234 protein-coding genes, 5 tRNA genes and 2 pseudogenes (2 of these 241 running past the window's edge) are annotated in these 227,048 nt (G+C 67.6%); 73 read left to right on the plus strand and 168 right to left on the minus strand.

What is annotated here, in order from left to right; genetic code table 11:
- From R2707_15365 to R2707_15455, 19 genes are all read right to left on the minus strand, one after another.
- Positions 1-408, minus strand: the 5' portion of a protein-coding gene (locus R2707_15365) for a type III pantothenate kinase (GenBank protein MEZ5246479.1). 387 nt of this gene lie to the left of the window's left edge; only the first 408 of its 795 coding nucleotides appear in the window; it begins with the start codon at positions 406-408; its stop codon lies off the left edge, out of view.
- Positions 409-490: 82 nt separating this feature from the next.
- The gene (locus R2707_15370) at positions 491-958 is read right to left on the minus strand and encodes a hypothetical protein (protein ID MEZ5246480.1); all 468 of its coding nucleotides are present in this window, start codon (positions 956-958) and stop codon (positions 491-493) included.
- Positions 959-970: 12 nt separating this feature from the next.
- The gene (locus tag R2707_15375) at positions 971-1,792 is read right to left on the minus strand and encodes a phospholipid scramblase-related protein (protein MEZ5246481.1); all 822 of its coding nucleotides are present in this window, start codon (positions 1,790-1,792) and stop codon (positions 971-973) included.
- 32 nt (positions 1,793-1,824) lie between these two features.
- On the minus strand, positions 1,825-2,673 hold the full coding sequence (panC, locus tag R2707_15380) for a pantoate--beta-alanine ligase (GenBank protein MEZ5246482.1): 849 nt from the start codon (positions 2,671-2,673) through the stop codon (positions 1,825-1,827).
- A gap of 7 nt (positions 2,674-2,680) precedes the next feature.
- Positions 2,681-3,400: a DUF2520 domain-containing protein gene (locus R2707_15385; GenBank protein MEZ5246483.1), complete on the minus strand. Its 720-nt coding sequence runs from the start codon at positions 3,398-3,400 to the stop codon at positions 2,681-2,683.
- A 24-nt stretch (positions 3,401-3,424) separates the two neighbouring features.
- Positions 3,425-3,904, minus strand: a complete 480-nt coding sequence (gene folK, locus R2707_15390; protein ID MEZ5246484.1) for a 2-amino-4-hydroxy-6-hydroxymethyldihydropteridine diphosphokinase — start codon at positions 3,902-3,904, stop codon at positions 3,425-3,427.
- Complete coding sequence (locus R2707_15395) at positions 3,901-4,266, minus strand: dihydroneopterin aldolase (GenBank protein ID MEZ5246485.1); 366 nt, start codon at positions 4,264-4,266, stop codon at positions 3,901-3,903. The genes folK and R2707_15395 overlap by 4 nt, the downstream gene beginning before the upstream one ends.
- Before the next feature lie 9 nt (positions 4,267-4,275).
- A complete protein-coding gene (locus R2707_15400; GenBank protein MEZ5246486.1) occupies positions 4,276-4,863 on the minus strand; it encodes a hypothetical protein in 588 nt (195 codons plus the stop codon).
- Complete coding sequence (gene folP, locus R2707_15405; GenBank protein ID MEZ5246487.1) at positions 4,860-5,651, minus strand: dihydropteroate synthase; 792 nt, start codon at positions 5,649-5,651, stop codon at positions 4,860-4,862. Before folP ends, R2707_15400 begins: the two co-directional genes overlap by 4 nt.
- Before the next feature lie 16 nt (positions 5,652-5,667).
- Positions 5,668-6,300 carry a GTP cyclohydrolase I FolE gene (folE, locus tag R2707_15410; protein ID MEZ5246488.1) on the minus strand — a complete coding sequence of 211 codons (633 nt, stop codon included), beginning with the start codon at positions 6,298-6,300 and terminating at the stop codon, positions 5,668-5,670.
- 24 nt (positions 6,301-6,324) lie between these two features.
- On the minus strand, positions 6,325-6,858 hold the full coding sequence (hpt, locus tag R2707_15415; protein ID MEZ5246489.1) for a hypoxanthine phosphoribosyltransferase: 534 nt from the start codon (positions 6,856-6,858) through the stop codon (positions 6,325-6,327).
- 10 nt (positions 6,859-6,868) lie between these two features.
- The gene (locus R2707_15420) at positions 6,869-7,714 is read right to left on the minus strand and encodes a phosphotransferase (protein ID MEZ5246490.1); all 846 of its coding nucleotides are present in this window, start codon (positions 7,712-7,714) and stop codon (positions 6,869-6,871) included.
- On the minus strand, positions 7,711-8,583 hold the full coding sequence (tilS, locus tag R2707_15425; GenBank protein MEZ5246491.1) for a tRNA lysidine(34) synthetase TilS: 873 nt from the start codon (positions 8,581-8,583) through the stop codon (positions 7,711-7,713). Before tilS ends, R2707_15420 begins: the two co-directional genes overlap by 4 nt.
- A 2-nt stretch (positions 8,584-8,585) precedes the next feature.
- Entirely contained in the window at positions 8,586-9,656 is a 1,071-nt protein-coding gene (locus R2707_15430) for a zinc-dependent metalloprotease (protein ID MEZ5246492.1), read from the minus strand.
- 10 nt (positions 9,657-9,666) lie between these two features.
- Positions 9,667-9,792 carry a hypothetical protein gene (locus tag R2707_15435; GenBank protein MEZ5246493.1) on the minus strand — a complete coding sequence of 42 codons (126 nt, stop codon included), beginning with the start codon at positions 9,790-9,792 and terminating at the stop codon, positions 9,667-9,669.
- A gap of 43 nt (positions 9,793-9,835) precedes the next feature.
- Positions 9,836-11,287 carry a hypothetical protein gene (locus R2707_15440; protein ID MEZ5246494.1) on the minus strand — a complete coding sequence of 484 codons (1,452 nt, stop codon included), beginning with the start codon at positions 11,285-11,287 and terminating at the stop codon, positions 9,836-9,838.
- Positions 11,284-11,856, minus strand: a complete 573-nt coding sequence (locus R2707_15445) for a hypothetical protein (protein MEZ5246495.1) — start codon at positions 11,854-11,856, stop codon at positions 11,284-11,286. Before R2707_15445 ends, R2707_15440 begins: the two co-directional genes overlap by 4 nt.
- Positions 11,856-13,328 carry a PQQ-binding-like beta-propeller repeat protein gene (locus R2707_15450; protein MEZ5246496.1) on the minus strand — a complete coding sequence of 491 codons (1,473 nt, stop codon included), beginning with the start codon at positions 13,326-13,328 and terminating at the stop codon, positions 11,856-11,858. The genes R2707_15445 and R2707_15450 overlap by 1 nt, the downstream gene beginning before the upstream one ends.
- A gap of 122 nt (positions 13,329-13,450) precedes the next feature.
- The gene (locus tag R2707_15455; GenBank protein MEZ5246497.1) at positions 13,451-13,906 is read right to left on the minus strand and encodes a sigma factor-like helix-turn-helix DNA-binding protein; all 456 of its coding nucleotides are present in this window, start codon (positions 13,904-13,906) and stop codon (positions 13,451-13,453) included.
- Between the two features lie 91 nt (positions 13,907-13,997).
- Here R2707_15455 and R2707_15460 point away from each other — a divergent pair, with 91 nt between their 5' ends.
- Positions 13,998-14,267 (plus strand): hypothetical protein, encoded by a 270-nt coding sequence (locus tag R2707_15460; GenBank protein MEZ5246498.1) that lies wholly within the window; start codon positions 13,998-14,000, stop codon positions 14,265-14,267.
- A 20-nt stretch (positions 14,268-14,287) separates the two neighbouring features.
- On the opposite strand, the gene R2707_15465 is transcribed toward R2707_15460, so the two are convergent.
- The 11 genes from R2707_15465 to R2707_15515 all read right to left on the minus strand — a co-directional run bounded on the left by R2707_15465 (position 14,288) and on the right by R2707_15515 (position 24,611).
- Positions 14,288-14,998 (minus strand): lysophospholipid acyltransferase family protein, encoded by a 711-nt coding sequence (locus R2707_15465; protein MEZ5246499.1) that lies wholly within the window; start codon positions 14,996-14,998, stop codon positions 14,288-14,290.
- Positions 14,999-15,325: 327 nt separating this feature from the next.
- Positions 15,326-15,586, minus strand: a complete 261-nt coding sequence (rsrA, locus tag R2707_15470; protein ID MEZ5246500.1) for a mycothiol system anti-sigma-R factor — start codon at positions 15,584-15,586, stop codon at positions 15,326-15,328.
- A gap of 11 nt (positions 15,587-15,597) precedes the next feature.
- Positions 15,598-16,215: a sigma-70 family RNA polymerase sigma factor gene (locus tag R2707_15475; protein MEZ5246501.1), complete on the minus strand. Its 618-nt coding sequence runs from the start codon at positions 16,213-16,215 to the stop codon at positions 15,598-15,600.
- A 17-nt stretch (positions 16,216-16,232) separates the two neighbouring features.
- Positions 16,233-16,308: transfer RNA gene (locus R2707_15480), tRNA-Thr, on the minus strand.
- A gap of 61 nt (positions 16,309-16,369) precedes the next feature.
- Entirely contained in the window at positions 16,370-17,476 is a 1,107-nt protein-coding gene (locus R2707_15485; protein MEZ5246502.1) for a hypothetical protein, read from the minus strand.
- On the minus strand, positions 17,458-18,063 hold the full coding sequence (gene tmk / locus R2707_15490; GenBank protein ID MEZ5246503.1) for a dTMP kinase: 606 nt from the start codon (positions 18,061-18,063) through the stop codon (positions 17,458-17,460). The genes R2707_15485 and tmk overlap by 19 nt, the downstream gene beginning before the upstream one ends.
- Positions 18,060-19,478, minus strand: coding sequence for an MFS transporter (locus R2707_15495; protein ID MEZ5246504.1), 1,419 nt, complete (start codon positions 19,476-19,478; stop codon positions 18,060-18,062). Before R2707_15495 ends, tmk begins: the two co-directional genes overlap by 4 nt.
- Before the next feature lie 89 nt (positions 19,479-19,567).
- Positions 19,568-22,327 (minus strand): type I DNA topoisomerase, encoded by a 2,760-nt coding sequence (gene topA, locus R2707_15500; GenBank protein MEZ5246505.1) that lies wholly within the window; start codon positions 22,325-22,327, stop codon positions 19,568-19,570.
- Positions 22,328-22,398: 71 nt separating this feature from the next.
- On the minus strand, positions 22,399-23,766 hold the full coding sequence (gene nhaA / locus R2707_15505) for a Na+/H+ antiporter NhaA (GenBank protein ID MEZ5246506.1): 1,368 nt from the start codon (positions 23,764-23,766) through the stop codon (positions 22,399-22,401).
- A 15-nt stretch (positions 23,767-23,781) separates the two neighbouring features.
- Positions 23,782-24,264, minus strand: coding sequence for an ATP-binding protein (locus R2707_15510; GenBank protein ID MEZ5246507.1), 483 nt, complete (start codon positions 24,262-24,264; stop codon positions 23,782-23,784).
- A complete protein-coding gene (locus R2707_15515; protein ID MEZ5246508.1) occupies positions 24,261-24,611 on the minus strand; it encodes an STAS domain-containing protein in 351 nt (116 codons plus the stop codon). The genes R2707_15510 and R2707_15515 overlap by 4 nt, the downstream gene beginning before the upstream one ends.
- A gap of 106 nt (positions 24,612-24,717) precedes the next feature.
- On the opposite strand from R2707_15515, the gene R2707_15520 reads away from it, so the two are divergent.
- The 3 genes and pseudogenes from R2707_15520 (at position 24,718) to R2707_15530 (ending at position 29,064) form a co-directional block, all read left to right on the plus strand.
- Positions 24,718-27,090: a DEAD/DEAH box helicase gene (locus tag R2707_15520; GenBank protein ID MEZ5246509.1), complete on the plus strand. Its 2,373-nt coding sequence runs from the start codon at positions 24,718-24,720 to the stop codon at positions 27,088-27,090.
- Between the two features lie 48 nt (positions 27,091-27,138).
- Complete coding sequence (locus R2707_15525) at positions 27,139-27,807, plus strand: HD domain-containing protein (GenBank protein ID MEZ5246510.1); 669 nt, start codon at positions 27,139-27,141, stop codon at positions 27,805-27,807.
- Between the two features lie 15 nt (positions 27,808-27,822).
- Positions 27,823-29,064: pseudogene (locus R2707_15530) on the plus strand (HD domain-containing phosphohydrolase).
- A gap of 14 nt (positions 29,065-29,078) precedes the next feature.
- Here the strand turns inward: R2707_15530 and R2707_15535 are convergent.
- The 6 genes from R2707_15535 to R2707_15560 are packed head-to-tail and all read right to left on the minus strand — an operon-like array spanning position 29,079 to position 32,787.
- Entirely contained in the window at positions 29,079-29,480 is a 402-nt protein-coding gene (locus R2707_15535; GenBank protein MEZ5246511.1) for a TadE/TadG family type IV pilus assembly protein, read from the minus strand.
- Positions 29,477-29,716 carry a DUF4244 domain-containing protein gene (locus tag R2707_15540; GenBank protein MEZ5246512.1) on the minus strand — a complete coding sequence of 80 codons (240 nt, stop codon included), beginning with the start codon at positions 29,714-29,716 and terminating at the stop codon, positions 29,477-29,479. Before R2707_15540 ends, R2707_15535 begins: the two co-directional genes overlap by 4 nt.
- Positions 29,717-29,763: 47 nt before the next feature.
- A complete protein-coding gene (locus tag R2707_15545; GenBank protein ID MEZ5246513.1) occupies positions 29,764-30,462 on the minus strand; it encodes a type II secretion system F family protein in 699 nt (232 codons plus the stop codon).
- Positions 30,463-30,470: 8 nt separating this feature from the next.
- Positions 30,471-31,043, minus strand: coding sequence for a type II secretion system F family protein (locus R2707_15550; GenBank protein ID MEZ5246514.1), 573 nt, complete (start codon positions 31,041-31,043; stop codon positions 30,471-30,473).
- Complete coding sequence (locus R2707_15555) at positions 31,040-32,098, minus strand: ATPase, T2SS/T4P/T4SS family (protein MEZ5246515.1); 1,059 nt, start codon at positions 32,096-32,098, stop codon at positions 31,040-31,042. The genes R2707_15550 and R2707_15555 overlap by 4 nt, the downstream gene beginning before the upstream one ends.
- Positions 32,095-32,787: a hypothetical protein gene (locus R2707_15560; GenBank protein MEZ5246516.1), complete on the minus strand. Its 693-nt coding sequence runs from the start codon at positions 32,785-32,787 to the stop codon at positions 32,095-32,097. The genes R2707_15555 and R2707_15560 overlap by 4 nt, the downstream gene beginning before the upstream one ends.
- Before the next feature lie 119 nt (positions 32,788-32,906).
- Between R2707_15560 and R2707_15565 the strand changes: the two genes are divergently transcribed.
- Complete coding sequence (locus R2707_15565; GenBank protein ID MEZ5246517.1) at positions 32,907-33,734, plus strand: HAD-IB family hydrolase; 828 nt, start codon at positions 32,907-32,909, stop codon at positions 33,732-33,734.
- Positions 33,735-33,892: 158 nt separating this feature from the next.
- Positions 33,893-33,988 (plus strand) — tRNA-Sec (locus R2707_15570).
- 75 nt (positions 33,989-34,063) lie between these two features.
- Here the strand turns inward: R2707_15570 and R2707_15575 are convergent.
- The 4 genes from R2707_15575 to R2707_15590 all read right to left on the minus strand — a co-directional run bounded on the left by R2707_15575 (position 34,064) and on the right by R2707_15590 (position 38,140).
- Positions 34,064-34,573 (minus strand): nitroreductase family deazaflavin-dependent oxidoreductase, encoded by a 510-nt coding sequence (locus R2707_15575; protein ID MEZ5246518.1) that lies wholly within the window; start codon positions 34,571-34,573, stop codon positions 34,064-34,066.
- Positions 34,574-34,599: 26 nt separating this feature from the next.
- Complete coding sequence (locus R2707_15580; GenBank protein MEZ5246519.1) at positions 34,600-35,538, minus strand: sigma-70 family RNA polymerase sigma factor; 939 nt, start codon at positions 35,536-35,538, stop codon at positions 34,600-34,602.
- 212 nt (positions 35,539-35,750) lie between these two features.
- On the minus strand, positions 35,751-36,314 hold the full coding sequence (locus tag R2707_15585) for a hypothetical protein (protein MEZ5246520.1): 564 nt from the start codon (positions 36,312-36,314) through the stop codon (positions 35,751-35,753).
- A gap of 50 nt (positions 36,315-36,364) precedes the next feature.
- On the minus strand, positions 36,365-38,140 hold the full coding sequence (locus R2707_15590) for an NAD+ synthase (protein MEZ5246521.1): 1,776 nt from the start codon (positions 38,138-38,140) through the stop codon (positions 36,365-36,367).
- A 74-nt stretch (positions 38,141-38,214) separates the two neighbouring features.
- On the opposite strand from R2707_15590, the gene R2707_15595 reads away from it, so the two are divergent.
- Positions 38,215-39,282: an NADP-dependent oxidoreductase gene (locus tag R2707_15595; GenBank protein ID MEZ5246522.1), complete on the plus strand. Its 1,068-nt coding sequence runs from the start codon at positions 38,215-38,217 to the stop codon at positions 39,280-39,282.
- Positions 39,283-39,363: 81 nt separating this feature from the next.
- Here R2707_15595 and glnII read toward each other — a convergent pair whose 3' ends face one another.
- Positions 39,364-40,377, minus strand: a complete 1,014-nt coding sequence (glnII, locus tag R2707_15600; protein ID MEZ5246523.1) for a glutamine synthetase GlnII — start codon at positions 40,375-40,377, stop codon at positions 39,364-39,366.
- 199 nt (positions 40,378-40,576) lie between these two features.
- On the opposite strand from glnII, the gene R2707_15605 reads away from it, so the two are divergent.
- Together R2707_15605 and R2707_15610 are read left to right on the plus strand one after the other, a co-directional pair.
- Complete coding sequence (locus tag R2707_15605; GenBank protein MEZ5246524.1) at positions 40,577-41,914, plus strand: glutamine synthetase family protein; 1,338 nt, start codon at positions 40,577-40,579, stop codon at positions 41,912-41,914.
- A complete protein-coding gene (locus R2707_15610) occupies positions 41,914-42,597 on the plus strand; it encodes a response regulator transcription factor (GenBank protein MEZ5246525.1) in 684 nt (227 codons plus the stop codon). Before R2707_15605 ends, R2707_15610 begins: the two co-directional genes overlap by 1 nt.
- 19 nt (positions 42,598-42,616) lie before the next feature.
- Here the strand turns inward: R2707_15610 and R2707_15615 are convergent, their stop codons facing one another.
- Entirely contained in the window at positions 42,617-43,168 is a 552-nt protein-coding gene (locus R2707_15615) for a TetR/AcrR family transcriptional regulator (GenBank protein ID MEZ5246526.1), read from the minus strand.
- Between the two features lie 100 nt (positions 43,169-43,268).
- On the opposite strand from R2707_15615, the gene R2707_15620 reads away from it, so the two are divergent.
- On the plus strand, positions 43,269-43,700 hold the full coding sequence (locus R2707_15620) for an Hsp20/alpha crystallin family protein (GenBank protein MEZ5246527.1): 432 nt from the start codon (positions 43,269-43,271) through the stop codon (positions 43,698-43,700).
- A 169-nt stretch (positions 43,701-43,869) separates the two neighbouring features.
- Positions 43,870-46,131, plus strand: coding sequence for an MMPL family transporter (locus tag R2707_15625; protein MEZ5246528.1), 2,262 nt, complete (start codon positions 43,870-43,872; stop codon positions 46,129-46,131).
- Here the strand turns inward: R2707_15625 and R2707_15630 are convergent.
- The 3 genes from R2707_15630 to R2707_15640 are packed head-to-tail and all read right to left on the minus strand — an operon-like array spanning position 46,119 to position 48,285.
- Positions 46,119-46,313, minus strand: coding sequence for a hypothetical protein (locus tag R2707_15630; protein MEZ5246529.1), 195 nt, complete (start codon positions 46,311-46,313; stop codon positions 46,119-46,121). The two genes, R2707_15625 and R2707_15630, sit on opposite strands and share 13 nt — an antisense overlap.
- Positions 46,314-46,366: 53 nt before the next feature.
- Complete coding sequence (locus tag R2707_15635) at positions 46,367-46,711, minus strand: Rid family detoxifying hydrolase (GenBank protein ID MEZ5246530.1); 345 nt, start codon at positions 46,709-46,711, stop codon at positions 46,367-46,369.
- 5 nt (positions 46,712-46,716) lie between these two features.
- Positions 46,717-48,285 carry a 2Fe-2S iron-sulfur cluster-binding protein gene (locus tag R2707_15640; protein MEZ5246531.1) on the minus strand — a complete coding sequence of 523 codons (1,569 nt, stop codon included), beginning with the start codon at positions 48,283-48,285 and terminating at the stop codon, positions 46,717-46,719.
- A 63-nt stretch (positions 48,286-48,348) separates the two neighbouring features.
- Here R2707_15640 and R2707_15645 point away from each other — a divergent pair, with 63 nt between their 5' ends.
- Complete coding sequence (locus tag R2707_15645) at positions 48,349-49,275, plus strand: hypothetical protein (GenBank protein MEZ5246532.1); 927 nt, start codon at positions 48,349-48,351, stop codon at positions 49,273-49,275.
- Here the strand turns inward: R2707_15645 and R2707_15650 are convergent.
- Positions 49,272-50,228 (minus strand): alpha/beta hydrolase, encoded by a 957-nt coding sequence (locus R2707_15650; GenBank protein MEZ5246533.1) that lies wholly within the window; start codon positions 50,226-50,228, stop codon positions 49,272-49,274. The two genes, R2707_15645 and R2707_15650, sit on opposite strands and share 4 nt — an antisense overlap.
- Positions 50,229-50,255: 27 nt before the next feature.
- Positions 50,256-50,576, minus strand: coding sequence for an iron-sulfur cluster insertion protein ErpA (gene erpA / locus R2707_15655; GenBank protein ID MEZ5246534.1), 321 nt, complete (start codon positions 50,574-50,576; stop codon positions 50,256-50,258).
- A gap of 128 nt (positions 50,577-50,704) precedes the next feature.
- Between erpA and R2707_15660 the strand changes: the two genes are divergently transcribed.
- The gene (locus R2707_15660; protein ID MEZ5246535.1) at positions 50,705-51,874 is read left to right on the plus strand and encodes an Mrp/NBP35 family ATP-binding protein; all 1,170 of its coding nucleotides are present in this window, start codon (positions 50,705-50,707) and stop codon (positions 51,872-51,874) included.
- A gap of 105 nt (positions 51,875-51,979) precedes the next feature.
- Positions 51,980-53,536: a bifunctional diguanylate cyclase/phosphodiesterase gene (locus R2707_15665; GenBank protein ID MEZ5246536.1), complete on the plus strand. Its 1,557-nt coding sequence runs from the start codon at positions 51,980-51,982 to the stop codon at positions 53,534-53,536.
- A 3-nt stretch (positions 53,537-53,539) separates the two neighbouring features.
- On the opposite strand, the gene R2707_15670 is transcribed toward R2707_15665, so the two are convergent.
- On the minus strand, positions 53,540-54,064 hold the full coding sequence (locus R2707_15670) for an FxsA family protein (GenBank protein ID MEZ5246537.1): 525 nt from the start codon (positions 54,062-54,064) through the stop codon (positions 53,540-53,542).
- 39 nt (positions 54,065-54,103) lie between these two features.
- Between R2707_15670 and R2707_15675 the strand changes: the two genes are divergently transcribed.
- Genes R2707_15675 through selB form a run of 3 tightly spaced genes read left to right on the plus strand, consistent with a single transcriptional unit; the run spans position 54,104 to position 58,176 of the window.
- Positions 54,104-55,156 carry a phosphotransferase gene (locus R2707_15675; protein MEZ5246538.1) on the plus strand — a complete coding sequence of 351 codons (1,053 nt, stop codon included), beginning with the start codon at positions 54,104-54,106 and terminating at the stop codon, positions 55,154-55,156.
- A 7-nt stretch (positions 55,157-55,163) separates the two neighbouring features.
- A complete protein-coding gene (gene selA / locus R2707_15680) occupies positions 55,164-56,438 on the plus strand; it encodes an L-seryl-tRNA(Sec) selenium transferase (GenBank protein ID MEZ5246539.1) in 1,275 nt (424 codons plus the stop codon).
- 16 nt (positions 56,439-56,454) lie between these two features.
- Positions 56,455-58,176 (plus strand): selenocysteine-specific translation elongation factor, encoded by a 1,722-nt coding sequence (gene selB, locus R2707_15685; protein ID MEZ5246540.1) that lies wholly within the window; start codon positions 56,455-56,457, stop codon positions 58,174-58,176.
- A 5-nt stretch (positions 58,177-58,181) separates the two neighbouring features.
- Here the strand turns inward: selB and R2707_15690 are convergent, their stop codons facing one another.
- Positions 58,182-58,436: a WhiB family transcriptional regulator gene (locus tag R2707_15690; GenBank protein MEZ5246541.1), complete on the minus strand. Its 255-nt coding sequence runs from the start codon at positions 58,434-58,436 to the stop codon at positions 58,182-58,184.
- A gap of 238 nt (positions 58,437-58,674) precedes the next feature.
- Here R2707_15690 and R2707_15695 point away from each other — a divergent pair, with 238 nt between their 5' ends.
- Positions 58,675-61,692: a BTAD domain-containing putative transcriptional regulator gene (locus R2707_15695; protein ID MEZ5246542.1), complete on the plus strand. Its 3,018-nt coding sequence runs from the start codon at positions 58,675-58,677 to the stop codon at positions 61,690-61,692.
- A 5-nt stretch (positions 61,693-61,697) separates the two neighbouring features.
- Here the strand turns inward: R2707_15695 and R2707_15700 are convergent, their stop codons facing one another.
- Positions 61,698-63,071: an NfeD family protein gene (locus tag R2707_15700; protein ID MEZ5246543.1), complete on the minus strand. Its 1,374-nt coding sequence runs from the start codon at positions 63,069-63,071 to the stop codon at positions 61,698-61,700.
- A gap of 26 nt (positions 63,072-63,097) precedes the next feature.
- Here R2707_15700 and R2707_15705 point away from each other — a divergent pair, with 26 nt between their 5' ends.
- Positions 63,098-64,036: an ArsA-related P-loop ATPase gene (locus tag R2707_15705; protein ID MEZ5246544.1), complete on the plus strand. Its 939-nt coding sequence runs from the start codon at positions 63,098-63,100 to the stop codon at positions 64,034-64,036.
- Positions 64,033-65,106: an ArsA-related P-loop ATPase gene (locus R2707_15710; protein MEZ5246545.1), complete on the plus strand. Its 1,074-nt coding sequence runs from the start codon at positions 64,033-64,035 to the stop codon at positions 65,104-65,106. The genes R2707_15705 and R2707_15710 overlap by 4 nt, the downstream gene beginning before the upstream one ends.
- On the opposite strand, the gene R2707_15715 is transcribed toward R2707_15710, so the two are convergent.
- Positions 65,107-65,460 (minus strand): STAS domain-containing protein, encoded by a 354-nt coding sequence (locus R2707_15715; protein MEZ5246546.1) that lies wholly within the window; start codon positions 65,458-65,460, stop codon positions 65,107-65,109.
- An 89-nt stretch (positions 65,461-65,549) separates the two neighbouring features.
- Between R2707_15715 and R2707_15720 the strand changes: the two genes are divergently transcribed.
- From R2707_15720 to R2707_15735, 4 genes are all read left to right on the plus strand, one after another.
- A complete protein-coding gene (locus R2707_15720) occupies positions 65,550-65,930 on the plus strand; it encodes a hypothetical protein (GenBank protein ID MEZ5246547.1) in 381 nt (126 codons plus the stop codon).
- Positions 65,931-65,992: 62 nt separating this feature from the next.
- A tRNA-Pro gene (locus R2707_15725) sits at positions 65,993-66,069 on the plus strand.
- A 722-nt stretch (positions 66,070-66,791) separates the two neighbouring features.
- Positions 66,792-67,286, plus strand: coding sequence for a hypothetical protein (locus R2707_15730; GenBank protein ID MEZ5246548.1), 495 nt, complete (start codon positions 66,792-66,794; stop codon positions 67,284-67,286).
- Between the two features lie 20 nt (positions 67,287-67,306).
- The gene (locus R2707_15735; protein ID MEZ5246549.1) at positions 67,307-67,831 is read left to right on the plus strand and encodes a hypothetical protein; all 525 of its coding nucleotides are present in this window, start codon (positions 67,307-67,309) and stop codon (positions 67,829-67,831) included.
- Between the two features lie 42 nt (positions 67,832-67,873).
- Here R2707_15735 and R2707_15740 read toward each other — a convergent pair whose 3' ends face one another.
- Both R2707_15740 and R2707_15745 read right to left on the minus strand, forming a co-directional pair.
- Complete coding sequence (locus tag R2707_15740) at positions 67,874-68,038, minus strand: hypothetical protein (GenBank protein ID MEZ5246550.1); 165 nt, start codon at positions 68,036-68,038, stop codon at positions 67,874-67,876.
- A 186-nt stretch (positions 68,039-68,224) separates the two neighbouring features.
- A complete protein-coding gene (locus R2707_15745; GenBank protein MEZ5246551.1) occupies positions 68,225-69,322 on the minus strand; it encodes a glycosyltransferase family 4 protein in 1,098 nt (365 codons plus the stop codon).
- A gap of 131 nt (positions 69,323-69,453) precedes the next feature.
- Here R2707_15745 and R2707_15750 point away from each other — a divergent pair, with 131 nt between their 5' ends.
- Genes R2707_15750 through R2707_15760 form a run of 3 tightly spaced genes read left to right on the plus strand, consistent with a single transcriptional unit; the run spans position 69,454 to position 72,841 of the window.
- Positions 69,454-70,608: a glycosyltransferase gene (locus R2707_15750; protein ID MEZ5246552.1), complete on the plus strand. Its 1,155-nt coding sequence runs from the start codon at positions 69,454-69,456 to the stop codon at positions 70,606-70,608.
- Positions 70,605-71,615: a hypothetical protein gene (locus R2707_15755; protein MEZ5246553.1), complete on the plus strand. Its 1,011-nt coding sequence runs from the start codon at positions 70,605-70,607 to the stop codon at positions 71,613-71,615. Before R2707_15750 ends, R2707_15755 begins: the two co-directional genes overlap by 4 nt.
- Positions 71,612-72,841 carry a cellulase family glycosylhydrolase gene (locus tag R2707_15760; protein ID MEZ5246554.1) on the plus strand — a complete coding sequence of 410 codons (1,230 nt, stop codon included), beginning with the start codon at positions 71,612-71,614 and terminating at the stop codon, positions 72,839-72,841. The genes R2707_15755 and R2707_15760 overlap by 4 nt, the downstream gene beginning before the upstream one ends.
- Here R2707_15760 and R2707_15765 read toward each other — a convergent pair.
- Both R2707_15765 and R2707_15770 read right to left on the minus strand, forming a co-directional pair.
- A complete protein-coding gene (locus tag R2707_15765; GenBank protein ID MEZ5246555.1) occupies positions 72,801-74,276 on the minus strand; it encodes a glycoside hydrolase family 130 protein in 1,476 nt (491 codons plus the stop codon). The genes R2707_15760 and R2707_15765 overlap by 41 nt on opposite strands.
- A gap of 77 nt (positions 74,277-74,353) precedes the next feature.
- On the minus strand, positions 74,354-75,688 hold the full coding sequence (locus R2707_15770) for an ammonium transporter (GenBank protein ID MEZ5246556.1): 1,335 nt from the start codon (positions 75,686-75,688) through the stop codon (positions 74,354-74,356).
- A 201-nt stretch (positions 75,689-75,889) separates the two neighbouring features.
- Between R2707_15770 and R2707_15775 the strand changes: the two genes are divergently transcribed.
- The 3 genes from R2707_15775 (at position 75,890) to R2707_15785 (ending at position 77,313) form a co-directional block, all read left to right on the plus strand.
- The gene (locus R2707_15775; protein MEZ5246557.1) at positions 75,890-76,024 is read left to right on the plus strand and encodes a VIT1/CCC1 transporter family protein; all 135 of its coding nucleotides are present in this window, start codon (positions 75,890-75,892) and stop codon (positions 76,022-76,024) included.
- 105 nt (positions 76,025-76,129) lie between these two features.
- Positions 76,130-76,465, plus strand: coding sequence for a VIT1/CCC1 transporter family protein (locus R2707_15780; protein ID MEZ5246558.1), 336 nt, complete (start codon positions 76,130-76,132; stop codon positions 76,463-76,465).
- Between the two features lie 89 nt (positions 76,466-76,554).
- Entirely contained in the window at positions 76,555-77,313 is a 759-nt protein-coding gene (locus R2707_15785) for an SDR family oxidoreductase (protein ID MEZ5246559.1), read from the plus strand.
- Here the strand turns inward: R2707_15785 and R2707_15790 are convergent.
- Positions 77,310-77,750: a 6,7-dimethyl-8-ribityllumazine synthase gene (locus R2707_15790; GenBank protein MEZ5246560.1), complete on the minus strand. Its 441-nt coding sequence runs from the start codon at positions 77,748-77,750 to the stop codon at positions 77,310-77,312. The genes R2707_15785 and R2707_15790 overlap by 4 nt on opposite strands.
- A 59-nt stretch (positions 77,751-77,809) precedes the next feature.
- Between R2707_15790 and R2707_15795 the strand changes: the two genes are divergently transcribed.
- Both R2707_15795 and R2707_15800 read left to right on the plus strand, forming a co-directional pair.
- A complete protein-coding gene (locus R2707_15795; GenBank protein ID MEZ5246561.1) occupies positions 77,810-78,730 on the plus strand; it encodes an SMP-30/gluconolactonase/LRE family protein in 921 nt (306 codons plus the stop codon).
- 9 nt (positions 78,731-78,739) lie between these two features.
- Complete coding sequence (locus tag R2707_15800; protein ID MEZ5246562.1) at positions 78,740-79,279, plus strand: hypothetical protein; 540 nt, start codon at positions 78,740-78,742, stop codon at positions 79,277-79,279.
- Positions 79,280-79,314: 35 nt separating this feature from the next.
- Here the strand turns inward: R2707_15800 and R2707_15805 are convergent, their stop codons facing one another.
- Both R2707_15805 and R2707_15810 read right to left on the minus strand, forming a co-directional pair.
- Positions 79,315-79,812, minus strand: coding sequence for a flavin reductase family protein (locus tag R2707_15805; protein MEZ5246563.1), 498 nt, complete (start codon positions 79,810-79,812; stop codon positions 79,315-79,317).
- A 15-nt stretch (positions 79,813-79,827) separates the two neighbouring features.
- Complete coding sequence (locus R2707_15810; protein ID MEZ5246564.1) at positions 79,828-81,861, minus strand: hydantoinase/oxoprolinase family protein; 2,034 nt, start codon at positions 81,859-81,861, stop codon at positions 79,828-79,830.
- Here R2707_15810 and R2707_15815 point away from each other — a divergent pair.
- Positions 81,860-82,372, plus strand: coding sequence for a pyridoxamine 5'-phosphate oxidase family protein (locus R2707_15815; protein ID MEZ5246565.1), 513 nt, complete (start codon positions 81,860-81,862; stop codon positions 82,370-82,372). The genes R2707_15810 and R2707_15815 overlap by 2 nt on opposite strands.
- Here R2707_15815 and R2707_15820 read toward each other — a convergent pair.
- Complete coding sequence (locus R2707_15820; protein MEZ5246566.1) at positions 82,369-83,019, minus strand: nitroreductase family protein; 651 nt, start codon at positions 83,017-83,019, stop codon at positions 82,369-82,371. The two genes, R2707_15815 and R2707_15820, sit on opposite strands and share 4 nt — an antisense overlap.
- Before the next feature lie 56 nt (positions 83,020-83,075).
- Between R2707_15820 and R2707_15825 the strand changes: the two genes are divergently transcribed.
- The 4 genes from R2707_15825 (at position 83,076) to R2707_15840 (ending at position 86,129) form a co-directional block, all read left to right on the plus strand.
- Positions 83,076-84,224, plus strand: a complete 1,149-nt coding sequence (locus R2707_15825; protein MEZ5246567.1) for a hypothetical protein — start codon at positions 83,076-83,078, stop codon at positions 84,222-84,224.
- Positions 84,225-84,282: 58 nt separating this feature from the next.
- Positions 84,283-84,483: a hypothetical protein gene (locus R2707_15830; GenBank protein ID MEZ5246568.1), complete on the plus strand. Its 201-nt coding sequence runs from the start codon at positions 84,283-84,285 to the stop codon at positions 84,481-84,483.
- A 496-nt stretch (positions 84,484-84,979) separates the two neighbouring features.
- Positions 84,980-85,861 (plus strand): oxygenase MpaB family protein, encoded by an 882-nt coding sequence (locus tag R2707_15835; protein ID MEZ5246569.1) that lies wholly within the window; start codon positions 84,980-84,982, stop codon positions 85,859-85,861.
- 16 nt (positions 85,862-85,877) lie between these two features.
- Positions 85,878-86,129: a MazG nucleotide pyrophosphohydrolase domain-containing protein gene (locus R2707_15840; protein ID MEZ5246570.1), complete on the plus strand. Its 252-nt coding sequence runs from the start codon at positions 85,878-85,880 to the stop codon at positions 86,127-86,129.
- 4 nt (positions 86,130-86,133) lie between these two features.
- On the opposite strand, the gene R2707_15845 is transcribed toward R2707_15840, so the two are convergent.
- From R2707_15845 to R2707_15860, 4 genes are all read right to left on the minus strand, one after another.
- Entirely contained in the window at positions 86,134-86,742 is a 609-nt protein-coding gene (locus R2707_15845) for a hypothetical protein (GenBank protein MEZ5246571.1), read from the minus strand.
- Positions 86,739-87,767 carry an aspartate-semialdehyde dehydrogenase gene (locus tag R2707_15850; GenBank protein MEZ5246572.1) on the minus strand — a complete coding sequence of 343 codons (1,029 nt, stop codon included), beginning with the start codon at positions 87,765-87,767 and terminating at the stop codon, positions 86,739-86,741. Before R2707_15850 ends, R2707_15845 begins: the two co-directional genes overlap by 4 nt.
- Positions 87,768-87,813: 46 nt before the next feature.
- Entirely contained in the window at positions 87,814-89,025 is a 1,212-nt protein-coding gene (locus R2707_15855; GenBank protein ID MEZ5246573.1) for a cytochrome P450, read from the minus strand.
- Between the two features lie 72 nt (positions 89,026-89,097).
- A complete protein-coding gene (locus tag R2707_15860; GenBank protein MEZ5246574.1) occupies positions 89,098-89,925 on the minus strand; it encodes an HDIG domain-containing protein in 828 nt (275 codons plus the stop codon).
- 27 nt (positions 89,926-89,952) lie between these two features.
- Between R2707_15860 and R2707_15865 the strand changes: the two genes are divergently transcribed.
- Together R2707_15865 and R2707_15870 are read left to right on the plus strand one after the other, a co-directional pair.
- Positions 89,953-90,741, plus strand: coding sequence for an SDR family oxidoreductase (locus R2707_15865; GenBank protein ID MEZ5246575.1), 789 nt, complete (start codon positions 89,953-89,955; stop codon positions 90,739-90,741).
- Between the two features lie 28 nt (positions 90,742-90,769).
- Positions 90,770-91,507: a PIG-L deacetylase family protein gene (locus R2707_15870; protein ID MEZ5246576.1), complete on the plus strand. Its 738-nt coding sequence runs from the start codon at positions 90,770-90,772 to the stop codon at positions 91,505-91,507.
- Between the two features lie 19 nt (positions 91,508-91,526).
- Here R2707_15870 and R2707_15875 read toward each other — a convergent pair whose 3' ends face one another.
- A complete protein-coding gene (locus R2707_15875; protein ID MEZ5246577.1) occupies positions 91,527-92,171 on the minus strand; it encodes a hypothetical protein in 645 nt (214 codons plus the stop codon).
- Between the two features lie 46 nt (positions 92,172-92,217).
- Positions 92,218-94,455, minus strand: a complete 2,238-nt coding sequence (locus R2707_15880; protein ID MEZ5246578.1) for a molybdopterin oxidoreductase family protein — start codon at positions 94,453-94,455, stop codon at positions 92,218-92,220.
- Positions 94,456-94,608: 153 nt separating this feature from the next.
- On the opposite strand from R2707_15880, the gene R2707_15885 reads away from it, so the two are divergent.
- Positions 94,609-96,060 (plus strand): DUF4349 domain-containing protein, encoded by a 1,452-nt coding sequence (locus R2707_15885; protein MEZ5246579.1) that lies wholly within the window; start codon positions 94,609-94,611, stop codon positions 96,058-96,060.
- Here R2707_15885 and R2707_15890 read toward each other — a convergent pair.
- The 16 genes from R2707_15890 to R2707_15965 all read right to left on the minus strand — a co-directional run bounded on the left by R2707_15890 (position 96,030) and on the right by R2707_15965 (position 112,550).
- The gene (locus R2707_15890) at positions 96,030-96,677 is read right to left on the minus strand and encodes a TetR family transcriptional regulator (GenBank protein MEZ5246580.1); all 648 of its coding nucleotides are present in this window, start codon (positions 96,675-96,677) and stop codon (positions 96,030-96,032) included. The genes R2707_15885 and R2707_15890 overlap by 31 nt on opposite strands.
- Positions 96,678-96,727: 50 nt before the next feature.
- Entirely contained in the window at positions 96,728-97,003 is a 276-nt protein-coding gene (locus R2707_15895; GenBank protein ID MEZ5246581.1) for a hypothetical protein, read from the minus strand.
- Positions 97,004-97,063: 60 nt separating this feature from the next.
- Entirely contained in the window at positions 97,064-98,122 is a 1,059-nt protein-coding gene (locus R2707_15900; protein MEZ5246582.1) for an SAM-dependent methyltransferase, read from the minus strand.
- Positions 98,123-98,135: 13 nt separating this feature from the next.
- On the minus strand, positions 98,136-99,632 hold the full coding sequence (locus R2707_15905) for an NADH-quinone oxidoreductase subunit N (GenBank protein MEZ5246583.1): 1,497 nt from the start codon (positions 99,630-99,632) through the stop codon (positions 98,136-98,138).
- Between the two features lie 2 nt (positions 99,633-99,634).
- A complete protein-coding gene (locus R2707_15910) occupies positions 99,635-101,224 on the minus strand; it encodes an NADH-quinone oxidoreductase subunit M (protein ID MEZ5246584.1) in 1,590 nt (529 codons plus the stop codon).
- 13 nt (positions 101,225-101,237) lie between these two features.
- Complete coding sequence (locus R2707_15915) at positions 101,238-103,703, minus strand: NADH-quinone oxidoreductase subunit L (protein MEZ5246585.1); 2,466 nt, start codon at positions 103,701-103,703, stop codon at positions 101,238-101,240.
- 10 nt (positions 103,704-103,713) lie between these two features.
- Entirely contained in the window at positions 103,714-104,013 is a 300-nt protein-coding gene (gene nuoK / locus R2707_15920; protein ID MEZ5246586.1) for an NADH-quinone oxidoreductase subunit NuoK, read from the minus strand.
- Between the two features lie 14 nt (positions 104,014-104,027).
- Positions 104,028-104,561, minus strand: a complete 534-nt coding sequence (locus R2707_15925; protein MEZ5246587.1) for an NADH-quinone oxidoreductase subunit J — start codon at positions 104,559-104,561, stop codon at positions 104,028-104,030.
- Positions 104,558-105,097: an NADH-quinone oxidoreductase subunit I gene (locus R2707_15930; GenBank protein MEZ5246588.1), complete on the minus strand. Its 540-nt coding sequence runs from the start codon at positions 105,095-105,097 to the stop codon at positions 104,558-104,560. The genes R2707_15925 and R2707_15930 overlap by 4 nt, the downstream gene beginning before the upstream one ends.
- A gap of 1 nt (position 105,098) precedes the next feature.
- Entirely contained in the window at positions 105,099-106,133 is a 1,035-nt protein-coding gene (gene nuoH / locus R2707_15935) for an NADH-quinone oxidoreductase subunit NuoH (protein MEZ5246589.1), read from the minus strand.
- A complete protein-coding gene (locus R2707_15940) occupies positions 106,130-107,302 on the minus strand; it encodes an NADH-quinone oxidoreductase subunit D 1 (protein MEZ5246590.1) in 1,173 nt (390 codons plus the stop codon). The genes nuoH (R2707_15935) and R2707_15940 overlap by 4 nt, the downstream gene beginning before the upstream one ends.
- Positions 107,295-108,023, minus strand: coding sequence for an NADH-quinone oxidoreductase subunit C (locus R2707_15945; GenBank protein MEZ5246591.1), 729 nt, complete (start codon positions 108,021-108,023; stop codon positions 107,295-107,297). The genes R2707_15940 and R2707_15945 overlap by 8 nt, the downstream gene beginning before the upstream one ends.
- Positions 108,010-108,510, minus strand: coding sequence for an NADH-quinone oxidoreductase subunit B family protein (locus R2707_15950; protein MEZ5246592.1), 501 nt, complete (start codon positions 108,508-108,510; stop codon positions 108,010-108,012). The genes R2707_15945 and R2707_15950 overlap by 14 nt, the downstream gene beginning before the upstream one ends.
- The gene (gene ndhC / locus R2707_15955) at positions 108,510-108,875 is read right to left on the minus strand and encodes an NADH-quinone oxidoreductase subunit A (protein MEZ5246593.1); all 366 of its coding nucleotides are present in this window, start codon (positions 108,873-108,875) and stop codon (positions 108,510-108,512) included. The genes R2707_15950 and ndhC overlap by 1 nt, the downstream gene beginning before the upstream one ends.
- 152 nt (positions 108,876-109,027) lie before the next feature.
- Positions 109,028-110,692: an S-layer homology domain-containing protein gene (locus tag R2707_15960; GenBank protein MEZ5246594.1), complete on the minus strand. Its 1,665-nt coding sequence runs from the start codon at positions 110,690-110,692 to the stop codon at positions 109,028-109,030.
- Between the two features lie 88 nt (positions 110,693-110,780).
- Positions 110,781-112,550 (minus strand): hypothetical protein, encoded by a 1,770-nt coding sequence (locus tag R2707_15965; GenBank protein MEZ5246595.1) that lies wholly within the window; start codon positions 112,548-112,550, stop codon positions 110,781-110,783.
- A gap of 108 nt (positions 112,551-112,658) precedes the next feature.
- Here R2707_15965 and R2707_15970 point away from each other — a divergent pair, with 108 nt between their 5' ends.
- Positions 112,659-113,717, plus strand: coding sequence for a hypothetical protein (locus R2707_15970; protein MEZ5246596.1), 1,059 nt, complete (start codon positions 112,659-112,661; stop codon positions 113,715-113,717).
- A 4-nt stretch (positions 113,718-113,721) separates the two neighbouring features.
- On the opposite strand, the gene R2707_15975 is transcribed toward R2707_15970, so the two are convergent.
- Positions 113,722-114,588 carry a BTAD domain-containing putative transcriptional regulator gene (locus tag R2707_15975; GenBank protein MEZ5246597.1) on the minus strand — a complete coding sequence of 289 codons (867 nt, stop codon included), beginning with the start codon at positions 114,586-114,588 and terminating at the stop codon, positions 113,722-113,724.
- Between the two features lie 162 nt (positions 114,589-114,750).
- Between R2707_15975 and R2707_15980 the strand changes: the two genes are divergently transcribed.
- Entirely contained in the window at positions 114,751-115,743 is a 993-nt protein-coding gene (locus tag R2707_15980) for a TylF/MycF/NovP-related O-methyltransferase (GenBank protein MEZ5246598.1), read from the plus strand.
- Positions 115,744-115,765: 22 nt separating this feature from the next.
- Here R2707_15980 and R2707_15985 read toward each other — a convergent pair whose 3' ends face one another.
- The 26 genes from R2707_15985 to R2707_16110 form a co-directional block, all read right to left on the minus strand.
- Positions 115,766-116,896 (minus strand): hypothetical protein, encoded by a 1,131-nt coding sequence (locus R2707_15985; GenBank protein MEZ5246599.1) that lies wholly within the window; start codon positions 116,894-116,896, stop codon positions 115,766-115,768.
- Between the two features lie 55 nt (positions 116,897-116,951).
- Positions 116,952-118,178, minus strand: coding sequence for an MFS transporter (locus R2707_15990; GenBank protein MEZ5246600.1), 1,227 nt, complete (start codon positions 118,176-118,178; stop codon positions 116,952-116,954).
- 62 nt (positions 118,179-118,240) lie between these two features.
- Positions 118,241-119,323, minus strand: a complete 1,083-nt coding sequence (locus tag R2707_15995; GenBank protein MEZ5246601.1) for an aminoglycoside phosphotransferase family protein — start codon at positions 119,321-119,323, stop codon at positions 118,241-118,243.
- A gap of 51 nt (positions 119,324-119,374) precedes the next feature.
- Positions 119,375-120,577 carry a M15 family metallopeptidase gene (locus R2707_16000; GenBank protein MEZ5246602.1) on the minus strand — a complete coding sequence of 401 codons (1,203 nt, stop codon included), beginning with the start codon at positions 120,575-120,577 and terminating at the stop codon, positions 119,375-119,377.
- Positions 120,570-121,040 carry a hypothetical protein gene (locus tag R2707_16005; GenBank protein MEZ5246603.1) on the minus strand — a complete coding sequence of 157 codons (471 nt, stop codon included), beginning with the start codon at positions 121,038-121,040 and terminating at the stop codon, positions 120,570-120,572. The genes R2707_16000 and R2707_16005 overlap by 8 nt, the downstream gene beginning before the upstream one ends.
- A 3-nt stretch (positions 121,041-121,043) precedes the next feature.
- Positions 121,044-122,729 carry an NADH-quinone oxidoreductase subunit N gene (locus R2707_16010; GenBank protein ID MEZ5246604.1) on the minus strand — a complete coding sequence of 562 codons (1,686 nt, stop codon included), beginning with the start codon at positions 122,727-122,729 and terminating at the stop codon, positions 121,044-121,046.
- A complete protein-coding gene (locus tag R2707_16015; GenBank protein ID MEZ5246605.1) occupies positions 122,729-124,363 on the minus strand; it encodes an NADH-quinone oxidoreductase subunit M in 1,635 nt (544 codons plus the stop codon). Before R2707_16015 ends, R2707_16010 begins: the two co-directional genes overlap by 1 nt.
- A complete protein-coding gene (gene nuoL, locus R2707_16020) occupies positions 124,363-126,684 on the minus strand; it encodes an NADH-quinone oxidoreductase subunit L (protein MEZ5246606.1) in 2,322 nt (773 codons plus the stop codon). Before nuoL ends, R2707_16015 begins: the two co-directional genes overlap by 1 nt.
- A gap of 4 nt (positions 126,685-126,688) precedes the next feature.
- Complete coding sequence (gene nuoK, locus R2707_16025) at positions 126,689-126,994, minus strand: NADH-quinone oxidoreductase subunit NuoK (GenBank protein ID MEZ5246607.1); 306 nt, start codon at positions 126,992-126,994, stop codon at positions 126,689-126,691.
- A complete protein-coding gene (locus tag R2707_16030) occupies positions 126,994-127,659 on the minus strand; it encodes an NADH-quinone oxidoreductase subunit J (protein MEZ5246608.1) in 666 nt (221 codons plus the stop codon). Before R2707_16030 ends, nuoK (R2707_16025) begins: the two co-directional genes overlap by 1 nt.
- Positions 127,656-128,321 (minus strand): NADH-quinone oxidoreductase subunit NuoI, encoded by a 666-nt coding sequence (gene nuoI, locus R2707_16035; GenBank protein MEZ5246609.1) that lies wholly within the window; start codon positions 128,319-128,321, stop codon positions 127,656-127,658. The genes R2707_16030 and nuoI overlap by 4 nt, the downstream gene beginning before the upstream one ends.
- Positions 128,314-129,567 carry an NADH-quinone oxidoreductase subunit NuoH gene (gene nuoH, locus R2707_16040; GenBank protein MEZ5246610.1) on the minus strand — a complete coding sequence of 418 codons (1,254 nt, stop codon included), beginning with the start codon at positions 129,565-129,567 and terminating at the stop codon, positions 128,314-128,316. Before nuoH (R2707_16040) ends, nuoI begins: the two co-directional genes overlap by 8 nt.
- Positions 129,564-132,047 carry an NADH-quinone oxidoreductase subunit NuoG gene (gene nuoG / locus R2707_16045; protein MEZ5246611.1) on the minus strand — a complete coding sequence of 828 codons (2,484 nt, stop codon included), beginning with the start codon at positions 132,045-132,047 and terminating at the stop codon, positions 129,564-129,566. The genes nuoH (R2707_16040) and nuoG overlap by 4 nt, the downstream gene beginning before the upstream one ends.
- The gene (nuoF, locus tag R2707_16050) at positions 132,044-133,471 is read right to left on the minus strand and encodes an NADH-quinone oxidoreductase subunit NuoF (GenBank protein ID MEZ5246612.1); all 1,428 of its coding nucleotides are present in this window, start codon (positions 133,469-133,471) and stop codon (positions 132,044-132,046) included. Before nuoF ends, nuoG begins: the two co-directional genes overlap by 4 nt.
- The gene (locus R2707_16055) at positions 133,471-134,106 is read right to left on the minus strand and encodes an NAD(P)H-dependent oxidoreductase subunit E (GenBank protein MEZ5246613.1); all 636 of its coding nucleotides are present in this window, start codon (positions 134,104-134,106) and stop codon (positions 133,471-133,473) included. Before R2707_16055 ends, nuoF begins: the two co-directional genes overlap by 1 nt.
- Complete coding sequence (locus tag R2707_16060; protein MEZ5246614.1) at positions 134,106-135,374, minus strand: NADH-quinone oxidoreductase subunit D; 1,269 nt, start codon at positions 135,372-135,374, stop codon at positions 134,106-134,108. Before R2707_16060 ends, R2707_16055 begins: the two co-directional genes overlap by 1 nt.
- The gene (locus tag R2707_16065; protein MEZ5246615.1) at positions 135,371-135,916 is read right to left on the minus strand and encodes an NADH-quinone oxidoreductase subunit C; all 546 of its coding nucleotides are present in this window, start codon (positions 135,914-135,916) and stop codon (positions 135,371-135,373) included. Before R2707_16065 ends, R2707_16060 begins: the two co-directional genes overlap by 4 nt.
- A gap of 2 nt (positions 135,917-135,918) precedes the next feature.
- Positions 135,919-136,512, minus strand: a complete 594-nt coding sequence (locus R2707_16070) for an NADH-quinone oxidoreductase subunit B family protein (GenBank protein MEZ5246616.1) — start codon at positions 136,510-136,512, stop codon at positions 135,919-135,921.
- Positions 136,512-137,012 carry an NADH-quinone oxidoreductase subunit A gene (locus tag R2707_16075; GenBank protein MEZ5246617.1) on the minus strand — a complete coding sequence of 167 codons (501 nt, stop codon included), beginning with the start codon at positions 137,010-137,012 and terminating at the stop codon, positions 136,512-136,514. Before R2707_16075 ends, R2707_16070 begins: the two co-directional genes overlap by 1 nt.
- A 4-nt stretch (positions 137,013-137,016) precedes the next feature.
- Positions 137,017-138,138 carry a hypothetical protein gene (locus R2707_16080; GenBank protein MEZ5246618.1) on the minus strand — a complete coding sequence of 374 codons (1,122 nt, stop codon included), beginning with the start codon at positions 138,136-138,138 and terminating at the stop codon, positions 137,017-137,019.
- Positions 138,138-139,655: a cytochrome c gene (locus R2707_16085; GenBank protein MEZ5246619.1), complete on the minus strand. Its 1,518-nt coding sequence runs from the start codon at positions 139,653-139,655 to the stop codon at positions 138,138-138,140. Before R2707_16085 ends, R2707_16080 begins: the two co-directional genes overlap by 1 nt.
- Before the next feature lie 51 nt (positions 139,656-139,706).
- The gene (locus R2707_16090; protein MEZ5246620.1) at positions 139,707-140,585 is read right to left on the minus strand and encodes a ubiquinol-cytochrome c reductase iron-sulfur subunit; all 879 of its coding nucleotides are present in this window, start codon (positions 140,583-140,585) and stop codon (positions 139,707-139,709) included.
- A gap of 25 nt (positions 140,586-140,610) precedes the next feature.
- Positions 140,611-141,384 carry a menaquinol-cytochrome c reductase cytochrome b subunit gene (locus R2707_16095; protein ID MEZ5246621.1) on the minus strand — a complete coding sequence of 258 codons (774 nt, stop codon included), beginning with the start codon at positions 141,382-141,384 and terminating at the stop codon, positions 140,611-140,613.
- A gap of 30 nt (positions 141,385-141,414) precedes the next feature.
- Positions 141,415-142,212, minus strand: coding sequence for a selenite/tellurite reduction operon b-type cytochrome ExtP (gene extP, locus R2707_16100; GenBank protein ID MEZ5246622.1), 798 nt, complete (start codon positions 142,210-142,212; stop codon positions 141,415-141,417).
- 29 nt (positions 142,213-142,241) lie between these two features.
- Complete coding sequence (locus R2707_16105; GenBank protein ID MEZ5246623.1) at positions 142,242-142,658, minus strand: 4Fe-4S dicluster domain-containing protein; 417 nt, start codon at positions 142,656-142,658, stop codon at positions 142,242-142,244.
- Entirely contained in the window at positions 142,655-143,092 is a 438-nt protein-coding gene (locus R2707_16110) for a hypothetical protein (GenBank protein MEZ5246624.1), read from the minus strand. Before R2707_16110 ends, R2707_16105 begins: the two co-directional genes overlap by 4 nt.
- A gap of 284 nt (positions 143,093-143,376) precedes the next feature.
- Here R2707_16110 and R2707_16115 point away from each other — a divergent pair, with 284 nt between their 5' ends.
- The gene (locus tag R2707_16115) at positions 143,377-144,195 is read left to right on the plus strand and encodes a hypothetical protein (protein MEZ5246625.1); all 819 of its coding nucleotides are present in this window, start codon (positions 143,377-143,379) and stop codon (positions 144,193-144,195) included.
- A gap of 16 nt (positions 144,196-144,211) precedes the next feature.
- On the opposite strand, the gene R2707_16120 is transcribed toward R2707_16115, so the two are convergent.
- Positions 144,212-145,021 carry a hypothetical protein gene (locus tag R2707_16120; protein MEZ5246626.1) on the minus strand — a complete coding sequence of 270 codons (810 nt, stop codon included), beginning with the start codon at positions 145,019-145,021 and terminating at the stop codon, positions 144,212-144,214.
- Positions 145,022-145,137: 116 nt separating this feature from the next.
- Between R2707_16120 and pgi the strand changes: the two genes are divergently transcribed.
- Positions 145,138-146,772, plus strand: coding sequence for a glucose-6-phosphate isomerase (pgi, locus tag R2707_16125; protein ID MEZ5246627.1), 1,635 nt, complete (start codon positions 145,138-145,140; stop codon positions 146,770-146,772).
- A gap of 32 nt (positions 146,773-146,804) precedes the next feature.
- Here the strand turns inward: pgi and R2707_16130 are convergent, their stop codons facing one another.
- From R2707_16130 to R2707_16180, 11 genes are all read right to left on the minus strand, one after another.
- Entirely contained in the window at positions 146,805-147,554 is a 750-nt protein-coding gene (locus tag R2707_16130) for a YceI family protein (GenBank protein MEZ5246628.1), read from the minus strand.
- Positions 147,555-147,577: 23 nt separating this feature from the next.
- A complete protein-coding gene (gene hemL, locus R2707_16135) occupies positions 147,578-148,840 on the minus strand; it encodes a glutamate-1-semialdehyde 2,1-aminomutase (GenBank protein MEZ5246629.1) in 1,263 nt (420 codons plus the stop codon).
- A 37-nt stretch (positions 148,841-148,877) separates the two neighbouring features.
- Positions 148,878-149,858, minus strand: a complete 981-nt coding sequence (hemB, locus tag R2707_16140) for a porphobilinogen synthase (GenBank protein MEZ5246630.1) — start codon at positions 149,856-149,858, stop codon at positions 148,878-148,880.
- Between the two features lie 9 nt (positions 149,859-149,867).
- The gene (locus R2707_16145) at positions 149,868-150,488 is read right to left on the minus strand and encodes a hypothetical protein (GenBank protein MEZ5246631.1); all 621 of its coding nucleotides are present in this window, start codon (positions 150,486-150,488) and stop codon (positions 149,868-149,870) included.
- Positions 150,489-150,493: 5 nt separating this feature from the next.
- Positions 150,494-151,141 carry an HAD-IA family hydrolase gene (locus R2707_16150; GenBank protein ID MEZ5246632.1) on the minus strand — a complete coding sequence of 216 codons (648 nt, stop codon included), beginning with the start codon at positions 151,139-151,141 and terminating at the stop codon, positions 150,494-150,496.
- On the minus strand, positions 151,138-151,473 hold the full coding sequence (locus R2707_16155) for a hypothetical protein (protein MEZ5246633.1): 336 nt from the start codon (positions 151,471-151,473) through the stop codon (positions 151,138-151,140). The genes R2707_16150 and R2707_16155 overlap by 4 nt, the downstream gene beginning before the upstream one ends.
- A gap of 40 nt (positions 151,474-151,513) precedes the next feature.
- Positions 151,514-152,722: a uroporphyrinogen-III synthase gene (locus R2707_16160; protein ID MEZ5246634.1), complete on the minus strand. Its 1,209-nt coding sequence runs from the start codon at positions 152,720-152,722 to the stop codon at positions 151,514-151,516.
- Positions 152,719-153,612, minus strand: a complete 894-nt coding sequence (gene hemC, locus R2707_16165; protein MEZ5246635.1) for a hydroxymethylbilane synthase — start codon at positions 153,610-153,612, stop codon at positions 152,719-152,721. The genes R2707_16160 and hemC overlap by 4 nt, the downstream gene beginning before the upstream one ends.
- A gap of 13 nt (positions 153,613-153,625) precedes the next feature.
- On the minus strand, positions 153,626-154,885 hold the full coding sequence (locus R2707_16170; GenBank protein MEZ5246636.1) for a glutamyl-tRNA reductase: 1,260 nt from the start codon (positions 154,883-154,885) through the stop codon (positions 153,626-153,628).
- Between the two features lie 105 nt (positions 154,886-154,990).
- A complete protein-coding gene (locus tag R2707_16175; protein MEZ5246637.1) occupies positions 154,991-155,638 on the minus strand; it encodes a redox-sensing transcriptional repressor Rex in 648 nt (215 codons plus the stop codon).
- A 74-nt stretch (positions 155,639-155,712) separates the two neighbouring features.
- A complete protein-coding gene (locus R2707_16180; GenBank protein ID MEZ5246638.1) occupies positions 155,713-157,206 on the minus strand; it encodes an AMP-binding protein in 1,494 nt (497 codons plus the stop codon).
- Between the two features lie 80 nt (positions 157,207-157,286).
- Here R2707_16180 and R2707_16185 point away from each other — a divergent pair, with 80 nt between their 5' ends.
- Genes R2707_16185 through R2707_16195 form a run of 3 tightly spaced genes read left to right on the plus strand, consistent with a single transcriptional unit; the run spans position 157,287 to position 159,770 of the window.
- Complete coding sequence (locus tag R2707_16185) at positions 157,287-157,985, plus strand: CAP domain-containing protein (GenBank protein ID MEZ5246639.1); 699 nt, start codon at positions 157,287-157,289, stop codon at positions 157,983-157,985.
- A gap of 4 nt (positions 157,986-157,989) precedes the next feature.
- Positions 157,990-158,949, plus strand: a complete 960-nt coding sequence (locus R2707_16190) for an ABC transporter ATP-binding protein (protein MEZ5246640.1) — start codon at positions 157,990-157,992, stop codon at positions 158,947-158,949.
- Entirely contained in the window at positions 158,946-159,770 is an 825-nt protein-coding gene (locus R2707_16195; GenBank protein MEZ5246641.1) for an ABC transporter permease subunit, read from the plus strand. Before R2707_16190 ends, R2707_16195 begins: the two co-directional genes overlap by 4 nt.
- 82 nt (positions 159,771-159,852) lie before the next feature.
- On the opposite strand, the gene R2707_16200 is transcribed toward R2707_16195, so the two are convergent.
- From R2707_16200 to R2707_16230, 7 genes are all read right to left on the minus strand, one after another.
- On the minus strand, positions 159,853-160,719 hold the full coding sequence (locus R2707_16200; GenBank protein MEZ5246642.1) for an SAM-dependent chlorinase/fluorinase: 867 nt from the start codon (positions 160,717-160,719) through the stop codon (positions 159,853-159,855).
- A gap of 34 nt (positions 160,720-160,753) precedes the next feature.
- Positions 160,754-161,545 carry a pyrroline-5-carboxylate reductase gene (gene proC, locus R2707_16205; GenBank protein ID MEZ5246643.1) on the minus strand — a complete coding sequence of 264 codons (792 nt, stop codon included), beginning with the start codon at positions 161,543-161,545 and terminating at the stop codon, positions 160,754-160,756.
- 160 nt (positions 161,546-161,705) lie between these two features.
- Positions 161,706-162,194: a hypothetical protein gene (locus R2707_16210; protein ID MEZ5246644.1), complete on the minus strand. Its 489-nt coding sequence runs from the start codon at positions 162,192-162,194 to the stop codon at positions 161,706-161,708.
- A 311-nt stretch (positions 162,195-162,505) separates the two neighbouring features.
- Positions 162,506-162,967, minus strand: a complete 462-nt coding sequence (locus tag R2707_16215; GenBank protein MEZ5246645.1) for a YbjN domain-containing protein — start codon at positions 162,965-162,967, stop codon at positions 162,506-162,508.
- A gap of 4 nt (positions 162,968-162,971) precedes the next feature.
- Positions 162,972-164,183, minus strand: a complete 1,212-nt coding sequence (locus R2707_16220; GenBank protein MEZ5246646.1) for a glycosyltransferase — start codon at positions 164,181-164,183, stop codon at positions 162,972-162,974.
- A gap of 82 nt (positions 164,184-164,265) precedes the next feature.
- Positions 164,266-164,793 carry a hypothetical protein gene (locus tag R2707_16225; GenBank protein MEZ5246647.1) on the minus strand — a complete coding sequence of 176 codons (528 nt, stop codon included), beginning with the start codon at positions 164,791-164,793 and terminating at the stop codon, positions 164,266-164,268.
- Positions 164,794-164,829: 36 nt separating this feature from the next.
- Complete coding sequence (locus tag R2707_16230; protein ID MEZ5246648.1) at positions 164,830-165,090, minus strand: MoaD/ThiS family protein; 261 nt, start codon at positions 165,088-165,090, stop codon at positions 164,830-164,832.
- A gap of 85 nt (positions 165,091-165,175) precedes the next feature.
- Here R2707_16230 and R2707_16235 point away from each other — a divergent pair, with 85 nt between their 5' ends.
- Both R2707_16235 and R2707_16240 read left to right on the plus strand, forming a co-directional pair.
- Positions 165,176-165,769 carry a histidine phosphatase family protein gene (locus R2707_16235; GenBank protein MEZ5246649.1) on the plus strand — a complete coding sequence of 198 codons (594 nt, stop codon included), beginning with the start codon at positions 165,176-165,178 and terminating at the stop codon, positions 165,767-165,769.
- 43 nt (positions 165,770-165,812) lie between these two features.
- On the plus strand, positions 165,813-166,358 hold the full coding sequence (locus tag R2707_16240) for a M48 family metallopeptidase (GenBank protein MEZ5246650.1): 546 nt from the start codon (positions 165,813-165,815) through the stop codon (positions 166,356-166,358).
- On the opposite strand, the gene R2707_16245 is transcribed toward R2707_16240, so the two are convergent.
- Both R2707_16245 and R2707_16250 read right to left on the minus strand, forming a co-directional pair.
- Positions 166,355-167,809 (minus strand): AarF/ABC1/UbiB kinase family protein, encoded by a 1,455-nt coding sequence (locus tag R2707_16245; GenBank protein ID MEZ5246651.1) that lies wholly within the window; start codon positions 167,807-167,809, stop codon positions 166,355-166,357. The two genes, R2707_16240 and R2707_16245, sit on opposite strands and share 4 nt — an antisense overlap.
- Position 167,810: 1 nt before the next feature.
- The gene (locus R2707_16250; protein MEZ5246652.1) at positions 167,811-168,032 is read right to left on the minus strand and encodes a hypothetical protein; all 222 of its coding nucleotides are present in this window, start codon (positions 168,030-168,032) and stop codon (positions 167,811-167,813) included.
- An 85-nt stretch (positions 168,033-168,117) separates the two neighbouring features.
- On the opposite strand from R2707_16250, the gene R2707_16255 reads away from it, so the two are divergent.
- Entirely contained in the window at positions 168,118-170,067 is a 1,950-nt protein-coding gene (locus R2707_16255) for an NAD(P)/FAD-dependent oxidoreductase (GenBank protein MEZ5246653.1), read from the plus strand.
- Here the strand turns inward: R2707_16255 and R2707_16260 are convergent.
- A complete protein-coding gene (locus R2707_16260; GenBank protein ID MEZ5246654.1) occupies positions 170,060-171,466 on the minus strand; it encodes a DHA2 family efflux MFS transporter permease subunit in 1,407 nt (468 codons plus the stop codon). The two genes, R2707_16255 and R2707_16260, sit on opposite strands and share 8 nt — an antisense overlap.
- 65 nt (positions 171,467-171,531) lie before the next feature.
- Between R2707_16260 and R2707_16265 the strand changes: the two genes are divergently transcribed.
- The gene (locus R2707_16265; GenBank protein ID MEZ5246655.1) at positions 171,532-171,993 is read left to right on the plus strand and encodes a hypothetical protein; all 462 of its coding nucleotides are present in this window, start codon (positions 171,532-171,534) and stop codon (positions 171,991-171,993) included.
- Positions 171,994-172,005: 12 nt separating this feature from the next.
- Entirely contained in the window at positions 172,006-172,800 is a 795-nt protein-coding gene (locus R2707_16270; GenBank protein MEZ5246656.1) for an SDR family NAD(P)-dependent oxidoreductase, read from the plus strand.
- Here the strand turns inward: R2707_16270 and R2707_16275 are convergent.
- Positions 172,791-173,999, minus strand: coding sequence for an MFS transporter (locus R2707_16275; protein ID MEZ5246657.1), 1,209 nt, complete (start codon positions 173,997-173,999; stop codon positions 172,791-172,793). The two genes, R2707_16270 and R2707_16275, sit on opposite strands and share 10 nt — an antisense overlap.
- 74 nt (positions 174,000-174,073) lie before the next feature.
- Here R2707_16275 and R2707_16280 point away from each other — a divergent pair, with 74 nt between their 5' ends.
- Complete coding sequence (locus R2707_16280) at positions 174,074-174,739, plus strand: lysophospholipid acyltransferase family protein (GenBank protein MEZ5246658.1); 666 nt, start codon at positions 174,074-174,076, stop codon at positions 174,737-174,739.
- 1 nt (position 174,740) lies between these two features.
- On the opposite strand, the gene R2707_16285 is transcribed toward R2707_16280, so the two are convergent.
- From R2707_16285 to R2707_16295, 3 genes are all read right to left on the minus strand, one after another.
- On the minus strand, positions 174,741-175,580 hold the full coding sequence (locus R2707_16285; protein ID MEZ5246659.1) for a hypothetical protein: 840 nt from the start codon (positions 175,578-175,580) through the stop codon (positions 174,741-174,743).
- Positions 175,581-175,597: 17 nt separating this feature from the next.
- Positions 175,598-177,226, minus strand: coding sequence for an AAA family ATPase (locus R2707_16290; protein MEZ5246660.1), 1,629 nt, complete (start codon positions 177,224-177,226; stop codon positions 175,598-175,600).
- Positions 177,227-177,338: 112 nt separating this feature from the next.
- Positions 177,339-178,673, minus strand: a complete 1,335-nt coding sequence (locus R2707_16295) for a hypothetical protein (GenBank protein ID MEZ5246661.1) — start codon at positions 178,671-178,673, stop codon at positions 177,339-177,341.
- Between the two features lie 86 nt (positions 178,674-178,759).
- Between R2707_16295 and R2707_16300 the strand changes: the two genes are divergently transcribed.
- Entirely contained in the window at positions 178,760-180,007 is a 1,248-nt protein-coding gene (locus R2707_16300; protein ID MEZ5246662.1) for a hypothetical protein, read from the plus strand.
- On the opposite strand, the gene R2707_16305 is transcribed toward R2707_16300, so the two are convergent.
- A complete protein-coding gene (locus R2707_16305) occupies positions 179,971-181,209 on the minus strand; it encodes a hypothetical protein (GenBank protein MEZ5246663.1) in 1,239 nt (412 codons plus the stop codon). The genes R2707_16300 and R2707_16305 overlap by 37 nt on opposite strands.
- 119 nt (positions 181,210-181,328) lie before the next feature.
- Between R2707_16305 and R2707_16310 the strand changes: the two genes are divergently transcribed.
- Positions 181,329-183,524: a CDP-glycerol glycerophosphotransferase family protein gene (locus R2707_16310; protein MEZ5246664.1), complete on the plus strand. Its 2,196-nt coding sequence runs from the start codon at positions 181,329-181,331 to the stop codon at positions 183,522-183,524.
- Here the strand turns inward: R2707_16310 and R2707_16315 are convergent.
- From R2707_16315 to R2707_16330, 4 genes are all read right to left on the minus strand, one after another.
- Complete coding sequence (locus R2707_16315) at positions 183,515-184,198, minus strand: 2-C-methyl-D-erythritol 4-phosphate cytidylyltransferase (GenBank protein ID MEZ5246665.1); 684 nt, start codon at positions 184,196-184,198, stop codon at positions 183,515-183,517. The two genes, R2707_16310 and R2707_16315, sit on opposite strands and share 10 nt — an antisense overlap.
- A gap of 14 nt (positions 184,199-184,212) precedes the next feature.
- The gene (locus R2707_16320) at positions 184,213-185,130 is read right to left on the minus strand and encodes an NAD-dependent epimerase/dehydratase family protein (protein ID MEZ5246666.1); all 918 of its coding nucleotides are present in this window, start codon (positions 185,128-185,130) and stop codon (positions 184,213-184,215) included.
- Between the two features lie 5 nt (positions 185,131-185,135).
- Positions 185,136-186,989, minus strand: coding sequence for a sugar transferase (locus tag R2707_16325; GenBank protein ID MEZ5246667.1), 1,854 nt, complete (start codon positions 186,987-186,989; stop codon positions 185,136-185,138).
- Between the two features lie 69 nt (positions 186,990-187,058).
- Positions 187,059-187,979, minus strand: coding sequence for a glycosyltransferase (locus tag R2707_16330; protein MEZ5246668.1), 921 nt, complete (start codon positions 187,977-187,979; stop codon positions 187,059-187,061).
- Positions 187,980-188,204: 225 nt separating this feature from the next.
- On the opposite strand from R2707_16330, the gene R2707_16335 reads away from it, so the two are divergent.
- The 3 genes from R2707_16335 to R2707_16345 all read left to right on the plus strand — a co-directional run bounded on the left by R2707_16335 (position 188,205) and on the right by R2707_16345 (position 190,276).
- Entirely contained in the window at positions 188,205-189,278 is a 1,074-nt protein-coding gene (locus R2707_16335; protein MEZ5246669.1) for a glycosyltransferase family 2 protein, read from the plus strand.
- Positions 189,275-190,192, plus strand: a complete 918-nt coding sequence (locus R2707_16340) for a glycosyltransferase family 2 protein (GenBank protein MEZ5246670.1) — start codon at positions 189,275-189,277, stop codon at positions 190,190-190,192. Before R2707_16335 ends, R2707_16340 begins: the two co-directional genes overlap by 4 nt.
- Before the next feature lie 10 nt (positions 190,193-190,202).
- Positions 190,203-190,276, plus strand: a tRNA-Lys gene (locus R2707_16345).
- Between the two features lie 15 nt (positions 190,277-190,291).
- Here R2707_16345 and R2707_16350 read toward each other — a convergent pair.
- Both R2707_16350 and R2707_16355 read right to left on the minus strand, forming a co-directional pair.
- A complete protein-coding gene (locus R2707_16350) occupies positions 190,292-191,362 on the minus strand; it encodes a magnesium transporter CorA family protein (GenBank protein ID MEZ5246671.1) in 1,071 nt (356 codons plus the stop codon).
- A 73-nt stretch (positions 191,363-191,435) separates the two neighbouring features.
- Positions 191,436-191,909: a cyclic nucleotide-binding domain-containing protein gene (locus R2707_16355; GenBank protein ID MEZ5246672.1), complete on the minus strand. Its 474-nt coding sequence runs from the start codon at positions 191,907-191,909 to the stop codon at positions 191,436-191,438.
- Positions 191,910-192,079: 170 nt separating this feature from the next.
- Here R2707_16355 and R2707_16360 point away from each other — a divergent pair, with 170 nt between their 5' ends.
- On the plus strand, positions 192,080-192,871 hold the full coding sequence (locus R2707_16360) for a hypothetical protein (protein ID MEZ5246673.1): 792 nt from the start codon (positions 192,080-192,082) through the stop codon (positions 192,869-192,871).
- A 10-nt stretch (positions 192,872-192,881) separates the two neighbouring features.
- On the opposite strand, the gene R2707_16365 is transcribed toward R2707_16360, so the two are convergent.
- The 4 genes from R2707_16365 to R2707_16380 all read right to left on the minus strand — a co-directional run bounded on the left by R2707_16365 (position 192,882) and on the right by R2707_16380 (position 195,234).
- Positions 192,882-193,412, minus strand: coding sequence for a hypothetical protein (locus tag R2707_16365; GenBank protein MEZ5246674.1), 531 nt, complete (start codon positions 193,410-193,412; stop codon positions 192,882-192,884).
- 213 nt (positions 193,413-193,625) lie between these two features.
- Positions 193,626-194,342 carry a hypothetical protein gene (locus tag R2707_16370; GenBank protein ID MEZ5246675.1) on the minus strand — a complete coding sequence of 239 codons (717 nt, stop codon included), beginning with the start codon at positions 194,340-194,342 and terminating at the stop codon, positions 193,626-193,628.
- Positions 194,339-194,704, minus strand: coding sequence for a hypothetical protein (locus tag R2707_16375; GenBank protein ID MEZ5246676.1), 366 nt, complete (start codon positions 194,702-194,704; stop codon positions 194,339-194,341). Before R2707_16375 ends, R2707_16370 begins: the two co-directional genes overlap by 4 nt.
- The gene (locus R2707_16380) at positions 194,704-195,234 is read right to left on the minus strand and encodes an RNA polymerase sigma factor (protein ID MEZ5246677.1); all 531 of its coding nucleotides are present in this window, start codon (positions 195,232-195,234) and stop codon (positions 194,704-194,706) included. The genes R2707_16375 and R2707_16380 overlap by 1 nt, the downstream gene beginning before the upstream one ends.
- 49 nt (positions 195,235-195,283) lie before the next feature.
- On the opposite strand from R2707_16380, the gene R2707_16385 reads away from it, so the two are divergent.
- Entirely contained in the window at positions 195,284-196,087 is an 804-nt protein-coding gene (locus R2707_16385; GenBank protein MEZ5246678.1) for a hypothetical protein, read from the plus strand.
- A gap of 43 nt (positions 196,088-196,130) precedes the next feature.
- Positions 196,131-197,030 (plus strand): peptidylprolyl isomerase, encoded by a 900-nt coding sequence (locus R2707_16390; GenBank protein ID MEZ5246679.1) that lies wholly within the window; start codon positions 196,131-196,133, stop codon positions 197,028-197,030.
- On the opposite strand, the gene R2707_16395 is transcribed toward R2707_16390, so the two are convergent.
- Positions 197,002-197,634, minus strand: a complete 633-nt coding sequence (locus tag R2707_16395; protein MEZ5246680.1) for a hypothetical protein — start codon at positions 197,632-197,634, stop codon at positions 197,002-197,004. The genes R2707_16390 and R2707_16395 overlap by 29 nt on opposite strands.
- Before the next feature lie 43 nt (positions 197,635-197,677).
- Here R2707_16395 and aat point away from each other — a divergent pair, with 43 nt between their 5' ends.
- The 3 genes from aat to R2707_16410 all read left to right on the plus strand — a co-directional run bounded on the left by aat (position 197,678) and on the right by R2707_16410 (position 199,363).
- On the plus strand, positions 197,678-198,358 hold the full coding sequence (gene aat, locus R2707_16400; GenBank protein MEZ5246681.1) for a leucyl/phenylalanyl-tRNA--protein transferase: 681 nt from the start codon (positions 197,678-197,680) through the stop codon (positions 198,356-198,358).
- A 55-nt stretch (positions 198,359-198,413) separates the two neighbouring features.
- On the plus strand, positions 198,414-199,229 hold the full coding sequence (locus R2707_16405) for a GGDEF domain-containing protein (GenBank protein MEZ5246682.1): 816 nt from the start codon (positions 198,414-198,416) through the stop codon (positions 199,227-199,229).
- Positions 199,230-199,275: 46 nt separating this feature from the next.
- Positions 199,276-199,363, plus strand: a tRNA-Ser gene (locus tag R2707_16410).
- Here R2707_16410 and R2707_16415 read toward each other — a convergent pair.
- The 11 genes from R2707_16415 to R2707_16465 form a co-directional block, all read right to left on the minus strand.
- The gene (locus R2707_16415; GenBank protein ID MEZ5246683.1) at positions 199,326-201,110 is read right to left on the minus strand and encodes a recombinase family protein; all 1,785 of its coding nucleotides are present in this window, start codon (positions 201,108-201,110) and stop codon (positions 199,326-199,328) included. The genes R2707_16410 and R2707_16415 overlap by 38 nt on opposite strands.
- A complete protein-coding gene (locus R2707_16420) occupies positions 201,110-201,760 on the minus strand; it encodes an ImmA/IrrE family metallo-endopeptidase (protein ID MEZ5246684.1) in 651 nt (216 codons plus the stop codon). The genes R2707_16415 and R2707_16420 overlap by 1 nt, the downstream gene beginning before the upstream one ends.
- A gap of 71 nt (positions 201,761-201,831) precedes the next feature.
- Entirely contained in the window at positions 201,832-202,299 is a 468-nt protein-coding gene (locus R2707_16425; GenBank protein MEZ5246685.1) for a helix-turn-helix transcriptional regulator, read from the minus strand.
- Positions 202,300-202,601: 302 nt separating this feature from the next.
- A complete protein-coding gene (locus R2707_16430; GenBank protein ID MEZ5246686.1) occupies positions 202,602-202,997 on the minus strand; it encodes a hypothetical protein in 396 nt (131 codons plus the stop codon).
- A 73-nt stretch (positions 202,998-203,070) separates the two neighbouring features.
- Positions 203,071-204,063, minus strand: coding sequence for a replication-relaxation family protein (locus tag R2707_16435; protein MEZ5246687.1), 993 nt, complete (start codon positions 204,061-204,063; stop codon positions 203,071-203,073).
- Positions 204,056-206,314 (minus strand): type IV secretion system DNA-binding domain-containing protein, encoded by a 2,259-nt coding sequence (locus R2707_16440; protein MEZ5246688.1) that lies wholly within the window; start codon positions 206,312-206,314, stop codon positions 204,056-204,058. The genes R2707_16435 and R2707_16440 overlap by 8 nt, the downstream gene beginning before the upstream one ends.
- On the minus strand, positions 206,311-206,505 hold the full coding sequence (locus R2707_16445; GenBank protein ID MEZ5246689.1) for a hypothetical protein: 195 nt from the start codon (positions 206,503-206,505) through the stop codon (positions 206,311-206,313). Before R2707_16445 ends, R2707_16440 begins: the two co-directional genes overlap by 4 nt.
- Positions 206,506-206,764: 259 nt before the next feature.
- On the minus strand, positions 206,765-206,950 hold the full coding sequence (locus R2707_16450; protein ID MEZ5246690.1) for a hypothetical protein: 186 nt from the start codon (positions 206,948-206,950) through the stop codon (positions 206,765-206,767).
- On the minus strand, positions 206,940-207,221 hold the full coding sequence (locus R2707_16455; protein ID MEZ5246691.1) for a hypothetical protein: 282 nt from the start codon (positions 207,219-207,221) through the stop codon (positions 206,940-206,942). The genes R2707_16450 and R2707_16455 overlap by 11 nt, the downstream gene beginning before the upstream one ends.
- Positions 207,218-207,448 carry a hypothetical protein gene (locus tag R2707_16460; GenBank protein MEZ5246692.1) on the minus strand — a complete coding sequence of 77 codons (231 nt, stop codon included), beginning with the start codon at positions 207,446-207,448 and terminating at the stop codon, positions 207,218-207,220. Before R2707_16460 ends, R2707_16455 begins: the two co-directional genes overlap by 4 nt.
- Positions 207,448-207,750 (minus strand): hypothetical protein, encoded by a 303-nt coding sequence (locus R2707_16465; protein ID MEZ5246693.1) that lies wholly within the window; start codon positions 207,748-207,750, stop codon positions 207,448-207,450. Before R2707_16465 ends, R2707_16460 begins: the two co-directional genes overlap by 1 nt.
- 137 nt (positions 207,751-207,887) lie before the next feature.
- Between R2707_16465 and R2707_16470 the strand changes: the two genes are divergently transcribed.
- Positions 207,888-208,715 carry a hypothetical protein gene (locus R2707_16470; GenBank protein ID MEZ5246694.1) on the plus strand — a complete coding sequence of 276 codons (828 nt, stop codon included), beginning with the start codon at positions 207,888-207,890 and terminating at the stop codon, positions 208,713-208,715.
- Here the strand turns inward: R2707_16470 and R2707_16475 are convergent.
- The 5 genes from R2707_16475 to R2707_16495 all read right to left on the minus strand — a co-directional run bounded on the left by R2707_16475 (position 208,708) and on the right by R2707_16495 (position 213,543).
- Entirely contained in the window at positions 208,708-209,040 is a 333-nt protein-coding gene (locus tag R2707_16475) for a hypothetical protein (GenBank protein ID MEZ5246695.1), read from the minus strand. The genes R2707_16470 and R2707_16475 overlap by 8 nt on opposite strands.
- A 759-nt stretch (positions 209,041-209,799) precedes the next feature.
- Positions 209,800-211,419 (minus strand): hypothetical protein, encoded by a 1,620-nt coding sequence (locus R2707_16480; GenBank protein MEZ5246696.1) that lies wholly within the window; start codon positions 211,417-211,419, stop codon positions 209,800-209,802.
- Positions 211,420-211,736: 317 nt separating this feature from the next.
- Positions 211,737-212,297 carry a hypothetical protein gene (locus R2707_16485; protein MEZ5246697.1) on the minus strand — a complete coding sequence of 187 codons (561 nt, stop codon included), beginning with the start codon at positions 212,295-212,297 and terminating at the stop codon, positions 211,737-211,739.
- 31 nt (positions 212,298-212,328) lie between these two features.
- Entirely contained in the window at positions 212,329-213,249 is a 921-nt protein-coding gene (locus tag R2707_16490; protein ID MEZ5246698.1) for a hypothetical protein, read from the minus strand.
- A gap of 60 nt (positions 213,250-213,309) precedes the next feature.
- On the minus strand, positions 213,310-213,543 hold the full coding sequence (locus R2707_16495; protein MEZ5246699.1) for a DUF2188 domain-containing protein: 234 nt from the start codon (positions 213,541-213,543) through the stop codon (positions 213,310-213,312).
- 611 nt (positions 213,544-214,154) lie between these two features.
- On the opposite strand from R2707_16495, the gene R2707_16500 reads away from it, so the two are divergent.
- Positions 214,155-216,014 (plus strand): hypothetical protein, encoded by a 1,860-nt coding sequence (locus tag R2707_16500; GenBank protein ID MEZ5246700.1) that lies wholly within the window; start codon positions 214,155-214,157, stop codon positions 216,012-216,014.
- Between the two features lie 95 nt (positions 216,015-216,109).
- Here the strand turns inward: R2707_16500 and R2707_16505 are convergent, their stop codons facing one another.
- The gene (locus R2707_16505; protein ID MEZ5246701.1) at positions 216,110-216,310 is read right to left on the minus strand and encodes a transposase; all 201 of its coding nucleotides are present in this window, start codon (positions 216,308-216,310) and stop codon (positions 216,110-216,112) included.
- A 40-nt stretch (positions 216,311-216,350) separates the two neighbouring features.
- A pseudogene (locus R2707_16510) lies at positions 216,351-216,491 on the minus strand (IS3 family transposase).
- Positions 216,492-217,304: 813 nt separating this feature from the next.
- On the opposite strand from R2707_16510, the gene R2707_16515 reads away from it, so the two are divergent.
- The 4 genes from R2707_16515 to R2707_16530 all read left to right on the plus strand — a co-directional run bounded on the left by R2707_16515 (position 217,305) and on the right by R2707_16530 (position 219,726).
- Positions 217,305-217,943 (plus strand): hypothetical protein, encoded by a 639-nt coding sequence (locus R2707_16515; GenBank protein ID MEZ5246702.1) that lies wholly within the window; start codon positions 217,305-217,307, stop codon positions 217,941-217,943.
- A 254-nt stretch (positions 217,944-218,197) separates the two neighbouring features.
- Positions 218,198-218,734, plus strand: a complete 537-nt coding sequence (locus tag R2707_16520) for a hypothetical protein (protein MEZ5246703.1) — start codon at positions 218,198-218,200, stop codon at positions 218,732-218,734.
- Between the two features lie 15 nt (positions 218,735-218,749).
- Positions 218,750-219,193 carry a DDE-type integrase/transposase/recombinase gene (locus R2707_16525; GenBank protein MEZ5246704.1) on the plus strand — a complete coding sequence of 148 codons (444 nt, stop codon included), beginning with the start codon at positions 218,750-218,752 and terminating at the stop codon, positions 219,191-219,193.
- Between the two features lie 74 nt (positions 219,194-219,267).
- Entirely contained in the window at positions 219,268-219,726 is a 459-nt protein-coding gene (locus R2707_16530) for a restriction endonuclease (protein MEZ5246705.1), read from the plus strand.
- A gap of 64 nt (positions 219,727-219,790) precedes the next feature.
- On the opposite strand, the gene R2707_16535 is transcribed toward R2707_16530, so the two are convergent.
- Positions 219,791-220,003 carry a hypothetical protein gene (locus tag R2707_16535; GenBank protein MEZ5246706.1) on the minus strand — a complete coding sequence of 71 codons (213 nt, stop codon included), beginning with the start codon at positions 220,001-220,003 and terminating at the stop codon, positions 219,791-219,793.
- A 235-nt stretch (positions 220,004-220,238) separates the two neighbouring features.
- Here R2707_16535 and R2707_16540 point away from each other — a divergent pair, with 235 nt between their 5' ends.
- The gene (locus R2707_16540) at positions 220,239-221,564 is read left to right on the plus strand and encodes an aminotransferase class I/II-fold pyridoxal phosphate-dependent enzyme (protein ID MEZ5246707.1); all 1,326 of its coding nucleotides are present in this window, start codon (positions 220,239-220,241) and stop codon (positions 221,562-221,564) included.
- A gap of 16 nt (positions 221,565-221,580) precedes the next feature.
- On the opposite strand, the gene R2707_16545 is transcribed toward R2707_16540, so the two are convergent.
- Genes R2707_16545 through R2707_16555 form a run of 3 tightly spaced genes read right to left on the minus strand, consistent with a single transcriptional unit; the run spans position 221,581 to position 224,790 of the window.
- Positions 221,581-222,684, minus strand: a complete 1,104-nt coding sequence (locus R2707_16545) for a hypothetical protein (protein MEZ5246708.1) — start codon at positions 222,682-222,684, stop codon at positions 221,581-221,583.
- A gap of 13 nt (positions 222,685-222,697) precedes the next feature.
- Positions 222,698-223,450, minus strand: a complete 753-nt coding sequence (locus R2707_16550; protein ID MEZ5246709.1) for an SDR family NAD(P)-dependent oxidoreductase — start codon at positions 223,448-223,450, stop codon at positions 222,698-222,700.
- An 11-nt stretch (positions 223,451-223,461) separates the two neighbouring features.
- Positions 223,462-224,790 carry a hypothetical protein gene (locus R2707_16555; GenBank protein MEZ5246710.1) on the minus strand — a complete coding sequence of 443 codons (1,329 nt, stop codon included), beginning with the start codon at positions 224,788-224,790 and terminating at the stop codon, positions 223,462-223,464.
- A 132-nt stretch (positions 224,791-224,922) separates the two neighbouring features.
- Between R2707_16555 and R2707_16560 the strand changes: the two genes are divergently transcribed.
- Together R2707_16560 and R2707_16565 are read left to right on the plus strand one after the other, a co-directional pair.
- Entirely contained in the window at positions 224,923-226,269 is a 1,347-nt protein-coding gene (locus tag R2707_16560) for a DUF222 domain-containing protein (GenBank protein ID MEZ5246711.1), read from the plus strand.
- Positions 226,266-227,048: the 5' portion of a D-2-hydroxyacid dehydrogenase gene (locus tag R2707_16565; protein MEZ5246712.1), read on the plus strand. It continues 246 nt past the right edge of the window; only the first 783 of its 1,029 coding nucleotides appear in the window; the start codon lies at positions 226,266-226,268; its stop codon lies off the right edge, out of view. Before R2707_16560 ends, R2707_16565 begins: the two co-directional genes overlap by 4 nt.

Raw genomic sequence — 227,048 nt, forward strand, 5'->3', positions numbered from 1 at the left:
CACCGTCGGGCCGCCGTAGAGGTCGTAGGCCGCGATGGCGTTGGCGATCCGGTCGGCACCGACCTCTTTCGGGTTGTCGTAGAGGATCGGCATTCCCGTCTTGACACCCGGCTCGATGACGATCGGATCGAACGTCAGATAGCGCCCGACCATGTCGCGCAGGTTGGCCAGGATCCGCGGTACCCCGGAACAGATCGCGATGCCGGTGAGCTCACTCTCGAAATCGATGTCGGCGGTGTCGAGCAACGAGCGAATGGCGATGGCGTACTCATCGGAGGTCCGCGACGCGTCGGTGGAGAGCCGCCAGTGGTCGACGAGCCCGACGCCGGCCCCGTCGCCGACGTCGCTGTCGAGGTCGTAGAGGCCGAGCACATTCTGCGTGTTGCCGACGTCGATCGTGAGAAGCACGCCGAAACGCTACCGGGAGCGCACGGCCGAGCGAGCCACGGCCGAGCGAGCCACGGTCGAGCCAGCCAGGGTCGCGCTGCGGCTACCCATCGCTCCCCCACTCGATCGTCACCAGGTGCGCCGGCTCACGCTCGGGGTCGGTGAAGTGCACATGACGGACCGCGTCACCGTCGTGGTCCCCGCGTAGGGCAAATCCCCAGTCGTGGCGTCGGCGGCCGGCGAACACGAGCGTCCAGACGTCGCCCTCGATCGCCGTGACCGCGTGGTACTCGCCTCGCGACACGCGACGAGGTCGGAATCGGCGGTGCCGACGCACGGTCCCGGGCCCCGCGACGGATGCGAGATCAGGGAACCACGACTCGTCGTATCCGCCGCGCAGCGCGATCGTCACGAAGTTCCACGGGTGATCGTGTGGCTCTCGTTCATCGGTCCCGCCGATGTGGTGCAGCATCACGTTGCACCGGCCACCGGCCAACACGACCCCCCACCGATCGAGGTAGAGGTCGCCGGTCGACGCGTCGACCAGACGGAGACGATGGCGGCTCGCCAACCAGGCCAACCGTCAGCCCAGCCCGCGCGAGTCCTGCTTCAACGCCAGATCGACCGAGACCGCCGACGCGACCACGAGGCTGCGCAGCGGCTCTTCGAGTGGACGATGAATCTGCAGGACATAGTTGTCCGCCGTCGTGAACATCGTCTTCGCCAAGCCCTCCCAGGTCTTGGTGATCCGTGCCACCTCGTTGCCGTGGGCGTCCTGGAGGTTGAAGTTCCAGGCCCGCCAGTTCTCGCCGTTGAGCGTGCCGATCTCGCCGTTGGGGCCCTCCAGCGAGAACCGGATCTTGCCGATCATGTTCTTCTGCACGATCGAACCGACCGGGTTTCCGGCGGCATCGGCGACGTGCACCTTCGATTTCGCGAACTTCGCAGGGCGGGTCACGGTGAGCTGCACGGCGCCGTTGGCGTCGACCAGTTGCAGCGAATGGGTCATGAACTGGTCGAGGCTGCTGACGAAGCGGGCGACCTTCTTGAGCGTGGATTGACCGACCTGACGGATCGCCCCGATCTGGGTCCCGTGTTGGTCGTAGACCGCGTATTCGGTGTTGATCTCGAGCAGCTTGGCCTTCTGGTTCACCACCAGGACGGGTTCGGTGAACATCGTTCCGCCACCGGTCGCGCCGGTCTGGACGCCGGCCTTCTCGGCCACCTGACGCTGCACCTTGTCGGCCGCCATCCCGGTCGTGGGCACCGTGCCCGAGTCGACGAGGGGGTCGACACCCTGACGTCCGTGGTCCGACACGTGATCGGTCCACTGGGTGCCATCGTGGTAGCGCAGCTCGTGCTTGCCACCGGGGTCCGGATACCAGTCGGCCGTGTAGTCAGTCATACCCGGAGGATAGGCGGTCGGTCGATCACCGCTCAGTCGATGGTGCAGCCGTCGTTGTCGATCAGGCGAGCCTTGCTGAACTTCACGGCCAGCAGGAGCCGGACGTCGCCGGTCAGTGGACCCGAACCGACCAACGAATGCGCGGGCACGGCGACGGCGTAGCCGACGGTGCCGAGGGTGGCGTCGGCGAGCACGGCCCGCATGGCCGACTCCACCGCTGCGGGGTCTCGTTCGCCCTCGGCGATCGCTGCGAGGCCCGCGTCGAGCGCGCTGCGCAACAGCGGCGCCTGGGCCCGCTCCTCGGTCGTGAGGTAGACGTTGCGGCTCGACATGGCGAGCCCGTCGGCCTCGCGCACGATCGGGCAGGGCACCACCTCGACCGGCATGCTGAGGTCGGCGACCATGCGGCTGACCACGGCCACCTGCTGCCAGTCCTTCGCGCCGAAATACGCCCGGCACGGTCCGACGATGGAGAACAACTTCGCCACCACGGTGGCCACGCCGGCGAAGTGCGTCGGCCGCTGCACACCCTCGAGCGGTGCAGCGACACCCGGCACGGTGACCACCGTGTCGATGGCGCGGGGATACATCTCCTCCACCGACGGGGCGAACACGTAGTCGACACCGGCCGCCTCGCACCGGGCCGAATCCGACGCGAGATCGCGTGGATAGTCGGCGAGGTCCTCGTCGGGCGCGAACTGGAGCGGGTTCACGAAGATCGAGACGATCGTGCGGTCGTTGGCGGCCACCGATGCCTGCACCAGCGAGACGTGGCCGTCGTGCAGATAGCCCATCGTCGGCACGAAGCCGACCGAGAGACCGGCAGCCCGGTCGGCGTCGAGTACCCGCCGCAGCTCGGTGATCGTGTGGATGGTTTCCATGCGGGTCCTACTCCTCGGTCGGTTGCGGCCGGCCGGCCAGACGGCGAGCTTCGGCCGCCAACGCGGCATAGCCGGCTGCCTCGTCGTCACCCAACGCGGCCAGGTGTCGACGGATCGTGTCCTCGTCGCCTCTCGCCGCGGGGCCGGTGAGCGCCGCTGCCGGTCCGAGGTCGCGGACATTGGCGAGCGAGCCCTCGGCCAGATCCAGGAGCGCGTCGAAGGGCACACCGGCGATCGCCGCGACCCGCTCGACCTGGCCGAGCAGCGCCACCAGGTGGTTCGACGCGATGACGGCGGCCGCGTGATAGCCGGCCCGGTCCTCGTCGGCGACGAAGAACGACCGTCCGTCGAGGGCGGCGACGATGCGTTCGACGACCGGGTCGCCGGCGGTCGCGAACCAGGCACCACGCAACCGAGCGGCGCCGATCTCGGCGTCGGGCAGCGAGACGAGCGGGTGCAGGGCAGCCACCCGGCGGTGGTCGCCGAGTTCGGCCAGCCCGCGGGATCCGGACAGGTGGATCACCGCCGCGTCGGTGGGCGCCAGCGCAGTGGCGACGCCTGCGATCGCGTCGTCGGGGGTCGCGATGATCACCGCGTCGGCGGCCACTCCGACCGTCGAGAGGTCGTCGCCCCGTCCGAAGAAGACCGGCTCGGGCCAGCCCGCGGCGCGCAACGCCAGAGCCAGGGAGCGACCGGCCCGCCCCGGACCGATGATGTGGAGCTGCACGGCGGTCACGGTACCGGAGCCGGATCAGAGGTCGGAGAGCTCGCCGAGCCGAACGATCTCGTCGGCCGCGGCGGCGGCGACCACGTCGTAGCCCGCAGGCAGCAGATCGGCACCGACATCGGCGAGCGGCACGAGCACGAAGGACCGTTCGAACATGCGCGGGTGGGGCACGAGCAGCTCCGGGGGATCGTCGACCGTCTCACCGTCGACCCACAACACGTCGACATCCAACGTCCGCGGCCCCCAATGGACGACCCGGACACGCTCGGCCGCAACCTCTCGTTGGCGGCACACCTCGAGCAGCGCACGGGCGTCGAGCATCGTGTGAAGGCGGACGACCATGTTGAGGTAGCGGTCCTGTTCGACCTCCGAGACGGGCGGCGTCTCGTAGACGGCCGACACTGCGTCGAGATCCGGGAGTGCCGCGATCGCCGTGCGCAGATGACCGACGCGGTCCCCGATGTTGGAACCGAGAGCCAGAAAGGCGCGATGACGGTCGCTCATCGGCGACGGGTGAGCCGCATCCCGCTCGACGCGACGTCCTGGGGAACCGGCGGGCGCAACTTGCGCACCTCGACGGTGACCTCTTCGATGCGTTCGTCGGTCAACACGGCCTCGGCCACCCGCTGGGCCATCCGCTCGAAGAGCTGGAACGACTCGTCACGGGTCACCGCCTCGATGCGATCGAGTACGGCGCCATAGTCGATCGTGTCGTCGAGGACATCGGTGGTCGTCGCCGGAAGCTCGGCGATGATGTCGATGTCGAACTCGTAGGGCTGACGGCGGTCCTGTTCCTCCGGCAGCGCGCCACAGATGCACATGGCCCGGATGCCCCGGAGCTGGATGACGGCGTCGGGGGAGCCCATCGATGCCGCTCAGTCGTCGGCGTCGGGCGCGTCGGCGCCGTCGGCGTCGCTGTCGGGCGCCGGGTCGGCGGTGAACGCACCGAACTCGACTTCGGCCGGCGGCGCGCACTTGGCCACCATCGTGACGAGCTCACGGGCATTGGGCCCGAGCTCTCGTTCGAAGAGCTGCTCGGTGATGTTGATCGCACGCGGGCCGTCGGGGACGAGCCCCATCCAGAGGAGGTAGGCAGCCATCAGACCCGACACGGTCTCGCCCAGTTCCTCGCGGTGTACGACGATCTTGTGGCCCGCGTCGACGTGGTCTCGGATCGAGGACATCGCCCGGGTGAGACCGAGCGGGCCGTCCTTCGGGCCGGCGAAGGGCACATGATGGAACGGCACACCCAGCTCTTCGTAGTTGTGCAGGTTGTGGGTCGAACTGATCAACGACACGACGAAATCGAACTCGTGCTGGCGGAGCCAGATGATCTCCTCCTGGCGCCGGACCTTGCGATGACTGTCGCCGTAGCCACCGGGTCGCTCGCAGACCGCGACGCGATCCTTGATCACCCACCGGAAATGCCGCGGCTCGATGCCCTGGGCCCACTTGCCCCTCATGACTGCACTACTCGCACGGCGTGGACCGTAGCTCGCACATCGTGCACGCGGACGATGTCGGCGCCCAAGTGTGTGCTCCACGCGGCCAGGGCAACGGATCCTTCGCGCCGATCGTCGGGCGGGGTCGCCGGCGTTTCGGCCGCAATACCGTCGGAGTCGGCGTGGATCTCGCCGATGAAACGCTTGCGACTGACCCCGACCATCACCGGTGCGATCTCCAGGAATCGGTCGAGGTTCGCCACGAGATCGAGGTTGTGCGTGGTGGTCTTGCCGAATCCGATCCCCGGATCGACCCACAGGCGGCTGACCCCCGCAGCGCGGCCCCGAGCCGCGGCGTGGTCGAGAAAGGCGTGGATGTCGTCGACGACGTCGTCGTAGACCGGATCGTCCTGCATCGTTGCGCTCGGACCGAGGGCGTGCATCGCGATCCAACCGGCACCGGTGTCGGCCGCGACGGCCTCGAGGCTCGCGCTGATGTCGTTGATGATCGTCGCCCCGGCCGCGACCGCGGCACGGGCCACGGCGGGCTTGGTGGTGTCGATGGAGATCTCGACCTCGCCGATGGTCCCCGCCAGTTCCTCGATCACCGGGATCGTGCGGGCCAGTTCGGTCGCCTCGTCGACGGCGACCGCGCCGGGCCGGCTGCTCTCGCCGCCGATGTCGATGAGGTCGGCGCCCTCGTCGACCAGCCGTCGGGCATGAGCGACCGCGGCCGCGGGATCGAGCCACCGACCTCCGTCGGAGAACGAGTCGGGTGTGATGTTGACGATGCCCATCACCCGGGTCATGTGATCACCCGTCCGATCAATGTCGCTCGATGAAACGCATCGCCTCGGCGCGGGTCGCGACGTTGTCGCGGAAGATGCCGGTGACGCTGGATGTGACGGTGCTCGAGCCGGCCTTGCGAACACCACGCATCGACATGCAGAGGTGCTCCGCTTCGATCACGACCAGAACACCCTGGGGGTGGAGCTCCGCCTCGATCGCATCGGCGACCTGGCGGGTGAGCCGTTCCTGCACCTGGGGACGCTTCGCATAGCCGTCGACCAGGCGAGCGAGCTTGGAGAGCCCGGTGACCCGACCGTTCTCGTTGGGGATGTAGGCGACGTGTGCCTTCCCGAGGAACGGGATCAGATGGTGTTCGCACAGCGAGTAGAGGGGGATGTCGCGCACCATGACCATCTCGTCGTGGCCGGCCTCGAAGGTGGTGCTGAGGTGCTCGGCCGGATCCTGGTGCAGACCCGCGCACACTTCGGCGTACATGCGGGCGACACGGCTCGGCGTGTTCTTCAGGCCATCACGATCAGGGTCCTCGCCGATCGCCTCGAGAATCTCCCTGACCGCTGCGGTGATCCGCGGCTGATCGACTTCCTTGGCGTGGACCCCGTCGATGAGGGGTCGGATGGCGTCGAAGTCGTCGTCGTTCGTGTGGCTCACCCTTCGCAACCTACCGAGTGCTGGTCAGTCTGCGGGTTCGAACACCCGGATCGAGTCGAGCTCCCGATAGTGCTGGGCGACATCGAGCCCGTAGCCGACGACGAAGTCGGGCGGGATGGGGAAGCCGACATAGCGGACGTCGTCGGAGCGGGCCCCTTCACGCACCAGCAGGGCACACACCTCGAGGCTCGCAGGACCGCGATCGTCGAGAAGCTGGCGCAGATACCGGAGGGTCAGACCCGAGTCGACGATGTCCTCGACGAGGATGACATCGCGCCCGCGGATGTCGGTCTCGAGATCCTTGACGATGCGAACCACTCCACTCGTGGTGGTCGAGTCGCCGTAGGACGAGACCGCCATGAAGTCGAACTCGACGGGAACGTCGATCGCACGACCGAGGTCGCTCATGAAGATGAACGCACCTTTCAGGACCCCGATGAGCAGCGGCTGCCGACCGGCATAGTCCTTCGTGATCTGCGCCCCGAGATCGCGCACCCGGGCGGCGAGCTCGTCGGCCCCGATCACGGTCTTGCCCAATGTGCCCTTCGGTACAGCCATCGCGGCGACACTATCGGCGGTGTCCGGCGAGCACGCTGTCGGCCCGGTCGGCGTGTTCACCGCCCAGAACGAGTCCGAAGTGCTGCATCCAGATGTCGCCCCACGCAACCCGTTGACGAACGAAACGGGCAAGCTCAGGACCGTCGGGATCGATCCCGAATCGTCGGCACGCGGCCGCTCCCGCCGACGGCCACGAGTGCTGGAGCGTGGCCAGGTCGACGAGCGGCGAGTCGTGGACCGCGTCGTCGAAGTCGAACCAGACCAGCTCGCCGTCGCGACGCCGGCCGATGTTGGCTCGATGCGGGTCGGCGTGGACGATCTGCGCATCGGCGCGGGCCTCGGTCATCGCCTCGCCCCGAAGGTCGATGAGTAGACGGCGGTCGGCCTCGTCGATCCGATGCTCGAGGAACGCGAGGGAGACGTCGGCCTCCTCCGCGAGACTGCGATCGAAGTGGCCGGCGGGATCCGTCATTCCCGCCATGGCATCGATCACCTCGACGAGCGACTCGCCCGCGCGCGCCGCGTCGTCGTCGGCGACCGGCACGAGTTCGACGTAGTCCACGAAGCTCACCCAACGGTCGCCGTCGATGCGGTGCGGACCCGGTGGGAGTTCTCGCGACGGCGGGGTGGTCGGGATGCCGCGGTCGGCCAGATGTCCGACGATTGCGAGTTCCCGAGCGAGCGAGACGTCGGGACGGTCACGCCCCGACGCAGTGACGTGGGGAACCCGGGCCACCACCGGCGCCGGAGCGAGATGCACGACGATGTTCGACGTGCCCGAGAGCACGATCGGTTCGTCCACCCGCACCCCGTGATCGCCTGCGAAGTCGGCCAGTACGGACAGCAGACCGTTCACGAGCCGGCCACTTCGATCCGCAGGACGCCCTCGGTCCGGGCGAGCCGATGGCCGCCGGGAAGCTCGGTCGCGACGTGGGTGCCGTCGACGACGAGCAGCGCCCGATCGATCGCCGCACGGTCGATCCCGGCGGGACCCACCGTCTCGCCGATCCAGGAGCGCAGCGCTTCGGCCGCCACCGCCGCCGGTGCCCGGCGGAGCACGACCACATCGGTCGGGTCGAGCTCGGCCGCGGCGGCCTCGATCACCGCCAACGCGTCGGCCACGAGATCGGCATGACGGTTCAACAGCGGCACCGGATCGCGATCGAACTCGGTCGCGATCGCGGGCAGGAGCCGAGTCCGCACACCGATTCGACGAAACGACAGGTCGTGGTTCATCTCGTCGTCACGCGGCTCGATCCCGGCGGCAGCACACACCGCGGCGGTCTCGTGACGCCGCAACGCCAGGATCGGCCGCCGCACCCGAGCCATTCGCGCCGCGACACCGGCGAGCCCGGCGCCGCGGAGGAGATTGAGCAGAACCGTCTCGGCCCGGTCGTCGGCGGTGTGCCCGACGCACACGTCGACGGGCAACGCCTCGTAGCGGGCCTCGCGGGCCCGCGCCTCGAGATCGCCACCCGGAGCGAGCTCCACCCGGCGCAGCTCGAACGGCATCCCCAGGTCGGCGGCGAACTTCTCGACGAAGTCGGCGTCGTCGCCGGCGTCGACGCGCAGCCCATGGTCGACATGCCAGACGACGATCTCGTGCCCGGCCTCGCGGGCCAGCAACGCCATCGCGATGCTGTCGGCGCCACCGCTCACCGCGAGCGGCAACGGGCCGACGGACGCGGGGAAGTCACAGCGGCCGAGCAGATCGACCGGGATCATGCTCAGGCCGCGGCGTCGGCGCCCACGCGGGCGATCCAGAGTTCGGGCTCACGGATCTCGGCGATCGACGGCACATTGGCCGGCTCGGCCCACGCCCGGTCGAGCAGGGCGGCGCCGCCGTGGTCCTCGACGACCGAGATGAAGTGTTCGCCCTCCGCGTATTGCTTGAGCTTCGCTTCGAGGCCGGCGAGCTTCTGGAAGATCTTGGTGAAACCGCTCGAGTTCTGACGCCGCTGGCGCAGCACCCGGGCGAAGCGCTCCTGGGACGGCACCAGGCCCTTGCCGGCGCGGTCCATGGTGACGTCGCCGTGGCCTTCGAGCAGGCTCATGAGACCGGCGACCTCGTTGATCACCGCGAGCTGTTCCTCGGATGCGAAGAGCGCCATCATGCCGCCCTGGTCCATCGGGTCCTCGCCCCGCTTGCGGGCCTCCATCAGACGCTGGAGGGCGCCCAGCACCCGCTGCGGGTCGGGGTCGACCGACTCCATCGTCGAGTTGACCAAGCCCAGGAAGTGCTCGCGCATCCATGGCACACCGGTGAACTGGGCGCGATGGGTGACCTCGTGCAGCGCCAGCCACAGTCGGAACTCCTGCGGGGGGAACGCATAGCGACGCTCGAGGGCGAGGACGTTGGGTGCGACGTAGTAGACGATGTCCTGCTCGTCGGGCTTTTCGTCCTCGATCACGAGCAGGTCGTATTGACCGAGCACCCGCGTCGACATCCAGCCGAGCATCATGCCGAGCTCGGCGCCGGCCACCTTGCCGCCGAGATTGGGCCCGGCACCCTCGTCCATCTTCTCGCCGAGCTTCATGGTGATGGGCCGCAGCAGGCGGGCGAACGACGCGAGGTTGGCGTCGATCCAGCCCTCGCGGTCGGTGACCCGACCCCGGGCGTTGCCGCTCAGCGAGCGCAGACCGGTCTCGGCCGCGACCAGATCCTCGGCCATCGCCGTGTAGCGGTCGAAGTCGTCCTCGAGACCCTCGCGGTACCGGGCACCGGTGAACGGCTCCTTGCCCGCGACGCGACGCGCGACCTTGCGGGCGATCTCCCAGTCGACGGGGTCGGCCGCCAAAGGGTCCGCCTCAGTCCCGCGGGTAGCGGGCCCGGCTGACCGTGCCCACGTAGCCGGCGATGAGCATGATCGCGACGAGCACCGCGCTCGCCGCCAACGGAACCGCGATCCAGAAGTGCCACACAACAGCAGTCATGGCGAAGAGTGTAGAACGTCGAACGTCGGTGTCCGCAGCCGGGTCAGTTGCTGCGTACGCAGTCGATCTCGTCGCCCGCCGCGTCGAACCCTCGGATGACCGTGCGATCGGGACCCACCCCGGCCACGGTGCGGAGATCCGGGTCGAGCATTGCGATCCGGTAGGGCCCGTTCGCGATCACGTCGACTTCCTCCCACTGGCCGTCGGCGAGCTGCCGCTCGAGCCGGGTGATCCCGGGGTCGTCGAACACGGCGATGGCGAACCCTTTCAGGTCGTTGGCCGACCGCAGCTGGGCCACACAGATGCCGGGCTGGATCGGCGTGCCCCCGCCACCGGCGTTGAACCACTCGCCCCCGTCGACGGCGAACGTCGCGATCTCGCCGCCGAGGTCGTCGTCGTATCCCCACGCGACGACCACGCCGTCACGCCACGGCACCCGCCCGTACTCGATCCGCCCCTCCTCGGCGCTCTCGAGTTCGAACCGCGCCAACGGGTCGAACTCGACCGGACCATCCGCGAGCGCTTCGACGCCGGCGACCGGAAGGGCCCGAAGACCGACCACGAGCGCATCGACCGCTTCCGACGCACCGTTCACGGTCACGGTCCAGGCCGAGTCGACCACCGAGACGACACGATCGTCCGAGGAGAAGAGTCCGTCCTCGCACCCACGCTGCTGGAGCAGCGTGACCGCGCCGTCGTCCCACTCCGATCGCACCTGCCGGCATCCGAGTCGATCGGTGATCGCGAGGAAGTCGGGGTCGCCGTTCGGGTCGAACCAGATGCGATCGGGCCACAGGTCCTCGTCGTCGATGCCGTCGAGCAGGAGTCGCTCGACGAACGCCGCGGTCGGGTGGGCCGAACCAGCCAGCGACTGAAACGACCCCATCGGTGCGGTATTGGCGAGAAGTGTGTCGTCCCACCGCACCTGCACTGGCGCTGCGGTCTGATCATCGATGTAGCGCTCGGACACGACGTCGAGCTCGCACGAGCCGGGATCCGCGTCCGACACCGAGATCTGCCGCTCGTCGTCGCCCCCGAACACACCGTCCCCGAGGTCAGCCGTGATCCGGAAGGTACCCGGCCGCGCCAGTTCGACCTCGTAGAGGCCGAGGCCGGCGGCGAGGTAGTAGGGGAAGAGCCGACCCCCCGGCGTGACGCTCAGCACGACGTCGACCGGAATCTCGACATCTTCGGGCGGTCGCCACTGCACGTCGTAGACCACCCGGCCGTCGGCCCGCACGACACAGTCACGCAGGGCGAACGCGAGCGGCACCGGTCGCTCGACCGGATCGAGGTATGCGGCCTCGTAGCCCTCCATGTCGATCGCGGTGGTCGACATCGCGACACCCGAGTCGACGAGCGCGGGGTACGTGAGAGTGGCGCCGATCACCTCGATCATCTCGACCGGAGCCGACGCGGCGGCCTCCGGCGCGGCATCGTCGGTGCACGCCGCGACCGTGAGGGCAAGGGCGAGGGCGATCCACGCACGTCTCACGGCACAACCTCCAGATACTGGCCGTCGGGTGGAGGCGGCTCGGTCAGCAACTCCTCGAGGGTCTCGTAGCCATCGACGAGGCGCCGGGTGACGTGGAAGACCTCGTCGACGGGGTAGACCCCGAGCCGGCGCAGCGAACGCCAACCCGCTTCGGCTTCCTCGAGGAACAGCACGATCGACGCGTTCGGCCCGTCGCCGAACGGGATCCCCACGGGGATCGGTCCGCCACCGGCGCCGATCCCGGCCGCCGCGCAACCGCCGAGTCCGGTGTCGTCGACATGGCCGCACAGCACGAGGTCGTTCCGCCTCGTGTAGTCCTCCGGGAGGTAGACGTCGACGCGGCCACGATCGGGGAAGTCGCCGGAGGGCACCCACTCGGTCGGTTCGCCGGGGATCGTGATCGGCTCGGGCAGCGCAGCCTGGACGACCACGGTGACCGGTGGTGCCGTCGGCGCCAGCGTGGTCGTCGGCGTCCGGACGGACGGCCCGCCGTCGGCGACGGGTCCGGCATCGGTGCAGGCCGTGACGGTCAGGGCCACGACCACGAGGAGCGTTCGGGTCAGTCGCATCAGTCGCAGAACACTTCCGGTTCCCCACTCGTCACCAGCAGGTCGCCACCGTCCATCGGGAGCACCGGGTGGGTCATGCGGTCCTCGGTCTCGAAGGTGAACCGCTCGTCGAGCGTGTCGGCGTCGATGGCCCACAGGAACCCCTCGGGTGTCGAGTCCGACTGGTCCCACGGCCCTTCGCGAAACCCGGTCACCAGCAAGAGATCACCGACCCGCTGGACGAGGTCGATCCCTTCGACGGGGGCGTCGGGCCGCCACGCGTCCTCACCACTGGCCGGGTCGACGAGCCACTCTTGCCGGCTGCCGGTGGCCTCGTCCCACTCCGCGACGACCAGGTAGCCGTCTCCTCCTCCCCTGATCGAGGCCGAGTCGGCGTCGCTCCACTCCCCCAGGACCTCACCGGTCACGGCGTCGAAGATCCCGCCGGGTAGCTCCTCGAACGACGTCTCCGACTCGAGGTACCCCGGCGAGACCGACCAGTAGGGACCGTCGAGCCGTGCCCGATCACCGCCCGGCCTCGACCAGATGACCTCGCCCGTCTCGACGTCCAGCGCGCCGATCGTGTCCGTCGAACCGTCGGCCGGCGGATCATCGCTGGAGGAGTACGAGAATCCGGTCGTGAAGGCGAGCACCCTGTCGATCTCGGCCTGGAGCGAGACGGAAACCCGCTCGTCCTGCGCCGTCCACGACCACAGGATCTCGCCGCTGGCCGGGTCGAGGCGGTGAACGGTCGCCGGCCAGGCACGAACGAAGAGGCCCTCCGTCGGTGTGCCGACCCGGCCGCCGACACCCTCCTGTAGGACGATCGAAATCTCTTCGGCATCGGCAAAGGGAACGTCCCAGAGCACCGCCCCGGACACAGGGTCGATCGACGACACGCCGGACACGTCCGAGTGGATCAGATGACCGTCGACCAGTGCGAGTGCCCCCCATCGCTCGACCGCACGGGTCCAAAGCTCCACACCGGTGCGAATGTCGAACCCGCGGAGCATCTCGTCTTCTCCACGGATCCCCGCCTGGAGGACGACCACATCGTCGACCGCAGCGAGGAACACGCCACCGATGTCGTCGACGAACCGCTGCCAGAGTGCGGCGCCGCTCGCTACATCGAGTGCGAAGAGACTGGGGCGCTCGGTCGCCGTGACCGACACGACCGTGTCGCCGTCGCGCACGAACGGCTCCCCGATCCATGGCAGCGGCACCGACCAGGAGGCGACGCCATCGGGCGAGATCCGGGTGAGTCGACTCGACGCGTTCCCAACGCAACCGACCGAGTCGTGGAAGCGCAGCGACCCACCGAGCTGCTGCTCGTCGAGGAACACGGGTCGGCTGGTGGGCGGCGCGAGGTCGTCGTAGCCGAGGTTCTCCTCCGGAGGCGCCGGCTGCTCCGCCGGGTCGGACGGCTCGTCGGTGACGAGGAAGTACACGATCGGTACCGCGAGCACCGCGACGAAGGCGGCGATCGCCAGCACCAGGCGCCTTCGGTGTGAGTCCGGGCCGGCTGACCCGGCCCGACGCGTCACCGCGTCAAGGTCGACTGTCCCCTGCAGTTCGTCGAGGAAGCGGCCGTACGTGCGGAGATCCGGGTGTTGCGTCACTGCTCCACCCCCAGGCTCGACCGAAGCCTGACCATCGCCCGGTCGACGTGCTTTTGCAGCGTCGACTTGGACACGTCGAGCACCTCCGCGGCCTCCGACAACGACCACCCGTACGCGTGGACCAACATCGCGGCCTGTCGCTGGCGGGCCGGCAGCGCCCCCAGCGCGGCAGCGAGCCCGGGCTCGATCATCGGCGTGCGGTCCTCGGGTGGGGGCGGCAGAACCACTCGGCGCGGAGGCCGCCGGCGCCCTCGACTTCGTCCGGTGACGTAGACGTAGCCGACCGGGTTCTCCATCTCCGCGATCCGGTCCCAGTGCTCCCATGCGTAGGCGAAGGCATCGGCCGTCGCCTCGCGGCCGAGGTCGATGCCGTAGAGACCGGTGAGGGCATGGCGGACCCGTGGCTCCGCGACTTCGAAGAATCGTCGAAATGCATCGATCTGGTCGGACACCACGTCTCCCGCGTCCCTCCTCTCTCCTGAAAGGCCGGAGCGGCACGATCGTATGACCGAGTGTCACACCCTTCTGGCATGATACGAACAGATGTTCGCTCCAGACGACCCACGCCACGCTCTACAGGCGACGCTCGACCAGCTGCAGCGCGAGGCTGTCTCGCTGGGGTCGGCTCGCGAGGCGGCGGACCTGATCCGGTCGCTCGAATCGTGCAGCCGTCGGCTTCGGGCCGAGACCCGCCCCCACAACGGCGGACCGTTCTGCGGCCGCCACAACCGCCACAAACAGAAAGGGTTCGCCGTATGGCGCGACCCCTCAGGGGTGTGGCACACCTACCGGCCCGACGGGTCGGAGATCTGACTCCGAGGCGTCGGTCTCGCCTACACGGCGATGGGCAGGGCCCGGGGCACCGCGACCGACGCCCTCGACCGCCGCTGCTCGCTCAGTGCCGCGATCGCATCCATCACCTCGTCGGTGATCTCGCGCTTGACCGCGCCGGTCGGGCGCTCGCCGGTCCACCGTCCCAGATCGATCGGCGCACCGAAGCGGACCGTGATCGGCGTCCGCCGCGGGATGAGCGAATCGGGCGGCATGGCGACCTCGGTGCCGAGGATGCCGATCGGCACGATCGGGGCACCACTCTTTAGGGCGAGGTGGGCGACCCCGACATGGCCGTCGTGGAGCAGGCCGTCACGAGAACGGGTTCCCTCCGGGAAGATGCCGACGATCTCGCCCGCCTGCAGCCGTTCGATGGCGAGACCCAGACTCCTGCCGACACCGCGCCCGCTGCGATCGACCGGGATCATCCCGGCTGCAGGGAAGAGCCGTCGCGTGGCGGGCATCGTCAGGTACTCGGCCTTGCCGAGAAAGGTCACCTGGCGGCTGCACGAGTACATCAACAGGACCGAATCGATGAACGAGAGATGGTTGGCCGCGAAGATCACGCCCCCATGATCGGGGACGTTGTCGAGGCCCTCCCGTTCGACGTTGAGCCAGCCGCGATGGAGCGGGGCGCTCGCTCGGCGGATGCTCCAATAACGGCGCCCGATCCGGTCGGACTCGTGGATGAGGGGGAGACCACGTGATGCCATGACGACATCGTGAAGTGCCCATGTGGCAACCGCATCGCCGCCACGTGAACAAGAGATTTCCACAGGCTGTCGCGTGTGGAATATCCGCTAGTCGTCCAAGACCTTGCCCCGCATCCGCGGAACCACCATCGGGGCGTGCAACGAACAGAATTCCTGCTCGTTGTAGACGCTCAGTCGGGTGACGCAATCCGGTTCGCCGCAAACCCGGCCGGTGGCCGAACGGGGAAGGTTGCGCTCGATGCTCGTGAACCGCTCACCTTGGACTCGCATACCGATGTCAACGCCGTCGGCCGAGAAATCGTTCCAGCCGCCGGCCGAAAATGTCGCTTAGCGGCCCATCTCGTTGCGCAGTGCCGCGGCGATACGGGCCCGCAGCTCGTCGGGCACCTTCTCCTGGCACCGCATCGAGACGACCTGACGCAGCTCCGTCTCGAACGAGTAGCGGTCGCCGCACGGCGAACAGAGGTCGAGGTGGGTACGGATGACCGTGCGCTTCTGCACCGTCAACTCACCGTCGAGATAGGTGTAGAGCTCGGCGAGTGCCTGCTGGCAGTCGGGATTCCCGTCGCAGGGATCAGGCTCTGGCATGTGATCCATGATCAGATCTCGTCGTTCGTGTCGGCACCGACGACCGCCGGTACTGCTGGTTCAGCATCATCTGGGAGCAGTCGCCGCGCTTCGGCAAAGCCGTACAACCGCTTCTGCAGCTGCTTTCTTCCACGGTGCAGGCGACTCATCACGGTGCCGATCGGAATGTCGAGGATCTCGGCGATCTCCTTGTAGGCGAACCCCTCCACATCGGCCAGGAGAATCGGCAGCCGGTAGTGCTCGGGCAGGTCCTCGACCGCTTCCTTCACCTCGGCCTCACCGAAGAGATCCATGAGTTCGTCTTCGGCGCTGCGACCGAGCGCCGCACCCTCGAGGCCGCCGATACGGCGATAGAGGTAGAGATCCTCGACATCGTCGAGATCCTGCTCGTCGGGACGCCGTTGCTTCTTGCGATAGGCGTTGATGTAGGTGTTGGTGAGGATGCGATACATCCACGCTTTGAGGTTGGTGCCTGCCTCGAAGCGGTCGTAGGCGCGGTACGCCTTGAGGTACGTCTCCTGGACGAGATCCTCGGCATCGGCCGGGTTGCGGGTCATCCGCAGCGCCGCGCTGTAGAGCGATGACATCACGTCCATCGCATCGTCGGCGAATGTGGCCGGATCAGCCAAGGCTGTCTCCCTTTCTCTGGAGCCCGAGACGAGAATTGAACTCGTGACCTACGCTTTACGAGAGCGTCGCTCTACCAACTGAGCTACTCGGGCAGGACTCAGAAGGTACCAAATCCGCCCCGCTGATCCTCACCTGCGGGCCTTCGCCGCAGCGTCACGACAGCGGCGGGAGACGGACGAACAACGCCTGGAGCAACAGCGCCTCGTTGGGGTTGCGGATGAGGGCTTCCGATGCCTGACGGATCCGGTCCACCGCGTCCAATGGGCCCTGCCGAGGGTCGCCGCCGGCGATCGCCTCGTGGTAACGACGGGCCAGGGTTGCCAGCCCGAACCGCAGCTCGTCGGTGCGGTACTGGCGCAGCTCGCGTTTGTGGCGGGTCTCCATCTCACGGCGCCCCGAACCGCGGGTGCCGAGCTGCTCCTCGCGTGCCTCGAGCGCAGCCAGTTCCTCGTCGTGGCGGGCAACCCGGGCCGCCGCCGCATCATCGATCATCATGCGGAGTTCCTCGACCAGCGCTCCCGCGGCCGCACCTGTGCCGTCGAGCCGATCCGGCACCGACCACCAGGCGTCGCGGCGAGCCGCGAGGCGTTCGTCGAGCACGAGTACCCGGGCCCGACCCAGGTCGCCGTTTGCCGCTGCAGCCACCACACCGGCACGCTCGGGATCGGTCAGCCCCTCGGCGACGAGTACACCGGCGATGTCGGTCGCCGAGAGCGATCCGAAGTCGACACGGGTGCACCGCGACTCGATGGTGATCTGGTGCGGCGGGACGTCGGTCGCGAGCAGCACGAAGATCGTGCTCTCAGGGGGCTCTTCGATCAGCTTGAGCAACGCCGACGACGCGGCGGCTTCGGCCGTCTGGAACTGATCGACCACCACGATCTTGCGGGTGCCCTCGGTCGGCGACCGACTCGCCTCCTTGATGATGGCGGGGATCTCCCCGGGATCGTCCTTGCGCCCGAGCCGCAGCGCGTTGCCGCTCGGCGCGAACACCACGATGTCGGGATGGATCAGGCCGGCCGCGAGCCGGCGATGCCGATCCGCTCCGTCGGGGTCAGCCGCAGCCAGGATCTCGCCGCCGAACACACCGGCGGCCCGGCGCTTGCCCGCCCCGGTTGGACCGACGAACAGATAGGCGTGAACCGGCGACTGCGCGGCGGCGGAGAGCCGACGCACCGCGTCGGGCTGACCGATGACGGCGGCCCACGGATCAGCGGCCTGAGGGTCGGTGGTCGCCGCGATCACGACACTGCCAGCCATGCGTCGACGGCGGCATCGATCCGACCGGCGACCTCGTCGACCGTGCCACCCGCGTCGATCACCAGCCACCGATCGGGATCGGCGGCCGCGAGCTCGAGGTAGCCGTTGCGGACCCGCTGGTGGAAATCCGCGCCCGCACCCTCGATGCGATCCATCTGATCGCCCAGACGCGCCCGAGCCACCTCCAGATCCACGTCGAGCAGCACCGTCAGGTCGGGCTCGACCCCGTGGGTCGCGAACGACATCGTCGCCCGCAGCACGTCGAGGTCGAGACCGCGGCCGTACCCCTGGTACGCGAGCGTCGACGCGGTGAACCGGTCGGAGATGATCGTCTCGCCGGCTGCCAGGGCCGGCCCGACGATCTCCGCCACGTGCTGTGCCTTGTCGGCGATGATCAGGAGTGCCTCGGCTCGGTCGTCGAGGCTGTGGTTGGTCGGGTCGAGGACGATGGCGCGAATCGCCCCGCCGACATCGGTCGCTCCGTGCTGGAAGGTCACCGCGACGCCGAGACGGGCTCCGAGTCGACGGGCCTGCGTGGACTTCCCGGACGCATCGGCACCTTCGAAGGCGATCAACCGACCACTCACGAAAGGTCCTCCGCCAACTCGGACCGCTCCGGCTTCTCGACTCCGATGGAGCTGCCCAGGTAGGCGCCGCTGCCGGCGCGGAGGCTCCACGACGCGAGGAGCCCGGCGCCCATGATGGTCACCGACGACAACCAGAGCGTGAGCCGCACCCCGGGCGTGAGCACCGTCAGGCCGAAGAGATTGACGTCGCCCTCCCACCATCGGTCCGAGAGCGTGTCGAGTGCCTCCGACACGAGCGGCGCAACGGCCAGGGCGAACAGCATGCAGAACCGCACGAGCACGAGCAGCGCCGAGAAGATCCGTCCCCGCAACTCGTCGTCGACGTTCTCGTGCAGCAGGGTGAAACCGAGCACATAGATCGGGCCGGCGGCGAAGCCGACCACTGCGAGGACGGGCACGACCACGGAGAGGTACGGCGACGACGACGCGACGAGCAGCGCGCCACCGGCCAGCACGAGTACCCCGGGAAAGACTGCCGCGCGGTTGATGCGATTCTGCAGGAGCGACGCGGTGACGACACCGGCCGCCATCCCGAGTCCGAGCGCGAACAGCACGAGGTTGAAGTCGGCATCGTCACCGACGATCAGCTCGTCGACATAGATCGCACCCAGGGGAACGAGCATGCCACCGCCGATCACACCGACCCCCAGACCGACGTTGACGGCGCGGACGATGGGATTGACCGCGATGAAACGCCAGCCCTCGCGCAGCTCGCGCCATGCGGCGCCGAGATCCAGCCCGCGCTTCGTCTGCCCACGACGTTCCTCACGAGAACGCGCCGGGAAGGCGATGGTGTAGATGATCAACGCGGTGAGCAGGAACGAGATGCCGTCGACGTAGAACGCCAGGCCGTCCTCGTTGAGACGCCAGGTGTCGACCCACCCCTCGTCGGCCAACGACTCCGCGGCCTTCGCGAGCAGTGCGGCGATACCTGCAGCCACCGGGAACATGCCGTAGGCCGCAGCCACGTTGAGTGAGTTGGCGGTCGTGAGCTTCTCGGTCGGAACGATGTTGGGGACGATCGCCTCCTTGGCCGGCGACCACAGCATCGTGAAGATCTCGAGCAGGAACGATGCGACGATCAGCCCGAACAGGCTGTCGACGAACGGCAGCGAGAACATCACCAGGGCTCGCCCGATGTCGCACATGAGCAGGAGTCGTTTGCGGTTGAACCGGTCGACGATGATCCCGGCCGCGGTGGCGAGGAAGAAGCCGGGGGCGATACGGGTGGCGAGCACGATGGCGATCGCGGTGCCCTCGGTCCCGTCGCCGCTCAACTTGGCCGCGAGCGAGATCGTCGCCAGGAGGCCGAGCCAATCCCCTGTGGCGGAGATGACCTGGGCGATCCAGAGCCGGAAGAACTCCTTCGAGCCGAACATCGCTTCGATGCGGCCCCTCGGGCGCGTCTGCGACATCGCTTCGCCCATACGTGACGCGCTGCTCGAAGCCCGTTCTCCCACCGGCGACACCCTAGGCGGAACCGACAAGGCCCACCGAGCGTGAACTACTCGGGCGAATCCGCAGGCGCATGCTGCCCGGCCGACGCGTTCTTCGTCGCCTTCTTCTTGGTCGCCTTCTTCTTGGAGGCCTTCTTCTTGGAGGCCTTCTTCTTGGATGCCTTCTTCGCCGGGCCCTTGGCCCGGCGATCGGCGAGCAGCTCTGCGGCGCGTTCGATCGTGAGTTCCTCGACGGTGTCGCCCTTGCGAAGCGACGCGTTGTACTCCCCATCGGTGACGTAGGGGCCGAAGCGACCGTCCTTGACGACCATCTCGTTGCCCGACTCGGGGTCGGGACCCATCTCCCGCAACGGCGGCTTGGCGGTCTGACCGCGACCGCGCTTGGGCTGGGCGAGGATGGCCAGACACTCCTCGAGCGTGATGGTGAACAGCTGTTCCTCGGTCTGGAGGCTGCGACTGTCCTTGCCCTTGAGGAGATATGGGCCGTAGCGACCGTTCTGGACGGTGATGACCTCGCCGTCGACCGGGTCGGCACCGACCGTGCGGGGCAACGACAAGAGCTGCAACGCGTCGTCGAGCGTGACCCGCTCGAGCGTCATCGTCTGGAACAGCGACGCGGTCTTCGGCTTCTCGTCGGTGCCGTCGAAGTCCTCGAACGTGCCGACCTGCACGTAGGGCCCGAAGCGGCCCGCCTTCGCGTAGATGTCCAGACCGGACTCGGGATCCTGGCCGAGTACACGGCCTTCCTTGGGCTGCGACAGGTACTCCATCGCCTTGTCGAGGGTGAGCTCGTCGGGCGGGATGTCGTCGGGAATCGAAGCGGTCTCGTTGTCGTCCTTGTTGTCGCTGTCGCCCTTTTGGACATACGGGCCGAACTTGCCGACCCGAGCCACGACCGGCTGACCGTCCTCGGTCATGCCGAGCGGGATGGTGTTGACGAGCCGGGCGTCGATGTCGGGCAGGCGGGTCGAGACCTTCTCCTTCAGACCGGGCTCACCGTCCTCGCCACCCTCACCGAAGTAGAAGCGGGTCAACCACGGCTCGGCGAACTCGGTGCCGCTCGCGATCTTGTCGAGATCGTCCTCCATCTTCGCGGTGAAGGCGTAGTCGACGAGGTTCGGGAAGTGGCCCTCCATCACGTTGACCACGGAGAACGCGGTGAACGACGGGACGAGCGCCGACCCCCGCTTCCAGACGTAGCCGCGATCCTGGATCGTCCCGATGATCGACGCGTAGGTCGACGGCCGCCCGACCCCCAACTCCTCGAGCCGTTTCACCAACGACGCTTCGGTGTAGCGCGACGGGGGCTGGGTCTCGTGCCCCTCGAACTGCAGAGGACCGACGGCGCGTGCCGCGTCGCCCTTGTCGAGCGGGGGCAGCCGGCGCTCGTCGTCGTCGCCGTCCTCGCTCGACCCTCGCCGATCCTTGTCGACCGACTCCTCGTAGACCTCGCGGAAGCCCCGGTGTTGAATGACGGTGCCCGTGGCGTTGAACTCGACGTCCTTGCCGCCCGCGCTGATCGCCCCGAGGCGGAGCTGCACGGTCTCACCGGTGCAGTCGGTCATCTGCGAGGCGACGGTCCGCTTCCAGATCAGTTCGTAGACGCGGGCCTCCGAGATCGGCACCTCCTTCGCGACATCATCGGGCAGCCGGAAGGCATCGCCGGCGGGACGGATGGCCTCGTGGGCCTCCTGCGCGTTCTTCGACTTCTTCGTGTAGAGCCGCGGGGCGTCGGGCAGGAAGTCCTTGCCGTAGCGCTCGGAGATCATGGCCCGGGCGGCCTGCAGCGCGGTGTCGGACAAGGTCGTGCTGTCCGTTCGCATGTAGGTGATGTAGCCCTTTTCGTAGAGGCCCTGGGCGGCCCGCATCGCCATCGCCGACGACAGCCCGAGCTTGTTGCCCGCCTCCTGCTGGAAGGTGGAGGTGATGAACGGTGCCGCCGGGCGCCGCCGGTAGGGCTTCGACTCGCGCGACCGGACCTCGTAGGGCACACCCTCGAGGTCGCCGGCCAACGTCGTGGCGGCGGCCTCGTCGAGGACGACCACGTCGTCACGCGAGAGCCGGCCGTCGTCGCCGAAGTCCCGGCCACTGGCCAGGCGGACCCCGTCGATCTGGGCGAGCGACGCGGTGAACTCGGAGGAACGCGCCGCATCTCCGGTGTCGCCATCCGCCGCGGCGAACTGGCCCTTGATGTCCCAGTAGCCGGCCGACACGAACGCCATGCGTTCGCGCTCCCGCTCGACGACGAGCCGAGTGCCCACACTCTGGACCCGGCCGGCCGAGAGGCTCGGCATGATCTTCTTCCACAGGACCGGGGAGACCTCGTAGCCGTAGAGCCGGTCGAGGATGCGGCGAGCCTCCTGCGCATCGACCATCTTGCGGTCGAGCTCACGAGGCGTCTCGATGGCGCGCTGAATCGCCTTCTCGGTGATCTCGTGGAAGACCATGCGCTTCACGGGCACCTGGGGATTGAGTACCTCGATCAGGTGCCAGGCGATCGCCTCGCCTTCGCGATCCTCATCCGTTGCGAGATAGAGCTCGTCGGCGTCCTTCAGCAGCGACTTCAGGAGCCGGATGTGGTCCTTCTTGTCGGAGTTCTCGACATAGAGCGGCTTGAAACCGTTGTCGACGTCGATGCCGGTACGGGCCCACTTCTCCCCCTTGTAGGCCGTGGGGACGTCGGCGGCGTTGCGCGGGAGATCACGGACGTGCCCGATGGACGATTCCACGGTGAATCCGTCGCCGAGGTACTCGGCGATCTTCTTGGCTTTCGCCGGAGACTCGACGATGACGAGAGCATTGGCCACGGAGGGGAACCAAACCGATCTTGGAGGGTCTTGTCAATACGTGTGGGTGATGGACGGGTCCGACGCAGGGGTCAGACGCCAGCAGGAACCGGGTCGTCCGCCTCGACCTCGAGCACCACGCTGGAACGCCGAAGGATCAGCGTTCCGACTGCGGCCGCGATGGTCGATGCCGCGAGAATGCCGATACGCGCCTCGTCGGCGATCAACGGATCGTCGAAGGCCAGACCGGTGATGAACAACGAGACGGTGAAGCCGATACCGGCCATCGCCGCGAGGCCGAACACGTCGATCCACGACGCGGTACGGGGAAGTGTGGCGATGCCGGTCTTCACGGCGATGAACGTCGCGAGCGAGACGCCGATGAACTTTCCGACCACCAGACCGAAGGCCACACCGAGGGTCACCGGGCTCGTCAGCGCCTCCGACAGCGTGTCGCCGGAAAGCATCACGCCCGCGTTCGCCAGGGCGAAGACGGGGATGATCATGTAGCTCGAGAAAGGGTGCAGCACGTCTTCGAGTCGCTCGACCACGGAGACCTGTTCCTTGAGCTCGAAATTCGCACGACGCACGACCGGCGCGCTCGCGTCGCCGCGCACCGCCCGCCGGATCACGTCGTCGATGTCGCGCTCGTGGGCCTCGCCCTTGAGGGGCGTGGCCGGCGTGATCAGGCCGAGGATCACGCCCGCGATGGTGGCGTGGATGCCGGACTCGAGCGCGGCCAACCACACGAATGCGCCGACGAATACATACGCGGGGATCCACCAGATCCGCACCAGCCGCATCGCGACCACCACGAGGATCCCGGCGATCGCCACGAAGAACCAGCCCGTCGAGAAGTCGTCGGTGTAGAAGATGGCGATCACGGCGATGGCGCCGATGTCGTCGACGATGGCGAGGGTGAGGAGGAACACCTTCATCGCGCTCGGCACGCGATCGCCGAGCAGCGAGACGACGCCCACCGCGAACGCGATGTCGGTCGCCATCGGGATGCCCCAGCCGTCGAACTCGGCGCCGCCGGCGTTGAACAGGATGTAAATGCAGGCAGGCACGATCATGCCGCCGAGCGCGGCGATGGCCGGAAGGGCCGCGGCTCGCGGATCGCGCAGCTCGCCGACGACGAGCTCGCGCTTGATCTCGAGACCGACGACGAAGAAGAAGATCGCCATCAAGCCGTCGTTGATCCAGTCGAGGAGGGTTTCGTCGAGGTGGAGCAGATCACCGACCTGGAAGGAGATGTGGGTCTCGAGGATCTCGTGGTAGCTGTCGCTCCACGGCGAGTTCGCCCACACCAGCGCGACGATCGTCGCCACGAGGAGGAGAATCCCACCGGCTGCCTCGATGCGGAGGAAGTTGCGGACCGGTCGTCCGACTCGGCGGGCAAGCGTGCGCTCGCCACCCAACCACGTCAGCGGAGATAGAGGTACGTCGTCACTGGCCATAGACGTTGACGAACGCTAGCGGTCGGAATCGCGTCGGCGACGTTTCGACGAATACACGACCAATCGCACGTCCGTTCCGTCGTCGGTCGCCGAGATCTCCGACTCGTCGGTGAGCATCTGCATGAGGTGCACCCCGAGCCCCGACTCGTGGAGCAGACGTTCGGGCCGGTCGGGTTCCGGCAGGGTCGGCACCTCGTCGGGCTCGAATCCCATCCCCATGTCGTGGACCACGACGGCGATCTCCTCGTCGGCGAGATTGCACTGGATCCGGATCCGATCGCTCACGCCGTGGAGATCGTGGGCCTCGATGGCGTTGGTCGTCGCCTCGCTCACGGCGACACGAAGGTCCTCGATGCGTTCCGACGCGATGTCGGGTTCGATCTCGGCCGCGGCGGCGACGACGACGCGCACGAGCGACACGTACTCGGTCCGTGCGGGGATCTCGAGGACGATCTCTCCGGGTCGGAAATCGGCAACCGCCATCTCGTCGCCGGTCATCGGGACGCCCCTGTCGCCGCGACGGCGTCGTCGACGCTGGTGTGGAGGTCGAACACCCGGTCGAGGTCGCAGACCTCGAACACCCGGCGCACGTGCGGCTCCGGGACCACGAGTCGGAGATCACCGTCGAGGAGACGGGCGCGTTTCAGCGCGCCGATGACCACTCCGAGCCCGAACGAGTCGATGAAATCGACGCCGGTCAGATCCAACACGAGACGGTGGTTGCCCTCCCGGACCTCGGCCATGACGGCCTGGCGCAGGTCGGGCCCCCCGACGACATCGAGCTCGCCCGCGACGGTGATCACCATCCACGAACCGTCTCGATGCGAGTGGGTCACGATCTGCACAAGGGCTGACGGTAATACGACCGGAGCCCGCTCCGGGGGCGAGCGACACGACCGACGCAAACCTCACCCGTGTGATTCGGTCACACCCGTCTCGTAGTGTGGCGCGATGGCCCTCGCCCCCGAGCCGGTTCCGCTCCTCGCGGACACCCCTGCGGATACCGCCGCGCCGGCCCTGCGAGTGGCTGCCCCACCGCTCCCACGGACACCGGCGTTCGACGAACTCCTCGCCGAGCTGTCCGCCGATGGCCGGCTCGTTCACCTCCAGCAGATCCCCGAACGGGCCGAGTGCTTCGGTGCGCTCGAACGACCGCTTCCCCCCGCGATCGTCGAGATCATCGGCGACGAACCGCTCTGGAGCCACCAGGCCGAGGCGATCGACCTCGCCCGCCGCGGCGCCAACGTGGTCGTGGCCACCGGCACCGCGTCCGGCAAGTCCCGCTGTTTCCAGCTGCCGGTGGCGGAGGCCGTCGTCGATCCGATCCGGCCGGGCACCTCCCTCCTGCTCTATCCCACCAAGGCCCTCGCCCACGACCAGCTCCGAGCGTTGACGGCCATCGGCTTTCCCGACCTCGTCGCCGGCGCTTACGACGGCGACTCGTCGACCGAGGAGAAGGCCTGGATCCGCGACAACGCCAATGTCGTGCTCACCAATCCCGAGATGCTCCACGGCGGCCTCCTCCCCCGCCACGCCAAGTGGGACACCTTCCTCATGCGCCTTCGCTATGTGGTGATCGACGAGCTCCACGTGTTGCGCGGGATCTTCGGCACCCATGTCGCCCACATCCTCCGCCGCCTCCGCCGGATCTGCCACCACTACGGCGGCGATCCCACGTTCATCTTCTGTTCGGCCACGATCGGTGATCCGGCCCGCCTCGCGTCGGCGTTGTGCGCGGCGCCGGTCACCGCGGTCACCGCCGACGGGTCGCCATCCGGACCCCGCCGGTTCGCCCTGATCGATCCACCGGTGATCGATCAGGTGAGCGGGGCACGCACATCGGCCAACTCCGAATGCGCGTCGATCACGGCGGCGCTCATCGAGAGCGGACATCGCACGATCACCTTCTGTCGGTCGCGCAAGGGCACCGAACTGGTGGCCGCCGACGTGAACGAGCGCCTGCCCGTCGAACTCCGCGACAGCGTGATGCCCTATCGCGCCGGCTATCTCGCCCAGGAGCGCCGGGCCATCGAGCACGAACTCTTCGGGGGCAACCTCCGGGGCGTGGTGTCGACCTCGGCGCTCGAGCTCGGCGTCGACATCGGCGGACTCGATGCGTGTGTGATGAACGGGTTTCCCGGAACCATCGCCTCCATGTGGCAGCAGGCAGGCCGTGCCGGGCGTCGCACTGCGCCATCCGTCACGGTGATGATCGGCGGCGACGACCAGCTCGACCGCTACCTCATGGCGCACCCCGACGAGGTCTTCAGCCGACCCCCCGAGCCATCGGTGGTCAACACCGCCAACCCCTTCATCCTCGACCCGCATCTCGCGTGCGCGGCCTACGAACTCCCCCTCAGCTACGACGACCTGCGCTGGTGGAGCGACGAAGAGCTGCACGACGGCGTGCGTGATCTCGTCCGCGACGATCGGCTCCGTCTGCGCCGGCGTTGGCGCAACGGCACCGAGGAGCCCTTCGCCCACTGGTGCGGCACTGGTTATCCGACACGGGGAATCAGCCTGCGATCGGGATCCTCGGGAGAGATCCGGATCATCGAACACCACACCGAACGTCTCATCGGCACGGTCGACGAGAGCCGATCGCACAGCGCCGTCCACACGGGGGCGATCTATCTCCATCGAGGCAATGCGTTCGAGGTGGTCGAGCTCGATCTCGACCGGCGGGAAGCCCGCGTCGTCGAAGCCGACGGTGGGGAGTACACCCAGGCCCGCAGCGCAACCGACATCCGCGTGTTGGCGATCGACGACACGCGCCGGGTCGGCGCGGCCACACTGCACCTCGGCTCGGTCGAGGTCATCACGCAGGTCACCGGCTACCAGATGCGCGACGCCAGATCCCGAAAGATCCTGAGCAACGAGACACTCGACCTGCCCGAGCAACGGCTCGTCACCCGGGCGTTCTGGTACACCGTCGATTCGGCGCTCGTCGCCCGGGCGAGCGCCGACATCGCCGGCACCCTCCATGCCGCCGAACACGCCGCAATCGGCCTGCTGCCACTGTTCACGATCTGCGACCGATGGGATGTCGGCGGCGTGTCGACCGCGCTGCATGCCGACACCGGAGCACCGACCATCTTCATCTACGACGGCTATCCCGGCGGCGCCGGCATCGCCGAGCTCGGATGGGAGGCCGGGGCTCGGCACCTCGACGCCACCGCCGAGGTGATCGAGGCGTGCCCGTGCACCGACGGCTGCCCCTCGTGTGTGCAGTCCCCGAAGTGCGGCAACGGCAACGAACCCCTCGACAAGGTGGGAGCGGCCAACCTGCTCCGGACGATTCTCGGTACCGCGCCGACCGAATAGTGGCACGATCGGGCCGTTTGGCCTATGGAGGGCAGCCGACGCGCCCTCATGGTGAACGACGTTCGGGCCGACAGGAACACCGTGGGAACCGAGATCGAGTCGACCGAGGTCGACGCAGCCGGGCGCGAATGGCGGGCGCGCCCCGTCCTGGCCAAAGCCGCGCGCCTCACGATCCTCGCGGTCCCCTTCATCGCGGTCACCGCAGCGGCCTGGAAGCTGAATCACCTCCTCGGCGAGCCTGCGAGCGTCATCGAGGCCGTCGCCCGTTGGGCCGCACTGTCGCTGATCTCGACCCTGACCCTCGTCTCGATCGACCGTGCCGCACGCCAGTACCTCCCGCTGTCGACCCTGCTGCGGCTGTCGATCGTCTTCCCCGACCAGGCACCGTCGCGCTTCAAGATGGCCCTACGCCGCGGCACCGCCAAGCATCTCGCTCGCGAGGTCGCCGAGCTCGAGAACGCGAGTGCCCAGGAGGCTGCGGAGTACCTGCTCCACATCGTCGGAAAGCTCACCGCCCACGATCGCCTGACCCGAGGGCACACCGAACGGGTGCGCGCCTATGCGGATCTGGTCGCGGTCGAGATGGGCTTGACCGAGCACGAGCGGATGAAGCTGCAGTGGGCGGGGCTGCTCCACGACATCGGCAAGCTGACGGTGCCGGCCGACGTGCTCAACAAGTCCACGAAGCTGAGCGACCGGGAATGGTCACGTCTGTAGAGCCACCCCGCCGAGGGCTGGAAGATGGTGCAGCCGATGCGGGGATGGCTCGGGGAGTGGGCCCGGGGAACCCGTGACCACCACGAGCGCTGGGATGGCGGTGGCTACCCCCGCGGCATCAAGGGACACGAGATCTCCCGAGCGGGCCGGATCATCGCCATCGTCGACGCGTTCGACGTGATGACGTCGGTGCGGGCCTACAAGTCGGCGATGAGCCACGACGACGCCCGCGCCGAACTCGCGTCGTGCTCGGGCGCCCGGTTCGATCCCGATGTCGTCAGGGCGTTCCTGTCCGCCTCGCTGGTCCCCACCCAGCGAGGCAAGGTCGGCACGTGGCTCGCGAACTCCCCCATCGCCATGCAGTTCAGCGGCGCCGCGAACATCCCGGCCGCGGCGACCTCGGCAATCGCCGCGGTCTTCGCGGCAACGTCGGTCGTGATGCCGATGATCAACGCCGAACCCGAGGAACTCGTCGCCGAGCGGATCGTCGAGGAGATCGCGGTCACGACGACCGTGACCCTCCCGGCCACGACATCGCTTCCGGCCGCCACGACCACCACGACAACCACCACGACGACAACCGTTCCGACACCGACCACCACTCGGCCACCGTCGACCGATGACGCGCCTCGGGTCGCCACGACCACGACCCCGACGACCACGACCGGAGCGGTCGTGCTCGAAGTGCCCACCACGACCACGACGACCACGACACTGCCTCCCTCGACCTTCGACGGCGGATACCTGGGTGCCGGAAGTGGCGGATCGTCGTTCGGGCTGGTGTCGGCCGTCGGCGGGAGTGGCGCCACGAACTGGGACAGCGCCGCCAACGCCGACCCGGGTCTCACGCTCACCTCGGGTCCGAGTGGCCTCATCGAGCTCGACGCACCCAACGTGGCTGCATGGGTCCTTCCGATCGCCGACCCCACCCGGCTCGCAGGCAACGCGTCGCTGCGCATTCATGTTGCGACATCGGGCTTCAGCACCGAAGCGCTCGGCGGTGTCGCCGCCGGTCTCTCCGACTGCGCGTCGCTGCTCGCGTCGTGCACCACGATCAGCACCGGACAGATCGTCTTCTCCCAGGAACCGTTCGGCGCCGACTTCGGCGCGGCGACCATCACCCTCGGAGCGATCGACTACACGGTTCCCGACGGTCACTACCTCGTGGTCAGCATGACGGTGCCCCAGTCGATGTCGACCGATACCTGGCTCGCCTTCGGCACCGCCGACTATCCGTCGCGCTTCCGTCTCACCTGAGCGATCACGGCACCTCATTCCCGTCGCATCACCGCGACACCGACGACCTCGACATCGCCGAGCAGCGACCCGACCAGGGCGACGTCGGTGGGGTCCACATAGCGGACCGTCACCTCGACGGTCGTGGCCCGTCGCACCACGCCCACACGGACCCGCGCCTCGGTGAGTGATCCGCTGGCCAGCACCGCGGCACGGACGGCACCGTCGCCTTCCCCCACCGCTGCGACGCGCGCTCCCTCCCTCGCCGCATGCGTGACCGAGACGCGCGCGTGGGCCACCACCGCGACCTGACCGATTGCGAGGGCGAGCAGCACGACCACCGGCAGGAGGAACGCCACCTCGACGGTCGCCTGGCCGGGGCACGACCAGCCCGCCCCCGGCACCTCGCCGCGGGCGGGCCGACCATGGCGGTTCACGTGATCCGACCGGCCACGCTGTCGACCACCTTGTTGAGCAGTGTCGACAGCTTCCCCGTGCTGGTCGCCCAGGCGATCAGCAGCATCGCCACCGCTGCGGCACCGAGCACGACGAGCGCGTACTCGGCAGTGGCCTGTCCGCGATCGCCCCGTGCCCGATGTCGGGTGAACAACGCGCTCTCGAGCAACACCCACAGCGCCAATAGTGAACGGCCGAAGCCGAAGTGTGTGGTCATTCGTCTCTCCTCTGGAGTTGATGGGGGAAGCAGAAGGAAGCGCCGCGTCAGAATCCGAGATCGAGATCTCCCAATGCGGTGAGGACCAACGGCGCCACCGCGAGCAGCCCGAACGCGGGCAACACGCAGAGAACGAGGGGAAGAAGCATCGTGACCGGAAGGCGTCGGGCTCTCACCTCCGCGGCCGTTCGGCGCCGGTGACGGGCTTCGTCGCTGACGCGACCGAGGCTGGTCAGCACTGCGCCGCCGTCGGCATCGGCGGCGACGAGCAGACCGATCAGCGGACGCGCCACCGGATCGAGGTCGATCGCCGCAGCGTCGAGCGCGCTCGCGAACGTCTCGCCGGCATCGGCGCGGCGAAGAGCCTCGATGAACACCGATCGGTAGGGGTCGTCGGTCCAGGTGGCTGCGTGATGCACCGCGGCACGGACCGACAGCCCCGCGCCGATGCCGAGACCAACGAGATCGGCCGCCTCGGGAAGCGCCCGCAACGCCGCCTGGCGGTGGTCGACCCGGTCGCGTCGCCCCGTCGACCAACGACGCCACGACGGCCACGCCACCACCACCGCTGCGACGACCGGATGCACCAGCAGACCCACCGACGCCACGGCGGCGCCCCAGACGGGTCCACCCGCCACGGCCCACGATCGCTCCGGCAACCCGTGAGGTGTCTCGGTGAGCCGGCGAGCGGGCGTCCGCCAGGGCACCAGGGCGATCAGCCACGAGGCGCTGAGCAGCAAGCCCACGACGACCATCACGGATCGACCGCCGCGGTGAGACGACGCATCCAGAGCCACCCCACGACGTCGAGGACGACGCCGCCCACCACCGCGAGCCGGCCGACCCCGGTGGACGACACGAACGCGACCACGCGGGGATCGGCCATCGCCAGCACCCCCAGAAACGCGACCGGGGCAAGCGTCAACAGCATCGCCGAAGCTCGAGCCTGCGCGGTCAGGGCGGCGATCTCGCGCTGCAGATCGGCGCGTTCTCGAAGACTCGCAGCGGCCCGATCGAACGATGCCGCCAGTGCGCTCCCGGTCGCCGCCCCGGTGTTGACGACCGCCCGCACGAGATCCGCATCGCGGTCGGCGAGCGCCGTTGCCCACCGGTCGATCTCTTCGTGGACGGGCGAACCGTCGTGCACTCGACGGGCGGCCCGACGGAGTCCCGCTCCGGCCACCGTGGCGTCGTCGGCGACGGCCTGAAGGGAGGCAGGCAGGGTCTTGCCGCTCCGCAGCGCGCGCGACAGGCCGTGGAGCAACAACGCGAGCCGCGCGACCTGCCATCGTCGCTCGCGCTCCTCGGGATCGAACCAGCGCCTCATGGCACGTCCACCAGCGACTCGACCGCTCCGGGCCCGACGACGCGCGCGATGTCGGTGATCACCCGGCTGCCCTCTGCGCTCCGGGCGACCTGCACGACGACATCGATGGCTCGCGCGAGCTGTGTCTCGACGACCGTCGCCGGCACCCCGGCGTCGGCCGACAGCACCAACCCGAGGAGGCGGTGCAGTGCATCGAGCGGGGAGTTCGCGTGGATGGTGGACATGCCGCCGCGATGGCCGGTGTTGAGTGCCTGCAGCAGGTCGAACGCCTCGGGTCCGCGAACCTCGCCGAGCAGGAGTCGGTCGGGGCGAAGACGCAGCGCGACCCGAACCAGATCCCGCACGTCGACCCGGCCGGTGCCCTCGACCCCCGGTGGCCGACACTCGAGTCGGACGACGTTGGCCAGTGGCAGCGCCAACTCGGCCGCATCCTCGACCGTCACCACACGGGTGTCGGGCGGCAACTCGCCGGCCAGAGCGTTGAGCAGTGTGGTCTTTCCCGCACCCGTACCGCCGCTGACCAGGACCGTCGCGCCGGAGCGGACTCGCGATCGGAGGAGATCCACCAGGTCCGGGGCCCCGAACTCATCGAGCGTCGGGCGCCGGATCACGAACCGTCGGATCGTGACACACGGACCGTCGGGCGCGATCGGAGGGCCGACGATGTTGACCCGACTGCCATCGGCCAGCCGACCGTCGACCCATGGTCGCAGCGGGTCCATGCGTCGCCCGATCGGCGACAGGATGCGCTCGACGAGCAATCGCAGTTCGTCGGCATCGACGATCACGTCGGTTGCCCGGATCTCCCCGTCGCGCTCGATCCAGACCGGGCCCGGTCCGTTCACCATCACCTCGCTGATCCCGTCGTCGTGGAGCAGGTGATCGATGGAGCCGTATCCCCGCAGACGCGCCGCGATCTGGCGCGTGACCTCCTCCCTCGCGCTCGGCGAGAGCAGGGGGGCCTCGGCATCCAGGAGGCGGCGCGCGGTGTGGAGGTCGCCACCGTCCTCCACGAGTCGGCGATGGATCCGGGCGGCGAGCTCGACGTCGGTCATGCCCGTGCCCGCACCGTCGATTCGGGCACCAACAGGCGTCGGAGCGGACGAAGCGAGCGCGGTATGCGCGAGGCCAAAAGCCCCGCGTCGACCGCACGGCCGACAGCCGGGTCCCACGGCAGCACGATGTCGACCCCGCCCACCGCCGCCTCGATGTCGCGACGGGACAACGCGCGCCCGGGCTCCTCGATCAGCACGATTCGTGCAGTGTCGATCCCGGCAGTGTTGATCCCGGCAGTGTTGATCCCGGCAGCGTCGACCGCCCGGCGAACGCCGAGGTAGCAGGCCCGGATGACGACGACGCTCGCGGCACGAGCCGGCAGACCACAGCCGTTCTGACGGCCGCCATCGACCACCACGAGATCGGGGCCGGTCTCGAACAGCGCCATCGCCACCGCCATCCGTTCAGGCGACCACCGGCCGACGGAGGCCCGTCCGGTGCGAAGCAGACGGAGACGATCGCCGACGGCAACCTCCAGGGACCGCAACGCGTCGGGGCCGACATCGTCGGCCGCAGCGAACCAGTCGCCGATCCCCTCGCCACCATCGACGCCGAAGATGGCCGACTGATCGCCGGCCAGGTCGACCAGCAGTGTTTCTCGGCCCGCAGCCGCGGCCTGCACCGCCAGCGCGGCGGCGACCACCGACGTTCCCGAACCGCCCTTGGGCGACCAACACACCTGCAACATCACGACTCCCGACCGCTCACTCGGGGAAGTGGCTCGACGGGGAAGTCGCTACGGCGACCCTACGCCGACGCGCTGACACTCCCAACCCGCGTGCCGCGCCGGTCCGTAGGCTGGGCGGCATGGCGACGCCAGCACACGAGTCGGTCGAGGCGGCGTTCTTCGACCTCGACAAGACCGTCATCGCCAAGGCCGCGATGCTCGCGTTCGGTCCGCGTCTGCAACAAGAAGGCCTGCTGAATCGCTGGCTCGTCGTGCGGGCGCTCTGGGGCCAGATCGTCTTCCGTTATCTCGGCGCCGACGAAGGCCGGATGCAGAAGATGCGCGAGACCGCGTTGAAGATCGCGGTCGGCTGGGAGAAGGAGAAGATCTCCGCCCTCGTCGACAATGCACTCACCGAGGTGATCGACCCGCTCGTCTACGCCGAAGCCCTCGAGCTCATGGAGTCGCATCGAGACGCCGGTCGTCGGGTCTACCTCGTGTCGGCCTCACCCGAGGAGATCGTCATGCCGCTCGCCCGCCACCTCGGGGTCGACGATGCCATCGCCACCCGGGCCCGCATCGATGCCGACGGCCGCTACACGGGCGAGGTCGAGTTCTATTCGGCCGGCGTCCACAAGGTCGAGGCGATCGAACGGGAACGAGACCTCCACGGTCTCGATCTCGCCAACTCGTTCGCCTACTCCGACTCGATCACCGACCTGCCGATGCTCGAAACCGTCGGACATCCCGTCGCGGTCAATCCCGATCGTGCGCTGCTCAGGGAAGCCGAGGCGCGAGGCTGGGAGATCCGCACGTTCGAGAACCCCCGCCCGCTGCGAGAGGGATCGATCGCCGCGCCCAAGCCGGCCGTGCTCGGCGCGGGAGCGCTCGGTCTCGGCCTGGCAGCCGGCGCTGCGCTGCTGTGGCGCACCCGGAGGGCCGCGCCGAAACGGCGCTGGCCCTTCTGATTCCCGACTCGTAGCGCGTCAGACGTCCTTGACCTTCTTGAACAGCACGGCGAGGAGGGCGAGAAGGACGACCACCAGGATGATTCGGTTCTTCGACATGGGTGCAACGTAGCGACCCGATCGGGACATGTCGCCGCGCCCCCGATAGGTTGCCCGGCGGAGGTGTCCGAGCGCCTGGTGGGCTCCCCCGCCTTCAAAGCGGGTGGGATGGGTGATCCCTGTCCGGCGGGTTCGATTCCCGTCCACCTCCGCCAACTCCACCGATGACGGGATCCATCGATGACAAGCGTGTTCCTGATGACCGATGTGCGGGCTCGAACCCTGACGCGCTACGCCTCGGTGAGTACGAACACCTCGATCTCACGGCCGGTGACACGCTCGCGGTATTTCTCGTAGCCGCCGTAGATCGCACCGCCGGCGGCGAAGACCTGCTCGCACTCCTCGGCGGTCGCGGCGCGGGCGACGACGTCGATCTCGCGGTCGCGATACGCCGCGGCAGCCCGCGGATCGGCCCGCAGGTTGTGGACCCACGCAGGGGTGGACCTGCCGCCGAAGTTGGTGCCGAGCAGGGCGAGGTCGTCACCGATCGGCACTGCGATCAGCGGCGCCACCCGGGGTTGTCCCGAACGGCGGCCGGTCGTGGTGATGCGGATGACCGGCAGGCCGGCGAGCACCTGGGTGGCTGATGTGCGGTCACGGGTGAGGCGATGGACGAGCCCGTCGAGCGGCTGCACCGTCTTCGAGAACGACCAGGCTCCGGCCCGCGTGGATGCGATCTTCTGGACGAGTCGTCGGGGCGCGTTCGGCGGGTGGAACTCGTAGCCGAGCGCCGCCTGCACACCCACCGGGCTAGACGCAGCCTCTGCTAGACGCTGAGCAGGTCGCGGGCGCCGGTGTCGCTCGAAGGGTGGCGCAGCTTCGACATCGCCCGGGCTTCGATCTGGCGGATCCGCTCACGGGTGAGGTTGAAGTGTTCGCCGACCTCTTCGAGGGTGCGAGGCTCGCCGCGGTCGAGACCGAAACGCAGCTTCAGGATCTCGCGTTCGCGCTCGTCGAGCGGGGCCAGGAGGCGGGAGATCTCGTCGGGAAGCAGCGATGTCGCCGCGCTCTCGAACGGGGAATCGGCGGCCTTGTCCTCGACGACATCGCCGAGTTCGGCATCGCCGTCTTCACGCAGCGGCTCCGACAGGGAAAGGGGCTCGGCCGCGAAACGCAGGGCCTCGGTGACCTTCTCCTCGGGCATCTCGACCTCGATGGCGAGCTCGGAGAGCGTGGCCGGACGGCCGTACTTGAGCTCGAGGCGGGCCCGGGCCTTCTGCAGCCGGGCCAGGGTGTCGCCCGCGTGCACCGGGAGACGGATGGTGCGGCCGGTGTTGGCGATGCCACGGGTGATCGCCTGACGAATCCACCAGGTGGCATAGGTGGAGAACTTGAAGCCCTTGCGCCAGTCGAACTTCTCGACGGCGTGCATGAGGCCGAGGTTGCCCTCCTGGATGAGATCCAGCAGCGGCAGGCCCGAGGCCTGGTACTTCTTGGCGATCGAGACGACGAGACGGAGGTTGGACTGGACGAAGGTCCGCTCGGCGGCCTCGCCCTTCTGGATCGCCCGACGCAGCTCGCGCTTCTTCGCCGGGGAGAGTTCGCCCTCGGCGCTCTCCATCTCGATGCGGGCTTCGGTGCCGCCCTCGATCTCCTGAGCGAGACGGACCTCGTCCTCCTTCGTCAGAAGGGGGTACTGACCGATATCGGTGAGGTACAGCCGAACCAGGTCCTCTTCGTCCCGTTCGACACGTTCCTTCGCCACAGAGTTGCCCTCTCGTCGCTACCGGCTAGTTGATGCACGATACCCACCGAACGTGATTCCACCACCGGCGGATCCACGTAGTGTCCATGAGGACGGGGTAGAGAGCGTCGTTTCCACTGCGTCCCTGAGTGGTCGGCGCGTCCTCGCCTGATCATGAGGAAGTCTTGCCGGTCTGTCCAGACTTGAGTCGTCCGGCCCAACCCCGGGGCTGATCAGTCACCGATGCCGACGGGCAGCAATCCACCTGCGGCGACCAGCCGGGATTCGGCCTCGAGCACCCGGGCGTTTGCCTGCTCGACGGAATCGACATCGGTGAGCAGACGCCCGAGCAGCGCCTCACCATCGTCGCGGTCGCGGCGCAGATCGGCCAGCAGGAACGAGAGCACCCGAGCCAGCGATGCATCGCAGTGATGGCCGGACGCACGCTCGATCGACACGCAACGAGCGGCCATGCGCGGCAGGAGCACCCGATGGGCGACCGCAAGCCGTTCGACCGAGCCGGGAATGGCCCGGATCGCCTCGACCGCGGCATCGACCCCCTCCGAGTGCGGTCCACTCTTCGCGTCGTCCTCGAGCAGCGTGGAGTCGGGGAGCAATGCCTCGAGGTCGTCGGCATGCCACCCCAGGTGACGAGACGACGTCGCCATCGACATCGCGACGTCGGGTCGATCCGCCTCGGCCGCCCACCGGCCCAACACCTCGAACAGGCGCGACGCGGCCCAGTGGAGCTCACCCACGACCCGCGCGCTCTGCACCGTCGTCAAGCCCTGATGCACGCATCCCCCCGTAGTGGTGGCGCGGTCGCCACCCGACCACGGCTGCGAAATTAGCCGCGGTAGTGGTTGATGATGGGCATGCGTCGGTCGCGCCCGAACGCCTTCTTGGTGAGACGTGCACCAACCGGCGTCTGTCGACGCTTGAACTCGGCGATGTCGACGAGACGACAGACCCGTTGGACGACGGCAGGATCGGCGAGGTCCATGGCGACGATCTCGGCCACGTTCCGGTCGTCTTCGACATACGCGCGCAGGATGGGATCGAGGATCTCGTAGGGCGGCAACGACTGGTCATCGGTCTGCCCGGGGCGCAGCTCGGCCGACGGCGCCTTGGTGAGGACGCCTTCTGGGATGACGGTGGACCCCGTCTCGGCGATCGCCACCTCGTTGCGCCAACGGCCGAGCTCGTAGACGGTCGTCTTCCAGACGTCCTTGATCACCGCGTAGGCGCCGGCGGTGTCGCCGTAGAGCGTCGAATAGCCGACGGCGGCTTCGGACTTGTTGCCCGCGGTCAACACCAACCACCGGTGCTCGTTGGCCATCGCCATCCAGACGACGCCACGGATGCGGGCCTGCAGGTTCTGGTCGGTGAGGTCGCCCACCTCGATCGCGCCGTCGGCCAGGTGGGGCGACAACATGTCGGTGAGCGCCGCGTGGGCCGGCTCGATCGGGATGGTGGAGGTGGCGATCCCGAGGTTGGCGGCCAACGCCGACGCGTCGTCGAGGGAGTGATCGCTCGAGTAGCGCGACGGGAGCAGGATGCCGTGGACGTTGTCGGGACCGAGGGCATCGACGGCGATGGTCGCCGTCAACGAGGAATCGACCCCGCCCGAGATGCCCAGACAAACCTGCGAGAACCCCGACTTCCGGACATAGTCGCGGGTGGCGAGCACCAGCGCTTCCCATCGCTCGGCGAGCGGGTCGAGCCGCGGCACCATCGGGGGTGGGATCGGGGTGCGGGGAGCCGACGGCACGGGCGTGACGTGCACGACCCGGTACGCGTCCATGGTGGTGCGAACCGGCGGGAGTTCGATGTCGAACACATCGGTTCCCTCGGTGAAGGAGTTGCAACGAGCGACGACGGAGGCACCATCGCGATGCTCGGAGATGACGAACGAGCCGCCGTCGAAGACCAGCTCGTCCTGCGCGCCGACGAGGTTCGCGTAGACGACGGGCACACCCGACTCGAGCACGCGTTCGGTGATGACCTGCTCGCGGACCGCCTGCTTGCCTTCGCGAAACGGCGAACCGTTCACGTTGAGCACGAGACGCGCGCCGCCGCGAGCGAGCTGGGTCACCGGCCCGTCGGGGATCCACGAGTCTTCACACAGCGTGACACCCACGGGGACGCCGGCGATCTCGAACAGCCCCAACGCCTCGTCGCCCGGACGGAAGTGGCGGAGTTCGTCGAACACGTCGTAGTTCGGCAGATGGCGCTTGTGGTAGGTGCCGAAGACCCGACCCTCCGCGCAGACCGCGACCGCGTTCCAGACGCCGTTGAAATGGTCGACGCCGGCGACGTCCTGGATGGCCCGGCCGGGCTCGTCGTCGCCGTCGGCGAAACCGATCACCGCCGCACACCGGCCGGTCTGGGCGGCGAACTTCTCGAGCGCGGCTCGACAGTCGGCGACGAAACCCGGCTTGAGGACGAGGTCCTCGGGTGGATAGCCGGTGATGGTCATCTCCGGCATGACGGCGACGTCGGCACCGGCCTCCTCGGCCTCGGCCAGCGCGGCCAGCGCCAGTGCCACGTTGCCGTCGAGATCGCCGACCGTGGGGTTGATCTGGCAGATCGCGATCCGCAGGTGGGTGGGGGCGTCGTTCACCACCTGAATCTACCAACACGTCCACGCGTGTCTTGAGACGGGTTCCACGACGCCGCTGCGCGAGAATCCTCCCCATGCCAGAGCAACTCCCGTCCGACCTGCCCGACCCGCTGGAACGAGTCAACCGTCAGGTCGTGCTGCGACAACGACCTGACGGGATGCTGACCCACGACGATGTCGACGTGGTCATCGGTGAGATGCCCGAACTCGGCGACCGTCAGGTCCTGATCCGGATGGTCTACCTCCAGATGGATGCCGCGGTCCGTTCGTGGCTCGACGAGGGCGAGGGCTATCTGCCTGCCGTCCGGATCGGGGAGGCCGTCCGCAGCGGGGGCATGGGCCGGGTCATCGAGAGCAACCATCCCGACATCGAGGTCGGCTCGTGGTGCGGCGGCGGTCTGCCCGGTTGGGCGAGCTGGGTCGTCGCCGACGGCGACAGCCCGATCGTCAACGCGTTCCCGGCGGAGCACGACGCGCTCTTCCAGATCGCCGTCATCTCGTCGCCCGCCGCCACCGCCTACTTCGGCCTGACCGATCTCGGCGAGATCAAGGAAGGCGACTCCGTGCTGATCTCGGCCGCCGGCGGTTCGACCGGGTCGGTCGCGGTACAGGTGGCGCGCAACCTCGGCGCGACGGTCGTCGGCATCGCCGGTTCCGACGAGAAGTGCCGCTGGGTCGAGTCGCTCGGCGCCGAGGTGTGCCTCAACCGGCGCACCGAGGATCTCGCCGCCCGCCTCAAGGAGATCCGCCCGAGGGGTTTCGACATCTACTTCGACAACGTCGGCGGACCCATCCTCGACATCGCCTTGCGGCGCTTGGCGATCGGCGCCCGCGTGGTGATCATCGGAGCCATCTCGATGTACAACGAGAAGGGGCGTCCGCCCGGACCGTCCAACTATCTCAACCTCATCAACAAGCAGGCGAAGATGGCGGGGTTCCAGGGCCTCGCCTACGTCGATCGCTACCCCGAGGCGTGGGACCGGATGTGGGAGTGGGCCGCCGAGGGGAAGATGCGCTACGCGACCGACATGAAGTACGGGCTCGAGAGCTGTGTCGACCAGCTCAACTCGCTCTTCACCGGCACCAACACCGGCAAGGCCCTCGTCCAACTCTGCGCCGACCCCGGCCCCGGCCCCTACTGACCCCCCACCCAAAACGAAATCAAGGCGACTTCGCCCGCCATTCGCGGGTGAAGTCGCCTTGATTTGGTGTACTTGGGGGGGTCAGGCCAGGGCGCTGCAGATGGTGTTCGTCAACAGGGCGGCGACCACGTACGGGTCGGCGTTGGCGTTGGGGCGGCGATCCTCGATGTAGCCCTTGCCTTCCTTGGCGACCTGCCACGGAATGCGGATCGACGCACCGCGGTCGGACACGCCGTAGCTGAACTGGTCGTAGCGCTGGGTCTCGTGGGCGCCGGTGAGACGATCCTCGATGCCCGTGCCGTAGCCCTCGAGGTGACGGGCGGGGACACCCGGGGCACCCATGGCTTCACACGCCGCGATGATCGGGTCGTAGGACTCGCGCATCGCCTTGGTGCTGAAGTTCGTGTGCATGCCGGCACCGTTCCAGTCGCCCTTCATGGGCTTGGCCTCGATGCTGACCTCGACCTCGTACTTCTCGGCGAGACGGTAGAGGAGGTAGCGCGCGACCCACAGGTGGTCGCCGACCGTGACGGTGTCGACCGGACCGATCTGGAACTCCCACTGGCCGGGCATCACCTCGGCGTTGGTGCCGGAGATGGCGAGACCGGCATCGATGCAGGCCTGGGTGTGCTCCTCGATGAGCTCGCGACCGTGGATCTTCAGCGCACCCACACCGCAGTAGTAGGGGCCCTGCGGTGCCGGGAAGCCGTTGGGCGGGAAGCCCGCCGGCCAGCCGGTCTTCGGATTGATGAGGGTGTACTCCTGCTCGAGACCGAAGATCGGTTCCTGGTCGCCGTACTTCTCGTAGGCCTCCTGGGCGAGCGCCCGGGTGTTGGTCGGGTGCGGCGACATGTCGCCGGTCAGCAGCGTCTCGCACATGACGATGATGTTGTTGCCGCCACGAATCGGGTCGGGGCACTGGAACACCGGACTCAGCACGACGTCGGAGTTGTCGCCCGTCGCCTGGTTGGTGCTGGATCCGTCGTAACCCCAGATGCCGGGCGTATCACCGTCGGCGAGGATCTTGGTCTTGCCGCGAATCTCTCGTGTCGGCTCGGTGCCGTCGATCCACAGGTACTCAGCCTGGTAGGCCATTTGGGTCCCCTCTTGAGGATGTCGTTGGAAGTGGCTCATTCTCGCGAGCCGAACGTCAGGGTTCCAATGCGGCATTTCGCCTCCGTTGCTCAATTGTGAACGGCGTGTGAACGAACCCCCGCGACCAGCGACGTCGAGCTTTTGGAGTGCCACAGTCGACACGGCAAGCTGTAGTCGGCCCATCGTCGGGAGCGAGAGCATGGAACGCGAGCAGGAATACGTGCTGCGCACGGTCGAGGAGCGGGGTGTTCGCCTGATCCGTCTGTGGTTCACCGACGTCGTCGGCCATCTCAAGTCGGTCGCGATCACTCCCGCCGAACTCGACAACGCATTCTCCGAGGGCGTTCAGTTCGACGGCACGGCGATCGACGGATTCTCGCGGGTCCATGAATCGGATGTTTTGGCCCGCCCCGATGCGACGTCGTTCGAGCTGCTGCCCTGGGCGAAAGAGGACGAGCCCTCGGCGCGGATGTTCTGCGACATCCAGAACCTCGACGAGACGCCGTTCGTCGGTGATCCCCGCCAGGTGCTGCGCCGCAACCTCGCCGAGGCCCGCACCCACGGCTACTCGTTCTTCGCGGCCCCCGAGGTCGAGTTCTTCTACTTCGCCTCCGGCGACCCGAGCCTGGGCAAGCCTCAGCCGCTCGACCGTGCGTCCTACTTCGACCTGACGACGGCCGATGTCTCGAGCGACCTCCGCAAGCGCACCATCCACATGCTCGAAGGCATGGGGATCCCCGTCGAGTACTCGTTCCACGAGGACTCACCGAGCCAGCACGAGATCGACCTCCGCTACACCGAGGCGCTCGACGTCGCCGACAACGTCATGACCCTGCGTCTCGTCGTCAAGAAGATCGCGCTCGAGCGCGACTGCTACGCGACGTTCATGCCCAAACCGCTCAACGGCGTCCAGGGCTCGGGCATGCACACCCACCTCTCGTTGTTCAAGGACGGTCACAACGCCTTCCACGACGGCGACGACCCCTACGGCTGGTCAGGCACCGCTCGCCAGTTCACCGCCGGGATCCTGCGGCACGCCCGCGAGATCACGGCCGTCACCAACCAGCTGGTCAACAGCTACAAGCGCATCGCCGAGACCTCCGAGGCGCCGCCCTACGTCGCCTGGGCCCGCAACAACCGCTCGGCCCTCGTGCGGGTGCCGGTGCGCAAGAAGGGCAAGCCGGAATCGGCCCGCATCGAGTACCGCGCCCCCGATCCCGCCTGCAATCCCTACCTCACGTTCTCGCTGCTGTTGGCGGCCGGCATGAAGGGGATCTCGGAGGCCTACGAGCTGCCGCCCGAGATCAAGGTGAACCTGTTCGACCTGTCCGAGCACGAGCGACGCGAGCTCGGTGTCGAGCCGCTTCCCCGGTCGCTCGACGAAGCGCTCGACGTGATGGAGGGGTCCGAGTTGGTTCGTGCCACGCTCGGCGATCACATCTTCGAGTGGTTCCTGCGCAACAAGCGCAGCGAGTGGTCCGAGTACCAGTCGCAGGTCACGCCCTTCGAGCTGGAGCGCTACCTCCCGAGCACCTGATGGAACCACTTCTCGTCTATCCCGACCCGGTTCCCCCGGAACTCGCCCAGGCCCTCGACATCGGCGGCTGGGCCTGGAAGGCGGCGTCCGACATCGATGCCGCCCGACGCGACGAGCCGAACGACGGGTGGGTCGGCGCGATCGTCATGGCCACCGTCGTGTCCGATCTCGAGACCGCGACCCGCTTCTGCCGGGCGATCCGCAACGGCGACGTCAACGTCGAGTCGGTGCTGCTCCTCGTCAACGGTGGGCAGCTGATGGAGCTCGATCCCCGTGAGGACCTCTTCGACGACTTCTGCGTCCACCCGTTCCACCCCGTCGAGTTCGAGACCCGGCTCAAGCACGTGTTCCGACGCTCGGGCGGCAACGACGACATCGACCTGATCGAGTACGGGCCGCTGGCCATGAACCTCGAGACCTACCAGGCCGTCATCGAGGGCAAGCCGCTCGATCTGACCTACATGGAGTACGAGCTGCTGAAGTTCCTCGCCGCCCATCCGGGCAAGGTCTTCACCCGCGAGACGCTGCTCAACCGGGTGTGGGGCTACGACTACTACGGCGGCGCCCGCACCGTCGACGTCCATGTCCGGCGCCTACGCGCGAAGCTCGGCGAGGAACACGCCAACCTCATCCAGACGATCCGCTCCGTCGGCTACTCCTTCGGTCGTTCCCGCTGGATGTGATGCGCCGCCGAGTCGCCGCTCACGGCGACAGGATGGAGCACAACGAATCGACGAGGTCGCGATAGTCGCGATCGGCGCGGTCGTCGTCGCCCGTCGCGTGCTCGACGACGACGAAACCGTGGATGGCACGACGAACGTTGCGCGCGGCGCGCCCCGCGCCCGGACCCGACAGGCCACGAGCCTCACTCAGCAACACGAACACCGCGTCGAGTTCGGCATTGGCTGCATCCATCGCGTCGTCGACCTCGACACTGCGCATCGTCGCCGTCATGCGGCCCGGGTGGCGGCGCGCGTATGCCCGGTACGCGTCGGCGACCGACCGGACCGCGTCATCTCCGGCGCGGCCGATCGCGGCATCGCGCACTTCCACCGTGAGGCGACGCGTCGCCTCGACCCCTGCGGCGTGGTGGAGGCCGGCGAGACCCGCGACATGGGTGTAGAGAGCCGACGGCCCCACACCGAGGTGGGTTGCCACTCGCGACAGCGTGAGGCCCTCGAATCCCTCGGCGTCGAGGATCGTCATCGCCGCCGCCATCAGGGACGGGTGGTCGATCGGTTCACGCCGGGCCATCAGGCGAGGCTAGCAGTTTGTCCGAAAGTTCGTATACTTCAGGAATACTGAAAGTGTTTCAGCCGTTGCACCCGGCACAGACAACGAGAGGAGACTTCGGATGCTTTTCAACAACGACCCCTTCCGCGACTTCGACACGGTGTTTCGCCGGGTCGGCACCACGGGCGCCACGCACCCGATGCCGATGGACGCGTACCGGCGCGGTGACGACGTGTGGGTGCATGTCGACCTCCCCGGTGTCGCCGCCGACAGCCTCGACATCAACGTCGAGCGCAACGTCCTGACCATCAGCGCGGAACGCGACTGGGTACCGACGGAGGCCGACCGCCTCTACATGAGCGAGCGGGCCCGAGGGAAGTTCCACCGCCAGGTCCATCTCGGCGAGGGCCTCGCAGCCGAGCACATCGAGGCCGATCTCTCCGACGGCGTGCTCACGCTGCGAATCCCGGTGGCCGAGCGGGCCAAGCCCCGCAAGATCACGATCAACACCAGCGGTGCCCCGGCGATCGAGGCGGAGTCCGCTCCCGCCTGATCCCGCCGCAGCCGGGGAGGGCCGGCCGCAGGACAGCGCAGGCCCGTGTCCGGTACGACCGAGTGACCGGGCATGGGCACTGCGCTCCTGAGCCACGAATCTCCCCCTGCCGCAGCATTTCTAGGCACGAAATGTCCGGACATTTACCGGATGCCTCTATCGTGGCTCCATGAATCTGCCCCCGGCCGGACATGGACCCGCCCATCACCATCGCCCCGACACCACCATCGAGCGGATCTCGATGGCCCTCGTCGACCGGTCGATGCGCCACCCACGGCGCGTGCTCGCCATCGCCGCGATCGCGACGCTCGTGCTCGGCGGGCTCTTCGTACGCATCCGGATCGACACCGACCCGGAGAACATGCTCTCCTCGGATGCACCGGTGCGGGTCCGCAATGCCGACCTGCGGGAGCAGTTCCAGACCGGCGAGATGCTGGTCGTCGGCGTGTTCGCCGACGAGTCGGTGGTCGCCCCCGACACGCTCGCCGCCGCGTTCGCGCTCCACGACGCGATCGCCACCACCGACGGTGTCGCCCCCGACACGATGATCAGCGTCCGCACCGCCCAGCCCGTCGGCGCCGCGCCGGCCGGCACGGCCGATGCCGATGCCCTGGCCGCGCGGATCGCCGGCGACCCGCTGCTCGGCGGCAACGTCCTGTCCGATGACGGCGACACGCTCGCGTTCTTCATCCCTCTGGTGTCGAAGTCCGATGCGCAACCGGTCAGCGATGCGGTCGACGAACTGCTCGACGCCGCACCGGCCCTCGCGGGATTCGAGCGCCACATCGCCGGACTCCCGCTCGCCCAGGAGGCCTTCGGCGACCAGATGTTCGTGCAGATGGCGCTGTTCGCCCCACTGGCCGGGTTGGCGATCTTCCTGCTGATGCTCGTGTTCTTCCGACGACTCGTCCTCGTCGGGCCGGCCATGCTGCTCGCCCTGCTCTCGGTCGTGTGGGCCATGGGACTGCTGATCGGCACCGGCAACAGCCTGCACATCATGAGCTCGATGATCCCGATCTTCCTGATGCCGGTCGCGATCCTCGACGCCATCCACGTGATCAGCGAGTTCTTCGATCGCTACGGCCGAGTCCGCGAGCGCCGCGAAGCGCTGCGGATCGTGTTCGACGAGCTCGCCGGGCCGATCGCGTTCACGACCATCACCACGGTCGTCGGGTTCGGCGCCCTGGCGCTGACCCCGATCCCGCCGGTGCGGGTGTTCGGCATCTTCATCGCCGTCGGGGTGGTCTTCGCGTGGCTCGCGACCCTCACCGTGCTGCCGGCCGTTCTCATGCTGGTGAAGGAGTCCTCGATCGAGCGGGCGGTCGGCAATCGGGCTCCCGGCGACGGCCGATTCGCCGCCGTGGTCCGCCGGCTTCCGCTCGGAGCGCTGCGCCACCGCGGACTCGTGCTCGCCGGCATCGCCGCCATCGCTGCGGTGTCCGTGCCCCTCATCCTACAGATCGAGGTCAACGACAATCCGGTCAACTGGTTCCGTTCGGGCCACGAGGTCCGGGTCGCGAGCGAGCGGCTCAACGACGAGCTGCCCGGCACCTTCGCCGCGAACCTCGTCCTGACCGCCGACGACCCCGCCGAGCTGACGTCACCGGAAACGCTCGCAACGGTTGCCGCGCTCCAATCGGAATGGGCCGGCGGCGACATCGTCGGCACGTCGGCGTCCTACGCGAACCTGCTCGGCGACGCGACCGGTGAGTCGGCCGATGCCGTGCTCGCCGCCGGCCGCGCCGAGTCCGCGCTGGTCGCCACCCTCATCACCGACGACGGGATGCACGCGAACATCCGCCTGCAGCTTCGCGACGGCGACAACCAGGCGATGCGATCGGTCGTCGACGCCACCGCCGAACAACTCGCCGTCCAACCGTTCCCCGCCGGGGTCACGGCCGAGTGGGCGGGCGAGACCTATCTCAACCTCGTGTGGCAGGACGAGATGGTGTCCGGAATGCTCGTCGGCTTCCTGGTGACCCTCGCGATCGTCACCGGCCTGCTGGTCCTGCTCTTCCGGTCGATCACCTGGGCACTCATCGGGATCGCACCGGTGCTGTGGACGATCCTCGCCGTCTACGGCGCCATCGGGTTGGTCGGGAAGTCCTACGACATGCCCATCGCGGTGCTGTCCACCCTCGTGCTCGGCATCGGCGTCGACTTCGCGATCCATTTCGTCGAACGGTTCCGCGAACTCCAGGCCGACCTGGGTGACGCCCGGCTCGCGATCGAGGCATTCGCGGAGGAACCGGCCCGCGCGCTGAGTCGCAACGCCGCCGTCATCGCCGTGGGGTTCACACCGCTGTTGCTGTCGTCGCTGACTCCCTACGTGATCGTCGGGTTCTTCCTCGCGTCGATCATCGGCCTCAGCTGGCTCGCGACCGTGGTCGCACTGCCGGCCCTGGTGGGCCGCAGAACTCAGCCCTTGTAGGGGTTGGCGTCGGAGAGCGCGAGGTACTCGTTGGGATTGCCCTCGTCGTCGACATTGTCGAGGTCGCGGTCACGGCCGACCAGGCCACCCAGCGCTCCGGCGAGGCCGACCATGCTCATCAGGATGCCGACGGGCATCACGATGACGAGTACGACAACGAAAATGATCGCTCCGACGTCCATGACCGGCAGTCTGCCAGACCGGCCCGCCCGCGGGCTACATCGGCACTCGGGGATCAGACGGTCGCGATCGCTTCGATCTCGATCCTCGCGCCGAGGGGCAGAGCGGCGACCGCCACGGCGGAGCGGGCCGGCCGATGGTCGCCGAACTCCTCGACATAGATCTCGTTCATCTTCGCGTAGTCGCCCATGTCGGCCATGAAGACGGTCGTCTTGACGACATCGGCGAGCGACGCGCCGGCCGAGGACAGCACGGATCGCAGGTTGACGAACACCTGGCGCAGTTCCGCCTCGAGGCCGCCCTCGACGAGGCCATCGGCCGTGATGCCGATCTGGCCGGCGGTGAACAGGAGATCGCCTCCACGGACGATCGGCGTGTAGGGACCAACAGGAGTGCTCATGGTCGTCACCCTACGCTCGACGGATGGGCATCCCGGTCGAGGAGCGCCACCCCGACCGGCCACACACCGGCGAAGGCGGCCGCCCGCCACGCCGCAGCAGCGACAGCGGCGAACACGGCATCGCTGACCGCGACCGGCTCGCCCGGAGTCTCCTCCACGACGATGTCGATCCGGGGCGTGTCGATCGCCCGCAGGATGCCGAAACTGCGGATCGTGAGATCGTGGATCTCGCCGTGTTGGTCGACACCGAGCGACTCGCTCGTCACCCACGACAGACCCATGTGGGCGGCACCGGTGCAATAGGACCGCAGGACGGTCTCGTCGAGCGGATCGCCGGCCCGCACCCGCACGTCGATCGCACCGTCGTCGACGATCGTCGCCAGCGCCGCTCCCCCACCGGGCGCGGTGATCCAGCTCGGCGCGGGGTCGAGCGACGCTCGCACCACGAGTGCCTCGACCCAGCCCGCACCGCGGATGGCCGCGCTCGTCGGCGGACCGGCCACGTCGACCTCCTCGACGACCAACCCGGGGGCCACGGAACGGATCGCCTCGGCGATCCCGGTGGTGCGGGCCACCCGGATGATCCCGGTGCCGTCGGCCCGGATGCCCGCCGCGATCGGCGGTCGCTTGGGGCCTCGCCGCACGGCGTCCTCACGCGAGTAAAGGACCCGCACCGGGCGCCCGTGTTCGTTGGCGAGACGCCGAGCAACGGCGCCCACCTCGCTCGTCTCCTTCGCCCCGAAGGCACCGCCGTTCGCCAGCGGCGACGTCGGCTCACCCCCGGGAGCGCACCACGAGGCGTCGGTCTCGAGGTAGCCGGGCTCGACCCACGACGTCCGCAGGGTGCGGACCCAGTCGCCGGCCGGCAGCTCTATCGGCGGTTCGAAGTCGGCCGTGGTCCGACGGCCCTGCACCTTGCCGGCGAGCCGCAGCGCCTCGGCCCGGGTCTCGGCGACCACCCATCCATCGCCGTCGGGCACGGCGACCAACGCATCGGCGGGCGCGGTGTCGTCGGCGAACCCGCCGCGGCCCAGGGCCACGTCGGGGCCGATCGCCTGGGCGACGCCGCCCTCGAGTGCCGCCCGCGCCACCGCTCCGGGGCCGCCTGCGGGGGCCGGCGCGCCGAAGGCCACCCAGGCATCGACGACCGGCTGCCAACCCGTGCATCGACAGAGGTGCGCCTGCAGCGCCTTGCCCGCCGCGTCGCGGTCGTCGTGGTCGGTCGCCTTGGCCCGCAGCCCCTCGAACCGGCAGATGATGCCGGGGGTGCAGAACCCGCACTGACTTCCGCCCGTCGCGGCGAACGCGTCGCCCCAGGCCGAGCGGACGTCGTCGGCCAGGCCGTCGACCGTGGTGATCTCGCGGTCTCGCACCCGGCGAACGGGTGTCACGCACGACACCCTCGGCTGGCCGTCGACCAGGACCGTGCAGCAGCCACACTGTCCCTGGGGGCTGCATCCGTCCTTCACCGATGTCACTCCGGCGACGTCACGCAGCACGTCGAGCAGCGTCGCGGTGTCGTCGACGACCTCCACGGTCGCCCCGTCGACGCTGAGCTTCATGGCTTCCGACATCGGGCGAACGCTAGCGGGACGCCGAGAGGAGGTTGCCCGCGTGCGCCGGTTAGCGTCATCGGCATGGGTGTGCTCGACCGTCGAACGTTCATCATCGGCGCCGCCGGGGCGGCCGGTCTCGCCGGCGCAGGAAGCCTCCTCGCCGCCTGTGGCGACGACACGGCGGCAACCTCCACGACCACCACGACGGCGGAGCCGCTCGCCACTCCCCTGCTCGTTCCGTCCTTCGCCGATGGCCTCGCGTCCCCGTCGCCGTTCGTGCATTCGGTCGAACACCGAGTGGCCTACGTGCTCAACGACGGCAACGGCATCATGCGCCGCAACGCACCCGACGAGATCCGGCTCGAGGTCGTCGACGACGCCGGCACCACGATCGCCGGTGGCGTCAGCGTCCGCCGCGATCTCGGCGTGCCCACCCCCTACTACTCGATCTTCTTCACACCCCCGGCCGCGGGGGTCTACCGCACGGTTCTCACGAACGACGCGGGCACGAGCGAACACGAGTTCCTGGTGCTCGAACCCGGCGAGACGGCGATCCCGCAACCCGGCGACCTGCTCCCACCCATCCCCACGGCCACGAGCGCCGACCCGGCCGGCGTCGATCCGATCTGCACCCGGGTCGACCCCTGTCCGTTCCACGACACCGACCTGGTCGACGCGCTCGCAGCCGGCGACCGGCCGACGATCCTCAGCATCGCGACGCCGGGCTTTTGCCAGACCGCGATCTGTGGGCCGGTGATCGATCTCCTGATCGATGCCACCGCGGAACGCGACGACCTCCGGGTGATCCATGCCGAGGTCTATGTCGACCCCTTCAACGACGAGGGCCTGGCCAGCGGGACGGGTGGCAGCCTGACCGACATCGTCAACGCCTACGAACTCCCCTACGAGCCGGTGCTCTTCGTGGTCGGGACCGACGGCGTCATCCTTCGCCGGCTCGACGCCGTCTACGACGGCTCCGAGCTCGCCGAGGCGCTCGCACTGGTCTAGGACAGCAGGGCCCGTCGCAACGCGTCCATGCCGTCGCGGGCGTGGCGCTTCGACACCTGGGCCGTCGTCACCAGACCCGACCCGTGGAACGTGCCCGGATAGGCGTGGAGCTCGGTCGACACGCCGGCTTCGAGCAGACGCATCGCGTAGATGATCCCCTCGTCTCGGAGCGGATCGAACTCCATGACGGCAACGAACGCGGGCGGGAGACCGGACAGGTCCTCGCACCGAGCGGGCGCCGCGTAGTACGACACGTCGTCGGAACCCGGGGCGTCGTCGGAGCCGAGATACCAGCTCCAGCTACGAATCGCGTTGGGCCGGTTCCACAGGGGGGTGTCGACGAACTGATGCATCGACGGGGTGTCGAGACGGTCGTCGAGCTCGGGGATGTCGAGGAGCTGGAAGCAGAGATCGGGGCCGCCACGATCTCGGGCCAGCAGTGCCGTCGCTGCGGCGAGCCCGCCGCCCGCGCTCTGCCCCGCGATGGCGATACGGGACGGGTCGACGCCCAACTCGGCCGCGTTGTCGGCGAACCAGGCGAGTGCGGCGTAGCAGTCCTCGACGCCGGCCGGGTACGGGTCCTCCGGCGCGAGTCGGTAGTCGACGCTCACGACGACGGCGGGAAACCCCGCCGCCACGGCGTCGCAGAACGCGTCCATCATCGCGAGGTCGCCGATGATGAAACCGCCGCCGTGGATCTCGAACACGCCCGGCATCGCCCCTTCGGGCGGCGCGGCGGGTCGGTAGATGCGGATCGCGACATCGGGATCACCGGCGCGGCCCGGAACCAGCCGATCCTCACGAACGACGTCGGCGCGCGGCTCGACCGGGGGTGCCCAGGAGGATTGGGCGGCGCGAGCCGCCGGCATCGACTCGGGCGGGCCCCACTCGACGCTTGCGGGAAGCAGGCCGATCACCTCGGCGAGCTCGGGGTCGTAGTTGCGCTCCGTCATGGAGCGCAACCTAGCCAACGGCGTGCGTCAGCTGAAGCTCTGGCCGCAGCCGCACGTGCGCTGGGCGTTGGGGTTGTCGATCGCGAAGCCGGCGTCCTGCAGCCCGTCCTTGTAGTCGAGAGTGGCTCCCTCGAGGAGCTGGGCGGACGACGGATCGACGACGACCTCGACATTGCCGAAGGTCGTCACCATGTCGTCGGCGGCACGGTCGGTGTCGAAGAACATCTCGTAGCTGAAGCCCGAACACCCACCCGGGCGCACGGCCACACGCAGTGCGAGACCCTCGTCGCCTTCGGCGCTGATGAGTTCGTCGACCTTGGAAACGGCTTGCTCGGTGAGGGTGATCATCTCGGCTACTCCAAAACTCGGATGGGGTACGACAGAACCGAAGTGTACCCGGCTCTGTTCCCTCGGCCCCTTCGCGTCGCCGCCATTGCCTCGTCAGGTCGACCCACGAGCGCCGGTACCCTGACCGTGTGGCAACGACCGCACCTCCGACACCCGACTACGTGATGGGTCTGCTGCGCGGCGTCATCGACCCCGAACTCGGCTCCGACATCGTCGAGTTGGGCATGGCCAAGGGCGCGAAGGTCGACGAGGCCGGCCACGTGCACCTCGACATCGCGCTGACGACGAGTGGCTGTCCGCTGCGGGCCCAGATCCAAAAAGACATCCGCAGCCGGATCACCACCCTTCCCGGCGTCACCCGGGTCACGATCAGTTGGGGCGAACTCACGCAGGAGGAACGCAGCGCGGCCATGGCGAAGGCTCGTTTCAATGTGAGCCAGGACGAGCCCGACACCGCGGTCCCGCCGACCACCAAGGTCATCATGATCGCCTCCGGCAAGGGCGGGGTCGGCAAGTCCTCGATGACCACCAATCTCGCAGCAGCGCTGGCCGAGACCGGCTTCTCCGTCGGCGTGATGGACGCCGACATCTGGGGGTTCTCCGTACCGCGCATGCTCGGGGTCGACGGCGACCTCCTCGCCGCGGAGGGCAAGATCAAGCCGCTGATCAGAGAGATCGGCTCCGGACGTCTCGAGATCGTCTCGATGGGCTTCCTCGTCGCCCAGCAGGACTCGGCGCTCATGTGGCGGGGTCTCATGCTCAACCGGGCCGTGCAACATTTCTGCCAGGACGTCGCCTGGTCCGATGATCTCGACTATCTCCTGATCGACATGCCGCCGGGAACTGGCGACGTGCAGATGGGGCTCGCGAAGATGCTGCCCCGCGCCGAGATGATCATCGTGACCACGCCGGCGGGCAATGCCCAGAAGGTCGCAGCCCGGGTTGCCGACATGGGTCGGAAGAACTATCTCCGCATCGTCGGCGTGATCGAGAACATGAGCGAGTTCATCGCCCCCGACGGTTCGCGCCATGCCCTGTTCGGGAGCGGTGGCGGCCAGGCGCTGGCCGACGACATCGGGGTTCCCCTCCTCGGCGCGGTGCCGATCGAACCGGCGGTCAGCGAAGGCGGCGACACCGGCGAGCCGGCGGTACTGAGCAACAGCCCCGCGGCCGAAGTGATCCGGTCAATCGCCAAGGCGATCGCCGAGGAACACGTGCCGCCCGTCGAGATGGCCGGCTGCAGCGCCCGCATGCTCGATGCCGCGGTCGCGGCCCTCGACGGCCTGGATCTCGACTAGCGCCACCGCGCCCTGTTCGTCACCCATCTCATTCGTCACCCATCTCATTAACTCGGTAGCCATGGCTGCCGATTGTGACGATGTGCACCCCACCTCGGAACCGACATGACGGCCTGGAACCGTCGAGTCGCGGCAGCGACCCGCGTCCGCGAGGTCGGCGACCCGGAAGCCCTCGAACAACGCCTGCGCTCCCTGGGCCTGCCCGAGGGCATGCACCCTGACGACATCGTCGCCGTCGCCACCATGCTCCGGGTTGCCGAATCACGCGGCGTCGGTTTCGGTACGACGATCCTCGCTCGAGCAGCCGACACCGACGGAACCACCCGCGACGTGAAGGTCGTCGTCCTCGGCAACGAGAACGGCGCGACCACGCTGGTGGGCAACCACTCCGAGACGATCGCGATCGACCCGCTCACCGGCCTGCCCGGACGCGCCTACGCCCTCGAGGCTCTCGACTCGGCCCTGCAGCACTCGCTCAACGCCGAGCACAGCGTCGGCGTCTTCTCCATCGACATCGATCGGTTCAAGACCGTCAACGACTCGCGGGGATTCGACGCCGGCGACGACGCGCTGCGAACCCTTGCTGCCGGGCTCGCGGAACAACTCCGCCCCGACGACACCCTTTGCCGACTCGGCGGCGACGAGTTCACCGTCATCTGCCCCGAGGTGTTCGGCATCGCCGAAGCCATGACCATCGCCGAACGGTTCCGCGCCGCGTGCACGAACGTCCGGATCGACAGCCCACTCGCCGGGCTCACCGTCTCTGTCGGCATCGCGATCGGTCGCGCCGATCGAGGCGCCGAGGACATGATGCGCGAGGCCGAGACTGCGCTCTATCAGGCCAAGGGACTCGGACGCGACCGCTGCGAGGTCTTCGACGAAGACCTCCGCACGAGAGCCGAACGACGGATCACGGTCGATCAGCAGCTCCGCCGGGCGCTCGACGAGGACGGCATCCACGTCCACTACCAGCCGATCGTCGAGACCGAGTCCCGGCAGATCGTCGGGGTCGAAGCGCTGTTGCGCATCATCGGCGGCGACGGACGGCACCTGAACCCCCGCGAACTCGTCGAGGCCGCAGAGGACGGCGGCCTGATCCGTCGGATCGAGGAAACGGTCCTGGAGCGGGCCGCCTGCGCGATCCGCGATCTCCCGGAAACGGACGAGCCGCTGTTCTTGTCGGTGAACGTGTCGGACCGCCAGCTGGGCGACAGTCGCTTCCCTCTCGCCCTCGCCCGCACGCTGAACGCCGCGAACTTCCCGGCCGACCGACTCCACCTCGAGATCAATCGCTCGATTCTCGATCGCAAGGGCGCCGCCATCCGACTCGTCACCCAGCTGCGAGCCCTCGGGGTGGTCGTCGCGATCGACGAGTTCATCGGGGCGAGCGATGCCGACATGGTCGTGCCCGACGGCGTCGATCTGATCAAGCTCGACAAACGCCTGGTCCACGGCATCCATGGCGAACGGGGCCGAGCACGCGCCGAACTCGTGATCGGCGGCATCCTCGACCGCTCGCTCGACGCATGCGCAGTCGGCGTCGAAACCGAAGAGGACCTCGTCGCGGTGCGCCAGCTCGGCTGCCGCTACGCCCAGGGGTACCTGTTCGCACCCCCGCTCGACGCCGTGCAGCTCCACGCGCTCATCGCCGCACGGGTCTGACGCTCACTCCGAGGTCGGGCCCAACTCGATCGCGCCCGGCGGGCCGTCGTCATCGTCGTCACGGTTGTCACCGTCGTCGCGGGTCACGTCGGCCCAACGAACGTCGGTGAACCCCGAGCCCCCGAAGCCCGCGCCGAACGGCGCACCGTAGGCACCACCGCCGACACTGATGCGGCCCGCGAACCGGGCCTTGAGGACGTTGCGCACCACTGCCCGTGTCGGCGGGAGCAGGAGCACGAAGCCGAGGCCGTCGGTCAGGAACCCCGGTGTGAGCATGAGCGCACCGGCGAACAGCACCAGCATCCCGTCGATCAGCTCGTTGGTGGGCAGGTCACCGCGCCCGAGCGCGCCCTGGACCCGGGCCAGGATCGAGAACCCCTCCCGACGGACGAGCCACGCCCCGATCACACTGTCGAGCACCAGCAACCCGAGGGTTTCCCACCCGCCGATCGCCGCATCGACCTGCACGATCAGGTAGATCTCGATGATCGGAACGATGATGAACGCGATCACCAGGAAGCGGAACACCCGCCCATCCTAGGCTGGGCCCGATGTTCATCGACCCTCATGTTCACTGACCTCGGCGACCTGCGGGCCGACCGCATCGGTCCCGCCCTGGTCGAGTCCGGGGCCGCTACCGGCCATGTCATCGACGCGCGCGTCGACACCGTCGACGACGGCGCCGGCTTCCTCGGCACGATCGCCCGCGTCCATCTCACGTGGGGCGACGGCGACGGTCCGGCGTCGATCATCGCCAAGCTCCCGACCGCGATCGCAGCCAACCGGGAGATCGTGGACCGCTTCGGGTACGACCGACGCGAAGCCGGCGTCTACCGAGACCTGCGGCCGTGGGAACACGCGGCCGCGCCGCGTGCGCTCGCGCAGGGCTGGAACGAAGCGACCGGCCGGGGCTGGCTCCTCCTCGAAGACCTCCACGATCACGAATCCGGCGACAGCGTCGCGGGGGCGACCGATGCCCAGGCCTTCGCGACGGTCACCGCCCTCGCCGAATGGCACGCGGCGTTCTGGAACGACCCCCGCCTCGCCGAACTGTCCTGGTTGCCCGACACCACCGATCCGGCCGTCAGCGGCTACGGCCACATCTTCGACCTCACGTGGGACATGTGCGTCGCTCGCCTCGGCGGCGTCACCTCCGACATCGACGATGCCGCCCACCGGGCCCGGGCATGGTTCGACCCCGCGGTCAGGGAGTTCGCCGGGGGCGACCGGACGCTCGTGCACGGTGACGCCCGCCTCGACAACTTCCTCTTCGGGCCGGACTCGCGTGCGGTCCCGCTCGACTTCCAGCTCGCGACCCACGGACGGGGGGTCTACGACGTCGCCTTCTTCTGTGCCGGTTCGTTGCGTACCGAGGACCGTCGCCGCCTCGAACCCGAACTGATCGAGCGCTACCGGGCCACCCTCGGGGCCGCCGGCGTCGACGTGACGCTCGAGGCACTCTGGCGCGACTACCGCCTGGGCCACATGATGAACCTGCCCAACCCCGTCAGCGCACTCGCGGTGGTGGCCCCGACCGACGAACGCGGCGCCGAGTTCCTGCGTCGCAACGCCGAACGCGGTCTCGCGGCGGTGGCCGACCACGTCCGCCTCCTAGGCTGAAGCAGCCGTGTCGCCTTCGCCTGGTCCAGCCGAACCCAACCGTCCGCCGTCGGTCGACAAGCTGGCGCGCTCGATCGCCGATGTCGGGCTCCCCCATCCGCTCCTGGTCGACGCGGCCCGAGCCGCGGTCGCCGACGGCGTCCCCGCTGCGGCCCGCGACATCGCGATGGCTCGGGCCCGCCAGATGCTCACCCCGGTGATCAACGGCACCGGCACCCTCCTCCACACCAACCTCGGGCGCGCCCCCGTCGCCTGGGAACAGGCGGCCACCTACTCGAACCTCGAGCTCGATCTCACGACCGGCGAACGCGGCTCGCGCATGGCGACCGCTCCGGCCCTCATCGCCCGGGCCTGCGGGGCCGAGGCGGCCCTCGTCGTCAACAACTGTGCGGCGGCCCTCATGCTCGTGCTCGCCGGACTCGCGGAGGGCCGCGGCGTGGTGGTCTCGCGCAGTGAACTCGTCGAGATCGGCGGCGGGTTCCGCGTGCCCGAGGTGATGGAACGGTCGGGGGCCCGCCTCATCGAGGTCGGCACGACCAATCGCACCCGTCTCGCCGACTTCGAGCGAGCCGTCGCCGAACACGGCGACGAGGCCGGGGTGATCCTCCAGGTCCACCAGTCGAACTACAAGATCGTCGGCTTCACCGAGGCACCCCGCACCGCCGAACTCGCCACCATCGACCGGCCGCTGGTCGCCGACATCGGGTCGGGGCTGCTCGACTCGCGCTGCGGATGGCTGGCGTCGGGTCCGCCCGGCTGGCTGGCCGAGGAACCGGCCGCCCGGCAGACCCTCGAAGCCGGCGCCGACCTCGTCACCTTCTCGGGCGACAAGCTCTTCGGCGGCCCCCAGGCCGGCATCATCGCCGGGCGGGGCGACCTGATCGCGACCATCGCTCGTCATCCCCTCGCCCGGGCCTTGCGGCCGGGGTCGCTCGTGTTGGGTGCACTCCAGGCGACGGCGCTCGCCTACCTGGCCGGCGACGGCGATGCCATCCCGTTCTGGCGGATGGCCGCGCGGTCGGTCGACGAGCTCCGGGCCCGCGCCGCCGCACTCGGCGTCGGCACGGTCATCGACACGGAGGCCACCCCCGGCGGCGGCACCCTGCCCGAGGTCGCGATCCCGTCGGCCGGTGTCGCCGTCGACGGCGACCATCGCGACGCCCTCCGTCGGCGGCCGCGGCCGCTCATCGCCAGGGTCGTCGACGGACGCACGATCGTCGACCTGCGCGCCGTCGATCCCGACGACGACGCCGAGGTCGCAGCCGCGCTGCGCGACTGCTGATGCACCCGATTCGCTGATGCACGTTCTCGCCACCGCCGGCCACGTCGATCACGGGAAGTCCACCCTCGTCAAGGCACTCACCGGCACCGACCCGGATCGCCTCGCCGAGGAGAAGGAACGGGGCCTCACGATCGATCTCGGGTTCGCTTCGGCCCAACTCCCCTCCGGCCGCGGGGTGGCGTTCATCGATGTCCCCGGACATGTCCGCTTCCTCAAGAACATGCTGGCCGGGGTCGGCAGCGTCGACGCCTGCGTCTTCGTGGTCGCAGCGACCGAGGGCTGGAAGCCCCAGTCCGAGGAGCACCTCCGGATCCTGTCACTGCTCGGGATCCGCCACGGCCTGGTCGCCCTGACCAAGGTCGGGCTCGCCGACGAGGAGCTGCGGGAACTCGCCGCACTCGAGATCGCCGACCGGGTCGCCGGAACCTTCCTCGCCGATGCGCCCATCGTCGAGGTCGACGCCCTCGACGGCACCGGTGTCGAGACCCTGCGAGCTGCACTCGACGATCTGCTCGACCACACCCCGACCGCGGCCGATCACGCCCGGCCCCGGTTGTGGATCGACAGGGTCTTCGCCGCGAAGGGTTCCGGCACCGTGGTGACGGGCACGCTCACCGGCGGTCTCATCCGCGTCGACGACGAACTCCGCGTGCTCCCTCTGGGCGAGAACGTCCGGATCCGTGCCCTGCAGAGCCTCCATGCCGAGCGCACGAAGGTCGGCCCGGGCAATCGGGTCGCCGTCAACCTCACCGGCGTCAGCCACGACCGGCTCCGGCGGGGCGACGTGTTGGTCAAGGCCGACCAGTGGCACGTCACCGATCGCTTCGACGGCAGACTCGAGGTCCTCGACGCGCTCGATCATCCGGTCACCCGGCGGGGTGCCCACGTCGCCTACATCGGCTCGGGCGAGTATCCGGCGCGGGTGCGTGTGCTCGGCCCGTCGGAGATCCCGCCCGGCGCCACCGGCGCAGTGCGTGTCCACCTGCCGGTGGGGCTGCCGCTGCTCCCCGGCGACCGGTTCATCCTGCGCGAGTCGGGACGCGGCGAGACGCTCGGCGGTGGCGAGATCCTCGACATCGATCCACAGCTCGCCGCGGCCAAGGCCGTGCCCGACCGCTCGGTCGACCGCGTGATCGCGGAACGCGGCCGCGTCGAGGTCGACCAGTTGTTCCGACTGACCGGGGTCCGCCGCGACCCCGACGTCGGGAAGTGGGCGGTCGACCCCGCGGAGCTGGACCAGACCCGGACCCGACTCGAAGCCGCCGTCACCGGCGCCGGTCCCCTGGGTCTCGACCTCGCCGCTCTCGACGACTTCGAACGGGCCGTGCTCGAGACGATCGACGGCCTCGAACTCGACGGTGGCCACGTACGCATCGCCGATGCCGTCGATCCCCTCGCCGACCATCCCTTCGTCGCCCGACTCGAAGCGGCCCCGTTCACGCCGCCCGATCCCGACGGCGTCGACCGGGCCGAGCTCCGCGAGCTGGTCCGACGGGGCGACGTGGTCGACGCCGACGGCGTCTACTTCGCGGCGTCGGCCATCGCCGCCGCGGCACGCGTGGTCGCCGAACTGCTCGCCGCCGAACCCGACGGTGTCACGGTCGCAACCATCCGCGATGCCTGGGGAACCTCACGCAAGTTCGCGATTCCTCTGGTGACTCATCTCGACAGCACCGGCGTGACCCGCCGCCGCGACGACCTGCGCATCGCCGGACCGCGACTGCCCCGCATCACCTGAACTGGTCAGACGGTGAGCAGTTCGCGCCGTTCGCTCTCGCTGAGACCACCCCAGATGCCGTGCTGCTCCCGGATCGTGAGCGCGTAGGACAGACAGTCGTCGCGCACCGAGCAGGTTTCACAGATCGCTTTCGCGTTGCGTTCACGGAATCGTTTCTCGTCTCGCCGCTCCGCGCTGGTCGGCGGAAAGAAGACCGTTGCCTGCGGTCCTCGACACGCCGCCTTCAGCTGCCAGTCGACCCCCACGTTGCGCACTGCCATATCCACTCCCGTTCTCCACTGTTGGCTTAGCGGACATGAGACGGACGTCACAACCGCGCTGGGCGGTTGTTTGCGAAATCCGAACGCCGCGCGTGAGATTCGCTCTGTTTTTCTCGTATCGGCCACTGATTCCGGTGCCTTGACGCCGAAATGTCCCCAGGACCACGTGCTGTCGGGTGACGCGCCGATGACACGTCGGCTGCAGCGTCGGTCGGGTGAGAGGTACCGTCGCCGTCACATGGACGTTGGCATGAGCAGGCCGTTTCGCGCGCGACCGCCGGATCCCGGCGACGCGCTGCTCCGCCCTGCGCTGCTGCGCCGCCTGCTCACCCGCTTCGAGGCCCGCGTCGTGGTCGTGCGGGCCAGCGCGGGCTTCGGGAAGACGACCGCCCTCGCCCAGGCGGTCGAACAGAACCTGGTTGCGCCGCGCGGACGCGACGTCTGGGTCGGCTGCGAGCCTGCCGATGCCGACGACGACGTCTTGCGGCGCGGCATCGCCGAATCGCTCTCCCTGCCGCCCGACACCTCGCGGCGCGGCATCGCCGAGGCGATCGCCGCCGCCTCCCCGGTCCAGGTCTGTCTGATCCTCGACGATGCCCACGAGCTCCCGGAGGGTTCCCGCGGAGCCGAACTGGTCGAGGCGTTGATCGCCGATCTCCCCGCCAACGGCCATGTCCTGCTCTCGAGCCGCTTCGACCCGGCGATCTCGCTGGCCCGTCTCGACGCCCAGGGCCGCGTCGAACGCATCGAGGAACGCGACCTGACCCTCGACCGCGCCGAGCTCGTGGCGCTGGCCGAGCGCGCCGGTCGTCCGGTCGACGAGATCGAGTCGCTCGGCGGCTGGCCGGCGCTGGTCGCCCTCGGCCTGCGGTCCGGGCCGGTACGCCAGTTCCTCGACCAGGAGGTGATCGGCAGTCTCGACGACGACCAGCGCCGAGTGCTGGCCCTCGTCGTCGCCCTCGGCGGCGCCGACGATGCCCTCCTCACCGCACTCACCGGCATCGACGCGACGACCGCGATCGACAGTCTGCCGATGATCCAGCGACGAGACGGTTGGTACGAGGCCCATGCCCTGTGGTCCTCGGTCTTCACCGATGCCGAGATCGAGCACGCCCGCCGGACCCACCAGCGCGGCGCGATCGAGCACCTCCTGGCGGACGGGCGGGCCGGGCGGGCCGTCGATCTCGCGTGCCGCACGCAACAGAGCGACCTGGTTCTGCGGGCGCTCCACGAAACGGTGATCTCCGGCCAGGTCGAGGATGTCGACGTGCTGCGCCGGTGGCTGCCGCTGCTGCCCGACGACGTGCGTCGCCACCCGCTGGCGCTGCACATCGAGGGGCTGATCGAACAGGCGATCGATCCGACCACCGATCGCTGCCTCGAGCTCTTCCAGCGGGCGGCCGACGGCTACGAGGCCCTCGGAGAGCTCCGCGGGCTGGTCAACGCCACGGCCGAGATCGGCTTCTGGCACCACATCCGACGCGACAGCGGCGAGCTCATGGGAGTCGCCATGCGGATGCAGGAACTCGCCGACCGGGGTGTCAGCGCGGCGACGCCCTACACCGATGTCACCACTGCGTTCGTCGGCATCGCCCAGGGCGACCCCCATGCCATCCTCGCTGCGGTCCGCCGGGCCCGAACCGCGCCGATGACCGGTCGGTTCCGGGCGATCACCGACTGGCTCGAGTTCCAGGCGCTCGAACTGCTCGGCCAGACCGACGTCGACCTCGCCGACCGCTACCTCGAGGGTGCCGGAGGGATCCGCGGTACCGAAGTGATCGCGATCGCCGCCCGCTGGCGGGCCGGGCGCCTCGAGGAGCTGCTCGCCGACCCCGCCGCCTGGGAAGCACGGAGCGGATCCGACCGGGCCCGCTTCCTCTGTCACGCGTGGATGGCCGCGGTCCTGGCCGGGGCCGGGCGGGTGTCGGAGGGTGCCGACCACCTCGCCCTCGCCACCCGCTTCGCCGGCGAGATGAACGCCCCCCAGGTCGAGATCACGCTCGCGCTCCCGACACTGCTCATCGAACACGAACGAGGCCGTACCGTCGAGGCCCGCGAGATGATGGAGGACCTCCTCGATCGGATCCCGGTCGGCCCGAGCACCCGCCTCTCCTACAACGGCTCCACCGCGCTGATCGCCCGGTACCGACCGGATCTCTTCGACGACCTCGTGGTGCCGATGCCCACCCGCGACACCTCGCTCGGACTGGCCCTGCGAGACATGGACCTCACCGGGGAACTGTCCGCCATCCGCTCCGTGCAGTGGCCGGCCAACACCGGGGTGCTGGTCTCGTCGCTCTTCCTGCGCACGTCGTGCGAGTTCGTGTGTGCGGCGTGGGCGGCCGGGAGACCCGAGGCCCGTCCGGCGGCCGACTGGCTGCTCGAGGTCGTCGGCGACCCTGCCCGCGAACGGTTCCGCGACTTCGTCGCCCACCCGCTGACCGCCGTCGCCGCGGCAGCGAAAGAGATCCTCGCCTCGGTGCCGCTGCCGCCCGTCGAACACCGCGAGCTGCGCGTGCTCGGGCCCGAGCGCCTCGAGATCGGCGGTGTCGAATCCGAACACGAGGACTGGCGTCGGGAGCGGGTGCGTTCGCTCCTCGGCTATCTCGTCGTCCACCCCGACGCGACCCGCGACGCGATCATGGCCGCGTTGTGGCCCGAGGCCAACGAGGAAGCGGCCCGCCGGAGTCTCCGATCGACGCTCAACCTCCTCCTCGGCGTTCTGGAGGAGGGCAGAGTGGGTGGCGACGCCGCCTACTTCGTCCGTGCCGACGGGAACCGCGTGCGACTGACCGGCCGTGACCGTCTGAGTGTCGACGTCTGGCGTTTCGACTCGCTGCTCGACGAGGCGGACCGGCTCGAAGCCGACGGCGCACCGAGCCTCGCCCTCGACTGCCTCACCGAAGCGATCGACCTGTACCGCGGCGACCTGCTCGCCGGCGTGATCGAGGGCGAATGGCTCCACCTCGAACGCCAGCGCCTCCATGTCCGCTTCGTGGGCGCCGCCGTACGTGGCGCGGAACTCCTGCTCGCCCACGGCCGGACCGACGAAGCGATCACGCTCTCGACGCGGACCATCCAGATCGAACCATGGTCAGAACCGGCGCATCGATCGCTGATCGCCGGCCACCTCCAACGTGGCGACCGAGCCGCCGCTCACCGCGCCATGCAGCGGTGCCACGACATGCTCGCCGACCTCGGCGGCCCGGTGGAGGAGCTCACCACGATGCTCGAACGCCGCCTCACCGGCAGCTGACCGCGCTAGGCCTCGTCGTCGCTCGGACGCATCTCGCGATAGTCGCGGGCGCCGCCTTCTTCGGGTTCGATCTCGAGCCACAAGCCCTCGATCGCGACGACGCGGACAGGATCGCCGGCAAGGATCGGGGTGGTCCGGTTGACCATCGCACGCCACGGAGCGCCGTCGATCATCACGATGCCGTCCTTCTTCACTTCCGTGACGGCCTCGCCCATCATCCCGATCATCCACTCACGGCCGATCGTGGGCGTGCCGAACCGGGTGCGGATCATGGCCGGCATCCCGTTCATCATCGACAGTCCCACCCCGATGATGCCGACGAGCAGCGTGATCCACGAGATCGAGAACCCGTCGTAGAGGAAGATCGAGCCGAGCACCAGGCACCCCGTCGCGATGGCCGACCAGGCCCGTGGCACGCCGGTCTGCACATCCACGGCATAGCCGAGCATCGCGATCACCAACAGCGCGAGCGCCCAGGGTCGCGTGGGCAACACGTCGAGGCCATAGCAGCCGAGGATGAAGCAGACGGCGCCGACCACCCCGGCGATGCCGATGCCGGCCGTGTAGAACTCGAAGATCAGCAGCGACGCCCCGATGAGGAACAACAGGTAGGCCATCGCCGGGCTGGCGACGCTGTGCATCCATCCCTTGAACAGCGACAACTTTCGGAGCCGGACCGGAGAGGCGATCTCGCGGACGGCTTCACCGCTGGACGTGTCGATCACGCTGTCGAACCCGGGCAGCTCGTCGCCGACCTGAGGGCCGAGCGCGAAGAGCGCGAGCGTGGGTGACTCGTACTGGATGAGGCCGAGCTCGATGGCATCGAGATCGGAGATCGTGGTGTTCTCGAGCCCGACGAGCAGCTCGGCGACCTCGGGGTCGAGGAACTCGCCGACGACGAGCTGCCCGGTGTTGCCGAACGAGGCGAACGAGGCGATGCCCATCTGGTCGGTCACCGCCATGAGCTGGGCGATACCGCCCTCGGCCCGGGCACCACTCGGCCCGACCCAGCCGTAGACGGGCACGCTCGCGTCGTGGATCCGCCGCGCCAGCTCGATGACGCGGGCGTCGTCGATGACGGTCGCCGAACTGTTGACCTGCAGGATCACGCCGCCTGAACCGGCCTCCTCGGCCTCGGTGATCGACTGCTCGATGAAGTCGGCCACGATCTCGTCGACGAAGCCCGACACCTGGACAATGTCGAAAACTGCAGAGTCGAAAACTGCAGAGTCGAATACTGCAGAGTCGCTCCCCGTGTCGCTCCCCGTGTCGGGGGTTTCCTGGATGATCGTCTCCTGCGCACCCGCCGACGGGGTGCACGCGAGGATGCCGACCGCAAGGCCGACCATCGTGACCGCTAGCGTGATGCGGCGACGCATGTCGCGTACCCGTCTCGAGGAGGGGAATGGAGCCCGGTCAGTTCTTCGCATCGTCGCGGGTCCTCATCGTGGCAGGGAAGGGCGGAGTCGGGAAGACCACAGCCTCGGCGACCCTCGCGTTGGCTGCGGCGCGCACCGGCCTGTCGGTCCTCCTGGTGGAGGTGGCCGGGCGGTCGGCGACGGCATCGATGTTCGGTGCCGACGCACCAGGCTACGAGGAGTCGACCGTTTACGACCACGCGGACCACGGGACCGTCCGCTCCCGCTCGATCACTCCCGACGACGCCCTGGTCGAATGGCTGACCAAGCACGGATTCGCTCGCATCGCGAAGCGCATGGCGAAGAGCGGCTTGCTCGAGATCGTCGCCACGGCGACGCCCGGCATCAAGGATCTGCTCGTGCTCGGCCGCATCAAGGCCCTCGAGTCCGAGGGCGTCGCCGATCTGATCATCGTCGACGCACCCGCCGCCGGTCATGCGATCCAGTTCCTGCAGGCTCCCGTCGGAGTGCGCGACACCGCCCGCACCGGGGTGCTGCACCGCCAGGCGCTGGAGGTTCTCGAGATGCTCGACGATCCCTCGCGCTGTCGGGCGATCCTCGTGAGCATCCCCGAGGAGACTCCCATCAACGAGCTGATCGACACCGCGTTCATGGTGGAGGACGAGGTCGGTCTCGCCCTCGGCCCGGTCGTGATCAACGGCATCCTTCCGCCGATCGACGGACTCGACGATCCCGCGCCCGAAGGGCTCACACCGGCCGAGACGGCCGACGTCCGGATGGCGGCCGACCTGCGACGCGACCGGCTCGCGCTCCAGGCCGAACAGCTCGAACGCCTCGAGTCTCGGCTGCCGCTCGCGCAGCTGCGGCTGCCCCAGTTGTTCACGACCGAGATCGGACTCGACGAACTCCATCGGCTGGCCGACGCCGTCGAGATCTCGATCCGCGACCTGGAGGACTGGGCATGAGCGGGCCGGCCGACTATCGGGCCCTCACCGCCGAGTGCGAAGTGATCGTCTGCTGTGGCACAGGCGGGGTGGGCAAGACCACCACCGCGGCGGCCACCGCCATGGCCGCGGCCTCGATGGGTCGGCGCGCCGCGGTGGTCACGATCGACCCGGCGAAGAGGTTGGCCGACGCGCTCGGCATAGGAAACCTCGACAACGACCCGACGATCATCGAGGGCTCGTGGTCGGGAACGTTGGCCGCGCTCATGCTCGACACCAAGGCGACGTTCGACGACGTGGTCCGCCGCCACGCACCCACCGAGGCGCAGGCCGAGACGATCATGGCCAATCGCTTCTACCGCAACATCTCCACGAGCCTGTCGGGCACGCAGGACTACATGGCCGTCGAGAAGCTCGCCCAGCTCCACTCGTCGGGCGACTGGGACTTGGTCGTCGTCGACACCCCGCCGACCCGCGACGCGCTGGCCTTCCTCGAGGCGCCGAAACTGCTGACCCGCCTCCTCGACAACCCGATCTACAAGATCCTCATCTCGCCGAGCCAGGGCGTGCTGCGGGCCGTCAACCGGGCGGCAACCGGGGTTGTCCGCCAGCTGTCACGCGTGGTCGGCGCCGAGGTGGTCGACGACGCGATCGAGTTCTTCCAGGCCTTCCAGGGGATGGAGGACGGATTCCGCGATCGGGCCGATGCCACCCTGCAGCTCCTCGGGGCCGACGAGACCGCGTTCGTACTCGTGGCCTCGCCGCGCGCCGACACCCTCGCCGAGGCGCAGTACTTCCTCGAGCGGCTCGGCAAGGCCGACCTGGCCGCCGCCGCCGTGATCGTCAACCGGGTCCTGCCCGCGCTCTCGGTCGACTCCGAACGGGCCCGCGAGATCAACGCCGCGCACCCGTGCGGCCCCTCGCAGGCGCTGGCCGATCACGCCGCAGCTGCCGCCGGCGACGACGAGCGGATTCAGGAGCTGCTGTCGAGCGCCCCCGGCGCCACGGTCGCCCGAGTGCCGCTGTTGCCGAGCGATGTGCACGACGTCGACACCCTGCACCGCATCGCCGAGCTGCTCACCGAGCGCTGATCAGGCGTCGGGGTCTTCGTCGAGCGCCGCGATGGCACCCGCGTAGTCGTCCTTGACCGGAACGATCCGATCGAACCCGGTCGTGTGGAGCAGCTTGGTGATCGCGTCGCGATCGCTGAAGATGACGACCCGACCGTCGGACTCGCGGATGCGGCGGATCCCGCCGATCAGCGCGCCGAGCCCGGCGGAGTCCATGAACTGCACCCCGGAGAGATTGACAACCACCCGCGGCTCTTCGGCCATCTCGGCGAAGGCCTCGCGGAACTGCGCCACGCTGTAGGCGTCGAGCTCCCCCGCAGGGCAGAGGTCGATCTGGGTTCCGTCGTCGGACCGGATGGCGTTGATCTCGAGCACCGGCGCATCGTAACCCCTGTGGTTCCCGCCCGACACGCGACCCCGTCCAACATGGGTGCGGGGCGCACAGAGGTGTACGATGCGGCCCCGTGACGGACATCCTCCTCGCCACTGATGCCGACTGGCTCGTCGACGACGTCGAAGCCGCGCTCGGCGGTGCCCACCTGATCCATCGGGTCCGCCGGGGCATCGATGTCGTCCCCGCCATCCGCGAGGTCGATCCCGCCCTCGTCCTGCTCGATCTCCAGATCGGCAACATGGGCGGCGTGGCCTCGTGCATCGCCGTCAAGCAGCGGGTCGGCATGGGCGATCTCGACGATCGACCGGTGCTGCTCCTGCTCGACCGCGACGTCGATGTCTATCTCGCTCGCGAGGCCGAGGCCGACGGCTGGCTGGTGAAGCCGCTCGATGCCTTCGGCACGCTGCGGGCCGTCGAAGCGGCGCTCGCCGGCGAGACCGTCACCAGCTGATCCGGTCGACGGATTTCGCGACCGTTCGGCCGCGGGTCCCGCTAGCCTCGTGAATCTGCACACGGGCAGTGGCGCAGGTTGGTAGCGCGCCTCGTTCGGGACGAGGAGGTCGTGGGTTCAAATCCCGCCTGCCCGACCAAAGCATCCGGCTCGAACCCGGGACCTCAGCGTCTCGGGTTTCACATTTCGGGCCCAGTCCGGTCACTTCCGAGTGGGTAGGTCCTGGTCGGGGACTGTCCGGAATTTTGTGGTTGGGCTCATGCGGTCATCGCACCGATCTCGGCGAAGAACGCTGAGCTGCAATACGTAGCCTCGCTATCACCCAAACCATCATCACCGAACCGGTATGGCGCTCGGCAGCACCCCTGACTTGATCGTCGGTGAGCTTCCGTTTCGGATGCCGAGTCTTCACACCTCGCCGGTGAAGGGGTCGCAAGACTGTGGCACGGCTTCGCCCAGTCGCGAGCACCAGCTGCGGTACCGTGAAGCCCTCCACGTAGCGCTTGGCGATGGATCGGGATTCCCGTTCGGTGAGCGCCTTAACCCGGCGCCAGGTTGATGAATCGACCGATCGAGCAGGACCCTCGGCAAGATCAATAGCCAGATTGAGAATCAAGAGCGGCTCAGAGGAGTTCAAGAGCTCTCCTTCCAGGTCGACAGCGATGTGATTTGGACAACGATGCAACCGGCCACACGGCATCGATGGTCGACCCGCGCGTGCAGGGGTCTTGACACCCCCCCCAGGTCGTCCTTACGGTGGAAGAAGCCAGTGTCGGCGGACAACGGCGACGACGGCTGGCAGTTTCGATTTCGGACGAGCCCCTTCGCGAGGACGACGGCTGGAGAAGGGCGGGTAGAGGGATGCAGAAGCGTGAACTCCGAAGTCTGCGGCGGATGGCAATCGTATTGCCGGCCGTACTCTTCCTCACGACCGCATGCGAGACCTTTGGTGTCGAGAGCTTCGGCACCGATCCCGGAGCGACGACGGAGCTGTGTGGACAGCGTTGGACCGACGCGTCGGGAGAGAACTTCGACGACAATCCGACCGGAGTTTCACGTACATGGTCAATCGCACCCGACGACTGCGGAAACAACTCGCTGCCAACCTCGGCAAATCTCGTGGGTGCGCGTGCGGAGATCCTTGTGGAGTTCGGGCAGGCCGGGAACTTCGCGAGTTGCGGGTTCATCGATCAGACGGCCCTTGCCGGCAATGTGTGGGCGACGTTCGGTCACGGCATCGCGCCGTGCGACGACGGCTGCTTCCTCGCACGCGGGCGACACTGGTTCACGATTCCCGCTGGCACCTTGTCGACCGACGATCTACTTGCCCCTGAAGACTGCATCATCAACACATGAGTACTCGGAGGAGAAGTCGGATGTCGACGAAGACAGTCCTCGCCGCCACTGCGATACTGCTCGCGAGTGCGTGTGGCACCAGCCCGCAAGTCGACACGACGAGCGGAGTGGACACTCCTGTTCACGACGCCGGGCCAACGCCAGTTGAGCCGGGTGCGCCCGAACTCGTGACCGACGGCTCGGCCGATGCCGAAGAACGGCTTGCCGAGTACGAGCGCGAGGATCGGCTCCCGGTGATCGACGCCGAAGGCGAACTCGTCGGCTACATGAATTACACGGAGTACTACGCCGGCTCGCAAGATCCGGTCTTCATCGAGGTGCGGTCCTACGACGACGATTCGCTGCTGGGCTACCGACTCCGATTCGTCGGATTCGTGCCGCTCGACCAATTCGGAGGCGAGGGCACAATTGCCGAGCAAGTCGAAGAACTCTTTGGCGATCGACAGGCCGATGCGCAGGCGAATCTCGAAGAGGTCAACGCCAAGCTGAACTCCCTGACCCCTGAGGAACTCCAAGCGCTACTCGAAGCCCTCGCCGCGGAATAGCGACAGGAGGTCCGGTAGTCAGCGACCGGGTCATGTCGCGGCTCATCGGGGAAACGTTCCAAGCCGGAACCCGACACCCATGCGCTTGAGTTCCTTGCGCAGAGTCTCCTTGTGGACGGGTAGATCGGCAGCGATGGCCTTGATCGTCTCGCCGCCGAGGTAGCGCTCGGCTGCACGACCGACCTGCTCATCGGTGAGCTTCCGCATGAGATGTCGAGTCTCGACACCACGCTGATGAAGGTGACGCAAGATCGCTGCTCGGCTCCGACCCGTGGCAATCACGAGTTGGGGCACGGTCAATCCCTCAACGTACAGCTCGGCGATTGAGCCTCAGAGGAGTTCAAGAGCTGTCCTTCCAGGTCGACCAAAAGTACCCGGCTCGAACCCGAGACCTCAGTGTCTCGGGTTTCCGGCAACAACGGCTCGGTACACGGCGACGTACTTGTCGACCATCGCCGCCACGCCGAACCGATCCAGCACCGAGGCGCGGATCGCTTCCCGGTCGAGGGTGTCGACGAGATCGATCGCTCGAGTCGCGCCGTCGGCGTCGTGCACGACGAAACCGGTCGTCGCGTGATCGATGAGCTCCGTCATGGACCCCCGGTCGTAGGCCACCACCGGGGTGCCGCAGGCCATGGCTTCCACGACGCTGTAGCCGAAGGGTTCGTCGAAGTCGATGAGGTGGAGCAGGGCATGGGCACTGCCGAGAACCTGCGCGCGGTCAGCGGCGTCGACCGGGCCGAGGAAGCGCACGGCCTCGCCATCGATGTACGGCGCGACCTCTTCGGCGAAGTACCCCTCGTCCTGGATGATGCCGGCGATGACGAGCGGACGGTTGGCCCGCCGGGCCACGTCGATTGCGACCGCGGTTCCCTTGTCGGGATGGATCCGTCCGAAGAAGAGAAGATGCTCGCCCGGATCCGGGTGGACGGCGAAGGTGTCGAGGTCGATGCCGTGGTGGATCGTTGCGGCGTAGTGGAGCCGAGGGTGGCGGTCGGAGTCGCTGATCGAGACATAGGTGGTCGTCGCGTCGTAGCGCTCGTAGACGGGCAGGATCCGCGGTGACGAGAACCCGTGGATCGTGGTGACGACGGGGGTGTCGACGAGGCCGCTGTAGGTCAGCGGCAGGAAGTCGAAGCCGTTGTGGATGATGTCGAACTCGTCGGCCCGTTCGAACACGTCGGCGATGTGGAGGCACTCGGCGACCTTGGGATCGATCTCGGTGTCTTCCGACCACCCGGTGGGCGCGGTCGATCGGAGTCGTGCGGCAGTCAGCGAGTCGGCGGTTGCGAACAGGGTCACGTCGTGACCCAGCGCGACGAGTCCTTCGGTCAGCAACGAGGCGAACAGTTCCCAGGGACCGTAGTGACGCGGCGGGGTGCGCCAGGAGATCGGCGAGAGCACCGCGATGCGAAGGAGCGGACCGGGGTCAGATCGGCGGAGGTCGGAGGTGTGGAGGTCGGTGACAGCACCGACCGTACCGACCGCCATTGCGAAACGTGACGAGTAGGGTGAGGGCACACTCTCGGAAAGCGTGTGCCCCGCTTGGGCTGGACGGCCATCTCGGCTAGTCGCCCTCCGCAGGCCCGGCGCCTCGACCGAGCCGACGTTGGAGCTCCACCATGCCCAGCTCTCCCCCCGGCCCCCGCTGTTTCGGGATCCTTTCGACATTCCCGCCCACCGAGTGCGGGATCGCGACCTTCTCCGCCGCGCTGGCCGCCGGCGTCATCGCGAACGGCGGCACCGTCGACGTCGTACGTTGCGGTGCCACCCCGAATCTCGAGGACGCGTCGGTGGTCGGCACGCTCGACGCCGACGGTTCGGTCGGGTTCGCGGCGCCGATCGACGTGCTCAACGGCACCGACGTGGCCATCATCCAACACGAATACGGCCTCTACGGCGGCCCCGATGGCGCCGACGTGCTCGAAACGCTGGCCGGCGTCGTCGTCCCGATGATCGTCGTGGCGCACACAGTGGTGAGCTCGCCGACGCCCAACCAGAAGTTCGTGCTCGAACAGGTCTGTGCGCGAGCCGATGCAGTCGTCGTGATGACCGAGACGGCGCGGGTCCGCCTCGCCGCGAGCTTCGACGTCGATTCCGCCAAGGTGGTCGTGATCCCCCACGGCGCGGCGACCCCACCCGCGTCGGCGCCGACACTGCGATCGACATCGACGAACCGCCCACCCCGACTCCTGACCTGGGGTCTGCTCGGGCCGGGGAAGGGGATCGAGTGGGCCATCGACGCACTCGCCGACCTCGTCGACCTGGTGCCCCAGCCCCGCTACGTCATCGCCGGCGCCACCCACCCGAAGGTGCTCGCGCATTCGGGCCAGTCGTACCGGAAGATGCTGATCGAGCGGGCGGCGACATCGGCTGCGGCGGCCTACGTGTCGTTCGACGACACCTACCGGGACCTCGCGTCGCTCACCGAACTCATCCGCTCCGCCGATCTCGTCGTGCTGCCCTACGATTCCACCGACCAGGTCACCTCCGGCGTGCTCGTCGACGCGGTCGCCGCCGGGCGCCCGGTCGTGTCGACAGCGTTCCCCCACGCCGTCGAGTTGCTCGCCAGCGGCGCAGGACTGGTGGTTCCCCAGGGAGACTCGGCGGCCCTCTCCGCGGCGATTCGATCGGTGCTCACCGACCCGGCGCTCGCGGCGTCGATGGCGGCCGAGGCCCGTCGGCTCGCACCCGAACTGTCGTGGACCGCGGTCGCCGGGCGCTACGACGCGCTGGCCGAACGGCTCCTCGCGCACCGTCAGCCGGTACGACCATGACGGTGCCGTCGTTCGATCACCTCGTGACGCTCAGCGACGGGATCGGCCTGTTCGAACACGCCGACCACGCCGTGCCGAGACCGGAGCACGGCTACTGCGTCGACGACGTCGCCCGTCTCCTCGTCGTCGTCGCCCGCCAGCCCGATCCCGACGATGCGGTCGTCGCGCTCGGCCGCATGGCGCTCGAGTTCCTCGCCAACGCCCAGGGTGTCGACGGCCGGATCCGCAACCGACGGGCGGTGACCGGCCGCTGGTCGGGTCACCACACCGTCGAGGATTGCTGGGGTCGCAGCGTCTGGGCCTTCGGCGCCGCGGCGTGCCACGCCCCCGACGACTGGATGCGCCAGAGTGCTCGCGCCTACTTCGATCACGGTGTCCAGCCGCGGTCTCCGTGGTCGCGCTCGATGGCCTTCGCCGCGCTCGGTGCCGCCGAGGTCCTCGCCGACGACCCCTCCCACACCGATGCCCGACTCCTCCTCGTCGATGCCGTGGCCACCATCGGTCGCCCGTCCGCGGACCCCGACTGGCGCTGGCCCGAGCCGCGCCTCACCTACGCCAACGCCGTGTTGGCCGAAGCCCTGCTCGCGGCGGGCCATCTCCTCGAGCGGGCCGACGTCGTCGCCGACGGCATCACGATGCTGGGCTGGCTGCTGCGGCGCGAGACCGTCGACGGCCACCTGTCGCCCATCCCGGTCGGTGGTGCCGGCCCGACCGACTCGGCTCCGCGCTTCGATCAGCAACCCATCGAGGTCGCGGCCATGGCCGATGCCTGCCATCGTGCCTTCGTCGTCACCGGCGAAACGGAGTGGCTTGCCGGTCTCGACATGGCCGTACGGTGGTTCTCGGGCGACAACGACGCCGCCACACCGATGTGGGACCCGGCAACCGGGGGCGGCTACGACGGGCTCGAGGCCTCGGGCCCGAACCTGAACCAAGGCGCCGAGTCCACACTCGCGTTGGTGTCGACCCTGCAACATGCGACGCATCTGATCTCGACGAGCACGTGAGCGACGGCGGCCGTCAGGTCGCGCCGAGCCGGTTCGACGTGGGGGTCAACTACTGGCCGGCCCGAACCGCGATGCGCTGGTGGACGATGTTCGACGCGGCGGAGGTACGCGACGACTTCGCACGGATCGCGGCTGCCGGGCTCCGCTCGGTCAGGGTCTTCCTGACCTGGGAGGACTTCCAGCCCGACCCCGACACCGTGAGTTCGCCGCAGCTCGGCCGGTTGGTGGAGGTTGCGGACCTGGCGGCGGCATCCGGACTGGCCCTGATGCCCACACTGTTCACCGGCCACATGAGTGGGGCGAACTGGATCCCCGACTGGGCGCTCGATGCCGGCGAGGGGACGCAACGTTTCCGGGTCATCACCGCCGGATCTCCGTCTCGTCGGATGCTCCGCAACTGGTTCACCGACACCGGGGTGATCGCCGCCCAGGTCGTGCTCGCCCGCGAGAGCGCCACAGCGCTGGCCGGGCACCCCGCGCTGTGGGCGTGGGACCTCGGCAACGAGAACTCGAACTGCGTCGTCCCGCCCGACCGGGCGAGCGGACGGGCCTGGCTCGAGCAGATCACCAGCGCGATCCGCGAGGCCGACGGTGCCGCGGCGATCACCCTCGGGCTCCACATGGAGGATCTCGAGGAGGATCGAAGGATCGGCCCCGCCGAGGCCGCGTCGTTCTGCGACTTCCTGACCATGCACGGCTATCCGATCTACGCGCCGTGGGCGGCCGGTCCCACCGACGAACACCTGCTGGGCTTCCTGACCAGGGTGACCCGATGGCTCGGTGGGGGCGCCGACGTCGTGTTCACCGAGTTCGGTCTGCCGACCTCGTCGGACACCACCTCACCGATGCTGGTGGACGAAGCGGCGGCTGCCGAGTTCACCGGTCGGGCCCTGACCGACCTGCAACATGCCGGCGCCGCGGGGGCGATGGTCTGGTGTGCGAACGACTACCGACCGACGATCTGGGACGATCCGCCCCTCGACGACGCGACCCACGAGCGAGCGTTCGGCCTCTGGCGCGCCGATGGTTCGCCGAAGCCCGCCGTCGCCACCGTGGAGGACTTCCGACTCGACGTCGAACCGGACACGGATCCACACGCCTGGATCGACATCAGGACCGACGAGTTCTATACCAAGGGAGGGTCGCACCTCGCCCGCCTCTACGCCCGCTACCGCGACGACCCCGCTAGTGCTGGGCCAACCGACCGAGGAGTTCGTCCAGCCTGACGGTGGCGATGCCGGCCCCCACGTCGGCGAAGCCGTAGGGCACGACGAGGTGATCGCCCGCGATCATGCTGCCGCAGGAGTAGACGACGTTGGGCACGTAGCCTTCGCGTTCGTCTTCCCGGGGCGTCAACAGGGGCTCATTCAGGTGCCCGATCACGCGACAGGGGTCGTCGAGGTCGAGCAGCAACGCGCCGAGGCTGTAGCGACGAAACGGACCGACCCCGTGGGTGATGACGAGCCACCCCGCGTCGGTCTCGATCGGCGATCCGCAGTTCCCGAGCTGAATGAGTTCCCACGGCTGCTCGGGCTCCTGGATCTTCGACGTCTCGTGCCACACACGAACATCGGGCGATCGCATCAGGAAGTTGTTCACGTTGTCCTGCCGGCCGAGGGCGACGAACTCGCCGTCGAGCTTTCGCGGGAACAGGGCGATGCCCTTGTTCTGCGCGGCCCGGCCGCTCAGGGTTGCGATCCGGTAATCGACGAAGTCTTCGGTCTCGATGAGCTGGGGAAGGATTTGGTGGCCGTCGAACGCGGTGTACGTGCCGTAGTACACGACCGTCCCGTCGTCGTGGACGAACCGGACCAGACGCACATCTTCCATCCCGTGGCTCTCGGTCGGGCCACCCGGGAAGATCACCCGCTCGGAGATGTCGTTCCCCGGGGGGAACTCGATGCGGTAGTTCGACGACGCGAGCCAATGCAGGATGTGGCGCGTTTCGAGCGTCATCATGTGATCGACCCCCTCCTCGTCGAGTCGCTGCAGCGCGACCTCCAAGTCCGCCATCGCGAATCGGGGGCCGAGGTCGGCCATCACCATCCGGGCGTACTCGTTCAACGCCCCCAGCTCGGCCAGCTTCGACTCGAAGAAGTCCTTGTCGTACTCGGCTCCCATTCGCCGACCGGTTTCGGCATGTCGACTGCTGCGATCGACGGTGATGCCCATGTCGGCATCGATCACGCCCGAGCGGAACTCGATCGAAGAGATGTGGCCCTCACCGATCGCCCGCAGGCTCATGACGAAGCGCGTCTCGCCCGCGGCGAGCCCCGATTGATCAGGGGCGGCGACCATCGAGGGGTTGCCGAGGGCGGCCGCCTCGATCGAGTACTCGTGGGTGAAGTACGCCCCGAGCAGGAGTCTCCGCTCGGCCGAGAGATCGTCGGCGAGCTCGACCCGCCGGGCGACGAGCTCGAAGTTGGTGTGGAGCACCGCATCGAGATCTCGGTGACGACCGTCGAAGTCCTCGCGCACCGCCGCGAGCGTCGTGTGGACCACCGACTCGTCCATCGCCAGGATTCGCCGTACGACGACCTCGATGCGCGACGTCCCGTCGGGGAAGACCTCTTCTCCCGGAAGGAAGGGCTTTGCGATCACACGGCGGGCGTCGGGAACCAGGCGCACATCGGCGCAGCGCTCGATGGGGAGAACACTCATGAGCGGATCTCCCTGGGCAGTCGATTCGGTGATCTGCCGCGCCAGCGGCAGATCACCCAACCGTACCGCCTTCGACGTCAGCTCGGCAGCGAGGCAGAGGCGGCGAAGCGGCCGAAGCCCTCGCCGTAGCCCGACGAACCGTGCTCCTCGACATCGAGACCGGCCAACTCCTCCGCCTCCGACACCCGCAGACCGCCGAATGCCTTCAACGCCGCGAAGAGGGCGAACGACGTGATCGAGACCCACAGGAGGATGGCCAACACGCCGAGCACCTGGGTGACCAGCTGATCGGTGTTGCCCCCGTAGAAGAGACCCTTCTGCCAGAAGCCCTCGGCATCGCTCCGGGCGAACAGGCCGACACAGATCGTGCCGAACGCGCCGCACACCCCGTGAACCGAGATGGCACCGACCGGGTCGTCGATCTTCATGACGTTGTCGAAGAACGACACGGCGAGGACCACGAGCACACCGGCGACGCCGCCGATGACCAGTGCGGCCTGCGGCGTCACCGCGGCACACCCTGCGGTGATCGCGACGAGCCCCGCGAGCAGACCGTTGCCGGTCATGCCCACATCGGGCTTCCCCGTCCGGATCCAGATCGTGATCATGGCCGTGATGGCACCCATCGCACCGGCCGCCGTGGTGGTGACGGCGATGCCACCGATCGCCCCGTCGGCCGCCAACTCCGAGCCGGGGTTGAAGCCGTACCAGCCGACCAGCAGCACGAAACAGCCGAGGATCGCGTAGGGGATGCTGTGTCCGGGGATCGCCTGGAGCCGACCCTCGCTGTCGTAGCGCCCGAGGCGCGGGCCAAGGGCCCGGGCCCCCCAGAACGCCGCGCAGCCACCGACCATGTGAACGATGCTCGACCCGGCGAAGTCGTGGTAGATGCCGGGCAGGCCGACGCCCTGGTACAGCCAGCCACCGCCCCACTGCCAGCGCACCACCACCGGATAGATGAAGAGGCTGATCACGAAGCTGTAGACGAGGTACGCCCGGAACTTGGTTCGTTCCGCCGTGGCGCCCGACACGATCGTCGCCGCCGTGGCCGCGAACGCCACCTGGAACATGAAGAAGACCGGCACGGTCAGTGTCCCGTAGGTGAACGCCCCCTCCCCCAGGAAGAAGCCCTTCGCTCCGAAGAACTTGCCGAACCCGTCGAGACTGCCACCGAACGCGATGGCGAAGCCGAGCGCCAGGAAGGCCACGGCACCGACACAGAAGTCCATGAGGTTCTTCATGAAGATGTTGGCGACGCTCTTCGCCCGGGTGAGCCCGGCCTCCACGAGCGCGAAACCCGCCTGCATCAAGATGACGAGCACTGCCGCCACCAGGACCCAGACGTTGTCGAGGTTCGCCTGCACGTCCTCTATCGAGACCTGGGCGAACGCCGCGGTCGAGATGACTGCCATGATTGTTTCCCTGCTTTCGGGCACCGATGCGGTGCGACCAATACCCGGCAGGTAGCCGGGTACCTCCGTGCGGTTCCAGCCCCGCTTCACGAAGTGACGCGAACATCGCGCCGGCATGTTTCGGCGGTGTTGCCGAGCAGTGAACGGCGAAAACGCGTTGCCCGCGGCACCGACGCGGCGTTGCTGGGACACTGTGGAGCCATGGCCCACAAAGAGACCCACCGAACCCACCGGATCGGCTGGCTCCGCGCCGCCGTGTTGGGGGCCAACGACGGGATCGTGTCGACCGCGAGTCTCGTGATCGGGGTCGCCGCGTCGAGCCGACCTCGGTCGTGAACGAGCCGCGCTGCGGGACGAACCCGAACGGGAACTCGAGGAGCTCCGGCGCATCTACCAGGACCGTGGCCTGACCCCGAGCTGGCGCTCGAGGTCGCCGTCGGTCTGACAGCCGCCGATGCCCTGGGGACTCACGCCCGAGACGAGCTGGGGATCTCCGAGACCACCACGGCCCGCCCGGTCCAGGCCGCGTTCACCTCGGCCGCGACGTTCGCGGCGGGCGCTGCGCTTCCGCTGTTCGCCGCCGCACTGGCCACCGGCGGGGCGCAGATCGCGATCGTGGCGCTCACCGCGCTGGTGTTCCTCGCCGTGCTGGGGATCGTGGGTGCCCGGGCCGGTGGCGCGCCCGTCGCTGCGGCTGCGGTGCGGGTGACGTTCTGGGGCGCACTCGCCATGGCGGTCACCGCCGCGATCGGCAGCCTTTTCGGCGCGGTCGTGTGACCGTGGCGTAGGCGTTCGTCTCGTCAATACGACGCGTCGCGTCCGACTGCGCCGGTCGGCGGTCCGGCCGCCCGAACTACGATGCCCCGATGATCGATCTCTCGGGCAAGGTGTTCGTCATCACCGGCGGCAACGGCGGTATCGGCCTCGGCATGGCGGAAGGAATCGCGATGGCCGGCGGATCGTTGGCGATCTGGGGTCGCAAGGCCGACAAGAACGCCGAGGCCGTCGCCACCCTGGAGGCCCTCGGCGCCACCGCTCGGTCCTACATCTGCGATGTCGGCGACGAGGAGCAGGTGATCGAGACCATGCGGCAGTGCCGTGACGACTTCGGTCGCCTCGACGGCTGCTTCGCCAACGCGGGCCACAGCGGGATCGGCGGCGGCATCCTGAACGTGACGCTCGAGGACTGGCGCACGGTCATGCGCATCAACCTCGACGGCGCGTTCGTCACCCTCCGCGAGGCCGCCCGCCACCTCGTCGACCAGGGCGAGGGCGGAAGCCTCGTCACCGTGTCGTCGACCTCGTCGATCCACGGTGCAGCCGGGAACTACGCCTACGGCACGGGAAAGACCGCCCTCAACGGTCTGATGCGCGCGCTCGCCGTCGAACTCGCCCGCCACCGCATCCGCGTGAACTCGCTCCTCCCCGGCTGGACCATCACCGAACTCGCCGCCGCTCCCTACGAGAACGAACGGTTCCGCGAGGTGACCACCCGTCGCACGCCGGTTCGTCGGTGGGCCGACCCGAGCGAGTTCCGCGAGGTCGGCGCGTTCCTGGCCGACCCGTCGCAGACGTTCCACACGGGCCAGGAGGTCTGCGTCGACGGCGGCTACACGGTCTTCTAGAGCGCGGCGCGTACCGAGAGGGTCTCGAGCGCCGTACGGGCGACCTCTCGACCCTTGCCCACCATGTGTTCGGTGAAGAACCGGACATGGTCCTCGTGCTCGTGGAACTGCTGCGGAGTGAGCACGCACGAAAAGACGGGGACACCGGTGTCGAGCTGGACCCGCATGAGCCCGCCGATCACGGCGTCGGCCACGAACTCGTGGCGATAGACCCCGCCGTCGACGACGAATCCCGCCGCCACGATGCCGTCGAAGCGGCCGGTCCCGGCCAACGAGCTCGCGAACAGCGGAATCTCGAAGGCGCCCGGCACCGCGAAGTACTCGATGTCGGCCACCCCGCCGGCCACCTCGGTGAAACCGTCCTTGGCACGGTCGACGATGTCGTCGTGCCACATGGACTGCACGAACGCGAGGCGAGGGCGGACGGTGTTCGACATCTCCGCACGCTACGACAGCGGTCGGAGCCGTGCCCACACTCGCCCCGTAGTCTCGAGAGATGGAGAACGTCCACCGCGCCGCGACCGGCGGGATCCTGCTCGGCGAGTGCCCGCTCTGGAGCGAACTCGAGCAGGTCCTCTACTGGGTCGACATCGACGGACACGCCGTGCACCGTCTCGATCCGGCGACGGGGATCGACGAGCAACGGCCGATCGGCGCCCGCCCCGGGTCGTGCGCACTGACCGAGCGGGCCGGCGAGCTGCTCGTCGCCACCGAGCATCGGATCGTCTGGCTCGACTGGGCAACCGGGGCGATCACACCGTGGTTCGATCTCGAGGACGCTGCCACCGGCAACCGGTGCAACGACGGCCGCGTCGACCCCTCGGGCCGTATGGTCGTCGGCACCATGTGGCCCGACACCAGCGCCGCCAAGTCGACCGGCAGCCTCTATCGGATCGATCCGGACGGATCGACGGAGACCCTCCTCACCGATCTCGGGGTTCCGAACGGGCTGGCCTTCGACGCCGACCGCGGCCTCATGTACTTCGCCGACACACCCACCCAAACCGTTCTCGTCGCCGATTACGACACCGACACCGGCGAACGCCGCAACGTGCGACCGTTCCTCGACTACAACCCGCTGCCGGGCAAGCCCGACGGCGCCTGCCTCGATGCCGACGGCTGCTACTGGTCTGCCTCGATCTACGCATGGTCCGTCATCCGCGTGACCCCACGCGGCGAGATCGACCGACGCGTCGAGTTGCCCGTCGAGAAGCCCACCATGCCGGCGTTCGGGGGACCGGACCTGTCGACGCTCTATGTCACCTCCATCGGCGCCGCCGGTTCGAAGCCTTCGGTCGAGGGCAGGGACGGCTTCACCCCCGGTGACCTGATGGCCGTCGATCTCGGCATCCAGGGACGGCCCGAGCCGCGCTTCGCGCGCCGTGCGGACTCGAACACGACGCCCGAGCGGGCGTAGCTTCTGTCCATGGATCTGCGCTGGCAGGAGGAGCAGCGGGCCTTCCAGGCCCGCGTCCTGATCGACGAGAACCCCGCCATCGGCCTGCGCCCGTACCGGACGTTCCTGGGCAACGCGACATCCTCGCCGGATCGTCACATTCATCGGGCCGAGCGTCTGACGGTCACTGTGATCACGGCCGCCGTGGTCGTGTCGGTCCTTCTCGCCGTCGGCCTCCCGCGCGAACTCGCCGCCGTCACCGCGGCCATCGCGGGCGGCGTCGCGCTCATCGTGGCCGTCTCCCCCGCCGGCCACCGGGATCAGCACCAGGCCCTGTCGCCACTGATGGCCGTCTATGCGCCGAGCGTGCTGCGGGGCGCCCGGCCGGTGTGTGTCACCCTGATCAGCCTCGACGAGTTCGAACGGCTCGGTACCGAGGGCTTCGGCACCGTCGTCGGCGACCCGAAGCCGGGCGCCACATTCGGTCTCTTCGTCGACGAACACCTCGTCTGGCCCCGAACCCCGCCGAGGACACCGCAGGACAGCGACCCCGGATTCGGCTCGGCCTGACCGCCGCCAGCTGAACGATCGTTGTCCGAGGCGGTTCAGTGCCGCTTCACCCCGCCGTACTTCATGCGGGTGTCGGACATCGACGCGGCCCGCTTCTCGTCGTCGTTGATCGCGGCATCGACCAACTCCCCGATGAACAGGGTGTGGGTGCCGAGGTCGATCGACTGGCGGACCTCGCAGTCGAGCCAGGCGATCGCCTCGTCGAACACCGGCGCGCCGGTGGTGGCGGCCCGCACCGGACGTCCGTTGAGGGTCTCGCCGTCGTCCACCGCGGGCTTCGAGAACTTGACGAACACGCGGGTGTCGTCGCTGTCCCACAGGTTCACGGTGAAGCACCCGCCGTCGGTGATCAGACGATGCGTGACCGCCGAGTTGTCGACACCGATGCCGATCAGCACGGGCTCCATCGACAGCTGTGAGATCCAACTCGTCGTCATGGCGTTCCGCTCGTCGCCGGCCTTCGAGCCGACCAGGGCGAGCGCGTTGGGGATCTTCCACGAGACCCGGTTGGTGAGTTCGTCATCGAGCGGCATGCGCCCGACGGTACTTCAGTCGAGCTTCGGGCGACCGCTCGCGATCACGGTCGCCACCCCCTCGACGAACATCTCACGGCCCTCGACGTCGGCCGACTTCTCGTGCCAGTGGGCCTCGACGTCGAACTCGGCGGCGCCGGCCACGGCCATCTCCGCACTGACGGTCCTCGTCGCCGCTTCGGTCGCCCGCCGCCGGGCGTCATCGAGGTCGTAGGCGGTCTCCGGTTCCGGCCCGGAGTGCACCCGGAACACTCCACGACGCGGCGCCGTCACGGTCACCTGGCGACGAATGCGGACCCGGCCGACGACCGCGCCGATCGCATTCGCCACATCGGCATGGTCGGGGATGTGCACCGGAGTGCCGAGGGCAGCACCGACGGCCGGGTAGTAGGTGGCCGCGGGGGCTCCGAGCCCCACCAGCGGCACCGCGAGCCCGATGTCGAGCCGGGCGGTGATCGCCGTGCGATCGAGCGCGGCCCCGACGAGTTCGGACGCCACGGCCCCCGGCGACAGGCCATCTCGCACCAGCGCGGCGGCGAGGATCGCTTCGACCGATCGCCGCGTCAACGTGTCGACGACGACCTGCGAGAGCTGCTCGGCCCCGCCTGCGATCGGGTTGCCGTAGCGATCGCGACGCTGGGCGAACAGCTCGGCGGCACGGCGGGCGGGGGCCGGATCGTGCGTCGTCTGCACGCCGAGCACATGGCTGGCGTCGGTGGGGGTGAGGGCCGAGAGTCGGACCATCCCCCGTGCGACGAGACGACGCAGCGCCGCCGCCTGGAGGCTCGACGCCACGACCAGGTCGGCCGCGGCCCAGCCCGACCCGAGCGCCTCGAGAACCGCGGCTTCGGTGCGATCGACACGAGCCGTCGACGCGCGGGACGTCGTCGACGCGAAGACGCCGGCCCAGTCGGCCGGCGGCGTCTCGGCCCTGAGTTGGCGGGTGATGGTCCGTTCGACCAGATCGGGATCGACCTGGGCACACAGGACGATCGGCACCACCCGGCGCGGCCCGATGACGAGCTGGGGGCCGGCGGCGCGCTCGGCCGGCGCGACCTCGCTGTCGCCGCCGATGCCGTGCGTGTGCATGAGAACGGCTTCGACCATCGTCCGGTGCCCCCCGACCGTCGCGCCCTCGGCGCCGAACTCCGGCAGCCCGCCACGCAGCACGGCGATGTCGGTGGTGGTGCCGCCGATGTCGGCGATGAGCGCGTCGGCGGCATCGGCGAGATGGGCGGCTCCGATCAGGCTCGCCGCCGGCCCCGAGAGGATCGTCTCGACCGGACGATCACGGACGAAGTCGGCCGACACCAGTGACCCATTGCCACGCACCACCATGACCGGCGCGTCGATGCCTCGTCGGCGCAGGATCGCCGTGGTCGTCGAGACGAGCTCGTCGATCATCGCGATCAATCGGGCGTTGAGCAGCGCGGTGACCGAGCGCTTCGGCCCGTTGAGACCATCGGACAGCTCGTGGCTGCAGGTGACGGGGAGGCCCGTGCGCTCGCGGATGAGGTCGCGCGCGGCGAGCTCGTGCTCGGGGTTGCGCACGCCGAACTGGGCGGTGACCGCGAACGCCTCGACATCGTCGGGAAGGGCATCGAGCGCCCTCGTGAGTGCGCCGAGATCGAGCGGGGCCTGGGGGGAGCCGTGCGGCGTGTGGCCCCCGGCCACGGCGATCACCTGATCGGTGCCGAGCGCCTCGCGCAGCCCACCCCGGTCGAGGGCCTCGGGCTCGAACCCGATCAGCACCAGACACGCCGGGCGCCCCACCCCCTCGACCAACGCGTTGGTCGCGAGCGTGGTCGACATCGAGACGAGTCCGACCGCCGTCGGGTCGACGCCCGCATCGGCGAGGACCCGATCGAGGGCCCCTTCGATACCGACGGCGAGATCGTCGTGCGTGGTGGGCGACTTGGCCTTCGCGAGCACCGCGCCACGGGCGTCGTCGTAGACGACTGCGTCGGTGTAGGTGCCTCCGGTGTCGACACCGATGAACACCGTGCGAGCCTCGGCCATCACGCCATTGTGCCCGTAGTGTCTGTCCATGCCCCGCATCTCCCGCCCCGACATGGCCGCCTACGGCGTGCCCGAGGAACTCGACGGCACCTTGCCCTGGTCATGGGCCGAGGAACGACTGGCCGAGTGCCGCAACTTCTGGCTGGTCACCGTCAGCGCCACCGGCCGCCCGCACTCGATGCCGGTATGGGGCGTGTGGATGCCCGAACGGGAGCGGTTCGGCTTCAGCTGTGCGCCGAACGCCCGCAAGGTCCGCAACATCGCAGCGAACCCACAGGTGGTCGTGACCAACGACGACACGACCCGGGTCGTGTCGCTCGAAGGCCGGGCCGAGCCGCTGGGCGAGGCGACCCTGCTGCCCATGGCCGAGCGGTGGGCCGCCAAGTACGGCGACGAACCCGACATGGGCGGCACCGAGGAGATGATCGAGTTCCTCCGGCAGAACACCGCGTTCGAGGTCGTGCCCGAGCGGGCATTCGGCATGATCGAGACGCCGGAGGATTTCGGTCCCGCCGCGACCAGGTGGGATTGGGACGCCTAGGGCCAGAGCGGCTCGTCGATCTCGAACCCGACCGGCGTCCCCCACGTGTTGCGGTACGACACCTCGTGGGCCGGACGACGGGAGGCGACGCCCCACTTGCCCGTCGGGTAGCCGAACGGCACACAGCACGACATCCGCCAGCCCTCCTCCTTCGGCACGCCGAGCACATCGAGCGTCTCGTCGTTCTTGAAGACCAGCACACTCGTCAACGACGAGCCGACCCCGTCGGCGCGGGCCTGGAGCATCGCATTCCACACCGCCGGGAAGATCGACCCGCCGGAGGTGTCGAACTGGTCGAAGGCGAACAACAGCAGCGGGTAGGTGTCGAAGTTGTCCTGGGCCCACTTGACCGAGTTCATCATCGTCCGAAACGTGCGTGCCGCAGCGTCGTCGGAGTTGTTCGCGTGGTCGACCTGGTCCTTGTAGACCGTGGCCCACAACATGTCGATGCACTCCGAGTAGAGCGCCGCGATCTTCGCGATCTGCTCCTTGTCGTCGACGAGCATGAACCGCCAGCCCTGGGCGTTGCCACCGCTCGGCGCGCGGATCGCGGCATCGAGGATGCGGGCCTGCACGTCGAGCGGTACGGGATCGGGCTTCACGCGGCGCATGGCACGGGTCGTGTAGAGGGCTTCTCTGATGTCCACCCCGAGAGTGGAGCACACGATGGGCACCGATGCGAGTCTGCCCGTAGCCTCTGGCCATGCGCCGCCTCACCACCTGCCTGCTCGCCCTCGCGCTCCTCTCCGCCGCGTGCGGCGACGACGACGGTGACCCGACCGGAGCCGTCGATCTCCCGTCCACGACCACCACCGCGGAGCCCGACACAACGGTCCCCGAAACGAGCGAGACCCCGCCGTCGATCACGGCCGCCGACCTGGCCGAGGTGGGCCCCTACCCCGTCGGCGTGACCACCCGCGAACTGCCCACCGGCAACCTCGTGGAGATCTGGTACCCCGCCGGCCCCGACGCCGAAGGGCAGACCGACACCTACGCCGTGCGCGACTTCACCCCGGAGATCATGGCGAACCTCGTGCCCGACGATCTCAACGATCGCGTGACCGTGGCCGCCGGCCGCGACGCGACCACCGCCGAGGACGGGCCGTTCCCGCTGGTGCTGTTCAGCCACGGCTCCACCTCGTTCCGATTCCAGTCCACCAACCTCGCCCACCACCTCGCGTCGTGGGGCATGGTCGTTGCCTCGGCCGACCATCCCAGCCGGGCGCTGGCCAACCTCCTCGGCGGGCCCGATGATCCGCCGACGTCGGTCGACGACGTGCTGGCGGCACTCGAGCTCGTCCTCGCCGACGACACGCTCGGCCCGGCGATCGACGGCGAACGGCTCGGCATGAGCGGCCACTCCGCCGGCGGCGGCACGACCCTCGGCGTCGTCGCGACCGGCGGGTTCGCCGGCTATGTGTCGTTCGCGTCGGGCGCGTCCGCCGACACCGACCTGCCCGACGTTCCGTCGATGTTCATGGCCGGCAGCATCGACACGATCATCGAACCGACCCGCACACGCGACGCCTTCGATCGGGCACCGGCACCCAGCTGGTATCTGGAGTTCGAGGACTCGGGACACCTGGCCTTCAGCGATCTCTGCGCCGTCGGCGACGGCGACGCCACCCTCATCGGCCTGGCCGACGCCGCCGGCCTGAGCGAGTTCCTCGACGACGGTGTCCGCCGGCTCGGAACCGACGGTTGCGAGGAACCGAACCGAGACGTGACCGAGGTGTGGCCCGGAATCCATCAGGCCACCACCGGCTTCTTCCGCTACGTCTTCGGCATCGACGCCGAACCGTTGGGGCTCGACGCATCGGCGGTCACCGGCGTCATCAGCGCCGCGAAGTAGCCGCCGGCGCCCATCTCGGAACTGCTCAAGACCGGTTCGGGAGTTCCGATGGGACGAGGTGACCTCGTTGATCGACGCCCTCTTCGCACCCGAGCGCCACTGCTCGTGCGGTCACCACGAGGGTTCGCACTGCCATGGCTTCAGCAACGAGGCCTGTATGTGGTGTGACTGCCGCGTGTTCGTCGACCGTGAACGCGAGCCGGTCGCGGCGTCACGTCGCGAAGCTGCGCCACTGCGCCACTTCTTCGCCTCCCGCTGAACGACTCGGTCGCGCCGGGCGCGTAATTCGTTCGACGGCGGCACCGCGATTTCGTACGGTGCCCCACGGCGAACGACGACGGGTCGTTCCACCGGCGAAAGGAGCACGCATCATGTTCACGATCCTCGCGACGCTGATCGCCGCCGTGCTCCCCGGTACCCGCTGACGCAGCGCCCGGCCTGACGCCCCTGCGCGGCGTCCCTGCGCCGACCCCGCGATGTCGCCACGTCCGCCGCACCCTCACCGGTCCGGCGCGTCCCCGCCGGTCGTCTGTCCCCCGAGACCCCTCGATCACTCGAAGGATTCATCATGCACGAACTCATGGTCCTCGCGTTCATCCGCGACCGGCAGATGTACCCGGCATGGCGCGAGCGCGGACCGGTCCATCGACCGACCCGACCTGCGCCCCGCCCCGTCCCCCCGCGGCGGCTGCGACCGGGGCGTCGGTAGGTCCGACCACCAACGGCGGGGGTCACGCCCGTACGATGCGTACGACGTGATCCCCGCCACTGAATCCCTCGAGGACTTCCGGAATCGGTTCGGACGAGGGATCCGCCGCGTCCTCGCCGGCACCACCGATGCCCCCGAACGGTCGGTCCCCTTCGAGGACGACCCCGGCCTTTTCGGGCCCGACAGCGCCACCTTCGAGGTGCACGGCGACGCGTCGATGATCATCGGAGGCATCCGGGCCCTCCTGCTCCAGACGATGCACCCGCTGGCCATGGCCGGCGTCGCCGACCATTCGGACTATCGCCGCGATCCACTCGGGCGTCTCCACCGCACCGGCGGTTTCGTCGGCACCACGACCTTCGGCACGACCGACGAGGCGGAGACGGCGATACGCGTCGTCCGCCGCATCCACGAACGGGTGCAGGGCCACGCCCCCGACGGACGGCCCTATCACGCCACCGATCCCCACCTGCTGCAGTTCGTGCACTGCACCGAGGTCGACAGCTTCCTGCGGGCCCGCGAGCGATATGGCGCCACCCCGCTGTCGGCCGGCGCGGGCGACCGGTACGTCGAGGAGATGGCCGTAATCGCCGAGAAACTCGGCGTGCGTCGGGCCCCACGCAGCCGCGACGACCTCGCCGCCGTGCTCCACAGCTACCGCCCCGAGTACCACATCGGCAGCCAGGCCCGCGGAACCGTCCGCTTCCTCGCGTGGCCACCACTCCCGTTGGCCACTCGCCCGGCCTACGGACTGGCATTCACCGCAGCGGTGTCGATGCTGCCCCGCCACGCCCGTCGCGCCCTGCGGTTGCCCGTCGCTCCGCTGGCCGAACCACTCGCCATACGACCGGCCGCCACGGTGCTCATGCGCACGCTCGGCTGGGCCCTCGGCGACCATCCGTCGGCCGCGACCCGTCCGACCGCCTGACCTAGGGTCGGAGACCATGGAACTGGTCGAGGTGCAGCGGTTGATGGACGAGCTCTACGGGGCGACCGACCGGGAGCGGGGCGTGCCGTCCACCGTGGCGTGGCTGTGCGAGGAGCTGGGTGAGCTCGCCCAAGCGGTGCGCAAGGGCACGCGCGAGCAGCAGCTCCACGAGTTCGGCGACGTGCTCGCCTGGCTGGCATCGCTCGCCAACCAGCTCGACATCGACCTCGACGAGGCGATGCAGCGTTACGTCACCGACCCGCCCTGAACACTCACGCCACGGCGTCGAGCGTCTCGAGCACCGCCGCCAACGATGTCGAACCGGAGTCCCACGACGGCGCGATCCCCGCGTGGTGGGCGCCCTCTTCGCCGCACCCCAGCCACAGACCCTCGAGATGCGGCCGACGGAACCCGTCGGGGGTCACCGGACCGAGAAATGCGACCACCCCGGTGCCGAGCTCGATCGCGTCACGGATCGTGCCGAAGCCGACATGGCTCGGGTTGTACGACACCACGATCGACATGATCTCACCGGCGGTGATCTGCTCCACCGCCTGGTCGCCGCGACGATCGAGGGCGAGCTCGTCGACCTCGACCGACAGCACCACGACATCGGATCCTTCGGCATCACCGGCGGAGATCCACGCGATCCGGCCCCGCACGACCACGCGGCTCGCCGCGGCGAGATCGGCCATCGAGTCCGACGGTTCGTAGTCGTAGGTGATCCCGACCTCGGTCAGGGCACGCGCCGCGCCGAACGAGTCGCAGCTCACCGGTTCCGCCGGCGCCTCGAGGTCATCGGGCGGCGCCGTGGCATCGTCGCCACAGGCCGCAGCCAGCAGGGCGAGCGCCACTGCGACGGCCGCGGTGCGACGGGTCAAAGCAGGCCCTGGGCCACCATCGACTCGGCGATCTGGATCGTGTTGAGCGCCGCACCCTTGCGGAGGTTGTCGCCCGACACGAACAGCGACAGGCCGTGCTCGACAGTGGGGTCGACCCGAACACGACCGACGTAGGTCGGATCGGCGCCCGCGGCCTTGAGCGGGGTGGGCACGTCGGTCAGGACGACACCTTCGGTGCGGCCGAGCAGCTCGATCGCCCGTTCGACGGTGATCGCCGACGAGAACCGGGCGTTGATCGAGAGCGAATGGCCGGTGAAGACGGGGACACGTACGCACGTGCCCGACACGGCGAGATCGGGGAGACCGAGGATCTTGCGGCTCTCGTCGCGCAGCTTCTGCTCCTCGCTGGTCTCGAGGGAGCCGTCGTCGACCAGCGAACCGGCGAAGGGCACCACGTTGCAGGCGATCGGCTCGACGAAGTTCTCACCGTGCTCGAGGGCCACGGCGCCACCCTCGTAGGTGAGCCCCGGTCCGTCGGTGCCGACCTTCTGGAGCTGGGTGTCGAGCTCGTCGACACCGGAGAGCCCAGCGCCCGAAACCGCCTGGTAGGTCGAGATCACGAGGGCCTCGAGACCGGCTTCGTCGGACAGCGCCTTGAGCGGCGCCATGGCGACCATGGTGGTGCAGTTCGGATTGGCGACGATGCCCTTGGGGATGTCGCGCAGCGCCTCGGGATTGACCTCGGGGACGACGAGCGGCACGTCGGGGTCCATACGCCAGGCCGAGGAGTTGTCGATCACGATGCAGCCGGCGGCGGCGACCCTGGGGGCCAGCTCCTTGCTGGTGGCCCCGCCGGCGGAGAAGATCACGATGTCGAGGCCGGTGTAGTCGGCCGTGGCTGCGTCTTCCACCGTGATGTCGCGGCCCTGCCACTCGATCGTGCGGCCCGCGGAACGGGCCGAGGCGAAGAGCCGCAGCGTGTCGACCGGAAAGTCCCGCTCGGCGAGCAGTGTCTGTACGACGCCGCCGACCTGGCCGGTGGCACCAACGATTCCTACGTCCATGCAGAGCAGGCTACCGGCGCCACGCAGCGCGATCCGAGCGGTTTTCTCAGACGGTGAGCGGCACCGACTTGTAGCCCCGCACGGTGGAGGTGTGGACCCACTCGATGGCGGCGTGGTCGACGTCCCAGGTCCCGTAGCGCTGCACCATCTGGGCCAGCCCGATCCGCCCTTCGAGGCGGGCGAGCGCGGCCCCGATGCAGAAGTGGGCGCCGTAGCCGAACGAGAGGTGGCGGTCGATGTCGCGATGGATGTCGAAACGATCGGCGTCGGCGAAGTGTCGTTCGTCGCGATTGCCGCTGCCGTTGACCAGCAAGAGGTTGGACCCGGCGGGCACGACCTGGCCGTGGAACTCGACATCACGCATCACCCGGCGACCCTGCACCGGAGACGGTGCCTCGTAGCGGAGGATCTCCTCGATCGCGTTCGGGATCAACGCGTCGTTCTCCCCCAGCTCGCGGAGCTGGTCGGGGTGATCGGCGAGCAGGACGATGCCCCACGCCAACATCCGGGCCACGGTCTCGCTGCCGGCCCCGGCGATGAGGGCCACGTAGCCCATGATCTCGTCGTTCGTCAGCGGACGAGTCGAGCCGTCCTCGAGCTCGCGCTCGTGCGTTGCCAACACGGTGAGGAGATCATCGGTGGGGTTCACCCGACGTTCGTTGCACAGATCGGGGATCATCTCGTAGACGGCGTTGCCGAGATTCTCGCCCTCCACGAGAACTCGACTCCCTGTCGTGGTGTCCTCGTCGATCGCCAGCCCCCCGTCGACCGACGCCCGCATCTCCATCTCGAGCCCCTCCGGGAAGCCGAGCAGGGCGAGGATCACGGTCGGCGGAAGGAGGGAGGAGAACGCTTCGACGAAGTCGAACACCGGAGCGTCCTCGAGTGGTTCGAGCAATCGGCCGCAGACCCGCTCGATGCGTGCCTCGAGCCCGTCGATCTTGCGGGGGGTGAACGCCCGGCTCACCAGCTTGCGCAACAAGGTGTGTTCGGGCGGGTCTCGGAAGATGAACATGGGCAGCGGGAACTCGTCGTCGCTCATCATGTCGAGCGTCGTGCCGAAGCGCGAGACATAGGTGTCGGTGTCGAGCAGACACTCCAGCACGTCGTCGTAGCGCGTCAGCGCGAAGAAGTTCTTGGCGTCGTTGCGATAGATCGGGGTCTCGTCGCGCATCCGCCGCCAGACCTCGTGAGCCCGGACGTCGACGTCGAAGTCGAACGGGTCGTAGTAGATCTCGTCGTCGGTGGTGCTGGTCATGTTGTCGCCTCCGTCGACACGAATCGTGCCACGTGCCGACACTGCGCGGCGAACCTCACCCCCGCCGCGTGCTCAGTCGGCGAGCGATCCGTAGTCGGCGGCGTGCTCGCGCCACCACGCATCGACCCGGGCGTAGACCTCGTCGTCGGAGAGCTCGCCCTCGGTTCGCTTCACGTCGAGCAGCATCTGGAGGATGTCGCCGATGTGGCGGCCGCCGCCGGTGCCGAGATGGGCCATCACGGCCTGGCCGTCGATCTGCGGACGCTCGGCCGCGCGACGCTCCTCCTCGGCGAGGCCGGCGATGCGACGTTCGAGATCGTCGATGGCCGACTGGAGATCGGCGGCCTTCTGACGATTCCGCGTCGTGCAGTCGGAACGGACCAACGCATTGAGGCGGCCGAGCAGAGGACCGGCGTCGCGGGCGTAGCGACGCACGGCGCTGTCGGACCACCCTTCGGCGTAGCCCTTGAAGCGACCGCTCAGCCGGACCAGCTCGCTGACCTCGTCGACGGTGTCGTCGTCGTAGCCGAGCGTCGCCATCCGTTGACGGGTCATGCGGGAGCCGACCACCTCGTGGTGGCGGAAGGTGACCCCGCCGTGTTCGAAACTGCGGGTCCGGGGCTTCGCGATGTCGTGGAACAGGGCCGCGAGCCGCACGATCACGTCGGCGGGAGTCTTCGCCACGACGGCGATGGTGTGCGAGAGCACGTCCTTGTGGCGATGGATGGGGTCCTGTTCCATCCGCAGCGCGGGCAGTTCGGGCACGAGCGTGTCGATGCGGCCGCTGTCGACGGCGGACCACAACGCGCCGGACACGTCGTCGGCCATGAGGATCGCCGACAACGCCTCGGCGCCGCCGGTGATGTCGTCGCGCTCGTCGGTCGTCGAAGTCGTTTCCATCGCGCCGAAAGTCTACGGTCGTGATCCATGGGACTCGACCAATTCAGACTCGACGACAAAGTTGCCATCATCACCGGGGCCGGTCGCGGCATCGGCGCAGCCACGGCTGCGATGTTCGCGCAGGCCGGTGCCCACGTGGTGATCGGGGCACGGACCGCGGAGCAGCTGGCCACGGTGGCGTCCGAGGTCGAGGCCCACGGGAGACGTGCCGTGGTCGTCGCCGGCGACCTCTCGACCCGCGAAGGGCTCGCCACGCTGGTCGATGCAGCCGTGACGGAGTTCGGCGGCATCGACGTGGTCGTCAACAATGTCGGCGGTTCGATGCCGCAGGCGTTCATGGACACCAGCGAGAAGGCCTTCGACGGGGCGATGCGCTGGAACGTCACGACGGCGTTCAACCTGAGCCAGCTCGCGGTTCCCCACCTGGTCGAGCGACCAGGCGCCAACATCGTCAACATCGCGTCGACCGCGGGGCTCTTCGCCAGCCGCGGGTTCGCGGCCTACGGCACGGCGAAGGCCGCGCTCGTCCACCTGACCAAGGCGCTTGCCCAGGACCTCGCCCCCAAGATCCGGGTCAACGCGGTGTGCCCGGGCTCGATCGCCACCTCGGCACTCGACATCGTGCTCCAGACCCCCGAACTCGAACAGGCGATGAACGAGTCGACGCCGCTGGGTCGCCTCGGCGAGCCCGACGAGATCGCCGCGGCCGCGCTCTTCCTCGCCTCGCCCGCATCGGCCTACACGACGGGCCAGTTCCTCGGGGTCGACGGGGGGATCACCGGCTCCAACCTCGACATGGGGATTCCCGACGTCTGAGCCGATCGCCGATCCGTAGGCTGGCTCGATGGCGCTCGCAGACCTGATCCACGCCGACGACGACTTCCTGCCGAGCAAGGCGTTGCTCGTCGTCGCGCACCCCGACGACATCGACTTCGGTGCCGCGGGCACGGTCGCGACCCTGACGAACCATGGCGTCGAGGTCGTCTACGGCCTCGTCACCAGCGGCCAGGCCGGCGAGCCGGCGCACCTCAGCCCGGCGGAGCTCACCGAGATCCGCCGGAAGGAGCAGACGGCCGCGGCTGCGATCGTGGGTGTCTCCGAACTCCACTGGCTCGGCTTCCCCGACGGCCACCTCGTGGCCGACCTCACGCTACGCAAGGCGATTGCCCGCCTCATCCGGATCGTGAGGCCCGATCTCGTGATCACCCAGACACCGGTGCGCAACCTCGACCGGATCTACGCCGCTCATCCCGACCATCTCGCGGCCGGTGAAGCGACCGTGTCGGCCGTGTACCCCGACGCCCGCAACGGGCACTCCTTCCCCGAGTTGCTCGCCGAGGGCCACGAACCCCACGCGGTGCCCCGGGTGTGGCTGATGGCGGGCAACGACCACAACCTCCATGTCGACATCACCGACTCGCTCGATCGCAAGATCGAGGCCTTGATGGCCCACGAGTCGCAGAACGCGCCGCGGGCCGACACCTTGCCGACCATGATCCGCGAGTGGGCCCACGCCGGCGGCACCGGCGCCGGCCTCGAGGGGCGGGCCATCGAGTCGTTCAAGGTCGTCCACACCGAGTAGCCGGACAGGCCGAGCCCGCTCAGCTCGCGAGGGCCTGGAACTCCGAGGAGAGCAGGGAGCCTTCGCAGCCGCCACCGTGGGTCATGGCGAGCCCGAAGAGATCGCCGGGCCCCCAGTTCGTCGCGGCGAGCGACGGGTCCATGAGCTCGCCGGGGTCGGTCACATCGTCGAGACCGTGGAGATGTCCGAGCTCGTGCAGCACAAGCCGACGGATGAGCCCTGCCGGTGCGCTCCTGATGCTCGGATTCAGCATGATCCATCCGCCGACGTATGTGGTCCCGACGACCTGGGGTTCGGCGAAGCCGAGACCATCGGGCGACTCCTCGGGCCAGGCCAACACGATGCGCACCGGATCACCGGCGGCACCGTCGGCGGCACTGCCGGCGGTGACCTCCACGACGACACGCCCGACGAGGGTCGCGAACTCCTCGACCGCGTCGTGGATCGCCGCGCGCCGCCCCGCCGACAACGACACGTCGGCGGTGTCGAGGGTGTAGCGCAGCGGGCCACAGCCCGCGACGACGCCCGGGTCCCGAAAGGCGACCGTGCAGCCCGACGCGAGGACGGCCAGCGCGAGCACCGCGGCCGCGCCCACCCCCACCGGGAGGTGCACCGCGCCGGGTCGCCGCGGCTCCCGCCCTCCGGATCGCCCAATCCCACGCATCGCGGTGAATTTGACCACCAATCGTGGTCATGAGCAAGTGGGTCGGCTATCGGACCGGCGACACCTCGACCGGAATGCCGTTGACCGCGGCGTTGCCCGACGGCACATCGACGAAGGTGCCCGGCGCGAGCACGTTGTTGTTGACGCCGGCGTGTACACGGGCGACCGACATGCGGGTCCCCGGCTTGTCGTGACCCCATCCGTGCGGCAACGAGACGACCCCCGGCCGCATCTCGTCGCTCACCTCGGCCGACACCTCGAGCGAACCGGCCTCGGAACTCACCCGGGCCAGGGCACCGTCGACGATGCCGGCGGCCGCGGCGTCGTCGGGGTGGATCAGCAGCGTGCACCGGTCCTTTCCCTTCACCAACACGTTGATGTTGTGCATCCACGAGTTGTTGGAGCGCACATGGCGTCGACTGATCAGCAAGAGCCCGTCGGGGTCCCGGTCGAGCCGCTCGACCAGCCTCGGGATGTCGGCGACCACATGGTCCGGCGCGAGATCGACCATGCCGTCGGCGTGGGCGATGATCTCGTCGATGCGGGGAACCATCGGACCCATGTCGAGGCCGTTGGGCGCCGCCCGGAACGAGTCGAGGGTCAGGCCCCCCGGGTTCTCGCCGTAGCGATCGCCCCACGGCCCGGTGCGGATCGCGTTGTCGGCGAGTCGCTCGGGACCGGGCTCGGGACAGGCCGCCAGGGCCACCGCCGGGTCCGCGCCGCCCATCTCGGCGAATGCGGCGAAGTAGCCGTCGTCGATCGCCTTCACGTCGACGTGTTCCTGCGGGATGCCGCCCATCATGGCGCCCACCCGCATGAGGACCTCCCACTCCCCCGGCCGTCCGTCCTCGGGCTCGAAGAGGGTCGGGGAGTACTTCCCGGCCGAACGCACGGCCCACGACCACAGCAGCTCGTCGTAGTGGGGCTGCTCGAGCGGCGAGAGGCCCGGAAAGATCACGTCGGCGTGGCGGGTCGTCTCGTTGAGCGCGTTGTCGATCGAGATCATGCAGTCGAGCAGCGGCAGGGCATCGTCGAGCCTGTCGGCTTCGGGTGCGGAGATCACCGGGTTGCCGGCCACGGTGACGAGCGCCTTCAGCTGCCCTTCACCCGGCGTCGCGATCTCCTCGGCCATGCACGACACGGGGAACTGACCCATCACCTCGGGAGCCCCACGAACCCGGCTGTGGAACCGGCCGAACTCGATGGGCATGCCCCGATCCTTGAGCGTCGCCGACCAGGCGATCGGCTTGCCCCACATGAGGCCACCCTCGGTGTCGAGGTTGGCGGTGAGCGCGTTGATCACGTCGGGCAACCACGAGGCCAGGGTCCCGAACTCCTGGTTGCACGTGCCGATCCGGGCATACCAGACGGCGCGGTCGGCGGCCGCGAACTCGCGGGCGAGCGTGCGGATCTCGTCGGCATCGACGCCACAGGTCGCCGCGACCCGTTCCGGCGGGAAGTCCTCGGCGATGCGGGCCACCTCGTCGACATGCTTGAGGCGATCGGCCAGGTGGCCGAGGTCGACGAGATCCTCGGCGAACAACACATGGACGACGGCCAGCATCAGAGCCGCGTCGGTGCCGGGCAGGATCGGCAACCACTGGTCGGCATGGTCGACGGTGCCCGTACGGCGAGGGTCGATCACCACGACCTTGCCCCGCTCGCGCACTCGATCCAGTTCACCGAGGACGTCGGCGCACGCGAGGAGCGACCCCTGACTCGCGTGCGGGTTGGCCCCCATCACCACGATGTAGTCGGTGTTGGGCAGATCGGGGGCGGGGATGCGCCACTGGTTGCCGTACATCGTCCAGCAGGTGAGGTTCTTCGGCCACTGGTCGACCGTGCCCGCCGAGTAGATCGGTCCGGGGAGGTCGGCCAGCCCCATCAGGAGACCCGTGTAGCGGCTCAGCGAGAAGTTGTGGGCCACTGGGTTGCCGATGTAGATCGTCACGGCTTCCTTGCCGTGCTCCGCGATCACGGCGCTCATGAGTTCCTCCGCCCGGGCGAACGCCTCGTCCCACGTGGCTTCGCGGTGCACACCGTCGTCGCCCTTGATCATCGGCACCCGCAGCCGGTCGGGATCGTGGTGCAGGTGACCGAGCGCCGTGCCCTTCGGACAGATGTGGCCCTTCGACCACACGTCGTCGCGATTCGGACGGATCAGAGCGACGGTCTCCTCACCGGCCTCGTCCGCCTCGACATGGACCTCGAGGCCACACATCGCCTCGCAGAGATGACATGTCCGGATGTGGATTCGTCGCTCCCGAACGCCCTGATCGGCCATGTGTCCCCCTCGATGCAGACCCGAACCTCGTTCGGGAACCCGTGTGACGAACACTACGACGAGGTGACGAAACGCAGCCATTCCCGTGACCCGGGAACCAATCGCCGCGCCGTTCTCGTCTGACCCCCCGACGACACACTTCCTGGGGGATCCATGTCACGACGACTACTCGCACTCTTCGCCGCGGTGATGCTGCTGCTGGCCGCCTGCAGCGATGCCGACACCGACAGCGACACCAGTACCGACGATGCCGGCGGCTTCGACGAGGTCACCACCGACCCGACACCGCCGCCCGCGAGCGACGAGGCACCCGACGACCGCACCGACGACCGCGACATGAGCGACGCCGACGGAGAGGCCGAGGGGTTCGGGTCCGATAGCACGACGGCCGACTCCTTCGCCCAGGACGAGCCCGCCGATCCCGGTGAACGACCCCAGGCCGAGGTCGTCCCCATCTTCCTCGGCCGTCAGATCATCAAGACGGGCGAGATCGTGATCGAGGCGGCCGACGTGGGCGCCACGACCGACACCATCATCGACACGGTCTTCGACAACGGTGGGGCGATCTGGGGCCAGGAGACGTCCACGGAGCCGACGCCGCGCGCCGTGCTCACCATCCGGGTGCCACCACTCGACTTCGATCGACTCATCGCCGCGATCACCCGCGTACCGGGGGTCGGGATCGTGAGCGAGAGCACGACCAGCGACGACGTCACCGAGGTCGTCGTCGACCTCGACGCACGCATCATCGCCGCCGAGTCGAGCGTCGCCCGGGTCCAGGCCCTGCTCGACGACGCACGCGACCTCAACACGATCTTCCAACTGGAGGAGGAACTCGCGACCCGGCAGGCCGATCTGGAGCGACTGCTCGGTCAGCGCAAGACCATCGGCGATCAGATCGCCCTGTCGACCATCACGCTGACGATCCTCGAACTCGACCCTGACCGTCTCCAGCCCGAGGTCGAGGTCGTCGCCTGGCTCGGCACGAGCGCCGACGATGCCTGCCCCGGACGATCCAGCCTCTCGATGGGGGCCGACGACACCGCCGTGCTGTGCGTCAGCGTCAACAACACCGGTGAGGACACCCTGACCGCGATCGATGTCGAGTCGCCGACCCTGCGGCTCCGCGTCGACGACTTCGAGATCCTCGACGGCGTTGCCACCCTCGACGAGATCTCGCCCGGCGACGAGCTCCTGTTGACCGTGGAACTCGACGCCGAAGGCGGGTCGGTCAACCGGGTGGATGTCGCAGGAGGGACCGACATCGTGATCGAGGTCTCGGCCACGCCGGCCACGTCGGACGGGCTCGAGCTCACGGCGGACGATGCGGTGTTCCTGTCGGCGGAGGGTGATGACCCGCTGCCCGGTTTCGGCGACTCGTTCTCGAGCGGATGGGACGCCATGATCGCCGTCGTCAGCATCCTGATGATCGTCGTCGGGGCACTGCTCCCCTTCGTCCCGATCATCGCCCTGGCCGTGTGGCTGGGCCGGAAGTACATGATCTCGCAGCGCCGACGCGCCGACGAACGGTTCGCCTCTGTCGAGGCCCCTGTCGCCTCGCAGGCTGCGGCGGGCTACTCCGACGAAGGTGGGGCGTCGAAGTAGCGGGCTTCGAGGCCGGCGAGCACGACCTCGAGGCCTTCGTCGAAGCGCTCGTCGGCCGACAGCTGCTCGGCGGCTCGCTGGAAACAGATGAGCTCGTCGTCGGTTTCGGCGTCGGCGGCCGCGGGCTCGCGGATGACCGCCGGGCCCATGAGTCCGTGTTGCTGCACGATGGTGCCGATCACCCAGTTCGACACCGTGGCGAACGCCAGCGCGCCGATCCGGTCGTCGTCGCTGAAGCGCCGCGCCGCGCCGACGATGCGCTGATCGAACTCGTGCGCCGACTGCGAACCGTTCGTCGGCGTGATCAGCAAGCTGACGGCGAGCGGGTGGGCCGCTGCGACATCGACATACGCGTGACACAACGCACGGGCATGGACCTTCCAGTCGCCGGAGGGTTCGCCGTAGGCGTCGAGCACATCCTGGAAGAGCCGCTCGGCAACCGCCCCGAGCAGATCGGCCTTGTTGGTGACGTGGTTGTAGAGCGACATCGCCTCGACCCCGAGCTCGGCACCGAGCTTGCGCATGCTCAGGCCGTCGAGCCCGTGCTCGTCGATGAACGCCAGGGCCGCATCGGCCACCCGCTGACGGGTGAGCGGAAGTCGGTCGGTGAACGTCACGGTTCCGGAGTGTAGGGCCTCGGCGCCGCCCGACCCCAAGAGGCCGGCGGTCAGCTCTTCTGCAGCGCGGCGAGACGACGGGCGATGAACGCCGGCGCGGCGCCGGTGGCCCCGGCCAACGCGACCAGATCGTCCGACGGGGCGACGACGACGGACACCGGTCCGCGCTGCAGTAGCCGCATGAGGTCGAGGTAGCGGCGGTACACGTCGTCGGCGGTGCGGGCCGGAGGGAGGCCGACCGACACCGGTCCGATGCTCAGGCCGAAGTGGTCGACGTGCAACGACCGACCGTCGCCGATGGAATCCTGGGTTTCGGTGAGCGCCATGGGTGTCCAGGGAACCGCGGACCCACCGTCGGGGCCAGGGTCGCCCGGCCCATTTCCGGGTCACGGCACGGGTGGCCCGACCGCCCATTCGAGGACGTGGAAGCCGCCCATGCCACCGGGGTCGCACAGCGCTTCGGCCTCGCGGATCCGGCTGCGCGCCGTGAGGGCTGCGAGGTCGCCGACGCCGGCCGATTGGGCCCAGATCTCGCGGCCCTCCTCGACCAGCTCGTCGATCCCGAACCGGCGCAGCCACTCCGACTGACATTCGTGGCGATCGGCCGGATGCTCGAGCTGGAGCTGATCCAGGTCGACGTCGGCGGTGATGTCGCACGAGCCGGGAGTGGCGAGCCAATCGGCCCCGACGGTGTGGCCCGCATGCGTGCGCAACCAGGCGCCGTCTCTCGCGGCGAGCTCGGCACTCGTTGCGCCATAGTCGAACACGACCACGCGACCACGGTCGATGCGTCGTTTCGCGTCGGTGAGCCACGCGCGGGCCTGGCGCTGACGAGGCAAGCGGGAGGCGACGGGAACCGTGCCGGCTGCCATGTCGGCCATCGGCTGCGCCGGCGCCCGTCGCTCCACGAACGCTCCATCGACCGCGTCGACGAGGATCTCGGCCCAGCCGTCGATCGTGCGTTCGACGATGTCGAACGCGAGATTGTCGAGCAGTTCGTTGGCGAGCACCACGCCGACGTCGACGCCGGGGACGTCATCGGGAAGGGCAGAGGAGAACCGCTCGTGGACCGGATGTCGGGCGTGCTGCTCCGGGGAGCGCTCCACCATGAACCAGCGCAGGGCACCGCTCGACAGCACCTCGGGGTTCGCCGCGAGGACGCCACGGGCGAGGGTGCCGGGTCCGGCCCCCCACTCGAGAACGGTGAACTCCGTCGGGCTCCCGAGCTCGCGCCACCAGTGGTCGACGGCGCGGGCCACGACGGCGCCGAAGAGGGGGCCGACCTCTGGCGCGGTCAGGAAGTCGCCCCGTCGCCCGGCCTGACCGCCGACCATGTAGAAGCCGTCGGGTCCGTAGAGCGCTTCCTCGATGTAGTCGCTGACGGGGATGGGTCCCCGGCCGGCGATCAGGGCTTCGAGACGATCGGTGATCGACTCAGCCGTCACGACCTGGCCTGGGTCAGCTGCCGACGGCGAGAAGGCTGAGGTCGGTGAAGTCGCCGACGACCACGCCGAGGCCGAACAGGATCGTCACGATGCCGGTCAGGCCGATCGCCGCGAGGAGCGAGACCGGCACGTCGACCCGGCTCAGATCGCCATCGGGGGCCTCCTCGACCCACATCCCGAGCCCGATCCGGGCGTAGTAGTAGAGCGCGATCACCGAGTTGACCGCGACGACCACACCGAGCGCCACGCCCGACGGGTTGTTGGCGTCGATGAGGGCCTCGATCACCCGGAACTTGGCGAACCAGCCGCCGAGGGGCGGGATACCGGCGAGCGAGAACAGGAAGATCGTCATCGCGACGGTGAGCCCGGGCGCGTAGTGGAACAGGCCCCGGAAGTCGCTGATCTCGGCCGAACGGGTCTTGCGGGCGACCGCCATCACCACGGCGAACGCGCCGAGGTTCATCGCCGCGTAGATCACGAGATACGTGACGACGGCGCCGAGGGCGGTGTCGGGCACGTCGCCGATGACGGCGAGCGGGGCGATCATGTAACCCGCCTGGGCGACGCCGGAGTACGCGAGCATGCGCACGATGTTGGTCTGGCGGAGTGCGACGAGGTTGCCGACCGTCATCGAGGCGGCGGCGAGGACCCACATGAGCGGTTCGACGACATCGTCGCGACCGAGCAGGCCGACGAACACCACGTTCATGAGCGCCACGAAGCCGGCGGCCTTCGAGGCCACCGACAAGAAGGCGGTGACCGGGGTCGGCGCGCCCTCGTAGGTGTCGGGGGCCCAGGTGTGGAACGGGAACGCCGACACCTTGAACGCGAAGCCGACCACCACGAAGATGATGCCGAGGACGACGACAGCCGTCGGGTCGGCGGCACCGCCGACCGCGGTGTTGATGTCGGTGAGCAGGGTCGAGCCGGTGCTGCCGTAGAGCAGCGACATGCCGTAGAGCATCACCGCCGAGGCGAAGACGCCCATCAGGTAGTACTTGAGGCCGGCCTCGTTGCTCTTGAGGTCGCGCTTGCGCCAGGTGGCCAGCATGTAGGCCGGGATCGAGAGCAGCTCGAGGGCCACGAAGATGGAGATGAGGTCACGAGCCGACGCCATCAGGACCATGCCGAGAATCGAGCTCACGAGCAGGCCGTAGTACTCGTTCTCCCAGTAGTCGCCTTCGGCGATGTAGTTGGTCGACAACAGCACGACGACATAGCCGGCGAGCACGAACATCGCCTTCATGATCAGCGAGTAGTTGTCGACGACGAAGGCCCCGTTGAACATCGACCGATCGGCGCCGTCGGCGGCAAGGGTCAGGATCGGGATCATCGTGGCGAGGAGGGCGATGGAGGCCATCGGAGCCGCGAACTTGCGGCCCTTCTCGAGCCACCCGATGTCCATCATCGTCAACAGCGCGCCGAACGCGAGCAGGGTCAGCTCGGGCGCGGCGGCGTGCCAGTCGATCGGGGGCCGAACGAATTCAGCCTGGGCGAGTAGGGCAAGCATGCTCAGCCTCCGGCCACCTGCGCAGCGGCGCGAGCGGCCTCACATCCGGTCTCGAGGCAGCCCTTGAGCGACTCGACCACGGCCGGATCGGTGACCTCGAAGACGAGGCCCGGGGCGACGCCGAGCACGACGATCAGGACGAGGAACGGGGTCCACGCGATCCACTCGATCGTCGAGACGTCGGTGATGTGGGGGTCGTCGGCGAACTCCTCGGACGGTTCGCCCATCGCGGTGCGCTGGAGGAGCCACAGGAGGTAGCCGGCGGCGAGCACCGTGCCGACGGCGGCAACGACCATGTAGCCGCGGAAGGTTTCCTCGGGGAGCCCGGCGGCCGGGTTGTAGGCCGACAAGATCGCGGGGAACTCACCCCAGAATCCGGCCAGACCGGGGAGCCCGAGCGAGGCCATGGCCGTGAAGCCGAGGATCCAGCCGAGCTTGGGGGCCTGGACGAGCATGCCGCCGAGACGGCCGATGTCGAGGGTGTGATAGCGGTCCTTCACCGAACCGGCGACGAAGAAGAGCATGCCGGTGATCAGGCCGTGGGCGACCATGCCGAAGATGGCGGCGTTGATGCCGAAGTCGGTGAGGGTCGAGATGCCGAGCATCACGAAGCCCATGTGGGCCACCGAGGAGAAGGCGATGAGGCGCTTCATGTCGGTCTGGGCCAGACACCCGAGAGCGCCGTAGATGATGCCGATGACGGCAAGGAGACCGATCCAGGGGGCCCAGGCCTCGGCGGCCTCGGGCAGCATCGGGATGGCGATGCGGATGAAGCCGTAGGTGCCGAGCTTCAGCAGGACGGCGGCAAGGATGACCGAGCCCTGCGTGGGGGCCTGCGTGTGGGCGTCGGGCAGCCAGGTGTGGAAGGGGAACATCGGCACCTTGACGCCGAAGCCGATGAACATGCCACCGAAGACGATGAGCTGGGTCGAGCGCACGATGCCGTCGCCGGCGTTCTCCGACAGCGCCAGCATGTTGAACGTGTACTCGCCGGTCTCGGCGCCGGTGAGGAAGAACAGCGCCAGGAACGACAGCAACATGAGCGCCGAACCGAACAACGTGTAGAGGAAGAACTTCAGCGAGGCGTAGCGGCGATCCTCGCCGCCCCACACCGCGATCATGAAGAACATCGGGAGCAGCACGACCTCGAAGAAGACGAAGAACAAGATGAGGTCCTGGGCCACGAACGTGCCGATCATGCCCGTCTCGAGGATGAGCATGAGCATGAGGAACGCCTTGGGGTTCCCCGGGTTGGGGATGTGGTTCCACGAGTAGATGAAGACCAGCGGCATCACCAGGACGGTGAGGGCGATGAGCGGCAGCGACATGCCGTCGACGCCCATCGTGTAGCCGGCGCCGATGACCTCGATCCACTTGACGTCGACGAAGTTCTGGAGCACCCCGGCCTGGTCGTAGTCGAACGTCACGAGGAGGCCGACGCCGAGGCCGAGCGTGATCAGCGAGACGAGGATCGCCCACTGCTTCTGGGTGTCCTCTTCCTTCTCGGGGATCAGCGCCATGATCAGCGCACCGGCGAGCGGGGCGAAGACCAGAGCGGTGAGGAGCCAGTTGTTGGTGTCCAGTGTGTCCATTGTTCCGGGATTCCTAGAGGGCGAGAATGACGATGAAAGCGCCGGCGAGCACTGCTGCACCGGCGAAGAGGAGGGCGGCGTAGTTCTGGACCTTGCCGGTGTTGATGTGGCGGAGCTCCTGGCCGGTGGCGTCGGACACCTTGCCGGAGCCGTTGACGACGCCCTCGATCAGACCCTGATCGAGCTTGTCGTAGACATTGCGTCCGACGGTGACCGAGGTCCGTCCGGCGGCGTCGACGGCACCGTCGATGATGTTCTGGTTGACCCAGTACGCAGCGCGGGCCAGCGGGCCCTTGGTGAAGCCGGCGATGACCCCGGTGTAGAGGTGGTCGAGGTAGTACTTCTCGACGAGGACCTTGTGGGCGGTACGCGCGGCCTTGTTGGTGGTGACGAGACCGTTGGGGAGCTCGGTCAGGTGCTGCCCGGTCTGCTTGGCCAGGCCGTCGACCTTCACGAAGTAGTACCAGTAGGCAGCACCGATGCCGGAGAGCGCGATGCCCGTCGAGATGACGGCCAGTGACCAGCTCGGCGCACCATGGGCGATCGCCGGGAAGTACGAGGCACCGGCCGGTTCGATGAAGTGCTCGAAACGCAGCTGCAGCGACTTCGGCACCAGCTGGAAGCCCTTCGGCAGGTTGAGGAAGCCGACCAGGATCGAGAAGCCCGACAGGATGTAGAGCGGCCAGAGGATCCGGGGCCCGGACTCGTGTGGGTCGTGGTGGGTGTCGTGGCCATCGTCGGCGTGGGTGTGGGCATCGTCGTGGTGGTCGTTGCCGCGGTACTCACCGTGGAAGGTGAGATAGATGCACCGGGTCATGTAGGCCGCGGTGAGCGCCGCACCGACCATGCCCATGAGAAGGTGGAAGGTGTAGGCACCGTTGCCCCCGGTGCCGCCGAAGAGACCCCAGCCGCCGGTGCCGACGAGGATCTCGTCCTTGGACCAGAAGCCGGCGAGCGGCGGCAGACCGGCCAGCGCGACCGAACCGATGATGAAGGTGATGTAGGTGCGCGGCATGAACTTCTTCATGCCGCCCATCGATTTCTTCATGTCGAAGCTGTGGACCGCGTGGGCGACCGAACCCGACCCGAGGAAGAGGTTGGCCTTGAAGAAGGCGTGGGTGAAGAGGTGGAAGATCGCCGCCGTCCAGGCGCCGACGCCGAGCGCCATCGCCATGTAGCCGAGCTGCGACACCGTCGAGTAGGCGAGCACCTTCTTGATGTCGGTCTGCACGAAGGCCAGCAATCCGGCCAGGACGAGGGTGACCGCGCCAACCGTGGACAACAGGTTGATGCTGGATCCACCGATCTGCATGCCCTCGAAGAACACGGGATACAGGCGGGCGACCATGTAGATGCCGGCGACGACCATGGTCGCCGCGTGGATCAACGCGGAGACCGGGGTGGGTCCGGCCATGGCGTCGGGCAGCCAGGTGTGGAGGACGAACTGGCCGGACTTCGACATGACCGCAGCGGTGAGGGCGGCCGCTGCCACGACGAGGGCGGTGTGGCCGACGGCGCCCTGGTTGATCGCGTTGTTGATGGCCAGCGTGTCGAAGGTCTGTCCGCCACCGGCGGCGAAGAACAGGGTGATCATGCCGACCAGCAGGCCGACGTCGCCGACGCGATTGGTGAGGAACGCCTTGAGCGCCGCGTCGCTGTTGGGCTTCTCCTCCCACCAGTGGCCGATCAGGGCGAAGGAACAGACGCCCACGAGCTCCCAACCCACGATCATCTGGAGGATGTTGTCGCTCAGGACGAAGAAGAGCATCGACGCCGTGAACAGCGACAGGAAGGCGAAGTAGTGGGTGTAGCGGCGGTCGCCGCTCACATAGTCGGTCGAGTAGATGTGGACCAGCAGCGAGATCAGGGTGACGACGAAGAGCATCATCACCGACAAGCCGTCGACCAGGATGCCGGCGTTGAACTCGATGCCGCCCGACTGGAGCCACTGGGTCGAGTTCTGGACGGCGACATAGGGATGCTCGCCGCCTTCCTCGCCCTCGGCCTCGGCGGTCAGGACGACGGCGTCCGACGACGAGGTGCCGTCCTGGTCGATCACGGCGACGCCCAGTGCCTCCTCGTCGGAGTGCTCGGCGTCATCGGAGTGCTCTGCGTCATCGCTGTGTTCTGCATCGTCAGCATGCGTGTCGTCGGCATGCGTGTCGTCGGCGTGTGAGTCGTCGGCATGGGTCGAGGGCGACTCGGCCAGGGGGCCGTCGAAGTTGTCGCGATGGTCGAGCCAGCTGAAGCCGGTGAGCACGGCGAGCAGGAAGGCGATCCCCACGGCGGCGATACCGAACTCGGCGCCCTTCTTCGGCATGCGCTTCCCGAAGAACAAGATGAGCAGGAACGAGATCGCCGGCAGCAGCGGGATGATCCAGGCGTTCTCGAGGAACCAGCCGGCCTCGTGGGTGACGCTCGAGACCTCGGAGGGTCCCTCGGTGACGAACGGGAGGGCGACGGCGAGAAGTGAACTCATCAGCTTCCCCTCAGCCCTTCATGAGATCGGCCTCGGAGAGGTCGATGCTTCGGCGGTTGCGGTACATGAGCAAGACGATGGCGAGGCCGATGCCGACTTCGGCAGCGGCGACGGCGATCGTGAACAGGGCGAAGACCTCGCCGGCCACGTCGTCGGTCAGCGAACCGAAGGCGACGAGGTTGATGTTGACGGCGTTGAGGATCAATTCGATCGACATCAGCACGAGCATGCCGTTCTTGCGAGCGAGCACGCCATAGACGCCGATGCAGAACAAGATGGCGGCGAGGAGCAGGAACTGGTTCAGCAGCATGATCAGGTCCCCTCTCAGTCTTTCCGGGCCACGACGATGGCACCGATCAGCGCGGCGAGCAGCAGCACCGAGACGGCTTCGAACGGGACGATGTATTGCGAGAAGATGGAGTCGCTCACCTCGGCGACCCGCTGGGGTTCGTCGATCACGAGCCGGTCGTCGCCCCATGTGTCGATGAGGGCCAACGCCATCACGGCGAAGAGCAGCACGCCGACGAACGCGGCCATCGAGCGTTTCTCGGTGTCGACGCCCTCGTCCTCGCCGAGCGACGCCCGGGTGAGCATGACGCCGAACAGGAACAGCACGACGACGGCACCGATGTAGACGAGCACCTGGGTGACCGCGACGAACTCGGCGCCGAGCAGGATGAACTGGACGGCGACGCCGGCGAGCACGATCACCAACCACAGGGCCGCATGCACGACGTTGTGAGTGGTCACGACCCGTAGGGCCGCGACGACCATCACCGCGGCGACGACGCCGAAGAAGATGTTCTGGGCGACCATGATGTCGGCGTCGGTGGAGATCGCCGCGAGCAGTGCGCTCATGTCGGCGGCACCTTCAGCTTCTTCGCCTCGGAACCGGCTTCGTAGTCCTCGAACTCGGGAACCGTCTCCATCCACTCCCCGAGACGCGACTTGTCGTGGAGCAGATCGGCGATGCGGGGCTCGGAGAACTCGTACTCCGGGCTCCAGAACAGGGCTTCGAACGGGCACACCTCGACACAGATGCCGCAGTACATGCACAGGGCGAAGTCGATGTCGAACCGGTCGAGCTTGTTGCGCTGGCGGGGCTTGCCACCCGCACGGCGCGGCGGCGCCTTCTCCTTGTGGCCCTCGATGTAGATGCACCAGTCGGGGCATTCACGGGCGCACAGCATGCACGAGGTGCAGTTCTCCTCGTGCAGCGCGATGACGCCACGGGCGCGGGGCGCCGGCTGTTCCTTCTCGTGCGGGTACTGCACGGTCTCGGCGCCACGCGAGGGCGCCGGGATGGGCTTCTTCAACCCGTCGGGGAAGACGGTCTTGAGGATGGTGCCACCGGTGACACCGAGGCCCTTGATGAGTCCAGGTACGAGGCCCATGTCAGATCCAGACCTTGAAGACGGCCGTCACCACGATGTTGGCGAGGGCGATGGGGATGAGGAACTTCCAGGCGAGGCGCTGCAGCTGGTCCTCGCGGAAACGGGGGAAGGTGAAGCGCACCCAGAACACGACGAAGGTGAGGACGACGATCTTGGCGATCAACAGGAGCGGGCCGAGGACGTTCCAGACGTTGTCGTCGAACTCGAGACCCGGGATCGGCGCCCACCAGCCGCCGAGGAAGAGCACCGAGGCGACGGCGGCGAACACGCCGGCGGTGGCGAACTCGCCGATGAAGAACAGCAGGAAGCGCATGCCCGAGTACTCGGTCATGTAGCCCGAGACGAGCTCGGACTCGGCGATCGGCATGTCGAACGGCGCCTGGGTGAGCTCGGCTTGCATGGCGATCATGAAGATGATGAAGGCCACGCCCTGGGTGAGGATGTAGGGGTTGCCGATCCCGTCCCAGCCGAAGATCTCGCCGTTGGCCTGGGCGGCGACGATGCCCTGCATGTTCATCGTGCCGGCCTGGATGACCACGCCGACGACCGCGAGGATCAGCGGGAGTTCGTAGGCGATGAGCTGGCCGGTGGCCCGCAGGCCGCCGAGCAGCGAGTACTTGTTGGCCGAACCCCAGCCGGCCATGAGGATGCCGATGACCGACACCGACGACACGGCCATCGCGAGATAGATACCGACATCGTTCGAGATGAACCAGGCGTCGGGCCCGGCCGGCACCACCACGACGAGCAGGAAGGTGCTGGCGAGGATGACGAAGGGCGCCGCGGCGAAGACGAACTTGTCGGCCTTGCGGGGGAAGATGTCTTCCTTCTGGAGGTGCTTGCCGACCTCGGCGAGGAGCTGCAACGAGCCGAACGGGCCGGCCTCCATCGGGCCGAGGCGGCTCTGCATGAACGACACCATCTTGAACAGGTGCAGGTACACGAGCGTGCCGGCCACGAGCAGCACGCCGGCGAGGCCGCCGACGACGCGCAGGCTGGTCTGCTGCCAGTAGGACAGTTCTGCGAGCAGACTCACCGGTCGATGTCTCCGAGGATGAAGTAGAGCGAACCGAGGATCGTGATGATGTCGGGCACGTAGACGCCCTTCAGCAACCACGGCGTGATCGACATGTTGGAGAACGACGCCGAGCGGATCTTCACCCGGTACGGGACCAGGTCGCCCTTGGACACGACGTAGTAGCCCATCACGCCGAGCGGGTTCTCGGTCTCGACATAGGCCTCACCGGCGGGCACCTTGATGATGCGCGGCACCTTGGCCATGATCGGACCGGCCGGGATGGTGTCGAGCAACTGGTCGACGATCTTCGTGGCCTCGCGGACCTCCTGGAGCCGCACCCAGAACCGGCTGAACGAATCACCGTCGGGGTGGGTCCAGACCTTCCAGTCGACCTGGTCGTAGACGAGGCCGTTGGGGTTGTCTCGGCGGACGTCCCAGTCGACGCCCGAGCCACGGATGTTGGCGCCGGACAGGCCGTATTGCAGACCGATGTCGGCCGGGATGACGCCGATGCCACGGGTGCGCTTCTGGAAGATCTCGTTGCCCATGACGAGGGTCTCGATCTGGTCGCAGAAGCCCCGCATCTTCTTCATGACCTGCTTGGTCTCGGCGACCCAGCCGGCGGGCAGGTCGTCCTTGAGACCACCGATGCGGTCGAAGTTGGGGTGGAAGCGGCCGCCGGTGGCGGACTCGATCTGGTTGAGGATGTGCTCGCGGTCGCGGAAGGCGAAGAACACCGGCGTGACCGCGCCGACCTGGACGGCCATGTCGCCGAGAAACAGCACCACATTGGCGATGCGGCTCATCTCGAACAGGATCGTGCGGATCCACTGGGCCCGAGGCGGCGCCTCGACCTCCATCAGCTGCTCGGCGGCGAGGATGAACGGCACCTCGTTGGCGAAACTGCCGAGCCAGTCGATGCGATTGATGAGGGTGGTCACCTGCGGGTAGGTGCGCACCTCGGTGAGCTTTTCGTAGCCACGGTGCATGTAGCCCATGACCGGGTCGGCGGCGATGACCTGCTCACCGTCGAGCTTGGCCACGATGCGCAGGGTGCCGTGGGTGGCCGGATGCTGGGGACCGATGTTGAGGGTCATGCCCTCGGTCTCGAGCTCGAGGTTGAGCCGTGCATCGGCGGCCTGGGCCGCGATGTAGCTGAGCTGCTGGCGATCGGTGATGTCAGTCACTGGAATCACCCTCTCCCTCGCCGTCTTCGTCGTCGTCGCCGGGCATGGCCTCGACGTCGACGATGCCGGGCCACGGCTTGACGCGGCGGGCCAGCAGCGGGAAGTCCTTGCGCATCGGATTGCCCTCGAACTCGCCGGGCAGGTAGATGTGGCGCAGGCCGGGATGACCCTCGAAGGTGATGCCGAACATCTCCCACGCCTCACGCTCGTGCCAGTTGGCGCCGGCATAGACCGAGACCCAGCTCGGAACGGTGAGCGAATCCTCGGGCACGTCGGCCTTGATGGTGACGGCGCGATGATTAACGATGTCGTTGACGCGGGCGAACACCTGGAAACGGGTCTCGCCACCGGCGAGGCCCCAGGTCATCTCCGCGCCGTCATCCGCCGGACCGGCTCCGTCCGACGCGGGCTCGGGGTCTGCGGATGCAGCGAGGGCAATGTCGACCTGGGAGTCCATGTCGCGCCCGAACGGCGACGGCAGCCAGTCGATGGCGCTGACGAAGTTGAAGTAGCCGAACCCCATGCCGTTCTTCAAGAACGCGGCGGTGTCGGCCCAGGCGGCGGCGGTCACTCGGATGGTGAGGTCGATGCCGGGCTCGAGATGGCTGCCGACGAGCGCGTCGCCGAGTTCGCCGGTCAGCTGCGACAGCATCGCTTCGCGGACGGTGTCGGGCGCGGCGATCTCTTCGATCTCTTCGGTGGGGGTGTCAGTCGACGACAATTGCCTCACCTCTCCAACGCGCGGCCATGTCCTCGTTCTGGATCCGCTCCTGCAGCAAGACGATGCCCTCGAGCAGCGCTTCGGGCCGGGGCGGGCAACCGGGGACGTAGACGTCGACCGGGATGATCTGGTCGACGCCCTTGGTGACCGAGTAGGAGTCCCAGTAGGGGCCGCCGCAGTTCGCGCACGAACCCATGGAGATCACGTACTTGGGTTCGGGCATCTGCTCGTAGAGACGCTTCACGGCCGGCGCCATCTTGTCGGTGACCGTGCCCGAGATGACCACGAGGTCGGTCTGGCGCGGGCTGGCCGGCAGCGGGATGACCCCGAGGCGCATGACGTCGTAGCGGGGCGACCCGAACGCGGCGCCCATCTCGATCGCGCAGCAGGCGAGACCCCACTGATACACCCACAGGCTGTACTTGCGGCTCATGTTGAGCAGCGAGGTGATGCCCTTCGGAACCTTGCCGGATTCGACCAGACCCATCAGACCCACCTGAGCATTCCCTTGCGCCAGGCGTAGACCAGCCCGAGCAGCAAGATGTAGACGAAGATCGCCATTTCGATGAGGCCGAACAGCTCGTAGGCCTCGAGGCGTGTGGCCCACGGGAAGATGAAGACCGCTTCGACGTCGAACATGACGAAGAGCAGGGCGAAGATGTAGTAGCGGATGTTGGACTGCGACCACATGTCGCCGGTCGGGTCGACACCCGACTCGTAGGTCTCGAGCTTCTGTTCGGTCGGGTTCGAGGGTCGCAGAATTGCGCCGAGGCCGAGGAACACGGCAACGAGCGCAACGCCGACGAGACCAAAGATCCCGACAGTGAGGTAACTACGGAGAAAATCCGACACGAAGGATGAGCCTAGCGATCGTGTTTCAGGCAGAACAAAGCCGGGGAAAGATCCGTTCCCGGCGGCCAGAACCTACCGCCCGGCGGACGTCCCCAGCGGGATTGCGATGAAGTTTCGGCCCGGCGCGGCTCCGGATGCCGCAACCGTGCCGGTCAGGCGCCCGGGTACTCCCAGTCCGAGTCCGTCGCCATGCGGTAGAGGAAGGCCGCCATCTGGGCCCGGGTCACGACATCGTTCGGCGAATACGTCGACGCCGACGTGCCGGTGGTGATGCCCTGGTCCTTGAGCCAGCGGACGCCTTCGGCGTAGAAGGCATCGCCGGGCACGTCGCCGAAGCCCGACGAGGGGTTGCCGCCGGGCGAACCGGCCAGACGGTGCAGGAACGCCGCCATCTGGGCCCGGGTCACGACATCGTTCGGCGAATACGTCGACGCCGACGTGCCGGTGGTGATGCCTTCGGCCTTCAACCACGCCACTGCATCGCTGTAGAACGCACCGGCGGGCACGTCGCTGAATCCCGACGCAGGACTACCGGTGGGCGAACCGGCCAGACGGTGCAGGAACGCCGCCATCTGGGCCCGGGTCACGACATCGTTCGGCGAGTACGTGGTCGCCGAGGTACCCGTCGTGATGCCTTCGGTCTTCAGCCACACGACGGCGTCGGTGTAGAACGCTCCCGCCGGCACGTCGGTGAACCCGGCGATCGGGCCGGCCGTGCTCGAACCGGTGAACCGGGCGAGACGCACGGTGTCGAAGCTCGCACCGATCGAGGAGGCGAAGACCCCTCCGTCGGTGGTGGCGACGACGATGCCATCGGCCGGGGCGGCCAACGGCTTGGACCAGCTCTCGAGCGATCCACTCGACGTGAAGCCCCGCAGTGCCGGACTCGCCCCGGAGGTGTTGGTCGTGAACGCCACGATGCTGTTGTCGGACTCGACGTCGAGATCGACGATGTCGAGCGGCACCGACGTGTCGGACCAGATCGGGAGCTGGAGGAAGCTGTACCGGGCCAGATATCCGTCGCCGCCGACGACGATGTCGTTGTTCGGGGCCACGGCCACCGCCTGCACGTCGATGCCGGCCACCCTGGCGAATCCGCCGTCGGTGCCATTGAGGGAGGCGTTCGAGATGAACCCACCGGTCGTGCCCGTGCCCACGAAATACGCCGCGCCGTACGCATCGGACCAGGCCATGTCCGTGATGCGGTCACCGGCAAAGGCGTAGGCGTACTGGAACTGCTGGACGCCGGCGCTGTTGTAGCGCGTCACCGCCGGATTGTCCGAGAAGCTGACCGTTGCACCGACGAAGACCGATCCGTCGGGCGCAGCGGCAACGCCGACACCGATGTCGTCGGAGTTCGCCCCGTTCTGACCGAACTGACGACTCCACTGGACAACCCCCTGCGACGAGAGTTTGGACACGAAGACGTCGAAGTCGCTCCCACCGCGGGGACCGCCGATGTCACCGCGGGTCTGACCGACGACGAAGACGGTGCCGTCATCGGCGACGTCCACGGCGTTGATCCAGTCGGCCGTGCCCACGTCGCCGATCAGCCGCTTCCACACCTCGTTGCCCGCCGCGTCGAGCTTGCGCACGACGCCGTCGGTCTCGCCGCCGCTCTGCTGCCAGCCGGCCACGACGACCGAGCCGTCGTCACCGGTCGCGGCATCGAAGTACCGCACCGATCCCGCACTGCCGGTCGATGCCGTCCATCCGGCGGTCGGTACGGCCGCGCCGGCGGGAAGGACGGCGACGGCGCTTGCCGCCACCGTCATGGCCACGGCAGCCGCGACGCCGCGGCAGGAGAGGTTGCTCATGGGGGTTCCTCGAGTCACTCGATTGGAAGGGAACCCGTTCTCTACGCGATCCCCACCAACGGATCACCAACAACCCCACGACGCGTGGTCAGCTCTCGACCCGCCAGGCGATGCCGTCGCGGGGCTGGTAGCTGCATCGCCGACCCGTTTCCACGCTGGTGGCCAGATGCTCACCGAGACCGGGTGACGCGTCGCTGATCGCTGCCACCGCTCTGCGGACCGCGGCCGTCACCCGTACCCGCGCCTTCTCGATCTCGCGCGAGGCGGCGGCCGGGTGTGCGGCGCCGGCCAGCTCCTTCAGGAGGAACTCGCGCTCCGCATCGAGTTGCCGCGTGCGCACGGGCATCCCTTCGAGTTCCACGAGCCGACGACGGTAGGCAGCCTGTGCCCCCCGGTCGATCGAGGGCTCCACGACCGATTCCCTCGGGAGCGACGGGTCGATCCGCTCGTCGAGGTCGACGACATCGACCCGTTCGCCGGGATGTCGCAACAACCGGCAGAGGTAGCGCACACCGACACCGTCGCGCACGTCGGCCCGTCCGCTCGGATGGGTGAGGGTCCACGTGCCGCCGGACAACCGGGCGACCGGACCGCCATGGCCGTCGAGCCGGATCCGAACGGCGAGCGCCCGCGCCGCATCGGCACGGGCGTCGAGGCCGAAGCGCCGAAGCTCCTCCTCGGCTCGATCGGCGTCCGCCAACGCGCCGGCCGGGTCGGCGTGCGCTCGAGAGGTCGCTCGATCCAGACGGGTCAGCGATGTCCAGGGGCCGGGGTCGCGCGAGGTGAGAACGAAGTCGAACCACGATGCGGCCTCGTCGTCCGCCCCGACCGACGCTGCGAGAAGGCCGACCACCCGTCCCACCGGGCCGTACGACGCATACCCGGAACCATGCGTGCCGTCGAGCATCGCATACGGGCGGAGCTCGTCGAGCAGGTGCACGGCACGTTCGCGGTCATCGAGGTTCAGCGCGATGAGCCCGAGCAGTTGCATGGACACGAGCCAGTTGAGGTCTCGCGGCACCGCGGCGAATCGGTCGCGGGCCAGCTCGTCGAAGCGGGCTCGGGCCTCGACCAACTCTCCGACCTCGGACAGGGCGAACGCCAACCCGACATCCCAGTTCGCTTCGACACGGGGCGACGACGCCCGTATCGAGCGGATGGCGTCGAGGACATCGGCCAACCCCTTTCGGAAGAACGTGGCGATGGCCATCGTGATGGCGACGTTCTGGAAGGAGAACGGTGAGCCGGCGAGATCGGCGGTCGACGCGATCGCCTCCTCGTTGAGCCGCACCGCCTCGTCGAGATCGCCTTCGAGCATCTCGAGGTTGGCCCGCCACAACACCTCACGACGGGCGAACAGCTTCGAGTCGACACCCGCAGCTTCGGCGAGGAACGCATCGATCCACCGTCGTACCCCCGCCAGATCACCGGCGTCGAACCGGTCGAGGACCTGCCATTCGACGATCCGGATCCGCAGCTCCTGGTCCGCCACCGAAGGCCGGAGCCGCTCCAACTCGTCGAGGACGACGCGCCGGCCGATCGGCTCGGGCGGGCCCCATGTCGCATACAGCCGACCGAGCGACGCCGTTGCGATCAGGTCCGCATCACCGCCGTCGCGGGCGAGGCCGAGTGCGAGATCGATGTCGTCGTGGCGCCGCTGTGCCGTCACCTCCCACGACTCGGCCGTCGCGCCCACCGCCGGCGCCCAGTACCGCGCCAGCGCCCGACCCACCAGGCCGATGACGCGCTCCTCGACGCTCGCGGCCGCTTCCACCCGTCGATCCCACGAGTCGATCAGCGCCCGGTCGGTGAACGGCAGCGTCTCGACGATCTCCCACGGGAGCCGGTTCGCCAACATCGGTCCTCGTTGCTGTGTCGCTCGGCGTGGCTGGTTTGCCTCGGGTCGACCATCTACATAGCACGGTCGACTCGTCGCGTGAGATCGGCCGACCGTACGCTGACCACGATGCCGGCGGAGCACGACCTGATCGAGCGAGGCATTCCCGACCTCATCGACTCCGATGATCTCGCGCCCGTCGTCGCTGCGGAGGTCGACTTCCTCGCCGGTCGGTTCGCGGGGTGGGCCGAACGAGGCAGTCCGGCGGTGCGCGCCCGCGCCGCCGCGGCATCGGGCGACGAGGCCCGGGCGGCAGCCCTCCTCGCCGACGTCGACCTGTCGGCCGGCGACAACCAGCAGCTCGCGTCGGCGGCGTGGGCGGTGTCGCGAGTGGGTCCGCCGTCGATGGCCGAGACGCTCCTGGTTGCACTGCGGGAGCAGCCGGCCCTTCTGGTCGAGGACGGTGTCCCGCTCGGGCCACGAGCCCTGGCCGAGGGTCCGCTCATCGCTGCGACGGGCGACCTCGACAGTGCAGTCGTCCGCCTCGAACAGGCCATCGCGATCGGTGATGCCCGAGCACCGCTCTGGGGCGCACTGGCCCGGGTCGAGCTCGCCCGGATCAAGCTGTGTGCCGAGGTCGTCGGCGATGCCGGACCGCCAACGAGCGGACCGGCTGTCGACCAACTCCTGAGTGCCGCCGGCCTCTTCTTCCGGGCCGGCGGCTATCGGTCCCTCCTGGAGCGAACCGGCCGGCTGACCCGTCCCGACGAACACATCCCACCCCTCGGTGGCCCGACCGTCGGACGCCTCCGGCCCGGTCGCCCTTGGCGGGTGGGGTTCGGGGTGATGGGCGATGTCTCGCAACGCGAGAGCAAGGGTCTCGCGATGCTCCATCACCTCGTGCAGAACCCGGGCCGCCCGTTCCCCGCCATTGCCCTGGACCGGCTCGTCAAGGGCGGTGACATCGAGGCGATCATGGCCACATCCGACGCCGGGGTCGACGAGATCCGGGCCCGGCTGTACGACGACGCCGTGCGGTCACGTGTCGGGAAGCTGCTGTCGCGCACGATCAAGGGAATCGAGAGCGATCACCCGCTGCTCGCCGGTCATCTCCGAGCGACGGTACGGACCGGTCATGCCTGTCGGTACGACCCGCCCGGCGGCCGCGCGGTGGTGTGGGTGGTCTGAGGCGTCACGGGTCGACCCGGCGGGTCCGTCGATGGCCGCGGCTCCGGCAACGGCGACCCATCGGATCGTGTCCGCAGACGGCCTCCGACGACGACGTCGGGATCTGAACGCTGATCCCTTCCGACACCAGCTCGAGCGGCGAACCGCTCCGCAGCGCTCGGCCCACCGCCGTCAACGCGTCGCTCGGCTCCGAACCGAACTGTTCGCGCAACCGTTCGACATAGACCCGATGGGCGGCGAGGGCCTCGCCGGTCCGCCCCGCCCGTTGGAGCGCGACGAACAGCAGTTCCCACGCCCGGTCGCGGTACGGGTCGTCCTCGACCTCGACCCGTAGCTCGACGATGCACTGCTCGTAGTCGCGAATCCTGATCCGACCGATCGCCAGGAGGTCGGCCGCCCGCCCCCGCAGCTGGGTGAGGCGGGCGCGTTCGATCTCGGCCGCGTGACTGTCGGCGAGATCGTCGTAGGGCGTTCCCCGCCACAGCCCGAGCGCTCCGGCCAACGAGTCGATCGTGGCCGCCGCGGCCGGCGCCGACCGCGCCCCTGCCACGACGCGTTCGAACACGTCGACGTCGGTGGTCCGGCCGAGCCGGTACCGCGTGTACTCGCAGACGATGAGGTCGTCGCCGTGCATCCGTCGCAACCGCGTCATCTGGTTCTGCAGGGAGGCGCGGGCACTGCTCGGAGGTCGCCCACCCCACACGCCGTCGGCCAATTCGTCGATGGCAGCGCCGCGATCGCCGGCCAGGGCCAGCGCGGCGATCAGTGCCCGCTGTCTCGGAGTCGCCGACTGCGCGCCGATCGTGGCGGGGCCGAGCACGCCGACCCCCACCTCCGCATCGTGACCGATCAACCGCTCGCCAACTCGCATCGCCGCGCCCTTCTCTCGTTGTTGGAGAGATGTGACATCACGCTCCGTGGCGGGACATTTTCCGCGTCGACGGCGGGTGACGGTTGGTGATCCGTTGCTTGCGGTCCGTCGGAGGCGGGATCCGGGCTGAGAACCAGCGGCGTCATCGGATAGGTTCACGACGTGCTCGAGGGACTCCGCAGCAGACTGTCGGCGATTCGCGACAAGCCGGGGAATGCAGCGGCGCGTCGGTTCCACCGAATCCACGACCTCGTGTCGATTCCGCTGATCACCTACTCCTTCCTCCACGACCGAACCACCGGTGGCCACTACCCGATCTCGTGGCGTGACCGATTCCGGCTGGTGGTCCGCATGTACCGCAACGGTCGTCACATCGAGACGGGCACCAACTTCCGGGCCCATGTCGCCATGGCGTCGAAGATCCTCGCCATCCCACCGCGAGTCGACGGTTGCCTGGTCGAGTGCGGTGCGTGGAAGGGCGGTACCACCACGAACCTGTCGCTGGTCGCGAAGCTCGTCGACCGCACGCTGATCGTCTACGACTCGTTCGAGGGCCTTCCCGAACCGGCCGAGGGCGACCGGTGGGCCGGCGCGCTCGGCACCGGCGCCTTCCACGGGGCGCTCGACGAAGTCCGACACAACATCGAGGCCCATGGCGAGATCGACGTCTGCGAGTTCCGCAAGGGATGGTTCAACCAGACCCTGCCGAACCACTCCGAACCGATCGTGTTCGCCTATCTCGATGTCGACTACCAGGACTCCCTCCACGACTGTGTCCTGCACCTGTGGCCCTTCCTCACCGCGCGCGGATGGGTCTTCATCGACGAGTACCTGCGGCTCGACTTCTGCGCCCTCTTCTTCTCCGAACAGTGGTGGGCGCGCCACTTCGACCGGCCGCCACCCGGCATCCTCGGTGCGGGAACCGGTATCGGCGTCGGACAGTTCTTCGGCGGCCCCGCCCGGGACCGCTCGCCATTCCAACGCCCGCTGAGCGCCGCGGCCACGCGCAAGGACTTCTTCGCACTCTGGGACTTCGTGCCGGAGAACGAAGCACCGTGGCCGATCAGCTACGACGCGGCCGCATGGACGATGACCACCCGGACGATCGAGGAGATCGAGCGCTCCCACCTGCAGCGGATTCTCCCGCCGGAGTAGCGGGAGATCCCGGCGACGTTGCTCAGTCGGCGACGGCGTCGGGCGACATCCATCCGAACGGGATGTAGAGGCCGGCCGCCAGGTTCTCGTGCATGCCGTAGCCGATCCGTCCGTCGTTGGTCTCGTGTCGGCACAACGTCTCGTTGAGCAGCGCGATGTCGAGCCGTTCCGTCGGCGCACCGATCGGAGTGTCGACACCCTCGACCTTGAGCTCGGCTCCCTGCCACACACCGTGGCCCCAGTAGCCGTCGTACATGTAGCCCGAACCGGCTTTGAGATAGACGGTTCGCAGTGGCGTCGTGGTGATCCGCAGATCCGACGCGCCGTCGCCGCTGAACCAGACCTCGGCCTTCTCGACCTCGCGGGTGCCCGGGAAGTAGGTGATGTCGATCTCGGGTCGGCCGAGATGCTCGGGGGCGCGATCGTCGCCCAGGTTGTAGAGCTTCACCGCTTCCTCGAGGATGCGACGCCCGGCGTGATCGTTGTCGATGGTGATCTTCACCATGTGATCGTCGAACTGGATCGGCAACCAGTTGTGGAAGAACCCCATGGACATGTCGGGATGGATCTTGGCGCCGATGCCCTTCGGCTCCGGCTCACCGACACCGTGGCGGACACCCCAGCTGTGGTCCCGGGCCCCCATCCAGCGATCGGGGGTGACCTCGTAGCGCACACCGTCGACCTCGATCCAACCCTCGTAGGCCCCGACGTGGGCGAGACGGAACGTGTTCTGCGTCTGGCGCTGGCCGACATAGGTCATCGACTTCGGTTCGGCCAACGCCTCGGTCATCGCCGTGAAGGTGAGGTCGAGGGAGAGACCCCACTCGTTCTCGTCGCAGGTCATGCGGAGCGTGCGCAGGCCCTCGATCACCTCGACCTTCAGCGGCCCGACCGTGGTGTCCATCCGGTCCGAGCCCAGCTCACGAGAGGCCCGCACGGTCACCTGGTGGTCGCCGTGTGACACCGTCACGAACGCGTCGGTGACCCCGAGGTTCGGGTACTGCCCCATGCCGAAGACCATGAAGAGCGAGTCGTCCGAGCCGTGCATGTTGAAGTAGTAGCGATCGTAGAAGTGGCGGTCCCCGGTGAAGACCGTGTCGATCGGCTCGGGAAACTGATGGATGAGGAAGTCGTCACCGGGGCTGAGGGGCATGCCCGCAGTCTGGTCGGCCGATGTGAACCCGGTCCAAACCGAAGGTGGCCTTCGTTCAGACCGCCGGTGGATCGATCGCGAGATGGATCCCTCGCGAGACCAAGACCGCCCCCGCCGCGATGCCGAGAAGTCCCGTCCCGACCAGCGCGACCCCGATCGACGCGACCTCGGCGACGAAACCCTGCACGATCACTGCGGCCGGCGACACCATCCCGAACCACATCAACCACAGCGACATCACCCGCCCGCGATACGCATCGTCGGTGTGGGCCTGCATGGCCGCCACCACCGTCGACACGCCGGGGGTGAACGACAGACCGGCGAGGAACAGCACGACCACACCCATCCACACCTCCGACACGAGCCCGGAGATGATGACGAAGCTCGACATCGAGAGCAGCGCGGCCACCACGACGTGGCGGTGGTCGAAGTGCCGCTCGATGAACACGAGCAGCACCGCACCGGCCAGTGCGCCGAAACCGAACGACGACGCGAGCACCCCGAACTCGCCCTCGCCCGTGTCGAATCCGTCGGTCGCGATGACCGCGATCAGCCAGGTCAGCGGAGCCAACAGGATCCCGACCAACCCGCCCGCCAACAGACAGGCCCGGATCCCCGGCGAGTCGAACGCATAGCGCATCCCCGAGCGGATGACCTGGAAGAACCCTTCGCCCGTGCCCGACGCCACCGGTCGGGCGGGGATGAGCAGCAGAGCGCCGACCATCACGATGAAGCTGACCGAATTGATCCAGAACACCCACACCGCTCCGACCGCGGCGATGAGCACGCCGGCGAGGAGCGGGCCGAGCGCCCGGGACGTGTTCCACTGGGTCGAGTTGAGCGAGATCGCGTTGCGGAGGTGCTGGGGCGGGACGAGCTCGGTCACGATGGCCTGCTGCACCGGCGCGCCGAGCGACGACACGAATCCTCCGGCGATCGAAAGGGCGAAGAGCAGCCAGTAGGGATCCGCGAGCTGCCACACCACCAGGGCGACCACCGCGGCGAACACGCCCTGGAGCGCCAACGACATGGCCAGCAGATCGCGGCGCCGCATCTGGTCGGCCAACGCCCCACCCACCGGGCCGGCCACCGCCAACGGAAGCAGCCCCGCGACGGCGATGAGCGTGACCCGCCACGCGCTGTCGGTCTGTTCCTTCACCACCCAGCCGAGGGCGGTGAGCGATGCCAGCGACCCGATGTTCGACACGACGCTGGCGAACCAGAAGACCCGATAGTCACGATGACCGAGCGCGGCGATCGGTGCGGGCGCGGTGGAGGTCATGCCCGATCAGTGTGTCGCCTCTGGGTGGCCCGGGTCCAAACCGCCCCGCTCGAAACGGCGACCTATTCGGGGACGCGTTCGAGCACGTTCCAACGCTCGGCGCAGCCGAACATCCCGACGACCATCTTCTCGAACCGTTGCCGGGTCCGATCCTCGGGCGGCGCGCCGGCCGCGATCACGCCGTTGAGCGTCGACACGGCCGAGGTGCAGTGGAACTGGAGGCTGGCCGCGGCGTCGTCGAGGACCTCGTCGCGCGACCACTCGGGCCCACCGGCGGCGGCCAGTGCGGCCCGGTAGACGTCGATCAACGCAGCTTCCTCGGCGATGGACTCATCGGTCGCTCCGAGGCCGAGGAACCAGGCGAGATCGCCGCCGGGGAAGCTCTTCATGAGCGTCTGCCAGTCGAGGACGACAGGGCCGTCGGGGGCGAAGAAGATGTTGTCGAACTCGTAGTCGCCGTGGATCATCGTCCACGGGCGTTCGGCCACCCGCTCGAGCCAGGTCTCGGTGTCGTAGATCCAGGTGCGCTCGAAGAAGTCGAGAATCTCGGCCGGCGCCATGTCGGGTCGCACCTTGCGCACGGCGGGCCAGTGTTCCTGCAGGATCGGGATGCCGAGGCGCAGCGACGGGAGCGTCCAGTCGATCGCCCAGTCGAGGTCGCCGTAGACCGGACTCTGCCAGAACCGACCGTGCATCGTGCCGAGTTGGGCGAGCAGCGTCGAGAACATCTCGATGTCGGGCGGAGCCAGGATGTCGCCTGCGGCACCCTCGATCTTCTCGAGGAGGAGCACCCCACGGCCCGCCGCCTCGTCGTATTCGTTGATGAACGCCTTCGGCACCCGCATCGGCACGGCGTCGGCGAGATCCCGGTAGAAGCCGTTCTCCCGCTTGTAGGAGTTCATGACCTCGTTGTACATCCGGGCCAGGTCGTCATCCATCGGGCACTTGCCGATCATCGTGGTCGGCAGGTCGGTGTCGTTCGCGTACTCGAGTTCGACGACGACGACCTCGCCCATGATCCCCATGAAGCCGTCGATCGGGCTGACCGCGATCTCGGCGACCTCGGCATCGTGGCCGTGAGCCGCGAGCCGCGTCGACACGAAGTCGGGCGTGAGCTCCGAGAGCGATGACGGCAGTTGACTCATGACGAGTGACTCATGACAGGCGACCTCCGGGGTTCCGCCGACGAAGCTACTTCAGGCCGCGGCGGACGCGCGGAGCACCGACGCGAACTCGGCGCGGCTGATCAGGGCACCCGGATCCCCGAGGCCGAGCGGGTCGGCGGCGGTCTCCACGGCGGGCCCCGCGAGCCCCGAAGGGGCCGGGCGGTCGTCGACGGCGGCAAGGCGCACGATGAGCGCGAACGCCTCGTCGGGGGCGAGGAAGTCCTCGGGCGAGAAGGTTGCCGGGCTCGTACCGGCGACCACGCCGATCGACCACAGCCAGTCGACGGCGGGCCGGAAATGGTCGAGGGCGAACACGTCGGCGAAGGGGGCCGATGTCGCGGCAGGCGGCGCTCCGTGCAGGCGCCACAGCATCGACGCCGCCTCACCCCGGGTGATCGGGTCGTCGGGGCAGAAGCGTCCCGGCGCACACCCCACGGTGACCCCGAGATCGGCCGTCCACACGATGTCGTCGCGTCGGGGCTCGAGCCCGATGTCGCAGAAGCCGGCGACGGACGCGAGTCCCGTGGCACACGAGATGCGGCCCGGGCCGACCCACACGAACTCCCACGCTTCGGGATCTGGCCCCATGTCCTCGCCGTCGACCGGGTACGACGGGATGAAGCCGAAGCGCTTGGCCCGGGCGAAGTCGAAGTCGGAGAGCCACCGGTACGCCGCAGTGCCGGCGAACCCGACCTCGCTCCCGCCCGCCTGGCCCACGTCGATCGCGTAACCCCCGTGGTGTTTCGAGTAGCCGGGCGGCGCACTGGTCCGCAGTGCCTCATCGATCCCGGTGTCGCTCGTCCGTCCGTCGAGCCGCCGGAGAAACAGGGCCCGCTGGTCGTCGAGGTCGCGATACGCCGAGGTCATCACGAGGGCGACACCATCGTCCCGAGCGGCGGCCTTCATGGCCGTCCACGCTTCTGCCGCAGCGTCTTGGAGCCGGCGACCGTCGACCGGGACGAGATCCGCTGCGGCGACCGGGCGGCGCGTGTACCCACGGGCCTCGGCGGCGACACGGATACGTTGGTCGACCTCCGGATCCCCGGTGATCTCGACGAGCGCGTCGTAGACCACGTCGTCGGGGCGCACCATGCCGCGGAGGTCGGCCTGGTCGAACATCACCAGGTAGGTGTCGGGTTCGACGAGACTCGGCGCGTCCTGTGCCGCGGCCGGCGCGGCTGCGAGCATGCCGGTCGCCACGAGGACCGCGAGGACGCGTCGGATCTCAGCCACCGGGGAACGGTACGACACGACGGGCCGTCCACGCGGCCACCCCGGCCATGAGACCGGCCGGCGCCGGGCGCCAGAGGATCGTCGGGAAGCGGGTGAAGAAGCGACGCACACCACCGGCCGATTCGGAGAACAGGAGGTCGAGGATGTGGATCACACAGAGAACAACGACAATCACGGCGACGAGGTTGACGATTCGTCGCAACCGCGGCGTCACGTCGGCGGCCGGCGTGGTGGCGACCACGACGGCGGCGAAGAGGATCACGAGGCCCGTCGATGGGGTGGTCGCCCCCTGGAGGGCCGAACGGAAACCGTTGCGGTCCCACTGTCCGTCGATCAGGCGGAACGCCAGGGGTGCCAATGCCATCGAGGCGGCACAGAAGCTGAGGGTGAGCGCGACGACCTCACGCGCCTCGTCCCACGAGACGGGCGCCGGGCCGGGATCGTCGGGCCCGGCCGAACGCACCGGTCAGCCGGCCAGCGCGAGGATGGCGTCGTTCGCCAGGGAGTCGATCGGGCCGGGCACGAGGCCGAACCCGATCGTCAGGACGAGCGCCACACCCACGGCGAGAGCTGCGGTGGGATGCACCGTGATCGGCTCGTTGTCGTCGGCCGCGGTGCCGAGGTACATCGAGAGCACGATGCGCAGATAGAGGAACGCCGAGATCACGGCCGACACCATCGCCACGACCGCCAACCAGAACGAGCGGGCATCGACCGCGGCACCGATCACCTCGAACTTGGCGACGAAGCCGGTCGTGAAGGGCACGCCGGCCTGACCGAGCAGGAACAGGGTGAGCGCCAATGCCAGTGCCGGGTTGCGGCCGCCGAGCCCGTTGAGGTCGTCGAGGCTCGTCCCGCGATCACCACGACCCGACACGATCGACAAGATGCCGAACGACCCGATCACCATGAAGGTGTAGGCCGCGGCGTAGAACACCACTGCCGCGACACCCCGGTCGGTCGCGGCCTGCACACCGACGAGGATGAAGCCGGCGTGCGAGATCGACGAGTACGCGAGCATGCGCTTGGCGTCGCGCTGGACCACGGCCAGGACGGCGCCGACGACCAGCGTGGCGACGGCCATCGCGTAGATCGCCGGCTGCCAGTCGTCGCGATAGTCGAGGAAGGTCACGTAGAAGACCCGCACGAGGGCTGCGAAACCGGCGGCCTTGACCGCGGACGCCATGAAGGCGACGACCGGGGTGGGCGAACCCTGGTAGACGTCGGGCGTCCACGCGTGGAACGGCACGGCGGCGACCTTGAAGCCGAATCCGACGAGGAGGAACGCGAAGCCGGCCAGCAACATCGCGTTGTCGAGGATGATCACCGAGTCGAGGTAGGCACGGATCTCGAACAGGTTCAACGAGCCGGTGGCGCCGTAGATCATCGCCATGCCGTAGAGCAGGAAGGCCGAGGAGAACGCACCGAGCACGAAGTACTTCAGACCGGCCTCGAGCGACTCGGAACGGCGACTGTGCATCGCCGCCATCACATAGACGGCGATCGAGAGGGTCTCGAGCCCGAGGAAGAGCACGATCAGGTCGTTGGCGCCCGCCATGAGCACGCCGCCGGCCGCCGACAGCATCAACAGGACGTACATCTCGACCCCGTCGATGCCCTCACGACGCAGATAGTTGTCGAGCAGCAGCGCGGTCAATGTCACCGCGAGCGCGATGACGCCCCCGAAGACGAGCGCGAAACCGTCGACCCCGTACTGGGCCCCGAAGGCGGCGATCGGCGCCCCGGTGACCCGGAAGGAATCGGTCCAGACCTCGATCGTCGCGACGAACGAGATGAGGCCGACCCCGACGGTGAACGCGGCATCGAAGCCGATGTCGAGTGAGCGGACGAACGCGGCTGCGAGGAACAGCACCGCGATGAGCCCGACGTAGAAGAGCGGCGCACCGATGTCGTCGCGTACACCGGCGAGGGGCACGTCGTCGCCGACGAACCCGCCCACGATCCACATCCCGAGGACGGCGACCGGACCGAGCGTGGCCGTGGCCGCGGCGTTGAGGTCGGCGGGCATCCGCTTCACGATCGAGCGGAACATGATCAACAGCACGGCACCGACGGCGAGCGCCACCACCGGCGCGAGGGCCGACCAGATGACCTCAGGGGTCTCGACCGGATCAGCGAGCTGGAACGGCATCAGTGATCCCCTTCCTCGGTGGCAGCCTCATCTTCGCCGTGGCCCTCGGCTTCCCCGTGGCCGTCGTCGACCGGGACGATGATGTCGGCCGTCGGCTCCTCGAAGTCGGCGACGTGGAACTCGACGTGGGAGATGAGGGCGTCGACCGCTGGTTCCATCCGTTCGATCACGGGCTTGGGGTAGACGCCCATGAAGACGATGCCGAACAGGAAGGGCACCATGATGAGGCCCTCGCGCAGGGTCAGGTCCTTCATCGTGGCGTTGTCGCCCTCGGCGGGACCGTGGAAGACCCGCTGGTAGGCCCACAGGAGGTAGAGCGCGGCGATGATCACGCCGGTGGCGGCGACCACGGCCCACCAGCGGTGCGCGGCGAACGCACCGAGCAGCGTCAGGAACTCGCCCACGAAACCGTTGAGCCCGGGCAGGCCGATCGACGAGAGCATGACCACCATGAAGACGCCGGCGAAGATCGGCGCCGGCTTCTGGAGCCCACCGAGCTCGCTGATCTCACGGGTGTGGCGCCGGTCGTAGATCCAGCCGACGAGCAGGAACAGCGCACCCGTCGAGAGGCCGTGGTTGACCATCTGGAGGATGCCACCCTCGATGCCCTCGGTGTTGAGGGAGAAGGTGCCGATCACGATGAACCCGAGGTGGGCGACCGACGAATAGGCGACGAGACGCTTGAGGTCGCGCTGCATCGTGGCCGCGATGGCGCCATAGATGATGCCGATCGTTCCGAGCGTGACGAGCGCCGGCGCGAACCACACCGCCGCTTCGGGGAAGAGATAGACGCCGAAGCGCAGGAAGCCGTAGGTGCCGAGCTTGAGCATCACCGCAGCGAGGATCACCGAACCGGCGGTCGGCGCATTGGTGTGGGCGTCGGGCAACCAGGTGTGGACCGGGAACAACGGCACCTTCACGGCGAACGCCAGGGCGAACGACAAGAAGATCCATCGTGCGGTGGTGGTGGCGATGGCCTGGGAGTTGGCGAGCTCGACGAGATTGAAGGTGAGCACGCCCGTCTCGGCCTGGTTGAGGAACGCCAACGACAAGATGCCGACGAGCATCAGGGCGGAGCCGAACATCGTGTAGATGAAGAACTTGGTCGCGGCGTAGGCCCGCTCGCCGTGGCCCCACTTGCCGATGAGGAAGTACATCGGGATCAAGACGATCTCGAAGAAGACGAAGAAGGCGAAGAGATCGAGGGCGAGGAAGACGCCCATGCAGCCGGCCTCGAGGATCAGCAGCCAGGCGAAGTAGGCCTTCGGGTCGTGCTCCGCGTCGATCGCGACGATCGCCAGCGGGAAGATGACACCGGTCAGCACGACGAGCCACAGCGAGATGCCGTCGATGCCGAGCGTCCACGAGATGCCCAGACTCTCGATCCATGTGTGGGTGTCGACGAGCTGGAAATCGGCGGTGCCGGTCTGGAAGTCGGTGAGGACCCACACGGCCAGCGCGCCGGTGGCCGCCGACACGAGGAAGGCGATCTGCTTGAAGTACTCGGGCCGGCTGTTGGGCAACGCGAGCAGCACGATCGCGCCGAGGACCGGCAGGATCACGAGGGTCGAGAGCACCGGGAACGATGCGGCGACCGAATCGGCCGCCTCGGTGGCGAGAAGAAGAGAAGACATCAGAAGTTCGCCCTCGACAGGAACCAGACGAGCAGGGCGATCGCCCCGATCGCGACCATGGCGGCATACGACCGCACGAGGCCGGACTGCAGACGACGGAGTTGCCCGCCGCTGTCACGCACGATGCGCCCGACCCCGTTGACGGCGCCGTCGACGAACGTGGCGTCGAACCAGGCCACCAGGTCGAAGCTCTTGCGGCCGGGACCGCCCATGAAGTTCGTGATCGACTCGTCGTAGCGCCAGCCCCGGGCCAGGATCGGTCGCTCGATCTTCGACGCCGGGAACCGACCCTGCAGATACACCGCAGCCGCGGCCGTGATGCCCACGAGCCCGCCGAGCACGGCGATGACACCGAGGACCCACTTGGTCCCGCCCTTGAAGCTCAGGACCGTCTCGCTCTCCTCGATCACCGGCTCGAGCCAGTGTTCGAGGAAGTGCAGATCCTTCGTGAACGGGAGGTTCATCACACCCGCAACGATCGCGGCGCCGGCCAGGACCACGAGCGGAAGGGTCATCTGCCACGGTGATTCGTGCGGGTGGTACTCGCGCCGGGCACGAGCGGCTTCGGGATAGTCGTCGGGGGCGATGTCGCCGACGTTCGGGGCGTTGAACAGATCGAACTCGATCGATCCGTCGTTCATCGACGCGGCGGCCACCGTCGCGACCTGGGCCTGGGCGGCCCGCACCGCGTCTCGGGCCGCCTCGACTGCGGCCGTCGCCTCTTCGGCCGCGGCGCGGGCCTTGTCGACACCGTCCTGGGCCTTCGCCAGGTTCTTGGTGGCCTTGTCGACCGCCTTCTCGTCGCTCGGATCGGCCTCGGCCAGTTCGGCCTGGCGGGTGACGAGCTTCTCCTCGGCCTTCTCGAGCTTCTCGGCCGCCGTGACGACGGCCTTCTCGGCGTCGCCGATACCGGCTTCGGCTTCGGCGACCGCGGCCTCGGCGGACTGCACCTTGATCGCGGCCATCTCCTCGAGCTCCTCGGCCCGCACGTCGGCGAAGCGGTAGCGACCGAAGAAGGTCATGAAGACCTGGCGGCTCATGTAGAAGGCGGTGAGGATCGCGGTGATGAAGCCGACGGCCCACAGTGCCGGGCTGTCGTTCCAGGCGAAGGCGAGGATCTCGTCCTTGGACCAGAAGCCGGCGAACGGGGGCACACCGGCGATGGCGAGCCAGCCGATGATGAAGGTGATCGACGTGATCGGCATCAGCTTGCGGAGGCCGCCGTAGTGGCGCATGTCCTGGTCGTCGTCCATGCCGTGGATGACCGAGCCGGAGCCGAGGAAGAGCAGCGCCTTGAAGAAGGCGTGGGTGATCATGTGGAAGATCGCCGCCACGTAGGCGCCGGTGCCGATGGCGAGGAACATGTAGCCGAGCTGGCTGACCGTCGAATAGGCGAGCACCTTCTTGATGTCGTTCTGGGCCACCGCGATGGTGGCGGCGAACAGGGCGGTGGCCGCGCCGATCCACGCGATGGTCGTGGGCGCCCAGGCCGCCGATTCGCCGATGACGAGGTTCATCCGGGTGAGGAGGTAGACGCCCGAGGTGACCATCGTCGCCGCATGGATGAGGGCCGACACCGGGGTCGGACCGGCCATCGCGTCGGGCAGCCAGACGAACAGCGGGATCTGGGCGGACTTACCGGCGGCGCCCACGAGCAGCAGGATCGTGATCGCCGTCGCCGTCGTCTCGGCCAGCCCGCCGGCGCTCGCGAAGATGTCGGTGTACTGGATCGAACCGATCGTGGTGAACGTGAGGAACATGGCGACCATGAATCCCCAGTCACCGATGCGGTTGGTGACGAAGGCCTTCTTGCCGGCCGAGGCGTTGGCCTCGTCGGTGAACCAGAACGAGATCAGGAAGTAGGAACACGCACCCACGCCCTCCCAGCCGAGGAAGGTGAGGAGCATGTTGTCGCCCAGCACCAGCATCAGCATCGAGAAGGCGAACAGGTTCAGGTAGAGGAAGAACTTGGAGAACTTCGGGTCACCGTGCATGTACCCGATCGAGTACAGGTGGATGAGCGCGCCGACGCCGGTGACGAAGAGCGTCATCGTGACCGACAGCGGATCGACGAGGAAGCCGATGTCGACCGCGAAGTCGCCGGCCGGCACCCACTCGAAGAGCGTCTGCACGTACTGACGATCGTGGATGTCCTCCCCGACGAGGCCGAGGAACACGACCACCGACGAGACGAACGAGCCGACCATCGCGAGGGTGGCGAGCCAGCCGGCGCGGGGCTCGCCGAGCTTCGGTCCGAGGAGGAGGAGCGCGAGGAACCCGGCGAGCGGGAACGCGGGGATCAGCCAGACTGCTTCGACCATGGCCCTATCCCCTCAGCACCGAGACGTCGTCGGCGGTTGCGCCGAGTCGGCGACGGTTGATCGCGACCACGAGGGCGAGACCGACCACCACTTCGACGGCGGCGACCACGAGCACGAAGAACACTGCGATCTGGCCGCCGACGTCGTTGAGTTCGGCGCCCATCGCCACGAACGTGATGTTGACCGCATTGAGCATGAGCTCGACACACATGAACATGACCAGCGGGTTGCGGCGGATCAACAGACCCACCGCGCCGATCGCGAACAGGACGGCGGAGAGCACGAGGTACCACTCGGTGCTGACTTCCATCAGTCGCCTCCCCCTTCGTCGGCCGTGACCGCTTCGGCGCTGTGGTCGTCGCCCAGATCGCTGTCGTTGCCACCGAACGGGGCCGCGGGCGGCACGTCCATGGCGTTGGGCTCGAGGTCGTCCATCAGATCCTCGCCGGCCACCGAGCGGGTGAGCACGACGGCGGCGATGACCGCGATGGTGAGCAGCCCCGCGGTGATCTCGAAGGCGAGGGCGTAGTCGCTGAACAGGACCCGCCCGATGCGTTCGATGTCGGTGTAGTCACTGGTGAGGGCCTTCTCGCCGACGCCGCGGACCTGGCCGGTGAGTCCGTCGGACGCGATGACGGTGATGACCACACCGAGACCCAACAGGGCGGCGCCGATGATCGCGGCGAGCGGTTGCTGGCCTGCGATCGGCTCCTTGAGCTGCCACTCCTCGGCCTTGTCGACGCCGAGCAGCATGATGACGAACAGGAAGAGGATGACGATCGCGCCGGCGTAGACGACGACCTGCACGGCGGCGAGGAAGTGCGCCTCCTGCACGATGAACAGCAGCGCGACACCCATGAGGGTCTGCACCAGGAAGAGCGCGGAGTGCACCGGGTTCTTCGACGCGACGACACCGATGCCGCCGGTGAGCACGATGATCGCGCCAACGATGAAGGTGATCGTCTGGGCGGTCACGAGTCCCCCTCCGCCGCCGCGCCGCCGGACTGGCCCGTCTCGGGGGCCCGCACGCCGTAGCCGAGCTCGCCGGCCCAGTGCACGATGCCTTCGTAGCGGTGATCACCGGCGGGCGAGGTGGCCCGCATCCAGCCGGAGGTCATCTCGTCGTCGCCTTCGCGCCAGTCTTCCCAGGGCAGCTTCTGGGGCTTGCCGTCGTCGCCGACGACCAGCTCGTTCTTGGTGTAGATCGCGTCGTCGCGGTTGGTGAAGGAGAACTCGAAGAGCTTCGTCTCGGTGATCGCCTGCGTGGGGCACGCCTCGACGCACAGATCGCAGTGGATGCAACGCAGATAGTTGATCTCGTAGACGTAGCCGAACCGCTCCCCCGGCGAGGTCGGGGCTTCGGGGTCGTTGTCGGCGCCGCGCACATAGATGCATTTCGCGGGGCAGACCCCGGCGCACAGCTCGCAGCCGATGCACTTCTCCATGCCGTCTTCGTAGCGATTGAGGACATGGCGTCCGTGGAGCCGCTCGGTCTTCTCGCGCTTCTCGTCGAGCTTGCCCTCGGGGGCCTTGCCGCCGCGGTACTCGACGGTCATCGTCTTGCCGGTGTCGGTCGACTTGAAGAGCTTCTTGAAGGTGACGGCGAAGCCGCGGAAGTAGTCGGAGACGTCAGCCATGATCGGCCCCCTCTCGTTCGAGGCGTTCCTGTCGCGCCGTGCGTACGGCCGCCATCAGGAGACTGGCCATGACCATGCAGACGGCCATGAAACCGACCACGAAACCGGCGGTCTGCTCCCAGCCCCACCCACGGTCGTCGCCGACCTGGAGACCGGCGAGCAGGAGGAACCAGCCGAGGGCCAGCGGGATCAGCAGCTTCCAGCCGAGGTCCATGAGCTGGTCGTAGCGGAAGCGGGGCAGCGTGGCCCGGACCCACACCAGGGCGGTGAGGAACACCATGGTCTTGGCGAAGAACCAGACGATGCCCCAGATCCAGTCGGGACCGAAGAGCACCGGGCCGGCCGGGCCGCCCAGGAAGAGGGTGACCGCGATCGCCGACATCGTGATCTGGTTCATGAACTCGGCCAGGAAGAAGAGGGCGAACCGGATCGAGGAGTACTCGGTGTGGAAGCCACCGACGAGCTCCTGCTCGGCTTCGACGAGGTCGAAGGGCGGATGGTTGAGCTCGGCGGTGCCGGCGATCAGGAAGATCACGAAGGGCACGAAGCCGGTGATGATCAGGTTCCAGTTGGGCACGAAGCCCCAGAACCCCTCACCGGCCTGCTGGGCCACGATCTCGTTGGTCGAGAGCGAGCCGCTCATGAGCACGACGGCGGCGATGGCCAGGCCGAGGGCGGCCTCGTAGGACACCATCTGGGCCGAGGCCCGCACCGATCCGAGCAGCGGGTACTTCGAGCCCGACGACCAGCCGGCCAGCATGATGCCGTAGATGGCGAGCGACGACATGGCCAGGAAGAACAGGATGCCGACGGGCGGATCGGCCACCTGCAGGAAGGTGACGTTGTCACCCCAACCGAATGCGCCGGTCACGACGGTGCCGTCGTCGAGCACCCGACTCTCGTTGAAGTTGCCGCCGAGAGGAACGATGGCGAAAACGAGGAACGCGGGGACGAGCGACAGATAGGGCGCGAGCTTGAAGACGAACCGGTCCGACTTCTCGGGGATCAGGTCTTCCTTCATGAAGAGCTTGATGCCGTCGGCCAGGCTCTGGAGGATGCCCCACGGGCCGGCCACGCTCGGGCCGATGCGGTTCTGGAAATCGGCGATCACCTTGCGCAGGAACCAGATGTTGAGCATCACGGCCACGAGCAGGAACACGAAGGCGACCACGACCTTCAGCAGCACGAACCCGAAGTCGCCGAGATCGACGCCGTCGGTGAAGAGCGGATCGAGTGCGAGGATCATGGCCGCTCCACCCTGACGTCGGTGACCGCAGCAGAACTGTCGATAAGGGTGTTGGCCGCCCAACCGTCGACCGAGAACGGGATTGCGGCGGAGCCGGCGGGCACACCAGCGTCGCATGCGACCGGCGTCAAGAGGTGACCTCGGGCCGACTCGACCTTGACGACCGTGCCGGGTTCGACACCGAGCTTGTCGAAGTCGACCGGGTTGAGCCGGACCTGGATCGAGCGGGCGAGGCCGGCGCTGGCCGGGCTGTGGCGCAGGAGCACGCCGTCGTCGTACATCTTGCGAGTGGCGACGAGACGCAACGAGTAGGCGTCGTTGGCGGGGCCGTCACCGCTCGGCGCGGCCGGCGCGGCGATGTCGCCGGCCCCGGAGATCAGCACACCGTCGATACGGCCCTCGTCGAGCGCCGCCTCGGTGAGACCACCATGGACGGCGGAGACGGCGGCCAGCTCGGCCCGGATCGCCTCGGGGGAATCGACGCCGAGGTCGCTGCCCAAGCGCAGGGCGATCTCTGCCGCGATCATCCAGTCGGGGCGGGAGGTACCGGCCGGCGTGACCTTCTGCTCGCACACGCTCACGCGACCCTCGAGGTTGGTGAACGTGCCGCTCGACTCCGTGGGAGCGGCGGCGGCGAGGACCACACTGGCGAAACGCGTCGCCGAATCGTTGGGCAACATGTCGACGGCGATCACGAGGCCGGCGCCGGCCAGCCCGGCTTCGGCGAGCGCGTGATCGGGCACGTCGTTGATCGGATCGCACCCGAGGAGCACGAGGACCTCGACGTCACCGGCCTGCGCGGCCGCGAGGATGCCTGCGGCATCGTTGCCCACCGACGTGGGTGTCGACGGCCACGCGTCGGCGAAGCGCGACGCGCCCGCCGTGAGCGTGGTGCGACCGGGGAGCAGACCCGGCGAGAGCCCGTTGTCGAGCGCGCCGTGGATGTTGCCCCGGCGCAGCGCCGACAGGAACGAGACGTCGGGGAGGGCGGCGAGGGCGAGGGCGGCCGACACGGCGGCATCGGCCGATTCGGCCAGCGACGCACGGCCGAGTACGACCGTGACCGGGCCGGCGATCGCGGCGGCTGCGGCGGCGATGGCGTCGGCCTCGACCCCGCCGGCCGCGGAAGCGGCACCGGTGGTCGCGGCGACCAGCGCGGCGGCGACGTCGCCGACCTCGCCGGGACGCGGGTGCAGGGAGTGGGCGGCGATCCCGCTGAGACCGCTGCGGTGCGGGGTCAGCTCGATGAGGGTGGCGCCGTCTTCGACGACCGCGTGACGCAGGCGCAGATACAGCGCCCCGAGCTCTTCCTTGGGGTCGGGACCGACCAGGATCACGGTGCCACCGGCGCGGCAGGCATCGTCGATGGTGGCGCGGGGCAGACCGAGTACGACCTCGGGAGGGAGACCGTCGGCCAGCTGGGCGTCGACATGGTCGGTACCCACCACGCCCTTCATCAGCTTGGCCCAGGCGTATTGCGCCTCGTTGGTCATGCGGGCGCCGCCGAGGACGGCGACCCGGTTCGGATCGGCGTCGCGCAACGCCTCGACGACTCGGGTGAGGGCGTCGGCCCAGCCGGTCGGCACGAGGTCGCCGGTCACCGGGTGCGTCACCATCGGTGAATGGAGTCGGGCCTCGGAGTTGATCGCCTCGAACCCGAAGCGCTCCTTGTCGGACAACCAGCCCCAGTTGACGGGATCGGCGTCGACACCGAGAACCCGCAGCACCTGGTTGCGCGACGACTGGACGGTGATACGGGAGCCGACCGAGTCGACCCACGCCGTCGAGATCGTCTCCTCGAGGTCCCACGGGCGGGCCTTGAAACGGTAGGGCTTGGCGGTGAGCGCGCCCACCGGGCAGATCTGCACGGTGTTGCCCGAGAAGTAGGAGGCGAAGGGCTCGTCGGGGAAGGTGTTGACCTGGGTGTTGTTGCCCCGGTCCATGAAGTGGATCAGCGTGTCGCCGGCGACCTCGTCGGCGAAGCGGGTGCAACGATCACACAGGATGCAGCGCTCGCGGTCGAGATAGACGGTGTCGCTGATGGCGATCGGCTTTTCGTAGTGACGCTTCTCCTCGACGAAGCGCGACTCACCGGGGCCGTAGGCGACGGTCTGGTCCTGCAGCGGGCATTCGCCGCCCTTGTCGCAGACCGGGCAGTCGAGCGGGTGGTTGATGAGCAGGAACTCGAGAACGCCGTCCTGGGCCTTCTTGGTCAGCTCGGTCTCGGTCTCGACGGTCATGCCGTCGGTGACCGGGAGCATGCAGCTCGGCTGCAGCGCCGGACCGCGGCCGGTGTCGACCTCGACGAGGCACATGCGGCACATGCCCACCGGGTTCATGCGCGGGTGGTAGCAAAAGCGCGGGATGTAGGTGCCGGTGCGCTCGCACGCGTCGATCAGCAACTCGTCGGGGTTCGCGGCGATCTCGACCCCGTTGACCGTGACCGAGACCGTCGACAGCTCGTTGTGGGTATCGGTCACGTTTCACGCTCCGTCTCTCCGGTAGCGACGGCAACCGACATGACGGGAATGGTGTCGCGCTTGGTGATCTTCGCCTCGTACTCGTGTCGGAAGCGGCGGATGGTCGAGGCGATGGGCGCGACCGACGACGGACCCAGCGGGCAGATCGTGGTCTGCTTCGGCGGGAACGGGATCGCGTCGAGCCCCTGCGACGGGTCGGCGGCGACGGGATAGGGACCGGGCGAGATGTTGTCGGCGATGTCGAGCAGCATGTCGATGTCGCTCGGACGCCCCTCGCCGTCGAGGATGCGCTGCAGGACGCGCTCCTCCCATGTGGTTCCTTCGCGACACGGGGTGCACTTGCCGCACGACTCTCGGGCGTAGAAACGCACGAGCCGCAGCGCGGCCTTGACCGCGTCGGTGGTCTCGTCCATCACGATGATCGCGCCGGAGCCGAGCATCGAACCGGCAGCGCCGATCTCGCGTCCCTCGAGCGGCAGGTCGACCTGTTCGGGGAAGAACCAGGGTGCGGAGCCGCCACCGGGCACGAACATCTTGAGCTCGTGCCCTTCGCGGATGCCCTGGCAGAAGTTGTCGCCGTAGAAGAGGTCGCGGAACGTGGTGACGCCCTGCTCGATCTCGTAGACGCCCGGACGCTGCACGTGGCCCGAGACCGCGACGAGACGGGTGCCCGGCGAGGCCTCGGACCCGTAGGTCTTGTACTGGGCGGCGCCGTTGTTCATCAACCACGGCAGGTTGGCGAGGGTCTCGACATTGTTGACGATGGTCGGCTGACCGTAGAGGCCGATGGCCGCCGGGAAGTAGGGGGGCTTGAGCCGGGGCATGCCCCGGTTGCCCTCGAGGCTCTCGATGAGGGCCGTCTCCTCACCGACGATGTAGGCGCCGGCACCCCACGTGAGGGTGATGTCGACGCTGAACTCGGTGCCCATGATGTTCTTGCCGACATAGCCCTTGGCATAGGCGTCGTTGAGGGCCTGGGCGATGCGTTCCTGGGCCAGGGCCATCTCGCCGCGGACATAGAGGAAGCACTGGGCGAGGCCGAGCGCGTAGCACGCGATGAGGCAGCCCTCGATGAGCTGGTGGGGGTCGCGCTCCATGAGGAGGCGGTCCTTGTAGGTGCCGGGCTCGGACTCGTCGCCGTTGACGACGAGGTAGTACGGGTACTTGCCGGGCGGCATGAACCCCCACTTGACGCCGGCCGGGAAGCCGGCACCGCCGCGACCGAGCACGGTCGCCTCGCGGACCTCGTTGTGGACTTCGGCCGGTGTGCGGTCGAGCGCGGCGCGCAGACCCTGGTAGGCGCCGGTGGCCTCGGCCCGACCCATGGTGAACGAATCCTCGTGGGGGAACCGGGCGGTGACGATCTTGGGACCGTCGTTGTCAACGTAGCCGGGGGCGTGGGGAACGTAGGCGTGGGTCGGCATCAGCCCTCCCCTGCGGTTTCGTCGGACGCGACGTCGTTGCGGGCCAGCCACACCGGCGCTTCGCGTGCCGCTTCGGGAGGCACGATCCCGGCACCGCGGCCCGCGGGGATCGACTGGCGGACCAGACCAAGGGTCCCGTGCTCGGGGATGTCGACGGCCCGGCCGTGACGGAGGTCGTCGATCAGGGAGTCGAAGTCCTCGTTGGTCACCCGGAGACGGTAGCGATAGTTGACCTGCAGGCAGGGGGCCTCGGTGCAGGCCGCGATGCACTCGACGTCTTCGATCGTGAACATGCCATCCGCGGTGGTGCCACCGGCCTTCACCCCGAGGGTCGATTCGGCGTGGGCGAGGAGTTCCTCACCGCCGAGCAACTGGCACGAGAGGTTGGTGCACACGTTGACCACATAGGTGCCCACCGGATGGAACTTGAACATCTCGTAGAACGAACCGGTGCCCTTGACCTCCGCGGGCGTGGTGCCGGTCAGCTCCGCGATGTGACGCATGGCGTCGTCGGTGACCCAACCGTCCTGCTCCTGGGCGAGATGCAGCAGCGGAATCAGGGCCGACTTGGGGCGCGGGTAGCGCGAGATGATCTCGAGTGCGGTCGCGAGGTTGGAATCGGAGAAACGTGCCATCAGCGATCGACCTCGCCCATGATCGGGTCGACCGAGGAGATGATCGCCACACCATCGGCGATCAGACCGTCCTTCATCAGATGCGGCATCGTCTGCAGATTGATGAAGCTCGGGCCTCGGACGTGCATGCGGTAGGGATGGGAGGAGCCGTCGCTCACGATGTAGACACCGAGTTCGCCACGGGGCGACTCGACGGCGCAATAGGCCTCGCCGGCCGGGACCTTGTAGCCCTCGGTGAAGATCTTGAAGTGGTGGATGAGCGCTTCCATCGACTGGTCGATCCGCACACGGGGCGGCGGCGTGACCTTCTTGTCCTGGATCCGATAGTCGCCGGAGGGCATCTTCTCGAGGATCTGGCGGACGATCTTCATCGATTCGCGGATCTCGTTGAGCCGGATCGCAAAGCGGTCGTAGCAGTCGCCGTAGGTGCCGACGATCACGTCGAAGTCGACCTGGTCGTAGGCGAGGTAGGGCTGGGACCGGCGGAGGTCCCAGGCGTAGCCGGTCGAGCGCAACAACGGGCCGGTGGCCGACAGCGCGAGCGCCTCGTCGGTGTTGAGGACGCCGACACCCTGGAGCCGCTCGCGCCAGATCGGCTGGCCGGTCATGAGGATGTCGTACTCCTGGAGACGGGGCTCGGTGATGTCGAGCACCCGTTCGACTTCTGCTTCCCATCCGTCGGGAAGATCGGCGGCCACACCGCCGGGGCGGATGTAGTTGTGGTTCATCCGCAGACCGGTGACCATCTCGAGGAAGCGAAGCACTTCCTCTCGTTCACGCCAGCCGTAGATCATCATGCCGACGGCGCCGAGGTCCATGCCGTTGGTCGCCATGAAGAGAAGGTGCGACGACATGCGATTGAGCTCGCACATGAGCATGCGAATCCACACGGCCCGCTCCGGCACCTCGATGCCCAGGAGCTTCTCCGTGGTCAGGGAGAAGGCCAGTTCGCTGAACAGTGGCGCGGCATAGTCCATCCGGGTGACGTTGGTGCACCCCTGGAGGTAGCTGAGCTGCTCGCCCTGCTTCTCCATGCCGGTGTGGAGGTAGCCGACCACGGGCTTCGACCGCCGCACGGTCTCACCCTCCATCTCCAGCATCAGCCGCAACACGCCGTGGGTCGACGGATGCGAGGGGCCCATGTTGAGCAGGACCCGCTCGTCGTCGGCCATCGTGTCGGGGTCGTTGCCGATCTGGGCGGCGTCGGCCTCGGAGAGACGGAGCACGGCGGAGTCGTCGCCTCGGCGGAGCACTCGTTCGGCGGTCATCGGATGTTGCTCGCAGCCTTGAACTGCACGGGAATGGACCCCACGGCGTAGTCCTTGCGCAGCGGATGGCCGACCCAGTCCTCGGGCATGAGGATCCGACTCATGTCGGGGTGGTCGGCGAACTCGATCCCGAACATGTCGAACACCTCGCGCTCGAGGGCCTCGCTGCCCGGCCAGAGATCGAACAGGGAGGCGACCGTCGGCTCGTCGGCCGGCACCTGGACCCGCACCCGGATCCGTTCGCCGCTGTCGTGGTTGATCAGTTGGGTGACGACCTCGAAACGCTCGGCGTCGATGCCCGACGGAAGTCCACGGGGCGCGGCGTAGGCGAGAAAGTCGACGGCGGTGAGGTCGATCAGTTGGTCGAAGCCGTCGTCCTTGGCTGCGGCCATCGTGTCGAGGTAGTGGTCGCGAGCGGGATGGAGCACGACGTCGCCGAGCGAGTCGGCGACGATCGCGTCGTAGCGCATCTCGGGAGTCGGCTGCGCCTCGACCTCATCCGTGTCGGCGCCTTCTTCTGGCGTGTTCTCGTCGTCGCTCACCGTCAACTCCCGATGGTGAGGCCGGCACGCTGGCCGTCGCGCTGCTCGATGACGATGCCGGCGCCACCGCCGTTCTCTTCACGACGCTTCAGGATCTCCTGGTTCTCGATCTTCTCGTGCAGCGTGAAGATCGCGTGCATGAGGGTCTCGGGCCCCGGCGGACACCCGGGGGCGTAGACATCCACCGGCACGACCTGGTCGACACCCTGCACGATGGCGTAGTTGTTGAACATGCCACCGCTCGATGCACACACACCCATCGAGATGACCCACTTGGGTTCCATCATCTGGTCGTAGACCTGACGCAGGATCGGCGCCATCTTCTGGCTGACCCGCCCGGCGACGATCATGAGGTCGGCCTGGCGGGGTGAGGCCCGGAAGGTCTCCATGCCGTAGCGGGCGAGATCGTAGTGGGCGGCACCGGTGGCCATCATCTCGATCGCGCAGCAGGCCAGGCCGAAGGTGGCCGGCCAGGTGGAGCGGCGACGGGCCCAGTTGATGAGGTTCTCGACATTGCCGGTGATGAAGTTGTGTTCGAGACCGCCGAGCCCGTCGTTGGCGATGTCGTTCGTGTCGCCGATCTTCGGGAGATACATCAGGCGGCTTCTTCCGCGTCGGGTTCACCGGATTCGTCGTTCGACGGGGCTGGCCCTCGGTCCTCGAGGCCGACCCGGCGGATGGTGGTCTGCAGGGTCCGTTCGGGCGAGGTGATGCCCGACGGTGCCGCGATCTGCTTGAGCGGCCCCCACTCGAGTGCGCCGTTGCCGATGAGGTAGACGAACGACTCGAACACCGCGAACGAGAACACCATGATCAACACGAGGCCGAAGATGCCGAGGCCACCCTGGGCGACCGCCCACGGGTAGAAGAAGATGATCTCGATGTCGAACACGATGAAGATCATCGCGACGAGGAAGAAGCGCACCGGGAAACGCTCGGGGGTTTCGCGGGTCGGCACGATGCCGCACTCGTAGGGAGCCTGCTTGGCCACCGAGGGGTTGCGGGGGGCGAAGAGTCCTGACGCAAGGAAGCTGCCGGCCGCGAACAACGCGGCGACCGCGAAGAGCGCCAGCAGTGGGAGGTACTGGCTCAGCATCGGTCTACGACGCCCCGGATTCGGCGGCTCTGGCCATGGCGACCTTGTCTCGCTCGTGGAGCATGTAGGCGAAGGCCAGGAAGATCAGCAGCGAGCCGATCGTCACCATGGCGGGGAGCTGGCGCAGATTGCCCAGATTGCGGATCAGGACCACCGACACGACAGGCTCGTTCTCGTCGACGACGGGGCGCTTCGGCGCGGTGCCGGGCAGATTGTCGAGCGACTCGGCGGTGACGGCCTGCACCTGGATGAGTGCATAGCCCGTCGGGTGCTTGATCGTGAGCGCCGACTTGATCTGGGTGTAGATCCGGTCCCAGCGACTGGGGTTCTCGGGGAGACCGTCCTTGCCGCCGGACGCGAAGCCGTTGAGGATCTTGAACTGGGTCTGGTTCGTGAAGTCGTAGTCGCCACTCTCGAGGAGGAAGGCGATGGCCGAGGCCTGGGCCTCACCCATGTCGGCCGTGGACAGCAGGCGCCATTCGCCGAGCTGGGGCAGGTCGTCGGGAATCAGGGCGGGTGCTTCCGACGCGAGTTCGGACAACGTGGTCGCCCGATTGCGGGCGTCTTCCTCGGCGACCAACGCATCGATCTCGGCGTCGGTCAGACCCTCGATCTGGTCGGCGGTGAGGGTGTCGCGGGTGACCACCCCGAAGTCGACCCATGCCACACGAAGCTGCTCGATGTAGTCGTGCTCGGCGGCGGGGACGAGTTCTTCCCAGTCCGGACCGAAGACCCCTTCGCCGTACGTGGCGATGGCGTCGGCGTGATCCTCGATGAGGAGGTCGTAGGGGATGGGCAGCGCCTCGGACTGCAGCGCCTGGGCCCGGTCGAGGGCGGCGAACTCGAGGTCGGCGCCGCCGATGTCGCCCTCGGCGATCTCGACCTCTTCGAACACGGGACGGTCGCCCGCGTAGCCGATGCCGTAGATCCACCAGATGGAACCCATGATCGCCATCCAGCCGAAGAAGCCGGCGCCGGCGAGCAGGGTCCCGAGGCGGGTGCCGCTGTTGGTCGACAGGATCAGCCACACCGAGCCCATGAGGACGACGATGCCGGTGAGCACGGCCAGGAAGCCGCGGATTTCAGGGTCCCAGGCGAGACCGGCGATGAGATCGATCATCTGCATCAGAGGTTCCTCTCGAATGCCACGATGGCGTCGATCTGATCAGAGGTGAGCAGGGCGGGGTAGTCGAACTCGGCCTCGGAATCGATGCCGGGACCGACCGCGTCGGATTCGGTGCGTGGGCCGAAACCGGGCATCTGCCCGTTGCCGCCGGAACCGCCCCGACCGTAGGGCTGCCCGATGGTCTGGCCGACCTCGATGAAGGTGGCATGGGTGCGTGCCGTCTGGAACTGGCTGCGAGTGGACTCGCTCGTCAACTGCGGCCCGAAGTAGCCGCCGCCCTGCACGTAGCCCTCCGGCAGGATCGACTCGGTGGTGCCGTTGGCTCGCAGGGTGAATCGCTCGGCGGCGTCGTAGCTCCATCCGAAGGTGTGGCACCGGGCGCAGCTGTAGGTGCCCTGTGCCGCCGGGTTGGTGAAGAGGAACTCGCCGTAGCGGTGGTACTCCTCGGCGTTGGGAACCGCGTCCTCCTCGGCGAGCAGGTCGAGGGCGGCCCAGCGCAGCGGCAGATTCACGCCGTCGGTGCCGACATTGGACGGATCGGCGAGCGACGGATCGGCGGCCAGGGCCAGCCCGCGGGCCACGTCGGCGACGCCTTGGGCCTCGGCCAGCCATGCGACGGCGGCGGCGTCGAGTTGGTCGGCGCCGGCGGAACGGGCATCGGTGACGGCGGCGTTCGCAGCGGTGAGGTCGGCGCAGAGGGTCTGGTCGGCTGCGTCGGAGGTCTCGTCGACGTCGGCGCACTGGAGATCGATGGCTTCGACGGCGAGCGTCGCGTCGAGCTGGGCGGCTTCCGCCTCACGGATCGCGACGAGATACGCGTCGGTCCAACGTTCGGCATCGTCGACGATCCACTCCTGCACCCGCTGGAGCACACCGCCCTCGACCTCGGCCCGGATCGTCTCCTCGTCGATCTGGATCGACCGCAGGTAGAAGATGACCTCTTCGAGTTGTTGGTTGGTGAGCGGACCACCGCCGGCCCCACCCCAGGCCGGCATGACCCCGTTGCGGCCGTAGTTGAGGACGTGGAGGATCTCGTCCTCGGAGTTCCTCGAGAGCAAGGTGTTGAGCGCCGGTGCCTTCCAGACGACCTGGGCGACGAAGCCACCGTCGTCGTCGGTGATCGCGGTGGTGACGCCGCCACCGGCACCGGCGGAGCCGTGGCAGTTCACGCACTGGGCGCCGTTGATGTAGATGTCCTCGCCGCGGTTGGTGAAGATGCGGCCGGTGTCGACGTTGCGCCCGTCTTCACGACCCGGCTCGCCGAGCCAGTAGAACGGCAACGCGATGGCGATGATCGTGAGCATCGCCAGGTTGGCCAGCAGAGCGAGATCCAACCGGCGCCCCTCGAGGTCCTCGTCTCGCAGCGGGGCGCTGCGGTTGGCCGCGAGTTCGACCTCGGAACCGACCTCGGCCTTGGCCGAGCGGATGTTGAAGAAGATGTAGACGAGGCCACCGAGAAAGACGATCGCCAAGATGACGAAGCCGATGGTTCGTTGTGTGGATGCAGCGAGCAGCATGCGCGTAAGAAAGGTTCTCGAGAGTGTCGGGACGGAAACGGAGAGAGGTTACTAGTGAGTGGACTGACCGATGCAGTTGGGCCCTTCGGCCTCCTGCCCGGTGGTGTTGGTCCCGATGGCGGGACCCTGGATGATGGTGCCGGTGTCGACGGTGAGGGAGCCGTCGGATCCGATGGTCATGGCGAAGCGATCCATGCCGCGCGGGGCCGGCCCGCCACGCTTCTCGCCGACCTGGTTGTACTGGGAGCCGTGGCACGGACACTCGAACCACTGTGAGGTCGCGCAACTCGGGACACGGCAGCCCAGGTGCGGACACTTCTGGTAGAGGGCGATGATGCCCCCGTCGAGGCCCAGCTGGATGCCGGCGGTCATGCCGCTGAGTTCGTTGGCCGAATACACCTTGTTGGCTTTCTCGATCGCGCCGTTGGGGTATTCGGTGAGCCACATGCGACCCTCAGCCTTGTACAGGAAGCCGTTGGCGCCGCGGATCTGACCAAGGAGATCGCTCACGAGACCGACCTTGATCGCCGAGCCGAACCCGCCACCGAGCTGGGGCCACAGGAACGCGATGCACGCCGTGCCGAAACCGGACAGACCGAGGGCGAACATCAGCACGATCGAACGGTTGAAGAACTGGCGGCGAGTCACGCCGATCATCTCGGGGTCCGGTGGCACGTACGGCGCCGGCGGCGCACCGGCGCCGACCAGGGCCAGTTCCCTGGATGCGTTCTTGCGCTCGATGAGTGCAGCCTTCTCCACCTGCTTGCCGGTGAGTTCGGCCTCGGAGCCGAGCACAGAACTCGCCTCGTCGCGCTTCTTCGTCTCGCGCGACAGCACACCGACCGCTTGGTCGGTTTGGCGCGAGCGCATGCCGGCGGCCACGGCGACGAGGGCCAGAACGGCGACGACGATGATTCCGATTACGAGCATGAGATGCCTCCTCGGGGCGAATCCATCAGAGTTCGAAGAAGAGTCCGGCTTCCCATGGGAAGACGAAGTTGAAGCCGGGACCACGGAAGAACGAACCGATCATCACGAGCACGGCCCAGAACATCAGGTGAATCGTCATGAGCGAGACCGCGAACTTGCGATCCTCGGGCTTGTTGGACGGGTTCTTGTCGATGTAGGGCGCCAGGATCAGCACGAAGAGGCCCATGCCGGGAATGGTCACACCCGCGACCATCGGATGGAACATCGTGAGCAGTTCCTGCAGGCCGAGGAAGTACCAGGGAGCCTTCGACGGGTTCGGGGTCTCGTTGAAGTTCGCGAGCTCGAGCAGCGGCGCATTGACGAAGATAGAGAAGATCAGGGTGAACGCCGTGATGAACAGCGCAGCCGCGAACTCGATCACGAGCAGGTGCGGCCACACATGGACCTTGTCCTGCGGCACGGCCTTGACGTCCTGGATCGAACCCGACTTGACGACCGTGAGAAGCCGCTGGGTGTGACCACCGGGGCCGGTGGCCAGCGGCGCGGCGCCCGCGGCTGCGGGTGCAGCCGACGGAGGAGCTGCGGTGGCGACGGCGCCACCACCGGCATCGCCGTCGGCCTTGGCCTTGGCGGCCTTTGACCGTTCGAGGAGATGGGCGGGGATCTTCGATGCCGCCGCCTGCTGCTCGGCCGTGAGTTCGGCCTCCTCTGCGGGCGCGGCGGACTCTGCCTTGGCCGCAGCGGCTTTGGCTCGGGCCTCTTCGGCTCGCTTGCGGAGATGTTCTGGGACTTCGGTCATGTCGTGTTCTCGTCTCTTTCCGGCCCAGCCCTACAGCGGACCCGAGATGCCGCCGTCCTTGCGCACCCGCCAGAAGTGGATCGCCATGAAGATGACGATCACGAACGGGAGCATGAGGACGTGGAGCACGTACCAGCGCAACAAGGTGTCGGTACCGATCTCGACGCCGCCGAGCAGCACGAATCTCACCTGATTACCGAAGACGGGGGTGTACCCCATCATGTTCGTTCCCACGGTCACGGCCCAGAGTGCGAGCTGATCCCACGGCAGCAGATAGCCGGTGAACGAGAGCAGCAGCGTGAGCATCAAGAGGATCACGCCGATGACCCAGTTGAACTCGCGAGGTGGCTTGTAGGCGCCGTGGTAGAAGACGCGTGCCATGTGGAGGAACACGGTGAGCACCATCAGGTGCGCTCCCCACCGATGCATGTTGCGGACCAGGAGACCGAAGGTCACCGAGGTCTGCAGGGTGTAGATGTCGTCCCACGCCGCCGCGGCGGTCGGGCGGTAGAAGAACATCAAGAAGATGCCGGTGACCGTGAGCAGGATGAAGAGGAAGAAGCTCAGCCCGCCGAGGCAGAGGGTGTAGCTGACCTTGACTGCGTGACGCTTCACCTTCACGGGATGGAGGTGGTACATCACCGAGTTCATGATCACGTAGGACCGGTTCCTCGGACTGTCGGTGTAGCCCTTCCGGAAGATCGAGCCGGGACGGAAGATCGAGTTCCATGCCTGGCTCGAGACGATGTCGTCGCCGAGCTGGGACATGGAGTCCTGCATCCGCTGCGGGAGCGGCTTCTTGATCTCTTCGTCGGTGTCGTTCGCCATGATGCGTAGTTTCTCCTGCGTCGCCCGGCTCAGCCGAGACGCATTCCGTATCCGTAGCCGTGGGTGTTGGTTCGTTGGTGCGAGTCGCCGGCAGCGGCGGGATCACCGATCTTGCCGAGGATGATCACACCGGTGGGGCAGCGATCGACACACAGCGCGCAACGGGTGCACACGTCGTCGTCGATCGTGAAGATCACGTGGTCGTTGGGGTCGACGCCCGGCTTCTCGGTGCCGATCGCTTCGTCGATGGCATCGGGGCGCACCATGTGGATGCACTTCCACGGGCAGATGTCGACACAGCCCTCGCACATGATGCACTCGGCCTGGTCGATGTGGATGAACTGCTTGGGCTTGACCGCCTGGCTGAGCCATGCCGCGTCGACTTCCTGGAGCACGTAGTCGTCGCGAAACACCGGCATCGGTGGGTTGGCATCGGTCGTGGTCACGACGACGAACCCTCCTTCACCAGCGGCCGGCCGAAGCTCGAACGGGCCGGTGCCGTCTCTTCTTGACCCTTGCCCCGGTTCTGCCAGACGCCCCACAGCCAGATGTTGCCGCCGAGCATCACGCCGTAGATGCCGACCGCGATGATGTGCTCGATCACCTGATAGTTGAGCGTGATCGGGTTCCAGCCACCCTCGGGCTGCGGCTTCAGGAAGCCGCCGGGACCGTGGAGGAACTTGTCGGAGCGCCAGTTGAGCTCGTTCTCGGCCCACACCAGCCACTGGTGCGGCACGACCCCGTAGACCCAGAACATGAGGAAGAAGACGACGAAAGCACCGAGCATCGCCTCGCCCCAGGTGTGGGGCTGGCCCACCGGGCGCCGCTTCGAGTACGCGACGATGCCCGAGACGAGCACGGCGGTGATGATGACAGACATGGTGAAAGCAACCACGAGCGGCTCCTGGTGGAGTCGTGGATTCAAGGACCTCGTGAATCCACGCACAAGTGTAGACCCGAGTAGACGCACCACCCGGGTTGAGCGAAGGTTTACCACGGGAAAAGTCGCCCGGACCCAATCCGGCGCCGCGGAAATCTCGGACCGGTGCGATTCCCTCCCCAAGTTGCTCCAACGTGGGACACTGGCTCTATCCTGCGCACGGTCTGTTCCAACACAGATCCTGTACCAAGAGATCTTGTCCTGACCCCGCACCGGAGACGACGGTGACCGAAATACCCGAGCACCTGCTCAAGAAGGCCGCAGAAGCCCGAGCCCGCCTCAGCGGCGAAGGCGGCGACGCCCCCGCGGCCGACGACGCCCCCGCCGCGGCGGCCACCCCGGCATCGACCGCACCCGTCCCCGCAGCAGCCGCCGCGCCCGCGGTACCGGAGCCGGAACCCGAGCCCGTCCCCGACACCCCGTGGGTCGCCGCGGCGAAGGCCCGCAAGACCATCCCGGTATGGGTCATGCCCGTGCTGCTCTTCCTGCCGATCTGGGCGATCTACTACGTCGGCTACCTCGAGCGCCCCCCGGTCACCGGCGGCTTGGCCTTCGAGGGCGAAGAGATCTACGCCCAGTGCGCCGGCTGCCACGGTGGTGGCGGCGGCGGCGGCACCGGCCGACAGCTCAGCGACGGCGAGGTGCTGCTCACCTTCCCGTACGGCATCACCGACAGCGGTTACGACGGCCTCGCCGGGCAGATCGCCTGGGTCGCGAAGGGCACCAACGGCACCCGCGACATCGACGGTGGCCCGAACTACGGTGATCCCGATCGCCCAGGCGGCGCCCACGCCATCGGCAGCTTCGGCAACATGGCCGGGTTCACCGGGCTCAGCGTCGAGGAGCTCGGCGCCGTCGTGTTCCACGAGCGGGCGCAGTTCGGCAACATGGACGCCGATGCCGTCATCGAGGAGCTCGAGGTGATCGAGGAGTGGATCGTCGTGATGGAGGAAGAGGGCATCGAGGTCGATGGCCTTCCCTACGACACCGTCCACGAGACCCTGCAGACCGCCCGGTCCAACCTCGGCCTCGAGGCCGGCTGAGTTCTCGACCGCCCGCTCAGGGGCGGGGCTCGTCGTTCGCCCGCGCCACCAGTCGAGCGCGCAGGGCATCGGCCAGCGCCGACAGCTCCGGGTCGGCGGCGAGCATGTCCATCTTGGCGTCGATGACCACACCATCGACCGGCCAGTCCAACACCCACGCGGTGAACGTCTCCGCCAGGTCCTCGTGGGCCGACGTCGACGCATAGTCGTTCACGAAGTCCGCAGCGTCGACGCCCGCGGTGTCGCCGGACCAGAAGCGGTCGGCGAACGCCGCCAGCACCGAACCGGGGGCCGCGCAGCCGAGCTCGATGGCGGTGCCCGTGCACCCGTCGACCTCGCCGAAGGTGAAGACCTCCCGATCGAGGGTCACCACATGGGACAGTTCGTGGACGATCGTCTCCTCGATGAGCGCACGATCCGCGAGGTCGGCGACGTCGAGACTGAGAATCCATCCACCGGTCGCCGACGGGTGCACGACGCCGACGAGGCCGCGGGGTGACTCGCGTACGACGGAGAGCTGGGCGAGCACCGCGCGCTGCTCCTGCGGCCAGATCCCATCGACGATCTCCCAGACGGCTGCGAGCTCACCGGCGAGCTCGTCGCGGGGCCGGCCGTCGATGATGACGACGTCACCGATCCGCTCGACGTCCTGGCGGTAGTTGACCCGTTCGACGATGCGGGCCGTGTCGTCGCCGAGGGCGACGCCGGCCGTGCCGATCAGCGTGGGCGGCGCGCCGTCGTCCCACGGAGCGGCGAGGTTCACGGCCGCGGCGATGCCCACAGCGGCCGAGAGTGCAGTGATCCGAGCGCGTGTTCCGAGCATCATTTCCGTCCGGTCCCGAGGATATGGACCCGCGCCGGACAGTTCATGGGTCGGAAGCACCAACAGCCGGCATCCAGCGGCGAGACTGGGACGGCGACTCGACCTTCGGAGGCCTACGGGTGGACATCACGACGACCGAGGAATGGGCGGCGATCGTCACCCACGCCAGCGGGTTCGACGGATTGGAGCTCCGGCGGCTCTTCGCCGGTGATCCTTCGCGGGCCGAGGAACTGACGCACACGGTGGGCGATCTCGTGGTCGATCTCTCGAAGCACCGGGTGACCGCACCGATCCTCGCCGACCTGGTGGCGCTGGCCGAACGCGCGGGCCTCGCCGAACGGATCGCGGCCATGTTTCGTGGCGACCACATCAACACGACCGAGGACCGCGCCGTCCTGCACACCGCACTGCGAGCACCGATCGATCGGGTGATCGACGTCGACGGCAGGAACGTGGTCACCGACGTTCACGACGTCCTTCACAAGATGGCCGCGTTCACCGACCGCGTCCGCGACGGCGACTGGACCGGCCACACCGGCGAGGCCATCGACACGATCGTCAACATCGGCATCGGGGGCTCCGACCTCGGTCCGGTGATGGCCTACGAGGCCCTCACCGCGTTCCACCACCCCCGCCTGCGCTGCCGCTTCGTCTCCAACGTCGACGGCAGCGACATCCGGGAGGCCGTCCGCGATCTCGACCCGGCCACAACACTGTTCGTCATCTCGTCCAAGACGTTCACGACCCAGGAGACGTTGACCAACGCCCATTCCGCCCGCCGCTGGCTGACCGACGCCCTCGGCGACGACGCCGTGGCCGCTCACTTCGTGGCGGTCTCGACCAACGCCGACGAAGTCCGTGCGTTCGGGATCGACACCAACAACATGTTCGGATTCTGGGACTGGGTCGGCGGCCGCTACTCGGTCGATTCCGCCATCGGCCTCAGCCTCATGCTCGCCATCGGCGCCGAGGCATTCGCCGAGTTCCTCGCGGGGTTCCGGGTCGTCGACGAACACTTCGCCGACACACCGTTCGACCGCAACGTGCCGGTGCTGCTCGGGTTGATCGAGGTCTGGTACCGGACGTTCAACGATCTGCCCACCCGAGCGGTCCTCCCCTACTCGCGGTATCTGCACCGCTTCCCGGCCTACCTGCAACAGCTCGACATGGAGAGCAACGGCAAGCGGGTGCGCGCCGATGGCGAACCGGTGACCTACCAGACGGGACCGATCGTGTGGGGCGAGCCGGGCACCAACGGCCAGCACTCGTTCCACCAGCTCCTGCACCAGGGCACCACCGTGGTTCCCGCCGACTTCATCGTGATGGTCGACCCCGACCACACCGACGCCGAGTTCGCGGGCAGTCGGACCCATCACGACCTCCTCGTCGCCAACTGCCTGGCACAGTCCGAGGCGCTCGCCTTCGGCAAGAGCGCCGAAGAGGTGGCCGAGACCGAGCCGGATCCCGCGCTGGTCCCCCACCGGACCTTCCCCGGCAATCGGCCCTCGACCACGATCATGGCCCTGCGGCTCACGCCGTCGGTGCTCGGCCAACTGATCGCGTTGTACGAACACCAGGTGCTCACCCAGGGCGTGGTGTGGGGCCTGAACTCCTTCGACCAGTGGGGCGTCGAGCTCGGCAAGGTGCTCGCCCAGGCGATCGTGCCCGAGCTCACCGATGCCGACGCGCCGCTCCATCACGACGCATCGACCAACGCCCTGATCACCCGCTACCGGACGATGCGAACCCGCTGACCATACGTTCTGGGGTCAGACACCCATACCTTCTAGCGGGCGACGATCAGCTGGAACTCGACGGTTCCCTGATCGGCGATCGAGACCACGACCCGTGCGGAAGGCGGCGTGATGCCGAAGTCGTCCCACACGATCTCGGCGCTGCCGACGATGACGCCGAAGCCGTCGTCGCGCACGTTGGCATCAATGGTGAAGGTGACCGGGTTGGTCACACCCGCCACCGTGAGATCACCCTCGATCGCGAAATTCTGGGCGGGTCCGCCCACCTCGATCGACGACACGTCGACGCCCCCGTCGAAGGTGAACGTCGCGTTCGGGAAGTCGGAGGTGTTGACGGTCCGCTTGATCGCACCCTCACGGCGGCTGTCGTTGGACACGATCGCATCCATGTCGACCGTGATGTCGGCCCCCGTCAGGGTGCCGTCGGCGATGGTGACCGATCCGGTCACGTTGCCGGAGCGACCGACGGCGGTGACCTCACCGACCGTCAGCTCCTCGGCCACCCGGAAGCCGGCGAAGCTGCCGCTCGCGGTGTCGAAGTCGAACTCGCCGATCTCGTCATCGACCACCCACGTGCCGTCGATGCCCTCGGGAGCCGTGGTGTCGGAAGCGGTGTCGTCGTCACCGCTCTCGTCGCCGGCCAGATCGGCATCGAGCTGATCGTTGGCAGTGCCGACGTCGACCGCGTCGGGCGCATCGTCCTTGAAGAAGACGAACCACACGGCAACGGCGACCGCCACCACCGCGAGAAGTCCGCCGCCGATCAGATACTTCTTGTTCATTGCTGGTGCTCCTCGAGGGATGATCAGAGAGTCTTCGCCACGAGGCGAACGGCTTCGATTGTGGCCGCCACGACGTCGCTACTGTGGGCAAGCGACGGAAACAACGCCTCATAGGCCCCAGGGGCCAGGGCGACGCCGGCATCGAGCATCCCGTGGAAGAAGCGTTCGTAGACGCCGTTGTCGCAGATGGCCTTCGCCGATTCGAAGTCGGTCGGCGCCGTGTCGCCGAAGAAGAGCCCCAGCAGCGGACCCACCCGTGGGACGGTCGCGGTGACCCCGGCGTCGGCGAACGCGGCGATCATCCCGGCCTGCAACTCGGCCGCAGTGGCGCTCAGCTGTTCGTACGCCGTCGGCGTGAGCTGCTCGAGCTGGGCCAGACCGGCCGCCATCGCGAGCGGGTTCCCCGACAGGGTCCCGGCCTGGTACACCGGACCCAACGGGGCGAGGTGCGACATGATCTCGCGCGACGCGCCGAACGCACCGACCGGCAGACCGCCGCCGATGACCTTCCCGAAACACCAGATGTCGGGCCCGACGTCGAACCATTCGGCGGCACCACCGCGGCAGAGTCGGAACCCGGTGATCACCTCGTCGAAGATCAACAACGCGCCGACCGCGTCACACGCCTCGCGCAAGCCGGCGAGAAATCCGGGTGCCGGCTCGACGAGGCCCATGTTGGCAGCGACGGGTTCGACGATCACGGCGGCGACGGTCGCATCCAGTTCGGGAACGACGTTGTAGGGCGCCACGATCGTGTCGGCGACCGCGCCGGCCGTGACCCCTTCGGACCCCTTCAGGCCCTGCTGGGCGACACCGGAACCACCGGCGACCAGCAGCGCATCGGAGTGTCCGTGGTAGTTGCCGGCGAACTTCAGGATCCGGTCACGACCGGTGGCACCGCGGGCCAACCGGATCGCTGTCATGGTGGCCTCGGTGCCCGACGACACCATCCGAACCATCTCCATGCCCGGAATGCGGCGACACATCTCCTCGGCGAGGAGCACCTCGGCCTCCGTCGGGGCGCCGTAGCTCGTGCCACGAGTGGCCGCGTCGTTCACCGCCGCGCTGACCGCGGGGTGGGCATGGCCCAGGATGCAGGGTCCGTAGCTCTGCACGTAGTCGATGTAGCGGCGGCCCTCGACGTCGTAGACGTAGGCCCCCTCGGCGCGGGCGACGAAATAGGGCGTGCCACCGACCGACCCGAAGGCCCGCACCGGCGAGTTCACACCTCCGGGGATGACCGCCCGGGCACGCGCGAACAATTCCTCGTTGGTCGGACCGCTCACTGCATGCCCCATCGCAAGGTCATTCCGTTCGCTGCGCTCACTGCATGCCCTCGGCCAGCAGACGGGCGAAGTAGGTGAGGATCAGATCGGCACCGGCCCGCTTGATCGCCAGCGTGTGCTCGAAGGCGACGGCGTCGAGCTCGAGCCAACCCCGCTCGGCGGCCGCGTGGACCATCGCGTACTCGCCGCTCACGTGGTACGCCGCGATCGGGATGTCGACCTCGGCCCGGGCTCGGGCGATCACGTCGAGGTAGGGCAGCGCCGGCTTCACCATGACGATGTCGGCGCCCTCGGCGATGTCTTCGCGGATCTCCTCGAGTGCCTCACGGGCGTTGGCGACGTCTTGCTGGTAGCCCTTGCGGTCGCCGCCGCCGACGATGGTCACGTCGACCGCGTCGCGGAACGGACCGTAGAGGGCGGTCGCGTACTTGGCCGCGTAGGCCAGGATCGAGATCTCGTCGAAACCGGCATCGTCGAGCGCTTCGCGTATGGCGAACACCTGGCCGTCCATCATCCCCGACGGCGCCACGATGTCGGCCCCGGCGGTGGCCTGGGCGACGGCGATCTGCTCGTAGAGCTCGAGGGTGGCGTCGTTGTCGGGCTGACCGGTGGTGTCGAGCACGCCGCAGTGCCCGTGGTCGGTGTATTCGTCGACACACAGATCGGCGACGAGCACGAGGTCGTCGCCGTGGTCGTCGCGCAGGTCCTGCAGTGCGAGCTGGACGATGCCGTCGGGGTTCCACGCCTCGGACCCCTCGGCGTCCTTGTGCTCGGGAACCCCGAAGAGGATCACCGAGGGAACGCCGAGATCCTTCAGCTGCCGGACCTCTTCGCGCAGCGACGCCCGGGAGTGCTGGAACTGCCCGGGCAGCGACGCGATCGGCTGCGGCTCGTCGATGCCCTCGCGCACGAACAGCGGAGCGATGAGATCGTCGGGATGCAGCCGGGTCTCACTCACCATCCGACGAAGAGCGGGCGTTCGACGAAGTCGGCGCAGACGACGCTGGGGAAAGGTCACCCCGAGAGGCTACCGAGGCGAATCGGGGCGAGCGGTGTCGCGAAGCGCAGCCGCGTGCCGCGCCCGCACCTGACGATCGACGGCACGGGCGAAATCGCCGTGGACGTTGCGGATCTCCACCCAGCGCCCGGAGCCGTCGAGGCGCACCGTCACCCGCCGTCGACTCGCCACGGTCGACAATGCTCCCCGCACGACGAACCCGCCCACGAGCGCCACCAGGAGCAGGACCACTGCCACCGACTCGTTGGAGAACGGCAGCCATGCGAAGAAGGAGCCGGGAGCGAGCAGCGCCGCGACCCCGGCCGCGAACGCAGCGATCGGGATGATCCCGGCCCAGTTCGCCAGACCGATGATGCGGTTCTGATCGGCCAGCGCCTCGTGGGTCATCGGGACCGCGCCGCCGACCCGACCCGGCCGCCGGGCGAACGACCACAGCAGAGCGATCGCGACGATGCCGAAGGGGCCCAGGAACAGCAAGAAGAGCCACCAGGGCTGGAACCCGCCCTCGTTGCTCTCGATGCCGACCAAACCATCCGCCGGACGGCCGGTGCGGGAGCACACCATCGGGAGATCGCCGACCACGAAGTCGTCGACGGGCACACGGGTGACGTAGCCCTGGGGGTTCCACATGATCGTCACCCTAGGCCGACCCGGCCGAACGGGAAATCGAGCAGCGACTCGAGCACGAGGTCGGCGTCGTGCGGCGGGTCGAGGACGGTGATCCGGTTCGGCACGACGAAGCAGGTCATCCCTGCCGCCTTGGCCGACGCACATCCGTGGCGCGAGTCCTCGATCGCCAGGGCACCCGAGGGGTCGACGCCCAACTCGGCCGCAGCCGCGAGGAAGAGGTCGGGGGCCGGCTTGCCACGATCGACGTGGTCGCGGGTGCGGATCGACGCGAAGTGGTGGATCAGTTCGAGTCGTTCGAGATGGGGTTCGACCCAGGACGTCGGCGAACTCGATGCCACGGCGAGGGGGATCTCGGCCCGGATCGCGGCGACGATCACCTCGACGACGCCGGGGAACACCACCATCTGCTGGTGCCACTCGGCGCGACGCCGACCGGCTGTCTCGAGCGCCGCAGGGTCGGGCGGCTCGCCCAGGGCTTCCTCCAGCATCTCCGGCAGTGTCTGGTTGTCGGCCAGGCCGATGCCCTTCACCCATTCCTCGAGTGCGAGGTCGAGTCCGTGGGCCCGGAACGCGTCACGAGCGACTTCGTAGATCGGCCATTCGGTGTCGGCGATCGTGCCGTCGAAATCGAAGACGATGGCCGCGGGCCTCACAGCGAGAGGTGTTCGTCGGATCGCAGCGCGGTGGCCATGGTGAACGCCGCTCCACGGAGCGTACGCAGGCGATCGTTGACCGCCCGGATGCGACTCTCCTCGATGTCGTGTCCGTTGGCGGGATGGATCGTCACATCCCTGAGGCTGCCCATGCCACCGAAGGCGGCCAGGAGATGGCCGAGGGCATCGGGATGCCCGTCGGCGATGAGGCGTTCATCGCGGTCGATCCAGTCGGCCCACCGGTCCTCGCCCCACTTGCGAAGGAGCGCCTCGAGTTCGCGGAGCACCCGCAACAGATCGTCGCGTTCGGGGCTGGCAGTCAGACGGGCCATCCCTCCAGATTGGCCCAACTCGGAGCTCGACGGGGGGCAGTCAGTCGATGTCGAGAACGAACCAGTGGTGCGCGTGGGGTTCGTCGTTGAACGCCGGTACCTCGACAAAGCCTTCACTCCGATACAGGGCGATCGCCTCGGTGAGAGCCCGGTTCGTGTCGAGTCGGACGCGACGCAGGCCCATCGCCCGCCCCTCGTCGACCAACCGGCGAAGGAGCCGGCGGCCGACCCCGCGGCCGCGAGCTGCCTCGCCGACCCACATCCGCTTGATGTCGGCGACGCCGGGTTCGATCGTCTTCAGTGCCCCGCATGCCACGGGCTGTCCGCCGAGGCGGCCGGCGATGAACAGTCCGTTCGGTGGACTGAGCTCCTCGGGCGGGGTCGCCAGCAACGCGTCACGGTCGAGACCCGTCTCGAACCGCTCGTCGATCTCGGCGAAGTACTGCGCCAACAACCACTGGGCATCGGCCGACGCGGCCGGTTCGGGCCGGAGCAGGACCAGGTCCGAAGCTGCCGCGGCGATGGCGTCGACCAACCCCGGGATCGTGTGCTCCTCGGCCTCGATGTCGACCCTCAGGTCGAGCGCCGTCGCCTGTGCCGACGTCGCCGGGCCGATGGAGGCGAGCACGGGCGGAAGGTTCGCCCGACCGACGCCGTCGACCAGATGGCGGACGGTCGACGCCGACGTGAACGCGGCGACGTCGGCGTGCCTGCACGCCACGGCGTCGTCGTCCGCAACCGGCACCCCGAGGGTGCGGTACGCGGCGATGTCGCGCACGGCCCACCCCCGAGCCTCGAGGCCCTCCGGGAGGACGGCTCGGGCCTCCTCGGCCCGAGCGAGCAGCATCGTCGCTCCCGCCATCGGCGGGTCGGGCAGCGACGCGAGCAGTCCCTCGGCGATCGACGACGGCGGCATGAGGTCGACCCGGATCCCGAGGGCCTCCGCGCGGGCACGGGTGCCCGGGCCGATCACGGCCACCGACACGTCGTCGGCCAGCGGTCGGTCCCGGAGCACGGCGCCGACGCGGGCGGCGCCGTTGGGACTGCTGATGACCAGCCAGTCGCCCGGGCCGAGGGCCGCCAGACCGTCGCGCAGGGCTGCACCACCATCGGGCGGATCGGCGATCTCGATCACCGGCACCGGCACCGGCACCGCTCCACGGTCCTCGAGCGCTTCGATCAGGGAGGCGGACTGGTCGCGAGGCCGGGTGACGACGACCCGCACGCCGTCGAGCCGACCCGCAGTCACCGGGCGTCCGCCAGGAGGTCGGCCCCGCCCGCGTCGTCGAGCAGGAAGCGGGCCACGGATCGGCCGAGGGGCTCGGGGTCGACCCCCGAACGGCGCTCCCTGATCAGCACGCGACCATCGAGGGTGGCCAGCATGCCGACCAGCTCGATCTGGTTGCCGACCAGCACGGCGTGGGCTCCGGCCGGAAGATCGCAGTCGCCCCCGAGTTCGGACAGGAACGCGCGCTCGGCATCGACGGCCCGTCTGGTCTCCGGATGGTCGATCGCTCGCACCGCCGCGATCGTCTCGTGGTCGTCGACGCGGCACTCGATGGCCAACGCGCCCTGCGCCACCTGCGGCAGCATCACCGACGGATCGAGACGATCGATGACGGGCGCCGAGAGCCCGAGCCGATCGATCGCGGCCGACGCCACGACGATCGCGTCGAAGTCCGCGGCCTTCTCCATCCGGGTCGGCACGTTGCCGCGGAGCTCCGAGAACCGGAGATCGGGACGAAGCCAGGCCATCTGGGCACGGCGCCGGACCGAACCGGTCGCCACGTGGGCCCCGGGCGCGAGGTCGTCCCATCGGCATCCGACAAGGGCGTCACGGGCGTCGGCCCGCTCCGGTATGGCGACCAGCACCAGCCCGTCGGGCGTCTCGGCCGGAAGGTCCTTGCCGGAATGCACGGCCAGGTCGGCGCGCCCATCGAGCACCGCGGCCTGGACCTCTTTGACGAAGACGCCCTTGCCGCCGATGGCGTGCAGCGGGGTCGACTTGTCGCGATCGCCCAGGGTGGAGACGATGACCTCCTCGACACCGTCGCCACCGTGATCGATCAGGAGCGCGCCGACGTGTTGCGTCTGCCAGCGCGCCAGTGCGCTGCCTCGTGTGGCCGCCCGCATGGTCATCAGCCGCGCTCGCTCAGAGATCGAAGAGATCGCGCAGCGACTCGGCGAGACGATCGCCGCGAGCACGTCCGGCCGCGTCCTTCAGCCGAACCGTCGGCTCGTGGAGCAGCTTGTTGACGATGCCCTTCGTCAGCGCTTCGACGGCGTCTCGCTCAGCGGGGCTCAGGTCCGCGAGCTTCGATGCGAACCGATCGATCTCTGCGGCTCGGATGCTCTCGGCCTCGGCGCGAAGTTCCGAGATCAGCGGGGCCACCTCACGGGCCGACATCATCGCCTGGTACCGGTCGACCTCGGCGTCGACGATGGCGCGAACGCTCTCGACCTCGTTGTTGCGTCCCTCGAGACCTTCGTCGATGAACGAGCCGATGTCGTCCATGTCGAGCAGTGTCACACCGGGGATCCGGCGGGCGGTGGGATCGACATCGCGCGGCACCGCGACATCGACGATCACCAGATCGCGACCGTCACGTTGCGACGTGAGCGCACCGACGTCGGCGGCTTCGAGGATCAGGTTCTGGGCACCGGTCGTCGTCACCAGCACATCGACGCGTGCCAGCGCGACGCTCAACTCCTCGAGCGGCACGGCCCGGCCGCCGCACGCATTGGCGAGCCCGACGGCGCGCTCCCAGGTGCGGTTCGCGACGAGCACGTCGGCGGCACCGGCCTTGGCCAGCGACTTCACGGTGCCTTCGGCCATCTCGCCGGCACCGATGACGAGCACGGTGCGGCCTTCGATGCCGCCGATGCGGTCGTCGGCCAACGCGACCGCAGCCTGCGAGACCGAGGCGATGCCCCGGGCGATCGAGGTCTCGGTCCGGGCCCGCTTGCCGGTCTCGACCGCGTGACGGAAGAGTCCGCCGAGTGCCGAACCGACGGTTCCCTCGATGCGAGCGGCCTCCCACGCGTCGCGTACCTGACCGAGGATCTCGTGTTCGCCGACCACGGCGGAGTCGAGTCCGGCGGCCACCGAGAAGAGATGGCGCACGGCTTCGGCATCGTGATGGGCGTAGAGGTGATCGGCGACGTCCTCGGGGGCCAGGCCGGCCTGGAGCGCGAGGAACTCACGCACGTCCTGATAGCCACCGTGGAACCGTTCGGCGAAGGCGTAGACCTCGATGCGGTTGCAGGTCGAGAGGACGACGACCTCCGAGAGGTGGTCGGCCTGGCCGAGACCCGACAGGACTTTTGGCATCGCACCGGGCGCGACCGTCATCCGCTCGAGCTTGGCGAGCGGGGTCGACCGGTGGTTACAACCGATGGCGACGATCGACACGAGGACAGCCTTGTGGTGGGAGAGCGATCGGAGACCGCGAGCTGTCTCCAGACTGACGGAAGGAGAGGGGTTTTGCCAACCCCTGGATCGGAACGGCGACCGGTGTCACATCGATCCGGTGACCGGGAGATCCCGTTGGAGATGGAATCCGAGGATCTGCAGCTCGGTCGACAGGTCGACCATTCGCACCTCGACGTGTTCGGGAACGCTGACGACGGTCGGTCCGAAGTCGAGGATCGAACGCACCCCGGCGGCAACGAGGAGGTCGGCCGTTTCCTGCGCCGCGCTGGCCGGCGTCGCGATCACACCGATGGCGACCCCGTGTTCGGCGACGAGACCGGCGAGCGCGTCGGGACCGTGCACGGGGACACCGTCGACCGTCGTGCCCACGATCGCGGGATCGACGTCGATGGCGGCCACCACCGGGAAGCCGCGCTCGGTGAAGCCCGTGTGCTTGGCAAGGGCCCGACCCAGGTTGCCGAGTCCGCACACCACGACGGGCCAGGTGTTGGCGACGCCGAGGGCTCGACTCACCTCGAACGTGAGATGCCGCACGTCGTAGCCGACCCCGCGGGTGCCGTGGGTGCCCAGATAGCTGAGATCCTTGCGGACCTTGGCCGCGTTGACCCCGGCCCGCTCCGCGAGGACGTCGGACGAGGTCGTGGTCTCCCCGGCCGCCGCCAGTTCGGTGAGGCTGCGCAGATAGACCGGTAGTCGAGCGACCGTCGCCTCGGGGATGTGTGCTGTGGCCACGGCCCCACGGTACGACAACTCGTGAACATTTTCACAAGCTCCGAGCGCACTCGACGGGGCCGGGTGTCCGGGGGCTAGCGGAGCTCCCGGCGCAGCACCTTGCCGCCGAGACCCCGCGGGATCTCGTCGACGACATCGATCTTGGTGGGGCACTTGTAGCGGGCGAGTTCGGTGGCACACCAGTCGATCAGCTCGTCCTCCTCCACCGCCCGATCGGCACGGGGGACGATGAAGGCCTTCACCGCTTCGCCACTGTGGGGGTGCGGCACACCGACCACACCGGCTTCCGCGACGGCGGGATGGGTCTCGAGCACCCGCTCGACCTCGGCGGGGAAGACATTGAACCCACTGACGATGATGAGATCCTTCGCCCGGTCGACGAGGTACAGAATCCCGTCGTCGTCGACCACCGCCATGTCGCCGGTGTGGAGCCATCCGTCGGCATCGAGCACCCGCGCCGTCGTCTCGGGATCGTCGAGGTAGCCCGAGAAGACGTTGGGGCCCCGCACCAGCAGCTCGCCCGTGTCGCCGATGTAGACGTCGGCACCGTCGGCATCCACCAGCCGCACCTCGACGCCCGGTATCGGGCGACCGATCGACCCGATCGGGTCATCACCCGACGCGACCGTCACCGAAGGACTCGCCTCGGTGAGCCCGTAGCCCTCGTGGATCCGGAAGCCGAGCCGCTCCTGCGCATCGCGCACCACCCGATCGGGGATCGCCGCCGCACCGGAGATCGCCAACCGGAGCGAGGCGAACGAGGCGGGACCGACATCGTCGACCTGGGTGAGTGCCGACCACATCGTCGGCGGACCGGCGAGGACGGTCACCTTCTCGTGCTCGATCGTGTCGATCATCGACGTCGGATCGAAGCGCTCGACGAGCACGAGCGTGCTGCCGACCCACAGGGCGAGGTTCAGGATGGAGTTGAGGCCGAGCACGTGGAACATCGGCACGACGCAGATCGAGACGTCGTCGGGTCGCGTCACCTGGTCGGGCCGCGACAGCATCTGGCGCAGGTTGGCGGCGAAGTTGCCGTGGCTCAGCATGGCCGCCTTGGGACTTCCGGCCGTGCCGCTCGTGAACAGGAGGGCGCAGAGATCATCGTCGGCTCGCTCGACGATGGGCGCGCCGTTGTCGAACTGCATCGCCTCGTCGAGGTCGACCGCGCCGGCGAGATCGGCCCCGGCCGGTGCGAAGACGTGCTCCAGCAGCGGGACCTTCGCGCGGTCGAGATCGGCCAGCACCGCAACGCCGGCGGGCCCTGCGATGACCGCCCGGACCCCTGCGGCGACGAGCTCGCGTTCGACCTCGGGCGCCGGCGCCTGGGGATTCAGGGGCACCGCCACGAACCCGGCTCCGATGACCGCGAACCAGGCCCGCACGAACCGCGGGTTGGTGCCGCACAGGATGGCGATCCGATCACCCTCGTCGAGACCCAGACGGGACAGCACCCCGCGGGTGGCATCGATCTCGTCGCGCAGCCGCCCGTAGCTGATGCGGTCGCCACCGGCGACGATCGCCGTGCGGTCGCCGGGGTGGTCTTCGAGAAGGGTCGCGAGGTTCACCCGCGAATGATGCCACGCGTCGCGTATCCGATCGGATGTCGGCTCAAGGTTGACCGTCGGCGGCCGAAGGGAACAACGCCATGCATCGCGCCCCGGACACCCGACGCCAGCGAACCCCGATCCGTGTCCTCGTGGTCATGGTCGCGACCCTGGCCGTCATCGGTTCGTTCCTCTGGCAAGGGCCTGAACCCGTCGCCGCATCCTCGAGCGACGAAGCCGCGTTCGTCGCCGCGCTCAACCAGATCCGGGCCGACAACGGGCTCGCGCCGTTCACGGTCAACACCGAACTCGCGAACCTGGCACGGGGTCACGCCCAGGTCATGGCCGACGCCGGAGAGATCTTCCACGCGAATCCGATCAGTGCGGGGTTCACGGGCGCATGGCAAAAGCTCGGGGAGAACGTCGGCGTCGGCGCCAACGTGCAGGTCCTGGTCGACGCGTTCGTCGCCAGCTCGGGGCACTTCGCCAACATCATCGATCCGTCGTTCACCCAGATCGGCGTCGGTGTGGTGTGGAAGGACTCTGCGCTCTACACGACCCACCGCTTCCTCCAGACTCCGGGCACCGCCCCCACCCCGACCGCACCGCCCACCACCGTCCCCGCGCCACCGGTCACGACGAGCCCCCCTCCCCCGTCGACCACTCCCACGCCGACACCGCCCTCGACCACGACTGCGCCCACCACCACGACGACGACGATCGCGCCGCTGCCCGAACCGGCGGTCACCGCCGAGCGGGTCGTCGCGCTCCTGGAGATGCTCGACCAGGTCGGGACCTGAGGTCGTGACCGCGTCGGACGAACCGTCGATCGTCACCCGCGCCCTCTCCCGATCGTTCGACGGTCGGATCGCGGTGGACGGGCTCGACCTCGAGGTCCGTCGCGGAGAGGTGCTCGCCCTGCTGGGCCCGAACGGCGCCGGCAAGACCACCACCGTGCGCATGCTCAACGGCGTGCTGACACCCGACCGGGGTGAGGCACGGGTGCTCGGCCTCGACCCGACCGTCGACGGCGACGCCGTGCGCCGCCGTACCGGCGTGTTGACGGAGAATGCCGGGCTCGACGACCGACTCACCGCCCGCGAGAACCTGGAGTACACGGCCCGGATGCGCGGCTACTCGATCGCCGAGGCCCGGACCCGTGTCGATGCGCAACTCTCGCGGTTCGCGATGCAGGAGATGGCCGACCTGCGGACCGCCGGCTTCTCGACGGGTCAGCGCAAACGCCTCGCCCTCGCCCGCGCCCTCCTCCACGACCCGGAGATCCTCTTCCTCGACGAACCCACATCGGGGCTCGATCCGGCGGCCACCCGCGACGTCACCGACCTGATCGGCACGCTCGCCCGTGAACACGGCCGTACCGTCATTCTCGCGACCCACTTCCTCGGCGAGGCCGGCCGGGTCGCCGACCGGATGGCGGTGCTCGACCGCGGGCGCCTGCGCGCCCTCGGCAAGCCCGACGATCTCGCCGCCGAACTCTGGGACGGCGTGCCCGCCGATCTCGACTTCGGCGGACCCGTCGACCAGGCGGTGCTCGACCTGGTCGGCAGCGTCGACGGGGTGCTACAGGCCGAGGCCCGGGCCACCGGCGCGACCATCGCGATCAGGGACCGCGCCACCATGGCCCGGATCCTGGCCACGCTCGCCGGTCGGGAGATCGACGTGTTCGGTGCCACCGTCCGTCAGGCATCGATGGAGGACATCTACTTCGCGCTCGAATCGAGCTTCGCGGCGGAGACGCAATGACCGCATCGACCACGCCCAACGTGCACGCGATCCGAGCGATCATCGCTCGCGATCTGCGCGCCGTGCGCCGCAGCAAGGCCGTCGTCATCCCCATGCTGACCGTTCCGGTGATCCTGATGGTCATCCTGCCGCTCGTCGTCGGCTACGCAGCCCGGCGGGCCAGCCGGACCGGGGCGCGCATCGAGTTCCTCGACTCGCTGCCGTCGCAGCTGGCCGATCCCATCGCATCGTTGCCCCAGGAAGAACAACTGTTGACGCTCGTGCTGGGCTTCCTCCTCGCGCCACTGTTCCTGATCGTTCCCCTGATGGTCTCGGCAGTGCTCGCCGCCGACGCATTCGCGGGCGAGAAGGAGCGGCGCACGATGGAGACGTTGCTGCACCTGCCCATCGCCGATCGCGACCTGTTCATCGCGAAGTTCCTCACGGGATTCCTGCCTGCCGTCGCCATCTCGTGGATCGGCTTCGCGTGCTTCGCCGTGGTCGCCAATGCAGTGTCGTACGGCATCGTCGACGGGCTGGTCGTGCCCAACGCGCTCTGGCTCATCGTGATCTTCTGGGTCGCCCCGGCGATCGCCACGCTCGGACTCGGGATCATGGTGCGTGTCTCGGCTCGCTGCCGCACCACGCAGGAAGCCAACCAGCTCGGCGGAGCGGTCATCCTCCCGCTCGTGTTCCTGGCGGTCGGGCAGTCGACCGGGCTGCTCCTGGTCGACGCACCACTCGCCCTGGCGATCGGCGCGGGAATCTGGGTCGTCGCGATCGCGCTCGTGGTACGCGGCGCGAGCCGCTTCACCCGCGACCGCGTTGCCGGCGACAGCTAGCGGGCGAGCAGGAAGAACTGCAGCGCGCCGGCCAACAAGATGGCCAGCAACAGGATCGCGATCACGAGCGTGGTGCCGCTCCTCATGACTGCCGCCGTCCGAGCTCGACCGAGGTGACCACCCGCGGGTTGGGGTCGCCGTCGAGCGTCGAGATGCGGATCTCGGCACCCTCGGCCAGCCCGAACTCGGCCGCCGCCGACGAACGGGCCACGGCGATCGAGAGCAGCCCACTGGAGTCGACGACCAAGCCGACCCGGCCGGTGGGCACGTCGTCGTAGGCAGCGGCGCGCACCGCGACGCGGTCGTCGTCGCCGATCCTCATGGTCAGGTGTTCGCCGAAGGCTGCGAGTTCGAGCGGGTCGACATTGAGCTGACAATTGCCGAACCGGTCGACCCAGAGCACCTCGGCGACCAGCGTCTCCCCCTCGATCTGGCTCACCGGAAGGATCCCCGGCATCAGGCCGGCGGGTTCGATCTCGGGTCCGAGGTCGGTCAACGGCACACCGTTGCACAGGTGGGCGGCGGCCGGTGCGAACACGTCGCGACCATCGAACGTCGCGCCGCCGGCAGCTTCGAGGCGATGATCGGGCGAGGTGAGTTCGACGGCCCGGGTGGCTCCACCGACGAGTCCGACCGCAGGGGCGAGCAGCCCGTTGTCGGGGCCGATCAGGTACGAGGCCCCGTCGCCGACCTCGATCGCGATCGGGCGACGGCTCGTGCCGACACCGGGGTCGACCACTGCGACCACCACACCCGGACAGAGATAGTTGGCGGCCCGGGCGAGGGCGAGCCCGCCGGCCCTCGTGTCGTAGGGCGCCACGCCGTGGGTCACGTCGATCACCGTGACGTGCGGTGCGATCGATCGGATGACCGAGTGGACGACGCCGACGAACTCGTCGCCGTGACCGAAGTCGGACAGGAACGAGACGGTGTCGAAGCGCGCACTCACGGACGCGACGCTACCGGCGCCTCGCCCCTGCCGGTCAGTCGGACCCGAGCTCGCGGGATCGCGCCGCGGCGGCCCGCACCACGTCGGCGACCAGATCGAGGAAGTTCGCGTCGGCGAACACGGCGAGACCCGCCGCCGTCGTGCCTCCCTTCGACGTGACGTTGGTGCGTAGCACGGCGGGGTCCTCCCCGGACTCCGACAGCAACGTGGCCGCACCGAGCAGGGTCTGGCGGGCGAGTGCGTCGGCCGTCTCCGGGGCGAGCCCTTCGGCGATGCCGGCGGCGATGAGCCCCTCGGCGAGATGGAACACGTAGGCAGGCCCCGAACCCGAAAGACCGGTGACCGCGTCGAGATCCGGTTCTTCCACGGTGACCACGAGTCCGACCGCGGACAGGATCCCATGGGCCCACTCGAGATCAGCCGCCGTCGCGTGGGTGCCCGCCGCGATGGCGGCCGCGCCCTGCCCGACGAGCGCCGGGGTGTTGGGCATGGATCGGACCACCGCTGCGCCGTCGCCGAGCCCGGACTCGATCGCGCCGGTCCGCACTCCCGCGGCGATCGACAGCACGCGTCGGACCCCGGCCGTCGCGAGCGCCGGGAGAATCGCAGACACGACATCGGGCTTCACCGCGATGACGGCGTCGATGCCGGGCAGCGCAGTGTCGGCGATCGACAGGCCCGGCAGCGTCGCCGTCAACTCGGCCTGGCGGGCGGGCGACGGTTCCACGACGTGGAGCTCATCGACCCGGGCCCACCCGTGGTCGATCATCCCGCCGAGGAGCGCCTCGGCCATCTTGCCGCCACCGATCATCTGGAGCTTGATCACGGATCGACACCGTAGGCCCCCGACCGGCCCGTCACATGGGAAAGCCCGGTGGAGACGAGAACAGCGCACTTCCCCGAGCGCCGCGCATCTCCACCGGGCATAGCATGATACTACATGAAACGCATTGACATGCAATACCGGGATCGACGCTCCGAACCGGCTAACCGCATCCGATGGCGTCGAGGGAGAACTCACCGACCGTGAGCCCTCCGTCGACGATGCCGTCGGCAGCCAGGCCGTCGGCCACGATCCAGAACACCTGCGGCCACCCTCCCTCGTCGCTCATCTCCTCGAGGATCGACCATTCGTGTGATGCAGCCATGGCGTCGACCGCAGCCTGAGCGGCAAGGGTGTCACCCTCCGCCCTCGCCCGGGTCCACTGGTCGACCCACGCACACCCGACCGCACCGGTCACCTCGGCACCGAGCTGGTAGCGATCCTTCAACTCGGTGCTCGACGTGAGTGCCGACACGTCGAATCCGTCTGGCAACGAGATGTCGGCGAGCATCTCGCCCACGACGACGGACCGCTGGGCGTTCTGGACGACACTGTCGGGCATCGCGGAGAGCCAGGTATCGAGATCCACCCGCTGCAACGCCCGCAGCACGTCAACGAAGTCGGCCTGACGCCCAGGCGTTCGCGACGCCACGACCCCCGACGGTGGTTGGCGATCACCCGCCGTGCCACCCCGTAGAGCCACAACCGCGCCTCCTCACCCGGCGGCACCTCGTCGATCCGACGCCAGGCGACCGCAAACGTCTCGGCGACCACGTCGGCGGCGTCCTCGGTCGGGACCACTCGGCGCAGCGCATAGCCGAGCAACCTCCGAAAGTGCGCGTCGTGGAGTTCGGCGAATCGGTCTTCGCGCTCGCTCGCACCCATCGGATGTCACACCTCGATCCTCGGAGGTCGGCCCCCCTGGCGATCACATGTCCGGAAGTGGACCCGTCGTTTCACCCGTCATCGGAATCGGCTCGCGAATCCGAGGCGCATCGCGGGGCGGAAGATCAGCTCGACGGCGGCCCACATGGACCCGAGGATGCGGTCGAGCTCGGCCTCGGTCACTGCGGCGACCGGCAGCGAACCCCGCAGGAAGATGGCCTCCTCATCGCCGATCTCGAGGTGCAAGCCGGTCAGCTTCCGATTGCGGCGCAGCAGGTGCTCGTAGACCGCAGCCTGGTTCTCCTCGGGTGCGGGCATCAGGTAGGTCTCGAACGCCAGGGTCCGCTGACCGAGCGTCCACCACGCGGTCCAGACGTCCTTCTCCTCGCCCCGCAGGCGAATGAACCATCGCACCAGGTCGTCGTCGGAACGTTCGACGGCCTCGATCGCCGGGTTCTCGTCCTTCTCCGACGCGAGCCATCGGTCGATACGTGCTTCGAGTTCGGCGAGCTCTTCGGCCGTGGCCGGCGGGGACTGCACCGGTTCAGGCCAGACAGTCGACGGGCTCGCGCAGGCTGAGGTCGGCGTAGACCCGCCGCAGGCGCGCCGCCATGGTGGTCCAGGTGTAGCTCCTGGCCGCCGCAGCGGCTTGGCGGGAGAGTTCGTCGGCGAGCAAGGGCGAGTCGAGGATGCGACGCGTGGCGGCGGCGTAGTCGCGCGGGTCGCGGCCGCTGATGCGGTAGCCGGTGCGTCCCTCCTCGATGAGCGTGCGCAAACCGCCCACATCGGACGCCACGACCGGAGTGCCGCACGCGGCCGCCTCGAGCGCGACCAGCCCGAACGACTCGCTGCGCGACGGGACGAGGCAGACATCGGCCGCCCGGTAGTAGGTGGAGAGCACGTGGTGGGGCTGTGGCGGCACCATGGTGACCCGGTCGACCAGCCCGCGATCGGCGATGAGCTTTTCGATCTTGTGGACCTCGTCGTCGCCCTCGAGCCCGCTCGAGCCGCCCACGATGAGGAGCCGGGCATCGTCGAGACCGAGCTCGGCCAGAGCCTCGACGGCGACATCGACGCCCTTGAGCGGCTGGATGCGGCCCACGAAGAGCAGCAGCGGCGCGTCGCCCAGCCCCAACGCGGTCCGCGCGCCATCGCGGGTGCCCGGCGAGAAGAACGCGTGGTCGACACCGGGTGGCACGACCTCGACCCGGTCGGGGTCGGCGCCGTAGTGGGTGACGAGTTCGTGCAGTTCGGTGACCGAGTTGGCGGTGATCACATCGGCACACCGGATCACATCGGTTTCGGCATCGACGCGTCGCTGGGGTTCGTGGTCGCCGGTCTCGGCCTTGACCCGGGCGAGGGTGTGGAACGTCGTCACGAGCGGCAGCTCGAGCCGATGCTTGAGCCGATGCCCTGCGACCCCGGAGAGCCAGTAGTTGGCATGGATGACATCGACCGGCCGGTCCACCAGGTCTCGCTCGACGGCGTCGGTGAACTCGTCGACGATGTCGGGCAGGTCCTCCTTGGCCAACCCGATCGGCCCCGCGTCGACGTGGACGACACGGAACCCCGGTTCGACTTCGACCACGTCGGGAAGATCGTCGGTCCACCGGCGCACGTAGACATTCGCATCCGTGCCCGCCTGCGCGAGCGACGACACGAGTTCACGGATGTAGACGTTCATCCCGCCCGCGTCGCCGTGACCCGGCTGGACCAGGGGCGACGTGTGGAGGGAGAGGACCGCGACTCGGCTCACGACCGGCTCCAACCCGTGGCAGGGGCTGAACATTCCCTGACATCGGGCTGCCCGAAAGCGCCGGCGGCGAGCGGAGCGCAGATCATGCGGGAGCGGTCGGCGCCTCTCCGGCGGCGATGCGACGAGCCAGCTCGTCGTTGAGTGAATCGATGGTGTGGTGCAGCGACCGGCGGCTGGTCGACAGCTGCTCCTCGAAGTTGCGCAGCGCGATGACCGCGGCGGACAACTCGTCGGCGCCCAACACGGCGACCTCGGTCATGATCGACGGACTCACGGCCCGGTCGAGCAACGCGCTGAGCGGTTCGACCACGGAGTCGGGCGGATCGAGCTCCTGATCGACGCGACCGGAGCCAGGCGCGCGCACACCGTCGCTCAGCAGCTCCGGCAAGCGGGCGACGAGATCGGCGAGGTCGCCGCCGCCACCCTCGGCACGCTGCTTGGTCTCCGCCACGATGACATCGAGTCGCCCCTGGGCGAGGCGTCGCACATACGACACGCCGTTCTCCAGATCGGTGCACTCTGCCCGCATGACCCGGAGATCATCGGTGGAGGCCTCGCCGAGACCGGCCAGATACCCGGGCTCCAGTACTCGTTGCAGATCAGGGATCATCGTGGGTCTCGCTTCTGCCTCTTCGGACTCGGCATCCTACCGGGACGGACGCGACGCGTCGGATCCGCCCGAAACGGGCGGCAGGACGGCGACCTCGTCGGTCTCGACGACGGGATGATCACGCGCCACCGCCTCGCCGTTGCACCACACGGTCGCGGTTTCGAGCACCCCCGCGAAGCCGTCGCCGTATTTCGCCACCGCCGCGTCGAGCACATCGCCCACGGTCGCTCCGGGGAGGGAATCGCTCCTGGTGCCCGCGGCCTCGCGGGCCGACGCGAACAAGCGGATCTGGACCATGGGCTCCACCGTATCGGCGCGGGATCACCCGGCCGATCGCCATCCCCGCCACTGTCGGTGCGCGCCGGTACGGTCGACGCTGATCATGCTGAACGTGCTCATCGCCCGACACGGGCAGTCCGAGTGGAACGCAGCCGGCCGCTGGCAGGGCCAGGCCGACCCACCCCTCTCCGACCTCGGTCGCGCCCAGGCATCGGGCGCAGCCGGCCAGCTCGGCGCGTTCGACGCCATCATCGCCAGCGACCTCGACCGGGCGCTCACCACAGCGATGATCATCGCCGACCGTTTGGGCATCGGGCCCGTGCTCGTCGAGCCCGCCTTTCGCGAACGACATGCCGGCGAGTACCAGGGTCTCACCCGCGACGAGATCGAGGAGCGCTTCCCCGGCAACCTCGATGCCGGCATCTGGCCGCCGGGCTGGGAGCCCGACACCGACGTGCACCGCCGCGTCGACGAGGCACTCGAGCGCGTCCGTCGCGAGATCGAGATCGGCGACGTGCTGATCATCTCGCACGGTGGGGTGATCTACAGCCTCGAGGGGCATCACGGCGCGCCCCAGGAGCGGATCGCGAACCTCGGCGGCCGCTGGTTCCACCACGACGGACGGGGTTGGCGGCTGGGCGAACGTGTGCAGCTGTCGCCCGACGACATCACCATCGAGAACCAGGACATCCTCTGATGAGGCCGACCCGTCCATGATGTCGTCGCGCTATCCCGTCGAGGTGATTCGCTCCGAGCGACGGGTGAAGACCGTCTCGGCCCGCATCGTCGAGGGCGTGATCCGGGTGCGCATTCCCGCCTGGATGTCCGAGGCCGACGAGCACAAGTTCGTGAAGGACGTCGTCGAACGCATCGAACAGGAACGTCGCTCCCACGCGATCGACCTCGATGCCCGCGCCGCGATGTTGGCCCGACGGTTCGACCTCCCCACGCCCGAGTCGATCCGTTGGTCGAAGACCCAACGCCAACGGTGGGGTTCGTGCTCGGTGCACAGCGGCGACATCCGCATCTCCGATCGGCTGGTCGACGTGCCGCCCTGGGTCCTCGACCATGTCATCGTCCACGAGCTCGCCCACCTCGAAGTGGCCGACCACTCACCGGCCTTCGACGCCCTCGTCAATCGCAATCCCCTGGCCGAACGGGCCATCGGCTACCTGATGGCGGTCGGCGATCGGCTCGACCGCCTCGAACCGGTCGAGCCGATCGCGACCACCACCGACCAGCGCGGCCGCTTCGACGACCTCGACGATCTCGACGCGGCCGGTTAGTCGTTCGCGGCCTTGGCCGCGGCCCAGGCCGCCTCCTGCTCCCCCATCGGCGTGCTCGGTGGCGCATCGGTCCACACCCAGAGCTCCTCGGAGATCGCCCGCCAGTTGGCCGTCGCCCCGAGCTGGCCGAGGATCGAGAACAGTCCGAGATTGATGCGCTGGATCAGCGCGAAGGTGGGCGGCACGTTGGTGTGGCGGAGGATGTCGTGGGTCCGGGCGTCGAAGGTCTGGTAGAGCAGACGCGCGCTGTACTCGGTGGTCACGGTGACCGGCTCGTCGTCGAGGATCAGCTCGTAGTAGGCCGCGAACCAGTCGAAGATCTCCTGGTCCTCGAAGGGCGCGCCGGGCCGGAGCACTTCCTGCGCCTCGGCCGCGGCCCGAAACACCGCCGGGTCACGATCGATCATCGCCCGGATGAGGACGGCGAACTGGTCGACCTCCTCGGCCGCGAAGTGTTTGACGAGGCCGAAGTCGAGGAAGGCCACGCGACCGTCGTCGGCCAGCAGATAGTTGCCGGGATGGGGATCGCCGTTGAACACGTACTGCCGATTGAGGCTGCGGAACACGAAGCGGTAGACGATCTCGGCGACCCGCTCGCGCTCCTCGATGTCGGCGTCGTAGATCGTCTCGAAGGGCCGCCCGGGGACGAACTCGGTGGTCAGCACATTCGTCGTGGTGAGGTCGTCGTGGACCGCCGGCACCCAGATGTGGGGATGCCCCGCGTAGTAGTCGGCGAAGATCTTCTGGTTCCTCGCCTCGTTCTCGTAGTCGAGTTCCTCGCTGATCCGCTCGCGCAGCTCCTCGACCAACTCGTCGGGGTTGAGCCCGGGATAGACCATCCCGAGCAGCATCGCGAGACGCTCGGTGTTGTCGAGGTCGGCGGCGATCGCCTCGGCGATGCCCGGGTACTGCACCTTCACCGCCACCTCTCGACCGTCGATCGTGGTCGCCCGGTGCACCTGGCCGATCGACGCCGCAGCGAGCGGTGTCGCATCGATGTCGGTGAAGAGTTCGTGCAACGGGCGCCCGAGTGACCGCTCGATCTCGGTGAGGGCGAGGTCGGACGGCATCGGCGGCGCGTCGGAACGCAACGTCGCGAGCGCCTGCCGCATCGGTTCGGGCATCCCCTCGTCGAGATAGCTCGCCATCTGGCCGAGCTTCATCAGGGCGCCTTTCATCTCGCCGAGCGCCGACACGACATCGTGGGCCTCGCGCCGTTCGAGTTCGGCTCGGAGCCGGCGCCGGGTCTCGTCGGACGCGAGCCGCGACCGCGCCGTGGTGAATCCGCGGTCGGCGGCCCGACGCGCCACGAGGCGGCCCATCTCGACGCGTCGATGACCGCGGCTCACCGCGCGGATCGGCGAACCGGCATCGCGGTTGCGCCGCCACCACACCCGCGTCCCGAGCACCAGGCCGACCAGCCCGAGCAGGCCGACGACCGGCTTCTTCATGTCAGGCTGGTTCGGTGTCGGTGTCGGCGGTCTCGAGGCCGGCGACGAGCGCCTCGGCGGTGTCGAGATCGTCGGCATCGAGCGCGTCGAGCGCCGCGGCGACGTTGTCGAGGTCGGTCGCGAACCCGTCGAGCACACCGTCGCGGTCGGCGGTGTCCTCGACCGGGCCGTCGACGGCCGTGGTGTCGGGAGCGACGGGATCGGGGGTGTCGGACTCGTGCATGCCGGTGAGGCTAGCCACACCCGGCGCCTTCGCTGGCCGCCCGACAGTTTGGCCACGCCGGTGCAGACCGCGGCAGAGTGGCACCATGAACGCTGCCCGCCATCCCCATGCCGGCCTCCCCTTCACCGACAGCGACGAGGCGATCGCCGCTGCGCTCGAGGAGGTCAGCATCCCGACGCTGCTGTGCACGATGGTCCACATCACCGGCGATCCGGCATGGGTCCGTGGTGATCTCCGGCCCGTCGGCTTGTTCCTCAACGAGTACCAGGGGTTCATGGACGAAGAGTCGAAGGCCGAGGTCCGCCGGCGCGCTCTCCCCGAGATCATCAAGTACCGCGACGGCGGTTGTGTGCTCCCTGTGGAGCAGCCCGATGCCGAGCTGCTCCACGAGATGATGAACTTCGTCGGCTGCGACGAGATCCCCGACGACGTCGTGCCGATGATGCTCGACGAGATGGGGCTGGGCGACACCGATGTCAACCGGATCGCGTGGGCCGACGACGTGCCGGCCGAGGCCCGGGCCGAGTTCCCGGTGGTCGTCATCGGCTGCGGCCAGTCGGGCCTGCTCGCCGGCCTGCGTCTGCAGGAGGCGGGGATCCCCTTCACCATCATCGAGAAGAACGGTGGCCCCGGCGGTACCTGGTGGGAGAACAGCTACCCGGGTGCACGCGTCGATGTCGGCAGCCACTTCTACTGCTACTCGTTCGAGCCGTCGGATCACTGGACCGAGTACTTCTCGCAACAGCCCGAGCTCCAGCGCTACTTCCAGAACGTCATGGAGAACCACGGGATCGACGAGCACTGCCGGTTCGACACCGAGGTCGTGCGGGCCACCCTCGACGAGGCGAGCGGCCGATGGTCGGTCGTCGTTCGTGACGCGCAGGGCAACGAGGACACGCTGGTCGCGCGGGCGCTCATCAGCGCGGTCGGTTCGCTCAACCGGGCCAAGATGCCCGACATCGCGGGCATCGACGACTTCGAGGGTCCGTCGTTCCACTCGACCCGGTGGGACCATTCGGTCGACTACTCCGGCAAGAAGTTCGCGCTCGTCGGCGCGGGGGCCAGCGGCTTCCAGATCGCGCCGACGATCGCCCCGGATGTCGAGCACCTCACGGTGTTCCAGCGCACCGCACAATGGATGTTCCCCAACCCGAACTATCACGAGAAGGTGCCGGAGGGGCAGAAGTGGGCGCTGCGTCACCTGCCGTTCTTCGGCCGCTGGTTCCGCTTCCTCCAGTTCTGGCCCGGCTCCGGCGGCGACCTGTCCAACTCCCGCATCGATCCGAACTACGACGACAGCGACGGCCTCGCCGTCAGCGACCGCAACGCGGCGACCCGCCAGGTCTTCGAAGGCTGGATGCGCGAACAGCTCGCCGATGCGCCCGAACTGCTCGAACAGGTGATCCCCGACTATCCGGCAACGGGCAAGCGCACGCTGCAGGACAACGGGTCATGGCTCAAGTGCCTGACCCGCGACAACGTCGATCTGGTCCGCACCGGCATCGAGCGCATCGAGGCCAACGGCGTGCGGACCGTCGACGGCGTCCTGCACGAGGCCGACATCATCTGTTACGCCACCGGCTTCCATCACAACCGGTTCCTGTGGCCGATGGAGATCAAGGGCCGCGGCGGCAAGACGCTGTCCGAGCACTGGGGCGACGAACCCACCGCCTTTCTCGGCATCACCGTGCCCGAGTTCCCCAACCTGTTCTGCATGTACGGGCCCGGCACCAACCTGGCCCACGGCGGCAGCCTGATCTTCCACTCGGAGTGCCAGATCACCTACATCATGGGTTGCATCGAGCAGCTCCTCGCCGGCGGCCATCGCACGATGGAGCCCAAGCAGGAGGTCCACGACGAGTTCGAGGCCCGCCGCAACTCCGAGATCCACCAGATGGTCTGGTCGCACTGGTCGATCCAGCACACCCATTTCAAGAATCCCTCCGGCCAGATCTTCACGCTCTCGCCGTGGCCGATCCACAACTACCAACAGTGGACGAAGGCCCCCGACCCCGACCACTACGTGTTCACGTAGTCGCCGCGGTGCGGCTCGCGGCCGAGCCCGAGGGATAGAAGGTCGCGATGACCAGCGCGGCCACGGCGAAGGCGCCCACCACCCAGGCGTAGCCGGACCGGAAGCCGGCGAGGTCGAGATCGGCCACCAGTGTGAGGACCGCCGAGATGCCGATCGCGTAGCCGATCTGCTGGGTGGTGCGGGTGCTCGCGTTGGCGCTCGCGAACTGGTGCGGCGCGATCTCCGACATCGCTGCGCTCTGCAACCCCGCGATCGTCGCACCGACACCGAGGCCGAGGGTGAGGCTGGCCGGGAGGAACACGCGGACGTACTCCTGCTCCGTCCCGACGAGCAGCAGCCACCAGAGATACGACGCGCTGCACAGCAACGCGCCGCCGGCCACGACCCAACGATGGCCGACACGATCCGACAGGCTGCCGAACGGCGCCGACGAGAGCGCACCGACGATCGGTCCCGGCGTCAGGGCGAAACCGGTGGCGAGCACGCTCATCCCCCACAAGCGCTGGAGCATGAAGCTGTTGAGCAGGAAGCCCGCGGTGAAGCCGAGCGAATAGAACCAGAACGCGGCGATCGCCACGGAGAACGATCGGGCCCGGAAGAGGCTGAGGTCCAGCAGCGGGCCCGGATGACGGGCCGAGCGCCACACCACCACCGGCATCAACGCCAGGCCGACGGCCACCAGGCCGAGCACCGAACCGTCGGCCCACCCGTACTCCTCGGCCCGGATGATTCCCCACATCACGAGGGCCACGCCGGCCACGCCGACCGGCACCCCGATCAGATCGAGCGGCCCGGTGGCCGCCTCGTCGCGCGACTCCGGCACGAAGCGAGCGGCGGCCGCGACCACGAGCAGGCCGATCGGCACATTGATCAGGAAGATCAACCGCCAGCTCGACGCCTCGATGAGCAGGGCACCGACCGACGGACCGAAGGCGGCGCCGAGCGCCCCCATCGCACCCCACACGCCGATGGCGACGCCGCGTTTCGCGAGCGGGAACTGGGGCAGGACCATGGCGAGCGACGCCGGCGTGAGCAGCGCACCGCCGACGGCTTGGATGACCCGGGCGGCGATCAGGGCATCGGCGTCGGGCGCCATACCGCACAGCGCCGATCCGGCCAGGAAGCCGATGATCCCGGTCATGAACATCCGACGCCGCCCCCGCCGATCGGCGAGTCGCCCGGCGAGCAGGAGGAGTGACGCGAGCGCGATGTTGTAGCCCGACACCACCCACGACAACTGCGTCGTCGTCGCCTCGAAATCCGTCGAGATCGACGGAAGCGCGACGTTCACCACCGAGACGTCGATGACGACCAGGAACGCGGCCGACGTGGCGACGGCAAGCGCCAGCCACGCCTCGCGGGACACCTCGACGGGATGCGGCGCGGTCGGCGAGTCCATCGTTGCGGAACCGTAGCCGGGGAATGCCTCTCCCGAGCCCGTCGGTGGTCGTACCCTGGATCGACATGACCTCGACCGTCAATCCGACACCGCTCCTCGATGGGCCCCGACGCGGCATCGTCGTTGCCGTGATCATGCTCGTCCTCGGCCTGATGGCCGTCGACGGACTCCTCACCTGGATCGAGGCCAGCGACGCCGACGACATCGTCGAGCAGATCGTGGCGCAGAATCCCGAACGCTATCCCACCGGTGTGGGTGCCAACTGTGGGATCTGCCAGCCCGAGGACCGGGCGACGATCGCGGCCAACACCGACGGTTCACGCCTCGACCGAGACACCGTCACCACCAAGATGTGGTTGGCCGTGATCGGGCTCGTCGCCGCGGTCGCGTTGACCATCGCCTCGGGCCCCGGGTCGTCGCGCACCGTCCTCATGCTCACGATCGTGATCGCCGGCGCGGCCTTCTTCGTTCCCCTCATCTTCTACAGCGACGTGATCGACATCGCCACGACCGCCCACGGCGGCTGAGCAACCTCGCTGATGTCCCATCCCGCCTCGGTCGCCGGGCCACTCGATCACCGCGTCGCGGTCGTCACCGGCGGGGGCCGCGGCATCGGTCGCGCCCTCGCGTCGGCAATGGCCGCGGCCGGAGCGGCCGTCGTCGTCAGCTCACGCACCGCCACGGAGCTCGACGAGGTCACGTCGACGATCGAGGCGCAGGGCGGTCGAGCCGTCGGGGTGGTCGCCGACGCGACCGAACGCACCTCGGCGATCCTTCCGGTCGAGACCGCGCTCGACACCTTCGGCAGGATCGACATCCTCGTCAACAACGTCGGCGGGACCGCCCCCGGAAGTCAGGACCCGTTCGAGGGCGACATGGACGCCATCGAGGCCGTGCTGACCCTGAACCTCACCTCGGCGTTCTGGATCACCCACGCAGCGCTACCCCACATGCGTGACCAGGGCTACGGACGGGTGATCTCGATCGGCTCGGGCGCCTCACGACGCGCCGCCTCTTCCTGGGCCTACACCACGGCCAAGCACGGCCTCGTCGGTTTCACCACCCAGCTCGCGAAGATCACCGGCCCCCACGCCATCACGGCGAACTGTCTCTGCCCCGGATGGACCAACACCTCACTGATCGACTTCGAGAAGCTCGCCCGCGCCCGCGGGACGACCGTCGAACAGGCCCGGGCCGCAGCGGCCGGCGACTCGGCGCAGGGCCGGATCCTCGAACCCGAGGAGCTCGGCCCACTCGCGGTGCTCCTCGCGTCGCCGGCCGGCGGAGCGATCACCGGCCAGGTCATCGGGGTCGACGGCGGCTTTCAGCTCTGATCGACCATGGCGACGACCGGCGAAGTGAGCGGCTGACGGCGTAGCCCGGTGACCGGCGCCATGAAGCGGCTCCGCATCAGCGCGACGGCCAGCAACGCGGCACCCGCCACGGTGAAGTACATGCCCTCGTAGCCGGCGGCGTCGGCGATCAGACCCAGGAACAGCGCCCCGGCGGAGTTGGCGAAGTCGCCGAAGGTCGAGACGGTCGCGACGACCTTCGAACGGTCGGCCGCGTCCGCGGAATCGACCGCGATCAGGACGAGCAGGGGAACGTTCCAGGCCATCCCGATCGCGATGACGAACGCGCCGACGTAGAGCTGGCTCGCAGTCGTCGCCGTGGCGAGCACGACGGCACCGCCGGCGACCGTCAGGTGGGCGACCGTCGCGAGGTTGCGGCGATCGAATCGGTCGATCACCCACCCGCCGACGAGACGGAGCACGAGGGTGGTCCCCGAATAGGTGAGCAACAGCCACTTCGCTTCCTCGATCCCGAACTCCTCGCTGTAGTCCTGGATGAACCCGTTGAAGCCCATGAAGGCGACGAAGATCAAGAGGTTGACGAAGCCGATCCGCGCCGCGATCGGGTGGAAGACATCGCGCAGACCCTCGGCCGGTCGCACCTCGTCGGGCTTGGTCTCCGGGAGGGTCAGCGCGACCAGGGCGGAGAGGAAGGCGAACGAGGCGGCCATCGCGAATGCCCAGGTGAATCCGTGCGCCTGCAACACGGTCTCACCCGCGATCGGCCCGATCGCGAACCCGACGAAGACGGCAACCGAGAAGGTGGAGAAGACCCTGGCCCGATGCTCCGGAGGTGGCAACTCGGTGGCCGTCGTCGCCTGTGCGAGATACATCACCGAGCTGAACGCTCCTGTGCCGATCCGCACCAGGAGCAGCGCCCAGAGCGCGCCCGTCTCCGCTGCGGGCACGTGCAGGAGCTGGAACACCGCGATGCCGACCGCGCCTCCGATCATCAGCGGCCGACGACCGATGCGATCCGACAGGACCCCGGCGACCGGGCGCACGAGGAGCATCCCGAGCGCGAAGGTGGCGAACGCGAGACCGATGTCGGTCTTCGATCCACCGAGCTCGTCCTCCACCAATCGGGGCAGTACCGGGAACGAGACACCCGCAACGGTGAAGTACGCGATGCCGGCGACGAACAACGCGAGAACCCGTGGTGTGTAGACGCGCTCGGTCACCTCCGCACGGTAGAGCCTCGGGTCGGATCAGCACGATCCTGCGTTGGCCGCCATCGCGGCGCTAGACACAGTTCGTGACCGTCGACCCCGACCAGCAGACCGCCGACATCCGTCGTTTCTACAAGTGGGCCCGACGGGTGCGTCGGCTCGGCCACCTGCTCCGCAAGATCTCGTACCACCCCGCCGACCTCGAACCCGGCTTCCCGCAACGGCTCGTCATGGTGGCGAACCATCGCAGCCTCTCCGACGTGTTCGTCGCGGTCGAGGCGCTCGCCCACTACCAACTCCCGGCCCGTTGTCTGGTCCGGGCGAAGTACTTCGAGACACCGGGAGCGGGCAGGTTCCTGCGGACCATCGGTTGCATTCCCGCCGGCGACGGCAAGCGCGCGTCGATCGACATCGCGAAGGAGACACTCGAGGCCGACCGGCCCGTCGCCGTGATGATCGAAGGGAAGATCGTTCCACCCGAGCGTCGCGCCGCCGACGGGCTCGGCGACATCCGCCCGGGCTTCGTCGAGATCGCCCGCGCTGCCAACGCCGACATCTTGCCGATCGCCCTCGTGAACACCGAACACATCTGGCGCAGCCGGGGGAAGTTCCCGCGCCTTCCGTGGCGGGGCCGCGCGAAGGTCGAGGTCCACACCGGCAAGATCGTGACGATCGAGGGTCGCAGCGACGACGAGATCATCGCCGAGACCCGCAAGATGATCGCTGAGTATCTCGCGATCGCCGAGGCGTAGTTCAGCGAGTCAGGCGAGGGCGACGGCCCCAGCCGGCAGGATTGTCGCCCGGGAGCCGCGGCGCTGCGGTCGCAATTCGCCGCTCGAGACCCTGGGTCTTGGCCACCAGCTCGGCCTCCCACTCGACGAGCTCCGCCTCCCGTTCGTCGAGGGCCGCCGCTCGAAGGTCGATCGTGTCGCGAAGATCGACGACGTCGTCGACCGATTCGGTGTGGTCACCCGCGGCGGTGTCGCTGTCGGATTCCGTCTCGACCTCGTCGAGCTTCGCGATGGCTTCCTCGACCAGCCGCTGGGCTTCGACCCGCTCCGACTCGATCGACCGGCGCAACTCGTCGAGCTCTGCTTCCGCAGCCGCGACCTCGGCCAGGCGACGGCCGGCCAGCTCGTCGAGCCCCAGCAACTCGGAGCGGCGAGCAGCGACGGCGGCTTCCTCGGCACGCAGCTCTTCCCAGGCTGCCGCGATCCGACGGGATTCCGCTTCGGCTGCCGCATCGACCTCGGCCCTCCGTTGGGCGAGATGGTCGGCGGCATCGGAACGGATCCGCAGCGCTTCGTCCTTCGCTTCGCGCACGGCGGTGTGCATGCGGGCCAGATCGGCCTGCAGCCGCCCGTGGGCCCGCTGCGCCTCGGCGACTTCCTCCTTGGCGGCTTCGAGCATCGCCCGAGTCGCTCGCAGCTCTTCGTTGGCCGCATCCATCGCATCGGCCCGCTGGGAGCGCAGCGAGGTCGCCACCCGATTCGCGGCGGCTTCGCCGAGCTCTCGACGGATGTCCTGCACGGCGCGAGCCACGAAGGCACCCCATTCACCGGCATCGAGAGAGTTGTCGTCCACAGCGGTCACAGGAGTTCCTTTCGTGCTCAGCGTTCTCGGGCGGAGAGGTAGACGGGGTGCGACGCCCGCGACCGATTGGCGACGAGGCCGATCAGGTTGGCGCGGGCACTGCGCAACAGGTCGATGGTGCGCTGCAGTTCTTCTCGGCGTGACACCGCCGGGTCGTAGACGACGACCACGGCATCGGCCTGCGAGGCGATGAGCCGGGAGTCGGATGTGCTCAGGGTCGGAGGCGAGTCGATCAGGATGAGGTCGTAGCGGGAGTAGAGCTCGGCGAGGATGGCCGCGAACCGATCCGACCGGAGCAGCTCACCGGACCCGGCAGGGCCGTGGGTGTCGACGATGCCATGAGCATCGATGATGTGCACGTTGTCGATCTCCGACGCACGGGCGACGTGCTCGATCGCGGCGCCGCCGTCGAGCAGGTCGACGAGACCGAGTTCGGATTGGCCCAGACCGAGCCGGGAGGCCACGCCGGGATTCACGAAGTCGGAGTCGATGACCAGCACGCGGGTCCCGCGCGCGGCCTCGGCCTGCGCGAGGTTGACGACGGTCTGGGTCTTGCCGACCGACGGTCGGTCGGAGGTGAAGACGATGCTCTGGAGCGGATCACCGACATTGGTCAACCACAACGAGTTGAGCAGTACCTGATAGCCGCTCGATTCCTCGGCCGAGAGATCCTGAAAGCGCCGCACCCGCCCGGGCGCTCCGCGCTGGCTGCGGATCTCACCGATGGTGGCCATGACGGGGATGTCGACGAGACGGGCGAGACCCGCACCGTCGTGGGCCTTCGGATCGAGCAGGTCGCGAAGGATCGCGAGGATCACACCCAGCACGAGGCTGACGACGACGGCGACCAGGATGTTGCGAGGCACGTCGGGCGACACGGGTTCCTTCGGCAACACTGCCGAACTGACCCGCCGAGCCACCGAATTCTCGTCGGCAAGAATGCCGAGGCGGGTGTCGCTCTGGCCGATACGGACATTGATCGCACCGATGCGGCTCGAGAGATCCTGGATGATCGCGTTGTTCTCTCGCGTCGCGGCGTCGAGGCGGAGTTGCGCCTCGGCCCGGGCCACCGGGTCGACGGCCTGGTTGACCTCTGCGGCCGCGGCGGAGATCACCTCGTAGGCGGCGAGACGCTCGGCGACGAGCCCGTCACGTGTGGCGACCAGCGCCTCGCGTTCTTTCTCGGCCGACACGATGTCTCGCTGGACCCGCTCGCTCAGATAGACGTCGACGACGACATCGGCGCCGTTTCGGGCCTCGGCCGCCGACCCGCCCCGTGCGGTCACCAGCAGCAGGGCGGCGTCCTGGATCTCCTCACCAGAGGTCAGCACCACCGGTTCGACGGAGAAGTCGACCTCGTTGCCGGCGGCGTCGTCGACCGCCCGTGCGAACGAATCGGTGCTCATGAAGCTGACTTCGGCGGACGCGACGCGGAACAACTGGGCCTCACGTGTGTTGAACACGCCCTGGTTGTTCGCAGTGAGGATCTCGATGCGAGCTCGCGACTCGTAGGTCTCGTCTCGCGTGACCGTGATGGCGGCAACGACGCCCACGATGATCAGGACCGTGAACGCGATCCATCGCCATCGGCGCCGAATCAGCGACACATAGTCGCCGAGCTCGAGTTCTGGATCAGCTTCGTGCATGGGGGATCACCGTTCACCGCGTGACGTCACGTGACGGAATCGTAGCAGCGGCCCACTGCCCGACTGCAGGGGCCATTCGGACCAACTCCGGACACGGCGGTGCGCGGCGGCGTCACTCGTAGGACAGGACGGCAGCCCGAAACCCGGGGAGGGTGACCGAAGTGACGCGCTCGCCCCGCCGAGTCACCATGGCGACATCGAGATCGACGGTGACGGTCGGCCGGGTCGGCTCGTTCAGCAGCACGATGCCGCCGGTGAAGTCGCGGCGCAGCACGCCGTCGGATTCGTACCAACCGCCGAGCGCATCGCCGAGGTCCGTGTCGAAACCCGACCACATCTCGTACGGGCGGACCAACGAGACGTTCTCGGTACTGACCAGGTCGCCGCCGGAGTTCACGAGCAGAGCCACGGCCAGATTGAAGATCTGGAGATCGAGACTCGCCGATCCCTCGTCGAGCAGGACGACGTCGGTACCGAGGGCATCGGCCCGCTCGATGTAGCGCAGGAACGTCTGGAGACCGAAGCGACCCGACCCCGCCATGAAGTTCGGGTCGGTCCCGCCTCGTTCGAGCTGGAGCATGTCGGCGGCCGCGATCTGGCGATCCACGGAGGCGTTCGTCTGCTCGGGCGTGTCGCTGAACCAGACGACGTTGTGCATGATCCGCAGGTCCGGGAACGTGGCCCGGATGCGTTCCACGAAGTCGGCCACGTCTCGCTGCCAGTCCTCGAGGGTGAGGAGCGCGCCGGTCCGAGGGTCGATCGGCGCGGCATCGCCTCCGAAGCGATCGGAGAACGTCCATCGGAGGTTCACGTCGTCGAGCATCAGACCGGTGTAGCCCAGGTCCACGAGACCCTGGACCGACGCGATGAAGTCGATCTGATAGTCGGGGTGGGCGATGTAGGCGGCGTACTGCGGACATCCGCCGCTACACCCCCAGTCGATGTAGACGGGCGTCCCGTCGGCCTCCCTGAGCACCCAGTCCGGATGGTCGGCCGGGCGTGTGTCGCGGGCCGGATCGACATAGAGCGCCATGAGGTCCTTGTAGACGAACTCGCCGGAGACCTTGCCGACGTGGCGGTTCCAGTAGTTCTTGTAGACGATGAGACCGTCGTAGTTCTCCTCCATCCACTCCCACTCGCCGGTCTCGAAGAGCGGGGTGAACGCGGGGTTGCCGTGGGCCAGGAACCCCACATGACCCTCACCGCAACAGGGCGGAATCGTGGTCGTGGTGGTCGACGTGGTCGTTGAAGTGGTCGACGTGGTCGTCGTGGTCGTGGTCGACGTGGTGGACGGCGACTCGATCTCGGCGACGACACGCTCGGCCTGCTCGCTGATCGCCGGCTCCGACCGATGTTGGTCGAGGAGGGCAACCGCCACCAGTGCAACGGTGACGACACCGGTGAGAACGGCGACCAGGGGCGCCCATGTTCTCCGATCGCTGGCCATGGTGCAGCATCGGCGTGACCTGTCCCATTGTGAGCCGGACGATTCCATGCTGGCGCAGGGGATCCGGTCCCGTACTCTGTCGACTCGTGGGACAGCACCGCATGCCGATCACCAGGAGGCTCGGCCGTATCGGCGCCGTGATCGGGTCCCAGGCCGTCTCCAGCATCACGAACTTCGCGGTCAACGCACTCGCGCTGGCGAGTGGCGACATCGCTTCCTACGGTCGTTTCGCGATCTCGTTCCAGGTCTGTCAGCTCATGATCACGCTCGCCCACGGGTCGATCGGCGAGACGACACTGGTCCACACCAGCGCGCATCCCCACTCCGTGGAGTCACGACGCCTGCGCAACGGTGCGGCGAGCCTGTGCATCGTGATCGGTGCGGCACTCTCGCTGCCCCTGCTGGGCGCCTCCTTCATCGATCGAGACCTCCGGACCGGGCTGATCATCGCGGCGGTCGGGTCACCGTTCATGCTGCCGCAGTACGTCTACCGCGCACAGGTGTTCGCCGCCGGCCGCCCGGGCCGCGCCCTCGCGTCCGACACGGTCTGGCTGGCGGTCGTCGCGATCGGCGGTGTCTGCGGCCTGACCGTCTGGGACGCGACCCCGAACGGTCATCTCGCCGTGTGGCTGGTCGGAGGGGCCATCGCAGGGTCGCCCGCCATCCTCGGCGCACTCACCGGCGGCCCGGGGCAGATCCGAGCCCTGGTGGACCGGGCCGGCCCGCAGATGATCCGGCTGGGGGCCGAGAGCTTCATGGCGCGCATCGCCGTGTTCGTCGCGCTCGTGGCGCTGCAGGTCGCAGGGGAGGACGCAGCCGCCGGTGCGCTGGCGACTGCGCTCATGCTGTTCTCACCGCTCGGCGTCGTGCTCAGCGCGGTGTCGTCGTTCGTCGTGCCCCGCGAGGTGCGCCGCCACGGCATCCATGTCGTCCGGCCCGTCGTACCCGCCGTGGTCTCCGCGGTGCTCGGCACGATCACCTTGGGCTGGGCCGCGATGCTCTACCTCATCAACGAGTTCGACCTGATCGGCGGGCCGTTGGACCTCGAGCGCAACCTCGTCAGCACCAGGCTCCTGCTCGCGATGACACTGCACTTCCTCGGTATGAGCGTGTGGCGGGGCGCGATGATCGCCCTGCGGATCAACGACGCCGCCGCCGAGAGCATGCGGGCGCGATCGGTGGGCACCGCGGCGCAGCTGACGCTCCCCATCGTCGGGGTGGCCCTGAGCGGCGTGACGTGGGGAACCGTCGGGTTGGCCGTCGGCACCATGATCGGCGGGCTCGACATCTGGCGCCGCTACGCGAGGATGCGCCGCTCTCCCGTCGCCGTCTGAGGCAACTCCGTTGCGTCGTCGGGCGCCAGCAACGACGGCGACGCGCAGAGACCGACCAGCAGCCACCACTGGCGCTGCATGATCGCCTCGATCCCGATCGAAGCGGCGATCATCGCCAGGTGTCCTGCGAGCAGCGCCATGGCCAGGTCGGGATCGCGGCCACGGCCGCGCATCGTCACCACGATCGGGACGGCCACGAGCGCGATGAAGAAGCCCAGTCCGATCACCGACATCTCGACCGTCAACCAGATCGCCGTGTTGTGGATGATCTGCGGATTGTTCTCGAGGTGGGTCCCGAGGCCGATACCCAGGCCCCACGAGTCGGTCAGTTCCTGGATGCCGCGCTCCGCTTCCGCGTCGCGGCTGCTGACGGTGTCGGGCCGCACCGTGTAGTTGTCCAGGGCTTCGCCCGCATACCCGGAGAGGACGGCGATGCCGGTCACGAAGAACGCGGCGGCGACGGCCCGGGCCCGGCGACTGACGCCGTCTCGCGAAACGACGAGGACCACCACCGCGCTGAGCACCGCGCCGATGAGGCCGCCTCGGGAGAACGTGTAGCCGAGGAACGTGCACCCGAGCGCCAGCGCGACCAGCCGGGTCAGCAACGAGGGGTAGAGGCGGTGGCCGTATCGCCACAGCACCAGCACCACCACGGCGTAGGCCGCGCCGGCGTTGTTGGGATCGAACTGCATGCCGCCGAATCGTGAGGGTGTCTTCGCTTCGAGGCCGGGGACGTAGTCGACGAACTTCCAGTCGACGAAGGAGACCGCCCCCCAGATGATCATGCCGTTGGTCCAGGTCCGCAGGATTCGCCAGGCCTGGCCCTGCTGCACGTAGTAGATCGTCACCAGGCACCAGATCGCGAGGGTGATGGTGCCGAACAGCTTCACCTGGATCGCACTGTCGGACACGCTGCCGGCGTAGACGATCGCCAGCAGCACGCCGTAGGCCATGACCCCGACCATGGCGATCGGCAACAGCGCGATCGGGCTGCGGCGGGCGCGCACGGCGACGGGCATGAGCAGGATCGAGAACAGCAGCAGGAAGTCGCCGGGCGGGAAACGGGTGTCGGCGACGCTCTTGAAGGCGTCGACCTCGAGTTGCAGCGACATCAGGAACACCGCGGCCAGATAGAGCCGGAAGGCCGTCGAGCGGAGCGGCGGCGAGTCGCGGTGAGCGACGTCGGCTCGTGCGGTTTCCACGGAGAGGACTGTACCGATCTCACGATCCGGCGTCGATGGCCGAAACGACCCATGTGGAAGCAGGGACTCCTCTCCCAGGGTTTTCGGCGCAGGAGCGAAGCGGGGTACCGTCTCCGCGGATGTCGTCGTCTCTCGTGAAGCGAGCGCTGCTCACCCTCCTGCGGCCTCTGCAGTTCCTCGGCTACGCGCTGGTCGGTTTCGTCCCGCGGCGCATGGATCAGTGGGCGTTCGGCTGCTGGAGCGGCCACCGATTCGGCGACAACGCCGGCGCCGTGTTCTCGTATCTGGCCGAACACCCCGAGCACGGTCTCCGCACGGCGTGGATCACCAACGAACGGTCGATCCGGCACCAGCTCCGGGCCGAGGGGCATCGCTGCTACACCGCGTGGTCACCGGGCGGAATGTGGTTCGCCGCCCGGGCCGGTGTCTTCGTCTACGACTCGCTCCCGAAGGACATCAACTTCTGGCTCTCGCGTGGTGCCCGACTCGTCCACCTCCGTCACGGAATCGGGATCAAGAAGATCGAGCGGGCGATCGACGCGCCCGGCCACCGGCTCTACAAGCTCTTCCACGGCACACCGCTGCAGCGACTGGTGTGGCGCACCCTGCTCCCGTGGCACGTACCCACCCCCGACCTCCTCATGTCGTGCTCGCCGATTCACGCGAGCCAGGGCGAGTGGTTGTACGGGGTGCCGCCGGATCGCATCCGCATCACCGGATTCGCACGCCACGACCGTCTGCTCGCGTCGCCGATACAGGACCGCTCCGCCATCCCGACATTCGGCCGCAAGGTGCCCGACGACCGACCCGTCTTCATCTACCTGCCCACGTTCCGCGAGGGCCTCGGACGCCAGGCGTTCGATTGGGATGTGCTCGACGCCGCAGCCGCCGACGCCGGGATCACCATCGCGGTGAAGCTCCACTTCGTCGACGCCGACCGCGGGGTCCTCGGAACCGACCAGGTGACCCGGTCCGAGCACCTCCGCATGGTCGACCCGATGATCGACCCGTCGGAGACCTACCCCCACGCCGACGGCATGATCACGGACTTCTCGAGTGCGCCGTTCGACTTCATGCTGCTCGAGCGACCGATCGTCTACTACGTGCCCGATGCCGAGGACTTCACGCGGGCTCGCCCGCTCATGTATCGGCTCGAGGAGATCGCGGTCGGTCCGATCTGTGTCGACGGACCGGCGCTGACCGCAGCCCTCACCGCCGCCCGCGACCAAGGACTCGGCGCCCACCGGGAGCGCTACGAGCAACTCCGCGACCTCTTCCACACGTATCCGCCGGGTGACGCGTCGGCCCGTGTGGTCGACGCCGTGTTGGAGACGCTCGTCCACGGCAAGGAGGACCCGTCGCTCCCCTACCGTCATCAACACCGCCCGGATCGGCCACGCGAGGAGATGCTGGCGATACCGGCCCCTCCGGGCGCACCGGACCCGGGCGCCGACCGATCCGGGGCCGACCCCCGACCGGCCCCGGCGGGTCGCGGCATCGAGCCCGGCGAGGTGCTGGAGATTCCGGACCATCCGCCGCTCGTGATCGAGTCGGTCATCCAGCGCAACTGGTCGCGGGTCGGCATCGCCTCGAACGACGACGGCCGGTTCTTCGTGAAACAGTTCATCGACCGCATCGGCCGGTCCCACGAGCGCGGGTACGACGGCGACGAAGCCGCGCTCGCCGCGGTCGGCGACCGAATCGGCGATGTCCGCGTCGTTCCCGTCGTCGGCCGCATCCCCGAACGATTGATCACGGTCTCGCCCTTCGTCGAGATGTCGACCCTCGAGTCGATCTCGCGCCGGCACCGCAAGGGCGCGGCCGACGCTCGGCGCGTCGGTCAGGCGATGGCCGACATCCTCCTGGCCTGTCGCCTGGAGGATGATCCCGACACGGTCCGAACCTGGAAGGGGATGGACCCGAAGAACATCGGTTGGTCCGACGACGGCACCCTCTGGTTGTTCGACTTCGGCCCGCTGGTCGACATTCCGCTCCATGTCGCCGCCGCCCGTGTCATGGCGGCCGGGCTCCTCTCGCGCTGGGTGGCCCGTCCCGGGCTCCATCTCGTCGCCCCGGAGCCGTGGTTGCTGCGCAGCGTCTGCGCGCCCCTCGCTCCGCTGACCGACCTGCACGAAGTCGAGAAGGTCCTCCGCCAGCACCACGACCTACGCCAACGCGAGCCGCAGCGCCAGGGCGCACGGGCGTTCGCCACCCGGATCGGGCTCAACACCCTGGGTCGGGTGCACTGGGCGGTGCTCAACCGTGAAGCGCGGAGGCTTCTCGCCGACCGCTCGTCCGGGGTGCGTCAGTCGTAGGCAGCGGGATCGAGCATGGCCACCTCGAGCCGGTGGAGGTCTCGCGCGGTGGTGAGCTTGAAGTTGGAACGAGGACTCTCGACGAGACCGATGTTGGCGTGGAGCCGGCGGGCGATGTCGAGTGTCGTCTCGCCGAGCCCACCCGTGCGCATCTGCTCGGCCACACCTCGGATGAGTTCGCAGCGATAGACGGTCGGGTCGACCGTGAAGCCGGTGACGTCACGCGCGATCAGCCAGTCGAGGTTGTCGTTGGCCCTGATGAACGTCGTCTCGTTGCTCGGCACGTAGGCCTGCATGCCGTCGTGCGTCTTCATTCCCTCGATACACGCCTCGATGACGGAATCGGGGGTGTTGGGCGAGGCCGCGTTGCGCAGGACCACTCCGGTGTGCGGGTGCGTCGCCGGCGGGATGGCATCGACGCCGGCCATCACCGACTCGCGGCGGGTGTCGCCGCCGCGGACCAGGCGAATGGGGGCATCGGGGAGGAACTCGTCGACCATCTCGGCGATCGGCTCATGGGTCGACTCGGACACGACGACGACCACATGGTGGCCGAGCCGGTGGTGCTGATCGAGCGCGTGGATCACGATGGGCCGCCCCAGCAGGTCCAACAGCTGCTTCGGACGATCGCCGCCGACCCGGGTTCCCTTGCCCGCGGCCAGCACGAGCGCCACGGGAGTATGGGGGTCTACTGCCGCGTCCGGTGCCGCGCGATCATCTCGCTGATCCCCGTCCGAAGGTCTGGAATGTCGGGACATGCGAATTCGCTCATCAAAGAGATGTCGGCAAGAGTCCGATCCAAGGTACCCGGCCGGGGTTCGGAATAGGTGACCTCGAGATCGCGGCAGACATGGGCATCGAAGACCGCGACCAATTCGGCGAGTGTGGTGGAGGTCCCGCTTCCGACGTTGAGACGGGGCGGCGGCGCAGTCGAGGACGTCGCGGCGGCGACGACGACATCGGCCACGGTGTCGAGATGCACGAAGTCACGGGAGTAGTCGGGCCGACCCGAGAGGACTGCCGCGGTGCCGCTCAGCAGGGCATCGAGGAGCGCGCCGCAGTACCCCGTGCGCAGGTCCATGGCGGGTCCGTACACCGAGAAGGGTCGCAGCGCGCACACCTCGAGCGGCGTGTGCTCCGCGAAATGGTTGCAGAAGCTCTCCGCCGCGTACTTGCCGAGTGAGTACTCGTCGGCGGGCCGGACGAGATCGGACTCGTTCGACGCCCCGTCGACGTCGACCGGACCGTAGATCTTCGCGCTCGACAGGTGGACGAACCTCGAGACGCCGGCACCGACCGCGGCTTCGAGCATGTTGTAGGTCCCGTTGACGTTGACCTCGACGTGACGATTCGGATGCCGCACCACCTCGTCGGCCTGGTGGATACCGGCCCCGTGGACCACCACATCGACACCGCGCAGGAGCGGCCCGATGAGCGTGGGGTTCGTGATGTCGGCGAAATGCACGGCGAGGTTCTCGTGCGGAGTCGGCGCCACGGCGCCGATCCGCGGGAGATCCACGACGCTCACCCGATCTCCGCGTTGGAGGAACCGCCGAACGGCCTCACCGCCGATGTAGCCCAGCCCTCCGGTGACGAGTACGTGCATCGTCGCTACGGAAGCTGGATCAGGTCGCCCGCGTCGTCCGCGTCGCCTGTCTGGGTGGACTCGATGATCCCGGGACGACCGGCGGACGCCATGTACAACTCGATGAAGGTCTCGGCCACGGTTTCCACCGACGCTGCCCGGCGATGGCGCTCGGCGCGGTCGGCACGCATCGCCGGGGGCTGATCGAGTTGCGGGGCGCCCAGCGCCGACCGCAGAACGCCTTCGGCATCGGCGCGCACTGCGCCGTCGTCGCCGACGACGATCTCGGATCCGCCCACGGGGGTGGTGAAGACCGGGAGACCGCACGCCAAGGCTTCGAGAATGACGAGGCTGAAACCCTCACCCAGCGAGGGGACCACGAGCGCGTCGGCGGCGCCCATGAGCCGGTGGACGTCGTCGCGCCAGCCCAGGATCTCGACACCGTCGGTGGCGAGCTCTTCGATCTCTTGGCGCAGGGCACCGTCACCGATGAGCGCGAGTCGGTGGCCGGCGACGTCGAGGTGGCGCCAGGCCCGCAGGAGTGCGGTCTGGTTCTTGCGATGGCTGAACTCACCGACGCACAGCAGCACCCGTTCACTGCCAGGCCACCCGGCCTCGAGTCGGGCCCGGTTGCGCTCTGCCGGCGACAGTGGCACGAAGTCGGTCAGGTCGACGAGGGGACGCACGCGTTCTGTTGCCCGGCCACGAGGCGCGTCGGCGGCCTCCTGATCGCTCAGGACCATCAACATGTCGGCGCGGGAATCGAGCAGCCGTTCGACGGATCGGGCGACGGAGCCCGCGGCGCGATGCTTCGTCGAGAGGTGGCCCCAACCGTGGGGCTGATAGAGCACCGGGACGTCGAGGGAGATGGCCCGGGAGGCGAAGCCTGCGAACGTCGCGTGCGCATGCACGACATCGATCCGCTCGTCGGCCACGGTGGAACGGATCTTGCGGCCCACCGACAGCACGTCCTGCGGACGACGGCGCCACGGCACGGTGATCACCTTGTCGGCCCACGGTGAGAAGTCCCAGGTCTGCCGGTCGCTCGTGAGCACCACCGATTCCACCCCTCGTGCCGCGAGCTCCTGGCCGAGCTGATGCACATAGGCGGGAACGCCGGAGATCCCCGGCTCCAACACGTGCAACACGCGCAACGGTCGCGACTCGACGCCGACGCCGGCGGCCGGGGCGGGGGCCGGGGCGGCCGGCGCCGACCGGGGCCCGACGCCGAGGAACAGGCCGACGGTGCGGAGCGCGATACCGAGGTCGCGGCGGAAGGTCAGGTCACCGACATAGAGCGCGTCGAGATGCACGCTCATGTGCACGAAGCCGGCCCGCAGCTCCGACACCTGCCACTCGCCGGTCATACCCGGCCGGACGAGATGCCGCGGATGGTCGACCAGGTCGAACTTCTCGGCGACCGCCGGTAGCTCCGGTCGTGGGCCGATGAGGCTCATCTCGCCGCGCACCACGTTGACGAGCTGGGGAAGCTCGTCGAGCGACAGACGCCGGATCAGACGCCCGAACGGGGTGTGGCGGGGGTCGTCTTCGGGGGCGTGATACGGACGAGGACCGAGCACCGATTCGTCCCACGGCTCCTCGGGCTTCATCGACCTGAACTTGAGCATGGTGAAGGGCTCACCGCCGACCGTCAGCCGTCGTTGGCGGAAGATCACGGGCCGTCCCATGGTGATGGCCACACCGATCCCCACGATCAGCATCAGAGGAGTGAAGAGGATCAGCAGCACGACCCCGGCGACGAGATCGATGGGCCGCTTGAGGAAGCGTTCGTAGGCGCTGCGCCGGCGCGCCGAAGCATCGATCTGCAGCGACCGAGACTCGCTCGTCTCGTCGACATCGACGGGGTGGAGAGGTGTCATAATTCACACGAAGTGTGGGCCACTCCTCGTGGCCAACGCAAGAGCTTGGCCGAGAACTGGCCGAAAGACTCATGTCACGTGGAGTGAACCGGCGTGAACCGCAAGACGACGCCGCAACGGCCAGGCCCGGGCGCCGGCTCGGTCGGCTCGCAGCGAACCGCGCAGGCTGATGCCCGACTCGTCCATCGCCGCCATCGCCACCACCGCCCGTGAGATCCGTCGATCGGTGGGCGTCAGAGGACTGTCAGTGAGCCGGCGCGCCGCCGCGACCGACCACGCCAGGTAGTCGTTGCGGCGGGCCCGACCGATGGATCCGGTGCCGCCCGCACCCCCCGTGGCGGTGTCTGCGTGCCGACGCCAGCGAAGGGTCGGCACCGCGAGCAGGCGGAGCTCGCCGGCGTAGGCCGCGACGAGCGCGGTCCACCAGTCGTGCATCGTGGGCTCGTGGTCGAATGCGGTGACCGCCTCGGCCAATGCCCGAGTCCCGATCATGGTCGCGCCGATCGCCGCGTTGACGAGCAGCAGCTCGCCGAACTCGGGCGGCCGACGCACACCCCGATCGGCCAGCGCCGACGCCCGCACCACCCTGGCGTTGTCGTCGGCGATCCAGGCGTCGGTGTAGACCGCCGCGATCGGCGCGGTCGCCCGTCGCAGCTCATCGACCGACCAGGCGAGCTTGTGGCGTTCCCACACGTCGTCCTGGTCGCAGAACGCGAACATCTCGGTGTCGACCGCGGCGAGCAGCGCGAAGAACGACGCCGCCGGTCCGAGTCGACCACGGTCGTCGTCGATGATGTGGATCCGAGCGTCGGCGGCCGCATGACGTTGGAGGACCGCCCGCGTGCCATCGCTCGACCCGTCGTCGCGGCACACCATGGTCCAGTCGTCGAACGACTGGGCCCGCACCGAACGCAGCAACTCGTCGAGGTGGCGTTCACCGTCGAAAGTGGAGAGGAGTATGGTGAGCGCTGCGCGACCCGGGTCGGCCATGGCCGTCAGTCTGGCGCTTCTCGTCCGCTCTCACGTGAGATACCTGTCCTGCCGCTGCTCCACGACCTCCTGGACCGGTTCCGGTGGCCCCGCCGGCGCACCCGACTTCCCGGGCCGCGCCGTCTGCGCGAGATCGCGAACGATCCGCGGCGGGCGATCGCGGCCCGGCGATCGCGTCGTGCCCGTGGCGGGCCGCACGACGGCGAACGGCTCATCGGCCTCCTGATGATCCGCGATGAGGACGACATCCTCGACGACATGCTCACCTGCGCGACGCGCTGGTTCGACCGGATCCTGGTGCTCGACGGCACCGGCAACGGACCGGCCCGCACCCGGACCGACGAGATCCTCGCCCGGTTCCCCGAGATCGTCGTCCATCTCCGCGACGAGGACCTCGATCATCCGGCGCGCGACGGCGCCCGCCAGTACCTCCTCGCCGAGGCCCGACGCCGATTCGGGGTCGGTCACTGGATCGGTGTCCTCCATGCCGACGAGTTCCTCGACCAGGACCCCCGCCCGATGCTCGCTGCCCGCAACCCGGCCCGCGACGCGTCGATCCGGGTGCGGCTCGTCCACACGTTCCTGCACACCTCCGACCGCCCCGGCTGGGAGGAGACGGCCGATCGACCGGTGCGCGAGCGCGTCGGCCACCTGATGTGGCCCGGCGTTCCCGAAGCCCGCTTCTTCTTCGATGCCGGCGACCGCGACTACGAGCCGATGCACCATGGCAAGGTCATCCCCACGTCGTTTCGCAACGGGCCGCTCGTCGACGGCTACGTGATCACCCAGTACAACGAACGCGACCCCGCCCAACTCCTCGACCGGGCCCGGGGTCGGGCCGAGAGCGAGTGGCAACGCGCCCACTACGGCAGGCTCGACAGCGGCATCGACGCCGCGTTCACCGACACGCTCGACCTGCCCGACTCGCCGTTCGCACCCGAGTTCGCCGGCGACCCCGAGGGGCCCTTCGTCGTCCGCCATCGCGCCGATGTGCCGGTCGGGCCCCTCGAAGCCCGACCCGACACACCTGTCGACGCGCCGGCGGCCGAGGTGTTCGGTTCGGCCCCGGCCGCAGCACTCGCGTCGCTCGTCGCCGCGCCGCGACGACTCGACGCGATCCGCTGGAACCACCTCATGCGCACGCGGTGGCGGCCGACATCGGGCGGTGACCTCCCCGGCTACGACGCCCTGATCCGCCACACCGCCTGGGTGCTCGGCAGCAGGCGGACCACCGAAGCCCAGCGGCGACAGGTCGCCGGCGAGCTCGTACAGCTCATGCGTGCGATCCTCGACGCATGAACACACCTCTCGTGAGCGTGGTGGTCCTGAACTGGAACAGCGGCGACCTCGGCGCCGACGCCGTCTCGTCGGTCGCAGCCCAGACGTGGCCCGCCGTCGAGATCATCGTGGTCGACAACGCCAGCACCGACGACTCCCTCGATCGCATCGTCGAGCGCCACGACGACCTCACGATCGTCCGCAACGACACCAACCTGGCCTTCGCCCAGGGGATGAACTCCGGTATCGCCGTCGCCAACGGACGGTTCGTCCTCCCCCTCAACTGTGACGCGACCCTCGACCCCGACTATGTCGAAACCCTGCTCGGCGTGATGGAGCGCGAACCTCGGGCCGCCGCCGCCGGCGGTCGCGTCGAATCGACCCGGGCCGGCGAGTCGGGCCCGATCGAGATCACCGCGACGATGCGCACCCGTTCGCTCCCAACCGATCGGGCGATGATCTGCGACAAGCTCAACGGGGCGACGCCGCTGTTCCGACGAGACGCTCTCGATCAGGTGATCGAGATGTTCGGCGGCCCCTACGACCCCACCTACGACATGTACGGCGAGGACATCGACCTCGCCCTCACCCTCGGCCGGATGGGCTGGCGTTTCCACTACGAACCGACCGCCGTCGCACAGCACGTGCGGTCCTACGGCACCGCCCCGAAGGTGGCCGATCGACGCGGCCGGTTCCGCGTGTCGACGCTGACGAACCGCCACCGCAACATCATCCGCCACGCCCCCGGGGCGTGGTGGCTGCGCAGCGCCTACGCCCTGGCCCAGGACCTCGGCTTCGTGGTCATCCAGACCGCGAAGGGCGACCGGGCCGCAGCGCGTGACGTCGCGCAGGCCTGGCGACGGGTGCTCGCCCACCTCGGCGCCGACCGTCGAAAGCGGGCGATACTCGGCTCGCCCCGGCGGCCCGGTCGATAACCTGCCTCGCGGGCCGCTAGCTCATCGGGTTAGAGCAGGGGACTTTTAATCCCAAGGTGCCGGGTTCGAGTCCCGGGCGGCCCACGACGTTCACTTCGTTCACGAATCGCCGGCGCGGCGGGGGCGCCACAGCATGGCGAGCGGGGCGATCGGCGCGCGGGCGGCGTCGGCGAGGCCCCGCACGACACGGCGGCGACCGAGACGCGGCGCTCGGACGAACCCGAGGCGAACGAACACGGCGAAGCTGAGGATGCCGAACAGGACCATCGCGCCGGCGATGATCTCCCAGGCCCAGCCACCGGTGGCGCCCGGCAGTGTGGTGACGTTCATGCCGTACCACCCGGTGATGACCGTCAGCGGCAGCAGGATCGCCGAGTAGACCGCGAGCAGCGTGGTGGCGCGTGACTGGCGCTCGGCCGACGCTCCCCGGTAGGAGTCGAGCGCGTCGTTCAACAACCCCCGGGCTCCGGCCAGCGACTCGACGACCTGGTTGTGCACGTCGTAGGCATCGGTCAGCTGCCGGCGGGCCGACTCCGACATCACGGGCACGGTCGAGCGCCGCAGGTTGGTCAACACGAGGCGCTGCGGACGCAGGATCTTGCGCACCGTCGCCTCTTCCCGGCGCAGGAGCTGGATCTCGGCGAGAACCCCGGGATCGGCCTCGAGGGCCCGGTCGGCGAGGTCGTCGATGCGTCGTTCGAACTCGTCGATGACCTCGAGGTAGCGCCGCCCGATCACCTCTGCGAGCTGGGTGAACAGTTCGTCGCCGCCGCCCTCGCTGAGGTGGGAATGGCGTTGCCCCACGTTCCACAACCAGTCGACGCTGGGCACCGCGCCGCGTCGCACCGTGACCAACAGATCCGAGCGGACGAAACAGTCGACCTCGATCGTGTCGAGGCGGTCACCGTCGGTCGTGAGGGCGTGGAGCACGATGAAGAGGTGATCGTCGAAGTCGTCGAACTTCGGCAGGTGCTCGATGTCGAGGATGTCCTCGACGGCAGCCGGATCGAACGAGAACTGTTCGCCCAACGCCCCGATCTCGCCCGCGTCCTCACTGACCAGGTCGACCCAGACGAGTCGACCGGCCTCGGCCGGCGGCAACTCCTCGTCGTCGCCGAGTCGTCTGAGGGCGTCGTCCTCGCTTGTCCGGACAAGCACGCGGGAGGTCACCGTCCAAGTGTGTCGGGTGTGACGCCCGGAGCGGACGATGCCCCTGCGGGTGGGGCGCTCCAGCGCCGGATCGTCAGGCCTTCATGACGGCGAGGCGGCCGATCGCCCGGCGGCTGATGCGGCTGGCGGCGGCCGGGGCGGCGTCCATCAGCGTCATCAACTCGGCCCGATCGAGCTCTCGGACCCGGGTGGCCATCGTGGTCCGCACGGTCGCGGTGCGGGGCAACGCGTCGGGGGCGGCGGCGGGAGCTGCTGGGCGCGAGTACAGCAGGGCGACCTCGCCGAAGAACTCGCCGGGGCCGAGCGTCGCAACGACCGCTCCATCGACGACCACCTCGACCTCACCGTGAAGGATCACCGAGAAGCGTTCGGCACGGCTGCCCTCGGCCACGATCACGGCGCCGGGGACGTAGACGAAATCCGTACCGACGTGCGACAACCGGCGTCCGACCCGACGCGGGAGTGGTCCGCACACGGCTTCCCACCAGTGGTCGGTGGTCGCCGCGGCACTGGCTTCCGTGATGCTGACGGTGGTTGCGTTGGTCATCGTGGTTCCCCCTCGGTGCTTGCCGGTCCTTCCGGCGTGCCCATGTCGGACACACGTCACACACAACCGGAACCGCGACGCCGCAACTGTGACGCCGGTTCCAGAGCCGGCGTGGCATCCGTCACACCCGCGCGTCCACGGGAGCCACCCGGCCCTCTACCATCGAAGCCGTGCCGTTCCGCCAGATCTTCACCGTCCTGCTCGCACTGATCGCCATCGTGCTGGCCGCGCTGCTCGTCCTCAGCTGGGACGGGGGCGACGGCGACGGTGACGCGGGCGAGCCCGGCACGACCACCGGCCGGCCGGACGACGCCACCACGACCGCGGCACCGTCGACGACCACCATCGTGCCGGTCACCACCTCGATCCCCGTCGACTGCGGCACCGACCCCGCCACCGGCGAGTCGACGACCACCACCGTCGACGAAGCGACGACCACCACTGTCGACACGACCACGACCGTCGACGGAGACGCCGCACCCGAACCCGACGCGGCCACCGGACCGACCCTCGGGCGCAACTCGTCGCTCAGCACTGTCGGGCTCGACACGGTCACCTTCGGGCTCACGGTCAACCAGGCCGAGCGGGCCTCGGGCCACGATCTGATCGCCTGCGGCGCCGTGACCGACTGCTACCGCGTCACCCCCGATGGCGCGCCGACCGGCATCAGCTTCGTGGTCGACGACGGCACCATCGAGCGGGTCGACATCGTCGGCGACAGCCCGATCACCACGCTGTCGGGGGCCGGTATCGGCAGCACCGACGACGAGCTCGACGAGCTCTTCGGCGACCGACTCGAACGCGTCGACCTCGGCGGCGGACGCACCGACGTCGTGTTCGTGCCGTCCGACGACAACGACCAGGACTTCCGGGTCGTGTTCACCACCCTCGACGGCGAGGTCGAATCGTTGCGATCGGGCCGAGTCCCTCTCGTGCTCGAGACCGACGCCTGCTCGCTGTGATCCACACCAGCTAGCTGAACGGCACCGCCGGCAGCTCCCGCACGAAGCCGAGACACTCGACGGTCACCGAGCCGATGCCGGCCGGCACGAACTCGCCGGTGGCGAGGTCGAGGTCGGTGACGAAGTCGACCTCGGGAAACTCGAGGACGTCGTCGACGAGTTCGAACGGCAGCACGCCCTCGAGGCGAGGTTCGAACAGCACGGCGTCGTCGCCCTCACCGATCTGGAGGCCGATGTAGGGCTCGCCGAGAAACGCCCGGATCAGTCCCACCACCCGGAGACCGTTCACATCGAGACCCTTGACGGCCACCTCGACCTCACCAGCCCCGCCCGCGGCACACACGGCGTCGAGGTCGTAGCGGGCCGGCCCGATCTCGATGATCGCCGACGACACGGGGACCGTCGTCGTGGTCGTCGCGTCGGTGGTGGTCGTCGCCCGGGTCGTCGTGGGAGCACGCTGGCCGATCGGCCCGTCCTGCACCGAACAGGCGCCGAGAACGAACAGCCCCATCGCGAAGAGGGCGGCGCGACGACAAGGCATCCTCACAGGGTAACCACGGCCCAAAACGAGAGATGGACCGCCGAGGCGGTCCATCTCCCAGAGTCACAATCGGGAGTCCAGTCCGACAGGTGATCTGCGGCCGCTGAGCGGCGTCATCGGTACAACGCACCGGAAGGGTCCGAGTCGCGCGATTTCCCGGATTTCTCCGCGAATGGGTCGCTCGGCCCACTCGGTCCGTGCCGTTTGCGGAGCTCAGGCGTGGCGCACCCTGAGGTCGCCGCGGGTCAGACGCGTGTTGGCGACGTGCAGCGACGCACCCTCGAGTTCGATCTCGACCGACGCGGGGTGCAACGCGACGATACGCCCCACGATCCCGTCGATCTCGATGTCGTCGCCCACCCGTACCAGCCGCGACAGGTGGCGACCGGCGGCGAGTTCGCCACCCATCTCCCGGCCGCCGAGGCCGACGAGCAGGGCGAAGGCGCCGGCGAGGCCGAAGGTGACGGCACCGGCCAGGATGCTGAGGATCGTGGTGTCGACACCGAGCTGGCTCAACGCCAGCACGGCCGCCACCGCATAGACGAGGAACCGCCCGGCCACCGCGATCTGGGCACGGACCCGCGTGGTCGATCCGGCGAACGCGGTGTTGACCGCGCCCCCCAGGGCATAGGCGATCGCTCGGCCGGCGATGAGGATCAGTCCGGCCGCGAGGATCCGGGGCGACTTGCGCAGGATCTCGGCCGGAATCGGCTCGAGCGTCTCCGGGTTGACGAACCCGATCGCGACGATCGCCCCGAGCGCCGTGAAGAACAGGAACAGGAAGGTCGACGTCGCCCGGGCCGCGTCGTGCATCTCGGCGCGGTCCTCGCGCCCCTTCAAGATGATGACCCGCACGAGCGCGGCGCCGACCACGCCGGACAACAGTCCGACGATGACCGCACCGGCGGCGTAAATCCAGGGATCGATCATGCTGCTCCTCCATCGGTCTCGTCGGCCGGGTTCCGGCCAGGATGAGCTTCGTCACGTTCGGTGAACTCGGGGTCGAGCACGGTGCGGGTGAAGTCCCACCCGATCGTGAAGAGGTCGATGAACGCACCGAACACGGCCTCTTCGTGCAAGCGCACATCGACACCGCCATGGGTCCGTTCCCGCAGGTCGTCGGGAGGGCTGGTTGCCGCCTGCAGATCGGCCACCAGTTCCTCGTCGAGCGCGGAGAGTTCCTCGAGCAGTTCCTGGCACTCCAGGCATCGCTCGATGTGATGCGACACACGGCGGGGTTCGCCCGTGTCGAGCCAGCGCTGCAGCCGCCGGCGTTTCGGATGGCGGGCCATCATTGCCACTCCTTCATCTCGTCTTTCAGCGCCTTGCGGGCGCGAAACAGTCGGGTCTTCACGGTGGGAAGGGGAAGGTCGAGGGTCGCCGCGATCTCCTCGTAGGAGAGCCCGTCGACCTCTTTCAACACGATCAACGCGCGGGCGTCCTGATCCAGGTGCTGCAGGATCTCGAGCAGCTCGTCGAGCTGGGCTCGCCCCTCGACCGTGCGCGTGGTCGACACGCCGCTGGGCCCCTCGGGCAGGGTGTCGGGCCCATGCAGGTCCTCACGGCGGGTCCGCAACAGCGAGATCGCCGTGTTGCGCGCCACCTTGAGGAGCCAGTTGCGGGGGATCTCCTCCCCTGGCCCGACCGGCGAGTTGCGCCAGGCCTTGAGCATCGTTTCCTGCACCACATCATCGGCGAGGGCCGCGTCGTGGACGATCGAGCGCGCGACGCGATACACGGCGGCTGCGTGCCGATCGACGACGGCACGCAGGTCGTCGGGGTTGGGGGCCTCGTGACCCTCGGTGTCGGATGGGAGAGTCATGCGCTCCCCTGCCCATCGGCACGCGGGGAAACCGGGTTAGCTTCCCGGGGTGGCGAAGAAGCAGCAAACGAAGAAGCGCCGGGTCGCCGCGGCCCACCAGATGGAACGACAACAGCGCGCCGCGGCGAAGGCGGAGCGTCGCAAACGCCTGATCGTCGGCGGTGTCGTCGGCTTCCTCGCGCTCGCCCTGATCGCTCCACTGACGGCGGGCCTGCTGGCCAACAACGATCCGGAGCCGGCGCCGGTCACCACCTCGACCGCACCGATCGAGCTCCCGTGGGCTGCCGGCGACCAGGCCGGAGCGACCCTCACCGGGCCGACACCGTGCCCCGCCATCGACGGCAGCGAGATCCGCACGACCGAGTTCGCCGAAGCGCCGCCGCTGTGCATCGAGCCGGGCGCCGTCTACGACCTGACGGTCGACACCGAGGTCGGCTCGTTCACCCTGCCGCTCGACAGCACGGTCAGCGAGGAGGTCGCCAACCTCGCCGCCGTGCTCGGGTGGTACCGCACGTATGAGCAGTCCCCGGTCATCTCGCTGGCGGGTGGGCTCCTGTGGATCGGCAGCCCGGGCAACGCCGGCTTCACGATCGACCCGCCTCCGTCCGCGACTCCCGTCGCCGAGCGCTATCCGGCGGGCACCGTCGCCGCCATTCCCTCCACCACCACCGGCGTGAACGGTGCGCTGATCGTGGTCCTCGACGAAACCGGCAGCCTCCTGCTGCAGGCCGACCCCCGCTACGTGCCCGTCGGCATGATCGACGACCTCACCGCCCACCAGGCCGTCTACGACACCACCGAGTCCGACACCACCCTGGTGGTCGATTCGGTCCGGGTCGAAAAGGTGGGCTGACCCGGCTCCCCCAACCGGAACCGATTGGCTAACGTCGGTCGCCGTGACCACCGACAAACGCGCACGTCAGAAGGCCAACCGGGCAAGCCGGGTCGCCGCGGCCGAGGCCGCCGCGGCCAGGGCTCGCACCCGCAGCCGGATCATGACCTACGGCACCATCGTCGCTCTCGTCGTCCTGGCCGTCGTCGGCATCGCGATCCTCACCTCCGACGACGACGGCGACACCGCAACCGACACCTCGACCACGCTTCCCGAGACGACGCCGACAGCGGCGCCGTTCGACCCGGCCACGGTCGACTGGGTGTATCCGGAGTTCGACACCGAGATCAGCGCCGACTGCCCGCCGGCCGACGGCAGCGCCGAGCGCACCATCGACTTCGACGCGCTGCCCCCGACCTGCATCGACGTGACCAAGACCTACACCGCGGTGTTCGACACGAGCGAGGGCGAGATCACCGTCGCCCTCGATGTGGCGACGACCCCGAGCACGGTCAACAACTTCGTCTACCTGGCCCGCTACGGCTACTACGACGGCACGACGGTCTTCCGCACCGACCCGTCGATCGACATCATCCAGGGTGGTTCCCCCCACACCGAGTCGGCCACGGATCCCGGTCCGGGCTACACGATCCCCGACGAGCCGACCCTCGACATCAGCACCGGCGCCCTGCGCGGGCCCTACACCTACGAGGCCGGCCAGCTCGTCATGGCCCGCTCGGCAGGTCCCGACAGTTCGAGCGCCCAGTTCTTCTTCGTGACCGGCGAGAACGCGTCGGCCCTCGACGGTACAGGCACCTATCTCGTCTTCGGCACCACCGACGATGCCGGGATCGAGGTGTTGCAGACGATCATCGGCCTCCACGAGGACGACCCGTCGAGCGGGCTCGGCGGCGCACCCTCTCGTGAGGTCACGATCAACTCGGTGACGATTCAGGAGGCGTAGCCGGCCGACGGGCCACCGCCTCCACGAAGGGCCGAAACGGTGCACTCAGTGTCGGCACCTCGAAGCGGGTCAGATCGGTGACCACCATGCCGCGGCGGCGTATCTCGGCCGGCAGGTCACGGTCGAGGTGGAGACCTCCGGCGGCACGACCGACGGCGCCGCCGACGGCCAGCAACCGTCCGACCCGACCGGACCGACGCACCGGTTCGACGAAATAGAGGCAGCCGCCGTCGGCGAGCAGACCGAAGGCGGTGTCGAAGAACCGGTCGAGGTTCTCGACCAGCGGCAGCCGGATGAGCGACACGATCGAGTCGAACGGGCCCGATCCCGAGGCCGCCAACGCGTCGAACCCGACGTCGAGGCGCGTGACGCCCTCCGGGTCGGCCCGCCCCGTCCCGGCCCGGACGTCGCCGACCCGGTCGAGCATCGTCACCGAATCCACGCCGCCGCCGAGCCGGTAGGCGCCGAGGTGGTCGGCCCAGCCGCCGAGGTCGAGCACCCGGCCCGTGGCGCGTGCCGCGATGGACCGGCGGCGCTCGGCCAGCGCCGGTGCGAGCTCGATCGGGAGCGGGTTCATCCAGGCCACGAGGGGCGGGGTCGCCATGCCCGCAACCTACCGGCCCCGGTCGCCGACCTACGCTGCGACGGTGCCGGTCGAACCACCCGCGTCCCCGTGGCAGTTCCCGTCGGCCGCTGAGCTCGACGCCCTGCCCCACGACGAGCTGGGCCTGGTCGGTGTCGGCGCCGACAACGAACCGGGCACGATCCTCTCCGCCTACCGTCACGGGCTGTTCCCCATGCCGGTCGAAGCCGGTGGCCCGATGGGCTGGTGGTCGCCCGACCCCCGCGGCGTGCTGCCCCTCGACGCCCTGCGGGTGAGCCGGTCGCTGCGGCGATCGTGCCGCGACTTCGAGATCCGGATCGACACCGCGTTCGCCGAGGTGATCGACGCGTGCGCCGACCCGTCGCGCCCCAACGGCTGGATCGATCCACGGATCCGGGCCGCGTATCTCCGACTCCACGAGCTCGGGTGGGTGCACAGCGTGGAGACGTGGCAGGACGGCGCCCTGGTCGGGGGGCTCTACGGGGTGGCGATCGGTGGGCTCTTCGCCGGCGAATCGATGTTCCATCGGGTCACCGATGCGTCGAAGGTCGCCCTCGTCGCCCTGGTCGAAACCCTTCGCGACGGCACCGAACGCCTGATCGACGTTCAGTGGCGAACCGGGCACCTGGCCTCGCTCGGGGTGCAGGAACGGGCCCGGCGCGAGTACCTCGAGATGTTGCCGCGGCTGTTGGCCGCGCCCCCTTCCCCCGTGTTCTCACCGTGAACACGTACGATCCCAGAGGCTTGATTCGAGGGGTCGAGCGACCGATGGAGTCCGGATGAATGAGCAGCGAGTCGACATCGCCACAGGCGTGGGAATCATCGGGCTTGGTGCCGGCCTTCTCGCGGCCATGACCGGTCGGAGGAACTTCGCGTTGGCGAGCGCCGGTGCGGTCGTCGCGGCGGCACTGCTGGCTCGCCGCAACGCCGACGAGGCCGCCGATCTGGAACGACGTGTCTCGTCGATGAACGAGCAGATCCGCCAACTCGAGAACGCCGTCGCCGCCCAGGTCCAGAGCCGCATGGCCGCAGAAGAGGCCGTCAAGAGCCTCAGCGGCCAGCTGTCCGAGGCCGAACGCCGCGCCGGCGACACCTCCCGGGTGCCGCTCGTGTTCGCCGCCGACGGTGGCGAGGGGCTCACCGATCCCGACACCGGCCTCTTCAACCACGAGTACTTCCTCGTCGCTCTCGACAGTCGCATCGCGGCCGCTCGGCGTCACCTTCGTCCCGTCGCCATCGCGCTGCTCGAGATCGTCGAGGGTCGCGAGGGTGACGAACGTCCGCCGGCCGATGCCCGCATGGTCGCCGATGCGCTGCGGGAGACCCTGCGCGAGTCCGACACCGCGACCCGACTCAAGGACGGACGCTTCGGCGTGGTTCTCGAGGACACCCCGGAGAACGGTGCGATCTGGACCATGGAACGGCTCCGTCGGCGCCTCGTCGAGGACAACCCCGACCTGACGCTCTGGGCCGGCGTGGCCTGCTACCCGGCCCACGCGTTCGATGTCGGTGCGCTCATCGAACGCGCCGACGCCGCACTGACCTCGGCCAAGGAATGGCACCAGGACCGCATCGAGGTCGCGACCGCCGAGTAACACTCGGCCATGTCCTTCCCCGGCCGGTCCAATAGCCTGGGACGCTGGAGGGATGGCAGAGCGGACGAATGCACTGGTCTTGAAAACCAGCGGGCTTCACGGCCCCGGGGGTTCGAATCCCCCTCCCTCCGCCAAAAGTGTCTTGTTCGAACCCCGGCGCCTGCAGTAGGCGGCGGGGTTTTTGCTGTCCACTGGCAGTGCACCATCCGGTCGTTCCCGGGGGTGCCAGGTGATCGTCGCCAGAACGCTGTCTCCTGCTGCTACAGATCCCTTCTGCCGCTCGTAGCGCACGGTCGGCTCAGCCTCATCTGCCAGCAAGACATCCAGGTCGAGGTCTTCCTCCCGGCTGATCCGTCCCGCAAGGTCACTGTCGGTCAGCTCGTGGAACGGCGCCGCCAGATCAACTGCGCTGACCATGTCATCAACCACAAAGATCTTCTCGAAGAGGGCCTGGTTCAGCTTGCGCCGGCCTTCCGGAGCGGAGCGTCGGTAGACCTCAGCACACGAGGCCAGTAGTGCCAGAGCCCTATCCAAGTTGGCCTCGATCAGTCTGAACTGTCCATCGCAGACTTCCAGGACTCGTTCGGCCTGATGGCTCTCACGAGCTATGCGGTCCTGTTCTTCCCGCAGAAGATCGAGCGGCACAGCATCGGCGTAGTGCGCAGCCAGGAGCTTGCGACGTTCAGCATCGAGTCGTTCGATGCGGATGGTCTGGCGCACAACTTCCTTCTCAGCCAAGTTCCGAGTGACGGCGACGTGTGAACGCATCTGGGAGGCGATCTGCTCCAGATCCTTCTCGCTCATCTCAATATGCCGGTAGTAGCCGGCGACTGCTTCTTCGATGGTTTCGATCGGGATGTAGCTCTGCGGACAGTCGGTGCGCTTCTTGTTGCCAGCAATGCAGAAGAAGTACTTGTAGATCCCACCATGACGGCCACGGGAAGCACTCAGTCCCAGCCGGCCACCGCAGTGCCCGCAGTACAAACTGCCGATCAGGTAGTGCTTGTGCTTCGACGGGCGATCACTGGCTACTCGGTGAGCTTCCATCACGGTCTGGGTCTGTTGCCAGGTAGCCAGGTCAACCAAGGGCTCGTGCTTACCGACGTAGTCCACTCCGGCGTAGCGCACGATCCCGACGTAGTAGGGATTGCGCAACATGCGGTGCACTTGGGAACGAGACAGCGGAGTCGCTGCGTAGCGAACGGTTGGTCGACGACGCAGGCCTCGAGCTTCCAGTTCTTCGGCGATCTCGGACAACGACCAGTCACCACCAGCGAACGTTTCAAACGCCCAGCGGATATGTGGTGAACGCTCGTCATCGAGATCAACCGTCTTTATCTCTCGTCCGTCGATCTTGGCCCGAGCGTTCAGGTAACCGATCGGTGCCTGGGTCGGGGTGCCCCCGCTCTTGGCCTTCTGGTGCAGACCTTTCTTGACCTCGTGCGCCAAGTTGCGGGAGTAGAACTCAGCAATGCCGGACATGATCGAATGCAGCAGTGCACCTGACGGCGTATCGTCGATGTTCTCGACGCAGGAGACCAGTTGAGCTCCGGCGTTGCGCAAACGAAAGCCAATCTCGACATCGTCTCGACGGTTACGAGCCAGACGATCGACCTTGTGGACGATGACGTAGTGGACATCTTCCTTGGTCTCGATGCGGGTCAGCATGTCCTGAAGCGAGGCACGATCGGCACTACGGGCGGACTCGCCTCGGTCGGCGTACTCGTCGACCACGTCAGCTCCAAGGGCTTCAGCCTTGCGGAGGCAGGCTTCCCGCTGAGCGGGGATCGAGTAACCCTCATCACCGCCGTTGCGGGCTTGCCGTTCGGTCGAGACCCGTAGGTAAATGACAGCTCGCAGTGACCGTGTGGGCATGGACATCAGTCTCCTCCTGGGCCTACGGCGACCATAGTGGTCGCTCTCCGGTCCTCGTCCAGCGATTGTCGTGCACTTCGGCGGTAGTAGCTCCGGGGTTGGCTGCGACAGCGCTGAGCGCTGGTCAGCAGTCCGAGCTGACGGAGACGCAGTTGCATGGCCGGTGTCGAGACGCCGAAGAGCCGAGCCAAGATGTCCGGGTTCTGGTTGTCGCCTCCACTGACCCAGGCTTGACGAACCAAGAGCTTGGGCATCAGCAGGCAGGCGGCGAAGTAGTCGCAGAGCTGTTCGGCCCGGGCCTCAGCCGTTGTTCGGCTGGAGCCGGCGAACATCTCATCAACGAAGGGATGCAAAATGATGTGCTGGAACTCATGGGCCAGCGTGAAGCGCTGACGAGTGAAGGGTTCACCTGCGTTGATGGTGATCTGCCAGAGCGATCCAGTCCAGTGACTGGCACCGGACGACGGTAGATGCGGATCAGCGACGACGTTGACCTTCGGCAGGTCTTCGATCACTGATCGTGGCAGTAGTGGGTCGTCCGGCAGTCCGCTGAGTCGGCGCAGGAGACCAGCTTGTCGTTCGACGATAAAGCGGGCTTCATCATCATGTAGGGGACGGCGGGGAATGAGTTCCCTCAGTTGTTGCAGTATTGACATTTCCTTTTCTCCTCCTTTCGTTGTTTGTAGTAGTGCGAATCTAGATAGATCGATGTAAACCCTTGAGTGACCTACGCTGTTTTCTTGGTTGGCGTTGAGTCTTCACCTTTGGTCAGATCCTCAACCTCATCCTCATTGGCCAAAGGTCCAGTGCTGGTCGCACCGTGCCGACTAGCCAAGTAGTCAAAATGTCCTTTGAGTTCTTCCACGGCATGGGCTGGCAGATCGGTAGTCGCTCTTAGGTAGACCCCGAAGCTCGGAAGTTGTTCGGTTGGTTTGTAGCCAGCCAACGTCAGAAAGTCTGATGGATCAGTGCCAAGGGCACGAGCCAGACGAGTCAGCTTGTCCGCTCTGGGTTGAGCTATCTGCCCTCGTTCGATCATCGTCACGGTGCTGTGATGGACATCAGCCTTTTCGGCGAGGTCACGCGCCGACAGCTGGCGTTTCCGGCGCAACTTCAACAGAAGCGCAGGAAGTGATTGATCTCTTCGTTCACCTTCTTCTCTATCTTCCTCACGGTTGGCATGTCTTGTATTCATAGACATATTGTAAGTCTTTCTGGCGAGTTTGTTAAGCAGTAGAATTCACAACAGTTGCATCAACTGTTGATGCTCTTCCCATTATTCGAGTGCTGCCAATATTCGCTCCATCCCCCCGAGCAGGTCACTGGTTACACTCTCAATTCCTTCGCTCAATAGGTACCGATCCAACTCCCGGACAGTCTCAGGCTCGGCTACCAAGAGCCAGCCCTCCAAGATGCGCAGTAGGACGACCAGGTCCTGACGGTCAGCCGGATGCAGATCGTCTGAGCGGTTGTGACCGGTCTTGACCGGAATCCGAGTCATCGTTTCGTCCCCCGCTCGTTCGGTTGTTCTGGCGCACCAGCCGAAACGGCTGGCTTGCCGACGTCGATGCTGGGAGCAGGAGCCGTGCCTCCCTGATCCTCTCGGCGACGCATAGCTGTAAGGGACTCCAGTTGGTCCAGTAGATCCTCAGCGTGCACGGCGGCTCCGGTCTCGTAGAGATAAGCCTCCAGTTCAGCGGTCGCACTGAAGGCGCCGAAGCGGAAGTAGTCGTGTAGTAGCACCAGCGTGCGGCTCAGGCTGACCCGTCCGAGATCCATGGTCAGATCGAGCGGAGCGGCCGGCAACGACGGTTCGCGCTCCGCTGGCGCCAACGTCTGGTGGTCGACGGTGTCGGTGTTCCCAATAGTGTCGGTTGTCTTGATGTTGTTCATGATGTTCACCTCCTCCCTAGGGGTGTCTTGGTTGGTTAGTTCGGTTGGAAGGGGTCAGTCGTGCGACTGGCCTTCACGCTCTCGGCGGAGGCTGCCACTCCCGCTCGATCAGCCGGTGCAGTTCTCCTCCGACGTTCTCGTTCTCAGCCTGGAGTAGCACAGCGATGTGCCGGCGACGCTCACCTGTCGGCGTGACCCAGACCACCCTGGGGAAGACCCCGTGCTCGGCCTGCTCAGTGCCGGTGGAGAGGTAACTGCGGTAGACCCGCAGCTTGTTTCTGAGCGAGGTACTGGAGACAGTTCCAAGATCGACCTCGATGAACCACAGTCGACGTCGGTGCTCGTCTTCGAGTGAAGCGAAGCCATCGGGCTTGAGGGTGACCGACTCACCGTGCCCCCCGAGGAAGTCTCGCCAGCAGTCTGGTTCGGGCTCGAAGGTGATCAACTTCAGTCCGGACTTGCTGAAGCCAACGGACAGATCGACGTAGAGCTGAGCGACGGCCAAGGTGTGGCGCAGGTGATGCAGTCCCGGTTCGTCATCGACCCGTCGACGCATCCCGAGCAGTCGCTTGCCGGCCGGTCCCGCTCGGTAGACGTGACCAGCTGAGCCAGCCCGCACTCCGCCGATACGTCGATCCAGGCGAGCCAGAACCTCTGACTGAGTCAGTCGAAGCAGTGCCCGCCGAGCCGATCGTCCGGCCGCTGGGTCATCACCGAACCACAAGGCTTGAACCTGGGCCCCGCTGATCAGCCGGAAGCGGGCTACGTCGTTCAGGATGTCCAGATCCCGCTCACTCAGGCTCCTCTCCAGTTCGTCCAGTCGCCGCCTGGTCCAGTTGGTCCGAGTAGATCCAGGACGAGACGAAGCAGGAGTCGAAGAGGAAGAGGAAGAAGATGTCGAAGAAGTACCGGAAGAGTTTCGTCCATCCGTATGGACGACTGTTCCACTGGCAGAACCGTCCCTGGAAACCGCCTGACCTGGCGCTTTGTCTGACGCCTGCTCGACCCGACTGGCCGAGCGGCTGGACAGATCAGGAGTCCGGGTTGGATCGCTCGGGTTACTCATCGCTGGCTCCCTTCTTCGGCAGGTCACCGATCGCCAGCTCGCCCTGTTGCTCAGAAGCGGCTTGACCCTTTCTGGCCTGCTTGCGAGTGCGGCTCCTGCTACTCGTGGTGGGTTTGGGAAGCCGGGAGCGCAGAGCGGCCTCGACCTCGCCGGCGGGTACGCCGTGCCGGCTCCGGCTCTGCTCGGCTACCTCGGCCGGATCACGCACTGACTTCTCCAGCGGGAGGGTCCGGCCGGTAACGGCCGGTTGAACCTCAGCGTTGGAGACCAGCGACATGACTACTTCACGGCTCGGTAGGTCCTGGAGATCTTCGGCTTCCAGTTCGGGGAGTCCACGGGCGAAGAAGCGGGCGTCTTCCATGGCCAGTTGGAACAACACCCTCGAGCGGGTGTTGGCCAGGTCCCGCCGTAGTTCAGGGGACAGCTGTCCGAGGTGCTGATGGGCCAGCGTCATGCTGACGCCCAAGCCCCGAGCCTGCGCCAGTAGGTCACCGAGGCTGGTGGGCACGTTGATCAGGGTGTGGAACTCATCGATCAGCACCATCACTGGGTGACGATCAGCTGGAGCAATGCGTGAGCGCGCCAGGGTGGCTTGCCAGATGCGGGCCACGACCAGACTGCCGAACAACTGAGCGGCTTCTTCACCGATCTGACCAGCCCGCAGAGGCACAAGCAGGATCTTGCGCTCAGCCATGACCTGCTCGATCGACCAACCAGGCCGGCTCTGTCCCATCATCGCCCGTAGCGACTTGCGCAGTAGGAAGGCGCGCAGTTTGTTCTGCAGGGGAGCAATGACGTTGGCCCGGTCACTCGGCCGCAGCGACTCGTAAACCGCCCAGAACGGTTCAAGGGCGATCGGGTCTTCCAGGCGAGCGGTCAGAGTTCGACGGAACCCCTGGTGGGTCAGCAGGGCTGGCAACTCACAGAGGGTGTAGGCCAGCTCCGGGTCGACCGGAGCCTGCCCCAGCGTCAGTAGACCAGCCCGCAGAATGTCGTCGGTACGTGGTCCCCAGTGCTGGGAGAACAGACCACGAAAGACCGAGGCGATCGAGTCGACGACCAGATCAAGATCTCGTTCGCTCTCACCGACACCAACCGCCAAGGGATTGAAGCCGACCGGACGAGCATGGTCTGCCGGGTCGAGCAGGATGACGTCGTTCAGGCGATTCTCGGGCAGACGGGCCAGGATGTCCTCGACCAGGTCGCCCTTCGGATCGATGACGATTAAAGTATGACCATGCTCGGCGTCTTGCAGAGCGATGCGGGCCAGAACCGTTGTCTTGCCGACGCCGGTACTGCCCATCAGGTGGAGATGCTCCAGCCGGTCGCAGTCGCGCAGGACAATAGGTTGGTCAACGCCTGGGAAGGTCGTTCGGGCCAGCACTACACCTTCTGATGCATCACTGCTCAGAGCAGTCGATGGCACCAGCAGTCGAGAGCTGACCAGACGGAGCCCTGGTACCTGCACACCGCCGATTGGCCAGCCGATCCGGCCCGCCAGTTCGGCGGCGTTGAAGGCATTCGGCCACAGCATTGGCACCAGCCTGCGTTGCATACGGGAGCGACTTAGCCAGCTCGGAAACCAGCGCACAACAGTACGGACACTGGGAGCGTCGGAGCCACGCATGGCACCGACCACGTCGGCCAACAGCTGGCGACGTCTGGATCCAGGCTCGGCCGAAACTCCTACTCGGCAGATGCCCAGTAGCAGTGGTTCGTCGAGCTTGGCCCGAGATTCAACGGCTGGATCACCGGTCTCGACTCGCACGTCCGAACCGAAGTCTGCCCTGGCCAGCAGTGGAGACTTGCTGTGGTGAATCGCCCGGGGAGGACGAGCTCCGGCCAGCACCCACTGCAGAATGACCGTCTCCGTAGAGTCGGCTGCAGCTACGGCCATCAGCACAGCGGAGGAGACTGCGGTAGCTCGGTCAGTGCGCAGGGGTCGTTCCAGCGCACTGAGGCGCAGTTCAATCGCCTGGTCGACCTGAAGCTGCTCAGTCTCGATCGGTTGCCAACGGACGGCGGGCGCCAGGGCGCTCAGCTGTTGCGAGACCGACGGAGCCACATCGCTCGGCACATGCAGAACGTGGTTCAGCCGGCCTTCATGGGCGACTACTTCGGCGATGACCCACGGCCGATCGATCCACAGAGTTGTGGACAAAGCGCTGGCGATTCCCGCCCAGACAGCCGTGAGTTGTTCGGGCTTGGTGGAGCGCGGAAAGCTCAAGCGGTAGCTGATGATCCTGCTCATGCAGCCTCCTTGTCGTCACTCTCGCTGTCATCGTCATCATGACTATGGCCATCAACGGCAGAGGGTGCAGAGCTGACTTCATGGGCTTTGGACTCATCAGCGACCAACTGCAGGAGGGCAACGGCCAGGCTTTGCCAGTCCAGCACTTCACGGTGCACTGGTTCAACGCGGATGTCTCGTTCTTTAGTCATATTTCTCCACCCTCCTTTTCGATTCTTAGTGTTCTTGGACTCCTGGCTGTGGCCCCGAATGATGCCTCTATGGCCGACACTCAGTCGCCTGGGAACTGGCTACCTTCGACCAAGTGTCGCCTTGACGACTTCACTCGCCGATTAGATGCACAGCTAATAGTCAGAAACTGCAATGCCCGACAAACCCCTACATGATACGACGAGTTGATTCGCCAAAACAAGACTTGAAGTCTTCACAATTTGTGCATTGGATCGGGCCCTAGAAGTACAGCCGTCGCCAAAACCACAACAATATTGCACTCGCCGCAGCTGCCCCGAACAGCGGCATGAGCAGCGGATCGAGCAGACCCGCCAACAACCGAACCCCGAGCAGGACCGCCAGCAGTACAAACAAACTGCTGACGATCCGCTCCGGCAAGCCCGGACCGATCGGATCACGCCGCACGGGGACCATCATCCGCATCGGCCCCGCCGGGCATGCGCACAGCGTGGACCTCCCGGCAGACCCCGGCCGATATCTCCGCCGGACGGATCCGACCGAACAGCCACTCGGTAACGACCAGCTCCACCGGCCCGAGCTGGAGCTCAACGATGCGTCGCCAACCGTGAGTCGGTGTCGTGTCACCGAGCTTGGAGTCCCACGGACCATGATCGTCGTAGACCATCCAGGTCCAGTCGCTGATGACCTTCTCCCGGCGTTCACGGACGCACCTCACGGGATGCGTCCTTGCTCGCCCCTGCGGATGCGGTCCGCCTCTTCGTGCATCGCAGCTCGAGCTGTCCAGGCCTGACGAGAAATCTCCAACGCCGTCTGCAGAGCCCGGACCTGCTGGCTCAAGGCCTGCTCCCGCTCGGGTCGGTTCAGCCGGGACCACTCCAGGGCTCCGTAGACACCGAGACCAGTGCCGGCGAAGAAGAGACAGAGGATGCCGATGACATCCATCAGCCCATCTCCTGAACCGAACGGGCCGCCGCCATCGCTTGGATGTCGCCGATGCGACGGAAGCGGTAGGCGTAGTCCGGGAGTTCCCTGGACCAGTGCAGCTCGCTCAGCGTTGTCATGGCCGTGTAGGTCATGGCCGTGTCGGCGACGAAGGCTGTGGCCTGGACGTCGGCCGCTTGGGTCAGCGCCCGCTCACCGATCTGGCGCAGGTGGCGCTGAGTGCGCCGACTGACCACCGCTCCCCCGCCGAGCGGCTGGGGCTGGAGGGCTTGGTTGAGGTTAGGGACGAGTTCATTGCTCATCTGGGTTCTCCTGGTCTGGTTGGTACGAAGCGGTTCAGCGGATGCCGACCAGCTACGACACCCCCCGGGAAGTTGAGGGCGTTCTCCAAACCTTGAAGAAGCGAGCTGGGCATTTTCCAGGTGACAGAGTGGGCATCATGAGCGACGCTCCCCAGCAGCAGAAGAGGCCGAAGCTGCCGAGCATCGATGCCGGCGCCGACGCTTCGTTCGATCCGTGGACCGAGGAGCATCTCGAGCCCCGGCCTGCGGTCTCGGTCGAGGACCTGGCGACGGAACTGACCCGAATCATGAAGAAGGGCCTGCCACTCAACCGCGGCCGGGCCGGTGACATTCTGCCGCACCTCCGCTCGGTGATCGCCAGGTCGATCCACCCGTACGACCACCAGAGCAGGATCAGCTCACTGAACACACTGCTTGTTCGGTTCCTGATCGAACATGAAGAACCCGCAGGGGAAGCCCTGCGGGTGATGTTCTGCGTGACTACAGGAACGGCTGGAAGCACGCTCCTTGATCGCTACGCCAAAGCAGCCGAGGCCATGGGCTACGACCCCGACCACTTCCGCAAACGAATCCTGCCGGAGTTGATCGAGCACCTGGCCACCGTCATCTACGACGACTTGCTGCGCTACAAGCGCCGAGTGAAGCGGCCGGCGACTGCCGAAGAACCTACTGGCGACACACCATCGCTCTACGAACACCACCTCACCCACGAGGAGGAGCTGGTTTCACGGATCTGGGCGAGAGTCTACGTGTGGCGAGCGGAGCTGATCGCTCAAGGACGATTTGAACGCTCAGCTGGCTACGCCAGCCAAGCAGAGGATCACCGGGTTGCAGCCGTGAGGGAGTTGGACGCACTCCGAGAACTGATCCAGGAGTACCGACAGACCTACGGGCAGGACCTGATCCGGCATGGGGAGGCGGAGTACTCCGTGGAAGGGTTGGAGCGGCTGGTCGCCATCACGTAGATGCGTCGATGTCCAGGCGGAGTTGGAGATACGCCGGGTCTTCAACTCGGCCGACGAGCTGGTCGAGCGACTGCAGATCCAGCGCCGACGCCAGCCGGAGGAGGACGGTGAGGCCGGGTTCGCGCGAACTGGTGTTGGAGGGATCACGCAGGTAGGCGTACAGGGTTGACTCTGGAAGGTCTGCACGGGCGGCGAGCGCAGGGACGGAGTCCAGTTCAGGATGCTGGTCGAGCGCAGCGCGCAACCGAACTGCGAAGTTCGCGCGAACGCGCGCATCCCAGGCAATGTCGTGGTCAGATCGGATTGCCCTCTTGTTGCGCCCCAAGGCTGATATTCTGCCCCGGCATGGATCCCAGGACCAGCGCGCGATCGCGCGGTGAGATTTTCTTTGGAGTATCCACCACTTCGGCTCGGGTTTACGCTAGCCCTCCGAACACCTATGCTTGGCGCTTCGTCGGCTCGACAGCTGAGCCGACGATTCGTTCTTCCGGAGCAGGACTGCCTTCCAGCTCTGACCGGTCGAGACCACAAGCGAAAGGGTTCACGCAAGCCCCACGTTGGGAACTGCGTGACGTCATGCGTCCAACCACACTTGTCAATCCAGTCTCGGGAACTAGGGGCGGGTGCTGTGTTGACCACGAACTGTCGTTCGAGTACTCACAATCGGCGGCGATCAGCCGACGCGCACTTGGCGCGCCCTGTTTCAAAAAGGCGGATACTCATGTATAGTACAAAGTATCACTTGCTAAATTCGGCGGTGTACCGGCCGGCAGCCGTTAAGCGCTGGACTGGGGAAAGAGCATCATGAGTCGACGAGACTCAAACTACTGGCTCGCTGGAGACGCTGAGCCTCTTATCGAATGTGACATGTGGCCAGAGATAAAAATTGAGGACCTCGGCGATCTAGACGAGGTTGCTAAGAAGATGGGGCTTCGCCACAGTGGCATGCGTGACCAGGTCGGTGGTTCTCTGGTTGGTTGGCTGATAGAAACACTTCCGGATGAGGTAGCTGAAGCTCAAAAACAGACGTCTTGTGACTAAGCATCTTCTTTGACGCCCACAGTTGTAGGCTTCGGTCGTCCTTCTAACTAATCGGTGCAGAGCTGAGCAAGACGACAAAGAATGCTACAGCCGCCAACGACATTGTCGCAATACCTCCGAGTCGATAGGCGCGCTCGAGCCCTAGCTTCTCGTCGCTAAAGCGGATAGACGGTCCGGACTGCTCAACTCGCGGCCTCGGTACGACTGCGACGAAGCTGATGAGGAGCCCACCGGAAGCTGCGACCGCAGCCATCAGCCGTGCAACAAACGAGACTGATCTCTCGCTTCGATACCAAACTATCGATTCATCTGGCTCCACGTCGTCAACCGTATCAGGCGTGCACTCAGGTCGAGCCGCCATCCCAATCTCTTCATTCGGCTCAACGACTTCTGCTGAGGCGAGATCAGAACAGGCGTCCACATGTACTGCGGCCATACTGGCGATCACAACGAATGCGGCTGCAAACAGAGATACGGCCGCTGCGACAAGTCTCAGCCCTCTACCTATGCGACTTACAAACGGCGATTCACTGAACGTAACCGCCCCCAGAACAACTGCAGGTAGTCCCGCAATCAACCCAATAGCCGAGTTATCAACGGCAATGCTCGACTCCCTACCAACTGCGAAACCTATCGCCGCCAGAAGTACCGACACGACGGCAGCCAACGTAAGCGTACTTGACCGAGCAATCTGAACTTGGTAGTGGAACGTCGCCTCTGCGTCTGACTTCTTCTCAAGAAGCAGAGAAGAATAGGCTAGCACCTCATCAGATGCATCATACATTGGCGAGTCATGAACGCCCTTCTTAAACCCGACGGCATTGTGGTCCCAGTATAGCGCATTAGAAGTTAGACTATCTGGTGTTCGACAGACGAGGTAATAGGATCCGCAATGATCAGCCATCTGTGCCGATCTCGACAGTTCTATTGGCGCCATTGACAAGAGGCGTAGCATGCGGATAGCTGCATAGGATGGAAGGCCGAATAGCACTCCCGTGAGCCGACGCTTGAGCTTCTCACGTTTTGCGAATTCAAGCTCGACCGAAGGGGTTCTGTCGGAGAAGAACGACTGAAGTTTCTCTTTCTCCCGACTCGTCTGTCCGGTGTACTCGATAGAGTCAGTGAAGCTGTGGCTTAGAGTCACATAGTCGTTCGGTTTGGCAGACGTCAATACGACTAAGTACGCCGACTTCGATAGGTTCTTGACACTCGTATCGAAACGCCTACTTGGTGTAGCGTCTAGGCCAAGGTCTTTGATAGCGGCGCTAATAGCCTCCAAAACTTGGCGATCTTGGGACTCATCGGACCTCCTCCGAATATATCCACTGTTGCCAATACTGCCCTTGCGAATCAAGTTCCTCATTGGCCTGACTAGGTTCTCGATCTGTTGCCCAGTAGCTGTTTCCAGCCTCCCTGCGTCATGGAGCTGGGAGAGAACCAAAGCTTGCGCAACAATATGAGCACGTACCGAGCCACTTAGTATAGGAAGCTTCTGTCCGGCGTCGTTGTACGCCACAAGATCGGGAAGTCGCGTCTTGTCAAAGATGCCGAGCGGCAACAGTACATCCTGTTCCTCAAGGGCATCTCCTTCAAGTCTCGGAACTAGAATCTGTTGGGTTATCGTCCAGCGATAGTGTTCGGGTTTTTCTGACAGATCGAGCACTTCGGTTCGTCGCACCAAGTATCTCGTGGGAGCGTTGAGAATTGTGCCTAGGCGGACTAGCACTCGAACGTCTCGTCCAGCTATAGGCGGAGCATCTGATGCTTCTGACATTGATGACTTTCATAATAGGTCTAGTAGTGTCATGGTAGCTATGGAGGTTACGAAGACTAACACCACAATCGGCATAGAGCCAAGGCCTGCGTGATCGGTGCTAGGCTCGGCGTATTCTTCCAAAAACAGCGCGACCGTATGTATCACAAGGACCTATGCTGAGCTTGTCTGACTGACGAGGTACTGGACGGCCGGAATCGGGTCCTTCAGGTTTTGCGATACACCACCGGAGCCCGTCCCCGTCCTGAGTGCTCAGCATCCGCCCCCTCATCCGTTATGACCTTATCCCTCACCAGCTCAGCGAGCGCCTTCCGGATGGTGCCGTACGATGCCCCTGTCTTGTCCTCAAGATCCCTGGAAGTGAAGTTCCCAGTTGAGGGCACTGCTGCCTTCACGTCTTCGATTGTCACTCGGGATCTGCGCTGCCTGTCACCGGGAGCAGTAGTACTTCTACCCATACTGACTAGCCCCGCCGACTTGAGATCGGCTGCTGGCACACCCATATCACCCAGCACTGAGGGGTCGAGGTCTTGCTCATCTACGTACTGCTTCGCGTGGTCGATGAATGCATCACGAAACGCTGTGCCATCAACCTCTTCTGCTCGCTTCAGCTCTGTGCGCGCCTTCCACTCAGCGATCGCGTCGCCCGAGCTGACGGCAGACTCAACTTGCTCCCGCAACTTGACGATCTCATCCTCATCCCGCAGCGACTCAGGGTCGCGCAGGTACGTCAGGTAGTTGCGAATTGCTGACTCGGTTTCGCTCATGACACGGAGCGTAGCAACCAAGCCGGCCCGCCTACACTCCCGCCAACTCCGGCATGCCGAACCTGAGCTCGTTCCACACGCCGTTGCTCTGCAACTGGTGTAGCTCCCGTACCAACGATGAAATCAGCATCAATCCCACCAAAGCGTTCGCCGGCTGAAACTGCACCTCATCCACCGTGTGTGCTGCGCTGTGCCGATTGAAGTCGGAGGGCTGAACAGGATCCATCACGTCACAGTTCGCCAACGCCTGGTTGACACAGACCCCGAGCAGGTACAACCGGGCCAAGCGGTAGGGCTGGTCATCCGGATCACGGTCGAACTCTGCCTGCATCTCCGGGAACCTCCGGAAGCGCATGTGCACCTGCAAAATGGCAGTGAGGATGGAGCCGCAGTAAGACTGCACTGGCTCCCAGTGGCCGTCCCTTGCTGCTGCCACCGCCTTCGCAACCTTCGGCACCAACACCGCCACCGGCGTCCCGGACACCACCGCCACCGCTTCTACGCAGTCCTCGAGGATCTCATCACGGCGCGCCAGCAACACCGCCTCAACGTCACCTGCTTCGATCAGCTCCTCGACGATCGACAAACGAGGTAGCCAGACCACCGGCACACCGCTCGCGCCCATCAGCGCCGACGCACCTGACCAGAAGGCCTCGCCGTCCTCCCAGTTGGCTGGCCACTCCTCCTCGACCTGTTCGGCCCACCGAGCCAACGAATCCAGCAGTTCCGGACTGATCAAGTTGGGCAGGAGGTCCTTTGTCCAGGACTGCAACACCGAATCCAGCTGACTCCGCACAACATCCCGAAACCCGGCGAACATCTCCTCGTTGCGCGCCACTATCGATGCTGCGTACTGCTGGAACTGCGGTGAGCAGAACTGGTCGTACGACTGCCAGACCGACTCCAGCGCTCGAGCGGACGAGACCTGCTGGCGCATGTCGAGCGATGCCATGAAGCTCTCTGCTCTCAAGGCCGGCCATACGTCGTTCCAATCACCTGACATGGCCACGGCTCAGCCCGGAGGAGGGAACGGGTCGTTCCCGTAGCTGTTGCGCTCACCGATCTTCCCGTCCTGTTTGTGGATCAGGTGCTCGGTGTTCTCGCGCATGGCCGTTTTCCGACCAGCCGACTGCGCCTCCTTCTTGGTCGGATACACCTTCGACACTGAATCCGACCCGGCTCGCCGGTTGGCCCAACCATCACCGTGCTTGACCGTGTGGACCGGTGGCTTCTTCGACTTGCTCATGAGACTTCTCCAATGCGTTGGGGGATCGAACACCGGGAGGAGTCCCGGGATGCCCCCAAACTACACCGAGATAAGTACACGAGTGCAACTATTAGTGAGCGCTCGGCCACTGCGCGCGTCCAGCGCGAACTGTGGCACACTCCGCGCGACCACACTTGGTGTTGGATGCCTCACGGAGAGAGCTTGTCGGCATTCGTAAGTCGCGTCGTCGACCTACGCCGCCCTCCGCCAGAACGGGTAGAACAACACCCCGACGTTCCAGTACGCCAACACCCCTACCTGATTCAGCTGCACCGAGGAGGACAGAATCTGGACTACCTGGATGTCGGCGGAAAGCTCAGCACCCGTCTACGGTCGGGCAGGTTCGTTGGCACTTTCTGGGCGGCACCTCGCGTCGATCTGATTGACCAGACAGGCGAAGGTGCAGTCGAGCACCGACAGATCCAACTCCGGCTGGCAGCTCGTTTGAACAAAAACCTGAGTAGATTCCGAGTCGCTAGCGACTGACCCGTCAACTCGTCGGAGGCGTAGTGGGAGACGAAGGCGAAGCTGTACTGCGCGACTATACCCTACCCACGGATCGCGCGCGGGCAATCTCGGAGAGATTGACGATGAATTTGGCGATCTTGGTTGGCTGCGTCGTCGCAGGCCTTGCGGTACTCATCATTCGTCCCACCGTCTTCCCAGATGGGTCTGTCAACCTTGACGAGATTGCCTACCTCACTCAGGCAAGCGCCATCGAGTCGGGTGACTTGACGCTTCCCGCATCGACCCACGATCCGCATTTCCGACCATTTCTCAGCGCCACATCCGGAGATCGAATCATCTTCAAGTATCAGCCCCTATGGCCAAGCGTTATAGCAGCTGGCAACGCCCTCGGTTTCCATGGTGCAAACCTCCTTGCACTGCTGGCTGCCGCTGGTCCAGCGCTCCTAGCGTGGTTCACGTTCGAAGTTGGCCGGGATCGCATAGCAACGATAGCGTCCGCTTCAATCGCAAGCCTCACGCCCTTCCTCTGGATCCAGTCGAGTACCTTCCTCGGCTACCATCCTTCGGTTCTGCTCGTCTGCACAGCGGGAGCGCTGCTTCTGAGAGGAGGGCGAACCGCGTCGCCAGCTCTGCTGACTTTCGGAGCCACAGTCGCCAGCTTGGGGCTACTCCACCGACCGTTCGACACAGCAATCCTCATCATTCCGGTAGCTCTATACGTAGTGTGGCAATCCCGTCTGGGCTTCATGAAGATCGCAACTTGCTTCGCAATCGGGTCTGTGGGCCCTTTGGTGCTTTTCCTGTTGTACAACGCCCACACCACTGGCAGGGCCACTCAGTTGCCGTTCAATATCTCCGGTGGGCTCGACAAGTTCGGCTTCGGCACTCGAGCTAGCTTCGTCGTACCAGAATCAGGCCCTGATGGGCAGGTGAACTACACGCCTGGGAAGGCGCTCCAGTCTCAGCTCACTAATCTCCGATCGCTTCCCCGATTCTTAGCGGCAGCACCCCTGATTGTCGGTCTAGCCGTGGCTGCGTCTGTAGGGCTTCGCAAGCGTCCCGAAGTGCGGCTACTGCTGGCAATGAGCGTGACGATTGTCGTTGGCTACACCTTCTGGTGGGGAACGGCGAATCTAGTAGAGTTTGAACTACATAGATCCCTCGGACCCGCCTACCATTATTCACTTCTTATTCCTGTAGTGACCTTGGCCTCTATCGGCTTTTCATTCTGCTGGAACCGCTGGAACCGACCGATTCTCGTCAGTATATGCATCGTCTTGAGCTTGGCGTGGATACCGATGAACGTTGCAGCCCTTCAAGATGCTCAGCAGGACGGCGATCTACGCTCTGCACAGCTAGCCATTGTCGATGAGGTCAGTGAAGGACTGGTGATTGCCCCTCCTTTGTATCCAGGTGACCCGTACGTGCGAGTGGCGAACGACGCACAGCTGCAGAACCCCGTGATCGTCGCCCTCGACACCGGAGATTCCATCCTTGACCTAGTCAGGATGCATCCTGATCGGGAAGTAGCTGTTGTCCGACAACTATCTGCCTTCGATGACTTGTTTGGCCCCTCGACCCAGTCGCTGGTCAGGCCTGAAGTCCTACGTTCGGATGGCAACGGCTATGTGGTCACCATCAAGCCAATGGACGAACGCTTTTCTGTGGCGTATCTCGGAATCGATGACACGTACTCAAGTCTGGGCGACCTTGCCGACACAGGCGGAGCGATGAGAGTTAGTGAGTCAGATCTCAAGGACGCTCAGACACTTACAGTAGGCGTGCAGCCGATCGACGAAGATGGCGATCAGGTACAACGATGGGCAGAGTGCGTCTTCGAAGTTGGGGTATCGGAAACCGGAAACGTGGAGTTGCTGGCGCCATGCGCACCTCAGCACTTCTACGTCTTCCCAAACTCCGAGCCCTTCGTAGCCAGAGAAGACATCTCATCAATCGTGCGCGTCCGAATTTCTGAGGGTTAAGGGCGTGACGGTCCGAGTGCTTCCGGTCTCCGATACAAAGTTCGCCAACTCGGCAAAGGCGACATCGGACAGTCTGTTCGTCTAGCTTTTCTAGTTTATGGGCTCATCGGATTCTGGCGGGGGTGAGGTTGTCGAATAGCGCCGAGTTGGGTTCGGCCGGCGTAGAGCCGGGCGCGGATGCCGTAGTTGCGGAAGCGTCGGAACCCGAATCCGATCCGCTTGTTCAGGTTGTTGATGGCTTCGGTGCGTCCGTTCGAGAGGCCGGATCGATGCCAGTTGGTGACCTGGGTACCCACCGGGCGATCGTGCGGCCGAGCTGGCCGATCTCGGGCGGCAGCGATGCAACGTCGACTCCGCGATCTCGATATACCGATACACCCCATCGAGCTCCCTACCGGCGGCGAGCTGACGATGGCCCTCCTCAAGAAGCTTGCGGATGATCTGCTCCGGCGTATGCCGACGGCGCTTCTTGGTCATGGTCACTGATGCTCTCTCTGTTCAGAGTCGCATACCAACCGGACCACGACCCGGGGCTCACCTCATCCACAGGGGCTCTCCGGATCGATCAGGCGTAGGAACCGTCGATTCTGCGAGCCCCTGTTTCGCTCCCCGCCGGGCCCTCACCGATCAGCCACTACCCCCGCCCAAATCCGATGAGACGCTTGACAGGCAAGCGATAACCGTTCATCGTGCATGAGACAGCAGTCCATGAGCCACACGGAGTGACATCTAGGTTCAGACGTGGCGACCAGGTGCGAAATGACAAGTAGGGAATAAATCATGCACTTTGACTATCGCCGTCAGCGACTTCGCTCAGTAACAACGCTCGCACTATCCCTATGTTTGGCGCTCGTTGCTACCGAATTGCCGGCCAAGCCAGTCGCGGCCACTGCCATCAACACTGACAACTCGCCCGATCCAGCGATGATCAAAGTCGGTAGCAGTAGCTACTACCAGTTTAGAACCGGTGGCTCAGTCCCGTGCGGAGGTGACAAAGTCCACTTCGTACCGCGCCGTGCAACATCCAACTTCCCAAACTTCACCAATTGCTATGATGACGCGCTGCCTGGCGGCCCTGGCGCTGGTTTTTGCCAAACGGAGAGCTACGTATGGGCGCCGCACGTAGTCTATAACCACCTACGAACATCGGATAAGTATCAGCTGTTCTTCTCTGCGAGATTGGGAAGCTGCAGTGGGCCGTTTTGTATTCGAGTCGCATTCTCGAGTACGGCTTCAGGGGCGTTCGCGAATCCCGTTACCGTCAAGTGCGCTACCCAATCGTCGAACTGGGTGATCGACCCGGAGGTGATCCGGGTCTCAAACAAGTATTACCTGCAATATCGGGAGGATATCGAGTATCTGGGCACCATCTTCCGAGTGCTGCAGGTAGTCGAGCTCAACGCAAGTGGAAACGCAACGGTTGGTAGCTCTCGGCTATTGCATTCCAGCTACCAGATCACGTGGGACAAGGACACGGGGACCAACCCACTCACAGATGGAACGATTGAGAACCCATCGTTGCTTCTCGGCTCAAACGGTAACTACTACATCAACTTTTCTGGTGATTATACTCCAAATCTGTTTACCGGTCTCAGAGAGGACTACGCTACGGGTCTAGGCGTCTGCGGTACTACGCTGCTGACGGGAGCGGCATGTAGTCCAACGAGTTCCACTAACCCCTACTACGGCTGGTCGAACAGAAGTCCATCACCTGCCGCAGCTCCATCGTTTACCTTTCCAGGCGACCCTCGTGGCCCGGGTGGGCTAACCTATGTACGTCAAACCAATGGGAACGATGTAACCAACGGAAGCAACAATAGATTAGTCGCGCTCCACGAGGCAAAGATCGTGAGTTCGACGAATATTCGTCCAGCAATGGTCTATTGGCAGCTACACGGTCTCTATGGGCTTTTCTACACCAACGTCTGAGAATGGCCACGGAGTCTGCGTATCGCGAGTACTAGTAGTCGTCATAACGAGAGTAGGAATGAGCAATGACTCCACCAACCTCGACTGAGTTTCAATCGGCTGTCTACTCAACTGGTCGGCGATATCGCTTCCTGTCGATCCTGCTTGCTGCGGTTGTCCTTCTGGGAGGCTGGTTCCTCTGGACCAGTAAGTCATCAGACGATGGCAACATTGCGGTTGTGCAGCCAGCGGAAAGTGAACCACTAGAGTCAGACATGGCAACGACCCCGAGCAACGAGACATACTGCGAGAGCGTCAATGCCTGGCGTGGGGACACGTCAGCTTCGAGATCACCAGCGGCGCTTGCAGAACTCGTCGGTAGCGCACCCGACGAGTTCGCATTGTTGCTGGCCGACGAGACCTTGCAAGATACAGATGAGGTCTCGGCCGGCACACTAGCTGCCTGGCAAAGAGCACTTGCGTTCGATTCCGCTCTCGGCGGCCGGTGCAGACCGGCGGAGGCAACAGGCGAGTGGGCCGAGTTCTGCACTGCTACCGGGCCGCTTGCGCCAGAGTCTTCCTGGGACGAGACGATCGCGTTCTGGCAGGCAGAGCTCGTCGTCGCCGGTCCAGAAGAGCTGAGGTCAGGACATCAGCTGGTGTTGGACTGGATTGTTGACAATGGGGACAGGAGTTCAGCGCCTGCCTTCTTTGCTCCGGGGGCGGAAGCACCGGAAGATGTTCTGAGAGCTCAAGCCCACATCTCGACCATCTGGCTCGAGAAGTGCGGGCTGCCTTCGTTCGACAACTAGTGCCGTGACGGCAAGCTGTTCTTGGCCGGCATCCTCGACCTTCACGACCGAGGCCTGCCTGGCTGGTCGATGTCGAACCGGGCGACCGCGGACATCGTCGTCAACGCGTTGGTGATGGCGTTGGCCCGCCGTCACCCTGACGGTGATCTGATCCACCACGCCGACCGCGGCGGCCAATACGTCTCCGACGATCTCGCGTTGACGATGGCCGACCACGACGTGACCGCGTCGTTCGGCCGCACCGGCGTGTGCTGGGACAACGCCGCGATGGAGAGCACCTGGGCCACGATCAAGAAGGAGATCCGCCACATGCACGGCGACTGGGAAACCATGACCCGAAGCCAGCTCCGCACGATCCTGTTCGACTACATCGAAACCTTCTACAACCGACGCCGACACCAAGCCCGCCTCGGCCACCGCACCCCCGCCGAGACCTACACCGCCTCCCAGGCGGCATGATCAAATGACAGAAACCCGTGTCCACCAAACCGGGTCAACTCCAGCTTTCCTCATGATGTGGCCGGGGCTCAGGCATTGTTCGAGTCGAACCTCCGTTCGAGTTCGAACGCTGGGCGGTGTCTCTGGTTGACGGCCAGTCCTATGAGAAGCAGGTCGGCGACAAGGGCATCGATGGCATTGTCCGGTTCCCGCTCGACAAGGAGATGAACCTCGGACGGATCATCGTGTCTGTGAAGGGCGGAAGACAGCTCAATCCTGGGATGGTCAGAGATCTCCGAGGAACGGTGGAAGCACAGAACGCAGCAATGGGAGTTCTGCTCACGATGCATCAACCAACTTCTGGGATGATCAAGGAAGCCAATGGATCAGGTTCATTCGTGAACCCGTTCACCGGCCGGTCCTACCCCGAGCTTCAGATTCTGACCGTCCCGGATATGTTTCTTGGAAAGCGTCCGAACATGCCGACTCCGCTTCTGCCCTACGTCAAGGCGCCGACGTTCGCTGGCTGGCAACAGAGCTTTGATGAGATGTAGTAGAGAGCCGTCCCGAACACGGTAAACGGGCTCGGCTGTTCGGAGGGGCGCTACCTCGAAGCTCTCATGTCGTATGGCAGGCGGTGGCACAGTGGTAGCAGCCGTTCGACCGGGCGAAGTACTGCTTCGCCTTCTGCACGGCAGTCGTGCAGTTCTGATGCAGACCCAGGTCTTGGCGGTTCGACCAGTCCGGAAGGTAGGCGCAGTTCTTGGTGACGTTGTGTACCTCGTGATCACCGTTGCTCTGAGCGTTGCGGTTGACGCAGTAGCTATCCATTTCGCTTCTCCGATTCTTGGAGGATCGAGCATCGAGAGGCTTCCCGACAGTGGAATTACAGCACGATAACTACTCCGATGCAACTCTTTGTGGGCGCGCGACCACTTCGCGCGTTCAGCGCGGGAGCGGCTACAATGCGCGCGACCATTTCGAGTAGTAGCACAATCACGTGAAGTGGCGTCACAGGTTCGAACTTTGTCGCAGAAGGACCGCCAAAAGTGTCAGCATCAGGATCGTGAACACGCATCTCGATCCGACCGGTCCAGCGGCGAAGCCCTGGTTGAGCGACGCCGCCACTGCACGCGAGACCGAGATCGTCGCGGCGCTCGACTTCGGTGATCTCGGCGCAATCGACGACCGGATCTTCGAGCTGATCGACCACAACCGTCGGATCCACGATCGCGAGTGCATCAATCTCAACCCGGCGTCGAACGTCATGAACCCTCGGGCCGAACGCGTGCTGTCGTGCGGCCTCACGACTCGTGCGTCGCTCGGACATCCCGGCGAGAAGTACGAGATGGGGCTCGAAGCCATCGAGGAGATCGAAGTGATCGCCGCCGAACTCGCACGAGAGGTGTTCGGAGCACGCCACGTCGAGCTCCGCGTGCCCTCCGGGGCCATCGCCAACCTGTACGCGTTCATGGCCACCTGCGAACCCGGCGACGCGATCCTCGTGCCATCCGCCGACATCGGTGGACACGTCACTCACCGTCACGAAGGCGCCGCCGGCCTCTACCGGCTCGACATCCACGAGTACCCGAGCGACCCGGGAACCTTCTCTGCCGACCTCGACGCGCTGGCCGAACTCGCAGAACGCGTCAGGCCGAAGCTCATCACCGTCGGGACGAGCCTCAACCTCGCTGCCCACCCGGTCGCCGAGATCCGCCGGATCGCTGACCGCGTCGGCGCAGCTGTGCTGTTCGATGCCGCTCACGCGTGCGGGATGTTCGCGGGCCGGGTGTGGCCGAACCCGCTCAATGAGGGTGCCGATCTGATGACGATGAGCACCTACAAGAGCCTCGGCGGGCCGGCCGGCGGGATCGTCGCGACGAACTCCGATGACCTCGCGGCCAGGGTCGATGCCATCGCGTACCCGGGCCTGACCGCGAACTTCGATGTCGCCGTGACCGCCGCGCTCGCCGTGACGTTGCTCGACTGGCGACTCGTCGGTGCCGACTACGCCACGATGATGGTCGCCAACGCCCAGGCGCTCGCACGCGAGCTCGCCGGGCGCGGTATCCCTGTCTTCGAAACCGCGAGTGGACACACCACGTCACACCAGCTCGCGGTCGACGCCACCCGGTGGGGCGGCGGGAACGACGCAGCGCTCCGGCTTCGCCGAGCCAACCTGCTCGCAAGTGCGATCGGCCTTCCGGGTGACGTTTCGGCCGGGTTGCGGTTCGGCACGCCGGAGCTGACGCGTCTCGGCATGCAACCGGTCGACATGGCGGAGCTCGCCCAGCTCATCAGCGACGGACTCGGCGACGACCCCGAGTCTGTGGCGGTCTCCACCTCCGAGTTCCGAAGCCGCTTCGACGCCATCCACTATGTCCGCCGCTGACCACTCGTGACCGGCGTCAACCCCCGAGATCGGCGACATCGACGACGGTGACGGTCGGCGGGATGTCCTCGATGACCTGGTTGTAGCGCAGGCCCCAGGATCCGTGGCGGTGACCGGTCGTGTCGATCCAGTTGCCGAACCCGGGATCCTCGTCGGCGACGACCAGGCGCACGGTGCCGTCGGGTTCGTAGGTGGCGGTGTGCTTGTTGACCGTCACCCCGTAGAAGCGGTAGTCGAGCGACTCCTCCCACATGTTGTTGAGCTGGAAGTTCCAGTAGTACGCCTCGATGGCCGGCACCTCGATGATGATCGCCTGCCCGGGCTCGAGCACCCACGAGCCGTGCCGGAACAGCTGGTTCGGGTCGCCCCAGCCGTTGGCCGCATCGGCCTCCGGGAGGAACTCGAGCGTGTTGGGCCGCTCGGCGAACATGTCCATCCAGCCCTGGAACATGTCGACGATGCCGTGCACATAGAGCCCCGCCATCGCGAGGCCGTGATTCAGCTTCTTGGCGGTCAACGGGCCCGGCCCGGGCGCCGGCGGGTTCAGACAGTCGAGCGTGAGCTCCGACGGTCGTTCGTTGGCACGGTCGAGGTAGAAGTTGCGGATGATGAGCGTGGTCGTCACCGGCTCCAACCGCAGCCAGCGCTGCCCCGGCGCCAGCGACGTCGGTTCCTCGATGCTGGCGACGAGGTCGACATGGCCGTTCGGGTCGGGATCGTTGTCCTCGATGTGCCCCTGCATGCCGGGGGTCGCCGCACCCGACGCATACCCGCCCGAGTAGGCGCCGACGCTCAGATAGTTGACCGTGCCCCGCGGCCCGTGGATCCGATAGTCGTAGCGGGGATCGATCGGCACCTGCGTGTAGAGCGCGTCGGGGTTGTCGCAGCCGATCTTCAGGTTGTGGGCGATGGGCAGGATGTCGGCGAAGGGCGGGTCACCGTTTTCGAGGAACGCCTGGAGGCCGCCGCGGGCGAGACGGCTCAGGTAGCGGAACCCCTCGAGCCGATCGAGTTCGTCGTCGCTGCGCGCGACGACCTTGTCGCCGGCCGCTTTCAGCGAGTCGCAGAACGCCGCCCAGCTCTCACCGCTCAGCGCGGGTTCCGGGGTGGTGTCGGACATGTGGTTCTCCGATTCAGCTCGTGATCGACCCACCCGCCAACGGAATGGTCTGGGCCGTCATCCACGATGCCTCATCGGAGGCGAGGTACGCACAGAGGGCGGCCACGTCGTCGGGCGTGCCGAGGCGACCGACCGGGATCCCCCGGGCCAGATTGGCGGTGACATCACCACCGGCGGTGTTGTCCATCAGACCCAGCGCGACGGCGTTGACCGTCACCCCCGTGCGGGCGACCTCGAGGGCGACCGACCGCAGGAACCCGGCCGCACCACCCTTGCCCGCGGAATACGAGGCCACCCCGATGCCGACACCGACGGTGCCCGCGCCGGAGACGATGCCGATCACCCGGCCGTGACCCCGCTCGATCATCCCGGGGAGCACGGTGTGGGTGCAGTGCATGACCCCGCCGAGGTTCACGGCGATCGGACCGGCCCAGTCGGCGGGCTCGGTCTCGGCGAAGGGGCGGACCCGCATGGTCTCGGCGCCCCCGTTGCCGGCGTTGTTGACGAGGATGTCGACCGCGCGATCGGCCAACGCGGCGCGCACGGCATCGAGATCGGTCACGTCGAACGGGACCGCCTCGGCCGAGTGGCCGGCCGCCCGCAGCCGCTCGGCGACCGCATCGGCCCGGGCCGCATCGATGTCGTTGACGAGCACATGGGCACCGCGCGCCGCGAACACGGAAGCGACGCCCTCCCCCACGTTCTGGCCGGCGCCGGTCACGAGCGCCGTGCGCCCGTCGAGTCGGAACATCTCGGGATCGGACATGTCGGAGCCTTTCAGAACGCCTGGATGGTGTGGTGGTGGGTCATCGCCGAACCGGCGGGACCGAGGAGCATCTGGGCCCGGAGATTGCGGGCGTGGAACAGTCGCACCAGGGCCTCGTCGTGGACGCCGGCGGTGTCGGCGAGTACGAACTCCTCCAGCTTCGCGTCCCCCTCACGCCAGTCGGCGGGGCGGGCGCCGAGCAGTGTCCCGAGATCGTCGAGGTCGGCCTCGGCGACGGCATCGCCGATCTCGTCGCGGCGCTGGAGGTGGCGGGCCAGCCGGAACAGGGTACGCAGCTCGTACTGGAGGAACGGATCGTCCGAGTTGATGTTGCGCAGTGCCCGCACCATGTGGAGGTGCCCGGGTTGGGCGGCCGACACCCGGGCCGAGGGCATGTCGACCGTGGGGAGATCGACGCCGAGTTCTTCGGCGAGCGCCTCCGTGGCGAAGAGGTTCGTCTCGCAACACCACTGGAGATTCGTCATGAGATCCGACGCCGCCGAAGGGTCCTTCAGCGCGTGGCTCATCGCGAGCTGGTTCGAGAGCGTGAACGCCAGGTGGTGCCACCGGATCGCCGACAGATCGACGGGTGCCCCCGACAGCTCCTCGTAGCGGGCGTAGAGCCGGTTCATGTCGCCGTAGCCGACGATGGTGTCGCGCATGCGCCACGCGGCGAGGTCCATCATCGGGTCGCCGATGTGGCCGAGCTCGAGATCGAGCACGGCGACGATCCTCCCGTCGGCGTGATGGAACTGGCCCGAGTCCCACACGATGGGGGCTTCGCGGCCGCCGGTGTCGATCGGATTGCGCCGCAACCATCCGAGGAAGAACTCGAGGAACGGATCGGGGTGGATCTTGAGCGAGCGATAGTGCTCCTCGTAGCGCTCGAGCCCGATCACGCCGGCCCGGGCCGGGTCGTCGGCCCGGTGGATCCCGGCGGCGACGAACGGTTCGATCGACAGTGCGTGGAGCCGGGCCAGGATGGCCAGATAGTCGTCGACCACGGCATCACGCTCGTCGTCGTCGACATCGGGGAAGTGCTCCTGCCCGGCCACCCGGTCCATCACGTAGGCGGTGGGCTCGTCGATCCAGCCCCGCACCGTCGCGACGGGGATGCCGTGTTCGCCCAGCAACCGCTGGAACGTCATCTCGTGGCGCAGCGGGAAGATGAGCGGCATGTCGGTGCGATCGCCCCGCACCACCAGCTCGTGACGGACCCCGTCGCGCTCGACGGTGGCGAACCACACCGGGCGCCAACGCGTCTGACGGGCCAGTTCGACGACCTCGCCGCCGAAGTCGCGCTCGAACCAGCGGATGATGAGGTCGTCGGCCGGATTCATCGGTGGGCATTCTCACCCGCCGAGTGCCGGTCGTGCACGTCCCCGCGGGGACGTTTTCGGGCGGCAACCCCTGTCATACCCCGTCGATACGTTCGGTTCAGGACACATCGAGCACACCGGGAGACGACGGCCATGACCCCCACCGACGAGATTCCACTGGAGCGACTCGAGGCGCAGATCACCGAGTGGTCGGGCCACATCGCAGCCGCCACAGCCCAGCTCCTCGGTTGGATCGCGGCCTACGACCGACGGGAAGGCTGGCGGTCCTGGGGCTGCAAGTCCGCCGCCCAGTGGCTGTCGTGGAAGTGCGGCGACACCCTGCACACCGCCCGCGAGAAGGTCCGGGTCGCGCGCGCCCTCGAGGACCTGCCCCGAATCGAGGCCGCGTTCCGGGTGGGCGAGCTGTCCTACTCCAAGGTGCGGGCCATCACCCGGGTGGCGGTGGCGGCCGACGACGAGGACTGGCTCGACCTGGCGAGGAACTCCACCGGAGCCGAGCTGGAACGAATCGTCGCCAGTGTGCGGTCGGTGCTCGAGCGCAACGAGAACCGCACCGCCGGCGAGGCGTTCGAGCAACGGAGGATCACCCGATCGGCCAAGGGCGCCGGCGTCGACCGACTCCTCGCCGACATCCCGAGCGACATGGCCGAAACCGTCATGGCGGCTGTCGACGTGGTCGCGTCCCACATGATCGACGAGGCGACCACCGGCGGCGGCTCGCGACGCGAGGTGATCGCCGAGCGCGGGGGCATGGCCGCCATCCGCGTCGACGCCCTGGTGCAGATCGCCGAACGGATCCTGGCCGCGGCACCGGCCGCGGCCGAGCGCGGCGACATCGGTCGTCTGCAGCTCGTGATCGACAGCGATGCGGTGGAAGCCCTTGGCCGCGACTCGGTCGAGGAAGCCGGCGACACCAGCGATCCCGGCGAACAGACACTCGCCGGGCGACGCGTCGGCCCCGAGATCGCCCAGCGATGGGCCTGCGACATCCGGGCATCCGTGCTCCTCGAGCACGACGGCCATCCCCACGACCAGGGCCGGGAGTCGCGTACCCCCAATCGTCGGCTGCGCCGGGCCCTCCATCGACGCGACGGCGGACAGTGCCGTTTCCCGGGATGCGGCACGACCTCGTGGCTCCACGCCCACCACGTCGTGCACTGGACGCTGGGAGGTCCGACCGCACTCGACAACCTGGTCAGCCTCTGCGGCTTCCACCATCACCTCGTCCACGAAGGCGGGTGGTCGGTCGCCGTGACCGATCGGGCCATCGTGTGGTCGGATCCCGACGGGGTTCCGGCGACGGTCGAGCCGTTGGCGGGCGATTCCTCGACCGTGGCCGACATCGGCCGAGCGGCCGGGGTGGCGCCGGACTCGATCACCTCACGGTGGCAGAACGATCGGCTCGACTTCGGTTTCGTGGTCTCCGTGATCGTCGAGAACTGCATCCGGGCCCGGGCGACGCTAGGCATACCGGCATGACCGAACGACTGGTGATCGGCGTGCTGTACCCGCCCGACTGGAACGACGACTTCGACGACGACCTCGACCGACTGCGGGCCATCGACCCGAGGATCGAGGTGATCGCCGAGCGCTACGTGGAACCCTTCGAAGCACGGACGGGGCGCGGTGTCCCGCCCTATGACGACATCATGCACCTGGTACCAGAGCTGACCGATGCCCAGCGCGACGTGTTCGGGCGCATCGACTGCTGCATGGCCATCGACCTGCCCTTCGACGTCGCCGACGTCGCCCCCAACCTGCGATGGGTCCAGGGAGTCGGCGCCGGCATCGCCCAGTTGCAGTCGGCCGGCCTGCACGAGGCCGGAATCCGGTTGACCAACGGTTCGGGGCTCACCTCGGCCGCCATCGCCGAGTTCGTCTGGGCCCGCATCCTCGGCGAATACAAGCGCACCCGCGACCTCGATGCCGTGCAGGCCGACCACAAGTGGACCCCGGTCTACGGCGAACAGATCGCCGGGAAGACCATCGCCCTGATCGGCTTCGGGCCGATCAATCAGGCGGTGGCCGCGCTCGCCCGAGCCTTCGGACTACGCGTCCTGTGTCTACGCCGCAGCGCGGCCGCCGACCCGTTGATCGACGAGGTCTTCGGCCCGGATCAGCTGCACTCGATGCTCGGCCAGGCCGACATCACGGTGGGTGCGGTTCCCGAGTCGGCGGCCACCGAGAACCTCATGGACGCGGCGTCGTTCGCGTCGATGCCGGCCGGGTCGATGTTCGTCAACGTGGGCCGGGGCACC

This window comes from Acidimicrobiales bacterium (genome assembly GCA_041394245.1).
Taxonomy (GTDB): domain Bacteria; phylum Actinomycetota; class Acidimicrobiia; order Acidimicrobiales; family Aldehydirespiratoraceae; genus JAJRXC01.

What these genes read in the sequence shown, in the direction of transcription:
- R2707_16015 (MEZ5246605.1), bottom strand. Translation starts at nt 124,363, where the DNA reads ATGTCTTCTCTTCTTCTCGCCACCGAGGCGGCCGATTCGGTCGCCGCA.
- R2707_16490 (MEZ5246698.1), bottom strand. Translation starts at nt 213,249, where the DNA reads ATGGCATCGCTCGACATGCGCCAGCAGGTCTCGTCCGCTCGAGCGCTG.
- R2707_16055 (MEZ5246613.1), bottom strand. Translation starts at nt 134,106, where the DNA reads ATGGCACGTTTCTCCGATTCCAACCTCGCGACCGCACTCGAGATCATC.
- R2707_16225 (MEZ5246647.1), bottom strand. Translation starts at nt 164,793, where the DNA reads ATGATCCCTGATCTGCAACGAGTACTGGAGCCCGGGTATCTGGCCGGT.
- R2707_15460 (MEZ5246498.1), top strand. Translation starts at nt 13,998, where the DNA reads ATGTTCGCTCCAGACGACCCACGCCACGCTCTACAGGCGACGCTCGAC.
- R2707_16545 (MEZ5246708.1), bottom strand. Translation starts at nt 222,684, where the DNA reads ATGTCCGACACCACCCCGGAACCCGCGCTGAGCGGTGAGAGCTGGGCG.
- hpt (MEZ5246489.1), bottom strand. Translation starts at nt 6,858, where the DNA reads ATGGCTGTACCGAAGGGCACATTGGGCAAGACCGTGATCGGGGCCGAC.
- R2707_16230 (MEZ5246648.1), bottom strand. Translation starts at nt 165,090, where the DNA reads ATGGTCCAGATCCGCTTGTTCGCGTCGGCCCGCGAGGCCGCGGGCACC.
- R2707_16235 (MEZ5246649.1), top strand. Translation starts at nt 165,176, where the DNA reads ATGCTGAACGTGCTCATCGCCCGACACGGGCAGTCCGAGTGGAACGCA.
- R2707_15610 (MEZ5246525.1), top strand. Translation starts at nt 41,914, where the DNA reads ATGGAACCACTTCTCGTCTATCCCGACCCGGTTCCCCCGGAACTCGCC.
- R2707_16430 (MEZ5246686.1), bottom strand. Translation starts at nt 202,997, where the DNA reads ATGAACAACATCAAGACAACCGACACTATTGGGAACACCGACACCGTC.
- nuoH (MEZ5246610.1), bottom strand. Translation starts at nt 129,567, where the DNA reads ATGATCCTCGCACTCGATCCGCTCTTCACCGACGGCGTCGATCTCGGC.
- R2707_15985 (MEZ5246599.1), bottom strand. Translation starts at nt 116,896, where the DNA reads ATGCCCCTCAGCCCCGGTGACGACTTCCTCATCCATCAGTTTCCCGAG.
- R2707_15805 (MEZ5246563.1), bottom strand. Translation starts at nt 79,812, where the DNA reads ATGCCGCTCGATGACGAACTCACCAACCGGGTCTCGTGGAAGATCCCC.
- R2707_15785 (MEZ5246559.1), top strand. Translation starts at nt 76,555, where the DNA reads ATGATCGATCTCTCGGGCAAGGTGTTCGTCATCACCGGCGGCAACGGC.
- R2707_15635 (MEZ5246530.1), bottom strand. Translation starts at nt 46,711, where the DNA reads ATGAGCACTCCTGTTGGTCCCTACACGCCGATCGTCCGTGGAGGCGAT.
- R2707_16295 (MEZ5246661.1), bottom strand. Translation starts at nt 178,673, where the DNA reads ATGGCCAGCGATCGGAGAACATGGGCGCCCCTGGTCGCCGTTCTCACC.
- R2707_16495 (MEZ5246699.1), bottom strand. Translation starts at nt 213,543, where the DNA reads ATGAGCAAGTCGAAGAAGCCACCGGTCCACACGGTCAAGCACGGTGAT.
- R2707_16080 (MEZ5246618.1), bottom strand. Translation starts at nt 138,138, where the DNA reads ATGCAGATGATCGATCTCATCGCCGGTCTCGCCTGGGACCCTGAAATC.
- R2707_15755 (MEZ5246553.1), top strand. Translation starts at nt 70,605, where the DNA reads ATGACGGTGCCGTCGTTCGATCACCTCGTGACGCTCAGCGACGGGATC.
- R2707_16445 (MEZ5246689.1), bottom strand. Translation starts at nt 206,505, where the DNA reads ATGACTAAAGAACGAGACATCCGCGTTGAACCAGTGCACCGTGAAGTG.
- R2707_15730 (MEZ5246548.1), top strand. Translation starts at nt 66,792, where the DNA reads ATGCAGAAGCGTGAACTCCGAAGTCTGCGGCGGATGGCAATCGTATTG.
- tilS (MEZ5246491.1), bottom strand. Translation starts at nt 8,583, where the DNA reads ATGATCCCGGTCGATCTGCTCGGCCGCTGTGACTTCCCCGCGTCCGTC.
- R2707_15790 (MEZ5246560.1), bottom strand. Translation starts at nt 77,750, where the DNA reads ATGTCGAACACCGTCCGCCCTCGCCTCGCGTTCGTGCAGTCCATGTGG.
- R2707_16425 (MEZ5246685.1), bottom strand. Translation starts at nt 202,299, where the DNA reads ATGAATACAAGACATGCCAACCGTGAGGAAGATAGAGAAGAAGGTGAA.
- R2707_15690 (MEZ5246541.1), bottom strand. Translation starts at nt 58,436, where the DNA reads ATGGCAGTGCGCAACGTGGGGGTCGACTGGCAGCTGAAGGCGGCGTGT.
- R2707_15910 (MEZ5246584.1), bottom strand. Translation starts at nt 101,224, where the DNA reads ATGGACACACTGGACACCAACAACTGGCTCCTCACCGCTCTGGTCTTC.
- selB (MEZ5246540.1), top strand. Translation starts at nt 56,455, where the DNA reads ATGCACGTTCTCGCCACCGCCGGCCACGTCGATCACGGGAAGTCCACC.
- R2707_15595 (MEZ5246522.1), top strand. Translation starts at nt 38,215, where the DNA reads ATGCCAGAGCAACTCCCGTCCGACCTGCCCGACCCGCTGGAACGAGTC.
- R2707_15495 (MEZ5246504.1), bottom strand. Translation starts at nt 19,478, where the DNA reads ATGTCGCAGACGCGCCCGAGGGGCCGCATCGAAGCGATGTTCGGCTCG.
- nuoI (MEZ5246609.1), bottom strand. Translation starts at nt 128,321, where the DNA reads ATGGCTGACGTCTCCGACTACTTCCGCGGCTTCGCCGTCACCTTCAAG.
- R2707_16465 (MEZ5246693.1), bottom strand. Translation starts at nt 207,750, where the DNA reads ATGAGCAATGAACTCGTCCCTAACCTCAACCAAGCCCTCCAGCCCCAG.
- R2707_16070 (MEZ5246616.1), bottom strand. Translation starts at nt 136,512, where the DNA reads ATGTATCTCCCGAAGATCGGCGACACGAACGACATCGCCAACGACGGG.
- R2707_16260 (MEZ5246654.1), bottom strand. Translation starts at nt 171,466, where the DNA reads ATGGACTCGCCGACCGCGCCGCATCCCGTCGAGGTGTCCCGCGAGGCG.
- R2707_16415 (MEZ5246683.1), bottom strand. Translation starts at nt 201,110, where the DNA reads ATGTCCATGCCCACACGGTCACTGCGAGCTGTCATTTACCTACGGGTC.
- R2707_16440 (MEZ5246688.1), bottom strand. Translation starts at nt 206,314, where the DNA reads ATGAGCAGGATCATCAGCTACCGCTTGAGCTTTCCGCGCTCCACCAAG.
- R2707_16310 (MEZ5246664.1), top strand. Translation starts at nt 181,329, where the DNA reads ATGTCGTCGTCTCTCGTGAAGCGAGCGCTGCTCACCCTCCTGCGGCCT.
- R2707_15735 (MEZ5246549.1), top strand. Translation starts at nt 67,307, where the DNA reads ATGTCGACGAAGACAGTCCTCGCCGCCACTGCGATACTGCTCGCGAGT.
- folP (MEZ5246487.1), bottom strand. Translation starts at nt 5,651, where the DNA reads ATGACCCGGGTGATGGGCATCGTCAACATCACACCCGACTCGTTCTCC.
- R2707_15895 (MEZ5246581.1), bottom strand. Translation starts at nt 97,003, where the DNA reads ATGGCGCTCACCGAAACCCAGGATTCCATCGGCGACGGTCGGTCGTTG.
- R2707_15540 (MEZ5246512.1), bottom strand. Translation starts at nt 29,716, where the DNA reads ATGACCACACACTTCGGCTTCGGCCGTTCACTATTGGCGCTGTGGGTG.
- R2707_15990 (MEZ5246600.1), bottom strand. Translation starts at nt 118,178, where the DNA reads ATGACCTCCACCGCGCCCGCACCGATCGCCGCGCTCGGTCATCGTGAC.
- R2707_15960 (MEZ5246594.1), bottom strand. Translation starts at nt 110,692, where the DNA reads ATGAGCAACCTCTCCTGCCGCGGCGTCGCGGCTGCCGTGGCCATGACG.
- R2707_15550 (MEZ5246514.1), bottom strand. Translation starts at nt 31,043, where the DNA reads ATGAGGCGCTGGTTCGATCCCGAGGAGCGCGAGCGACGATGGCAGGTC.
- R2707_16560 (MEZ5246711.1), top strand. Translation starts at nt 224,923, where the DNA reads ATGACCCCCACCGACGAGATTCCACTGGAGCGACTCGAGGCGCAGATC.
- R2707_15965 (MEZ5246595.1), bottom strand. Translation starts at nt 112,550, where the DNA reads ATGTTGGCGAACCGGCTCCCGTGGGAGATCGTCGAGACGCTGCCGTTC.
- R2707_16380 (MEZ5246677.1), bottom strand. Translation starts at nt 195,234, where the DNA reads ATGACTCTCCCATCCGACACCGAGGGTCACGAGGCCCCCAACCCCGAC.
- R2707_15995 (MEZ5246601.1), bottom strand. Translation starts at nt 119,323, where the DNA reads ATGAGTCAACTGCCGTCATCGCTCTCGGAGCTCACGCCCGACTTCGTG.
- erpA (MEZ5246534.1), bottom strand. Translation starts at nt 50,576, where the DNA reads ATGATCACCCTCACCGAGCAAGCCGTTTCCAAGGTCGACGAACTCATC.
- R2707_16110 (MEZ5246624.1), bottom strand. Translation starts at nt 143,092, where the DNA reads ATGTCTGTCATCATCACCGCCGTGCTCGTCTCGGGCATCGTCGCGTAC.
- R2707_15875 (MEZ5246577.1), bottom strand. Translation starts at nt 92,171, where the DNA reads ATGCGTGGGATTGGGCGATCCGGAGGGCGGGAGCCGCGGCGACCCGGC.
- R2707_16435 (MEZ5246687.1), bottom strand. Translation starts at nt 204,063, where the DNA reads ATGAGTAACCCGAGCGATCCAACCCGGACTCCTGATCTGTCCAGCCGC.
- R2707_15770 (MEZ5246556.1), bottom strand. Translation starts at nt 75,688, where the DNA reads ATGGCAGTCATCTCGACCGCGGCGTTCGCCCAGGTCTCGATAGAGGAC.
- R2707_16550 (MEZ5246709.1), bottom strand. Translation starts at nt 223,450, where the DNA reads ATGTCCGATCCCGAGATGTTCCGACTCGACGGGCGCACGGCGCTCGTG.
- R2707_15825 (MEZ5246567.1), top strand. Translation starts at nt 83,076, where the DNA reads ATGCGCCGCCTCACCACCTGCCTGCTCGCCCTCGCGCTCCTCTCCGCC.
- nuoK (MEZ5246607.1), bottom strand. Translation starts at nt 126,994, where the DNA reads ATGGAAGTCAGCACCGAGTGGTACCTCGTGCTCTCCGCCGTCCTGTTC.
- R2707_15745 (MEZ5246551.1), bottom strand. Translation starts at nt 69,322, where the DNA reads ATGGCGGTCGGTACGGTCGGTGCTGTCACCGACCTCCACACCTCCGAC.
- R2707_15840 (MEZ5246570.1), top strand. Translation starts at nt 85,878, where the DNA reads ATGGAACTGGTCGAGGTGCAGCGGTTGATGGACGAGCTCTACGGGGCG.
- R2707_16095 (MEZ5246621.1), bottom strand. Translation starts at nt 141,384, where the DNA reads ATGACCGAAGTCCCAGAACATCTCCGCAAGCGAGCCGAAGAGGCCCGA.
- R2707_15870 (MEZ5246576.1), top strand. Translation starts at nt 90,770, where the DNA reads ATGGCGCTCGCAGACCTGATCCACGCCGACGACGACTTCCTGCCGAGC.
- glnII (MEZ5246523.1), bottom strand. Translation starts at nt 40,377, where the DNA reads ATGGCCTACCAGGCTGAGTACCTGTGGATCGACGGCACCGAGCCGACA.
- R2707_16320 (MEZ5246666.1), bottom strand. Translation starts at nt 185,130, where the DNA reads ATGCACGTACTCGTCACCGGAGGGCTGGGCTACATCGGCGGTGAGGCC.
- R2707_15740 (MEZ5246550.1), bottom strand. Translation starts at nt 68,038, where the DNA reads ATGCGGAAGCTCACCGATGAGCAGGTCGGTCGTGCAGCCGAGCGCTAC.
- R2707_15950 (MEZ5246592.1), bottom strand. Translation starts at nt 108,510, where the DNA reads ATGGGTCTGGTCGAATCCGGCAAGGTTCCGAAGGGCATCACCTCGCTG.
- R2707_15855 (MEZ5246573.1), bottom strand. Translation starts at nt 89,025, where the DNA reads ATGACCAGCACCACCGACGACGAGATCTACTACGACCCGTTCGACTTC.
- R2707_15400 (MEZ5246486.1), bottom strand. Translation starts at nt 4,863, where the DNA reads ATGAGGGGCAAGTGGGCCCAGGGCATCGAGCCGCGGCATTTCCGGTGG.
- hemC (MEZ5246635.1), bottom strand. Translation starts at nt 153,612, where the DNA reads ATGACCATGCGGGCGGCCACACGAGGCAGCGCACTGGCGCGCTGGCAG.
- R2707_15850 (MEZ5246572.1), bottom strand. Translation starts at nt 87,767, where the DNA reads ATGGACGTAGGAATCGTTGGTGCCACCGGCCAGGTCGGCGGCGTCGTA.
- R2707_16130 (MEZ5246628.1), bottom strand. Translation starts at nt 147,554, where the DNA reads ATGAACAAGAAGTATCTGATCGGCGGCGGACTTCTCGCGGTGGTGGCG.
- R2707_16090 (MEZ5246620.1), bottom strand. Translation starts at nt 140,585, where the DNA reads ATGCTCGTAATCGGAATCATCGTCGTCGCCGTTCTGGCCCTCGTCGCC.
- R2707_16485 (MEZ5246697.1), bottom strand. Translation starts at nt 212,297, where the DNA reads ATGAGCGAAACCGAGTCAGCAATTCGCAACTACCTGACGTACCTGCGC.
- R2707_15905 (MEZ5246583.1), bottom strand. Translation starts at nt 99,632, where the DNA reads ATGCTTGCCCTACTCGCCCAGGCTGAATTCGTTCGGCCCCCGATCGAC.
- R2707_15815 (MEZ5246565.1), top strand. Translation starts at nt 81,860, where the DNA reads ATGCCCCGCATCTCCCGCCCCGACATGGCCGCCTACGGCGTGCCCGAG.
- R2707_15705 (MEZ5246544.1), top strand. Translation starts at nt 63,098, where the DNA reads ATGGAGCCCGGTCAGTTCTTCGCATCGTCGCGGGTCCTCATCGTGGCA.
- R2707_15525 (MEZ5246510.1), top strand. Translation starts at nt 27,139, where the DNA reads ATGGTGAACGACGTTCGGGCCGACAGGAACACCGTGGGAACCGAGATC.
- R2707_15375 (MEZ5246481.1), bottom strand. Translation starts at nt 1,792, where the DNA reads ATGACTGACTACACGGCCGACTGGTATCCGGACCCCGGTGGCAAGCAC.
- R2707_15975 (MEZ5246597.1), bottom strand. Translation starts at nt 114,588, where the DNA reads ATGCGAGTTGGCGAGCGGTTGATCGGTCACGATGCGGAGGTGGGGGTC.
- R2707_16245 (MEZ5246651.1), bottom strand. Translation starts at nt 167,809, where the DNA reads ATGAAGAAGCCGGTCGTCGGCCTGCTCGGGCTGGTCGGCCTGGTGCTC.
- R2707_16265 (MEZ5246655.1), top strand. Translation starts at nt 171,532, where the DNA reads ATGACCTCGACCGTCAATCCGACACCGCTCCTCGATGGGCCCCGACGC.
- R2707_15930 (MEZ5246588.1), bottom strand. Translation starts at nt 105,097, where the DNA reads ATGGGCCTCGTACCTGGACTCATCAAGGGCCTCGGTGTCACCGGTGGC.
- R2707_16375 (MEZ5246676.1), bottom strand. Translation starts at nt 194,704, where the DNA reads ATGGCCCGCCATCCGAAACGCCGGCGGCTGCAGCGCTGGCTCGACACG.
- R2707_15695 (MEZ5246542.1), top strand. Translation starts at nt 58,675, where the DNA reads ATGGACGTTGGCATGAGCAGGCCGTTTCGCGCGCGACCGCCGGATCCC.
- R2707_15640 (MEZ5246531.1), bottom strand. Translation starts at nt 48,285, where the DNA reads ATGTCGGAAGCCATGAAGCTCAGCGTCGACGGGGCGACCGTGGAGGTC.
- R2707_16355 (MEZ5246672.1), bottom strand. Translation starts at nt 191,909, where the DNA reads ATGACCAACGCAACCACCGTCAGCATCACGGAAGCCAGTGCCGCGGCG.
- R2707_16185 (MEZ5246639.1), top strand. Translation starts at nt 157,287, where the DNA reads ATGCATCGCGCCCCGGACACCCGACGCCAGCGAACCCCGATCCGTGTC.
- R2707_15925 (MEZ5246587.1), bottom strand. Translation starts at nt 104,561, where the DNA reads ATGAGCGCACTGCTCGCGGCGATCTCCACCGACGCCGACATCATGGTC.
- R2707_15485 (MEZ5246502.1), bottom strand. Translation starts at nt 17,476, where the DNA reads ATGGCTGGCAGTGTCGTGATCGCGGCGACCACCGACCCTCAGGCCGCT.
- R2707_16520 (MEZ5246703.1), top strand. Translation starts at nt 218,198, where the DNA reads ATGGCAACGACCCCGAGCAACGAGACATACTGCGAGAGCGTCAATGCC.
- R2707_15750 (MEZ5246552.1), top strand. Translation starts at nt 69,454, where the DNA reads ATGCCCAGCTCTCCCCCCGGCCCCCGCTGTTTCGGGATCCTTTCGACA.
- R2707_16250 (MEZ5246652.1), bottom strand. Translation starts at nt 168,032, where the DNA reads ATGCACGAGTCCGACACCCCCGATCCCGTCGCTCCCGACACCACGGCC.
- R2707_16060 (MEZ5246614.1), bottom strand. Translation starts at nt 135,374, where the DNA reads ATGACCGCCGAACGAGTGCTCCGCCGAGGCGACGACTCCGCCGTGCTC.
- panC (MEZ5246482.1), bottom strand. Translation starts at nt 2,673, where the DNA reads ATGGAAACCATCCACACGATCACCGAGCTGCGGCGGGTACTCGACGCC.
- R2707_15465 (MEZ5246499.1), bottom strand. Translation starts at nt 14,998, where the DNA reads ATGGCATCACGTGGTCTCCCCCTCATCCACGAGTCCGACCGGATCGGG.
- R2707_15710 (MEZ5246545.1), top strand. Translation starts at nt 64,033, where the DNA reads ATGAGCGGGCCGGCCGACTATCGGGCCCTCACCGCCGAGTGCGAAGTG.
- R2707_16085 (MEZ5246619.1), bottom strand. Translation starts at nt 139,655, where the DNA reads ATGCTGCTCGCTGCATCCACACAACGAACCATCGGCTTCGTCATCTTG.
- R2707_16335 (MEZ5246669.1), top strand. Translation starts at nt 188,205, where the DNA reads ATGATCCGCGATGAGGACGACATCCTCGACGACATGCTCACCTGCGCG.
- R2707_16470 (MEZ5246694.1), top strand. Translation starts at nt 207,888, where the DNA reads ATGAGCGACGCTCCCCAGCAGCAGAAGAGGCCGAAGCTGCCGAGCATC.
- extP (MEZ5246622.1), bottom strand. Translation starts at nt 142,212, where the DNA reads ATGGCGAACGACACCGACGAAGAGATCAAGAAGCCGCTCCCGCAGCGG.
- R2707_16535 (MEZ5246706.1), bottom strand. Translation starts at nt 220,003, where the DNA reads ATGGATAGCTACTGCGTCAACCGCAACGCTCAGAGCAACGGTGATCAC.
- R2707_15885 (MEZ5246579.1), top strand. Translation starts at nt 94,609, where the DNA reads ATGTCACGACGACTACTCGCACTCTTCGCCGCGGTGATGCTGCTGCTG.
- R2707_15625 (MEZ5246528.1), top strand. Translation starts at nt 43,870, where the DNA reads ATGAATCTGCCCCCGGCCGGACATGGACCCGCCCATCACCATCGCCCC.
- R2707_15620 (MEZ5246527.1), top strand. Translation starts at nt 43,269, where the DNA reads ATGCTTTTCAACAACGACCCCTTCCGCGACTTCGACACGGTGTTTCGC.
- R2707_15555 (MEZ5246515.1), bottom strand. Translation starts at nt 32,098, where the DNA reads ATGACCGACGTCGAGCTCGCCGCCCGGATCCATCGCCGACTCGTGGAG.
- R2707_16365 (MEZ5246674.1), bottom strand. Translation starts at nt 193,412, where the DNA reads ATGCCTTGTCGTCGCGCCGCCCTCTTCGCGATGGGGCTGTTCGTTCTC.
- nhaA (MEZ5246506.1), bottom strand. Translation starts at nt 23,766, where the DNA reads ATGGCCAGTGACGACGTACCTCTATCTCCGCTGACGTGGTTGGGTGGC.
- R2707_16460 (MEZ5246692.1), bottom strand. Translation starts at nt 207,448, where the DNA reads ATGGATGTCATCGGCATCCTCTGTCTCTTCTTCGCCGGCACTGGTCTC.
- R2707_15605 (MEZ5246524.1), top strand. Translation starts at nt 40,577, where the DNA reads ATGGAACGCGAGCAGGAATACGTGCTGCGCACGGTCGAGGAGCGGGGT.
- R2707_16325 (MEZ5246667.1), bottom strand. Translation starts at nt 186,989, where the DNA reads ATGACACCTCTCCACCCCGTCGATGTCGACGAGACGAGCGAGTCTCGG.
- R2707_16155 (MEZ5246633.1), bottom strand. Translation starts at nt 151,473, where the DNA reads ATGGCCCGTCTGACTGCCAGCCCCGAACGCGACGATCTGTTGCGGGTG.
- R2707_16405 (MEZ5246682.1), top strand. Translation starts at nt 198,414, where the DNA reads ATGAATGAGCAGCGAGTCGACATCGCCACAGGCGTGGGAATCATCGGG.
- R2707_15435 (MEZ5246493.1), bottom strand. Translation starts at nt 9,792, where the DNA reads ATGACTGCTGTTGTGTGGCACTTCTGGATCGCGGTTCCGTTGGCGGCG.
- R2707_16255 (MEZ5246653.1), top strand. Translation starts at nt 168,118, where the DNA reads ATGAACGCTGCCCGCCATCCCCATGCCGGCCTCCCCTTCACCGACAGC.
- R2707_15510 (MEZ5246507.1), bottom strand. Translation starts at nt 24,264, where the DNA reads ATGACCGGCGACGAGATGGCGGTTGCCGATTTCCGACCCGGAGAGATC.
- R2707_15445 (MEZ5246495.1), bottom strand. Translation starts at nt 11,856, where the DNA reads ATGCGACTGACCCGAACGCTCCTCGTGGTCGTGGCCCTGACCGTCACG.
- R2707_15650 (MEZ5246533.1), bottom strand. Translation starts at nt 50,228, where the DNA reads ATGACGGAGCGCAACTACGACCCCGAGCTCGCCGAGGTGATCGGCCTG.
- R2707_15865 (MEZ5246575.1), top strand. Translation starts at nt 89,953, where the DNA reads ATGGGACTCGACCAATTCAGACTCGACGACAAAGTTGCCATCATCACC.
- R2707_15520 (MEZ5246509.1), top strand. Translation starts at nt 24,718, where the DNA reads ATGGCCCTCGCCCCCGAGCCGGTTCCGCTCCTCGCGGACACCCCTGCG.
- R2707_16195 (MEZ5246641.1), top strand. Translation starts at nt 158,946, where the DNA reads ATGACCGCATCGACCACGCCCAACGTGCACGCGATCCGAGCGATCATC.
- nuoF (MEZ5246612.1), bottom strand. Translation starts at nt 133,471, where the DNA reads ATGCCGACCCACGCCTACGTTCCCCACGCCCCCGGCTACGTTGACAAC.
- R2707_16120 (MEZ5246626.1), bottom strand. Translation starts at nt 145,021, where the DNA reads ATGATGCTCGGAACACGCGCTCGGATCACTGCACTCTCGGCCGCTGTG.
- R2707_15860 (MEZ5246574.1), bottom strand. Translation starts at nt 89,925, where the DNA reads ATGGAAACGACTTCGACGACCGACGAGCGCGACGACATCACCGGCGGC.
- R2707_15630 (MEZ5246529.1), bottom strand. Translation starts at nt 46,313, where the DNA reads ATGGACGTCGGAGCGATCATTTTCGTTGTCGTACTCGTCATCGTGATG.
- folK (MEZ5246484.1), bottom strand. Translation starts at nt 3,904, where the DNA reads ATGAGCGACCGTCATCGCGCCTTTCTGGCTCTCGGTTCCAACATCGGG.
- R2707_15765 (MEZ5246555.1), bottom strand. Translation starts at nt 74,276, where the DNA reads ATGAGTGTTCTCCCCATCGAGCGCTGCGCCGATGTGCGCCTGGTTCCC.
- R2707_16290 (MEZ5246660.1), bottom strand. Translation starts at nt 177,226, where the DNA reads ATGCACGAAGCTGATCCAGAACTCGAGCTCGGCGACTATGTGTCGCTG.
- R2707_16500 (MEZ5246700.1), top strand. Translation starts at nt 214,155, where the DNA reads ATGAATTTGGCGATCTTGGTTGGCTGCGTCGTCGCAGGCCTTGCGGTA.
- nuoL (MEZ5246606.1), bottom strand. Translation starts at nt 126,684, where the DNA reads ATGGTCGAAGCAGTCTGGCTGATCCCCGCGTTCCCGCTCGCCGGGTTC.
- R2707_15565 (MEZ5246517.1), top strand. Translation starts at nt 32,907, where the DNA reads ATGGCGACGCCAGCACACGAGTCGGTCGAGGCGGCGTTCTTCGACCTC.
- R2707_15665 (MEZ5246536.1), top strand. Translation starts at nt 51,980, where the DNA reads ATGACGGCCTGGAACCGTCGAGTCGCGGCAGCGACCCGCGTCCGCGAG.
- R2707_15700 (MEZ5246543.1), bottom strand. Translation starts at nt 63,071, where the DNA reads ATGCGTCGCCGCATCACGCTAGCGGTCACGATGGTCGGCCTTGCGGTC.
- R2707_16370 (MEZ5246675.1), bottom strand. Translation starts at nt 194,342, where the DNA reads ATGATCGATCCCTGGATTTACGCCGCCGGTGCGGTCATCGTCGGACTG.
- R2707_15915 (MEZ5246585.1), bottom strand. Translation starts at nt 103,703, where the DNA reads ATGAGTTCACTTCTCGCCGTCGCCCTCCCGTTCGTCACCGAGGGACCC.
- R2707_15775 (MEZ5246557.1), top strand. Translation starts at nt 75,890, where the DNA reads ATGGCCCACAAAGAGACCCACCGAACCCACCGGATCGGCTGGCTCCGC.
- R2707_16270 (MEZ5246656.1), top strand. Translation starts at nt 172,006, where the DNA reads ATGTCCCATCCCGCCTCGGTCGCCGGGCCACTCGATCACCGCGTCGCG.
- R2707_16420 (MEZ5246684.1), bottom strand. Translation starts at nt 201,760, where the DNA reads ATGTCAATACTGCAACAACTGAGGGAACTCATTCCCCGCCGTCCCCTA.
- R2707_15795 (MEZ5246561.1), top strand. Translation starts at nt 77,810, where the DNA reads ATGGAGAACGTCCACCGCGCCGCGACCGGCGGGATCCTGCTCGGCGAG.
- R2707_15810 (MEZ5246564.1), bottom strand. Translation starts at nt 81,861, where the DNA reads ATGGACAGACACTACGGGCACAATGGCGTGATGGCCGAGGCTCGCACG.
- R2707_15970 (MEZ5246596.1), top strand. Translation starts at nt 112,659, where the DNA reads ATGCCGGCGGAGCACGACCTGATCGAGCGAGGCATTCCCGACCTCATC.
- R2707_16340 (MEZ5246670.1), top strand. Translation starts at nt 189,275, where the DNA reads ATGAACACACCTCTCGTGAGCGTGGTGGTCCTGAACTGGAACAGCGGC.
- R2707_15560 (MEZ5246516.1), bottom strand. Translation starts at nt 32,787, where the DNA reads ATGTTGCAGGTGTGTTGGTCGCCCAAGGGCGGTTCGGGAACGTCGGTG.
- rsrA (MEZ5246500.1), bottom strand. Translation starts at nt 15,586, where the DNA reads ATGCCAGAGCCTGATCCCTGCGACGGGAATCCCGACTGCCAGCAGGCA.
- R2707_15645 (MEZ5246532.1), top strand. Translation starts at nt 48,349, where the DNA reads ATGGGTGTGCTCGACCGTCGAACGTTCATCATCGGCGCCGCCGGGGCG.
- R2707_16010 (MEZ5246604.1), bottom strand. Translation starts at nt 122,729, where the DNA reads ATGCCGTTCCAGCTCGCTGATCCGGTCGAGACCCCTGAGGTCATCTGG.
- R2707_15615 (MEZ5246526.1), bottom strand. Translation starts at nt 43,168, where the DNA reads ATGGCCCGGCGTGAACCGATCGACCACCCGTCCCTGATGGCGGCGGCG.
- R2707_15880 (MEZ5246578.1), bottom strand. Translation starts at nt 94,455, where the DNA reads ATGGCCGATCAGGGCGTTCGGGAGCGACGAATCCACATCCGGACATGT.
- R2707_16555 (MEZ5246710.1), bottom strand. Translation starts at nt 224,790, where the DNA reads ATGAATCCGGCCGACGACCTCATCATCCGCTGGTTCGAGCGCGACTTC.
- R2707_16145 (MEZ5246631.1), bottom strand. Translation starts at nt 150,488, where the DNA reads ATGTGGAACCCCCAGGGCTACGTCACCCGTGTGCCCGTCGACGACTTC.
- R2707_16075 (MEZ5246617.1), bottom strand. Translation starts at nt 137,012, where the DNA reads ATGCTGAGCCAGTACCTCCCACTGCTGGCGCTCTTCGCGGTCGCCGCG.
- R2707_15675 (MEZ5246538.1), top strand. Translation starts at nt 54,104, where the DNA reads ATGTTCACTGACCTCGGCGACCTGCGGGCCGACCGCATCGGTCCCGCC.
- R2707_16330 (MEZ5246668.1), bottom strand. Translation starts at nt 187,979, where the DNA reads ATGGCCGACCCGGGTCGCGCAGCGCTCACCATACTCCTCTCCACTTTC.
- R2707_15800 (MEZ5246562.1), top strand. Translation starts at nt 78,740, where the DNA reads ATGGATCTGCGCTGGCAGGAGGAGCAGCGGGCCTTCCAGGCCCGCGTC.
- nuoK (MEZ5246586.1), bottom strand. Translation starts at nt 104,013, where the DNA reads ATGCTGCTGAACCAGTTCCTGCTCCTCGCCGCCATCTTGTTCTGCATC.
- R2707_15395 (MEZ5246485.1), bottom strand. Translation starts at nt 4,266, where the DNA reads ATGGGCTCCCCCGACGCCGTCATCCAGCTCCGGGGCATCCGGGCCATG.
- R2707_16395 (MEZ5246680.1), bottom strand. Translation starts at nt 197,634, where the DNA reads ATGGCGACCCCGCCCCTCGTGGCCTGGATGAACCCGCTCCCGATCGAG.